Annotated in this window: 193 protein-coding genes, 1 tRNA gene and 2 pseudogenes (2 of these 196 only partly in view); 95 read left to right on the forward strand and 101 right to left on the reverse strand. The window is 45.0% G+C overall.

All coding sequences use genetic code 11. The annotated features are described in order from the left end of the window. Window positions 1–396, forward strand: the 3' portion of a protein-coding gene (locus ViNHUV68_RS16300) for a LysE family translocator (protein ID WP_038173541.1). It extends 237 nt beyond the left edge of the window; the window shows 396 of its 633 coding nt (coding positions 238–633); its start codon lies off the left edge, out of view; it ends in the stop codon at window positions 394–396. 98 nt (window positions 397–494) lie between these two features. Then, window positions 495–914: a GNAT family N-acetyltransferase gene (locus ViNHUV68_RS16305; protein WP_391091601.1), complete on the forward strand. Its 420-nt coding sequence runs from the start codon at window positions 495–497 to the stop codon at window positions 912–914. 52 nt (window positions 915–966) lie between these two features. Here the strand turns inward: ViNHUV68_RS16305 and ViNHUV68_RS16310 are convergent, their stop codons facing one another. Then, entirely contained in the window at window positions 967–2673 is a 1707-nt protein-coding gene (locus tag ViNHUV68_RS16310) for a phospho-sugar mutase (RefSeq protein ID WP_391091603.1), read from the reverse strand. Between the two features lie 434 nt (window positions 2674–3107). On the opposite strand from ViNHUV68_RS16310, the gene coxB reads away from it, so the two are divergent. The 4 genes from coxB to ViNHUV68_RS16330 are packed head-to-tail and all read left to right on the forward strand — an operon-like array spanning window position 3108 to window position 7318. Then, window positions 3108–4169, forward strand: coding sequence for a cytochrome c oxidase subunit II (gene coxB, locus ViNHUV68_RS16315; RefSeq protein WP_391091854.1), 1062 nt, complete (start codon window positions 3108–3110; stop codon window positions 4167–4169). Further along, complete coding sequence (gene ctaD, locus ViNHUV68_RS16320) at window positions 4166–5824, forward strand: cytochrome c oxidase subunit I (RefSeq protein WP_038173546.1); 1659 nt, start codon at window positions 4166–4168, stop codon at window positions 5822–5824. The genes coxB and ctaD overlap by 4 nt, the downstream gene beginning before the upstream one ends. A 10-nt stretch (window positions 5825–5834) precedes the next feature. After that, on the forward strand, window positions 5835–6437 hold the full coding sequence (locus tag ViNHUV68_RS16325; protein ID WP_038173547.1) for a cytochrome c oxidase assembly protein: 603 nt from the start codon (window positions 5835–5837) through the stop codon (window positions 6435–6437). After that, a complete protein-coding gene (locus tag ViNHUV68_RS16330; protein WP_391091605.1) occupies window positions 6434–7318 on the forward strand; it encodes a cytochrome c oxidase subunit 3 in 885 nt (294 codons plus the stop codon). Before ViNHUV68_RS16325 ends, ViNHUV68_RS16330 begins: the two co-directional genes overlap by 4 nt. A gap of 15 nt (window positions 7319–7333) precedes the next feature. Here ViNHUV68_RS16330 and ViNHUV68_RS16335 read toward each other — a convergent pair whose 3' ends face one another. Beyond that, on the reverse strand, window positions 7334–7570 hold the full coding sequence (locus tag ViNHUV68_RS16335) for a DUF2909 family protein (protein ID WP_038173550.1): 237 nt from the start codon (window positions 7568–7570) through the stop codon (window positions 7334–7336). On the opposite strand from ViNHUV68_RS16335, the gene ViNHUV68_RS16340 reads away from it, so the two are divergent. From ViNHUV68_RS16340 to ViNHUV68_RS16365, 6 genes are all read left to right on the forward strand, one after another. Further along, the gene (locus ViNHUV68_RS16340) at window positions 7569–8309 is read left to right on the forward strand and encodes an SURF1 family protein (RefSeq protein ID WP_038173593.1); all 741 of its coding nucleotides are present in this window, start codon (window positions 7569–7571) and stop codon (window positions 8307–8309) included. The two genes, ViNHUV68_RS16335 and ViNHUV68_RS16340, sit on opposite strands and share 2 nt — an antisense overlap. Beyond that, window positions 8302–8850 (forward strand): hypothetical protein, encoded by a 549-nt coding sequence (locus ViNHUV68_RS16345; RefSeq protein WP_038173551.1) that lies wholly within the window; start codon window positions 8302–8304, stop codon window positions 8848–8850. The genes ViNHUV68_RS16340 and ViNHUV68_RS16345 overlap by 8 nt, the downstream gene beginning before the upstream one ends. Before the next feature lie 17 nt (window positions 8851–8867). After that, the gene (locus ViNHUV68_RS16350; protein ID WP_391091608.1) at window positions 8868–9902 is read left to right on the forward strand and encodes a COX15/CtaA family protein; all 1035 of its coding nucleotides are present in this window, start codon (window positions 8868–8870) and stop codon (window positions 9900–9902) included. Continuing rightward, window positions 9895–10791 carry a heme o synthase gene (gene cyoE / locus ViNHUV68_RS16355; protein WP_038173553.1) on the forward strand — a complete coding sequence of 299 codons (897 nt, stop codon included), beginning with the start codon at window positions 9895–9897 and terminating at the stop codon, window positions 10789–10791. Before ViNHUV68_RS16350 ends, cyoE begins: the two co-directional genes overlap by 8 nt. A 627-nt stretch (window positions 10792–11418) precedes the next feature. Next, window positions 11419–12474: a 3-deoxy-7-phosphoheptulonate synthase AroG gene (aroG, locus tag ViNHUV68_RS16360; RefSeq protein ID WP_038173555.1), complete on the forward strand. Its 1056-nt coding sequence runs from the start codon at window positions 11419–11421 to the stop codon at window positions 12472–12474. A 110-nt stretch (window positions 12475–12584) separates the two neighbouring features. Next, entirely contained in the window at window positions 12585–12896 is a 312-nt protein-coding gene (locus ViNHUV68_RS16365; RefSeq protein WP_038173556.1) for a hypothetical protein, read from the forward strand. Between the two features lie 34 nt (window positions 12897–12930). Here the strand turns inward: ViNHUV68_RS16365 and ViNHUV68_RS16370 are convergent, their stop codons facing one another. After that, window positions 12931–14988 carry an alpha-amylase gene (locus ViNHUV68_RS16370; protein ID WP_391091611.1) on the reverse strand — a complete coding sequence of 686 codons (2058 nt, stop codon included), beginning with the start codon at window positions 14986–14988 and terminating at the stop codon, window positions 12931–12933. Window positions 14989–15408: 420 nt separating this feature from the next. Here ViNHUV68_RS16370 and ViNHUV68_RS16375 point away from each other — a divergent pair, with 420 nt between their 5' ends. Beyond that, a complete protein-coding gene (locus ViNHUV68_RS16375; protein ID WP_391091613.1) occupies window positions 15409–27990 on the forward strand; it encodes a retention module-containing protein in 12582 nt (4193 codons plus the stop codon). 115 nt (window positions 27991–28105) lie between these two features. Here the strand turns inward: ViNHUV68_RS16375 and ViNHUV68_RS16380 are convergent, their stop codons facing one another. Both ViNHUV68_RS16380 and ViNHUV68_RS16385 read right to left on the reverse strand, forming a co-directional pair. Further along, window positions 28106–29200, reverse strand: coding sequence for a mechanosensitive ion channel family protein (locus ViNHUV68_RS16380; protein ID WP_038177547.1), 1095 nt, complete (start codon window positions 29198–29200; stop codon window positions 28106–28108). A 78-nt stretch (window positions 29201–29278) separates the two neighbouring features. Continuing rightward, window positions 29279–29719, reverse strand: a complete 441-nt coding sequence (locus ViNHUV68_RS16385) for a DUF2850 domain-containing protein (protein WP_391091615.1) — start codon at window positions 29717–29719, stop codon at window positions 29279–29281. 402 nt (window positions 29720–30121) lie between these two features. Here ViNHUV68_RS16385 and ViNHUV68_RS16390 point away from each other — a divergent pair, with 402 nt between their 5' ends. Together ViNHUV68_RS16390 and ViNHUV68_RS16395 are read left to right on the forward strand one after the other, a co-directional pair. Further along, the gene (locus ViNHUV68_RS16390) at window positions 30122–30406 is read left to right on the forward strand and encodes a pyrimidine/purine nucleoside phosphorylase (RefSeq protein WP_038177545.1); all 285 of its coding nucleotides are present in this window, start codon (window positions 30122–30124) and stop codon (window positions 30404–30406) included. A gap of 297 nt (window positions 30407–30703) precedes the next feature. Beyond that, window positions 30704–30991 (forward strand): hypothetical protein, encoded by a 288-nt coding sequence (locus ViNHUV68_RS16395; RefSeq protein ID WP_038177543.1) that lies wholly within the window; start codon window positions 30704–30706, stop codon window positions 30989–30991. On the opposite strand, the gene ViNHUV68_RS16400 is transcribed toward ViNHUV68_RS16395, so the two are convergent. Together ViNHUV68_RS16400 and ViNHUV68_RS16405 are read right to left on the reverse strand one after the other, a co-directional pair. Continuing rightward, complete coding sequence (locus tag ViNHUV68_RS16400; protein ID WP_038177542.1) at window positions 30972–32135, reverse strand: GGDEF domain-containing protein; 1164 nt, start codon at window positions 32133–32135, stop codon at window positions 30972–30974. The two genes, ViNHUV68_RS16395 and ViNHUV68_RS16400, sit on opposite strands and share 20 nt — an antisense overlap. 340 nt (window positions 32136–32475) lie before the next feature. Then, a complete protein-coding gene (locus ViNHUV68_RS16405) occupies window positions 32476–33555 on the reverse strand; it encodes a DUF3541 domain-containing protein (protein ID WP_391091618.1) in 1080 nt (359 codons plus the stop codon). A 287-nt stretch (window positions 33556–33842) separates the two neighbouring features. Between ViNHUV68_RS16405 and ViNHUV68_RS16410 the strand changes: the two genes are divergently transcribed. From ViNHUV68_RS16410 to gntR, 8 genes are all read left to right on the forward strand, one after another. Beyond that, window positions 33843–35219, forward strand: coding sequence for a diguanylate cyclase (locus ViNHUV68_RS16410; RefSeq protein WP_391091620.1), 1377 nt, complete (start codon window positions 33843–33845; stop codon window positions 35217–35219). 70 nt (window positions 35220–35289) lie between these two features. After that, a complete protein-coding gene (locus ViNHUV68_RS16415; RefSeq protein ID WP_038177538.1) occupies window positions 35290–35724 on the forward strand; it encodes a DUF962 domain-containing protein in 435 nt (144 codons plus the stop codon). 245 nt (window positions 35725–35969) lie between these two features. Further along, on the forward strand, window positions 35970–36986 hold the full coding sequence (locus ViNHUV68_RS16420; RefSeq protein ID WP_038177537.1) for a TRAP transporter substrate-binding protein: 1017 nt from the start codon (window positions 35970–35972) through the stop codon (window positions 36984–36986). A 64-nt stretch (window positions 36987–37050) separates the two neighbouring features. Next, complete coding sequence (locus tag ViNHUV68_RS16425; RefSeq protein WP_038177536.1) at window positions 37051–37608, forward strand: TRAP transporter small permease subunit; 558 nt, start codon at window positions 37051–37053, stop codon at window positions 37606–37608. Continuing rightward, window positions 37601–38917, forward strand: a complete 1317-nt coding sequence (locus ViNHUV68_RS16430) for a TRAP transporter large permease subunit (RefSeq protein WP_038177535.1) — start codon at window positions 37601–37603, stop codon at window positions 38915–38917. The genes ViNHUV68_RS16425 and ViNHUV68_RS16430 overlap by 8 nt, the downstream gene beginning before the upstream one ends. An 83-nt stretch (window positions 38918–39000) precedes the next feature. Next, complete coding sequence (locus tag ViNHUV68_RS16435; protein ID WP_038177534.1) at window positions 39001–39501, forward strand: gluconokinase; 501 nt, start codon at window positions 39001–39003, stop codon at window positions 39499–39501. Next, a complete protein-coding gene (gene gndA / locus ViNHUV68_RS16440) occupies window positions 39498–40991 on the forward strand; it encodes an NADP-dependent phosphogluconate dehydrogenase (RefSeq protein ID WP_391091623.1) in 1494 nt (497 codons plus the stop codon). The genes ViNHUV68_RS16435 and gndA overlap by 4 nt, the downstream gene beginning before the upstream one ends. Before the next feature lie 115 nt (window positions 40992–41106). Then, window positions 41107–42108, forward strand: a complete 1002-nt coding sequence (gene gntR, locus ViNHUV68_RS16445; RefSeq protein WP_391091855.1) for a gluconate operon transcriptional repressor GntR — start codon at window positions 41107–41109, stop codon at window positions 42106–42108. Window positions 42109–42373: 265 nt separating this feature from the next. Here the strand turns inward: gntR and ViNHUV68_RS16450 are convergent, their stop codons facing one another. Next, entirely contained in the window at window positions 42374–43900 is a 1527-nt protein-coding gene (locus ViNHUV68_RS16450) for a DUF3612 domain-containing protein (protein WP_391091625.1), read from the reverse strand. 162 nt (window positions 43901–44062) lie between these two features. Between ViNHUV68_RS16450 and ViNHUV68_RS16455 the strand changes: the two genes are divergently transcribed. Next, entirely contained in the window at window positions 44063–44629 is a 567-nt protein-coding gene (locus tag ViNHUV68_RS16455) for a hypothetical protein (protein WP_391091627.1), read from the forward strand. A 55-nt stretch (window positions 44630–44684) separates the two neighbouring features. On the opposite strand, the gene ViNHUV68_RS16460 is transcribed toward ViNHUV68_RS16455, so the two are convergent. After that, window positions 44685–45389, reverse strand: a complete 705-nt coding sequence (locus tag ViNHUV68_RS16460; protein ID WP_038177529.1) for a MaoC family dehydratase — start codon at window positions 45387–45389, stop codon at window positions 44685–44687. A gap of 315 nt (window positions 45390–45704) precedes the next feature. Between ViNHUV68_RS16460 and ViNHUV68_RS16465 the strand changes: the two genes are divergently transcribed. Next, a tRNA-Ser gene (locus ViNHUV68_RS16465) sits at window positions 45705–45795 on the forward strand. A 141-nt stretch (window positions 45796–45936) separates the two neighbouring features. On the opposite strand, the gene map is transcribed toward ViNHUV68_RS16465, so the two are convergent. Beyond that, on the reverse strand, window positions 45937–46722 hold the full coding sequence (gene map, locus ViNHUV68_RS16470; RefSeq protein ID WP_391091856.1) for a type I methionyl aminopeptidase: 786 nt from the start codon (window positions 46720–46722) through the stop codon (window positions 45937–45939). Beyond that, the gene (locus ViNHUV68_RS16475; RefSeq protein ID WP_391091629.1) at window positions 46715–46939 is read right to left on the reverse strand and encodes a ParD-like family protein; all 225 of its coding nucleotides are present in this window, start codon (window positions 46937–46939) and stop codon (window positions 46715–46717) included. The genes map and ViNHUV68_RS16475 overlap by 8 nt, the downstream gene beginning before the upstream one ends. A gap of 266 nt (window positions 46940–47205) precedes the next feature. Between ViNHUV68_RS16475 and ViNHUV68_RS16480 the strand changes: the two genes are divergently transcribed. Then, on the forward strand, window positions 47206–48300 hold the full coding sequence (locus tag ViNHUV68_RS16480; protein ID WP_391091631.1) for a phosphotransferase: 1095 nt from the start codon (window positions 47206–47208) through the stop codon (window positions 48298–48300). Between the two features lie 114 nt (window positions 48301–48414). Here ViNHUV68_RS16480 and ViNHUV68_RS16485 read toward each other — a convergent pair whose 3' ends face one another. Then, complete coding sequence (locus ViNHUV68_RS16485) at window positions 48415–49242, reverse strand: DODA-type extradiol aromatic ring-opening family dioxygenase (RefSeq protein WP_391091633.1); 828 nt, start codon at window positions 49240–49242, stop codon at window positions 48415–48417. 175 nt (window positions 49243–49417) lie between these two features. Next, window positions 49418–49864 (reverse strand): DoxX family membrane protein, encoded by a 447-nt coding sequence (locus ViNHUV68_RS16490; protein WP_391091635.1) that lies wholly within the window; start codon window positions 49862–49864, stop codon window positions 49418–49420. Window positions 49865–49998: 134 nt separating this feature from the next. Between ViNHUV68_RS16490 and ViNHUV68_RS16495 the strand changes: the two genes are divergently transcribed. Continuing rightward, a complete protein-coding gene (locus tag ViNHUV68_RS16495) occupies window positions 49999–50907 on the forward strand; it encodes a LysR substrate-binding domain-containing protein (RefSeq protein WP_391091636.1) in 909 nt (302 codons plus the stop codon). 222 nt (window positions 50908–51129) lie between these two features. Here ViNHUV68_RS16495 and ViNHUV68_RS16500 read toward each other — a convergent pair whose 3' ends face one another. The 6 genes from ViNHUV68_RS16500 to ViNHUV68_RS16525 all read right to left on the reverse strand — a co-directional run bounded on the left by ViNHUV68_RS16500 (window position 51130) and on the right by ViNHUV68_RS16525 (window position 56902). Beyond that, window positions 51130–51516, reverse strand: coding sequence for a hypothetical protein (locus ViNHUV68_RS16500; protein ID WP_391091638.1), 387 nt, complete (start codon window positions 51514–51516; stop codon window positions 51130–51132). After that, the gene (locus ViNHUV68_RS16505) at window positions 51513–51785 is read right to left on the reverse strand and encodes a pesticin C-terminus-like muramidase (protein WP_391091640.1); all 273 of its coding nucleotides are present in this window, start codon (window positions 51783–51785) and stop codon (window positions 51513–51515) included. The genes ViNHUV68_RS16500 and ViNHUV68_RS16505 overlap by 4 nt, the downstream gene beginning before the upstream one ends. 48 nt (window positions 51786–51833) lie before the next feature. Continuing rightward, window positions 51834–52154: a hypothetical protein gene (locus tag ViNHUV68_RS16510; RefSeq protein WP_391091642.1), complete on the reverse strand. Its 321-nt coding sequence runs from the start codon at window positions 52152–52154 to the stop codon at window positions 51834–51836. Then, on the reverse strand, window positions 52148–55135 hold the full coding sequence (gene tssI / locus ViNHUV68_RS16515; protein WP_391091644.1) for a type VI secretion system tip protein TssI/VgrG: 2988 nt from the start codon (window positions 55133–55135) through the stop codon (window positions 52148–52150). The genes ViNHUV68_RS16510 and tssI overlap by 7 nt, the downstream gene beginning before the upstream one ends. Window positions 55136–55299: 164 nt before the next feature. After that, the gene (locus tag ViNHUV68_RS16520; protein WP_038177510.1) at window positions 55300–55818 is read right to left on the reverse strand and encodes an Hcp family type VI secretion system effector; all 519 of its coding nucleotides are present in this window, start codon (window positions 55816–55818) and stop codon (window positions 55300–55302) included. 181 nt (window positions 55819–55999) lie between these two features. After that, complete coding sequence (locus ViNHUV68_RS16525; protein WP_391091646.1) at window positions 56000–56902, reverse strand: EamA family transporter; 903 nt, start codon at window positions 56900–56902, stop codon at window positions 56000–56002. A gap of 149 nt (window positions 56903–57051) precedes the next feature. Here ViNHUV68_RS16525 and ViNHUV68_RS16530 point away from each other — a divergent pair, with 149 nt between their 5' ends. Further along, entirely contained in the window at window positions 57052–58122 is a 1071-nt protein-coding gene (locus ViNHUV68_RS16530) for a beta-eliminating lyase-related protein (protein WP_391091648.1), read from the forward strand. Window positions 58123–58319: 197 nt separating this feature from the next. After that, the gene (locus ViNHUV68_RS16535) at window positions 58320–58580 is read left to right on the forward strand and encodes a DUF2999 family protein (protein ID WP_038177507.1); all 261 of its coding nucleotides are present in this window, start codon (window positions 58320–58322) and stop codon (window positions 58578–58580) included. A gap of 60 nt (window positions 58581–58640) precedes the next feature. On the opposite strand, the gene ViNHUV68_RS16540 is transcribed toward ViNHUV68_RS16535, so the two are convergent. The 5 genes from ViNHUV68_RS16540 to ViNHUV68_RS16560 form a co-directional block, all read right to left on the reverse strand. Further along, window positions 58641–59588, reverse strand: coding sequence for an endonuclease/exonuclease/phosphatase family protein (locus ViNHUV68_RS16540; RefSeq protein WP_391091650.1), 948 nt, complete (start codon window positions 59586–59588; stop codon window positions 58641–58643). A gap of 153 nt (window positions 59589–59741) precedes the next feature. After that, window positions 59742–63932 (reverse strand): formate dehydrogenase subunit alpha, encoded by a 4191-nt coding sequence (gene fdhF, locus ViNHUV68_RS16545; RefSeq protein WP_391091652.1) that lies wholly within the window; start codon window positions 63930–63932, stop codon window positions 59742–59744. A 332-nt stretch (window positions 63933–64264) separates the two neighbouring features. Then, a complete protein-coding gene (locus ViNHUV68_RS16550) occupies window positions 64265–66166 on the reverse strand; it encodes a diguanylate cyclase (protein ID WP_391091654.1) in 1902 nt (633 codons plus the stop codon). A 165-nt stretch (window positions 66167–66331) separates the two neighbouring features. Continuing rightward, window positions 66332–68299 carry an alkyl sulfatase dimerization domain-containing protein gene (locus ViNHUV68_RS16555; RefSeq protein WP_391091656.1) on the reverse strand — a complete coding sequence of 656 codons (1968 nt, stop codon included), beginning with the start codon at window positions 68297–68299 and terminating at the stop codon, window positions 66332–66334. A 121-nt stretch (window positions 68300–68420) separates the two neighbouring features. After that, window positions 68421–69323 (reverse strand): LysR family transcriptional regulator, encoded by a 903-nt coding sequence (locus ViNHUV68_RS16560; RefSeq protein ID WP_038177500.1) that lies wholly within the window; start codon window positions 69321–69323, stop codon window positions 68421–68423. Between the two features lie 181 nt (window positions 69324–69504). On the opposite strand from ViNHUV68_RS16560, the gene ViNHUV68_RS16565 reads away from it, so the two are divergent. Both ViNHUV68_RS16565 and ViNHUV68_RS16570 read left to right on the forward strand, forming a co-directional pair. Continuing rightward, window positions 69505–70119, forward strand: a complete 615-nt coding sequence (locus ViNHUV68_RS16565; RefSeq protein ID WP_391091658.1) for a hypothetical protein — start codon at window positions 69505–69507, stop codon at window positions 70117–70119. Window positions 70120–70201: 82 nt separating this feature from the next. Further along, on the forward strand, window positions 70202–70588 hold the full coding sequence (locus ViNHUV68_RS16570; RefSeq protein ID WP_391091660.1) for a VOC family protein: 387 nt from the start codon (window positions 70202–70204) through the stop codon (window positions 70586–70588). Here ViNHUV68_RS16570 and ViNHUV68_RS16575 read toward each other — a convergent pair. Beyond that, a complete protein-coding gene (locus ViNHUV68_RS16575) occupies window positions 70585–71385 on the reverse strand; it encodes a Cof-type HAD-IIB family hydrolase (RefSeq protein WP_038177498.1) in 801 nt (266 codons plus the stop codon). The two genes, ViNHUV68_RS16570 and ViNHUV68_RS16575, sit on opposite strands and share 4 nt — an antisense overlap. Before the next feature lie 202 nt (window positions 71386–71587). On the opposite strand from ViNHUV68_RS16575, the gene ViNHUV68_RS16580 reads away from it, so the two are divergent. The 8 genes from ViNHUV68_RS16580 (at window position 71588) to ViNHUV68_RS16615 (ending at window position 81143) form a co-directional block, all read left to right on the forward strand. Next, entirely contained in the window at window positions 71588–72007 is a 420-nt protein-coding gene (locus ViNHUV68_RS16580; RefSeq protein ID WP_391091662.1) for a hypothetical protein, read from the forward strand. A 172-nt stretch (window positions 72008–72179) separates the two neighbouring features. Further along, the gene (locus ViNHUV68_RS16585; protein ID WP_391091857.1) at window positions 72180–73505 is read left to right on the forward strand and encodes a TolC family protein; all 1326 of its coding nucleotides are present in this window, start codon (window positions 72180–72182) and stop codon (window positions 73503–73505) included. 12 nt (window positions 73506–73517) lie between these two features. Next, the gene (locus ViNHUV68_RS16590; protein ID WP_391091664.1) at window positions 73518–75230 is read left to right on the forward strand and encodes an efflux RND transporter periplasmic adaptor subunit; all 1713 of its coding nucleotides are present in this window, start codon (window positions 73518–73520) and stop codon (window positions 75228–75230) included. Then, window positions 75227–78364, forward strand: coding sequence for a CusA/CzcA family heavy metal efflux RND transporter (locus ViNHUV68_RS16595; protein ID WP_391091666.1), 3138 nt, complete (start codon window positions 75227–75229; stop codon window positions 78362–78364). Before ViNHUV68_RS16590 ends, ViNHUV68_RS16595 begins: the two co-directional genes overlap by 4 nt. Before the next feature lie 66 nt (window positions 78365–78430). Continuing rightward, window positions 78431–78955 (forward strand): cupredoxin family protein, encoded by a 525-nt coding sequence (locus tag ViNHUV68_RS16600; RefSeq protein WP_391091668.1) that lies wholly within the window; start codon window positions 78431–78433, stop codon window positions 78953–78955. Between the two features lie 282 nt (window positions 78956–79237). After that, window positions 79238–80182, forward strand: a complete 945-nt coding sequence (locus tag ViNHUV68_RS16605) for a diguanylate cyclase (protein ID WP_391091858.1) — start codon at window positions 79238–79240, stop codon at window positions 80180–80182. Between the two features lie 377 nt (window positions 80183–80559). Continuing rightward, complete coding sequence (locus ViNHUV68_RS16610) at window positions 80560–80772, forward strand: cold-shock protein (protein ID WP_038177491.1); 213 nt, start codon at window positions 80560–80562, stop codon at window positions 80770–80772. Window positions 80773–80936: 164 nt separating this feature from the next. Continuing rightward, on the forward strand, window positions 80937–81143 hold the full coding sequence (locus ViNHUV68_RS16615) for a hypothetical protein (protein WP_391091670.1): 207 nt from the start codon (window positions 80937–80939) through the stop codon (window positions 81141–81143). 199 nt (window positions 81144–81342) lie between these two features. Here the strand turns inward: ViNHUV68_RS16615 and ViNHUV68_RS16620 are convergent, their stop codons facing one another. From ViNHUV68_RS16620 to ViNHUV68_RS16650, 7 genes are all read right to left on the reverse strand, one after another. Then, window positions 81343–81813: a hypothetical protein gene (locus ViNHUV68_RS16620; RefSeq protein WP_391091672.1), complete on the reverse strand. Its 471-nt coding sequence runs from the start codon at window positions 81811–81813 to the stop codon at window positions 81343–81345. Between the two features lie 164 nt (window positions 81814–81977). Continuing rightward, window positions 81978–85421, reverse strand: coding sequence for a hypothetical protein (locus tag ViNHUV68_RS16625; protein WP_391091673.1), 3444 nt, complete (start codon window positions 85419–85421; stop codon window positions 81978–81980). 112 nt (window positions 85422–85533) lie between these two features. Then, window positions 85534–86508 (reverse strand): ABC transporter ATP-binding protein, encoded by a 975-nt coding sequence (locus ViNHUV68_RS16630; protein WP_038177487.1) that lies wholly within the window; start codon window positions 86506–86508, stop codon window positions 85534–85536. Window position 86509: 1 nt separating this feature from the next. Further along, on the reverse strand, window positions 86510–87472 hold the full coding sequence (locus ViNHUV68_RS16635; RefSeq protein WP_391091675.1) for an oligopeptide/dipeptide ABC transporter ATP-binding protein: 963 nt from the start codon (window positions 87470–87472) through the stop codon (window positions 86510–86512). Beyond that, window positions 87469–88455 carry an ABC transporter permease subunit gene (locus ViNHUV68_RS16640; protein WP_391091677.1) on the reverse strand — a complete coding sequence of 329 codons (987 nt, stop codon included), beginning with the start codon at window positions 88453–88455 and terminating at the stop codon, window positions 87469–87471. Before ViNHUV68_RS16640 ends, ViNHUV68_RS16635 begins: the two co-directional genes overlap by 4 nt. 8 nt (window positions 88456–88463) lie before the next feature. Then, window positions 88464–89438 carry an ABC transporter permease gene (locus ViNHUV68_RS16645; RefSeq protein ID WP_038177483.1) on the reverse strand — a complete coding sequence of 325 codons (975 nt, stop codon included), beginning with the start codon at window positions 89436–89438 and terminating at the stop codon, window positions 88464–88466. A 61-nt stretch (window positions 89439–89499) separates the two neighbouring features. After that, a complete protein-coding gene (locus tag ViNHUV68_RS16650; protein WP_391091679.1) occupies window positions 89500–91143 on the reverse strand; it encodes an ABC transporter substrate-binding protein in 1644 nt (547 codons plus the stop codon). 433 nt (window positions 91144–91576) lie between these two features. Between ViNHUV68_RS16650 and ViNHUV68_RS16655 the strand changes: the two genes are divergently transcribed. Beyond that, the gene (locus ViNHUV68_RS16655; protein ID WP_391091681.1) at window positions 91577–92329 is read left to right on the forward strand and encodes a hypothetical protein; all 753 of its coding nucleotides are present in this window, start codon (window positions 91577–91579) and stop codon (window positions 92327–92329) included. Between the two features lie 84 nt (window positions 92330–92413). Here the strand turns inward: ViNHUV68_RS16655 and ViNHUV68_RS16660 are convergent, their stop codons facing one another. Further along, window positions 92414–93412 carry a substrate-binding domain-containing protein gene (locus tag ViNHUV68_RS16660; protein ID WP_391091683.1) on the reverse strand — a complete coding sequence of 333 codons (999 nt, stop codon included), beginning with the start codon at window positions 93410–93412 and terminating at the stop codon, window positions 92414–92416. Window positions 93413–93787: 375 nt separating this feature from the next. Here ViNHUV68_RS16660 and ViNHUV68_RS16665 point away from each other — a divergent pair, with 375 nt between their 5' ends. Then, a complete protein-coding gene (locus ViNHUV68_RS16665; RefSeq protein ID WP_391091685.1) occupies window positions 93788–95755 on the forward strand; it encodes a family 16 glycosylhydrolase in 1968 nt (655 codons plus the stop codon). A gap of 308 nt (window positions 95756–96063) precedes the next feature. Next, window positions 96064–97368 (forward strand): carbohydrate porin, encoded by a 1305-nt coding sequence (locus ViNHUV68_RS16670; RefSeq protein WP_391091687.1) that lies wholly within the window; start codon window positions 96064–96066, stop codon window positions 97366–97368. A 94-nt stretch (window positions 97369–97462) separates the two neighbouring features. On the opposite strand, the gene ViNHUV68_RS16675 is transcribed toward ViNHUV68_RS16670, so the two are convergent. Next, window positions 97463–98383 (reverse strand): helix-turn-helix domain-containing protein, encoded by a 921-nt coding sequence (locus ViNHUV68_RS16675; protein ID WP_391091689.1) that lies wholly within the window; start codon window positions 98381–98383, stop codon window positions 97463–97465. Window positions 98384–98535: 152 nt separating this feature from the next. Here ViNHUV68_RS16675 and ViNHUV68_RS16680 point away from each other — a divergent pair, with 152 nt between their 5' ends. Beyond that, entirely contained in the window at window positions 98536–101310 is a 2775-nt protein-coding gene (locus tag ViNHUV68_RS16680; protein ID WP_391091690.1) for a glycoside hydrolase family 3 C-terminal domain-containing protein, read from the forward strand. Window positions 101311–101517: 207 nt separating this feature from the next. On the opposite strand, the gene ViNHUV68_RS16685 is transcribed toward ViNHUV68_RS16680, so the two are convergent. Beyond that, the gene (locus tag ViNHUV68_RS16685; protein WP_391091692.1) at window positions 101518–103278 is read right to left on the reverse strand and encodes an SgrR family transcriptional regulator; all 1761 of its coding nucleotides are present in this window, start codon (window positions 103276–103278) and stop codon (window positions 101518–101520) included. 358 nt (window positions 103279–103636) lie between these two features. Here ViNHUV68_RS16685 and ViNHUV68_RS16690 point away from each other — a divergent pair, with 358 nt between their 5' ends. Beyond that, entirely contained in the window at window positions 103637–105073 is a 1437-nt protein-coding gene (locus ViNHUV68_RS16690) for an aldehyde dehydrogenase family protein (protein ID WP_391091694.1), read from the forward strand. Window positions 105074–105213: 140 nt separating this feature from the next. On the opposite strand, the gene nagB is transcribed toward ViNHUV68_RS16690, so the two are convergent. Next, a complete protein-coding gene (gene nagB / locus ViNHUV68_RS16695; RefSeq protein ID WP_038177473.1) occupies window positions 105214–106014 on the reverse strand; it encodes a glucosamine-6-phosphate deaminase in 801 nt (266 codons plus the stop codon). Between the two features lie 372 nt (window positions 106015–106386). Between nagB and ViNHUV68_RS16700 the strand changes: the two genes are divergently transcribed. Next, window positions 106387–107562: a tetratricopeptide repeat protein gene (locus ViNHUV68_RS16700; RefSeq protein WP_038177472.1), complete on the forward strand. Its 1176-nt coding sequence runs from the start codon at window positions 106387–106389 to the stop codon at window positions 107560–107562. A gap of 77 nt (window positions 107563–107639) precedes the next feature. On the opposite strand, the gene sstT is transcribed toward ViNHUV68_RS16700, so the two are convergent. The 5 genes from sstT to ViNHUV68_RS16725 all read right to left on the reverse strand — a co-directional run bounded on the left by sstT (window position 107640) and on the right by ViNHUV68_RS16725 (window position 111349). Beyond that, the gene (gene sstT, locus ViNHUV68_RS16705) at window positions 107640–108854 is read right to left on the reverse strand and encodes a serine/threonine transporter SstT (protein WP_038177470.1); all 1215 of its coding nucleotides are present in this window, start codon (window positions 108852–108854) and stop codon (window positions 107640–107642) included. A gap of 388 nt (window positions 108855–109242) precedes the next feature. After that, a complete protein-coding gene (locus ViNHUV68_RS16710) occupies window positions 109243–109692 on the reverse strand; it encodes a copper chaperone PCu(A)C (RefSeq protein ID WP_038177469.1) in 450 nt (149 codons plus the stop codon). A 2-nt stretch (window positions 109693–109694) separates the two neighbouring features. Then, window positions 109695–110294 carry an SCO family protein gene (locus tag ViNHUV68_RS16715; protein ID WP_391091697.1) on the reverse strand — a complete coding sequence of 200 codons (600 nt, stop codon included), beginning with the start codon at window positions 110292–110294 and terminating at the stop codon, window positions 109695–109697. Next, window positions 110291–110719, reverse strand: coding sequence for a hypothetical protein (locus ViNHUV68_RS16720; protein WP_391091699.1), 429 nt, complete (start codon window positions 110717–110719; stop codon window positions 110291–110293). Before ViNHUV68_RS16720 ends, ViNHUV68_RS16715 begins: the two co-directional genes overlap by 4 nt. 84 nt (window positions 110720–110803) lie before the next feature. After that, window positions 110804–111349: a GNAT family N-acetyltransferase gene (locus tag ViNHUV68_RS16725; RefSeq protein ID WP_391091700.1), complete on the reverse strand. Its 546-nt coding sequence runs from the start codon at window positions 111347–111349 to the stop codon at window positions 110804–110806. A 222-nt stretch (window positions 111350–111571) separates the two neighbouring features. Here ViNHUV68_RS16725 and ViNHUV68_RS16730 point away from each other — a divergent pair, with 222 nt between their 5' ends. Beyond that, window positions 111572–112864: an HD domain-containing phosphohydrolase gene (locus tag ViNHUV68_RS16730; RefSeq protein WP_391091702.1), complete on the forward strand. Its 1293-nt coding sequence runs from the start codon at window positions 111572–111574 to the stop codon at window positions 112862–112864. Window positions 112865–112870: 6 nt separating this feature from the next. Here ViNHUV68_RS16730 and ViNHUV68_RS16735 read toward each other — a convergent pair whose 3' ends face one another. Continuing rightward, window positions 112871–113503, reverse strand: coding sequence for a DUF2057 family protein (locus ViNHUV68_RS16735; protein ID WP_038177461.1), 633 nt, complete (start codon window positions 113501–113503; stop codon window positions 112871–112873). Window positions 113504–113622: 119 nt separating this feature from the next. Here ViNHUV68_RS16735 and tnaA point away from each other — a divergent pair. Both tnaA and ViNHUV68_RS16745 read left to right on the forward strand, forming a co-directional pair. Further along, a pseudogene (tnaA, locus tag ViNHUV68_RS16740) lies at window positions 113623–113821 on the forward strand (tryptophanase); the annotation flags it as partial. A gap of 352 nt (window positions 113822–114173) precedes the next feature. Then, window positions 114174–116717 (forward strand): glycosyl hydrolase family 18 protein, encoded by a 2544-nt coding sequence (locus tag ViNHUV68_RS16745; protein WP_391091704.1) that lies wholly within the window; start codon window positions 114174–114176, stop codon window positions 116715–116717. A gap of 65 nt (window positions 116718–116782) precedes the next feature. On the opposite strand, the gene ViNHUV68_RS16750 is transcribed toward ViNHUV68_RS16745, so the two are convergent. Genes ViNHUV68_RS16750 through ViNHUV68_RS16765 form a run of 4 tightly spaced genes read right to left on the reverse strand, consistent with a single transcriptional unit; the run spans window position 116783 to window position 122943 of the window. After that, a complete protein-coding gene (locus tag ViNHUV68_RS16750; protein WP_391091706.1) occupies window positions 116783–118897 on the reverse strand; it encodes a type I secretion system permease/ATPase in 2115 nt (704 codons plus the stop codon). A gap of 17 nt (window positions 118898–118914) precedes the next feature. Beyond that, window positions 118915–120825, reverse strand: coding sequence for an EAL domain-containing protein (locus ViNHUV68_RS16755; RefSeq protein WP_391091708.1), 1911 nt, complete (start codon window positions 120823–120825; stop codon window positions 118915–118917). A 5-nt stretch (window positions 120826–120830) separates the two neighbouring features. Further along, window positions 120831–121502, reverse strand: a complete 672-nt coding sequence (locus ViNHUV68_RS16760; protein ID WP_038177568.1) for a transglutaminase-like cysteine peptidase — start codon at window positions 121500–121502, stop codon at window positions 120831–120833. A 49-nt stretch (window positions 121503–121551) separates the two neighbouring features. Then, complete coding sequence (locus ViNHUV68_RS16765; protein WP_038177456.1) at window positions 121552–122943, reverse strand: HlyD family type I secretion periplasmic adaptor subunit; 1392 nt, start codon at window positions 122941–122943, stop codon at window positions 121552–121554. A 212-nt stretch (window positions 122944–123155) separates the two neighbouring features. Here ViNHUV68_RS16765 and pdxH point away from each other — a divergent pair, with 212 nt between their 5' ends. After that, window positions 123156–123791 carry a pyridoxamine 5'-phosphate oxidase gene (gene pdxH / locus ViNHUV68_RS16770; RefSeq protein ID WP_038177454.1) on the forward strand — a complete coding sequence of 212 codons (636 nt, stop codon included), beginning with the start codon at window positions 123156–123158 and terminating at the stop codon, window positions 123789–123791. 20 nt (window positions 123792–123811) lie between these two features. On the opposite strand, the gene ViNHUV68_RS16775 is transcribed toward pdxH, so the two are convergent. The 3 genes from ViNHUV68_RS16775 to ViNHUV68_RS16785 all read right to left on the reverse strand — a co-directional run bounded on the left by ViNHUV68_RS16775 (window position 123812) and on the right by ViNHUV68_RS16785 (window position 127951). After that, window positions 123812–124525, reverse strand: a complete 714-nt coding sequence (locus tag ViNHUV68_RS16775) for a PAS domain-containing protein (RefSeq protein WP_038177453.1) — start codon at window positions 124523–124525, stop codon at window positions 123812–123814. Between the two features lie 360 nt (window positions 124526–124885). Beyond that, the gene (locus tag ViNHUV68_RS16780; RefSeq protein ID WP_391091713.1) at window positions 124886–126712 is read right to left on the reverse strand and encodes an SUMF1/EgtB/PvdO family nonheme iron enzyme; all 1827 of its coding nucleotides are present in this window, start codon (window positions 126710–126712) and stop codon (window positions 124886–124888) included. A gap of 141 nt (window positions 126713–126853) precedes the next feature. Then, the gene (locus ViNHUV68_RS16785; RefSeq protein WP_391091716.1) at window positions 126854–127951 is read right to left on the reverse strand and encodes a PEGA domain-containing protein; all 1098 of its coding nucleotides are present in this window, start codon (window positions 127949–127951) and stop codon (window positions 126854–126856) included. Between the two features lie 494 nt (window positions 127952–128445). On the opposite strand from ViNHUV68_RS16785, the gene ViNHUV68_RS16790 reads away from it, so the two are divergent. The 5 genes from ViNHUV68_RS16790 to ViNHUV68_RS16810 all read left to right on the forward strand — a co-directional run bounded on the left by ViNHUV68_RS16790 (window position 128446) and on the right by ViNHUV68_RS16810 (window position 135825). Next, entirely contained in the window at window positions 128446–129261 is an 816-nt protein-coding gene (locus tag ViNHUV68_RS16790; protein ID WP_391091718.1) for an AraC family transcriptional regulator, read from the forward strand. Window positions 129262–129448: 187 nt separating this feature from the next. Further along, entirely contained in the window at window positions 129449–132568 is a 3120-nt protein-coding gene (gene putA, locus ViNHUV68_RS16795) for a bifunctional proline dehydrogenase/L-glutamate gamma-semialdehyde dehydrogenase PutA (protein ID WP_391091719.1), read from the forward strand. Window positions 132569–132590: 22 nt separating this feature from the next. Further along, the gene (locus ViNHUV68_RS16800; protein ID WP_038177446.1) at window positions 132591–133289 is read left to right on the forward strand and encodes a 1-pyrroline-5-carboxylate dehydrogenase; all 699 of its coding nucleotides are present in this window, start codon (window positions 132591–132593) and stop codon (window positions 133287–133289) included. Window positions 133290–133360: 71 nt separating this feature from the next. Then, window positions 133361–134848, forward strand: a complete 1488-nt coding sequence (gene putP / locus ViNHUV68_RS16805; RefSeq protein ID WP_391091721.1) for a sodium/proline symporter PutP — start codon at window positions 133361–133363, stop codon at window positions 134846–134848. Window positions 134849–135348: 500 nt separating this feature from the next. After that, window positions 135349–135825: an Lrp/AsnC family transcriptional regulator gene (locus ViNHUV68_RS16810; protein ID WP_038177441.1), complete on the forward strand. Its 477-nt coding sequence runs from the start codon at window positions 135349–135351 to the stop codon at window positions 135823–135825. A gap of 40 nt (window positions 135826–135865) precedes the next feature. On the opposite strand, the gene ViNHUV68_RS16815 is transcribed toward ViNHUV68_RS16810, so the two are convergent. The 3 genes from ViNHUV68_RS16815 to ViNHUV68_RS16825 all read right to left on the reverse strand — a co-directional run bounded on the left by ViNHUV68_RS16815 (window position 135866) and on the right by ViNHUV68_RS16825 (window position 138714). Then, on the reverse strand, window positions 135866–136570 hold the full coding sequence (locus ViNHUV68_RS16815) for a DUF445 domain-containing protein (protein WP_038177440.1): 705 nt from the start codon (window positions 136568–136570) through the stop codon (window positions 135866–135868). Window positions 136571–136693: 123 nt separating this feature from the next. After that, a complete protein-coding gene (locus tag ViNHUV68_RS16820; RefSeq protein ID WP_391091724.1) occupies window positions 136694–137122 on the reverse strand; it encodes a thioesterase family protein in 429 nt (142 codons plus the stop codon). Window positions 137123–137283: 161 nt separating this feature from the next. Further along, complete coding sequence (locus tag ViNHUV68_RS16825; RefSeq protein ID WP_391091726.1) at window positions 137284–138714, reverse strand: methyl-accepting chemotaxis protein; 1431 nt, start codon at window positions 138712–138714, stop codon at window positions 137284–137286. A 415-nt stretch (window positions 138715–139129) separates the two neighbouring features. Here ViNHUV68_RS16825 and ViNHUV68_RS16830 point away from each other — a divergent pair, with 415 nt between their 5' ends. After that, window positions 139130–139486 carry a hypothetical protein gene (locus ViNHUV68_RS16830; RefSeq protein WP_038177436.1) on the forward strand — a complete coding sequence of 119 codons (357 nt, stop codon included), beginning with the start codon at window positions 139130–139132 and terminating at the stop codon, window positions 139484–139486. A gap of 53 nt (window positions 139487–139539) precedes the next feature. Here the strand turns inward: ViNHUV68_RS16830 and ViNHUV68_RS16835 are convergent, their stop codons facing one another. Beyond that, entirely contained in the window at window positions 139540–140670 is a 1131-nt protein-coding gene (locus ViNHUV68_RS16835; RefSeq protein ID WP_038177435.1) for an HlyD family secretion protein, read from the reverse strand. Next, window positions 140670–141056: a DUF3302 domain-containing protein gene (locus tag ViNHUV68_RS16840; RefSeq protein WP_038177433.1), complete on the reverse strand. Its 387-nt coding sequence runs from the start codon at window positions 141054–141056 to the stop codon at window positions 140670–140672. The genes ViNHUV68_RS16835 and ViNHUV68_RS16840 overlap by 1 nt, the downstream gene beginning before the upstream one ends. Before the next feature lie 139 nt (window positions 141057–141195). Between ViNHUV68_RS16840 and ViNHUV68_RS16845 the strand changes: the two genes are divergently transcribed. Next, on the forward strand, window positions 141196–142080 hold the full coding sequence (locus ViNHUV68_RS16845) for an EamA family transporter (RefSeq protein ID WP_391091728.1): 885 nt from the start codon (window positions 141196–141198) through the stop codon (window positions 142078–142080). A gap of 26 nt (window positions 142081–142106) precedes the next feature. Here ViNHUV68_RS16845 and ViNHUV68_RS16850 read toward each other — a convergent pair whose 3' ends face one another. The 4 genes from ViNHUV68_RS16850 to deoD form a co-directional block, all read right to left on the reverse strand. After that, window positions 142107–143687: a GGDEF domain-containing protein gene (locus tag ViNHUV68_RS16850; RefSeq protein ID WP_038177431.1), complete on the reverse strand. Its 1581-nt coding sequence runs from the start codon at window positions 143685–143687 to the stop codon at window positions 142107–142109. Further along, window positions 143668–145155 (reverse strand): hypothetical protein, encoded by a 1488-nt coding sequence (locus ViNHUV68_RS16855; RefSeq protein WP_391091731.1) that lies wholly within the window; start codon window positions 145153–145155, stop codon window positions 143668–143670. Before ViNHUV68_RS16855 ends, ViNHUV68_RS16850 begins: the two co-directional genes overlap by 20 nt. Window positions 145156–145286: 131 nt before the next feature. Next, window positions 145287–146756 (reverse strand): lactate dehydrogenase, encoded by a 1470-nt coding sequence (locus ViNHUV68_RS16860; RefSeq protein WP_038177428.1) that lies wholly within the window; start codon window positions 146754–146756, stop codon window positions 145287–145289. A 56-nt stretch (window positions 146757–146812) separates the two neighbouring features. Continuing rightward, complete coding sequence (deoD, locus tag ViNHUV68_RS16865) at window positions 146813–147523, reverse strand: purine-nucleoside phosphorylase (RefSeq protein WP_038177427.1); 711 nt, start codon at window positions 147521–147523, stop codon at window positions 146813–146815. Window positions 147524–147874: 351 nt separating this feature from the next. On the opposite strand from deoD, the gene ViNHUV68_RS16870 reads away from it, so the two are divergent. Genes ViNHUV68_RS16870 through ViNHUV68_RS16885 form a run of 4 tightly spaced genes read left to right on the forward strand, consistent with a single transcriptional unit; the run spans window position 147875 to window position 151934 of the window. After that, window positions 147875–148825, forward strand: a complete 951-nt coding sequence (locus ViNHUV68_RS16870) for a DUF1722 domain-containing protein (protein WP_391091733.1) — start codon at window positions 147875–147877, stop codon at window positions 148823–148825. Continuing rightward, window positions 148815–149603 (forward strand): MerR family transcriptional regulator, encoded by a 789-nt coding sequence (locus tag ViNHUV68_RS16875; RefSeq protein ID WP_391091735.1) that lies wholly within the window; start codon window positions 148815–148817, stop codon window positions 149601–149603. Before ViNHUV68_RS16870 ends, ViNHUV68_RS16875 begins: the two co-directional genes overlap by 11 nt. Window positions 149604–149611: 8 nt before the next feature. Next, window positions 149612–151039 (forward strand): deoxyribodipyrimidine photo-lyase, encoded by a 1428-nt coding sequence (gene phrB, locus ViNHUV68_RS16880; RefSeq protein ID WP_391091737.1) that lies wholly within the window; start codon window positions 149612–149614, stop codon window positions 151037–151039. Continuing rightward, entirely contained in the window at window positions 151029–151934 is a 906-nt protein-coding gene (locus tag ViNHUV68_RS16885; RefSeq protein WP_038177422.1) for a L,D-transpeptidase family protein, read from the forward strand. The genes phrB and ViNHUV68_RS16885 overlap by 11 nt, the downstream gene beginning before the upstream one ends. Before the next feature lie 46 nt (window positions 151935–151980). On the opposite strand, the gene ViNHUV68_RS16890 is transcribed toward ViNHUV68_RS16885, so the two are convergent. Next, window positions 151981–152229 carry an Lpp/OprI family alanine-zipper lipoprotein gene (locus ViNHUV68_RS16890; RefSeq protein WP_038177420.1) on the reverse strand — a complete coding sequence of 83 codons (249 nt, stop codon included), beginning with the start codon at window positions 152227–152229 and terminating at the stop codon, window positions 151981–151983. Window positions 152230–152572: 343 nt separating this feature from the next. Here ViNHUV68_RS16890 and ViNHUV68_RS16895 point away from each other — a divergent pair, with 343 nt between their 5' ends. After that, on the forward strand, window positions 152573–153916 hold the full coding sequence (locus ViNHUV68_RS16895; protein ID WP_038177567.1) for a DEAD/DEAH box helicase: 1344 nt from the start codon (window positions 152573–152575) through the stop codon (window positions 153914–153916). Between the two features lie 88 nt (window positions 153917–154004). Here the strand turns inward: ViNHUV68_RS16895 and ViNHUV68_RS16900 are convergent, their stop codons facing one another. Beyond that, entirely contained in the window at window positions 154005–155648 is a 1644-nt protein-coding gene (locus ViNHUV68_RS16900) for a methyl-accepting chemotaxis protein (protein ID WP_391091739.1), read from the reverse strand. Between the two features lie 367 nt (window positions 155649–156015). Here ViNHUV68_RS16900 and ViNHUV68_RS16905 point away from each other — a divergent pair, with 367 nt between their 5' ends. The 4 genes from ViNHUV68_RS16905 to pstB all read left to right on the forward strand — a co-directional run bounded on the left by ViNHUV68_RS16905 (window position 156016) and on the right by pstB (window position 159576). Next, a complete protein-coding gene (locus ViNHUV68_RS16905; RefSeq protein WP_038177418.1) occupies window positions 156016–156837 on the forward strand; it encodes a phosphate ABC transporter substrate-binding protein in 822 nt (273 codons plus the stop codon). Between the two features lie 105 nt (window positions 156838–156942). Next, window positions 156943–157872, forward strand: a complete 930-nt coding sequence (pstC, locus tag ViNHUV68_RS16910) for a phosphate ABC transporter permease subunit PstC (RefSeq protein ID WP_038177417.1) — start codon at window positions 156943–156945, stop codon at window positions 157870–157872. A 35-nt stretch (window positions 157873–157907) separates the two neighbouring features. Further along, the gene (pstA, locus tag ViNHUV68_RS16915; protein ID WP_038177566.1) at window positions 157908–158771 is read left to right on the forward strand and encodes a phosphate ABC transporter permease PstA; all 864 of its coding nucleotides are present in this window, start codon (window positions 157908–157910) and stop codon (window positions 158769–158771) included. 55 nt (window positions 158772–158826) lie between these two features. After that, the gene (gene pstB / locus ViNHUV68_RS16920; protein WP_038177416.1) at window positions 158827–159576 is read left to right on the forward strand and encodes a phosphate ABC transporter ATP-binding protein PstB; all 750 of its coding nucleotides are present in this window, start codon (window positions 158827–158829) and stop codon (window positions 159574–159576) included. Between the two features lie 458 nt (window positions 159577–160034). Here the strand turns inward: pstB and ViNHUV68_RS16925 are convergent, their stop codons facing one another. Then, window positions 160035–160985, reverse strand: a complete 951-nt coding sequence (locus ViNHUV68_RS16925; protein WP_038177413.1) for a curlin — start codon at window positions 160983–160985, stop codon at window positions 160035–160037. Between the two features lie 53 nt (window positions 160986–161038). Beyond that, entirely contained in the window at window positions 161039–161674 is a 636-nt protein-coding gene (locus ViNHUV68_RS16930; RefSeq protein ID WP_038177412.1) for a minor curlin subunit CsgB, read from the reverse strand. A gap of 405 nt (window positions 161675–162079) precedes the next feature. Between ViNHUV68_RS16930 and ViNHUV68_RS16935 the strand changes: the two genes are divergently transcribed. Genes ViNHUV68_RS16935 through ViNHUV68_RS16945 form a run of 3 tightly spaced genes read left to right on the forward strand, consistent with a single transcriptional unit; the run spans window position 162080 to window position 163812 of the window. Next, window positions 162080–162538 carry a curli production assembly/transport protein CsgE gene (locus ViNHUV68_RS16935; RefSeq protein WP_038177411.1) on the forward strand — a complete coding sequence of 153 codons (459 nt, stop codon included), beginning with the start codon at window positions 162080–162082 and terminating at the stop codon, window positions 162536–162538. Window positions 162539–162584: 46 nt separating this feature from the next. Further along, window positions 162585–162962 carry a curli assembly protein CsgF gene (locus ViNHUV68_RS16940; protein WP_051686585.1) on the forward strand — a complete coding sequence of 126 codons (378 nt, stop codon included), beginning with the start codon at window positions 162585–162587 and terminating at the stop codon, window positions 162960–162962. 13 nt (window positions 162963–162975) lie between these two features. After that, window positions 162976–163812 carry a CsgG/HfaB family protein gene (locus ViNHUV68_RS16945; RefSeq protein ID WP_038177408.1) on the forward strand — a complete coding sequence of 279 codons (837 nt, stop codon included), beginning with the start codon at window positions 162976–162978 and terminating at the stop codon, window positions 163810–163812. 84 nt (window positions 163813–163896) lie between these two features. Here the strand turns inward: ViNHUV68_RS16945 and ViNHUV68_RS16950 are convergent, their stop codons facing one another. Further along, entirely contained in the window at window positions 163897–165267 is a 1371-nt protein-coding gene (locus ViNHUV68_RS16950; protein ID WP_038177407.1) for a YjiH family protein, read from the reverse strand. Window positions 165268–165507: 240 nt separating this feature from the next. Beyond that, window positions 165508–166173 carry a YoaK family protein gene (locus ViNHUV68_RS16955; protein ID WP_038177406.1) on the reverse strand — a complete coding sequence of 222 codons (666 nt, stop codon included), beginning with the start codon at window positions 166171–166173 and terminating at the stop codon, window positions 165508–165510. A 207-nt stretch (window positions 166174–166380) separates the two neighbouring features. Between ViNHUV68_RS16955 and ViNHUV68_RS16960 the strand changes: the two genes are divergently transcribed. The 3 genes from ViNHUV68_RS16960 to ViNHUV68_RS16970 all read left to right on the forward strand — a co-directional run bounded on the left by ViNHUV68_RS16960 (window position 166381) and on the right by ViNHUV68_RS16970 (window position 168850). Further along, window positions 166381–166992 carry a hypothetical protein gene (locus tag ViNHUV68_RS16960; protein WP_038177405.1) on the forward strand — a complete coding sequence of 204 codons (612 nt, stop codon included), beginning with the start codon at window positions 166381–166383 and terminating at the stop codon, window positions 166990–166992. A gap of 102 nt (window positions 166993–167094) precedes the next feature. Then, window positions 167095–167394: an isoamylase early set domain-containing protein gene (locus ViNHUV68_RS16965; RefSeq protein ID WP_038177403.1), complete on the forward strand. Its 300-nt coding sequence runs from the start codon at window positions 167095–167097 to the stop codon at window positions 167392–167394. 151 nt (window positions 167395–167545) lie between these two features. Continuing rightward, on the forward strand, window positions 167546–168850 hold the full coding sequence (locus tag ViNHUV68_RS16970; protein WP_051686579.1) for a peptidoglycan DD-metalloendopeptidase family protein: 1305 nt from the start codon (window positions 167546–167548) through the stop codon (window positions 168848–168850). 77 nt (window positions 168851–168927) lie between these two features. Here the strand turns inward: ViNHUV68_RS16970 and ppsA are convergent, their stop codons facing one another. Next, entirely contained in the window at window positions 168928–171315 is a 2388-nt protein-coding gene (gene ppsA / locus ViNHUV68_RS16975) for a phosphoenolpyruvate synthase (RefSeq protein WP_391091743.1), read from the reverse strand. A gap of 155 nt (window positions 171316–171470) precedes the next feature. Here ppsA and ViNHUV68_RS16980 point away from each other — a divergent pair, with 155 nt between their 5' ends. Beyond that, window positions 171471–172304: a pyruvate, phosphate dikinase/phosphoenolpyruvate synthase regulator gene (locus tag ViNHUV68_RS16980; RefSeq protein WP_391091745.1), complete on the forward strand. Its 834-nt coding sequence runs from the start codon at window positions 171471–171473 to the stop codon at window positions 172302–172304. On the opposite strand, the gene ViNHUV68_RS16985 is transcribed toward ViNHUV68_RS16980, so the two are convergent. From ViNHUV68_RS16985 to ViNHUV68_RS17015, 7 genes are all read right to left on the reverse strand, one after another. Continuing rightward, window positions 172301–173038, reverse strand: a complete 738-nt coding sequence (locus ViNHUV68_RS16985; RefSeq protein ID WP_391091747.1) for a transporter substrate-binding domain-containing protein — start codon at window positions 173036–173038, stop codon at window positions 172301–172303. The two genes, ViNHUV68_RS16980 and ViNHUV68_RS16985, sit on opposite strands and share 4 nt — an antisense overlap. Window positions 173039–173099: 61 nt before the next feature. Continuing rightward, window positions 173100–173882, reverse strand: a complete 783-nt coding sequence (locus ViNHUV68_RS16990) for a heme ABC transporter ATP-binding protein (RefSeq protein ID WP_038177397.1) — start codon at window positions 173880–173882, stop codon at window positions 173100–173102. Continuing rightward, window positions 173882–174919 (reverse strand): iron chelate uptake ABC transporter family permease subunit, encoded by a 1038-nt coding sequence (locus ViNHUV68_RS16995; protein ID WP_391091749.1) that lies wholly within the window; start codon window positions 174917–174919, stop codon window positions 173882–173884. Before ViNHUV68_RS16995 ends, ViNHUV68_RS16990 begins: the two co-directional genes overlap by 1 nt. A 12-nt stretch (window positions 174920–174931) precedes the next feature. Then, window positions 174932–175777, reverse strand: a complete 846-nt coding sequence (locus tag ViNHUV68_RS17000; protein WP_391091751.1) for an ABC transporter substrate-binding protein — start codon at window positions 175775–175777, stop codon at window positions 174932–174934. A 14-nt stretch (window positions 175778–175791) separates the two neighbouring features. Continuing rightward, window positions 175792–176202 (reverse strand): biopolymer transporter ExbD, encoded by a 411-nt coding sequence (locus ViNHUV68_RS17005; protein WP_038177394.1) that lies wholly within the window; start codon window positions 176200–176202, stop codon window positions 175792–175794. Then, the gene (locus ViNHUV68_RS17010) at window positions 176199–176903 is read right to left on the reverse strand and encodes a MotA/TolQ/ExbB proton channel family protein (protein ID WP_038177393.1); all 705 of its coding nucleotides are present in this window, start codon (window positions 176901–176903) and stop codon (window positions 176199–176201) included. Before ViNHUV68_RS17010 ends, ViNHUV68_RS17005 begins: the two co-directional genes overlap by 4 nt. After that, window positions 176903–177634: a TonB family protein gene (locus ViNHUV68_RS17015; RefSeq protein ID WP_391091753.1), complete on the reverse strand. Its 732-nt coding sequence runs from the start codon at window positions 177632–177634 to the stop codon at window positions 176903–176905. The genes ViNHUV68_RS17010 and ViNHUV68_RS17015 overlap by 1 nt, the downstream gene beginning before the upstream one ends. Window positions 177635–177952: 318 nt before the next feature. Here ViNHUV68_RS17015 and hutX point away from each other — a divergent pair, with 318 nt between their 5' ends. Continuing rightward, window positions 177953–178474 (forward strand): heme utilization cystosolic carrier protein HutX, encoded by a 522-nt coding sequence (gene hutX / locus ViNHUV68_RS17020; RefSeq protein WP_391091755.1) that lies wholly within the window; start codon window positions 177953–177955, stop codon window positions 178472–178474. Window positions 178475–178493: 19 nt separating this feature from the next. Further along, window positions 178494–179018: a heme utilization protein HutZ gene (gene hutZ, locus ViNHUV68_RS17025; protein WP_038177390.1), complete on the forward strand. Its 525-nt coding sequence runs from the start codon at window positions 178494–178496 to the stop codon at window positions 179016–179018. A 98-nt stretch (window positions 179019–179116) separates the two neighbouring features. On the opposite strand, the gene ViNHUV68_RS17030 is transcribed toward hutZ, so the two are convergent. Together ViNHUV68_RS17030 and ViNHUV68_RS17035 are read right to left on the reverse strand one after the other, a co-directional pair. Further along, window positions 179117–179668 carry a DUF924 family protein gene (locus ViNHUV68_RS17030; RefSeq protein ID WP_038177389.1) on the reverse strand — a complete coding sequence of 184 codons (552 nt, stop codon included), beginning with the start codon at window positions 179666–179668 and terminating at the stop codon, window positions 179117–179119. 10 nt (window positions 179669–179678) lie between these two features. Then, window positions 179679–181097, reverse strand: coding sequence for an aminotransferase class I/II-fold pyridoxal phosphate-dependent enzyme (locus tag ViNHUV68_RS17035; RefSeq protein ID WP_391091757.1), 1419 nt, complete (start codon window positions 181095–181097; stop codon window positions 179679–179681). Window positions 181098–181196: 99 nt separating this feature from the next. On the opposite strand from ViNHUV68_RS17035, the gene ViNHUV68_RS17040 reads away from it, so the two are divergent. Then, window positions 181197–182090 (forward strand): EamA family transporter, encoded by an 894-nt coding sequence (locus ViNHUV68_RS17040; RefSeq protein WP_391091759.1) that lies wholly within the window; start codon window positions 181197–181199, stop codon window positions 182088–182090. A 119-nt stretch (window positions 182091–182209) separates the two neighbouring features. Continuing rightward, entirely contained in the window at window positions 182210–182938 is a 729-nt protein-coding gene (locus ViNHUV68_RS17045; RefSeq protein WP_391091860.1) for a transporter substrate-binding domain-containing protein, read from the forward strand. 63 nt (window positions 182939–183001) lie between these two features. On the opposite strand, the gene ViNHUV68_RS17050 is transcribed toward ViNHUV68_RS17045, so the two are convergent. Both ViNHUV68_RS17050 and nadE read right to left on the reverse strand, forming a co-directional pair. Next, window positions 183002–183550 carry a hypothetical protein gene (locus ViNHUV68_RS17050; RefSeq protein ID WP_391091761.1) on the reverse strand — a complete coding sequence of 183 codons (549 nt, stop codon included), beginning with the start codon at window positions 183548–183550 and terminating at the stop codon, window positions 183002–183004. Window positions 183551–183860: 310 nt separating this feature from the next. Beyond that, window positions 183861–184688 carry an ammonia-dependent NAD(+) synthetase gene (gene nadE / locus ViNHUV68_RS17055; protein ID WP_391091762.1) on the reverse strand — a complete coding sequence of 276 codons (828 nt, stop codon included), beginning with the start codon at window positions 184686–184688 and terminating at the stop codon, window positions 183861–183863. A 186-nt stretch (window positions 184689–184874) separates the two neighbouring features. On the opposite strand from nadE, the gene ViNHUV68_RS17060 reads away from it, so the two are divergent. Then, window positions 184875–185387: a nicotinate-nicotinamide nucleotide adenylyltransferase gene (locus ViNHUV68_RS17060; RefSeq protein ID WP_391091763.1), complete on the forward strand. Its 513-nt coding sequence runs from the start codon at window positions 184875–184877 to the stop codon at window positions 185385–185387. Window positions 185388–185482: 95 nt separating this feature from the next. Here ViNHUV68_RS17060 and ViNHUV68_RS17065 read toward each other — a convergent pair whose 3' ends face one another. Together ViNHUV68_RS17065 and ViNHUV68_RS17070 are read right to left on the reverse strand one after the other, a co-directional pair. After that, window positions 185483–187330, reverse strand: coding sequence for an EAL domain-containing protein (locus ViNHUV68_RS17065; RefSeq protein WP_391091764.1), 1848 nt, complete (start codon window positions 187328–187330; stop codon window positions 185483–185485). A gap of 118 nt (window positions 187331–187448) precedes the next feature. Then, entirely contained in the window at window positions 187449–188333 is an 885-nt protein-coding gene (locus ViNHUV68_RS17070; RefSeq protein WP_038177380.1) for a LysR family transcriptional regulator, read from the reverse strand. A gap of 111 nt (window positions 188334–188444) precedes the next feature. On the opposite strand from ViNHUV68_RS17070, the gene ViNHUV68_RS17075 reads away from it, so the two are divergent. The 3 genes from ViNHUV68_RS17075 (at window position 188445) to ViNHUV68_RS17085 (ending at window position 190222) form a co-directional block, all read left to right on the forward strand. Then, window positions 188445–189623 (forward strand): Bcr/CflA family efflux MFS transporter, encoded by a 1179-nt coding sequence (locus ViNHUV68_RS17075; RefSeq protein ID WP_391091765.1) that lies wholly within the window; start codon window positions 188445–188447, stop codon window positions 189621–189623. Window positions 189624–189661: 38 nt separating this feature from the next. Next, complete coding sequence (locus ViNHUV68_RS17080; protein WP_038177377.1) at window positions 189662–190012, forward strand: hypothetical protein; 351 nt, start codon at window positions 189662–189664, stop codon at window positions 190010–190012. A gap of 75 nt (window positions 190013–190087) precedes the next feature. Beyond that, window positions 190088–190222, forward strand: a complete 135-nt coding sequence (locus ViNHUV68_RS17085) for a hypothetical protein (RefSeq protein ID WP_281170154.1) — start codon at window positions 190088–190090, stop codon at window positions 190220–190222. A 134-nt stretch (window positions 190223–190356) separates the two neighbouring features. On the opposite strand, the gene ViNHUV68_RS17090 is transcribed toward ViNHUV68_RS17085, so the two are convergent. Together ViNHUV68_RS17090 and ViNHUV68_RS17095 are read right to left on the reverse strand one after the other, a co-directional pair. Further along, a complete protein-coding gene (locus tag ViNHUV68_RS17090; RefSeq protein WP_038177375.1) occupies window positions 190357–190956 on the reverse strand; it encodes a glutaredoxin domain-containing protein in 600 nt (199 codons plus the stop codon). 57 nt (window positions 190957–191013) lie between these two features. Beyond that, the gene (locus ViNHUV68_RS17095; RefSeq protein ID WP_038177374.1) at window positions 191014–191898 is read right to left on the reverse strand and encodes a DMT family transporter; all 885 of its coding nucleotides are present in this window, start codon (window positions 191896–191898) and stop codon (window positions 191014–191016) included. Between the two features lie 242 nt (window positions 191899–192140). Here ViNHUV68_RS17095 and ViNHUV68_RS17100 point away from each other — a divergent pair, with 242 nt between their 5' ends. Next, on the forward strand, window positions 192141–193688 hold the full coding sequence (locus tag ViNHUV68_RS17100; RefSeq protein ID WP_391091766.1) for a DUF3369 domain-containing protein: 1548 nt from the start codon (window positions 192141–192143) through the stop codon (window positions 193686–193688). A 149-nt stretch (window positions 193689–193837) separates the two neighbouring features. Beyond that, entirely contained in the window at window positions 193838–194818 is a 981-nt protein-coding gene (locus tag ViNHUV68_RS17105) for a rhodanese-related sulfurtransferase (protein ID WP_038177372.1), read from the forward strand. Window positions 194819–194906: 88 nt separating this feature from the next. Here ViNHUV68_RS17105 and ViNHUV68_RS17110 read toward each other — a convergent pair whose 3' ends face one another. The 4 genes from ViNHUV68_RS17110 to norR form a co-directional block, all read right to left on the reverse strand. Further along, a complete protein-coding gene (locus ViNHUV68_RS17110) occupies window positions 194907–196247 on the reverse strand; it encodes an MATE family efflux transporter (protein ID WP_391091767.1) in 1341 nt (446 codons plus the stop codon). A 186-nt stretch (window positions 196248–196433) separates the two neighbouring features. After that, window positions 196434–197042 (reverse strand): HAD hydrolase-like protein, encoded by a 609-nt coding sequence (locus ViNHUV68_RS17115; protein WP_391091768.1) that lies wholly within the window; start codon window positions 197040–197042, stop codon window positions 196434–196436. Window positions 197043–197066: 24 nt separating this feature from the next. Continuing rightward, the gene (locus ViNHUV68_RS17120; protein ID WP_100752657.1) at window positions 197067–197426 is read right to left on the reverse strand and encodes a glutaredoxin; all 360 of its coding nucleotides are present in this window, start codon (window positions 197424–197426) and stop codon (window positions 197067–197069) included. Between the two features lie 91 nt (window positions 197427–197517). Continuing rightward, window positions 197518–199107 carry a nitric oxide reductase transcriptional regulator NorR gene (gene norR / locus ViNHUV68_RS17125; RefSeq protein ID WP_391091769.1) on the reverse strand — a complete coding sequence of 530 codons (1590 nt, stop codon included), beginning with the start codon at window positions 199105–199107 and terminating at the stop codon, window positions 197518–197520. Window positions 199108–199344: 237 nt separating this feature from the next. On the opposite strand from norR, the gene hmpA reads away from it, so the two are divergent. After that, window positions 199345–200520 carry an NO-inducible flavohemoprotein gene (gene hmpA / locus ViNHUV68_RS17130; protein ID WP_391091770.1) on the forward strand — a complete coding sequence of 392 codons (1176 nt, stop codon included), beginning with the start codon at window positions 199345–199347 and terminating at the stop codon, window positions 200518–200520. 40 nt (window positions 200521–200560) lie between these two features. Here hmpA and ViNHUV68_RS17135 read toward each other — a convergent pair whose 3' ends face one another. The 3 genes from ViNHUV68_RS17135 to ViNHUV68_RS17145 all read right to left on the reverse strand — a co-directional run bounded on the left by ViNHUV68_RS17135 (window position 200561) and on the right by ViNHUV68_RS17145 (window position 201914). Then, window positions 200561–201103, reverse strand: a complete 543-nt coding sequence (locus ViNHUV68_RS17135; RefSeq protein WP_038177364.1) for a hypothetical protein — start codon at window positions 201101–201103, stop codon at window positions 200561–200563. Next, complete coding sequence (locus ViNHUV68_RS17140; protein WP_038177363.1) at window positions 201096–201635, reverse strand: YaeQ family protein; 540 nt, start codon at window positions 201633–201635, stop codon at window positions 201096–201098. The genes ViNHUV68_RS17135 and ViNHUV68_RS17140 overlap by 8 nt, the downstream gene beginning before the upstream one ends. A 69-nt stretch (window positions 201636–201704) precedes the next feature. After that, entirely contained in the window at window positions 201705–201914 is a 210-nt protein-coding gene (locus ViNHUV68_RS17145; protein ID WP_006960450.1) for a cold-shock protein, read from the reverse strand. Window positions 201915–202290: 376 nt separating this feature from the next. On the opposite strand from ViNHUV68_RS17145, the gene ViNHUV68_RS17150 reads away from it, so the two are divergent. Then, a complete protein-coding gene (locus tag ViNHUV68_RS17150) occupies window positions 202291–202497 on the forward strand; it encodes an alternative ribosome-rescue factor A (RefSeq protein ID WP_038177362.1) in 207 nt (68 codons plus the stop codon). A gap of 65 nt (window positions 202498–202562) precedes the next feature. On the opposite strand, the gene ViNHUV68_RS17155 is transcribed toward ViNHUV68_RS17150, so the two are convergent. Further along, the gene (locus ViNHUV68_RS17155; protein WP_391091771.1) at window positions 202563–203726 is read right to left on the reverse strand and encodes a threonine/serine exporter family protein; all 1164 of its coding nucleotides are present in this window, start codon (window positions 203724–203726) and stop codon (window positions 202563–202565) included. A gap of 472 nt (window positions 203727–204198) precedes the next feature. Between ViNHUV68_RS17155 and ViNHUV68_RS17160 the strand changes: the two genes are divergently transcribed. The 4 genes from ViNHUV68_RS17160 to ViNHUV68_RS17175 all read left to right on the forward strand — a co-directional run bounded on the left by ViNHUV68_RS17160 (window position 204199) and on the right by ViNHUV68_RS17175 (window position 206709). Next, window positions 204199–204555: a hypothetical protein gene (locus ViNHUV68_RS17160; RefSeq protein WP_038177360.1), complete on the forward strand. Its 357-nt coding sequence runs from the start codon at window positions 204199–204201 to the stop codon at window positions 204553–204555. 186 nt (window positions 204556–204741) lie between these two features. After that, window positions 204742–205908 carry a serine hydrolase gene (locus tag ViNHUV68_RS17165; protein ID WP_391091861.1) on the forward strand — a complete coding sequence of 389 codons (1167 nt, stop codon included), beginning with the start codon at window positions 204742–204744 and terminating at the stop codon, window positions 205906–205908. Between the two features lie 168 nt (window positions 205909–206076). Next, the gene (locus ViNHUV68_RS17170; RefSeq protein ID WP_038177359.1) at window positions 206077–206433 is read left to right on the forward strand and encodes a helix-turn-helix transcriptional regulator; all 357 of its coding nucleotides are present in this window, start codon (window positions 206077–206079) and stop codon (window positions 206431–206433) included. Window positions 206434–206493: 60 nt separating this feature from the next. Continuing rightward, window positions 206494–206709 (forward strand): putative quorum-sensing-regulated virulence factor, encoded by a 216-nt coding sequence (locus ViNHUV68_RS17175; RefSeq protein ID WP_391091772.1) that lies wholly within the window; start codon window positions 206494–206496, stop codon window positions 206707–206709. Between the two features lie 151 nt (window positions 206710–206860). On the opposite strand, the gene ViNHUV68_RS17180 is transcribed toward ViNHUV68_RS17175, so the two are convergent. Next, entirely contained in the window at window positions 206861–208069 is a 1209-nt protein-coding gene (locus ViNHUV68_RS17180) for an IS256 family transposase (RefSeq protein ID WP_391091773.1), read from the reverse strand. A 415-nt stretch (window positions 208070–208484) separates the two neighbouring features. On the opposite strand from ViNHUV68_RS17180, the gene ViNHUV68_RS17185 reads away from it, so the two are divergent. From ViNHUV68_RS17185 to ViNHUV68_RS17195, 3 genes are all read left to right on the forward strand, one after another. Then, window positions 208485–209270, forward strand: a complete 786-nt coding sequence (locus ViNHUV68_RS17185) for a heparin lyase I family protein (RefSeq protein WP_391091774.1) — start codon at window positions 208485–208487, stop codon at window positions 209268–209270. Window positions 209271–209883: 613 nt separating this feature from the next. Continuing rightward, complete coding sequence (locus ViNHUV68_RS17190; protein ID WP_391091775.1) at window positions 209884–214584, forward strand: DUF3320 domain-containing protein; 4701 nt, start codon at window positions 209884–209886, stop codon at window positions 214582–214584. Between the two features lie 394 nt (window positions 214585–214978). After that, window positions 214979–215899 (forward strand): LysR substrate-binding domain-containing protein, encoded by a 921-nt coding sequence (locus ViNHUV68_RS17195; RefSeq protein WP_391091776.1) that lies wholly within the window; start codon window positions 214979–214981, stop codon window positions 215897–215899. Window positions 215900–215970: 71 nt separating this feature from the next. On the opposite strand, the gene ViNHUV68_RS17200 is transcribed toward ViNHUV68_RS17195, so the two are convergent. The 4 genes and pseudogenes from ViNHUV68_RS17200 to ViNHUV68_RS17215 form a co-directional block, all read right to left on the reverse strand. Then, window positions 215971–216285 carry a hypothetical protein gene (locus tag ViNHUV68_RS17200; RefSeq protein ID WP_391091777.1) on the reverse strand — a complete coding sequence of 105 codons (315 nt, stop codon included), beginning with the start codon at window positions 216283–216285 and terminating at the stop codon, window positions 215971–215973. Window positions 216286–216859: 574 nt separating this feature from the next. Then, a pseudogene (locus tag ViNHUV68_RS17205) lies at window positions 216860–217090 on the reverse strand (IS110 family transposase); the annotation flags it as partial. Between the two features lie 82 nt (window positions 217091–217172). Next, window positions 217173–217664 (reverse strand): VOC family protein, encoded by a 492-nt coding sequence (locus ViNHUV68_RS17210; RefSeq protein WP_038177349.1) that lies wholly within the window; start codon window positions 217662–217664, stop codon window positions 217173–217175. 298 nt (window positions 217665–217962) lie between these two features. Next, complete coding sequence (locus ViNHUV68_RS17215; RefSeq protein ID WP_038177348.1) at window positions 217963–218301, reverse strand: hypothetical protein; 339 nt, start codon at window positions 218299–218301, stop codon at window positions 217963–217965. 649 nt (window positions 218302–218950) lie between these two features. Here ViNHUV68_RS17215 and ViNHUV68_RS17220 point away from each other — a divergent pair. Beyond that, window positions 218951–220216, forward strand: a complete 1266-nt coding sequence (locus ViNHUV68_RS17220; protein ID WP_391091778.1) for a Rid family hydrolase — start codon at window positions 218951–218953, stop codon at window positions 220214–220216. Window positions 220217–220294: 78 nt separating this feature from the next. Here the strand turns inward: ViNHUV68_RS17220 and proX are convergent, their stop codons facing one another. The 4 genes from proX to ViNHUV68_RS17240 form a co-directional block, all read right to left on the reverse strand. Then, on the reverse strand, window positions 220295–221293 hold the full coding sequence (proX, locus tag ViNHUV68_RS17225; RefSeq protein WP_038177345.1) for a glycine betaine/L-proline ABC transporter substrate-binding protein ProX: 999 nt from the start codon (window positions 221291–221293) through the stop codon (window positions 220295–220297). Further along, on the reverse strand, window positions 221290–222375 hold the full coding sequence (gene proW / locus ViNHUV68_RS17230; RefSeq protein ID WP_391091779.1) for a glycine betaine/L-proline ABC transporter permease ProW: 1086 nt from the start codon (window positions 222373–222375) through the stop codon (window positions 221290–221292). The genes proX and proW overlap by 4 nt, the downstream gene beginning before the upstream one ends. A 4-nt stretch (window positions 222376–222379) precedes the next feature. Next, the gene (proV, locus tag ViNHUV68_RS17235) at window positions 222380–223567 is read right to left on the reverse strand and encodes a glycine betaine/L-proline ABC transporter ATP-binding protein ProV (protein WP_038177342.1); all 1188 of its coding nucleotides are present in this window, start codon (window positions 223565–223567) and stop codon (window positions 222380–222382) included. A gap of 350 nt (window positions 223568–223917) precedes the next feature. After that, window positions 223918–224166, reverse strand: coding sequence for a hypothetical protein (locus ViNHUV68_RS17240; RefSeq protein ID WP_038177341.1), 249 nt, complete (start codon window positions 224164–224166; stop codon window positions 223918–223920). Window positions 224167–224484: 318 nt separating this feature from the next. Here ViNHUV68_RS17240 and ViNHUV68_RS17245 point away from each other — a divergent pair, with 318 nt between their 5' ends. Then, window positions 224485–225111, forward strand: a complete 627-nt coding sequence (locus ViNHUV68_RS17245; protein WP_391091780.1) for a DsbA family protein — start codon at window positions 224485–224487, stop codon at window positions 225109–225111. 59 nt (window positions 225112–225170) lie between these two features. Here ViNHUV68_RS17245 and ViNHUV68_RS17250 read toward each other — a convergent pair whose 3' ends face one another. Continuing rightward, a complete protein-coding gene (locus ViNHUV68_RS17250; protein ID WP_391091781.1) occupies window positions 225171–226949 on the reverse strand; it encodes an alpha-amylase family glycosyl hydrolase in 1779 nt (592 codons plus the stop codon). A 377-nt stretch (window positions 226950–227326) separates the two neighbouring features. On the opposite strand from ViNHUV68_RS17250, the gene ViNHUV68_RS17255 reads away from it, so the two are divergent. After that, window positions 227327–227521, forward strand: coding sequence for a hypothetical protein (locus tag ViNHUV68_RS17255; protein WP_100752632.1), 195 nt, complete (start codon window positions 227327–227329; stop codon window positions 227519–227521). 55 nt (window positions 227522–227576) lie between these two features. Here the strand turns inward: ViNHUV68_RS17255 and ViNHUV68_RS17260 are convergent, their stop codons facing one another. Next, window positions 227577–228470: a cation diffusion facilitator family transporter gene (locus ViNHUV68_RS17260; RefSeq protein WP_038177335.1), complete on the reverse strand. Its 894-nt coding sequence runs from the start codon at window positions 228468–228470 to the stop codon at window positions 227577–227579. Between the two features lie 195 nt (window positions 228471–228665). Then, entirely contained in the window at window positions 228666–229544 is an 879-nt protein-coding gene (locus ViNHUV68_RS17265) for a LysR family transcriptional regulator (RefSeq protein ID WP_038177333.1), read from the reverse strand. A gap of 143 nt (window positions 229545–229687) precedes the next feature. Here ViNHUV68_RS17265 and ViNHUV68_RS17270 point away from each other — a divergent pair, with 143 nt between their 5' ends. Further along, window positions 229688–230266 (forward strand): class I SAM-dependent methyltransferase, encoded by a 579-nt coding sequence (locus ViNHUV68_RS17270; protein ID WP_038177332.1) that lies wholly within the window; start codon window positions 229688–229690, stop codon window positions 230264–230266. A gap of 46 nt (window positions 230267–230312) precedes the next feature. Here the strand turns inward: ViNHUV68_RS17270 and ViNHUV68_RS17275 are convergent, their stop codons facing one another. Next, window positions 230313–230686: the end of an acetoacetate--CoA ligase gene (locus ViNHUV68_RS17275; RefSeq protein ID WP_391091782.1), read on the reverse strand. It continues 1627 nt past the right edge of the window; the window shows 374 of its 2001 coding nt (coding positions 1628–2001); its start codon lies beyond the right edge, outside the window — the gene reads right to left on this strand; it ends in the stop codon at window positions 230313–230315.

Below are 230686 nucleotides of genomic sequence, written 5' to 3' on the forward strand. Positions count from 1 at the left end.
GGTGGCGCGTATCTACTTAAAATGGGTTGGGATTGTGTTCGCGCGAGTGCGGCAGATGCCCCCGACTTAGGCGAAGGAAGTAAAGTCGCAACCACTTTTTACCAGCGCGCCTTAGTCAGTAATTTGCTAAATCCAAAAGCCTTAGTGTTTTTTGTGATGTTCTTACCCCAGTTTGTGTCGAGCAATATTAATGCAACCTCGGGCGAGCAAATGCTCGTGTTAGGGTTACTACTGAATGTGTTGGGTTTGCTGTTCAACCTTCTGCTGGTTGCTTTGGTTGGTACTATAGGTAAGCCTTTGCTAGAGAACGCAAATTTCCGTGCTTATCAACACAAATTTATGGGCTTGATATTTGTTGTGTTAGCGATGTGGATGTTAAGCTCATTGGCTAGCTAAGCATGAAGGTCAGCATCAGCTGGCCTTTTTTATATCAGAATTGACTCACGTGACCATATACTCGCGTGGCAATTTACTCATGTGACAAGGTAGTCGTTATGAATGTTCAGTTTGTCTTAAACCCTCCGAAGAATATTAAAGATGTCATTTACACTGGCCTTAAGTCTTTCAATATGAAGCATTTCCCTGACCAAGACGTCCATAGTCTTGCTTGCTATGTCGAAGATGAGCGTGGAGAATTTGTCGGTGGGTTAACGGGTGAGATCTTTACCAATACTTTATTTGTCGAGTTTTTGTGGATAGATGAATCACAGCGCAAATCCGGTGTGGGTTCGCTGTTGATGGCGCGCCTTGAAACGGAAGCGAAAGCATATGGAGTGACCGACTTGTACCTCGATACTTACACTTTTCAGGCCCCTGGCTTTTATGCCAAGTTGGGATTTAAAGAAGTGGGTCGTTACACTGGGTTCCCGACAGCTGGTGTTGATAAGATATTTCTACAAAAGAACATTGTCTAAAGTAAAGGCTCAAACTGGGTTTGAGCCTTTATTGTCTTCGTTAACCAACGCGTTATAACAGGCTGTGTTGATGCTCTGAGATGAGCATTCCCATTGATTCAGACGCCTTTTCTAATACTTGCTCAAAGCTATCTGATTGGGCAAATGCTTCAATAACTTCATAGTAACATTTGATTTTTGGCTCGGTTCCCGAAGGGCGAACAATGACCCGAGCGCCACCTGCTAGGTGGTAGATCAGAACGTCACTCGACGGCAAATCTATACTTTCAGTATCGCCATTGGCAAAGCGTTTGGTTAAAGACTTCAGATCTTCGGTGATTTCGATTGGTTTTCCGGCGATCATCGTTGGTGGTGCTTGGCGAAGCATGTCGCCAATCGGCGCTGCCTTAGGGTCAAGGGCGATACTGCGTTGCGCGTTGAGATACATCCCATGTTGACGATAGAGCGCCTCTAGCTGATCCCAAATGGTTTGCCCGTGGCTTTTTAACTCAGCCGTTAGTTGCGCAAATGCCACCAATGCCGATAAACCATCTTTATCCCACACCTTATTGCCAACGGTGTAGCCAAGGGCTTCTTCATAGGCAAACAGGAACGGTTGCTCATCGCTCTGCTTTTGCATCGCAACATTCGTCAGCCACTTAAAGCCCGTCAAGGTTTGGTAGTACTGAGCGCCATGTGCGGTCGCAATTTTACTCAACAGACTCGAAGAAACGATCGTGTTACCGACTAATTGTTGATTCGATTCGGCTTTCGACAGTAGGTAGTGGCCAAACAATGAACCGACCTGATCCCCCGTCAGCATTTGGTAGTCGCCATCTGACTTTCTAACTGCGACAGCAAATCGGTCTGCATCTGGGTCGTTAGCGCAAGCTATATCGGCATTATGTTGCTTGGCGAGTGCAATCACTTTATCCATTGCCCCCGCTTCCTCAGGGTTGGGGAAGTTGACCGTTGGAAAGTTGCCGTCAGGCTCACGCTGTTCTTTTACACTGTAAACCTTGCTAAATCCCGCGTCGTTTAACAGTGTTTCAGCCATGACCGCGCCAACGCCGTGCATCGCAGTGTATGCAATAGAAACATCCTCGGGTTGATTGTGATTGTTCAACAATGGATTTTCGTTGATTGCTTGGCGATAGGTTTGGTAATAGTCCTCTTTTAACCAGACTAACAGCGCTTGTTTTTGTGCCACATCAAGTGACATTAATGGGATGGCTTTCGTTGCGGCATTATCGATTTTTTCGGCAATCCCTGCATCATGAGGAGGAATGATTTGCGCGCCGTTTTCCCAGTAAACTTTAAATCCATTGTATTCAGGTGGATTGTGGCTGGCGGTCACAACTACCGCAGCGGCAGCGTTAAAATGCTTAACACCAAAGGCGACAATAGGTGTTGCTGCAACGGCGTGAGTGAGGTAAACCTTGATTCCGAGTGCCGTAAGTACACTAGCGGTATCATGAGCAAACTGTTTGGAGTCGTTACGACCATCATAACCAATCACGACACCGCGACTTGCGGCATTGTTGATCTGTTCAATCAAGTAGTGACCAAGACCAGTTGCGGTTTCTTGGATCACTAAGCGGTTCATTCGGTTCGGGCCACAACCGACTTTGCCACGCAGTCCGGCGGTACCAAATTCAAGCCGCTGGCTAAACCGCTCTTCTAACTCAGCAAATGCTTTTGCATCAATAAGGTGCTGAAGTTCTTCTCTTGTATGTGGGTCAGGATCTTTTTCTAACCAACGAGTTACGTTTTCCATCATCTTAATGTACCTGTTTATTTACTTAGGTTTATCCACCACTTAAGTCTATGTGATCTCACCAATTTCGCACGACTTTAATTGATATTGATTATCATTTAGTTGAGCGCAATCGCTAAAACCAATTGACCGCCACGGCCCTGTTATTTTGAGTAGGACTTTCTTGCACAATCTCGAAACGCCAACTAACGTTTATTAACATAAATATAACAATTTACACACTATTTGCGTTTTGACTGCATTTTCTAAAGTCGACGGGTCGCTTGGTACTTTTTTGTCTGCTGAGTAATTCGTTCGGGTAGTTGAACCTTAATCACACGAGATGGCTTCGGCAGAGGAGAGATCGTTTGAAACCATTACACAGTTCAGCCAAGGTGCTGGCGATACTAGCGCTGCTTGTTGTTGCCAACGCTAATGCTGAAGACAACGCTTACAACATGACACAGGGCGTTACAGAGATAAGCGGCCAAGTCTATGATTTGCACATGCTGATCTTTTACATCTGTTGTGCCATTGCACTGGTGGTGTTTGGTGTGATGTTCTACTCGATGTACCACCACCGTAAGTCCAAAGGGGCCGTTGCGGCCAACTTTCATGAAAGTACCAAAGTGGAAGTTATTTGGACGGTTATCCCAATTATCATTTTGATTCTGATGGCGATCCCTGCAACTCAAACCTTAGTTGCAATGGAAGATACCTCACGATCGGATCTGACGATCAAAATTACTGGTTCTCAGTGGAAGTGGCACTACAGTTATTTTGATGAGGATGTGGAATTCTTCAGCTTATTGGCGACCAGTCAAAAATCAATAGAAGGTATCGAAGAGAAAGGCGCCAATTACTTGCTTGAGGTTGATAATCCGCTAGTATTGCCGATAAACCGCAAAGTGCGTTTTCTCCTCACCTCTGATGATGTTATTCACTCATGGTGGGTGCCTGATTTTGCCGTTAAGAAAGATACCATACCTGGCTTTATCAACGAGGCGTGGACTCGTATTGATAAACCGGGTATATACCGCGGTCAGTGTGCTGAGCTATGTGGTCGCGCTCATGGTTTCATGCCGGTGGTAGTTCAGGCGATGGAAGAAGACCAATACGATGCGTGGTTAGTGGCGAAAAAAGCGGAACTCGCTCAAGCGAAGCAAGAAGCCGCCGCATCATTGACAGCGTCGCTCTCTATCGATGAGTTGATGTCAATTGGTGAACAGGTTTATCAAGACCGATGCGCCGTTTGTCACCAAGTCAGTGGGGCAGGTATTCCGGGGGCCTTTCCAGCGATCACTGGCAGTAAAGTGGCGACTGGAGCTGTCAATGAACATATTGATATCGTTGTTAATGGCCGTGCTGGTACTGCAATGCAGGCGTTTGCTAGTCAATTAACCGATAAAGAAATCGCTGCGGTCGTCACCTACCAGCGTAACGGGTTAGGAAATAACGTGGGGGATTCAGTTCAAGCCTCAGATGTAAACCAGTTTAAGGCGTCTAAGGAGGGACTATGAAAACGTCCAAACCTGATTCTGTTGTAGAAGATAAATCTAAGCTCGCTCCCGCAACCGATGCGGAGATCTCGCGGGCAAACAGTTCGGCTGCGGTTGAAGCCGACGATCACCATCATTCACCACAAGGCATCACTCGCTGGCTTTATTCCACCAATCACAAAGACATCGGCACTCTCTACTTGTGGTTCAGTTTTATTATGTTCCTAACTGGTGGGGCAATGGCGATGGTCATCCGCGCCGAACTCTTTCAACCAGGGCTACAACTTGTTGAACCGCATTTTTTCAATCAGATGACGACCGTGCATGGTTTAATCATGGTCTTTGGTGCGGTCATGCCAGCGTTTACAGGCCTTGCGAACTGGATGATCCCGATGATGATTGGTGCGCCAGATATGGCGTTACCACGCATGAATAACCTCAGTTTCTGGATACTCCCTTTCGCTTTTGCCATTTTGCTCGCTTCACTGTTCACCGAAGGTGGCGGCCCAGATTTTGGCTGGACTTTCTACGCACCACTGTCGACGACATACGGCCCCGATAGTACTGCGCTGTTTGTGTTCTCGGTACATATTATGGGCATCAGTTCGATCATGGGTGCAATCAACGTCATTGTCACTATCGTTAATATGCGTGCTCCGGGAATGACGTGGTTCAAAATGCCGCTGTTTGTCTGGACGTGGTTGATTACGGCATTCTTGCTTATTGCGGTAATGCCAGTGCTGGCAGGCGCCGTAACCATGGTACTGACAGATAAGTACTTTGGAACGTCATTCTTTGACGCGGCAGGGGGCGGTGACCCGGTAATGTTCCAGCACATTTTTTGGTTCTTCGGCCACCCTGAAGTCTACATTATGATCTTGCCATCGTTTGGCATCATCTCAGCAATTGTACCGGCCTTCAGTGGTAAGAGACTGTTTGGTTATCACTCGATGGTTTACGCGACGTGTAGTATCGCCTTGTTGTCGTTTTTGGTTTGGGCGCACCATATGTTCACAACAGGGATGCCGGTGTTTGCCGAGCTGTTTTTCATGTACTGCACCATGTTGATTGCGGTGCCGACGGGAGTCAAAGTGTTCAACTGGGTGGCAACCATGTGGCGCGGGGCGATGACGTTTGAAACGCCGATGTTGTTTGCGATTGCGTTTATCATCTTATTCACTATTGGCGGCTTTTCTGGCTTGATGCTGGCGATTGTGCCGGCTGATTTTCAATATCACGATACCTATTTTGTTGTGGCGCACTTCCACTATGTCTTGGTTTCGGGGGCAGTATTCTCGATTATGGCGGCGGCCTATTACTGGCTACCTAAGTGGACTGGACATATGTATGACCACAAACTGAGCTTATGGCACTTCTGGTGCTCGGTCATTTCCGTCAATGTTCTATTCTTTCCGATGCACTTTCTTGGTCTGGCGGGGATGCCACGTCGTATTCCTGACTACGCGATTCAATTTGCAGACGTTAATCAAATTGTTTCAATTGGCGGCTTTGCCTTCGGTTTATCGCAACTGATTTTCTTATGGTTAGTCATCAAGTGTATTCGCGGTGGTGAAAAGGCGCCCGCTAAACCTTGGGAACGTGCTGAAGGGCTAGAGTGGACAGTGCCAAGCCCGGCGCCTCATCATACTTTTGATACGCCACCCAAAATTGACTGAGGGTAACGAGATGAGCGAAGCCACCAACGCTAACCGAAAGCTAACGTTAAAGCTGCTCGCTGCAGTGGTAGCGATGTTTGGTTTTGGTTTCGCGCTTGTACCGCTCTACGACATCATGTGTGATGTGCTGGGCATCAATGGTAAAACCAACAGCGAATCTGTGTTGCAACCACAAGGTATGGTGCCCGATACCTCGCGCAGCATTCGGGTTGAGTTTATGGCCCATAATCATAATAACGTGCCTTGGTCTTTCGCACCCAAACAGATTGCGATGAACGTTCATCCTGGGCAAGTGATCCAAACCGCGTATTTGGCCGAAAATCTTTCGTCACGCGATATTGTCGGTCAGGCGGTACCTTCGGTCTCACCTGGGCTTGGCGCTACATATTTTAATAAAATTGAGTGTTTTTGTTTTAACCAACAACCCTTGTCTGCGGCGGCGAAAACAGAAATGCCTTTGATCTTCTATATTGAACCCGATATTCCTCAGTCGATACATACACTGACCTTGTCATACACCTTATACGATATCAGTGAGAGAACGGCTGCAAATGAGTTAGCGAAAGCATCACAACCAATAAAAAGTGACGCTGTGCAAGGAGCAACGCCATGAGTTCAAAACATCAACCCTATTTTGTACCAGCACAAAGCAGTTGGCCTATCGTTGGCGCGATTGCTCTATTTCTTATCGCGGTGGGCGCAGGCATTACGGTACAGAACATGGCGGAGGGCGGCGATGGCAGTGTGTTCGGTAAGTTGATTTTATTGTCGGGCTTTCTGTTTTTGCTGTACATGTTTGCTGGTTGGTTTAGCAACATCATCACCGAGTCGATGAGTGGTCAATACTCTGCGCAGCTATCGCGTTCTTTTCGACAGGGAATGAGTTGGTTTATCTTCTCTGAGATTATGTTCTTTGGCGCCTTCTTTGGGGCTTTATTTTATGCACGGATGATTTCAGTACCTTGGCTTGGCGGAGCGAGTAATAACGCCATGACTAACGAGGTGATCTGGCCAACCTTTGAAGCCATGTGGCCGCTGATTATTACGCCGGGTGGCGAAACAACCACGGCGATGCCATGGCAAGGTATCCCGTTAATTAACACCATCATCTTACTTACTTCATCGATAACGCTGCACTTGGCGCATACTAGCCTTGAGAAGAATAAACGTATGGCACTGATTGTGTGGTTAGAGGTGACAATCGTATTAGCGTGTTTCTTTTTGTATTACCAAGGCGTTGAATATGCTCATGCTTATCAAGATCTTGGATTGACGCTGCAATCAGGGGTGTACGGCAATACCTTCTTCTTGCTGACGGGATTTCACGGTATGCATGTGTTGTTAGGCACCACGTTCTTAATCATCCTGTTAGCACGCGTTGCCAAAGACCATTTTACGCCAAAGAATCATTTTGCTTTTCAAGCAGGGAGTTGGTACTGGCACTTTGTTGATGTGGTGTGGTTATGCCTATTCGTCTTTGTGTATGTAATTTGATTTAAGCGAGGCCCTTTAGTAAGGGCGACCATGGGGTTCAATAAACCCGCTGAGTAAGGCCGCAATCAGCAATATGATCGCCAAGGCAGAGAGAAACACCCGACGGCCAAGGTAAAAGCTCATTGGTTTGTCATCAGGCTCGGCGTTGTCTTCATCATCGGTGCCTCTAACCATTTCAAACATGGCTCGGCCAAGGTTGATTAGGATGAAAAGCAGTAGCAAGAGCAGTACAAGTTTGAAGATGAATACCATGACGGATTCCTTATTCGGGCAGATTTTAACATTACGTTTTGCTGTGGTTTGCCTATTAACTGTGGTTGCCTTTTCTATATTGATCAAATTAGGTTTATGGCAACTGGCACGCGCTGAAGAAAAAAATGAAATAGAGCAAAGAGTTAGTCAGAGGGAAGAGCAAGATCCAGTTTTGTTAACGTCGCTGTCATCGGATCAACGCACGATACCAACGGGGCTGAAAGTGAAACTGAGCGCAACACCAGTAAAAGATCGTTATCTGCTGCTTGATAATCAACATTATGCCGGTCAGGTCGGTTATTTGGCCTTACAGCTTGTTGAGGCAAAAACAGGACAATGGGTATTAATTGAGCGAGGCTTTGTTGCCGCTCCTAACACAAGAGCGCAACTGCCAACGGTGGAATGGTTAACAGAGCCGATGGATATTATCGGTCGACTTTATCGCAAGTCGCTCAATCCGTTAAGCCAAGATCTGATGATGGAGCAGCGCCAGCCAAGTCGAATTCAAAACCTGAATTTTGCTCAGCTGGGAGCGCAGTGGCAGATAACACTGGAACCTTACGTGGTTCAACCCTTGGCTGCGAACTGGCCCTACCCACAACCTTGGCAACCCGTTTCAATGAACGCGGAGAAACATCTTGGTTACGCCGTGCAATGGTTTTCGATGGCGATAGCCTTGGTCGTGCTGAGTATTTTGCTGTTGATACGAACATTAAAACAAGGAGCGAAAGATGATTAATCCAGTATATCGCGGACGAGTAATTTTTTTGGCTCTTGTGCTGCTATTTGCGCTACCTGCGGTGATTGCGAAAACTATTCTTAGTCAGCATTGGTATCAATCGGGCGTGACCAACAAAGGTGTGCTTATTGAGCCAGCCGCATCGTTTAGTTCCTTAGCGTTAAGTAATCCTTATCAACACAAACAGTGGCAATTGGGCTATGTGATTCCAAATCAATGTGATGATTTTTGCCAACAACAGATTTTCCTACTTGGTCAAAGTCATATCGCGCTTGGCAAATATCAGCAACGGGTTCAGCCAGTATTATTGAAATCACCACACAGTGCGGCGCTCAATATCGAGCTCGATGATTATCCGGTGGTCGAGATTGATGACGGCTTTACCCAGCTTGTCGGTCAATTTGAGTATGTCATTGTTGACCCGTTAGGTCAGTTGGTGATGCGTTACCCTAAAGTTGATTCGTCATCAGAGTTGGTGTCACAAAGCAAAGGGTTGTTGGCAGATTTACGCAAACTGCTCAAGCTATCGCGCGTCGGTTAACAGCAAGGAGTGCTGAGATGAAGTTGATAACTCTAGTCAGATTCAGTTTGATACTCACTTTTATCGTGGTGATGTTAGGGGCTTATACGCGTCTTGCTGACGCTGGTTTAGGATGTCCGGATTGGCCGGGTTGTTATGGCCATCTGACAGTGCCCAATGAGACCCATGAAATTGCCTTAGCGCAGTCGCTGTTTCCGTCGTTAACGGTAGAAGAGGATAAAGCTTGGCTTGAGATGATTCATCGCTATTTTGCTGGAAGCTTAGGTTTGGTGGTGTTTGCCATTAGCGTTATTGCCATCAAAACCCGCCAGTTGCCGTTGTTACTTGCAGGCGCTATCAGTGTGGTGGTGGTTTTCCAAGCGCTACTTGGCATGTGGACCGTAACGATGAAACTGATGCCGATAGTGGTCATGGGACATTTGTTGGGAGGCTTTACTCTGTTTAGTTTGCTGGCTTTTTGTCACTGGCAGCTACGACAAAAAAGTACGCCTAAACAGCCTGTTAAAATGGTGTCGCCTTTGCGAGTGGTTGCCACTATCACGCTAGTTGTGGTGATTGCTCAGATAGCACTAGGAGGATGGACGTCCTCTAATTATGCCGCCTTAATGTGTACCCGTTTACCTATTTGTGAAGGTGACTGGACTGCTTATCTTGATTTTGCTACTGCGTTTGATTTGATTCAGCCTCCGCGAGACAGCTATGAATTCGGCACATTGGATTATGCAGCTCGGATGACCATCCATGTTACGCATAGAATAGGCGCGCTGGTGGTGACGTTGATGGTGTTACTGCTCAGTTATCGGTTGTGGGTGACTCAGCAAGCAAGTTTACGCTCTGTTGCCTTAAGCATGTTAGCCATGTTAGTGATACAGATAAGTTTAGGAATCGGCAATGTTTTGCTCAGCTTACCTCTGATTATCGCCGTCGCACACAATCTCGGCGCCGCGATGCTTTTGCTGACAGTGCTCAAGGCTAATCAGCTTGTGTGGTCATTGGCAGAAGAAACGCAAACCCAGTCATCTTTAATTACCGAGGAGAACGCTCATGAGTAAGACTATCTCGATTAGCTCTGCCAGTGACAATCCCCTATGGAGAAGCTATCTAACATTGATGAAGCCTAAGGTGGTGGCATTGATGTTACTCACAGCCTTGGTTGGCATGTGTTTGGCCGTTCCGGGGACATTACCTGTCCAGCAGACGATATTAGGTTTGATTGGTATTGGCCTGATGGCTGGATCTGCGGCAGCGTTTAATCATCTTATAGATCAAAGGATCGATGCCATCATGGCGCGAACCTATCAACGTCCTCTGCCGCAGGGCAAGCTGCGCTCTAGCCATGTATTTGCCTTTGCAAGTGCCATTGGTGTCGTGGGTTTTGTCATTCTTTACTTTGGCGTCAATGGCCTGACTGCGTGGCTGACGCTGGCTAGTTTGCTTGGCTATGCGGTGGTTTACACCATGTACTTGAAACGCGCAACGCCGCAAAATATTGTTATTGCTGGGATCGCGGGTGCAATGCCACCTCTTTTGGGTTGGACAGCCGTCAGCGGAGAGCTGCATGCCAATGCATGGCTACTGGTGATGATCATTTTTATTTGGACACCACCTCACTTTTGGGCGTTGGCAATCCATCGTAAAGATGACTATGCCAAAGCCGACATTCCGATGCTGCCAGTTACCCATGGCGTCGACTACACCAAAACTTCAATATTGCTCTATACCGTTTTACTCTCTTTAGTTTGTTTATTACCCGCACTGGTTGGAATGGCGGGCACGCTTTACTGGATTGGAGCGACAATTTTGAGTGTTGGTTTTATTGGTCATGCATGGAAGCTTAAGTTTAATGCCGAAGACAATTCTGCTATCGAGACGTTTAAATTTTCAATTTATCATTTGATGTTTTTGTTCTTGTTATTATTGCTCGATCATTACCTGCCGTAGTCACGATAAACGTCTAACCTATCTGGGTGTGAGGGCCTATTTACGTTTGATAGGGATTGATAATGAATCGTTCGATACCATTAAAAAAGGCAATGGGTGCTTCCATTGCCTTTTGTTTTTGTGGTGGTTCAATCCAGTAATTTATTTCTTGGCTTTGAAGCTGTATTTTTGTCCGGCAATAGACGCTTCATACATTAATCCACCTTTACCCATGGTCACAATAGCCATGCCATTATTGTAATTAATCGTGGCTTGTTTGCCTTTGTCGGCGGATGCCCCTGCACCTACAGAACTGCCGGTTGTTCCTAATCATTTAATCGATTTATTAAAGAGAGGTTTGATTTGAACTTTAGCCTCACTTCAAGGAAGTTCTGTGCATTAAATCGGGTTAGGTGGTAGGGGACGTAATTTCTTATCTCAGCAACAATACAACGATGTGTAATTATAAGTTTACACATCGTGTAAAATGTAAAAATAGCAAAAATATTGTCTTTTATTGAAAATAGTGGTTGCAAGCTTGGTTTTTGATAGATAAGTTACAGAGACAGGACCAAGAAAGTGTGAGCATTTTTTCACCATTTTATTTAGGCGAAGCGCTCAGCAAAGAGAAATAGGAAGAAGTAAGCAATGTTCCAGACCGATGATGTACGAATTAATAAAGTAAAAGAATTATTACCACCAGTTGCGGTTTTAGAGAAGTTTCCGGCAACAGAATCAGCTGCTTCTACTACGTTTCGCTCGCGTGAAGCGATTGCAAATATCCTCAAAGATAAAGACGACCGCCTTTTGGTGATTATCGGCCCATGTTCGATTCATGACACTGAAGCGGCGCTTGAGTATGGTAAGCGTCTTAAAGTCTTGCGTGATGAACTGGGTGACCGCCTCGAAGTGGTTATGCGTGTGTACTTCGAAAAGCCACGTACCACGGTGGGCTGGAAAGGCCTGATAAACGACCCTTACTTGAATGACACATTTAAAATTAATGATGGTTTGCGTACAGGGCGTAAGTTACTGCTTGATCTGACCGATATGGGTATGCCGACGGCGAGTGAATTCCTTGATATGATCACACCGCAGTATGTGGCTGATTTGATCAGTTGGGGCGCTATCGGTGCTCGTACTACTGAGTCTCAAGTTCACCGTGAACTGGCTTCTGGTATCTCTTGCCCAGTTGGTTTTAAAAATGGTACGGATGGCAATATCAAGATAGCGTCTGATGCCATTCGTTCAGCGAGTGCATCGCACCACTTCTTGTCGGTGACGAAATTTGGTCATTCCGCCATCATAGAAACGGCAGGTAATCCTGATTGTCACCTTATTTTGCGTGGCGGTAAAGAGCCAAACTACAGTGCTGATCATGTTGGTGCGATTAAGCAACAGCTTGAATCGTCTGGTCTACCACAGAAAGTAATGATTGATTTTAGCCACGCTAACAGTTCGAAACAGTATCAACGTCAGATGGTGGTTGCAGAAGATGTCGCAAACCAAATATCGGGTGGTGAAGCCGCTATTTTCGGGGTGATGATTGAATCTCATCTTGTCGAAGGTCGTCAGGATCTTGTGGATGGTAAGGCGCCAACTTACGGCCAGTCTATTACTGATGCTTGTATCGGTTGGGACGATACTGAGAAAGTTTTACGACAATTGGCAGATGCTGTTGAAGCGCGCCGCAATAACAAATAACGATCAGCTCGTCTATTTTTCACAACAAAAAGCTCCTGCGGGAGCTTTTTTGTTGCAGCAGCTAAACACCTACTTATAATGGGCGAAAATAGAGTATGACGAGCCTGCCCATGAAACTCAATCTGACATTCGCTGCGTTACTGTTGTTTATGACCAGTTCAGGCTATGCGACTGAATATCAGACCGAGTTATTTCTTTACTCGCTGCAAGAGCCCACTCAGGAAGCGCCGCAGGCACTGTTAGAGGAGCCTCAAGTAGCGAGCCCTAAGCATCAAACAACAGTCAATTTAGATTATGACGAGCCGTGTGGCATTAAGTGTGGCGTGAGTAACACAGGTCTGTTTTTGCTGCATATGATTGCCGAGTCGAAAGCGGACCAAGAGTATCGAAACCGCTTAATTAACCCTAATTACGAACCTTAAGATAGGGGCTGAACCAACAGCAGCCCCTATGTCATTAGCGTCCTACATAGGCGATGACAACTTTGTCATCGCCTAGCTGTCTTGAAAATACATACGCGTCTTGGCCCTTGATTTGTTGGTGCGCTCCCCCTCCAATCGCTGGGTGAGCTTGCCTGAACTGGGCTACTTTTTGCCAATGCGCTAACAGTTGTTGTCTTTGCGCATCAAGTTGCCAAATCATGTCAGAGCGAGTCCCTTGGTGGAAGTCGTCCGCATAAGGGCCGAGTTCACGTCCCACTTCATCTCCGTAGTAAATCTGCACAGCACCTGGGCTAAGCAGGAGGGCATTGGCGGCATTTTTCTGCATATCAAAAGAGTTGAAACGATTGAAGAACAGCTCGGTATCATGAGAAGACATGTAGCTCACAGGCGTATAGTCGGGCGTTGATTGAATTGAATCGGCATAGTTTTGGTAAATATCCTGCATATAACTAAAACAGGCCGCACCTTTGTCGAGTTTCTTTTGCATGTCGAAGTTGATTAACGCGTCAAAACCTTGGTCGGCATACGGAGATCGATAGGCCGAGTGACCCCATACTTCTCCCATCATCCAGAATGGTTGACCTTGTGAGCTATTTTTACTGCGCCACTGTTCAAGGTTATCACTGGCCGCCTGCTTAAGTTTTAGCCATACATCACCCTCAACGTGTTTGACAGTATCAACTCGAAAACCATCAATTCCAAAGCGTTTTACCCAGTCTGCTTGCCATTCAATCAGATAGTCTGCGACGGTATAGTTACTGCGCGTTTTTACTCGGGTATCAGGATTGTCGAGTAACCATTGAGGTGGCGTTACGTGTTGATCAGACTCGGTTTGAAAGTCAGGCAGGCCAGCTAGGTTCATTGTCGTGTCGCTGCTACCTGGTTGCGGGTAGTTAGGCAAACCGGCGCGAACCCAATCAGGTCCCCACCAGTTGACCCAATTTTTGCTTTGATAGTCAATGACCTTGTTAAAACTGTGCCAGTTTTCGCCTGGTTTTGGTGTCCACTGTGACCATTGCTGCGGCATTTCTTGTCTATTCACCACTTGCAGGTTATCCATCTGAAGATCGGCAAGTGTCGCGTAGCCAGCGTGGTTGAGCACCGCATCTAGGAGTATTTTTATCCCGCGCTTGTGCGCCTCTGTCACTAAAGTGCGTAAGTCTTGTTCATCACCAAAGTTTTGGTCAATTTTGGTAAAGTCGCGCGTCCAGTAGCCATGGTAGGAATAAAACGGGAAGCTACCACTTTCACCACCGCCGACAAAACCATGAACCTGTTCAACGATCGGTGACAACCAAATAGCATCAGTGCCTAGGCTCTGGATGTAATCGAGTTTAGCGATCACACCTTTTAGATCGCCACCATGAAAGGTGCCCACTTGTTGTTGGTGATCTTTTTGTCTGCCATAGCTTAAATCATTGCTAGTATCGCCATTGTTGAAACGATCAACCATGACAAAGTAAATGTTGGCGTTGTGATAAGTGAATTCGGGCTTATTTTGACCTGAAATGACAGGTTCCAACAACACCAGACCACCACTCTCTTTTGCAGGCAATACCACAACTTGATCGTTATGCACCGTGACGACCTGACCGCTTAATGCATCTTTAAGCTGCTGTCCTTCGTTGAATGAGCCACCTAAATGAAGGGTCACTTCGCCACCCGAATAGGTTTCACATTGTACGTTAGGGATCGGGCGTACAAAGGTTTGTTTACTCTCTTTAGCTTCTCGCGCCACAGTAAGGGTATTGCTTTGCTGATCAAAAGCGAATGAGTAATCACCTTTAAAGCGAATGTTGACAGAAAATTGTGTCTCTTTACCGCAATTCAGTGCCAGAGGCCGACGAAATTTGACTTTTTGCTCGCTGATATCGTCACATTTCCCCTCAATGCCTGAAAGCGTTATTTGATACATCGCTTTGCTCAGTGGCAAAACGATAGGTTTACCGCTCTGAAGAGGAAAGTCGCGGCTAGTGGTCGTGGTGGAAATGGTCAAGTTTGGGCTGGCCAACGCTGTGGCGCTACAAGCTGTTGCGAGCAGGGCTAGCGAAAAAGTCGAGATGTTCTTCACGTTACGTCCTTGATGTCGTTGTTTTTATACTCGCCTACCTTACCTAACTCGTTTTTTCACCACATCATTCTAGACTTCTACGCCTTAGAATCTGACGCATTTCACACTCTGCCAACGAAAGGATGAGAGAGCGAAGAAAGGCGACTTGTAAGGCATAGCCACAGCAAAAATGAGGTTAATGAGTTCTCACTTTTGAGAATGTAACGCATATATTTTCTTAATATTTCGGGGTGGATCAGTTGCCAAGCCCTTATCTGCTTGGTTGATTAGTACATTAGCCTATTCTTAATAATATTATCATCATTATTAGGGGCTGCTTTTGTGAACAACGTCTGCTACTTTTGGCCGATAAAATAAAAATGAAACAAAATATTTCTATCCCTTGTCGTCGTGAATAGGGGAGCTTGCCGGGGAACACTTATGGACGTAGATGTAGTACGCCAAACCACTGTAGTCAAAGATGTTATTGGTGACGTTGTCGTTGTTACTCCTGAAGGGGGGGCACATCAGGCGGTCGTTGGGGAACGACTGAATGCGGGTAATATTGTCATTGTTGCTGCTCAATCGAACTTGTTGCTTGATGCCGTAGGAGCAGAAATAACGTTTGATGCCAATGCCGTTGCTGTCGAAGGCAATTATGGCTCTTGGGTAAGCTCACCAGTGGCAGGAGAAGTCAGCATTGATGTTTCGCAGTTGGGAAACAATGCTATCGGTCCCGACGAGTTAGCCGCCATTCAAGAAGCAATTTTAGCAGGGGCTGATCCGACCCAAATACTCGAGGCAACAGCTGCAGGCGCGGGTGGATCGGGCTCAGCAAACTCAGGCTTTGTGACCATTGATTACAATGGCGCGGAAAGTCTAGCCAGTACCTTCTTTGAAACGTCGGGTTTTGAGGTTAGTGTTGATCAAGACAATGATGATCAAACCAGACCGCTTGTGTTCGCCTCGGGTGGTGAAAATATTAGCGACTCACTCATTGAAGGTTCATTGTCTGCTGGCAGTTACCCTCAATCGGTCACTACCACTGTAACTATTTTCGCCGGCGATCTTCCACTCGATTCTAATTCATTCATTCCCGAACCAGTTTCTCTTGCGGCTTTGATCAGTGAGCTCAACACGGATATTACCTCGAACGGTCAAGCGGTTTCGTTTAGTTACAATGGCGTTGATAACGCCATTGTTGGTGCATTAAACGGCGAAGAAGTTGTGCGAATTGATATCGACGCCTCCAATCTTGGCAAAGATGTTAGCTTAGCGCTGACCACGACAATTTCTCAGCCGATTGATCATACATCGTCGGTCGGTGGCGGTTTGGTCTCTTTTAGTGGTGATCAGATCAATGTCTCGTTTGACATCATTGGCAGTGATCGCGGTGGTAACGCGATTCAAACGCCAATCGATGTTCAGGTAAGCATTGGTGATGGGGCCGATCCAGTTTTTTCTAACATCGACTCAGCCAATGTCTATGAGGCTGGCTTAGCTGATGGCTCTCAGGATGGAGCGACCAACACTGAATTTGTCGGTACGCTAACGGGCGCGTTAGGCAGTGATACCGTCACAGAGCTGCGTATTGATGTTGAGGCTTTCAATCGTTCACAGCAAATCTCAGCAGTTACTGCGCAAGGTCAAACGATCGTTTTAGAGCCTGTTGCAGGTGAACCCGGCGTCTATCTTGGTTACATCACCTTAGCTGGCGTTAGAGTTGATGTGCTGAAAGTGACTATTGGTAACGTCACGACCACAGACACAGAGTTTCGCTCTGGCTATAAATTCGAGTTACTTGAGGAAATCGACCACGGCTCGCAAGGTATGGATTCTATTGCCATATCATTGCCCGTGTTTGCGATTGATGCAGATAACGACCAATCTACACGTTCCGATCTTGTCGTCAACGTTGGCGACGATATTCAGGTGGTCGTCGATGGCAGCTTAAGCGTAACTGAGCCGACCATAGGGGAAGCAACTCAAAGCAATCAGATTGACGTGATCACCCAAGCGGGCGCGGATCATGGCGTGGTGACCTCATTTAGCTTTGATGGCAAAAACTACCCGTTGGTTGAGGGCCAAAGTGACTACGTGGTGAGCGACGGTAAAGTGGTGATCAGCGCCGACGGCAAGCTGTCGTTTATCCCTGATAGCAATCTTGATCATTCAGCGAATGACACCATCAGCCATATCTTAGTTGTAACCGTGACGGATAAAGACGGCGATACGCTGCGCAGTCAGGTTGAGTTGACCATCAGCGATGGACAAGATCCCATCATTACCGCGATTACTCAAGGTCACGTTTATGAAGCGGGCTTAAGTGACGGCTCGAAAGTGGGCGCAACGGATACCACGGCCAGTGGCACGATTAGTGTTGCTACCGGCAGTGATGTGGTTCGCGCGCTTAACATTGATGTGGCTGAGTTTAACGGTCGCGATGCGGCAGACGGTGTGTTCTCGGCCGGTCAGCGTGTGGTACTCGAAGAGACGGCCTCTGGGAGCTATCGCGGTTACATTACGCTGCAAGGCGCGCAGATTGATGTGCTCAGCGTGACTTTAGACCAAGCGAACTTAGGTCAATACCAAGTGACGCTGCTCGCAGAAGTCGACCACGGCGCGCAGGGCCAAGATAACCTTGAGATTCATCTGCCCGTTTACGCTCTCGACAGTGACAACGATAAATCACCCAACAGCGATTTAGTGATCCACGTTGGCGACGATATTCAGGTAATCGTCGATGGCAGCTTAAGCGTGACAGAGCCGACCATAGGGGAAGCAACTCAAAGCAATCAGATTGATGTGATCACCCAAGCGGGCGCGGATCATGGCGTGGTGACCTCATTTAGCTTTGATGGCAAAAACTACCCGTTGGTTGAGGGCCAAAGTGATTACACGGTGAGTGACGGTAAAGTGGTGATCAGCGTCGACGGCAAGCTGTCGTTTATCCCTGATAGCAATCTTGACCACTCGGCGAATGACACCATCAGCCATACCCTAGTTGTAACCGTGACGGATAAAGACGGCGATACGCTGCGCAGCCAGGTTGAGTTGACCATCAGCGATGGACGAGATCCCATCATTACCGCGATTACTCAAGGTCACGTTTATGAAGCGGGCTTAAGTGACGGCTCGAAAGTGGGCGCAACGGATACCACGGCCAGTGGCACGATTAGTGTTGCCACCGGCAGTGATGTGGTTCGCGCGCTTAACATTGATGTGGCTGAGTTTAACGGTCGCGATGCGGCAGACGGTGTGTTCTCGGCCGGTCAGCGTGTGGTCCTCGAAGAGACGGCCTCAGGGACCTATCGCGGTTACATTACGCTGCAAGGCGCGCAGATTGATGTGCTCAGCGTGACTTTAGACCAAGCGAACTTAGGTCAATACCAAGTGACGCTGCTCGAAGAAGTCGACCACGGCGCGCAGGGCCAAGATAACCTTGAGATTCATCTGCCCGTTTACGCTCTCGACAGTGACAACGATAAATCGCCCAACAGCGATTTAGTGATCCACGTTGGCGACGATATTCAGGTAATCGTCGATGGCAGCTTAAGCGTGACAGAGCCGACCATAGGGGAAGCAACTCAAAGCAATCAGATTGATGTGATCACCCAAGCGGGCGCGGATCATGGCGTGGTGACCTCATTTAGCTTTGATGGCAAAAACTACCCGTTGGTTGAGGGTCAAAGTGACTACGTGGTGAGCGATGGTAAAGTGTTGATCAGCGCTGACGGCAAGCTGTCGTTTATCCCTGATAGCAATCTTGACCACTCGGCGAATGACACCATCAGCCATACCCTAGTTGTAACCGTGACGGATAAAGACGGCGATACGCTGCGCAGTCAGGTTGAGTTGACCATCAGCGATGGACAAGATCCCATCATTACCGCGATTACTCAAGGTCACGTTTATGAAGCGGGCTTAAGTGACGGCTCGAAAGTGGGCGCAACGGATACCACGGCCAGTGGCACGATTAGTGTTACTACCGGCAGTGATGTGGTTCGCGCGCTTAACATTGATGTGGCTGAGTTTAACGGTCGCGATGCGGCAGACGCTGTGTTCTCGGCCGGTCAGCGTGTGGTCCTCGAAGAGACGGCCTCAGGGACCTATCGCGGTTACATTACGCTGCAAGGCGCGCAGATTGATGTGCTCAGCGTGACTTTAGACCAAGCGAACTTAGGTCAATACCAAGTGACGCTGCTTGAAGAGGTCGACCACGGCGCGCAGGGCCAAGATAACCTTGAGATTCATCTGCCCGTTTACGCTCTCGACAGTGACAACGATAAATCACCCAACAGCGATTTAGTGATCCACGTTGGCGACGATATTCAGGTGGTCGTCGATGGCAGCTTAAGCGTGACAGAGCCGACCATAGGGGAAGCAACTCAAAGCAATCAGATTGATGTGATCACCCAAGCGGGCGCGGATCATGGCGTGGTGACCTCATTTAGCTTTGATGGCAAAAACTACCCGTTGGTTGAGGGTCAAAGTGACTACGTGGTGAGCGACGGTAAAGTGGTGATCAGCGCTGACGGCAAGCTGTCGTTTATCCCTGATAGCAATCTTGACCACTCGGCGAATGACACCATCAGCCATACCCTAGTTGTAACCGTGACGGATAAAGACGGCGATACGCTGCGCAGTCAGGTTGAGTTGACCATCAGCGATGGACAAGATCCCATCATTACCGCGATTACTCAAGGTCACGTTTATGAAGCGGGCTTAAGTGACGGCTCGAAAGTGGGCGCAACGGATACCACGGCCAGTGGCACGATTAGTGTTGCCACCGGCAGTGATAGTGTCGTTGCGATGAAAGTGGATTTAGCTAAGTTAAACCTCACGTCAACGCTTGAATCTGATGGACAAAAGGTGATATTTGGCGAAGTGACTGGCACTGGCGGTGAGTTTATTGGTCAGTATGTCGGATACATCCACCTCAACGGCGCTAAAGTTGAGGTGTTGCGAATCGATTTAGATCAGAGCGACTTAGGTAAATATACGGTTTCTCTTACTCAGGAAGTTGACCACGCGCAGCAAGGTATGGACTCGTTAGCGATCAGCATTCCCGTGTTTGCGGTTGATAAAGATAACGATGCGTCTATTAGTCATAATCTCGTGATCAACATCGGCGATGATGCTGCTCAAATTACAGGCTTCGACCCAAGTAGCCGTTTTACGGTACAAGAGGACGATATGCAATCGGGCTCTTCGCCAGCGGCTGCGACAGCATCGGGTCGCTTAACCACGATTGAAGGCGCAGATTCCGTTGTGCGATACCAATTGGTGAATTTACATAACAGTGAAGATGGCCTTAAATCAGGCGGTCATGAGGTTACGATTTCACTAATATCCGGTAGCGCAGGGGAAACTAGTTATCAAGGCGTAGCTAACGGCGAAGTCATATTCACACTTACGCTCGGAGATAATGGCAGCTATACCTATACTCAGATTAAAGCCTTGGATCACGCCGAGGGATCCGACTCGTTGACGATTCCTTTTGCGGTCGCCGCTGTTGACCGTGACGGTGATGTTTCGCCATCTCATCTGCTGCCAATCGAGGTTGTTGATGATAAGCCTAGTCTTGCGGGCACCACGGGTGAACGACGAGTTGATGAAGATGATTTAACGTCTATTGGCTCAGACCAAAGTCAAGCTACCCAAATCTCGGGCCATTTTGTTGTGACTGAAGGGGCTGATGGTGTTGCTGATTATCAGTTGGTGAACGCAAGTCAAACTTTAAACGGACTAGTCTCTGGCGGTGAAAATCTAGAGTGGGCTCCTGCGACCAATAACGGCACCGTATTTACCTATACCGCGCAGACAGTCTCGGGCGAGCCTGTGTTTATGATTAAGTTTGATACATCGGATAATCGCTATACTTTCGAACTTCTTAAACCGCTTCAACACCCCGATGGCCAAGGGGAAAACTCGCTTGATATTAACTTCTCGATTAAAGCCATCGATTTTGACGGTGACGAGAGTGAAATCATCACCCTAGCGATTAACGTGGTCGATGATGTACCTACTTTAAGCGGACAGTCGATAACGCGCGTCGAGGGAGAGGGACTGAGTGGATCTCAGGTCAATATGTTTGGCGATGACACCGATAAAGGTGCCGACCACGCAGCGCTAACCAGAATTGAAGGTACGACAGACAGTGACGGTGCCGAGATTGTTTTTAGAGATGGCCATAGTTACGTTAATTCAATTGATTTGACGGCAGGGACGCAAGATATTGCCGTGTATCAGCAAACGACGAACAGCAATGGTCAGGTTGCAGATCGCCACTTAGGTTGGTTAAGAGTCGACAGTGACGGCGAGATAATGTTTGCCGCCAATCCGTCGCTGCAGCATCAAGGGAATGAAATTAATTTTACCGTCAATGTTACGGCAACCGATGGCGATTTAGATACCTCGGTGGCACCACTGGCGATCACCATTACCGACCAAGACGCCAGTCCGGTTGCGATGAAAGTCACCACATTTGAAGATGCCGGTCGTGATAGCAGCATCAAATACGCCGACGGTGACGAACCTACGCGAGAAAATGCACATGATAATCAAGCGGGTATGCCAGATGCGCCAGCACAAGTCTCGCTACAAGTTAACCTACATGATCAAGACAACGGTGAATCGATTGGCGCGCTAACGATTAAAGCGGGCAATCACCATGGCAGTTTCTTCTATCTTGAAAATGGCGAGTTACATAAATTAACGGTCGATCCTGCAACGGGCGATATCGTCTTGGATAAGTCGCACCTGCAACAGAGTTTTAGCCAAAGCGGTAGCGATACTATAGCGACGATTAACAATCTCTATTTTGTGCCAGACCGTAACTATTCGACAGAGCATGCTGGTATCGTCATTAACTACCAAATGCAAATCGATAACAATGGAATCGCCGACCATACCCTTGACTCGAATTTCCATATAGCAGTAGAAAGTGTCGCCGATATTGCGACTTGGAATGATGCTAAAAGTACCTACTATTACCAAGTCGATGAAGACGGCAGCAACGTTCAAGTTGAACTCGCTGCGGCAACCCAAGATGCGAGTCGCCCCGAAACGATTAGCTATGAACTACAAGTAACGCAAGGTGAAGGTCATTTTGAGCTACTCGACGCTCAAGGAAAAGTCATTACCCCCACAGACGGTGTTTATACGCTCTCGGCGCAAGAGGTTAACTCGATTCAAGTAAACCCAAGTGATAACTACTCAGGGCAGATTCGCTTCGAAGCAACCGCAGTCAGCACTGAAACTCGTAATCCTTACGTCGATGGGACGACAGATAAAACCACTGCGCGCTCTGAAGTTAAAGAGTTAATTATCGATGTGACGCCACAAGCCGATGCTGGCAGCTTCAGTGTTAATCGTATTCAGATTAATGAAGATAATATCGCTGATCCAGATTACACCGGGCAAGATGCCAACCATCAACCTTTCACTCTCAGCGAAGTGATTGGCATGAAGCCGTCGTTAGATAGTGACGGCTCAGAAACGTTGTATGTGCGCATTTCGGATATAACTGAGGCAGCAACGCTGGTTTGGACGGGGAGTGGTGTCAGTCAAATCACGTCTGTGACAGTCAATGGTGTAACCTATCAAGAGATCCCTTACGATCAATTGGCGAATGTCGAAGTGGTTCCTGATTTGCATAGCAATAAGGACTTTACCTTTGCTGTGACAGGGGTGATCAAAGATAGCGCCACTCTGTCTGACAATAGCATACATGTTGATGAAAACGTGTTGGGCACGAAAACGGTTAACGTTGAAGTGATCGGTGTGGCGGATATCCCTGAGCATCATATCGGTGGCTCAAACTGGAGCGATTTTGTTGATGGCAATATCTCTGGTGTTGAAACCACCATCGATGAGAATAGCTTTGCGACAATAGATTTCTCGGTAATTTCTGGCGAGCATGCACAGCGGCCTATAGATGGTTCAGAAACCATTACGGTACTGCTATCTAACATTCCTGCGGGTGTGGTCATTGAAGATGGCAGTGGTGACACGGTTAATCTGAATTTTACCGGTTACGATGCCAACGGCCAGCCTATCTATGAAGCTAATATCACCAATCTCGATATCTCATCGGGGATTGTGATCCGTCCTATTGCTTCTTCGACGGAAAATATCCATATCAAAGAGACCGTTGTTGTCACTGAAAATGATGGCCATACACTGACTTTTGATAGAGAGATCCGAGTGAAGGTTGAGCCCGTCATTGATACACCACTGCACTATACCAATCAGTCCGTGGGCGACGAAGACTCAGCAATTAATATCGCTTGGCATCCCAAAGTGGGCAGTGATTACACCGACTCGGATGAACACTTTACCTCGATCCAGATCAGCGGTATTCCCGATGGTGCAACGGTATATGTTGGTGGCAGTCTGGCCAGTGTTAACGGTGGTACCATTGAGATTTCACCCAATACAGGCCAGTCATTGGCAGCATTTACACAAGCTGCGTTACAAGATGGCTTCATCCAAATTGTGCCGCCAAAAGACTCAAGTACCGACTTCAATTTAACAACCACGGTGCAAATTGAAGAGCTCGACCACGAATACACCAGCGATAACATCCAAGGTGAAGGTGGGCGTGTTAGCGCCACCATTAGCGGTGATATTCACGTCGAAGTGCGTCCTGTGGTTGAGCCAACAGATGCGCGTAATAAACTGATCGTAGCAAATGAAGCGGGATCTGAGGTCGGTGATGCGGCGCATAAAGTCGTTGCCAATTCCGATGGCACGATTGTTTTCACCACAAATGAAGCCAAAGCGGCGTTATCGGGTGAGTATGTGATTAGGTATCAAGAGACTGATGCTCTTGACTCTCAGTATGAATCTGAGGAATTAGTCACACAGCTGGTTGTCCAGTTCGACGATACGCGTCAAGAAATCATGGATCAGCTTTTCATTGAGGGCGCTGTGTATGAAGGTAATGGTCGCTGGGTGATTACCAACGAAGATGCCTTTAGTATCAAAGCGCCGAATGGATTAGATTTTACCCCTGCCGATGCAGGTAATCCGAAAGTATTCAGTGATATTGGTTTAACCATTTTCGCGCAAGTCGTTGATAAGGGCGATGATGGCACCAAGCAGAGTGTCGTGGAGCAGCGCGAGACAAAAGTGGTGTTATCGTTCCCTGAGTATGCGGACGGTAATGACTATCAAGCGGGCGTTGTCGAGCTTATCGACAACAGCGTCATCACAGGTGTGGAAGATACAACTATCGACCTTGGTCAGCAGCTAAAGTCTATTATTACCGTCACATCCCATGACAATCATGAGGATACCGTGACGATTGTGATTGATAGTCAGGTGACGGTGGGTGGCGAGACTTTCGCAATTGGCATTGAGGGCTCTAATTCTCATGTTGATTTTACCAATGGCAAGTACGTCTTCCAGGCGACACTGACTGACGACGGACTCATTACAGGGCTTGATGATCTCACGCTTATTCCGCCAACAGACTATTCGGGGGACTTTCGGTTACCTCTGACTGTTATTACTACCGATAAAACGTCAGGTGATGAAACCGCTATCAATGAGTCAGTGATCATCAAAGTTGACCCGATCGCAGATGTGGCCTCTGGTGTCAATTCACAACCTGAGATCACGTTGGAGGTCAAAGGGTCACTCGACGATTCGATCAACCCGATTGATCAAGATGGCGCGGCAGGAGCTGATCCGATTGGTTATGAAGATAGTTATATTCAACTCGATCTGAGTTACGTTTTGGCCGATAAAGTCACGGGTGACGAAGGTGGCCGCGAGGTGCTTTCATCGATCACTTTAACACTAGCCGAACCCATCAACGGTGAGTTTTTCGACCAATCCGGTAAGAGCTTGGGGACTAGCCTAGAGTTTAACAAAGAGATGATTGATAACCACGCACTCGATAACATCTTGTTTAAACCCAAAGCCAACTACCCCACGGAAAATGACGATAACAAAATCACCATTAACGTGACGGGTACGGTCACCGATACCGCAACATTCAATGAAACGGTGAGCGAAACGACCTCTACACACTCAGATAACTTTTCAACCAGTGTCAGCTTTGAAGTCACGCCTGTGGTTGATGAGGTTGTTGTCACGGGACCTGGCTCTGATCCAAGTCAGGTAATCGAAATTACGGGCGATGAAGACCAAGCGATTTCCCTTGGTAACTCTGGCGCGGTGTCGATCGCCTTGACCGATACTGATGGTTCCGAGTCGTTTGTATCGATTAAGTTTACTGAGGTGCCAGATGGATTCTTGCTAACCGCCGATCCCGCTAGCGGTTACACAGTCAAAAACAATGGTGGCGGTGAGTGGAGTGTTAAGCTTCCTTCGGGAACAAGCGATTCATTGGACTTAAGTGCTATCTCTGTTCAACCGCCGAAGCACTTCAGTGGTAACGCTGAGTTTGGCGTAACGGTCTTTAGCCAAGAGTCATTATTAGGTGTACCGACGGCGGCGAAAGATTTGCCTAAGTTTTCTCTGACGGTGAATCCGGTTGGCGACGTAGTTGATACGGATGCAACTGATTCAGTCTCTGGATCTGAAGGCACTAACATTGATATTGCAATCAACGCCTCAGTGATTGATAAGGCGATGTCTGCCTCGGGTAGTGGAACTTATAGTGAAAATGCGCCAGAAACGCTGCGGGTAGAAGTGAGTAATGTGGCGCATGACGCGCAGATTTTCTATCCAGATGGGACAACGTTGGCAAATTATGATCCCGTTACCAAGGTTTGGACGTTAGATATTCCGGCTCAGCAGCTCGATAAAATTGTATTTAACTCAGGTGAACACAACAGTGATACTGCCAGTGTGATGGGTATCAACCTCCCTATTCATATTGCGGTTCAAGCGGTGGATAAGGATGCCAGTGGCAATGAATATCTGGGGCCTAAGTCAGAGTTTGATGTTGATTTGATGATTGACCCAGTCAACGATCAACCGACCTTCGTGAACGTTATTAGCCTTGAAACGACAGAAGATGTGGTCGGGGGATTAGCGATTGACCAATTTTCGATTGCCGATGTCGATGCAACTTATGATGATCCTAACGCCATCTACACTCTAACGCTGAATGTCGATAAAGGCGTGTTGGAATTTGTCAGTGACCCGAGCGTTGACTTCTCGCTCGCTACAGATGGTCGCTTAATCATCACAGGTAAACTTGAGGATATCAATGCAGCCATTGCCGCTGGTAAAGTGAAGTTTAACCCTGATACGGACAGTAATGATCTTAATTCAGGTGGCGCGGTGACAGTCACCGCAAGCGTTGATGATGGTGGGAGTTATGGGGCGATCATCGCCGGAGATGCCAGTACGTCATCCACAAATCAAACTAACTTCTTGATTCATGTGAAAGAAGTTAACGATGCTCCAGAGCCGAAAGACTTAGATTTGGGCACTATGCTTGAGGAAGGAAGTCGCATTATTACTGCTCAAGAGTTGCTTGATGCCACCAGTGACAAAGAAGGTGACAGGATCAGTGTTGAGAGTTTGATGTTAGCCGAGGGGCAAGGAAAGTTAACCCTCAATCCTGATGGTGTCTCTTGGACTTTTGTTCCGGCACAAGATTACAACGGTGAGGTTAAGTTTACCTATGTAGTCAAAGATGATGGCATGACAAATGGTCAGTCTGACCATCAATCTGCTAGCGCAGAGATCACTTTGCTTGTTGAAGGGGTGAACGATCAGCCAGTGCTTGATATCGATGATATTACGGTCGGCATTAATGAAGCGCCAGCGCAGCTGATTAGCGGTATTAACGTAAGTGATGTTGATTATGTCGATGGACATGCGAACGACTTGATGACCGTCACCTTGAGTGTTGATTACGGTCATCTATCCATTTCGATACCTTCGGCTTCGAGTGTGATGGTGACTGGCGCGAACAGTAGCTCAATGACGTTAACAGGGACACTCTCAGACTTAAATACTCTACTCGATAACCCCACGCCGCCAAATGGCGTTTATCTCGACGCGAGCCGTGCACCGAGTAATAGCATTGATTTGCACGTTACCGCAAAAGATAGTGGTAACCCATCAGGGATTGCCTTAGAAGCTGATGCTAAGCTCTATACCATCGCGTTGACGCCAGTGGCCAATGCACCAACGTTGACGCTAGATTCCAAGTGGAGTCATATGCAAAATATGACAGTAAGCCAGAATGCCAGTGCGAGCGGAATCGCCGTTCTTGGGTTGTTGGCAGCACTGACTGATACGACCGAAGCGTTAACACTTGAAGTGTCTGGTGTTCCGGCAGGGGCGAGCTTAGACAGTCGAGATGGCAGCGTAAGTTTTGACAATGGAGTGTGGTATGTATCGCCCGATGCTATCGATACGCTCAGCGTGAAAGATGCGGCAGTTGGCGAGCATACCTTGACGTTCAAAGCGATCTCATCAGAGTTAGACGATAGCGGTGCAGTGCTTGATAGAGCAGAATCGAGCAATCACATCGCTATTCATCTCAGTGTGGTTAATGATGCCACAGTGATCGATAAGTCTGCTTCAAACGAGGGTGTGCATCTTGATGGTAGTGGTGTTAATGCCACTTTAACCGGAGGAAGCGCAAGCGACTACTTGGTTGGTGGTGCAGGTCATGATCAGCTCATCGGGGGTGATGGTGACGACACGCTGGAAGGCGGTTTAGGGTCTGATATTTTGGTTGGTGGCACGGGTATGGATACCTTTGTTTGGCATCAAATTGATAATGGTTCGACGGATACCATCAAAGATTTCAGTGTCAGTGAGGGGGACAAAATCGACTTACGTGACGTGTTGCCTGAGCTCAAAACAGTGTCCGTCAATATGGATAAGCTACTTGAGCACCTTGATGTCAAAGTGGATGGAGATAATGTTGAGTTGCTTGTTCATCCTGATGGTTCAGGAATGCAAGAGCAGTCTATCGTGGTAGAAAATTTAGCCCATCAGCTTGATAGTGGCTTTAGCGGCATGTCGCAACACGACATGCTCTCTTCATTGCTCGATCATGTGATGATACACGACAACAACTAATGGTTTCTGTCCTCGAGTAACCAGTAACGCCCCTAATGCTAAGTTAGGGGCGTTTTGTCTTGCTTATGATTTAACGCAGCAGATAGGCACTGTGCTACGTAAGGTCGAGGCACAATTACTGTGGTTTAACTGGCAGCTCACCGACGTGTTGTGGCTCTAACTGGATGGTTTGAGTTGGGAAGGCGATATCAGCATCATGTTGTTTGATGATGTCATAAATTTTTAGCAACACATCCTGTTTTACCTTGTGGTAGCGAATCCAATTGACGGTCTTGGTAAAGGTATACACCATTAAAGTCAGCGAGGAAGGACCAAAGCCATTGAAGTTGACGATTAAGGTCTGTTTCGCATCAATATCAGGGTGATTGGTCAGCATGGTCTTGATATCTGAAACAATGACGTCAACTTTTCCACCATCTTTATAACGAATGCCGATATTTTCGTTAATACGTCGGTTTTGCATACGTGATGGGTTCTCAACCACAATATTACTGAATATTGAGTTGGGGACATACAGCGGTCTTTTATCGAACGTACGAATAATAGTCATACGCCAACCGATCCGCTCCACTGTCCCCTCGATTTGGCGATCAGGAGAACGGATCCAATCGCCGACTTTAAACGGGCGATCAAAGTAGATCATCATCCCACCAAAGAAATTAGACAGTAAGTCTTTGGCCGCGAAACCGACCACCAGACCACCTACACCACCGAAAGTAAGTAGGCCAGAAAGGCTCAAACCGAAGGTTTGCATTACCGTTAAAGTGGCAATCACCACGAAGAATAAACGCGCTACTTTACTTACTGCTTGTACGGTGGTTTCGTCGCGCTTTCTTTGCTCTAAAATGTACTCTTCAATATTGTTGATTAGGCGAATCGCTATCCAGAGAAAAATGCCAATCAGTAGAATCTCTTTTAAGGTGCTCAACCAGTTGAGTTTGGAAATGGTGTAATCTTGCAGCAAAAAACCAATTGAAATGGTAGCAGGCCAGCACCAAATTAGGGTACTTACCGGTGTTTTAATTGCAGCAAGAACAAGGTCATCCCATTGGAAGCTGGTTTTTTCAACTAACACTTGCAACTGATTGTAGGCCAACCGCCATGCAATCCATGCCAGAAAACTTGCGAGGGTGATCAGTAATACATTGGTATCCCAGCTTTGGAGCAAGGAAGCGATGGGTGGCGGAAGGTTTTCAACGAACGCTGTCATTATTTTTATCTAGACCTACAGATAGTTTGGTTCAGTATACGGGCTAGCTTGATATCAAACTAGTGCGTTGACAGCCACTTAGTTATCACCAAAGTGATTAGAGAGCGCAGAACGGCGGTTTTTAGCTGAGCCCCCACCGCCCATATCAATCGTCTCTTCAAACCCTTGCTTAATAAAGCGCTGAGTTGGACTATTGGGTTGTATGCGGCGCAGTTGAGGGGAGTTAAAGGTGCCAGCAATTTGATATATCGCGGTTCCTTGGCCCGTTTTAATTAAGATCTGTTTACCATCAAATTCAAATTGCGTCGCAACGAGTCTATCGTTCCTAAACACGCCTTGTTCGTTTAAGGTCAGGATTTCTGTTTTATAAGGAGGAGCGCCGATCTCAATCCAGCTTCCATAGACGTGCTTCGGATCAACATAGTCTTGGTAACTAAAGTAAATTAGGCCACCAAAACCCAGAGTGAGAATGGTAAAGACTACCACAGCGAGTGTTTTGAACGTCGAGCCTTTGGTCATAATAGTGTGTGCTCATCCCTTGGAAAAGGAAACATCAAGAAAAGGAAATATCAAATAGCAGACTGTTAGCTTGGAAGAGATCGTTTCTTAACGCAATTTTGATAAAAAGAACTTTGAACCTGACCCCAGATTAAAAGTTTGCTCACTCAGTTAGTCATCAAGTCTAGCTTATTAATTTGCTCACTGCGCAATATGAAGTAAAGCTTGGCTGAAGTGTTCTTTTTTAGTTAGTTGTAGATGCGCTTGGCTTTTGGATGGCTCAATGCATTGTATTATTAATTTATATTGGTGTTTTGTATCAATGCAGTGTGTGGTTCAAGGTATAACAACAGATTGCTGACTGGGAATATTTGCGATAAAAGAAGCTACTAAACAATCGAATATGGATTCATGGAGGATGAAATGATTAACGCCAATAGCTATTTTGATGGGCAAGTACAATCGCTGGCTTTTAGTCAACAAGACGCAGAGTCTAGTGTTGGCGTAATGTTACCGGGTGAATACACCTTTGGCACCGTTGCACCTGAGCGTATGACTGTCATTAAGGGGGCGTTGACGGTGAAGTTAGCTCCAGACGGTGAGTGGGTCACATACCAAGCGGGCGAGTCATTCAACGTTGAGCGCGATGCTTCCTTTGATCTTCAAGTGACACAATCGACCGCCTACTTATGTGAATATTTGAGTTAATGACACTTCTCTTTATTCAACAAAAGCCGTGTTTAGCACGGCTTTTTGCCTATCAAATGAACAACCAGAACGGGAGTCAGGCAGCACGACGAGTTTTTCTATTAAGATAATCTGATTTAAATCATAGCATTAGTTCGTTTATGTGACTTGGTATTGTAATTGCGATTTGTATCAAAAGATGAGTTTTCTCATCGTAGGTTTCGGTTTTGTCGAACTGTTGTTCAGTTTTAATCAAAGTTACGTACAACAGAGTTGACTATACTTAACTTATGTCAGTCTATTCGCGAGGAGGTGGTTATGGCTATCGTTCCCAAACACAATGACTCCAGTAGTCGGTATGACCCGAGTCAGGATTTGACTGCCGATCAATTACATCGCTTTGGTAAGGCGGCACAAAAAGCGCAAAAGCGTCGTGAAGAACATGATGAAAAAGCGACGATCGCTTCTACGGCTAGGGCGGCGAGACGCGCAGCGTTGAGGCCAGTTATCCAACCTAAAAAAGATAAGCCTAATACAGTTCGCTATGCAGTTTGGATGATTGTTTTTATGGCCATTTCTCTTTGGGTCATGTACATGACCCGCTAACCTTTTTTATGGAAGTGACGCTTGCCAGTGGTTTAGGGTGTTTAAGTTCGAGGTGATCATTTCGATAAAATCGATATTGGTTTTTACCAGAATGTTTTGCCGCATACATGGCTTTATCTGCGCAGCGTGTCAATTCGGCAAGGTTTTCGGCATCTTCAGGGTAGAGCGCTACGCCCGCACTTATCGTCAGTTGGTTGATCCTCTCCGTAACCTGATACTCACTAGTAAACAAGCCACTGATACGTTGTAAAATGTTTTCCAGATCTTCGATGTTTTTCACATCGTATAATAACAGCACAAACTCATCTCCAGCGAAACGAGCAATCGAGTAATCATGCTCATTGGTTGAGCGATCTTTGTTCCTGATGTTGTTTTTGAGTCGGCTGGCAAAGTGCTTTAATACCCGGTCACCAACATCATGGCCATAGTTGTCGTTGATCAATTTGAAGTTATCAATGTCTAAGAATACCAGCGCAGTGAGTGATTGACTGTTTTGACGCTCTTCAAGCTTGTCTATTGCCCAGTTCTCAAAGCTCCAACGATTGGCGAGCCCAGTCAGTTGGTCGATATAGGCGAGATCTTCGATCCCTTCTTTATACAGTACTTGTACGAAGGCCAACATTCTCGCGTAGTAGAAGGCGTAGATATTGCACAAGATAGACAGGGCAGACAGGCTGAGTAGAAAGCGTATTTCAGGCGTATCCATAGCTAGCGTAGCCCACTTAGCCGATATCAGGAAATAAGAGGTGGAGACACAAAAAAGTGAGCTAAGTGCCAGCCCTAATTTAAACGGATTAACGAAAATGAGTACGCAAGCGATAGGATAAAGCCACAAAAGGCGCTGTGTAATATTGTCACCATTGGTGAGAAACAGCATGGCGTGGAGTATCAGTATCGTGCTGAGAATGATATTTGAATAAATAGGTTGTGTGGCGCGTAGCAGATAAATGATGTTTAGCACTAAGATGACTGAAGAGAAAAGATTAAGTTGACCGAGAAAGTAATCCTGTTGGGTAAAACGAACCACACTGTAAAGCGCGAGATAAAAAACACCCACCACAGAGCAAAGCATGACAATATTACGCTTACGCGTTGATTTCATGTCAGCCATTTCTTTGATTTTCTGCCCTGCAAATCGTGGCATACTGATAGTTTCCTCGATACGAAATCCCTCAAGCAAAGTCTAGATGAAAAAAGAAAGTCTGAACCAAGAAAAAGAAATAGAGATATTGTGTTTATGCCTTCAATTATGCGTATTAATGCTTATTCTTTTTTGTCATGACAGAAAAAATTGTTATTGATAATGATCTAACGGTTTGTATTTTAAAAAGAAAAAGTACTCGCATTGGTTTGTTGTCAGTTGTGATAAGGTCGTGATTGCGGTCAATAAGCTATGAATAAGCAGATGCTTATAAATAAATGTTCTAATTATTTAGCATTAGTTAACTTGTTGCGGGTTAGTTCCTTGTGCTGAATAAAATCACTCAATGTGATTTGATAGCAACAAGGCCATAAGGCAGATTAGAAAACACACTAGGATCGCTTTCTAAAGTAGGGGCATGATTGACTGACTGCCAGTCAAGTAACATGATCGCTAATACGTTGCGATGTTCGCCATATTTAAGATCAAAGTCACCAGAAACTGAAGGTATCATGCCCTTATCTCTATCAATAGCGCGTTGAATTACTTGACGGGTTTTTTCAACGACAGGGTCTTGATCTAACCCAGCGAGAAGAAAGCTAATTCCTACTTCAGCAATCACATCTTCTTTTGCTCGCAGTAATATAGTGTCGATATTGTTGCGTAAATAATTGTAAATCCACTGGTATTGCTTTTCATCAACTTGATGCTGATAGTACGCAGAGTCGGCGAAGATAATGTGGGTTAAACCGTAGATCTTATTGCCGTACTGTTGGGCACTTAAGCTTTTATCTTTATCATCGGGGTACGCGTGTCTGAACGCTTCAATAAAGGGCTCTACAACATCTTGCTCGCCCAGTTGGCGCAGCCAAAAGACTTGGTTTGCCAGTTGCGCGGCCCAAGCTTTGATCATCTCTTGATCTGTCGCGTATCGACCAAAGTCATATCGGCGAATCACTTCGCGTAATTTTTTATCTTGTTGGTGCTTTAGGCCGTACTCGTTAGCACGAGCCATCGAACCCAGTAGATCTACGCCCAGGTAAATGTATTCAGGTGTGTGCTTGGTGACGGCATATCGACGCTGACTTCGCTCATCATTGTCGTTTGCGTAACTTGCTAGTCGTCTACTTGCATAGAGAAGTATTTGCTCTGGTGTATTCACCTCTGCGGCGAAGCGGTTGAGTCGACTCGCAACTCGCGCCATGTCGGTCCAGACTGCCGCTGAGTATTTAGGGTCAAGGGTTTGGCGATACATGCGTAAACCATAATGGCCTTCTTTAAACGCTGGCAATGTATACAGTTGGCGCTCGTAGGTATTACGAATCAGATCCGCAGAAGCTGCGAAGCTGTCTGTTTGAGTCGTGGCAGACACAGAACAGCTAACAACAATACCCAACAATAACCGAACAAGCGTTCGACGCATAATAATGACCTTCGACTATAATCAACCACAATAAACACGTTAATGTAACTGTTATTGGTGCTCTGAATGTGAGCAAGGAGTCAGCGATGGGTGAATTTTGCTTGATTACATCTATTCAACAAGTCACTCTTGCTTATTAATAAATTTATCGATTAAACGGTGAATTTATTATTGAACTAATGTATTTTCATACAATAACTATAAATTTTAACATTTATTTTGGCGTGGGTAGGTGAAGTGGTTTCATCAACAAAGATTGCACGCATTGCACGATATGTGGGGGAAGAATGGCCTATCGCCTAGGCAAGCATTACTTTATTAAGAGCTTGTTTTTGATTTCATTCGTTTTTTCTATAGGCTTGGTTGAATCTCTTGACCGAAGCCAAAAGTCCTTTCTACGTGACAGCTTATTGGCGAAGGCGAAAGAAGAGCTCTCTAACGTGCGTTCTGAATTAGAAACAGCAATCGTGTCTGATGTTTATGTTGCCAACAGTCTTTCTGCTTTAGTGGCGTCAGATACTGATTTCGAGTTCTCTGGTTGGGCACTGATTGCCTCAACGGTTTTACGCAAAAGCCGTCATGTTGAGCTAATTGGATTAGCACCTAATGACGTCATTGAACATATTTATCCACTCCAAGGTAATGAGCAAGCCCTTGGGCTCGATTATCGAACCATTCCCGGACAATGGCGAACCATTAAAAAAGCGCAGCAGATCCAAGAGATCTTTATTGCAGGGCCGGTTGACCTCGTTCAAGGCGGGCGAGCCTTGATTGCTCGATTGCCAATTTTTACCGATCCTCCCTACAACACAAGGTATTGGGGTGTGTGCAGTCTGGTGATATCACTGCAGTCGCTGTTTACTGATGCCGGTATCGCCTCGTTTGAGTTCAGTCATAACCTAGCGATACGTGGTACTGACAGTAAAGGGATGGATGGTGAACTTTTTTATGGCTTACAATCGACGTTTGATGATGCGTTTGCGATTGAATCTGTCCATTTTCCCTATGGCAGTTGGGTTGTTGCTGCATCAGCGAAGCAAGATCTACTATCGAATAGTTCTTGGTATCGTGTGCACGTGGTGCGTTTAATCGGTTATCCAATGATTGCTTTGTTAATCGCGGCATTTGCGATGACTTATCGATTGTTCTTAACCGCTAGTAAGCGTTCACTGCAAGATGAACTGACTCATCTGCCCAATCGACGTTACTTTATGTTCACCCTTAGTGAGCATTTTGATGCAATAAAAAAAGGTTCTGGAGCCGAGTCTTTTGCGATATTAAATATAGACTTGGATGAGTTCAAAACTATCAATGATACCTATGGTCATTCGGCTGGTGATAAAGTGCTGATTGCGACTGCTGAGCGATTAAGAAGCGTATTGCGCACCTCTGATGTTGTTGCTCGTTTGGGAGGCGATGAGTTCTTAATATTATTGCCGAGAATCGAAAAGGTCGAAGATATTGATATTATTAACCTCGCGCTACAAAAAGCGATTTGCCAAACGCCAGTGATTTATGAACATTATCTAATTAATCTTAAGGTCAGTGTGGGTTATGCCGTCTATCAAGATGATTTTACTGATATTGATGAAATGCTGAAGTTAGCAGATAAGCGTATGTATCAAGAAAAGCATCGTCGTAAACACAAAAATATCACAGATTGATGCCCTGTCGCAGCAGGTTTGCCAAACTCATGCTATAGAAATGATAGATAACATTTTTAGGTGATGGCGTATGAAAGACCTTGCTCAATGGTTGGCTGAATATGGCGAAAGTCATCAAAATCCACTCAATCAAACCATCCATAAGATCGCGGTGCCTGGGATTTTTTTATCTGTGGTGGGCCTTATCTGGTCAATTCCAGAGCTTCAACTCTATGGTTTTACCCTAAACTGGGTGTGGGTAACTGCGATACCTGTGATGGTATTTTATTATCGTTTATCGCTGAGCGTGTTCTTAATGATGCTTGGTTTTACGCTTGCTTGCATCTCGCTAATTTGGTCGCTAGAACTGCTTCAGGTATCAGTATTGTTAGTTTGTTTGCTTCTGTTTTCTGTGTTGTGGTTGCTTCAATTTATTGGCCATAAAATCGAAGGTAGGAAACCATCATTTTTTGCTGATGTGCAGTTTTTGCTTATTGGTCCTATCTGGGTATTTCGTAAACGTTAGTCTTAAGTTCAGCGCTACCTGACTCATAGTCTTTTGGCGTGGGCTGATTCACACTTCCTCTTTTTATTGTTAAATGTTGTCATAACACATTAAATAAATGTGATTCATGTCTCTGCAAACACTTGCTTGTTACCGGTAACATTACTCCTGAAGTTACCGGTAACATAAGAATTATACCCGGTAGCCTATCTAAGAGTCACTCTGACTTGATTGGATAACTGAAACAAAACAAGGATACCCCTACTATGAAAGCAATGACCAAAACTCTGCTTGCTGCCTCTATCACTGGTCTCTTTTCCGTCTCTGCCTTAGCAGCTGACTTCAATCTAAAAATTCAATCTTCTGATCCGTCGGGAGATTTGAACTATAAAGTTCAACAAAATTGGGCAGAGCGCGTCGAGACAATGTCTAACGGACGTATCGAGATTGACTTGCTGCCTGTCGGTTCGGTAGTCAAGCATACTGAAACGTTAGGTGCCATCAAAATGGGTATCCTTGATGGTCAAGTGACAGCCACGGGTTACTTTTCGGGGAAAGATCCAGCGTTTGGCTTGATTGGCAATATGGTTGGTGCTTGGTCTGATACTACCCAACTACTGCAATATATGAACTATGGCGGTGGTAATGAGCTCATGACCGAACTTTATGCGCCTTACGGTGTGAAGTTTGTTGGCGCGTCGACTACGGGTGTTGAGTCCTTTATCTCGAAAAAACCAATTGATGGTGTCGATGATCTGAAAGGTCTTAAACTGCGCGCCCCTGAAGGGTTGGTGCAGCAAGTTTTCGCAGCGGCGGGCGCAACCCCAGTAAACCTGCCTGGTTCAGAAGTTTTTACTGGCTTAAGTAAAGGTGTCATCGATGCTGCAGATTACACGGTGTTTTCAACCAACCAAAAAGCAGGCATGAATGACATCGCAACTCACCCAGTACAGCCAGGCTTTCACTCTTTGCCCTTGATTGATATCTCTATATCACAGAAGAAGTGGGACAAAATGCCAGCTGATCTGCAGACTATTTTGCAAACCTCGGTACGTGATTTCTCTTACGACATGACTACGCAGCTAAAAATGGCGGACATGGCCGCAGTAAAAGAAGCGCAAGCTAATCCAGAGATCACGATTCACAATTGGTCGGACGTAGAGCGTAAGAAATTCCGTGAAATCGCGAAAACACAATGGAAGGTATTTGCTGAGCGTTCTCCAAATGCACAAAAAGTGTATGACTCTGTCACTCGCTTCCTAGAAACCAACGGCCTACTGTAATTTCTTACGCCCTTGTCTCGCTTCTCGTAGGAGGGTTATGCCCTCCTAATTTTTGGGATTTTTTATGAATGATAACACGCCTCACTCCACCCGAGAGCCCGAAGAACAGCCAAGAAATGTTCTTGATCGTGCGATTATTAAAATCAGTAACCTACTCAGCTGGTTTTTTATTTTTACGGTGCTGATTTCATTTTATGAAGTGGTGATGCGCTACGCATTTGATGCTCCTACCACTTGGGTTCACGAGACCGCCTCGTTTATTGGTGGTTCGCTATTCATTGTTGGTGGTATTTACGCGTTTGCAGCCAATAGGCATGTCCGAGTGGTGTTGATATACGACGCTGTCTCCCATCAGACGCGCAAATACCTCAATATGGTTCATCATATTGTCGGTTTGGCTTTTGCAGGCATGTTGGCCTATGCCTCTTATTCTCTTGCTAAAGAAGCTTGGTTTACGCCATGGGGCGAACTCAGGCTCGAAACCTCGGGTTCTGTGCTCAACGCACCATACCCAGCTTTGCTCAAAGGACTGATTTTTGTCGTCCTATGTATTCTCGTTGTCCAATATGTATTGCACCTAATCCAAGAGATTGCTGGGCTAAGGAATAATGACGATGTTTGATTTATCTTCAATCGGCCTAGCATGGGGTAGTATCCTGATGCTGGTAATGATGATCGCTTTGTTGCTAACAGGGATGCAGCTCGCTTTTGTGACCGGTTTTGTTGCGATCTTTTTTACCCTGTTTTGGTTTGGCCCTGATGCAGTGCCCCTGATTGCTAGTCGTACTTACAGTTTTGCCTCTGGTTATGTCTTTTTAGCGGTGCCGATGTTTGTGTTGATGGCCGCGCTGCTCGATCGCTCAGGCATTGCCAAAGATCTGTTTGATGCAATGAAATCCGTCGGGCGTAAAGTCCGTGGTGGTGTAGCCGTACAGACTCTTTTGGTGGCGGTATTGTTGGCATCAATGTCAGGGGTTATTGGGGGAGAAACCGTACTGCTTGGTATTTTAGCCTTGCCGCAAATGCTGAGATTGGGTTACGACCGAAAGTTGGCGATTGGTACCACGTGTGCTGGCGGCGCACTGGGAACGATGTTACCGCCAAGTATTGTACTTATTATCTATGGCATGACCGCGAGCGTTTCGATTGGTGATTTGTTCAAAGCCTCGTTTCTTCCGGCGTTTATTCTCGCAGGCTTCTACATCGCTTATGTGCTTATTCGTTGTAAGTTAAACCCTGCGTTGGCACCGATTCCAAGTGACAGTGACGAAGAAGACGAACCTCAAGTCAGTTACTTCAAGGCGTTGTTCTTCCCGTTGCTCTCAGTCGCCGTGGTACTAGGCAGTATTTATACTGGTATCGCCTCTGTCACCGAAGCCTCTGCATTGGGCGTCGTTGGTATCATGATTTCTGCGATTATCCGCGGAGAAATGAGTCTCAACATGCTTAAAGAGAGTGCTATCGCAACGATGCGAACGTGCGGAATGATCATGTGGATTGGTATTGGTGCGAGTGCACTGGTGGGCATTTATAACTTGATGGGCGGCATCGATTTTGTCGAGGAAGTTATTTTAAGTCTAAGTGGTGGCAGTGCGATGGGTACTTTGCTGATTATGATGGTGATTTTGCTTGTGCTCGGCATGTTCCTTGACTGGGTCGGCGTGGCACTTCTTACGATGCCAATCTTTGTCCCCATTATTACTGGCCTTGGATTTGACCCGGTTTGGTTTGGTGTTGTTTTCTGCCTTAACATGCAGGTCTCTTTTCTCTCGCCACCCTTTGGACCAGCCGCTTTCTATCTTAAATCAGTGGCTCCAAAAGATATCAGCTTGGGAGAAATCTTTACGTCTCTCTTACCATTCATCGCTTTGCAGGTGTTGGTCTTGAGCCTAGTGATTATCTTCCCAGATCTAGCGATGTGGTGGAAGTAAGCGCTTCCAAACAAAATGAAACGTTATTTAGTTGGAATTCACAGCCTTCGCATCAGCCACAAGGCTAAGGATAGTATTGTCCAATGAAAGCAAAAAAAATAGTAGTGATGGGTGTATCAGGCTGTGGTAAAAGCTTGATCGGCAGCGAAATTGCAAAAGCCCTAGCGTTACCTTTTTACGATGGTGATGACTACCATCCCGAGGCTAATGTCGAGAAAATGCGTCAGGGTATACCGCTGACCGATGAGGATCGTAGTGGGTGGTTACAAACGCTCAATCGTATTTATACCGATAACGACGCGGCAGTGATCGCTTGTTCTGCGCTCAAACCCGAATATCGTCAGGTGCTTCGTCACAATAACCCCGAGTTGGTGATTGTTTATCTTAAAGGCGACTTCGATACCATTTGGGCTCGTCATCAAAAGCGCGCCAATCATTATTTTAACGGTGAGTCGATGCTACGCAGCCAGTTCGAGGCTCTTGTTGAGCCGAGTTGTGATGAAGCACTGCATATCGATATTTCATTGCCGATTGAAGGTGTGCTTCAGCAAGCACTGCAAGCGATTAAGGAGCGTCAAGGATGAGTCAGTCCAATATTGCGATGATAGGCTTAGGTGTTATGGGCAAAAGCTTGGCGCTGAACCTGATTGACCATGGGTTTGATGTCTCGGGTTTTGATGTCAATCCGGTTCATCGTGACAAAGCCATTGCAGAAGCTGCGTTGGTGAGCCAAAAAGACCATAAAGGACGATTTATCGCCTTAACGTCTTTGAGCGATTTATTGGCAAGCCTTGAGACACCGAGGGTGATCGCCTTATCGGTTCCTGCTGGGGAAATTGTTGATAACGTCATTGATGATTTACTAAACGCCGGTTTAGCCAAGCAAGATATTGTCATCGATACTGGCAATAGCTTATGGACAGATAGTGAACGTCGAGAGCAGCAATATCAGGGTAAATTGCGTTTTTTCAGTACCGCAGTGTCTGGAGGTGAAGTTGGCGCTCGAACTGGGCCGTCACTGATGGCTAGCGGCGAGCAATCAGCTTGGCAATATATTAAGCCTATGTGGTTAGCCATTGCGGCGAAAGTCGATAGTAATGGGCTTGCTGTGGGGCCGTTTGAAAGCGGTGAAGCATGCGCGGCCTATTTGGGTCCTGCTGGTGCAGGTCATTATGTCAAGATGGTGCATAACGGGATTGAATACGCCGATATGCAGTTGATATGTGAGGCGTATCATTTCATGGCGCAGGCGCTGAGACTAAGTGCTGCTGAGATTGGGCAGATATTCGGCCAGTGGAATCAAGGTGTGCTGAATAGCTACTTAATGGAAATTAGTGCTGAAATATTGCAAACAAGCGATCCCATTACCAATAAGCCATTGGTTGAGGTTGTGCTTGATAAAGCAGGGCAGAAGGGAACCGGGCTTTGGACGGCCGTTAATGCGCTTCAAGCCGGTGTACCCGCACCGACAATCGCGCAGGCCGTGTTTGCCCGCGCGCAAAGTGGCCAAAAAGCATTACGTTTGCAAGCGGAAAAACAGTTGAACACGCCACTCAAGCAAGTCAACTTCTCTGACGTTGATGCCATTTTGACACAACTGCATGATGCGCTGTTTTGTGCCAAAGTGACGGTCTATGCGCAAGGCTTTGATCTACTTAAAACCACCTCATGTACTGAACGTTGGGCATTGGACTACGCCAACATCGCCAAGATCTGGCGAGCGGGTTGTATAATTCGAGCGCACTTCTTACAAGATATCACCAAGGCGTATCAAAATGACCCGGAGTTAGATAACTTACTGCTAGCACAAGACTTTGCCACTCAAATCGAGGCTAAATCTTCCGGCTGGCGCTCAACGGTAGCCAATGCGGCGATGTCGGGAGTGCCAATGCCAGCAATAAGTTCGGCGCTGAGCTATTTTGATTCATTACGCTGTGGTGTTCTACCGGCGAATTTGCTTCAAGCGCAACGAGACTACTTTGGGGCTCATGGCTATTCTCGGCTTGATGATGCCGAATCGAATCGTTATCACCTAACCTGGAGTGAAAACGAAAAACGTCAAATTTTACAATAAAATCAGCGCTCACCGACATGTGAGCGCTTTTTTGTTATCTAAACCAATAAAAGTTATTCTCGATGCAGGTACTATGTTACCAGTAACACAACATATCGATGATAAGAAAACCGTCATGGCCAACAAGAAAAAAAGACCGACATTACAGGATATAGCCGATAGAGTCGGTGTGACAAAAATGACTGTAAGTCGTTGTTTACGCGATCCTTCGCAAGTATCGGATGCATTGAAAGAAAAAATTAACCAAGCCGTTGAAGACCTCGGTTACATCCCGAATCGCGCCCCTGATATCCTTTCGAACGCCAAGTCAAATGCGATTGGTGTATTGGTCCCGTCTCTAACTAACCAAGTTTTTGCCGAAGTGATTCGAGGTATAGAGTCAGTGACGACGCCTGCAGGCTATCAAACTATGATTGCTCACTACAGCTACAGCACCGAGCTAGAGGAGCAAAGTATCGCTTCACTGCTCTCTTACAATGTTGACGCAATTATTTTATCTGAGAACATTCATACTCAGAAAGCACGTAAAATGCTCAAAACGGCGTCTATCCCTGTGATTGAGATTATGGATAGTTACTCACCTCGTATTGAACAAGCGGTGGGCTTTGATAATGGCCAAGCATCACTTGATATGACCAAAGCTCTTCAGGCGAAAGGACGCAAGCGAGTCGCATATTTTGCTGCGCGTATGGATGAACGTACTCGGCTTAAATTACAAGGCTATCGGCGTGCGGTTGAGCAAGTTGGGCAGTTGCCGATCAGTTTACAAACTGAAGAGGCATCTTCATTTACCTTGGGAGCGAAGCTTTTAGGTCAGTTGCTTGAGTTGCACCCAGATGTGGATGGGATTGTTTGTACTAATGATGATTTAGCGATTGGGGCATTGTATGAGTGTCAGCGACGTGGAATCAAGGTGCCGGAACAAATGGCCATTGCAGGGTTTCACGGTCACGATATTAGCCAAGCAATGATACCGAGATTAGCGACGGTCGTTACACCTCGTGAAGAGATCGGTCGTGTAGCAGCCAGTCAATTAATTGAGCGGTTAAAGGGCGCTGATAGTTGGCAAGACAGTATTGATCTTGGTTATCAGATCGAGTGTGGAGAGAGTATTTAAATTGCAATATGCAATGGCGAATATTTGCATTTTGCATTGAATTGCAGCATGAAAAAGTATTATGCGCCTAGTTTTTGTGAAATGGACGGTTTTTTGTGCAAAATAGACGCTATACAGTGCTTTGAAAGTTGGCACGCTAAATGCTTAATATTAGTTGACCCTTATTAAGCCGAGGGTCACCTAGCCAACTGACGTTGTTAGTGAACCTATTTTGTTCACAAATATATATAGCCAATCACGATTGTTGTGATTGGCTTTTTTTCTATTAAGCGCCCGCGTCTTGGCAGCCGTTATAGCAACTAGGTTTTCTTGGGCATACTGCACCTCTTGAACAAATCACTCTGGCATCAGACTGAATACCTCGCTCTATCCAATTAATATTGAGAATTTTTGCGACGGTGGTGAATTCTTTCTGCATATGACGAGGAATAGGCGCACTGCCCCCATTGCCGACACACAGCGCTTTTAACTCTTCAGCTATTTCCAGTGAGTTTCCACCCTGTGCATCGATCGCTGGGTTTAAATCTATCCCGGCACACAGGACACGATTGTTTCCGGCAGGATCGGTCATGTTAACGGATTCACAGCAGTATATTCTTGGTTCATCACCCACATTAAGAATGGATATCTGGGCGGAGCTTCCCTGTTGTGGCTCAGAAAGACGACGAAAAACGGCCCAGTGCTGACAAGGATCATTCACTTTGCGCATATTCCCCCAAGGAAGCGGAATGCCATTACCACGGTAGACGGCTTTGAGTTTGTTCTGCCCATACGCATCAAAATAATGCCAGTGTGGGTAAGGGGATACGACGGTCATGCGACGCATAGCGACAGAAGGCGACACTCCAGCCTTTTGGTGCACATCAATTTCATAGCCACTGCGGTCAAGCAATTGCCTAAACGGGACTTTAGGGCAGAGTAGGGCTCCGGCGAAAAAACTCGACTCAAAATCACGCCACGCTTGCAAAATATCTTGTGAGTTTAGCTCTGATGTTGGCGTTGCTTGATCGTATTCTTCCCAGCTATTGGCATGGCCGACGGAAAGCACACTCTTTAACCCTTCTTTACTGTGCAATACGCAGTGACCTATATAGACAGATAAATCGTATTTGAGCCGAGTAGGGTAGTGCTTAAGGACTTCATTGAGAAATATTGTACCGGGTGGCTCAAAAAATGAGGTAACCACTTGTTTGGCACTAACACCAAGTTCATCAACCACATCTTTCGGTGGACGTGAAATCCAACGTATCGTTAATCCCAAACTACGCGCGATGTCCATGAGATCTTCTGCTGAGAGATTGAGTCGTTTCAGCCCGACTTCTTCGGCTGCGCGCTCAAGATCGGGAAAGTGATTTTGATTGCTCTCTTGGTGAGCGCGGATCAACAGATGAGCAAATTGGCGGCCAGTAATACCCGTTTGCGATAACATCTCGGGAATGGCGATTTGTAAGATGTCATTAGAAAACAAGAAACTCGGCTCTAGAGCCATGCCGCTGATGCCACCGCGGTTGCCTTTATCTGGGGTGATGTCAGCTTGCTCTGGTTCATCATCTAAAAACCAAGACGGATCCTTTTGGAAAACTTCAGCGATGACTTCCAACATATCAATACTAGGCACTCGTTTTCCGCGCTCGATCATCGAGAGGTAGGAGACCGAAGGTGCATATTCTGGGCTGACTCTAATGCAACGCGCAGAGAGATCCTCCATGGTTAAATGGTTGCGTTTCCTAAGATTTCGTATCTTAGTCCCTAAAAAATGAGATTGACGAATTAAGCTTTTTGACACGGCCATTTTGTAAAATTCACACTGTAAAATTTTTGTTGTGAAATTGTAGTCAAAAATTCACTAGTATACAAAGTAAGCAAAGTCACAAATTAGCAAAACAGTTAAATGCCAATTTGGAATATTTGCTCTAGGACTTAAAAGTTGTGCAATATCCGCGAGGGAAACGCTATGAACATGCTGACATTCGATAAGACTGAAATCCAAAAACAAAATAAGCCATTTATCGCTGAAGCAGTCTTCGCGGTAGAAACAAGCCAAGCGATGGAAAAACAAGTAAAAGCCAAACAGTTGCTTGATCGCCTGTTTCCGTTAGAGAGCGGCTCGCACAAAGAAGTTACCGCTTACGTTATCGACTACCGTCACGTGATGGCATATTTCAAAGATGGTAGCCACAGTGGCTTAAAGCATCCAAAGCACTTTGTGGCTTACACGGGTGAAAAGGAAGATCCAGAATCTATCTTGTTCCGTGATGGTACAGGTAGCCATGTTGAGGTGACATTTGGCTATCACAAAGGGACAGGTTGTATTGAGTTAATTGACATTGAAGACATTCAATTGGAAACATGCACCACATTCCCGCAAGAGATGGCCGAAATGGCAGCAATGCGACACTGGATCAGCCTAGTGAAAGGGGATGCGCAAGGCAAACCGAGAGCATGTAAAGAAGAGAAAGAATACACGGCTAAAAATGGTGAGGATTATCCACTGGGATGCTGCTACACCGTTGGGCAATAATCTAAGGCAAATAAAAAAGGATACCGCGAGGTATCCTTTTTTATTGTTTGAATATTTAGAAATGCAGTTGAATTACTGACGTAATCACGGCCCCTGGGCGACGAATACCTTCAATTTCAACCTTGATTTCGCGCTCTATTTCTAAGCCTTTACGAATTGGAGTAACTTTAGCTAAGGTGCTCACTGCACGTATTTTATCACCGGGTTTAACGGGATACGGAAAGCGTACCTGGTTTAAACCAATATTGACGACCATCTTAGCGGTAGGAAATAGGTTATTGTCTGGATCTACGCTGTCAGTCAACTTAGGCAACAAAGCTAGGGTTAAAAAACCGTGTGCAATCGTCGTTTTAAAAGGAGACTCAGTTTCAGCACGCTCTGGATCGGTATGGATCCACTGCATGTCTTCAGTAACTTGACCAAATTGGTTAATACGTTCTTGAGAAATACCCAACCAATCGCCAGTATGAATCACTTGGCCGATTTGTTGTTGCAACTCTAGATAGACTTTTTGCGCTTCTGGCTTGAGTTCAAACGGTTTTGGCTGCGTAGTTTTGGGCTGATCAACTGGGAGTTGTATCTCGTCGTTGACTGCAGGTGCATTGAAATCACGTAGACGCGTAAACAAGTGGCGGTTATGAGCCTTGTTGACAATTTCTCCCCAGTATTCGCGTACAGTAGGGGTCATCCACTGCATAAATTCTGAATGCTGTTTAGAGTTTGTATCACCACGATGTTTAAATAAGTCTGCGACTTTCATAAAACCTCAGTTCTAAGCAAAATTACTCGGTTAATACGCTAATTTTGATACAGTTCACACTGTTGTGCAATTGTTTTCGAGCGTACAAGTGTTAACTGAACACTGTTTTATTCAATTAAATCATGCAATTAAAAATAAAACACTATTTTATTGAATGCATAGAGCTAAAGTTGTTTGTGGATCTTTTTTAACAATGATTTAAACAAGAAGGAAACGGTCATGCCAATAACTGCTTATAATCTAAACACTTAAACTAGGTTGTATGAATTTTTGCTTTACAACTCTAGGGGTTGAACCTAATATACCTACCGCAACGGAGAGATGGCTGAGTGGTTGAAAGCACCGGTCTTGAAAACCGGCGTACGTTAATAGCGTACCTAGGGTTCAAATCCCTATCTCTCCGCCACATTTAGAAAAGCCCGCTGAGTCATCAGCGGGCTTTTTGTGTTTTAGTACGCGATGTAGTCACCACTTAGGATTGACTGGGACAATATACCTATTTCTTATCTCAACCCTTCGTTACTACACACCTGCTTGTTTATGTGGTTCACATCATTGGCAGTTTTTCTTCTTCTCTCAACGTAAGAACTTCATAGCTTGAACTTGTGACTAATACAGTATGTTCAGATTGAGCAGAAAGCTTCTTGTCTCTAGTAACGACAGTCCAACCATCTTTTTTGGTCTTTATCTTCGCGGTACCTTGATTCACCATTGGTTCGATGGTGAATATCATTCCTTCTTTTAAAGTGAGGCCACTATTTGGAAGGCCGTAATGAAGCACTTGCGGTTCTTCATGCATTTCCCGACCTATTCCATGTCCACAATACTCTCTGACAATACTGTACCCATGGGACTCTGCATATCGTTGAATCGCATAACCAATATCACCAAGTTTTGCACCGGGTTTTACTCGCTTAATACCTTCCCACATAGCGTTATAGGTTGTATTTACCAATTGGATTGCAAGCGGTGAGGCTGATGGCATCACATACATTTTGCTTGAGTCAGCAATGAATCCATTCTTTTCTAGAGTAATGTCTAGATTGATAATATCGCCGCTCTTTAACGTTTCTGCCTCTTTAGGTACTCCATGGCACACTACGTCATTAATAGATGAGTTTAAAACGTATTGATAATCATACTGCCCTTTACTTGCAGGGCGAGCATTGAGTTCATTAACAATATACTGCTCAACTTTGTTATTGATATCCATCGTAGAGATGCCCGGCTGGACGTATGTGTCGAGCATCTTAAAAACTTGCGCGAGTAACCTTCCTGATTCTCGCATAAGCGCGATTTCATCTTCTGATTTAATCAGTACTTGGCTATGCATCATTATTCTCTTCAGTCGTTGCAATGTTTGCAGCGGAAACATTCGCAGATTGCATCAAGTCCGCCATGATTTGATTAAATGAAAGTTGAGGGTGCAGTTCGGCTAGCATGCCCATTTTGATCCAAAACTCCGCTTGTGAGTTGATTGAACGTGACATGACCGAACTTGCTTTGCGAAGCTCTTCATGAAGTTCTTCTGAGATTTTGACAATACCCATATGTATGCGATTTATATGTGAAACGTATATGTATTGTATTTCTCTTGGCTGCGTTGTCAAATAGGCATCAAGTTATCAGTTCACGTGGTGAAAAGGACATGTGTCTGTACAAATCTGGGCCCCTTACTTACCAGAGTGCTCAACTGTTAGTCCACCACTACACCTTAGATCTAAGCCTTAGCTGATCATCATTATGGGTGATATGTAACGGTTAGTGTTTTGGTAACGTTGTTATACCAATAAGAGCAACAACGGAATGTAGCAAGATGACTCGTCACAAAATACAACGGCAATTTGAGAACAGTGATGCCAATTTAATCGTTGGCAATATTGAAAAATGTCCAATATCACCTAAGCAACTAGCTTTAACCACCAGTGATTCACCATACGTAGTGCAAACATTTAAAAGTGGTTTGACGGCAGAAGTATATCGTATCCGTCTTGGTGCAAAGGAGTACACGTTAAAGAAAAAGCGTCCAGTCGCTCGAGTAAAAAACCTTGATGGTCAGTTCTCTTTTCTTAATGAAGTGCAACGCCGCTTTGATTCCCAAAAGCTTAAAGATGATCCTCAAACATCTGCATCATTCAGGTGCATCGTTGAGACGGTTTACGCAGATTATCGTCTTGGTATTATCTTGTCCGATTGGGTTGAGGGAGAACCAATCAAAGAGCTTACACCGTCACTTCTATCACAGCTATTTTCTACATTAATTGAGTGTGAAAAAGTCGGTTTGTTCGAGTGGGATTTGTGTTCTGGTAATTTATTAGTCGATCGCAACCAGAAATTATGGCTATTTGATTTCGGCTATATGTACGCATTTGATCCGCTGACCGAGTTTAATAGTGATGGTACAAATTCTCCACTGTTCCAATTTTGTGAACGGTTTGAAACGCGATTCTTTTCTGGTTGGCTGCTAGAGCAAGATTACTCTCACCACCAGTCCATAGCGGTGTTTCGTAATGTCAAACAAGCGGCAGTAAGTGTTTTAGAAGGTAAAATAGCATGGCTTGAATGTCATCATGCTGATAGCGCCATCTTGCACTATTCAGAGTCGTTAAGAGATCAATATCTAACCGCTCTTGAAAGTGATGACGCTTTAGAAAACTTATTTACATTAGAGATGTTCCGCTCGAATGTTTTGGATATAGAAGATGACCTAGATGGTAAAAGCTGTACGCCAACCACGATAAAACGAGTCAATACTGTTCTTGAGATGGTAGAAAATTTCTATCCACTACTTCAAAAGCAAGGTGCTCTATTTTTCGATAATAAAGGTAAAAGTAAACAAGAACTGATTGAATCATATAAGAAAAAAATGAACTTAGTAAAACAACATCAGTTGCAACTGAATGGATACTAGTTTGGTCGTTGCTGGCATGTTTCCTAACAATATGTTCTGGTGAGACCATATTATTAGGAAACTTAGTTGTCAGGGGTAGTTTTACGGCAAGCTCATTAGCCAAGGATATTGACCTTAGTCATTCGACACTGCCCAAGAAAACATTGATGCTTGTTTTCTCATAACTTCTATTTGGTAGACATTATCACTGGCTTTACCGGCCATACCATAACAGACATGCAGCGGTATCAGATGCTCTTCTCGTGGGTGACAAAATCTTGCACTAGGTGCGGACTCCCAATCGATCAGCCGCTGTTTACGCATTGTTTCAGAAAGCGAAGTATCACTCATTGTGGCTTTCAACCAATCATCAAACTCAAGGTTCTTTGCACGTATTTCTTGTACATCAGGAGTAAAAAAGGCGCGCATATTATGAAATGAGAACCCCGACCCAATCACCAGTAAATTGCTCCAATCCAAATCTTGCAAAGCCTGACCAATTTTAATGTGTAGCTCAGGTTCCAGCGTTTGAACTAATGATAATTGTACGCAAGGAATATCGGCTTCTGGATACATAATTTTAAGTGGAACAAACACGCCATGATCGAAGCGGCGATACTTATCATCAATCACATCGATGCCATTTCGCTTAATCGCGTCCATTACCTTCTGCGCCAATTCCGGTTCGCCAAGGCATGGGTATTGAATATCGTAAGCTTCTGTGGGGAAACCGCCATAATCGTAGTTGATCCCGGGAGAGCTGCCTGACGTAACGGTCGCGAGACGCGCTTCCCAGTGTGCGCTAATCACCAATATGGCACTCGGCTTACCGACTTGTTTGGCTATGGTTTTGAGTGTAGTGACCATTTCTTGATGCTCAGGATCACCGAGCAAGGGCATTGGTCCCCCACCATGAGAAACGTAGACAACATTTCGACTTGCTTTTATCTGACTTGTTTTCATGCTGTTTCTCACTCGGTTTAATACTCAGGGCCAATTGGAACAATTGTATTGGCGGTGACTACTGAAGCTTGAATAATGCCATTCACCCTTTTAACGATCTCGCCATTAGCTAACATGGCACAAGACCTACTTAACAGATGATGGTTTTCAGAGATTGTTGACTCAAAAAATTATCTTAGAGAACTTTTTTTGCCAACGCATTGTCGATGGCAAAACTGCCGGAGCCCTGAATACTTAAAGCCAAAGTGGCGGCAAATAACGCAAGGGCGTACTCATAACCGTTGTTTGAAAGGAAAAGGCCGTGGCTTATATGCACGCTAAAAATAGCAACCAACATGGTAAAGGCACTCACTGCAGCAGCAGGTCGAGTTAATAACCCTAAGACTAATGCCACGCCACCAAAAAATTCCGCACTTCCTGCCAGCAAAGCCATTAAATAACCCGGCTCCATGCCAATGCTCGCTAACCATTGTCCGGTTCCTTCTAGGCCATATCCACCAAACCAACCGAACAGTTTCTGCGCGCCGTGAGCAGCCAAAATAACGCCGACAGGGACTCGTAAAACCAGAGCGGCAATACCTGCATCTGATTTCAATAATGTCTGTAAAGTTTGTTTATTCATTATGTAACCTATTCTAATTTTCAATCAAGGCTGACTGCCTTAACCAGATTAGTGCTCATATTACTAACAACATTTTGTGTAATAAATGCTATATTTGTTGAATTATTATCAACAATTTATTTGAAGTAGGTGTTATGGATCGTATTGAAACGATGAAAGCATTTGTCGCCGTCGCAGAGGAAGGAAGCTTTACAAAAGCAGCGAATAAATTACAGATATCCAATCAACTGGTTAGTAAATACGTTTCTCAATTTGAAGGGCAGTTAGGCGTTCGGCTGCTGAATCGTACAACACGGAGTGTTCACCTTACTGATGAAGGCGAGCAGTGCTTGCAACATGCTATGCACATTCTGGAAAGCATTGATGGTATGGATGATCACTTCGGGCAACTTAAAAGCACCGCTAAAGGGCTTTTGCATATCAGCGCTCCGGTCTCATTTTCTACGCTTCATTTGGCGCCACTGATACGAGACTTTAAAAAGCAATTTCCAGACGTGGGCGTTAACTTGGAACTTAGCGACCGTAAGGTGGATGTTATCGAAGAAGGGGTGGATGTGGCATTAAGAATTGGGCAGCTAAAGAGCTCGTCACTGGTTGCGAAAAGAATAGCGCCGATTCGATTGGTGCTTTGCGCCTCTCCTGAATACTTAAAGCATCATGGCACTCCAAGCCATCCAGACCAATTAATTCCTGAGCATTTTTTACGTTATAGTTACATGGACTTGGCACCATCAAAGAATCTGTTAATGGAAACTTTGCGCGTCAATTTTGCAAAAAAACAGTCCGGTTTGGTTGCAAATAACGGTGAAATATTGATGGCAGCGGCTATCGCGGGCGAAGGTTATATATTACAACCCACATTCATCGTCGGCGACGCACTAAAGCAGGGAAAGCTCAAAATCATATTGAATGACTTTGAGCTTGAGACGATAGGGCTATACGCCGTTTATCCACACCGTAAACTGCTTGCGCCCAAACTCCGTGCCTTCATCGATTTTATAAGCTCGTATTATGGTCAACCGCCTTATTGGGATGACTTTTAATTGACACCCTTTTGTTTGCGGTGAGACAAGATCAATGACCAATATGGTCATGACGTTGGCTCGTATTGGTGTCGATGCATTTGTTATCCTGCAGTCGGGTGCTAACGACACCGAAACTGCCGAAATGATATTTTTCGAGTAAAGCAGTTTCAACTTTTTGGCTGTAAGCTGGTTTGAGTTTGTTTAGTCAAACACAAGCAGCTCACATCAACAAAAACATTTTTACTTTGCAAATTTTTTACAAATGTCGGTATCAAGATCTATCGCAACATAGTAGTTCCCGTACTTTCGAATAAGCAGTGGACTTTGAGCGTCGTAAGTTCCCCAAAGCGCTTTATCTAAGAAGCAAGCATGGATACCACTTTCATCCACTTTCAATAACTTAATCTCGTATTTCCAATATTCACTTTCTATCAAAAAGCTATTGTCTTTAAATGAGGGCTCAGGCAAGCCCAATTGGGAAAAGTGTTTTTCACCGCCTGTTGACTTTTGAAACAATGAACTATTGAACGAAGTAATATCAAGCTGGTTATAGATTTCTTCAACTGGAAATGCGTTAGAGTTGAACGCCGACAGTAACCCTACGAGGATAAATACCAAGTTTTTCACATAATCTCCTTAATAAGCAAAGCTTCTTTTTCTCTTCTAGTTTTGTATTCATCGCCGAAGTCCATGAGATTTTGGTACATAGAGATCCAATCCTGATCCTGTTTCCAAAAATTTTTTGTCTCGCTAGGCAAATAGCCATACTGGTATGATGCCGAAGCTATTACCGTTTTAGCCTGCTTAGGCAAACATTCAAATTTATTAGATTTTGAACGTTGGTTATAAAGGTCAACAATTCTTCTAATTTCCCATTCTGAATGAAAGATATACAAAATTACGAAGCGTCTTAAAGACCAAAAGAGATAACTTTGCGGCTAGAGTTATTTGGTATTTTGTTGAGTTACTTCGATTGATTGGACGACATCGCCCAAAGCAAACACAGAATTATTATTGAACACAACTTCAGACTCTTTATTTAGAGAGAAGTCAAATGTACCTGAAACCCAGACTCCATTGATTCTCGCACTACCACTTTGCACGTATATATCAGAAGTACATACGTCACAATCGTAACGCTTTATTGTAGTTACTTCCCACTTTTCGTCATTAGGCACACTGTGAAGTTGGCTATTCTCTAGTACTTTTGCTGGTGTTGAAACCGAGATGCATATTAGTGCTAGTGAAAACAAATTTTTTACCATTTCTTATATACTCCCTTATGGAAAACATCGAGTTCGCATTTTCTTCTACTAATCAGGCCGTTCATTATTTCACCTTGAGATTTATTCCATGCCAACCAAGCTCGATCTAGGTTGTTTCCATAGGCTGGGGCTAATCCACCATTTATTAGCTTTAATACAGAAGAATTTTCGAAGTTAGCTGGGCCGATATTGTAGCAAAGTAATACCAGAGCATCATATTCTTGTTGGTTCATCTTAGAGGTCAGTACTTTGACTACTTTGTCCTCATATTTTGGCAGCTTAAGTTTTAGTAACCTTTCTGCATTGGACTTATCGATGCCATTTTTGTAATTGTCCCATTCTGATTCTGGAATGAGATAACCGTAACCAATAGTCGCCCCTTCTACGTAACTTGAAATTTCCTTACCAGTTTGATCGTCATAGGGCATTAAGCGCAATTCTTCAATTTCTTTAAGCAATTGCAATCCCTGTGGTGATAATGAGAGTGTATTAGTTTCATACTCCCACCCCTCAACAAGTGCTTCGTCTAGACCTAGTAAGGTTCCTTGACCTACGATTCCATCAACGGCTCCCACATCATAAGCGAGATGCGTTTCGTTGGTCGGCTTATACTCACTTTGGAACAGCTTAACCTGACGTTGTGTGGTTGAACCAAAATCTCCGTCAGCGCCTGCATTTCCTAGATCGAAACCTAGTTTTATCAGAGCTTGTTGAATGTATTCAACTTCTTGCCCTTTTGATCCGCTTTTGTATGAATGAGATTCACGATTCGCGAGTTTATCTAAGGTTAAAGACTGCTTAAGAAGGGCAGACTTTAACCTTAGTGAGTTAGTCTCTTCAGATTCAGATTCAGATTCAGATTCAGATGAGCTGCTGCTATTAGCACTCGAAACTGCGGCAACAGGGCTGTTTGCTGTTAAGTGTTGAGCTGCATGCGTTATCTCTTCAGGCGCACTGAACTCACTTATCACATTCGCTTCTGCGCTGTTTTGTGACGCACTGATATCGGCTTGCTGCAGTTCGGCGACTTCAATATCGTTGAGTAAGGCTGTGGCTAGCTCGGCTGTTTGTCCGGCATAGCCACTGCCACTTCCTGCGCTGCCGCCTGAATTTAGGTTCACGCCAGCACCGGATAAGTGAACGCCTGCCGGGTCGACTTTGACAAAGCTCCCTGCGGCTTTTAAGGTGATTTCACTGCCTGCCTCAATCACCACCTTATTGCCTGATTTAATGTGGATTTCAGAGCCAGAGTCATTGACCCAAACTTTACCGGTTTTGAGATGCAAAGAGCCCTCAACCACTAAGGTTTGATCTTGGGTGACTTTGTTGCGCTTATCGCCTTCTACCGTTTCATTACGATGGTTCTTAACATGGCTGAAGTAGTGATTATCGACGGTTAAATGCTGATCATGCTTGATATGAACCGTGGTGTCGTTTTCGACCTCTATGTCGAGATCTTTTTGGGCGTGGACAAAAACTTGCTCTTGCTGAGACTGGTCTTCAAAACTTAATTCGTTAAACCCTTCACCTTGGTGCGATTCACTGCGTATTACGGTTTTTGTTTTATTGTCGGGCAACACGTAAGGTGCAGTGTTCGTCACATGGTAGGTTCTGCCCGTAATAATCGGTTGGTCAGGGTCACCATTTAAAAACTCGACGATCACCTCATGACCGATGCGAGGAATAGCTAACATGCCGTATTGATTTCCGGCCCAACCTTGGGAAACACGAATCCAGCACGAACTGTGCTCGTCGCCGCTTGAATAGCGATCCCATGGAAATTGAACTTTAACGCGACCATGCTCATCACAGTAAATTTCTTCACCTTCAGGACCAACCACAGTCGCCATCATCGGGCCGTCGACCAAAGGCTTAGTAAAGGGCTCTAATTGCCAATGGTGCTCGCTTGGGATCAACCAAAATTGATTATCATAGGTTGTTGAACCAGAGCCGGCTTCTTCTTCTAGGGCCTGAGGTTGCGTGCCGCGATGGGTGGCTTTGACGACTAGCCATTCTCGATTGAACTCATCATCTAAGTGCTCACTCAATTGAAACTTGTAACCCGCTTGAATAGCAGCAACGTAGCTCTTGCCAGTGGCCAGTTGTGTATCGCGACGTAAGTAGTCGAGGCGTGTTTGGTTAATTAACGCGCCGCTATCATCCGATTTAAACCGGCCTGGTGCATCAAAGTGTTGATAGTCGGTACTTTGAAAGTCGATGTCAGTGGCAAGGGTGTTTTGCTGAAATGAATAGGCTGGCTTTTTAAAACTGTAATCTTTAAGTTGCGTCGAGCTGGGGGCGAAACGGGTGTTAAATACCATCGCGGATACATACTCTTGCTCAGAGATACCGCCGCTGAGCGCATTGTATGGAATAGGCGTGTTTACTTTAGGCAAACAAGCGCAAGAGTCACTAAATAGTACCGTGTGCTTACCATTTTCAAATACAAAGCTGTAAATCAGCCCTTCTTCGGCAGCCAGCCGGTGTAGAAAATCGAGGTCGGACTCTCGGTACTGAACACAAAATTCTCTTTGGCCATGGTCATGTTGTAAGGCAAAGGCAAAATCATCGATCTCCATTTCTTTAAGAATAATAGAGAGGATTTCCGGTACGGTTTTAAACTGGAAAATACGACTATTTTGGCGCAAAGACAGTCGCTCTAATGCTGGAACAATCGTTAAGGCGTAGAAGGTATGATGATGACCAGTATCACTTTTGGTGAAGCTTCGTGCCATTCCGTGGATGGTTTTTACGATTTCTAAGTCGCGGTATAAGGTGAGTTGGACTTGCTTATCAACGACATCTTCAGCGCTAAGCAGCGAATTACGACTCGCGAGCTGAACATCATAATAGTAACCATGGCAGGGTTGCTTGCCATGGTTAAGATCATGCGAAAGAGATTCGTTGCCTTCGAACTCTCTGACGACAAAAGCTTGAGGATCGAGCCCTTCAACGGTTAGATTGAAATTGAGAGTGGTCATATATTCAGCCCTACGTAATCGCGATTACCAATCTGGGAGGGAGAGTGCTCAATAATTGCCTTGTACAGATTGGTATAAAACCCTAACCAAGACACCGTCTTAACGGCGTCTTGGTTAGGGTTATAACTAGCCCACCCGAAGGTGGGCTAAAACAAAGCGTAATATTACGCTTCGACAGGCTTACGCCAGTCGTCAGAACCTGAAGTACCCGCGTTAACGTGGTCCCAAGTGATCTTACGGTAAGACATTGACACAGTTAGATTCTGCGTGAAGTCTGACATTGATGGATCTTGACAGTGAGGCATCTCACAATGGATGTCTACGATAGACGCATTTTCAAGCTTAGTTGTGAAGAAGTTCTCTTGTTTACCTTCGATAGAAGTACGGTACCATTTTAGTTCAACTGTCTTCATCTTCTCGCCAGATGAAAGTGCGTTGTAAAGCAGTGGTACCGCTTTGTTGAGAGAAACAGTGAACTGGAACGGCTTGTGAACACGTTGGCCTGAAGGTTGACCTGACTGTGGATCAGTAGGAACAGTTACGACGTGGTCAAACTTTTGAACCAGCATCTCATCTTCATGACCTTCTACAAATGAATCACCGATAGAATCAGCAGTACAAGCGCCTGCAGTGATTAGACCCTGAGTTTCACCGTCGATAGAGATATAACATGGAGTTGGCATAGCAATCCTTTCCTTTAGTGTGTTTGTTTAACATGTGAATGTGTTTACTAAAGGGCAATTGTTATGCCTGAATATAAATTTCTATATAATCAATGTCTTACGTTTTTTACCCATTTTTGTTGAGCAAGTTTTTACCTACAGCAAGCAAAAACACGTTGCTCGATGAGCAATATATTGTGATTTATTGCCCACGTTGAAAAGGTTTTACCAATTTCTGACCAAAGACGTTAACTAATGCTCCGGTGACAATCAAAGTACCGCCGATATATGTCCAGATGGATGGGATTTCATTGAAAATCCACACGCCGAGCAGTGCAGAAAAAACAACTTGCACATACGAGTAAGCCGAGGCTTTTCCAGCCGCCTGAGTTTGCATCGCTTTTGTCAGTCCATACTGACCAACCTGAGTGAAGATGCCCACCAGTACCAGTAAAAATGTTAGGTAGAGGCTAGGCCAAACGAAGTTATCGCCAATTAAAACTAATGAAACGGGAAGTGCGATCAATGGAAAGTACATGATGATCACTGAGCTATCTTCAGTCTGGCTAAGTTTGCGAACGATGATATAAGCAATTGAGCTGCCTAGCGCGCCAAGGAGCGCCGTCATGACACTAAACATCGGCAGTTGATACTCAATCGTGTGATCAAGGCTAGGTTGGACCATCACCCATAAACCCAATAAACAAAAAGCGATACAGATGAGGGTAGACGTCTGCACTCGTTCTTTGAGGAGTAACAGTCCAAGTAGCGCAGTAAATACGGGGTGGACGTATTGCAATATCGTGGCTTCTGCCAGAGGAAGGGTCGTTACCGAGTAGTAAACGCACATTAAGGCAAAGGTTCCGATGATACCGCGAATCAACAATAAAGGTTTGTTGTTACCCCAGATGGAAATTCGTTTTCTTTTCACGTCGAGATAGCTAATGATCAATGACACTAACGCGCGCGCAGCGACGATTTCAAAAACGGGGATACCATGGATGCTGACATATTTTACACATGCAGACATCAGCGCAAAACCTAGTGCGGAAAGCAGCATAAATCTTACCCCGGCAGGGACTTGGGTATAGAGTTGGTTCAACATATTTCAGGGATCTTGTATGGTTGTGTTAGGTTGATGTCGCTGTCATTCACAAATTAGACTTGTCTTACGATCATAGATATCGATGATGCACTATATTGTACGGCCAAATATTGACGAGTAAAGGTATTACTCTCTCTAAGGAAAGATGCATGAGTACCCAATTAAAACAACAATGTCATACTTTTTTGCCTGGCAATAAAGAAGATTCTCCCGCTGAACATTTCGCTAAAATGGCCAAGTGGTGTGAGCAGCATAATGTCGCGCATGATGTTTACGGCGAAGGAGAAACGATTCAAGCTTTCGAACAAAAAGTTGCCGATCTTTTGGGTTTTGAAGCTGGGCTTTTTGTTATTACCGGGACTATGACTCAACCGACAGTGCTTGAATTAGTCACTCGGCAAAAACGTAATCCTTTAGTGGCGATGCATCCCTCTAGTCATATCTATGTGCATGAACGCCAAGGCTATCAGCTGCAAAACCGCTTTAATATCTTACCGATTGGTAATCCTTATCAACCATGGAAATTAGACGACCTTAAGGCTTGGCCTGATGAGATTGCAGCTGTACTTTATGAACTGCCAATGCGCGAAATTGGCGGACAGTTACCAAGTTGGTCAGAGCTAGAAGAGATCAAAAAACACTGCAATCAGCATCAGATCCATTTACATATGGATGGCGCTAGGGTGTGGGAGTGTGCCGCCTTTTACCACAAAAGTTATGCTGAAATTGCCTGTGGTTTTGATAGTGCCTATGTTTCTCTTTATAAAGGGATAAATGGCTTGGGCGGTTCTATGTTACTGGGTTCAAAAGAATTTGTAGAGCTCGCTGACATGTGGATGAAGCGTCAGGGTGGCAATGTTTACCATCGCACACCGTATATTGTATCAGCCGCGATGCAGTTCGATGAGAGGTTAGCTAAGCTGCCTTCACTCTTTGAACGAACTAAGCAGGTTTACAACATTATTGCCGAGTTTCCAACGCTTGCGGTTAATCCGCCACAACCTCAGTCGAACATGCTGCACTTAATTCTGCCATTTAGCCAAGTACAAGCGGTGAAGATACAGCACTTTCTAGCAAGCCAAGCCGGGATATGGTTTGGTCACCCACAAGTGACCGCTCATCCTCATCAATCGGTTGTGGAGTGGTATGTTGGCGACAATTTACTCAACCTTAGTGATGATGAACTACGAGCTTTCTTTACACGTTTAACCTCTCAGTAAATCAGGATCAACGGCTGACTGATGAGTCGGAGCAAAAGCAGCAGGACTTGACGTGTTATTGCGCAACTTGGTTGATAGGGCCACACAGTGAAATTACGTTGTCATCGAGTGAGCATAACGGTGTTATTGAAGTACAAATCGTATCAGGCAAGTGATAGACTGCAGCGCATGTTTTACTTAGCGAAATAGGTAACGAAATGAATCCGATTATTGCCATGTTAAAAGAAAACAATATTAGCGATGAGCAAATCAACCAACTGTTCCAAACCTTGACACAAAACCCATTGGCCGCGATGGCGACCATCAGCCAATTGGGCTTACCACAAGATAAACTGCAATTGTTGATGGGCCAAGTAATGCAAAATCCAGCGCTTATCAAACAAGCGGTCGAAGAGCTAGGTTTGGATTTTAGCAAAGTAGAAGAAGCGAAAGCAAAACTGCAGCAAGAATCGAAGTAAGCGATCACTCACGATCAAACAGGCCGTGCTAATGCACGGCCTGTTTATTTATGGAACAAATTATAGAACAAAGCGCAATGTAACCGCGATAAAGGCATGGTCACTGGCGTTTTTATCTTGCTCATAGATTGGATTGATTAAGTGCTGATCGAGCGTTGTAAACTGAGTCACATCGGCAAGCGAATACACTGAGTCGGGCTGAAACTCTTGCGATAACAAAATGTAGTCTAAAACATTGCCACGGCTGAAATGATAATGGGTCGCGGGCCGATCTTGGGGCGCATCAGATAGCAATTGCCAGCTATCTTTGAATTGCAGCGTGTGTGGTTGGTTGTTGGTAGGTTCCGTCAGTAAGCCAGAGATATCACTACTGAGCGCTTGGTTCATATCCCCGACGAGCACCGTTGGCATCGGTCTCTGGTCATACTGCTGTTCGCTAAACAGGCGCAGCATCAGTGCTTCCCATCCTCTCTGTTGGCTTGAAAGCCAGCGACCAATCAGCGGTTGAGCCCCGTCCGGCGTCAAGCTCTCGGTTGCACGCTGCGATTTTAAGTGGCAAACATAAAAACCGATCTCACCAATATGGGGAATGTCGACAATACAAAAAATGGGCGCGCGGCTAAAAGGTGGCACTTCAACGCCATAGCCCTCCGATATCAAGTCTTTGGGTGTGGTTACTGCTTGAATGTGTTTGAGAGGATAGCGCGAGGCAACGGCGACAACAGGGTGTGAGTAAATATACTCATCTGCAACTTTGGGGGTCTCTATGGTTGCAAAATACGGGTAACCCATCTGCGTGAATAGCGCCTGCACAGCATCAATACTAAACACTTCTTGAAGGCCAACGATGTCTGCCTCTAAGGCTTGGATTTTTTGTTTGGTCCAACGGCACTTATCTTGCCATGCATCGCGTTCATAGATGTTTTCAAAATCGTAGAACGCATTCGGCGGCTCGATGAAATTAAACAAATTCGCCGAGGCAATAGTTAGTGTTTGTTTCGTCAGCACAGATGGCCCTTATCAGCGATGGTTTCTCTCTAGTGTAAACAAAACTGACTCAGCTTGCCCGTGAACAATTTTTCTCAATGCAAAAGGCACTGAGGCGCCAAAACAGACGCCTTATTGCTTAGTGTTCGTTATTTTCTTTGAACCGCGACTTAGTTATAGCGCCTCCACTTTGACTGCGGCGACCTTAAATTCAGGGATCTTGGCGTGCGGGTCAGTTGCGGTAGTGGTCAAGCGGTTGACGGGTGACTCTACAAAGTGGAAGGGAATAAAAATGACTCCAGCTTGAATACGCTTGGTCACAAACGCATCAATTTCTATTTCGCCGCGCCGAGTCGAGACTCGCAACCGTTGGCCATTGTGAATGCCCAGAGCTTCGGCGTCAGTGACACTGATCATGGCTCTTGGTCCTGCAAGCTTGTTTAAGCCTTTGGTTTTACGAGTCATGGTGCCAGTATGGAACTGCTCTAGTACACGGCCGGTTGTCAGTACCAACGGATAGTCTTGATCAGGAAGCTCTGCGGCGTAGCGAAACGGGATGCCCACCATTTGCCCCTTACCCCGAGTGAACTGGGTTTGATGCATTATACGCGTCCCATTGGGGTTGTTTTTATTGCTTGGCCACTGAACCCCTTCAGGGGTGATTGTATTCCAGTGCAGTCCGGCATATTGCGGAGTAACTCGAGCAATTTCACTGGTGAGATCTGATACTTTTTGATAGTGCCAATCGCTGCCCATCGCGTTGGCTATTTGTTGGATGATCCACCAATCTTCCTTGGCGTCACCCGGAGGTTTAACCGCTGGATTAATCCGCTGTACTCGACGCTCAGTGTTGGTAAAGTGACCTGACTTTTCGGCGAACGAGCACGATGGCAACACCACATCGGCATATTGCGCCGTTTCAGTTAAGAAAATATCCTGCACAACCAGAAAATCAAGCGCCTCTAACCCTTCAATGACATGGGCTTGGTTAGGGTCACTCAGTACCGGGTTTTCACCCATGATATACATACCGCGAATGTCGCGCTTGCATGCAGCATCGATAATTTCAGTTAGTGTCAGACCCTGTTCGTCGCTAAGATTGGGCGCATCCCACTCGATGGCGAATTTTTGCCTGACCATGGGGTTGTAGACTTTTTGGTAGCCGGGAAAGCAATTTGGCAATGCGCCCATATCACACGCCCCTTGCACATTGGACTGACCGCGTAGTGGATTAATCCCACCCCCTTCTATACCGATATTGCCGCACAATAATTGCAAGTTGGCAATCGAGCGGACGTTATCATGCCCCGTGGTGTGCTGGGTAATGCCCATTGAATAGTAAACTGCGGTGCGCTTAGCGGTGCCTATCATTCGCGCCATGGCAAAAATGTCATCCGCGCTTACCCCCGTGACTAACTCGACCTTGTCTGGGGCATAAGCCGGTGACATCACTTCTTGCAGTAAGGTATCAAAACCATCGACCCGTTCTTCAATATACTCTTGATCATGCCAACCGTTTTTAATGATCTGTTGCATGACACCATTGAGCAGCATGACGTCGGTTCCAGGTCGATGTGACAGGTAGAGCTCGGCGTGTTCAGCCATATCAATACGTTTAGGGTCAGCAACAATCAAACGGGCGCCATGATGGCGAATGGCTTGTTTGATGTGTGAAGCGATGATCGGATGCGCCGAGGTCGTGTCTGAGCCGATGATAACAATGACATCAGAGTATTTAATACTAGGAATGTCGTTGGTCATCGCGCCGCTGCCCAAAGAGGCTTCAAGGCCTGTCACACTTGAGGCATGACACAAACGTGCACAGTGATCGACATTATTGGTGCCAAGCTCACGACGAATAAATTTTTGAAACGCATAGTTATCTTCGTTGGTGGTTTTCGCTGACGAGAACCCTGCCAAGGCATTGCCACCAAAAGCTTGCTTAAGCGTGGTGAGTTTGCTTGCAACGAGTTCAATCGCTTCTGGCCAAGTGGCGGGTTGTAGCCAGCCATCTTTACGAATTAAAGGTGTGGTTAGGCGCGCCTCATCGGCAACAAAATCAAAGCCAAATCGTCCTTTAACACAGAGCATTTTTTGATTCACTGGCGAGTGTGCGCCAGTAATATATTCAATACGATTGTTCGTTTTATCGACATGCATGGTCAGCTTGCAACCCACGCCACAATAGGTGCAGATGGTATCAACACAAGTCAATGGCTCTTGTCGTCCTTGTGAGCGATAGCGCTTATCCACCATCGCACCAGTTGGACACGCTTGTACACAGGCGCCGCACTGAACACAGTTCGAGTCGCCCATTAACAGTCGACCATTGCGCATCGAACCAAAATGCGGTCTATCATCAGGCCTTAATGCGGGGCGACCATTTTGATCGTTAACAAAATTGAGAATACCGTGCACCGCTTGTTCGCTGCAGGCGTCGATACATTGCCCACAACTAATGCAACGGTTGGCGTCAAATTCGATAAATTCAGAGCTGCGGTCGACGCTAAACTTATGGCGTGAGTCTTTGGCGCGCAGCGCTTGCCAGTCTTGGTCGGATTTGATGTTGAGTTTTGGCTCAAAACACTGCTCAGCGCCGTATTGGGTTGAATAGTCACGTAGGCCACATTGGGTGTTGGCTTGACATCCGCACTCCAAGCAACGCATGGCTTCGCGAATAGCGTCGTCGTTGTCAAAGCCTAGTTCGACTTCAGAGAAGCTTTGCGCACGTTGCTCGGGTGTTAACTCGGGCATAATTGAGCGAGCCACTTTTTCAACGTGTTGAAAGTGAAAAGGGTCGACATCAGCAAGGGTTTTCTCTTTGCGCGCATTGAACTTGGGTTGGGGCATGTCTGCCATATTGCCATGCAAGTAAAGGTCTATGGCTTTGGCGGCCAAACGGCCATCGCCCACGGCTTCAACGGCGGTCGCAGGGCCGCGGCGAAAGTCGCCGATACTGAAAATATTACCCGTTCCAGTATGCATAGTGCACGCATCGGTTTGCGCGGTATTCCAACGGGTAAGAGGTATCGACAAGCGCTCGTTGTCTAAAAAGCTTAAATCGGGCTGCTGTGATACTGCGGCAATCACGGTGTCAAATTCTAGAGTAAAGAACTCGCCAGTAGTTTGAGGGCGGCGTCGGCCTGAGTCATCAGGTTCACCTAGCACCATTTTCTCAAGCTTGACGGCGTTTACTCTGCCATTGTCATCGCTAATGTTTTGCACCGGATTGGTTAAAAATAAAAAGTTAACCCCTTCATGTTCCGCTTCTTCAATTTCATAGGCTTCAGCTGGCATTTCATCTCGCGTACGGCGATAGATTAATGTGGTTGCCGCGCCTGTACGCCTTGCGGTTCGAGCGCAATCGATGGCGGTGTTGCCGCCACCAATCACTGCGACGGTTTGGCCTGTGGTGTAGGTTTGGTCGGTGACGTAATCTTTGAGATAATCGACGCCCAAATAGCAACCAGCAAGATCACTGCCTGGGTATTTCATCTCAACCGCCAGTGAAGCGCCGACTGCCAAACAGACGGCATCGTAGTCTTCACTGAGCCGAGAGAGGGTAAAATCTTCACCAAGTTTCTGTTTGGTTTTGATCGTCATACCGCTGCGGCACATTAGCTCAATTTCTTTATCAAGAATCTCTTTCGGTAGGCGATATTCTGGAATGCCGTATTGCAGCCAACCACCGGCTTTTGGCATCGACTCAAACACGGTCACATCGTAACCTTCGTTGCACAGATAGTAACCCGCGGTGAGGCCACCAGGACCACTGCCGACAATGGCTATCGAGCGATGTTTGAGCGGTTTTTTCTTCGGCACATAGGCTTGATGCGCCGCTAAATCGGCGTCGGCGGCGTGACGTTTAAGTTGGCGGATCGCCAAAGGCTGGTCAACTAACGCGCGGCGACATTCACTTTCACAAAATGCTGGACAGACGCGGCCGATAGAAAGTGGCATGGGAAGGGTTTGTTTGATCACTTCAATCGCTTTCTGATGATCATTTTGCGCGATGTAATAAAGGTAAGATTGAATATCGACGCCAGCAGGGCACGCAGTTTTGCACGGGGCTTCGCAGTCTGCGTAGTGGTCGCGCATGATGGTATTGAGAGCCTGCTTGCGATGCTCGCTGAGTTTTGCTGAGTGAGTTGTTACGTTTAAGCCGTGGTAAACCGTAAGTTCACAAGCGCGTTGCATACGGCCATTTTCATCTTCTACCTGACACAGATCACAGGGGATTTTTTGCCCAGATTTATTCAGCCCACATAACGAAGGGATCTCAACACCACACACACGCGCTGCTTCTAAAAGCGTGCTGCCTTGTTCAACAATTCGATACTTGCCGTCAATAACGATCTCGATCATAACGTCCCCAAGCGAAGCGATAAACCATACACTTGTTAAGGATAAGCGTTTGCGAGGAAAGTTCGTGTGACAACAAACTCAAAGTTTGGATATAGCCAAGAGATTATTACGCTTTAAATGCCACTGATTGCATTTGAATGCAGATTAGTACTAGAGCTCTAATCGACTTGATTTCGTTATCTTAAGGGGTTGTAAGTTTCGCGCTTTAGTCTCTAGGGATATTAACCACAACCACAACCACGGCTTATATCAGTGGTTACTCTATCATTTGGCTAACGCTGCATCACTGGATCTATTTGCCTCGTGCCGAAGCTAATTTGGTGGTGAATCTGTCAAGAAGGTTCAGGAGAAACCTGATACTGATTTCTACCTGCGCGTTTTGCTTGGTAGAGTGCGCTGTCAGCTGAGGAGAAAACGCGTTCCCACTGAGCATGAAGGTGGTGTGATGGACAGACACAAGCACCAATCGAAATCGTGACTTGGAACGTGTTGCTGCCACAATCAATGATCGCGGTTTCGACATTGCTGCGCAGACGCTCAAGCGTTTCATTCACCTGTTGGGGTGAGTCAAGAGAGACAATTACAAGGAACTCTTCGCCGCCCCAACGTACTAAGGTATCTTTTTTGCGAATGCTGCGTTGTAAGATCGTTGCCGTCTGTTTAAGCACTTCGTCGCCAATGTCGTGACCGTGTTGATCGTTAAAGCGTTTAAAGTGGTCAATGTCTATCACGCAAACAAGGAAGTCACCTTGTTGTTTCGTTGTTGGTCGCTGAGTTAACCAGTGTTTTAAGTAACGTCGATTGTGAAGACCTGTTAGCGTATCGGTACTGTTTTGGCTTCGTAACTCGCGATTGGTGTGTTTTAAACGCATCAGAACACGCAATACCAAATAGCCCCCGATAATGAACAGAGTAGAAATAAGAATTTCGCGCCAGCGCTGCTCTTGTAAACGTGTTTCTTGCAGTTCGTTTTTCGCTTCGAGCAGCTCTATTTCACGACGGCTGAGTTTGCGCTCAAGGCTGTTCTTTTCGCTCAAGATCTCTTCGTTGTACGTTTGGTCGTAATATTTTTTACGTACCACTGCCTCGCGCTTCATGAGATTGAGCGCTTGTTGATAGTCACCTTGATTCTCATAGGCTTCAATCAATTTCTTCAGTACGCCTGACTCCCAGACAATCTCATCAAGGTTAGATTGCGTGATGGTGTCGAGTACGCGACTGGCATAATCAATCACCAGTGGGTAGTTGCGTTGACTGAGATAAGCAGAAGCTAAAGCATCGTAGCAAATTGCCAGTGTTGTATTTGAGTCGGATTGCTCTTGTGCCAGATTGACGCAGCGCTGCGCAACGGCCAACGCTTTATCGCTATTGCCTACTTTGGCATTGCGCTCTGCCATGTCTGCAAGTGTGATGATTTTGATCACGACAGAACCAGTTTGATCGGCTTCGTCGATGGCGCGCTGCATATAATTGTCAGCCGCTTCATATTGATGGTTGGCAAAGTGAATGGCGCTGGCGTTACCGTATAAAATGGCTTCAAACAAGCTGTTACTGTATTGGTTCTCTTTGTACAGCGTCATCGCTTGATGAATATAGGTGTTGGCACGATCCCAGTCCTCCATTTGCATATACAAAGTAGCGATATTGTTGAGTGTCATGGTGGTTTGAAAGTCGTCACCAATTTCAGTCACGATTTGGTAGGCCATTTTGTAATAGTTCAAACTGGCTTTAATGTTGGACTGCTGCGCTTTAATGTTACCGAGCCAACGATAAGCGCGCGCCAGCAAACGTCGATAGCCTAGCTCGGTTGCGATAGGGACGATCTCTCGCAACAGCGTTTCTGCTTCGATCAATAGATCACTGTCAATTTTGATTATGGCTTGGTTAAGTTTCGCTTCTGCGATAATCCATTCACTGTTTGCTTGTTGGCCCAGTTTGACCAAGTCTGGAGTCGGTGGTGTTTTTAATCCTTCATAGCGACTGAGGTTTTTAAGTCCGAAGTAGTATAGAGCCTGTTCGACTGACGAAGAGGAACTTGGAACGGGAACCGTCGTTAAGTCGACTTGTTCTGTACGGCACAATGATAAGTAGTAGAACTCGAGCATTGGCAGCTCAGCTTCCGCGACATGTGAATAGAGAAAGTCTTTGTCATGATTGATTTTGCATGCGGCTTGTACGTGAGTAGCGAATGCCAAAGAGAAGCAACACAACAAGGCTAAAGAAACAGACTTCATTAAATATGATAAGACTCAATAGTACGACTTGTGCAAAAGTTTAGCATTTTATCGATAAGCTGTACTGACTGAATGGAAATAAAAAGCTCACCATCCTAGCGGGCAGTGAGCTTCAAATATTCAGTGGGTTGTTGCGCTCCAAGGCAATGGCATCACCACAAAAGGTTATGGTGTTACTACACCAAACCACATATCAAATTGATCAAATATCGACATTAACTGCTTGAAGGCTTGTTGGTCAGAAACCTTGATGTCGCCGGTTTTGAGCTCATCTTGCAGTGTCGCTTGTTTGGTCATCATATTTTCAAATGCTTGACGAGTGAGTGAGATGGTGAGATCCGCATCGCTAAACTGTTTTTCTGAATAGGATTTTAGCACCGAGTTACTTAAATCCATTGCATAGTGACCATCGCCTTTAACATCAATATTAATCTTGATATCGAGCCCTTTTGCCGCCTCCGGTTTAACCGTTACACCTAAGTATTTCAAAAACTGATCAAAGGGCATGTTTTTCGCGATGGCAGCAGTATTTGGCGTTGCGACAGGTTGAATGCCCTGACGAAGCTCTTTTGCGCCGCCCAAGTAGTAGTTACGCCACGGGCCAGACTCTGCTTGGTAGCCTAACTGCTCCATTGCGTCGGCTTCAAGATAGCGTGCGTCCATATTGTCTGGGTTGGCAAAAGTGACATTGTTGAGCAGTGTGACAGCCCAGCGGTATTGGCCTTTTGCGATGGCAGTTTGCGCCAGCTTGATCACTTGTTCTTCTCCACCAATCGCCTCGACATACTTGGCCCCTTGCTCGCTAGGTGTGAGTGGGTTTAAGTTAGCAGGGTTGCCATCCCACCAAGCGCCGAAGTAGTAGTCATAAGTGGCGCGGGCATTATGCGATACCGTGCCGTAGTAGCCACGGTTGTACCACTCTTTGCCTAACGAGTCTGGTAACTGAATTGCAGCGGAAATTTCGTTTGGTGTATAGCCTTGGTTAGCTAAACGTAGCGTTTGGTCATGGACGAACTTGTACATGTCGCGAGTTTTTTCGAGCTGGTTTTGAATTTTTTCTTTGCCAAAGGTCGGCCAGTGGTGCGAGGCGATCATGGTATCGGCTTTATCACCATAGGTGTGCAGCGCTTGGTCAATATACTCTGCCCAAGATGACGCATCGCGAGTTTTGGCACCGCGTAGGGTCGAGATGTTATGGATAGTGTGCGTCATTACCTCCGCGGCCATCATGGTTTTGTACTGCGGGAAGTAGAACATAAACTCTGAAGGTGCTTCAGACTCTTGCGCCATTATAACCTCAAGTTCGACACCATCGACTTCCATCGCCTGACCGGTAATGCTAGCGATGTGGGTCGGTTTGACGATGCCCGGGTTACCCGATGAGGTGGTTTTGCCCAAGCCGCCATCCACTTGGCCTTGGCTGCTTGCTTCAAGCAGGTTGCCGTACATGTAAGACGCGCGGCGTGACATGGTGTTGCCCGCCATCAGGTTCTCAGCAATTGAATGAGAGAAAAAGCCTTCAGGTGCGAGAATGTCGACCTTACCAGCATCGATTGCGGCTTGGTTGGTGACGCCCAAAATGCCGCCGAAATGGTCAACGTGGGAGTGGGTGAAAATGACGCCTGTGACAGGCAGATCTTCGACACGATCACGCAGTAGTTTTAAACCAGCGGCGGCTGTTTCCGGTGAAATAAGTGGGTCTATGACAACCCAGCCTTTATCGCCACGGATAAACGACATCACCGACAAGTCAAAGCCTCGAATTTGATAGACGCCTTGTTTGACTTTAAATAGGCCGTCAATATTGTTGAGTTTGGCTTGGCGTAGTAACGATGGATTGATGGTCTCGACGTTGTTGTCTTGGTCGATGAAATCGTATTTGCTGAAATCCCAAATAATATTACCTGCAGCGTCGTTGATGGTTTTTTCAGGCCAAGTGGCAATGAACCCGTGCGCCGCATCTTCAAAGTCACTGTGGTTATCAAAATCGAGATACTGCTTGAGTTGTTGGTTTTTTTCAATCGTGAAGTCAGAGGCTTGCTTTGGCGTGCTGGTGGTCGGTGCCGCGAAGCTCAGAACTGGGGAAAACGTGGCGATAATGGCCAGAGATACGATGGATTTTTGCAGTTTCATAGTTGCTCTCTCTTGATGGCGAACTTGATAGCGTTCGTTGATAGAGAGAGTGTAGGGTGCATGGATTAATCAATCGATGGCTCAAAAGTTAAATGTGAATTAACTTTTATTTAATCCACATTCAATCTCGCAGTGTTTGTGTTGCGCAAAACAACGATTGCTTGAGCCACTGGTGGCCTGAATCTTGGTGTTGTGATTGGTGCCACGTCATGTAGACAGGCAGTGGTTTGAGTTCAAATGGCAGTGGAAATAGGTTGAGATTATGGTTTGAGGCCAGAAACTCAGCGTGCCACTTGCCCGTTACGCATAACCAATCAGTTTGCGCTGCCATCATGATCGCGTTGCAGATTGAGTCAGTTTTATAGACGATATCGCGACTGGGTTGTTGCTCGATGGCCAGTGAGTCGATGATATCTTGATTGAGCCGTTGAGTACCCCACAGCAGATGGCGCTCAGCGAAAAATTGCTTATGGCTAAGTGTATTTTTGATGCGCGGATGGTTTTGACTGCACACCACCACCAAAGGTTGTTCAAATAACCGTTCATTATGGTAGCCGTGTTCGTCAAGGGGAACGGTGGCTAAAATCAAGTCGACACGACGCATGCGTAAATCTGCCTGGCGCTGCGCCTCATCTGCATGTTCAAAGTCCGTGCTTAGTTTGACCGCAGGGGCATGTTGGTCACGATAAGCCAACAGACGTGGCAATATCATCACATCAAGATCTTTGTGGCTTGAAAGACGAAAGGTACGTTGACTGGTTTGTGGATTAAACTGTTGGCGTGATTTTGCCCCGTTAAGTAGTAAATTGAGCGGTTGTTGGATTTCGGCATGAAGCTCTATCGCTAATGTGGTCGGGGTAATGCCTCTACCTTGGCGAATAAACAGGGGATCTTGGTACTGTTCGCGCAGACGATTGAGCGCATGGCTAACCGCTGGCGCTGAAACATTGAGGTTTTCTGCCGCCAAATTGACGCTACGCGTTTTCATCACCACATCAAAAGTTTTCAGTAAGTTTAAGTCCATGCACATTCCTTGGTTGTGAGAAAGGTTAATGTACCATTGGCGGCAGAAAATGATCTAGCGGATGCGTATCGAGCAAAGTGAGAATTGTGTACGCTTGTGATAATTCAGGCGTGGTTTACGTAGCCAACGGAGCCGTTGTCATTCTATTATTCAATGCGTGAGTCGAACAGAAGGAATAAAAATGAAATGGATATGGGCAATTGCTATCAGCGTTTTTAGCTTTAACGGTTACGCGCAAATGGATGAGCTTGCTCCTCAATCAGAGGCGTTTTTTAAAATCAATATGACGCTCGAACTCGATGGTGTGGAGCGGGCGATAGACGACACTCGTCACTCTCTCGACCAAGTCGGTGTGGCGCTCAACAAAATCGCGGCGAACGAGAGTTTGACGCCCGCGCAGCAAAAACAGTTAGACCACACGGTCGATAACCTTAATCAATTGGTGGTGTTGTCTCGGCGCTCGGTAGAGTCTTTACCTCAAGCATATCAAGACTCTAAGCAAGTGTTGGCGCGCAGCAGCGAACGTTTTTTATCCGATGTCCGTCAGCAGATATTGTTGGTGGTGAGCCTTATCGGCGTCATCATCATTGCGATTATTGTGGTGATTGCTTGGTTTATTCTTCGGCCAATTCAACATACCTTAACCAAAACTACACGCAATCTTTCTTCGATGGCTGACGCAATCAAAACCACCGCACAAGCCCTTGAATCTATCTCTAATCAACAGCAACAGTTGGCCACGCAGTTAGAGCAACTCGACCATCGTTCCGACAAGACGAGTCCCCACTCACAATAGGAGCATCTGATGCAGACGCGCGTCAATATTATAATGGCTTATTGGTCATCGACGAGTTTAACGCTAGCTTAAGGAGTTATTAATGCAACTAAAACGAATTCATCATGTCGCAGTGATCTGCTCAGACTACTCACGTTCAAAGCAGTTTTATACTCAGGTGTTGAAACTTAAAGTGATCGATGAAAACTACCGCGCTGAGCGCGACTCCTACAAGCTGGATCTTGCCCTGCCGGATGGCAGTCAGATTGAGTTGTTCTCATTTCCCAACCCACCACCAAGATCGTCTAGACCGGAAGCTCAGGGACTAAGACATTTAGCCTTCGCGGTGCAATCGGTTGATCAATATAGCCACTACTTAGAGAGCCAAGGTATTGAGGTTGAGCCGATTCGTATCGACGAGTTTACGGGTAAGCCGTTCACCTTTTTTCAAGATCCGGACGGCTTACCACTTGAGTTGTATCAGGCTTAGTCGAGCAACTCGCGCTTAATGACCGTCATGACGCCAGCCTCACGATGACTCGGCGCAGAAAAACGTGCTGTCTGTTTCACTGTTGGGTGGGCATTTGCCATTGCGTAGGAGTGGTAACTCGCTTTGAGCATCTCAAGATCGTTGAGGTAATCGCCAAAACTCATGGTTTGCTCATAGCTAAAACCGAGAGTAGTTTGTAAGTGCTTAATTGCAGCCCCTTTTGATGCTTCGGCATTCATGACATCAAGCCAGATTTTCGCGCTCACGACCACCTGATGACTGTGGCCAAATTCGCGTTCAAAACTCGGCCAAACATGCGTCTCAGTGCCGTCAAAGTGACAAATAGCCACCTTGATGAAGTCATCTTCGACACTCAGCAGATCTTCCACATATTGACAGCGGTGGTAGTACTTGGCGAACTCTTTAAGTGCTTTAGGGTCTTGGGTTTCAATGTACGCCGACTGCGTACCACACAAAACGATATGTGCACCTTCAATCAAACGCGCTTGGTTAATGATGCTCGTAATTGATGTTTTATCCATTTCACAGCGGTACAGCTCTTTGCCTTGATGCATCACCATGGTGCCATTTTCAGCGATAAACATCATGCGATCGCTAATTGGTGCGAACGTCTCCATCAGGCTGTAGTACTGACGGCCGGAAGCGGCAGCCAAAGTGATGCCGCGCTGCTCAAGTTGTTGATAGACTGAGTAGAAGTCTTCTGGCAGTTGGCTGTTGTGGTCGAGTAGCGTTCCGTCCATATCGACGGCAATAAATTTGATATCTTTGCTAGGCATAGTTGACCGGGTTGTTGGGAAAAGGGCAATAAATCAGAGACAACAAATTACATCAGTTGCCGTTATCTGCAAGTCATTTCTATACAGAAGATGGATGACCAAGCATGGAATGATCAAGTAAACCAGAAAAAGCCTGTAAAACGGAGTTGACCTTACCCTAGGTGTAAGGTTTATACTTCTCTACTCTTATCAAGGGTACGCTATGACACACTCATCACGCACAACATGGATTATGATTTTCGGCATCTTGGCGATGTTGATGTCTAACTATGTGTCAAGCGCACCAAGCATGGTAATGAAGAGTATGATGATGTCAGAGGTGGTGGTCGACAATACTCACTCTGTTCATTCTACTCATTCTGTGACGAGTTCTGAGCGTGATTATTGTCATTCCTCCACTTTAGCTAAAGAGTATCCAACGACTCAATCAGTCAGTCATTGTGATGATACTGACACCGACACCCATATCCACTGTGGATCTGTCTGTTCCAGCGCCTCTTTTCCTTTAGCCAATATCAAAACAAACAGTGAGTTTTCTTCTCGTTTTGCCCATTTTAATGCGGTGAAAATGGGTGAAAAGGTCTCACGTTCGCAAAGTATTCTCCGCCCACCTTCCGCTTAATTCAACTCGCACTTTCGTTCTTTAGCTCTGATTGATGATCTATATTGATTGTTGAGCTAGGGAGATATCTATAGCGTTTTTACGCTCTAAATGGATACCTATTGTGATTATTGAATTAAGTACTTTTGATCGCCCCAAAGCCCTGAGTCTGTGTATTGTTGCGAGTGCGGCAATGCTACCATCTTTAGCCATGGCTGATATCGTAAGCCATTCAGAAAACACTCAAACTGCGACGTTACAGCTCAATCAAATGATAGCTGTGGCGATTATGCAAGATGCTACTCGCGCGCAATACGCGTCTCAATCTCAGGCATTAAGAGAGAGTGGTGTTGCAAGTTCGACGTTGATGGACCCTAAAATAAAAGTCGGCTTTGGCGGTTTGCCTATCGACTCCTTTAAGTTCGATGACGACCCAATGACCAACATTTCTGTTGGTTTGATGCAGCAATTTGAGCGCGGCTCGACATTAGAGCTCAATCAACGTAAAGCCAACCAACAAGCCGATGGCGTCTCACTTCAAGCTCAAGTTCGCGAACGTGACATTGCCAACCAAATGACTCAATTGTGGCTCGAACTCGGCTATTTGCAACGCACACAAGCACTGGTGGAAGAGAACCAGCGTGTGATGGGGGAAATGGAACAGTTCGTCCGTACTAATTACGCTATCGGTAATAGTGAAGCACAAGACTTACTCAATACTCAGCTTCAGTTGCACAAAATTGATGACAAGTTGCAAAGCAATCTACAGATGCAGCAGCGTTTACTAGCACAGCTGTCAGAGTGGCTTGGTGCGCAGTGGCTAACGCAAATAAATCATGAGGCTCTGCCGTTAGCAAGTAATCAGTTGGATTGGTCGCGTCTTGACCAATTATTGGCTCGCTATGCACAGACGCAAGAGTACTACCCTGAGTTAAAGCAGCACCCAATGGCGAGTATTGCCGATGTCAATATTTCAGTCACACAAACGCAAGTGGACATTGCCGAGCAATCATATACCCCGCAGTTTGGTGTTGAAGTCATGTACGCCTACAGACAGGCGAATAACATGCGTGGCGAACCGGCCTCTGATCTTGTTAGCGCCTATTTAACGTTGGACATTCCATTGTTTACAGGAAACCGCCAAGATAAAAGTCTATCGGCTGCGCAATATCAGGTCGGAGCGTCTCAATACCAAAAAGACGCACTTCTGGCGCAGATGAACGCGCAAGTGAATGCTTTGGTCAATGATCGCGTTAATCTTATCGAACGTATCGAACGCTACCAAGAACGTCTCATTCCTCAAGCGAGTGCCAGAATCGAAGCCATAGAGCGTGGCTACCAAAATAACACCGCTCAGTTTAGCGATGTGCTGACCGCAACAACCGATGATATTGCGCTACGCATAGAATTAGAGCGCTTAGTTACCGATCTCAACATTACCAATAGCAAACTTGCAGCTTTACTTGGCGGGTATCAACACTCGCTGCCCAACTCCGCTGCACACGCGCCACAACAATAAGAAGGAAAAGTCATGAGTACGTTAAAAGTTGCAACGGTTGCGCTATTGGTCGGTGGTGTTATCGGGTATGGAATTAGTCGCTATTTACCAGAGATGGACCATGAAATGTCCGCCCTAGCGAGTGAAACTCGTTCGTCAACGAATGAGCCTCTGTACTGGGTTGCTCCGATGGATCCCAATTATCAACGAGACAAACCAGGTAAGTCGCCAATGGGCATGGATTTAGTCCCTGTCTACGCTGAAGACCTTAATGGTTCAAGCGATAAGCCAGGGACCGTTAAAATTGATCCTTCGGTTGAAAACAACCTCGGAGTGAAGACGGCGATGGCCAAGCGAGAGGCCTTGTCACCACGGATTGAAACGGTCGGTTATATTGCCTTTGATGACAGCAAACTGTGGCAGACCAATGTGCGTGTTTCTGGCTGGGTAGAAAAGCTCTATATCAACGCGGTCGGTGAGAAGGTAAAGCGCGGTGAGGTGTTGTTTACGCTTTATTCCCCTGAGCTTGTAAAAGCGCAAGAGGAGTTGATCAGTGCTTACAAAGCGAAGCGTTCTGGCATGATTAAGGGAGCGACCGATCGATTGGCGACCTTAGGGGTTGATAAAGCACAAATTGCTGCCATTGCACGTAGTGGTAAGGCAACTCAAACCATCGAGATCAAAGCGCCTGCTGATGGCATTATTGCCAGCTTGAATATTCGCGAAGGGGGCTATTTATCACCGGCTCAAGCGGTGATAAGCGCGGGGCCACTAGATGAAGTGTGGGTCGATGCTGAAGTGTTTGAGCGTCAGTCACACTGGATAAAACAAGGCAGCCAGGCATCAATGACATTGGATGCTCTGCCAACAGGGCAATGGACAGGAAAAGTAGACTACGTTTATCCCATTCTTGACCCTGACACACGTACATTGCGTGTCCGCCTTAAATTCGCTAACCCCAATGGTGAGCTGAAACCGAACATGTTTGCCAATGTGGCGTTGCATCCTGTCAGTAGTGAAGAAGTCATAACGATTCCGCGCTCAGCGGTGATTCGCTCTGGTGGCATGACAAGAGTCGTGCTTGCTGAAGGGGATGGTAAATATCGCTCAATTCGTATTGAAGTGGGACGAGAGGCCGGCGAAAACATTGAAGTGATGCAAGGCCTTAAACTTGGCGAGAAAATTGTCACCTCAGCTCATTTTATGTTGGATTCTGAATCGAGTCAGTCTGCCGATCTTGAGCGTATTAATGGAATAGAACCATTAAAAGAAACCGCGTGGGCAAAGGGTGAAATTACCGATGTGATGAGTGGACATCGAATGTTGACCATCAATCACCAACCTGTCCCGCAGTGGGAGTGGCCGGGCATGACGATGAATTTTACCCTTGCTGAAGGGGTGGAAATGGGCGATTTCAAGCAAGGCCAAAGCATAGATTTTGAGATGCAGAAGTCTGAAGATGGCCAATATCAAATCGTCGATTACAAGGTTGGTGACAGCGTGATCGCAGCGCAGGTATGGGTTACCGGTGATATTACCATGCTAATGGCTGATTTTGGCATGATTACTCTGAGTCACCTTCCTGTCGCCGAGTGGGGATGGGAGGCTGGGGAGATGAACTTTTCAGTGGGTGATGAGGTCGATCTGTCGGGATTAGAAGAAGGGCAACGCGTTCGGTTTCTAGTTGAAAAGCAAGCCACGGATTACCTACTTAAACAAGTAACAACTAGCGAGGATGAAGCATGATTAATGCGATTATTCGCTGGTCTATCAATAACCGATTTCTGGTGTTGGTTGCGACGGCAGCACTTGTTTTTGGCGGGCTTTATAGCGTAAAGAATACGCCAGTTGATGCCATACCTGACCTGTCTGATGTGCAGGTGATCATTAAAACCAGTTACCCAGGCCAAGCGCCGCAGGTGGTTGAAGATCAAGTGACCTATCCGCTGACCACTGCCATGCTTGCTGTGCCGGGTGCAGAGACAGTGCGTGGTTATTCGTTCTTTGGTGACTCATACGTGTACATTATTTTTGATGATGACACCGATATGTATTGGGCGCGCTCACGCGTGCTTGAGTACTTAAGCCAAGTTGCCCCTAACTTGCCGCCAAGTGCCAAGTCTGCCCTAGGGCCTGATGCTACGGGTGTGGGTTGGATATACAGTTATGTTTTGCAGGATAAAACCGGCCAACATGACTTAGCTCAACTGCGCAGCCTGCAAGATTGGTTCTTAAAGTATGAGCTGCAAACTGTGGATGGTGTCTCTGAAGTCGCAACAGTCGGCGGTATGGTCAAGCAGTATCAGGTTCAGATTGATCCTGCCAAGCTGCGCGCTTATGACCTGACGCTGCAACAAGTAAACCAAGCGATTCAAGACGGTAACCAAGAAAGCGGCGCCTCGGTGGTGGAAGTTGCTGAAGCTGAGCATATGGTTCGAGCCACAGGCTACCTGACCAGCATCGAAGATATTCAGGCGCTGCCATTAAAGGTGACAGGGCAAGGGACCCCGTTGCTGCTAGGAGATATCGCCGAGATCAATCTTGGTCCTCAGATGAGACGCGGAATTTCCGAGTTGAATGGTGAGGGTGAAGCAGTGGGTGGCGTTATCGTGATGCGATTTGGTGAAAATGCCAGTGAGGTGATCAATAAGGTTAAGCTGAAGCTTGCGCAGTTACAAAGCGGTTTACCTGATGGTGTCGAGATCGTATCGACCTATGATCGCTCGACATTAATCAATGCTGCTGTTGAAAACCTTTGGAAGAAGTTAGCCGAAGAGTTCATCGTTGTTGCGGTTGTTTGTGCGCTGTTCTTATTCCATATTCGCTCTTCGCTTGTGATTGCACTGAGCTTACCTGTGGGAATTTTGTCTGCGTTTATCATCATGTATTGGCAAGGCATCAACGCGAATATCATGTCGCTAGGGGGTATTGCAATAGCGATTGGCGCCATGGTGGATGGCGCAATCGTGATGATAGAAAACGTCCATAAGCATATTGAACGTACCCCGCTGAATGATAAGAACCGTTGGCAAGTGATTGGTGATGCGGCGCAAGAAGTGGGCGCGCCGCTATTTTTCTCACTGATTATCATCACGTTAAGTTTTGTGCCTGTGTTTGCCTTAGAAGGGCAAGAGGGCAAAATGTTCTCACCACTTGCCTTTACTAAAACCTACGCGATGGCGGCGGCGGCAGGACTCGCCATCACTCTGGTGCCAGTACTGATGGGTTACTTTATTCGCGGCAAGGTGTTGCCTGAGAATAGAAACCCGATCAACAAAGGGTTGGTTGCTCTTTACAAACCGCTACTTAGTGCCAGTCTCAAATATCCGAAAAGCACCATAACGCTCGCGTTAGCTTTGATGTTATCTGCTTATTATCCAGCGTCTAAGCTCGGCAGTGAGTTCATACCGCCATTGGATGAAGGTGATTTGATGTATATGCCGACCACCTATCCCGGTATCTCTATTGGTAAAGCACGTGAGCTTTTGCAGCAAACCAATAAGTTGATCATGACGGTACCTGAAGTGGAAACGGCGTGGGGCAAAATCGGCCGTGCAGAAACCGCCACCGATCCAGCGCCACTGACGATGATCGAGACGGTAATTCAGCTCAAACCACGTGAAGAGTGGCGTGAAGGGATGACCTCAGAATTACTGCGCAAAGAGTTTGATGATCTGGTGCAATTTCCCGGTTTGACCAATGCTTGGGTGATGCCGATCAAAACACGTATCGACATGCTGGCAACAGGGATTAAAACGCCGATCGGAATAAAAATAGCCGGGCCTGATCTGAAAGTCATCGAGAAGATTGGCGCGGAGCTTGAGCCGATTTTAAATGGCATTTCAGGCACCGCTTCTGTGTATGCCGAGCGTGTTGCGGGGGGGCGTTATGTGACTATCGATATCAATCGTCACGCTGCTGCACGTTATGGGTTGAGTATCAAACAAGTTCAGCAAGTGGTCTCAACGGCGGTTGGTGGTATGAATGTCGGCGAAACCATTGAAGGGTTAGAACGCTACCCAATTAATGTACGTTACCCGCAAAGTTACCGTGATTCAGTGGTTAAGTTGCGAGACTTGCCGTTAGTGACGCCAAACGGCGCGCGTATTGCGTTAGCTGATGTGGCGGATATTCGCTACGAAGATGGTCCGCCGATGATCAAAACGGAAAATGCGCGTCCAAATGGCTGGGTTTATGTCGATATCGAAGGTCGAGATCTCGGCTCTTATGTTGAAGAAGCGAAAAACTTAGTCACGGAGCAGCTCAACCTACCCGCGGGTTATTCGCTCGGATGGTCAGGTCAGTATGAGTACATGGAACGAGCCAAAGAGCGTTTGGGGGTGGTTGTGCCAATTACGCTTGCCATCATCATGTTGTTGCTCTATTTGAGCTTCCGCCGAGTGGGAGAGGTGATGATCATTATGCTTACGCTACCCCTTGCTATGGTTGGCGGTTTATGGCTAATGCATTACCTAAACTACAACTTCTCGATTGCGGTTGGGGTCGGTTTTATTGCCTTGGCTGGGGTCGCGGTTGAGATTGGTGTGATTATGTTGGTTTATCTAAACCAAGCGTGGCACTACACCAAATTGACACGACAGCAGCAACATCAACCCTTGTTGCTTAAAGACCTTAATGACTCGATTGAAGAAGGCGCTGGGCTGCGTGTGCGCCCTGTAATGATGACGGTTCTGACTGTCATTATTGGTCTGATCCCGATTATGTATGGTGAAGGCACTGGCTCTGAAGTCATGCAACGTATCGCCGCGCCAATGATTGGTGGCATGGCGTCTGCCTTGCTACTCACTCTCGTTGTGCTACCCGCCATTTTTAAATTGTGGAAGCTGCGCGAGTTAAAAAACAACGACGAGTTAATCTAACTAAGCTCAACAATAAAAGCCTCGCTTAATGGTTGAGGCTTTAACACCGAAAGGGAAGGAAATAGTATGAAAAAGACACTTATCGCCATCGCATTGGGCCTTACTGCAACGCTTGCACTGGCCGATAGCGGACAGATGAAGATGGACCATGGTGAGATGGACCACGCCAAGATGGATCATTCAGGCATGAATAACGCCATGATGAATATGGAGGGTATGTCTGAAGTTGGTATGCCAGCAAAAGGCGCGAAACCAGACAAAGTGGTGCATGTGATTCTGGATGATGACATGAGCATCAAATTCAAAAAAGCGGTAGAAATTGAACCAAATGATGTGGTGCAGTTTGTGGTGATGAACGTCGGCAAGATTGATCATGAGTTCACCATAGGTTCAGCGAGTGAACAGCTAAAACACCGCGAAATGATGAAAAACATGACTGGCCATGCTCATGACTCAGACAGTGCCGTTACCGTTCAACCGGGCAAAGCAAAGCAGCTTTTGTGGCATTTCCATGGTAGCAATCAAGTTGAGTTCGCCTGCAATATGCCCGGTCATGCTGAAGCGGGTATGATAAAGAAAGTGACTTTGTAAGTGGTAGATAGAGGGGGGCGTGACGGCTCACCCTCTCTTGATCATATTAGCGCTGTCATCACTTTCGTTTCGAACTATATCGGCGCAACACTTTTTGACAATAAGCCTGCATTTCGGGTGACGATGCACATACCTTAAGGTATATTAGCCGTATCATAAATGAGAGTGATGTGAACGGCAGTGCTAACCAAAGGATTAGAAAAATGGCTGGGGATAAGCTGTGACGACCCAGACTACAGAGAAAGCGTATTTATCTTTGCCTCTCTGAGCGTGTTGTCAGCTGTGCTCTCCTTTTTGGTTTATTACAATACCTTAGTCATACCCAGTCTTTTACTTGCTGCCATTGAAGCCGTGGGATTGGGTTTTTGTGCCATTGCCTACGTTTTTTTATGGCGCAGTAGAAAGATCAATGTAGCCGCAACGATTATGGTGTTGGTAATGTCATCCATAAGCTTACTGTTTATTGTCGGCTCTGGTCACAGTGAATTTGCGTTAGCATTTTCGTTCTTGACGCCCGTGGTGGCGATATTTGTTCTAGGCTACAGACTCGGCTCAGTTTTCAGTCTAATAAATTTTGCAATAGTGGCTTATATCTGTTTGATTGATATGCATAATTGGCCACCCATTCCATTTGATACCATCAGCTTTATCCACCTTTCTATCATCTACTTGTTTTTATTTTCGATTGCCTATTTCTATGATTCTGGGCGGCGAAAAACCATGGATTTGCTGCATGAAACGAATCGACAACTGCAAATCTTATCTCATACCGATATGTTGACCCAACTGTATAACCGACGTCATATGGAAGCCTTGTTACTTGAGCCGCAGAAAGTGCAATGGATCGCGATAGTTGATGTTGATGACTTTAAGAAAATCAATGATGACTGTGGTCATGATGTGGGTGACCAAGTCTTGATTGAAGTTGCACGCATCTTAGAGACTGAAGTTGAAGGGGTTGGGCAGGTAGGTCGATGGGGAGGAGAAGAGTTTCTTATTGCGTTTGAGGTCGCCGACTACTCAGTTATTGAACAACGAGTTAGGTCAATTCAAACCACCATTGCGAATCATGACTTTAGTATTGGCCAGTCTGTAACCATCAGCTGTGGTGTTGCGCTTCATCAGGAGACTGCGAAAGCCAATACGTTTCGTCACGCCGATGAAGCGCTATATCGAGCGAAAAGCTCAGGTAAGAATTGCTTCTATGTCGCCGTTAACTCAGGATAGGCAAATTGCTTAATCGTATGGACTCAATGATGGCGTCGTAAAAAGGCGTTATTTTTTATGTTTATCAACTCCATCGCTGAGCGTTTCAGCGCGTTGTCGACAACTTACTTTTGTCTGTCATTTTGTCATAAAAAAGTTAATTAGCTTAAAAATTAAATAATCCTTTACATTAAATTAATAAAGCGCATAATGGCTTTGCTCTGTTATTCAGAGTTATTAAATGAAAAAATAAAGTTTTTTAAGTAAAGCCCTCAGAATTCACTAGTTGTTATCCTCAGAGTTTCCCTTCGTTAGCTTCATAGATGCATTAAATAATTCAATTTTCAGCGCTTCGCATTTTGGCGACTCATTTATATTTAAATATTAAGGGACAATCTATGTCTGATAAAACAACTGGTTCTGTAAAATGGTTTAACGAAAGTAAAGGTTTTGGCTTTTTGACTCAAGATAATGGCGGTGCTGACGTATTCGTTCATTTCAACTCTATCGTTTCAGAAGGTTTTAAGACTCTAATTGAAGGCCAAAAGGTTCTTTTCAATGTAGAGCAAGGTCAAAAAGGCCTTCAAGCTGCGAATGTTGTCGTTGCTTAAACTGATTTAAATAGAGGTGGTTATCAACCACCTCTATACCTCCCCCCTCAAAATAGCCAATCAACTGCTTTCCCCCCTTAAAAGATGCATTCCTCACGCACTTATTTCTGGAAAAACTTTTGGTTTAAACTATAAAAATACCAACAATAAACTAGAAGATAATTATGCCAACATTTAATATTAAATATATTAACGAAAAAAATAACACATTAAGATTAGAAACGGTTTTTATGCGTGGCTTAAAAGGCGCCAAAATATCAGCTTCGTCTTGCGCTCCATTTTTTACAAGTAGAATTGAGCTCAGAGATCTTATTGGAACGTTACTAGCACACAAAGAAAATGGAGTTTGGCTTAATGCCAATAACGTTTAATTTAAAATTAGCGCTCCTCAAATCAACAGATTAAAATTACTCGAAACCTGATGTAGTAAACTTTCCGAAGCACGCTTTGTCCACTTCTAAGCTATTGGCAGATTTTTTATCAAATCTGGCAGTTCGCTTGAATCAAGGCAAGGTGTAGGATTTAAGAGAGTCACTACACCTGGTTAAATGTGTCAGGTTTAGTCGTTAACTACTCCCAGAACTTCCACCATTTCTTGCTGTTTTCTTCGCGCTGTTGTTGACCTTGCTCCGAGCCTTTACCTTGCTCTTTGCGCTCCTGACCTGCTTTTTTCTCTTGTTGTTTTGCTAAGCCTTTTGACTGCTTGTCTTGGTCAGTTTTGAGCTTGTTTTGCTTCTGCTTGAGTTGTTGTTTGGCCTCATCAAGCTCGTCAGCTTCATCTTCTAATTGTTCGATTTCTTGCTCGATTTTCTGTTTGTTTTTTCCTTTGGCTTTTTTCGCTTTTGTTTTCTTTTCATCGATAAGCTGATCGAGTTCTTGTTCTCGCTGTTCCACCTCGGCGCTCACTTTTTGTGCGTCAGCAAAGGTTTTTATCTCTTCAAGATCTGGTTTTCCTTTCCCCGCCCATTCAGGCTTGGCGGCAAAAGTTGGCGATGAGATTAGGAGGGCAGAAAGAACGAGTGCAGTAGGGGAAAGTTTCATAGTGAATCCTTGTTATAAATAGCTTTATTGTATTCACTCTAGCGATAAATCGGAGTTTACACAAATAGTTAGCGATAGGTGAGTGCACATAAAAAAGCGGGCAACCAAGATCTCCCCCGAAATCTCCCCTAGCTGCCCGCATAACCTAAATGTGGTTAATTAAATTATTGTCGTAACATTGTTGCTGGGATAGTGACCTTCACTTTTTTGATTTGGTCATTACGTGCAAAGATGTTTTCACTTAGTGATGTTGATAATTCGAGAGTATTGAATGTTTCACTCGATCCATCACTGAACACGCAAGTAATGTTTGCGCTATCACCTTTCTGGTAGATGAATGGCACTTGGCAGTAGGTGAATGCCAGTTGGCCTTCGTCAACCGCATAGCTGCAATTTTCACCACTCACATTGAGGCAATCAAATTGCGCGCTTTGGCTAAGGAACTCACTTTGATTCAGTAGCGTTGGGTTAATGATGATACGCCCGTGTTTAATTTCGATACCGAGCTCGACAAAACGTGTGATCACTTCTTCTTTTACCTGACCTGTCATACCCGGTTGCTGGGCACCCGCTTGTTTTGGCGTATGTGAATATGGGTCGGTCGGGAAGGCGCCGTAGTTGTCTGGTGTTTTGTTGAAACCGATACCTGCACGGACCTTGTAATAGTAATCGGCCAGTTGCGCGGTTTCAGTGCTGTTTGCATCAAGTTCACGCGCAGCCAAGTAGTTTTCTTGCACAGCGAGTAGCAGTTTAGAAACCATATGCCAGTAAATGCAGCCCAAGCCTTCGTAACCAAACATAGTGCCAGAACGACCAGTAAAGGCCTTATGGTTAAACACTTGTTCGTACAGTGATAGCACCGACTCTAAACTCTCGTTATCACTTTGTGTGTAGTCGGCTTTGACTTTTTGTAATGCACGTTTTAAGAACTCGGCATTTTCAAAGCTTGGATTGAAGTGAATTTGACCTTTTGAATCGCAGTTGATGATGCGTTGGTCTTTTGCTTCAAGCATGGCAGAAAGAAGTTTACTATTTTCTACCTCTGCTTGAGGAATATGATTCTTTTGCATAAAGCGTTGTAAATCGCGATCAGGGTAGAGCATGAAGCTATTTTGATCGGAGCGGTACATTTCGCTGGCAAAAAGGTTATCCAATAAGGTTACCGCTTGTTTTGGTGTGAGAACACCGGCACTAAGTACGGCAACTTGACCTTCTAGCATAGGGTAGAGTTCATCAATATTGAGGCTTTCTCCCGAGTAAGTAACGATGTTGTAAGCGTTGTATAGACCATCTTTTCGTAAGTTGTTTTCAATGCTTGAATCAAGCACGTTCATGCTTGTGGCAAGCATGTCTTGTAGTGCTGAAAGCTCGACATTGGTTTTGCCCGAGAAGCCTTTCATGCGATAAACACGGCTACGGTAAAGCTCAAATGCTTTCTCTAATTGAGTCAAAATAGCTTTACGTGTTTGACGCGTTACTGTTTCTTGCTTTATCTCTTTGCAGGCATCTTGCAGTACCTTGTGAATGGATAGCATCCAGTCAACGACTTCTTTAGAAATTGAGATATCGTTTGGTGCATTAGTCAGTAGTTTCTGCATAAAGGCGACGTAACGACGCATGTAGTACAGAGTGACCATCGATAAGCCATTACCAACAATCGCGTTATTGGCATCGTTCCACTCAGGACGTTGTGTGTTGAGCCAAATACCACCGTCGAGAACAAGATTACTCAGTTTAGACAGCAGTGGTACCATGATTTTTTCAGTTAAGTTTACCGTGTAAACCTCATTGTCGCGTTCAACTAATAGGCGACCATCGCTACCTAGATCGGCAACTCGTTGTTCGATCTCTGTCTGGAGCTCTTGATCAAAAGAGACGGTGTCTTTTGGGTTCGCGAACAGTTGTTCTACATCGCACAGTTTATAGGGAACGTTGGCGTAGCTGTAAATATCGCTGGTTAGCATCTCAGCCAGCTCTTCGCTTTGGTACTTGTCTGCCAACTCAAGGAACTTAAGTAGATAGATGATTTGGTGATCGCCCCAGTAGCCAATATTGCTCCACGGATCGTCTGCTTCCAGCAGTTCCCAATCTATGCCATCTTTGGTAATGCGGTATGGGTTATAGCCATCGATCGTTGAGGCGTTAACAAATTTAGCGATAAAAGATGAAATGAAGCCAGGATAGCTCAGTGCAATCGCTTCCCAGTTTTGGAAGATATCACGCCAGTTGCCTTGATAAGAAAGTAAGCGCTCACCGTTCTCATCTTTAAGTTTGATTTCATAATGGTTCCAAGGACGGCTTGGGTCACCATGACGACGGCCAAACGTTAATGGCAGATACTCGTAGCTAAGGCGAATCAACTGCGCATCACCACGGTCTTTTGCTTGGCGAATCAGCTCGGCATGGGTGAAGTTCTCTGGCAGGTCAGCAAAAAATGCCGCGTGCTTAGTGGCGACTTTTTTGTTGGCATTGTTGAGCGTTTTTACCACATCAGCTTTGTCTAAACGGTAGTTGTTTTCAATCACGCCACCACGCATGTTATTAAACAGTACGTTAGCATAATGATGGACGCTGGTGTTTTCATCTGCGGTTAATTGCCAAGCATCGGCGCCCGACATCAGTGTGATCAGATCGCGTTGGTTATCTGCAATACTTTGCTCAACCAGCAAACCAAGCTGACTAGGGTTTGATAATAGCTCGGTGAGCTCATTAATCTCTTTATGGCCTTTATCGATGTCGGCCACTATGCGCCAATCTTGCGTTTGGTTGCCTGCTAGAGTGAGGTATTTATGCAGTAAGTAGCTGCCGCGCACACCTTTGGTCAGGTTTTCACTGTTGATAGTTAAACCACGGCGGAATGCGCCCAGTTGTTCGCTGCTAAGTAACAATTGGCTATTACTTTGGTCAAGTGAGAATACTGCAGTCGATAGCAATGACTCTGCTGGCTCGGCGCGGTCGCTGAGTTTAGCGTACATGGTGTACAGTGCCATTGATGAGTCGTCGACTTGCTCGTTCCATTTGTAAGCGTCAACCAGTGCGCTGCGCGTTTGGAGTGCGGCAAGAGGCGCGCCTGATGGCAACAAGTTCTGTAGACCATCAATCAATTCAAGTTGACGTTCTTGACCAGATAGATCGGTAATTTGGCTATGGCGAACAAAACCAAAACGCTCACTTGAGCTCCAGCTGTAACGGAATTTGAGCTTTAGGCTGTGGTTGATTTCTTCAAACACAATTTTGTCACCAATGGTGTTTTTGTACAGGTGACGTTCAGTGTGATAGAGGCCATCATGGAAACGGTTGAACGGTTCCCATAGTGCCGTCACACCTTGCTCGGTATGAACTTTAACGATGGTTTTTGAGCCAGTATTTTCGGCGTTCTCATGAATATGATCGACTGAGCGATAAGGAAATAGAGCGTTCTCTGGGCGGATTCGACCGGCTGATAAGCTGCCTGTAGACGAAATAAACAGCCAGTGATCGCTTGCTGAAACTACGCTAATGAAAAATGGTGACATTTGATCGACGTTGGCGATCTTGTAGAAGCGCTCGCCGTCTAAATCGACAAAGTGTCCAGTGACAGCAAGTTCTGATAAGTAGTCAAGGTTCATAATCGGTTGTCCTTATATGACTTCTTCTCTTGTTTCAGGCAATACTAGCCCTTACCAAGTCAACGCGTTGTGCGCATGACTTGGCGAGAAGGAGTCGAATAAATTGTATTAATTATAGGTGATGGCAGCGAACGTAGTGGTCTTGGCCCACTTGAGTCGGCTCAGGAATGGATTGGGTACACTCCTCGCTCGCTTTCAAACATCGGGTCGCAAATGGACAACCGACACTGCTTGGTTTCCAAGATGGAATGTCACCTTTTTTCGCTAACAGTTCACGACGGCCGGATTGACCAGGCTCAGGTACTGCTGACAGCAATAGCTTCGAGTAAGGATGCTGTGGGTTTTGTGTCACGCTATCACTGCTACCCCATTCCACCATATGACCGACGTACATCACCGCGGTTTTCTCGGCAAAGTATCGTGCGGTTGCGATGTCGTGCGTGATGTACATGAAAGAAATACCATGCTTATCTTTGAGATCGGACATGAGATTTAAGATGCCAAGGCGAACTGACACATCAAGCATCGAAATCGGTTCATCGGCAAGAATGACTTCAGGATCGACCGCTAAAGCACGTGCAATCGCCACACGCTGACGTTGACCGCCACTCAATTCATAGGGAAACTTTTCCGCTGTTTCTTTGGCAGGGCTAAGGCCGACCAATTCAAGTAAGTCATGGACAAGTTTCGGGATCGCCTCTTTTTCAGCTCGTTTATGAATTAATAATGGTCGTGCAATGTGATGATAGATGCTGTGCACTGGGTTAAGTGAGCCAAATGGGTCTTGGAAGATCATCTGCACTTGTCTAGCGTACTCAAGTTCACCATGCTGTTTGATATATTCATCCAAAGGTTGTCCTTTGAAGGTAATATTTCCGGCCGTTTTGTCATAAATGCGGGTAAGAATACGGGCACCTGTACTTTTGCCAGAGCCTGACTCACCTACAATGGCAAGTGCTTCACCTTTCTTGAGTTCAAATGACACGTCATTGACGGCACGCATCATGTTTTTCGATTGACCGATAGGAAAGTCTTTTACCAAGTTTTCAATAGATAAAATAGTTTGATGTTTTTCGATAAGCTCCATCTTACATTTCCTCTACTAGGTGACAGGCCACTTGATGGTTAGGTCGGTTAGCAATAAGTCTCGGCTCTTGTTGCGAACATACTTCATTACACTTAGTGCAGCGCTCTTGGAAGTTACAACCTTGCGGAATCTTCAGTAGGTTCACGGGATTGCCCGGAATACCATATAGTCGCTCTTTTGGTCCGTGAATGGTCGGAAAAGAAGAGATAAGCCCTTGGCTGTAGGGATGATCGGGTTGACTAAACACACGCTTAGCATCGCCAAGCTCAATTAGGTTGCCAGCGTACATCACACCAATTCGGTCGGCGATTTCACCCATCAAGCTCAGGTCGTGGCTTATGAATAGGATTGAAAAACCAAATTTTTCTTTAAGATCATAGAGCTCGTTAAGAATCTCGCGTTCTACCACCACGTCGAGCGCCGTTGTTGGCTCATCCATGATGATCAATTTTGGCTCCAGTGCGAGAGCAATAGCGATGACCACACGTTGACGCATTCCGCCACTCAGTTGGTGTGGAAAACTTGCCATGCGGTCTGCATGGATACCGACGACTTTAAGCAGTTCCACTGCGCGATCATGAGCTTGTTGATAGCGCACTTTTCGGTGTGCGAGGATAACATCGGTAAGTTGTTCACCGATGGTAATCACTGGGTTGAGAGAGTTCATTGCACTTTGGAAAACCACTGACACGTCATTCCAACGGAAGTCACGTAGCTGGCGGTCCGTCATCTTCAATATATCTTGACCCTTGTATAGGATTTCACCTTCGGAGATCAGTGCCGGTGCTTTATGCAGTCGAGAAATAGCAAAGGCGAGGGTACTTTTGCCACAGCCTGATTCACCTGCGATACCCAGGGTTTCGCCTTCTGCAATCTTTAAGCTAACATTGTTGACAGCACGTGCTACGCCATTCGGAGAGACGTAATCGACACACAGATTATTGATTTCTAATAGGGTGCTCATTTTAGACCTCTACGTTTATCTGCTTCTAACTTTAGTTTGCGCCACAGTTTCATATGTGGGCCAGTTCTTAGTTTCGGGTTACTGACTTGGTCAATCGACATGTTGATTAAAGCCAACGCGCCGCCAGTTATTGCTAGTGCAATCGCTGGCACTAACATTTCCCACCAAGCGCCGGTGTAGAGTGATGCGGACGTTTGCGCCCAGTAAAGCATCGAGCCCCAACTGACTTCTGTGGCATCACTGAGACCTAGGAAACCAAGCCCCGCTTCTGCGCCCATTGCATAAATAACCGCGCCCAAGAAACCACCGAATACGATAGAAATTAGATTCGGTAGTATTTCGATAAAAATAATGCGAGCTTTTGATTCCCCCATCACTTCTGCTGAAATGATGAACTCTTTACTGCGAATCGCCATGGTTTGTGAGCGAATAACACGGGCACCCCACGGCCAGGAAGTGATCCCGAGCAGCAAGGCGATGACCCCGGAACCGACTTGCCCAAAAAAGGCCGCTAGTACGATCAATAAGGGGAGCTGCGGGAACACCAAGAATACGTTGGTCAGGAAGTTCAAACGCTCGTCGATTTTGCCACCAAAATATCCAGCGGTTAAACCAACCACTACCGCGAGCGTCATGGCGATAACACCAGCCGTTAGAGCAACCGACAACGTTTTTTGGCCTCCATATAGCACTTGGCTGTATACGTCTCGTCCAGAACGCGTGCTACCGAAGTAGTGCTCTGCGCTTGGGGCTTCGTGTGGCCTTGCAACTCGTTTCTCTGGATCATGCGTGGCGAGCACAGGTGCGAATAGTGTTCCTATCAGCACGACAGTGAGCAAGAAGGTGCCAATGATAGCTGGTGGGTTGCCATAGAAGAAATTGTACAAACCATGCAGTTTCTGTTTGATGTTTTTCCAATAAAATGTCGACTGTTTAATCACAGGTTCATTCGGATCGACATTTGGGTTCAATAAGTTATCCATGATGCACCTTAGTTAGAGATTCGTGGGTCAAGCCAAACGTACAGTAAATCCGCAATGAAGTTAGCGGCGAGGACTGCGGTTACAAGAATAAGTAAAATCGCTTGGATTAGAGGGTAATCACGTGCATTGATCGCATTGAGAAGTACATTTCCCAGACCTTGATAGTTAAAAACGATCTCCGTCATGATTGAACCTGCGAACGAGAAGCCAATCGCCATTGCAATCGCTGTGGCAACTGGAAGAATCGCATTTCGGCCAGCGTAACGAGACATCACACGGAAGCTGCTAAGGCCTTTGGCTTCTGCCATAGTGACATAGTCTTCACCGAGCACGTTGATCATCGCGTTGCGCATGTTAAAGACCCAAGTCGAAATACCGACTACAACCATTGAACCAACAGGTAATACGGCATGCTTAAGAACACTGGAGATAAATTCCCAACTGAAACTTGGCTCTAAGCTTTGGTCATAAGTGTATGCAAGCGGCAACAGTTCCATCTTTAAACCAAAAAAGTAAAACAGTAATAATGCTGTTACCACGTATGGGAAGTTACTGATAAATGCAAGAATCGGTGGAACAAACTGACCGAATAACCCTTCACGGCGATATGACGCATAAGTACCGATGCTAACGCCGATAATTAAGGCGACGATCAAAGAGCCTAGTGCGAGAAAAAGAGTCCAAGGTAGCGTCATTGCGATAACGTCCATGACGCTGACAGGGAACATCAGTACTGAAGGTCCCAAATCAAGGGTGAAGACACTTTTAATGTAAGAGAAATATTGAACAAAAATATTGCCATCTACGAAGCCGTACATCTCGCGTACAGCGTCCATCTGAGATGGGTCCATCTGGCCCGCAGAAGCTGCGAATAAAGCGGCCACTGGGTCACCAGGCATAATCCTTGGTAGCGCAAAGTTAAAAGTAATTGCTACTAGGAAAGCGGTAAAATAAAAGCCAAATCGGCGAAATAAAAACGACATAAAATTACCTTAAACTGAATTAAGCATGGTCATGGCACTGCCACGACCATGCGATGGAGAGTTACTTAAGGTGTAAGTTATTAAGGATAATCACACGCTTACCTGCATCATAAAATACTGGCTGAACGTATGGGTTTTCTGCTGTTGGCCAACCAGTGAACTTCTTAGTGCTGTACTGGAACCAAGTCGCATTAGAAAACAATGGAATAAACGGGATGTTCTCTGCGGTGAAACGCTGTAGATCATCAATGATCGCTTGCTGTTTTTCTGTATCAGAAGTGCGGCCAAACGCTTCGATCATCTGATCGACTTCTGGGCTATGCACACCGTGACCTGCATGCCAAGTTACGCCAATACGAGAGGTGTGGTAGTACTCTTGGAAAGCAAGAATTGGGTCTGCAGCAACCATCGACCAGTTGATCGACATGCTGTAGGTGCTTTTCTTCAAGTTTTCGTCGTAAACCGACCAGTCAACCGTTTTTACATTGGCTTTGATGCCGACTTCTTGGTAGTACTCAGACACCATCTGAACCACTTGGATCCAGTCTGTCCAACCGTTTACTACTTCAATATCAAACTCAAATGGCTTGCCATCTTTGGTTTCGCGGATGCCATCGCCATTGGTATCTTTCAATCCCGCTTCATCCAATAGTTTGTTGGCTTTTTCAGGGTTGAATTGAGTTAAAGATGCGTATTCTTTGTTTAAGTCGTGATCGATATACGGCGAATAAAGTTCAGCGATACCGCCTACGTTGTAGTTCACGGTTGGATAGCCGTAGGCTGCAAACTCGACAATTGACTCACGGTCCAGTGCCATGGAAAGTGCTTGACGAACTTTAACATCATCAAACGGTGCTTCTTTCGTGTTTACATATAGGTGAATCGCATCATTCGCTGGGTACCAGTAATGGTTGTTCTCTTTATCTAAATCGACATAAGTACGGTCAATATCAGCAATAAAGTTTGAACCCCAATCGATTTCTCCACGAATCAGAGCGGGTTGAACTTGTGAGTTATCACTGAACGAGCGGAAGTTTACACAGTCAATGTAAGGGCGATTTTCGTTGGCTAAATAGTAGTTAGGGTTGCGGCACAGTTCCATCTGTTGAGCACGTTGATACTTAACCTCAGTAAACGGACCATTACCGATTGGATTCGGGTTAGTAAATGTGGTCAAATCCTTGGCTTTCGACCACTGAGCCTTAGGTACGATATGATACGCGCTGACGTGAAGAATAAAGGTAGAGTCAGCCTCTTTAAGGTTAAATTGTACCGTCACGTTATCAATTACATCGATTGACTTCAGGTTACCAGACTCGCCCCAAAAACCTTTTATGTCGAAAGCTGGAGCTTCTTTTGGCATGGTATAGCTGTAGGCAATATCTTCTGCAGTCAATGGTGAACCGTCCGACCAAGTGAGACCGCTTCGAATTTTAATTGTCAGCGTTTTAAGATCGTCTGAATACTGGTATGACTCGGCAAGGCGGTAGTCAATATCACCAGTCATGTTGTTATGAACCATTAGCGGTTCAAACATGGTTCCATTAAGAATATCTTTGGTTGTATAGGGGTTAAAGTTTTCAACAAAGCCATTGTTAATGATTGGAACTATTAACGTACCGCCTTGCTTGATTTCGTCTGCTTGAACAGTCGCTGATAAAAGCATGCTGGTAGCAAGCGTAGCGACCAGAGTTTTCTTATGCATCACATCGTCCTTATTTATTTAGTTATGTATTTTGTTCATCCCCCGAAGCACTTAAGAAAGCGCTTTCTTGCAGTCGTTTTATGCCGATAGTAGGAGGATTTCAAACTTTTGTGCGTAAACTTCATTGTGGATCACAGAAATTAGCTCAAGTTTCAAAAAGTTTTTCCAATGGTCTTTTGGAGTTAATTTTCTTTTAAATTAGTTAGTTAAAGTGATGACTTTGATTTTAATCAAACTTTTTTCAGATAGATTTATCGCTGAATAGAGGACGTACTTTAAGGGGAGTTGAGGCAATTGTTTGAGTCAGATCACGTCTTTTTTATCAGTAAATTTGCGAGGTGTCACATTTCAGTACAAAATGAAAGAAAGCGCTTTCTTTGGTGGGCGGATTGGATAAAGTTTGCTGATGATTTTAGCCATTAAAGAGTCGTCTATGATCCACTTCTGGAATGGAAATAAGTCCGCTGCAAGGCAGGCTTATGAACATCAACTGCTTGAACTTGTTCTACATCACATTGGTATTGATGAGCAAGTACATAATGACATGACCGATTACCCCAATGCAGATGATGAAGGGGCTGTGCTTGATAACGGCGCTGATCTACTTGTTACAGTGGCAGGCAATCGCAAATTTATGGGGCGTGACTTTATTGAGGTTCCAACGCCGTTATGCAAGGGCCTATTAGGTTGGCGTGTTCCGATAATTCATCACTCACGTCAAGGTGAATTTGCTCACATGTCAGAAGATGAGCTTAAGCAACAATGTGTTGGTGTGCCAAATACTTGGGTTGATGCTGAATTATTCCGACATAATGGTTACAACGTCAAAGAGAAGGGCAGTTTAGCTGAAATGTTGACTTGGCTTGCACAGGGTAAAGTTGATTTTCTGACTCTTGGTGCCAATGAAGCCGATGAAGTTTTACAACAGTATGATACGCATACTGCATCGTTAATGATTGAGCCAACCAAAGCGCTTAGATATTCTTTTCCTGTGGTTTTCTACGTCAATTCATCGCAACCTCAACTGGCAATGCAGCTAGAGCAAGGTTTAAAAATAATCATCAATAATGGCTGTTTTGATCAGCTATTTATACAACATTTTGCCAAGGTACTAAAAGCTGTGGATATGGAGAGTCGTGATAGCATTGCGCTTGAGAATCCATTACTGCCTATGATTTATCGATAATCAAGGTTGTATTAGGTGCTCTATGAGAGCACCTTTGTCATCATCACTTTTTATTGCAAAATACCGAGTTGTTATTAAGCACTATTATTCAAAAGCGCCCGCCGACTCACGGATAACCAACTCTGGCTCTAAACGATGTTTAATCGTTAGTGCCTCTTTGTTTACGAAAGATAAAACACCATGCGCGGCTTCAGTGCCCATCTCCTCAACTGGGAAGTTGACGGTCGTTAACCTAGGGCGGATATGCTGACTGTGGCTGTCATTATCAAAACCTACCACGGACAAGTCTTTACCTATTTTGATGCCTCTTTCAATTGCGATGTCATATACAGCCAGAGCAATATTATCATTTTGACAAAATATGGCGCTGATATCGGGAGCGCGGTCGAGTAGACGTCTTGCTTTATCGTGATTACCGTTATGGTCAAAGCGACCTTCGACCACCAGGTTTGCATCGTATTGAAGGCCAAACTCGGCTAAAGCGTTGCGATAACCTTGTAATCGATCGCGACTATCGCCTTTACTCAATTGCCCAGTGATACACGCAACGCGAGTATGACCAAGCTCAAGCAAGTGTTTGGTGGCTAAGTAACCACCCAGCTCATTGTCGATATAGATACAGTGTTCGGCGACTTCAGGAATGCAACGGTTGAGGATGATGGTCGATGTGTTGTCTTCGACTACTTTAATCAATTCGTCATCAGAGAGTTTATCTGAGTGAATGATTAGACCGTCGACCTGCCTAGAGCGAAGAAAATTAATCGAGTCTTGCTCCTTTTCATAAGACTCTTGGCCACTGGTGACGATAAGGTAATTATTTTTCTGTCGAACAGTATCTTCAGCGTAATGCATCAAAGGTCCATAAAAAGGGCCATCCAATGAGCCGACCAGCATACCAATACTGTTCGAACGACTTGATGCTAAGGCTTGAGCGAAGGCGTTGGGCTTATACCCTAATTGTTCGATGGCTTCGAAGACCTTATTACGATTCGCCTCTTTGACGGTAGGGTGGCCGTTAAGTGCTCGGGAAACGGTTGACTGAGAGACTTTAGCCAATTCTGACACTTCTTTAATGGTTATCAATGGTAAGTACCTTATCCATTTAAAAATTAGGTGGACAGTGCTGCCAATTTATTGAGCATAAGTTGGCTAGCCTCACTGCTGTTGATTCTATCGGAACTTTCATCACTGCTGCTGTAGTTTGATTCAATTTAGATAAATAATTGTGAACTAACGCTTAAGAAAGCGCTTTCTTGATGCCAATGATCACATAAATCCATCATCAACTTCAATAAGCTTTTTAGGGGGAAGGAGTTCTTAATAACGTATATTTTTTCAATATGTTATAGATGACTGTTAATGGAAGTTATTGTTTTAGTCTCCGATCCAAGAGAAAAAAATCTCAGTGTTCATGCTTTTATGAGAAAGCGCTTTCAAAAATAGAGCAGGAAATAGACTTTGAAAAATACAAAAAAATTAGCCTTAGTTAGCTTACTCCCCTTATTACTAGTGGGTTGTAATCAATCAAAATGGCAACTGGTTTGGCATGATGAATTTGAAGGGCGTGACATTGACGCTGATAAATGGACTCATGAAGTTAATTGTTGGGGGGGAGGCAATGCCGAACAGCAATGTTATGTCGATGACAGCGCAAATTCGTTTGTTTCGAACGGGAAGCTGGTCATTCGTCTCTTAAAAGGAGAAACGACTGGCCCGGATCAGGTTGAGGGTAGTGACGGTTATGGTCAAACCACAACGACTCTCCCTTACTCATCAGCACGTTTACGTACTATGAATAAGGCAGATTGGAAGTATGGCCGTTTTGAAGTTCGTGCCAAGCTACCTCAAGGTCAAGGAACCTGGCCTGCTATCTGGATGTTGCCAACCGACTGGGTGTATGGAGGTTGGGCTGCTTCTGGTGAGATTGATATCATGGAGGCGGTCAATTTAGGTACAGCCTATCAAGAGGGCGATGAAGTTAAGCCAGAAAATCGTGTCCATGGAACGTTACATTACGGTAAATCCTGGCCGAACAATGTTTACTCTGGAGAGGCATACGATTTTTCTGATAGTAAGAGTGGGCCTACTGCTAAGTTTCATACTTATGCAATAGAGTGGGAAAAAGGCGAAATCCGTTGGTATGTGGACGATGTGCACTATGCGACCCAAACCAGTGAAGGGTGGTGGTCACACTATCAAGATGAGCAAGGCAACTGGATCAGTGGGAGTGGTGATGCCCCATATAATCAAGACTTTCACTTGATTCTCAACCTAGCGATGGGTGGAAACTGGCCTACATCAGTCAATGATGGGGGGATTGATTCGAGCATTGAACAGGCAGAGATGCAAATCGACTATGTTCGCGTTTATCAATGTAGTGTTGATCTCGAAACGGGGCAAGGCTGTGCGAGCAATGTATCAAAACAGGCTGTGAAAAACTCGGGCGTCACAGAGCCGAGTTTCCCTAGCGATATCGATCTATCGGCATTAAGTCTAACCCTCTTTAGTGACGGTGACCTTAGCCAAGGCTTTAATTTAAATGGTTGGGATGATAGCAGTAATGATACGCGTTCTATCGATGCTTCCGGTATCAACATCAGTATTATTGATAGTGGTAATGCGTATATAGAGGCACTCGGAGAGTCTATTGATTTAAGCGACTTCTCTGGAGGTGAACTATCTTTCGACTTGAGCTATGTTGGCGGAAATGCGAGTGACTTAGCGATCAAAATGGACAGTGGTTATCCGGCTCTAGCGACATTGAATATACCATTCTCTCAATTGCCAACCGTTGAACAGTGGAAGACTTTTCGCTTTGCCATCGATGACTTCGTTGCTCAAGGGGTCAATGGATTCCATCTCGCATCGATAGTTAATCCAGTGGTGTTTGAACCTATTAATAACAGCAATCTTGCTTTTAAGATCAATCACATTATCTTAGTAAAACCTCTTACTCTACTTAGCGATGACGTAGCGGAAGGTTTTGTACTCGATGGTTATAATCCGGATGGAGAGGATCGACTCACCTTGATTGATGGCGTTATTAAAGCTGATTTTAATGGGGCGGGTAATCTATTTATTGCGGCAAATCCAGCCGTCGACATGAGCGATTATGCCAATTGGTGGTTGCAGTTTGATATTAAAATTACCGATCTAGGTTCAAATAGTGATGTGTTAATAAAGATGGATAGTGGCTGGCCGAATGTCAGTGATATCAGCCTTAGTGAAACAAGTACTGGTCTACTTGCCGATGGTGGATGGCACCGTTATAGCATTGCAGTTAGTGACTTTTTGGCAGAAGATAACCGTTACTCACCCGGCAGTAAATTTGACCTTAGTTCTGTAATAAATCCCTTGGTTGTTGAAGGATTAGATGGTGAAAACCTTTCTGTAGAGATCGCTAATATTCGATTTGTTGCGGACTAGTTATTAAATATTACCCAAAGCCTCGCTTGATTATCAGCGGGGCTTTTTAGTCTTCAACATTTGATTCAATTCTTTACCATGTTGTGATCCGCCTCATTTTGAAAGCGCTTTCTTTGTGGTTTTGATCACTTTTTGTAGGTGTCGGTTATCCATAAAATACTCATCAAGCCAACAATGAATGTTTATCTTGGTCCAAGCAGTGGGGGAAGCTAGATGAGTCTCTGCTTTTTCAAAGATGTTGGCTAATTTTTAAAAATCATAAGAAAGCGCTTTCTTTAGCGTAAACAAAACGAGAACATGGAGTTATTATGAAATTATCTAAGCTTACCCTTGCCTGTTTCAGCGCAGTGACCTCAATGGCCGTTGTACCTTCGGTTTACGCTGAAACTACCGATGGTTTTGAATTTCACGGGTATTTTCGTGCAGGAGCACTCTTTAGTGTTGAAGATGATTTGAAACGAGCTAAATTCCCAGCATCTAAAGAAACATTGGGCCGTCTTGGTATTGAGTCTGATAACCACTATGAATTAGCATTGCAAAAAAACTTTAACTTAGATAACGGCAAAGCAATTCGAATTAAAACCCGAGCGGGTGCAGATAACCACAATACTGCCAACAATCAACTAGGTTCGAACGTCAACTCAAGTGACATTGGGATTATGGAAACGTTTGTCGAATTTGATGGTGTCACCGAAACGGGCACATTATGGGGCGGTAAGCGATTCTACGGTAAGGATAATTACATCTTCATGACGGATTTTTTCTACACAGATATGTCGGGTACAGGTGTCGGTATCGAAGGCGTTGAACTTGGTGGAAATAAATGGGACTTTGCTTATATTTCGAGTGACAAAAGTGACAATGATGGTGGTCGTTGGGGAGACAACACCAACAACACTATGCATGCAGTTCATGTTGGGGTCAATTTTGGTAAGTTCGAGTTGCACGCTATGGGTAAATACCTACCTGATAACTACAACAGCGTTGATGATACCATTGAAACTGATTTCGCTGAAACGGGTTTCGAAATTACGGGCATTTACCACTTAGACAGCTTGTGGGGTTTACCTGGAAATGGCTTTTCAAAAGTGATCGGTCAGTACGGTAATGGCTTGGGAGCAGGACAATTACTGGGTGGTACAATGACCGAGTACAATGCATACAAGCCGGGCACGCCTCGTGGTCAAGGTCAGAGTTTCTTGACTCAGGTTAAAGATGGTGACAATTCAGCACGCTTTTTAACATGGGGTGGTTTCTTTCCTCAAGAGAGCAAGATGAACTACTTTACCTCATTACAAGCACAGTACAACGATTACGATGATGGTGGTAACGATTATTGGATGTCAGCAATGGTTCGCCCAACGTACAACGTTTCAGAAAGCTTCTTCGTTGCGACTGAATTTGGTTATCAATACTCTGAAGTGGAAGCTGTAAACGGCGACACTAGCAGCTCAAATGTCGTTAAAGCCACTTTGGCACCGACTGTTGTTGTTAATACTGGTATGGGGCCTGCACCAGAAATTCGTTTCTTAGCGACTTATTTATCGGACGCAGGAACCAACAACGGTGATAGTGACTTTATCGTTGGCATCCAAGCTGATATGTGGTGGTAATCAACTGAGTAAATAGTGAGGGCATGTCTAGCCAAGAGGCACGCCTTCTTTTTTCATTATTATCCATTATTAGTCACAACACTTTGTTGACCTATTATCTCTGATACAGGACTTGCTCCTCGTTATCGCCTTTGCCGCTCATCTGTGTAGCGGCTTTTTTTATGTCTGTACGCGGGGTTTGACCAAATTGTTGTTTGTAGCACTTAGAAAAATAGTTGCTGTCACTAAAACCACTTCGCTCGGCGATAACCTGAACCGAACCTACCTTTTCGTCAACGATCAACTGATGTGAATAGTTAAGCTGCAGTGTGCGCAGGTATTGCATTGGTGAACACTCAAAGTATTGACGAAATAAACGCTGCAATTGCCTTGAGCTAACAAATGCTGCATTGGCGATGTGTTCAATGTCGATATGGCTATCGGTGAAGTGTTGCTCTATGTATACCAAGGCGCGGCTAAGTGCAAAGGTGGTTTGAGGGGTATCAAGTTGCTGCTTGTGATAAAGCCGAGCCAGTTTGACCACCAATTGCTGCATTAGGCTGCTGATGACGATCTCAAAGCCAGGTTCTGCTTGTTGGTATTCGTTACGAATTTGTTCTAATAGAGTCGCAGCCTGCGGTAACTGCTCACGGCTGAGCGTAAGCTTGGCGCTATATTCACTGGTTTGACGGGCTATCGGCTCAATTTTGAACAGCGCTTGATAACCGGACAGTGCGCGCATAGAAGGCAACTCAAAAAAAGGCGACGATGCATCGAACATTAGATTGATCAGTTTGAGGTTATCGACGTCTTTGAACCCGTGCTCTGTATCACCGTTGATAACAAAAATGTCGCCAGTGTTCAAAGGGTATTCATATTTTGAAACCACATGCTTGCCACTGCCTTCGAGTACCAAAAACAGCTCTGAAAAATCATGCTTGTGCATTGCGAAGTCGGTTTTATGGTCTCCATCGACAAAAGCAAAGTTCAGATGTTGATAACGTTGATGTGATCGAAGTCGATAGCGCGGTGTCATGTCGTTTTTTTCCTTTTTATTGTCGCTATATTCGTAGAATTGCGCGTAATCCAAGTCTACTATGTTTTGAATATAAAGCGTATCGGTTTACATGTTATGGCTGTATTCGCCAGCCCTCTACGCTTCACCTTAATAACGAATAGAGTGTACAGATGAACAATGACCTCATTATCCAAGCGCAGCAAAGCTTAGCACCAGTGAGTCGCCAAGCGGCGGCAGAAGGGATCGTGTTACTCAAAAATGACGACGCTACTTTACCGTTGCGCTGCAACGAAACCGTTTCACTTTTTGGGCGCTGCCAAATTGATACCTACCGCAGTGGTACTGGATCGGGTGGTGCAGTGAATGTCCCTTATTCGATCAGTGCGTTAGAAGGTTTGCGCAGCAATGCAACTATTTCTATCAACCAAGACTTGGTCGCTATCTATCAAGAGTGGATTGCCGATCACCCATTTGATGATGGCGGCGGTGGCTGGGCAGCAGAGCCGTGGTACCAACAAGAAATGCCCCTAACCGAGCAGTTGGTTATCGATGCTGCGCAGCAATCGGTAAAGGCGGTGGTGTTTATAGGACGTACTGCTGGAGAAGACCAAGACAACGCGGATGCATCAGGAAGTTATCGTCTTACTGAAACTGAGTTCGATATGCTCAGCAAAGTTAGCCAGCATTTTGATCACGTGATTGTGGTGATGAATGTCACTAACATTATGGATATGTCTTGGCTCACCACGGTTGAACATCATCAGTCGATTAAAGCGGTGTTGTATAGCTGGGCCGCTGGTATGGAAGGAGGGCATGCGTTAGCCGATATCCTCAGTGGTAATGTTTCACCGAGTGGCCGCTTGACCGACACCATCGCATACCGATTAGAAGATTACCCATCTTCGGCTCATTTCGGTGCTAAAGATTACAATCTCTACGCTGAAGATATTTACGTCGGCTATCGCTACTTTGAAACATTTGCGCCACAGGCCGTTCAGTTTCCCTTTGGTGCTGGTTTAAGTTACACCGAGTTCTCACGCGAAATGCTTGGGCTCGAAGTGAAAGGTCAAGGTAAGCAAACGACGCTATGTTTCAACGTTAAAGTGACCAATATTGGCTCCACTTATGCGGGCAAAGAGGTGGTTCAACTTTACGTCGCAGCGCCGCAAGGGGCGTTAGGTAAAGCGGCTCGCAGCTTGGTTGGATTTGAGAAAACAGAGCGACTCCATCCTGGTGAGTCTCAGACGTTGAGCATCGAGCTAACGTTAGATCGACTTGCCTCTTTTGACGACACTGGCGCGAGCGGATTTAAAAACAGTTATGTGATTGAGCGTGGTCAGTATCACTTCTACGTAGGTGCAAGTGTTCGTGAAGCGGTGAAAGTTGAGCCAAACTGGCAGGTGGATGAGACCTTTGTCGTTGAAGCTCTGACGGAGGCTTGTGCTCCAATTACCGCGTTTGAGCGAATTAAACCAGGCGATTGCAATCATGATGGCGTGTATACCTTAACCTATGAGTCAGTACCACTGCGTACGACTGATATGGCGCAGCGCATTAAAGACAACATGCCGCAATCTATCGAGTTTACTGCTGACCAAGGCATTAAACTTCATCACGTTAAACAACAACAAGCGACGTTAGAGCAGTTTGTCGCGCAAATGACACCGCAACAGTTAGCAACCATTGTACGCGGCGAAGGGATGTGCAGTCCAAAAGTCACGCCAGGCACAGCGGCTGCGTTTGGTGGTGTCAGTGATGAGCTATTTGAGTTGGGTATTCCCGTGGTTGCCGCTGCCGATGGACCATCGGGTATTCGTATGGACAGTGGCCACAAAGCGACCCAAGTGCCAATTGGTACTCTATTAGGCTGTACGTGGAACAGACCGCTTAATCAGCAGTTGTTTAACTTAGTAGGTCAAGAGCTCAAAGCCAATCAAATCGATACATTACTTGGCCCAGGGATTAACATTCATCGTCATCCACTTAATGGGCGTAACTTTGAGTATTTCTCAGAAGATCCATTGATGACCGGAGTGATGGCCGCTGCGCAAACTCGTGGACTGAAGCAAGCGGGTGTTTCCGGAACAATTAAGCATTATGCAGCCAATGATCAGGAAACGGCTCGTGTTGATGTGGACAGCGTGATGTCACAAAGGGCGTTGCGTGAAGTACATATTAAAGCGTTTGAAATGGCGGTAAAAGAGGGCGATGCGACGACTATCATGACATCGTATAACCCAGTTAATGGTCATTGGGCGGCTTCTAACTATGACCTGAATACCGCAATCTTGCGTGATGAGTGGGGCTATCGCGGTATTGTAATGACGGATTGGTGGGCGAAAATGAACGATCCAATTCATGCTGGAAAAGAAGCGAAAACCTTCACATCCTTTATGATTCGTTCGCAAAATGATCTGTATATGGTGGTTGAGAATGATGGTGCTAAAACTAATGCGATGGGCGATGATACCATCGAGGCGTTGGATAACGGCACGTTAGAATTAGGCGAGTTACAGCGCTGTGCGATGAATATCTGTCGCTTTATCTTGCAAACCCCTGCAATGGAGCGCCCGCTTGTCGCCTATGATCCGATCAAAGCTTTCTCGGCTCATCACAGTGCAAAAACTGAGCAGTGTCACAGTGTTGAACAACCGATTGAGATCAACAGTAAAACCAACCTTACGTTGTCGTTTTACGTTGAGCAGACTGGGATCTATCAATGTCATGGGGTGATGAACTACGACCGTGATTCGCTGGCTCAGTCTGCGTGTAGCTTGTGGCTTAATGGCGAGTTTAGCCAGACGTTACCAACCAACGGTACCGATGGAAAATCGATCAAGGTTGAGGGGCTGCAAGTTAAACTTGAACAGGGTTACTATCAGTTGACGTTAGACTTTGTTAAACCAGGCTTGCAGTTAGAGCAAATCGTATTTGTTAAACTGTAACCTTAATGCTGATTGATTGGCATAGTGTTGGCTAATAATTTGTGTCGGCTAATCTATTTGGCGTACACAGGTAACTGTGCTCAAGGATAACGCAATCAACATTAGTCATTACGCTGACAGAGCTCGAGTTGCTGTCAGCGTTGATCGTTTTGAGGCTGCTGTTTACGATACAGAAAATTGAGTGGACTAATTATTGTCTGCTCAATTTCAGTCCGTCGACCACACATTGCGAATATCTGGCCAACCCCAGTTCGTCAGTTCAACATCATTCAAAACGCCCTGAAAGCGCAGAGTTTGTCGGTGGTGAAACAGTGGCGCTAACCAAAATTGATTGATCAATGCAGAAGCGATCGGTTCAAGTGCCTCTAAGTAGTCATGTAGTTGGGTTTGAGCACGCAGCGAAGTGAGGTGTTCCATTAGCCACTGCTTGGATGACTCACCAATGCAGCGTTGGATGATCGGATTATGATACAAGCTGTTAAACGCCGAGGCGTGGCGGTTATCGTCCAAATTGATGTTGGTGATAATCACAGACTCCGTTAATTGGCCCGAGATAGACAACGCGGTGAGCTCTCGGTAGCTATAGCTATTGATAGTTACCGTCACTCCTAGTTGCTCAAGTAAGTGTTTGACTGCGAGAGCGCAATGGCGCAGCGAACTGTAATCGTAGATGGCAATATCGATCTGTGGCGGCAAGTCAGTTTTAGGCATGGTTGGTCGGGTAATTTTATGCCAAATCGGCAGTAAGTTACTCGCTAGTTCACAGCCGAACAACTGGCCAGTTTGGTCGAGGTACTGGTAGACTTTTTGTGGCGTAATATAGGTCGAGAGATAGCGACGCTGCTGCTCACTGAGCACGATATTGGCGCATTGATTGAATAGCACAAACATACAACCATCTTCAGTTCTGCTCTGCTTGATCTCACTTTCAACTGCTTTGCTTTTTCCTACCGCATGGGCAACATAGTAATGACAGGACGGGCGCAGTGATGCTCCGGGTTGATTGGTTTCAATTTGTTGCTTGTCGCCAAGTTCGCTTTCATCTAAATGCCAAATGGTCACTTGATCAGTCAAGGCACGACAAGCGTAATAACGCTCGAAGGCCCTAAGGCACAGCTTGGTGTGTGAGTGCTCAGTCACTTCGAAGGGCCCAGATCCTACCACTAGCATAGGGGCGGATAGGTTGACTTGTTCAGGAGGTTGAATCGAATACTTGACCCCGGAGATCAACCCTCCAAAGCCTTGGTCGGGTTCACTGAGTTGAAATACCACGCGGTTAGCTCCGGGTGAATAAACCCGAACCAAGTGATTGAGTTCACTGCGGTAATCGTCAAGTAGAACCAGTTTGTCAAACAACGCAACAATACATTCAGCGCTAATGGGCTTGCCATTATGAAAAGTGAGCCCAGGGCGAAGAAAGAAAGACCATTCAAGAGAGGATTCATCGTAGTTCCAATGATGAGCAAGTTGGGCTTCAAGTTGACCGTCGTTACTACTTGCCACTAAACAGCAATAGATTTGACGCAGTAAATAACGCTCACTGGAACGCTGTAATTGATGGGGCACCAAGTGCTCAAAGGCGCGCTTATAGGTTAGCTGAATATGCATCAAGCCCTCGCGCAATGATGCGCCGGAGGTTCTTTGCAGTAGTTGACCAAATGCTAATTGATCGTGATTAAGCAGTGACAGCGCCTTTTCATATTGACCTTGCAAAATTCGTTCGCTCGCCAATTGCCTTTTCAATTCAGCGAGTGAGGGCCGAAGGAATAAGGTTGAACGTTGGTTACGGCCTGATTTTGGTTGCCACGTGAGCCAAGCCAGTTGTTGCATTTGACTGAGAAGGTTGCGCGCATGTCGAGGACTGGTGCAGAGGATATTGGCGACATCTGGCAGGGTTGTTTTCACTTCGTCACCGACACCAAATGACACTAGGCGCGAGTAATAGCGCAGCAAGTTAAGCTCGGACACAGCAAAACACTCCTAAAATGAGTCATGATAAATCTCATTTTGTTCCTGTTTTCGCTCTTTTTCCAGATTATTTCGTTTAAAAGTCGCCGTTATCAGTCAAATGGGGAACAAAGGCAGGAAAAAAATCTCAGTGTTACCTTTCCTTATTCAGTGGCACAATAATTTGGCTTACTGATTTGGTAGGTGGTTCTACACGCAGCGCCGATGAAACATGCTCCTGTCCCCCACAAGCTGATGTCTATGGCGCTGCGTTTTCCTTTTCAGACAATAATTGACCATTGCAGGCGACCTGTTTAGCGACATTAGAGTAAAAACTTACTACTATGAGTAAATTGTTTGAATGAGTTGGTAGCTATTGATGGAAAAAGTGGTCGATTTGAATCGCTGGCATAAGGAACATGTCAAAAATAAGCAAGAGCTTGAGCAGTTGTATCAACAAGTTCAGGCACACTATCACAATGATCCGTACCCAGATCACGTTCAAAGAATCGCGTTGCTGACGCGCTTAAAAGCACAGTTGCTTGCTCGGCAAGAGGACCTAGTTGAGGCATTGAAAAACGATTACGGATTCCGGAGCGAATTCGATAGTTTGATCAGCGATCTTCTACCCGCCGTAAACCATATTAATTACACCATCAAACACGTAAAAAAATGGATGAAGCCAAGCCGTCGTCATGCCGGATTATTGCTCTCACCGTCAAAGGTAAAAGTTGAGTACCAGCCCGTTGGGGTCGTCGGAGTAATTGTGCCGTGGAATTTTCCAATCTTTCTTAGCCTTGGCCCTGTCGTGACCGCGTTAGCTGCCGGTAATCGCGTTATGGTCAAACTCAGTGAGTACACGCCACACACCAATCAAGTGCTGAGCGAAATATGTGCATCGCTTGAGGATCATATCTTTGCTATCGAAGGTGAAGCCGACATTGCGGAGAGTTTTTCATCATTACCCTTTGATCATCTAATTTTCACTGGTTCGACGTCAGTGGGGCGTTTGGTTGCGCAGGCTGCGGCGAAAAATCTAACCCCAGTGACGTTAGAATTAGGTGGAAAATCTCCCGTTATCATTGGCGATGATGCTGATATAAAACGCGCCGTCGATGCCATTATGATCGGGAAATCAATCAATGCCGGGCAGATTTGCGTTGCCCCTGACTATATTTTGCTACCGGAAGGTAAAGAGCAGCTGTTCATCAATACCTATTTGGCCAAGTACAAAAAGCGTTTTGTTCGCAAGGGGCAGCTAGTGCCGATAACCCAGATCGTTAATGAGCGTCAATATCAACGTTTGCAGACTTACTTGTCTGACGCCAAGCAACAAGGGGCAACCATTCATACGCTTGAGGATGTCCAGTTGAATGAGCGGCAAATGTTGCCAAATCTTATCACTGGGGTGACTCACTCAATGTTATTGATGAAAGAGGAAATTTTTGGTCCGATCTTGCCCATTATCAGTTATCGACAGTTAAGTGACGCCTTTACTATTGTCAACGAACGGCCTCGACCGCTCGCATTGTACTTGATGTCAGATAATCAGGTGCTGCAACAACAGGTGGTTGAACAGACCCACAGTGGAGGCGTAGTGATCAACGATACTTTACTGCATGTCGCGGCGGATGATGCGCCATTTGGAGGTATTGGCGAGTCGGGAATTGGCCACTACCATGGCAAAGAAGGCTTCTATACCTTTTCACATGCTAAAACCGTAATGGTGACACCATCATGGTTGCCGCGTAGTCATCTATTGCTTAAGTATCCCAAGTTGTTGGTTAAACTGTTATCAAGTCTTTTTCTGCGGTAACGGTCACTGTTGACCCGTGTTAACGAGAGTGGCTGGTGGTGGTGTCGCCATACCTTTTCGATGGGCGACAACAAAAAATCCGAGTATTAAACTCGGATTTTTTAATCGTCTTAGATTCTTAGATTCTTAGATTCTTAGATTTAGAAACCGACAATATTTTTTGCTTCTAACTCTGTAAAGTACTTAACCGTTTTTACTTTGAGTTCTTGCTGGGCTGCTTCGTCACAAACGATAACCGATTTAGGATGCAGTTGCAGTGCAGAAACTGTCCATAGATGGTTAACACTGCCTTCTACCGCAGCTTGCAGTGCTAGAGCTTTGTTATGACCTGTAACCAGAATCATCACTTCTTCAGAGTCTAGCAGTGTACCCACACCAATCGTCAGTGCGTACTTAGGTACTTGTTCAATATCACCATCAAAGAAGCGCGAGTTAGCAATGCGGGTATCTTCCGTTAGGGTTTTGATACGAGTGCGTGAAGAGAGTGACGATGCCGGCTCATTAAAGGCAATGTGACCATCATTGCCCACGCCGCCCATAAACAAGTTAATTCTGCCGTAAGACTTGATTTTGTCTTCGTAACGTTGGCATTCAACTTCATTATCTTCGGCGTTGCCGTTAAGAAGATTGATGTTTTCTTCTTGGATATCAATGTGATTAAAGAAGTTGTTATACATAAATGAACGGTAAGACTCGGGGTGATCTTCTGAGATGCCAATGTACTCATCCATATTGAAAGTCACAACATGCTTAAAGCTCACTTCGCCTGCGTTATACAGTTCGATCAGCGCTTTGTAAGTCGCCAGAGGTGTGCCGCCAGTCGGCAAACCTAAAACGAATGGGCGATCTGCGGTCGGCTGAAAGTCATTAATACGTTTTACGATGTGCGCTGCTGCCCACTTACCGACTTGTGCGGCTTTGTTTAATGGGATAAGTCTCATTTTCTGCCCCTAATGTTAGAATTTATGATGTTTTGAATCATTAATTCGCATTATAAAATAAGTAATGTATTTCTGCTATTGTTTTTGGTCAATTTTTCATAAATTAGTCTTAAATATGGCACGGAAGTGTTTGATAAGCACAATGATTGACTAAAATTATCGTCGTTTATGTAACTATTGCCGAAAAAATTTTATTATAAAAATAAGCTCAAAAGTGAGCAGGCAATCAATTGCTCTAGCTTGTGAACTGCATTGCATCCACTAATGGTATAGCAGTATGTGGTGTGTGTGTTATAGGGTATGATTGAGAAACTCAATCATTTGAGTATGCTGCCGATATTATAATTAGCTTAATACACGAAAGAAGAACGAATGAATATAATAGGGATCGCCATTGGTGCGACCGGATTGCTGCTACTGGGCATGTTTATGTGGATGCTGGCGCTGTCACTGCGTAAAAAACGTTTAGAACAAGAGCGCAGAGAACGTAGTATCGCGCAACGAAAGGCGATAGAAAAACATCGCAAGCAAGAACAACAAGAACGCATTGCTAAAGCAGAAAATGGCGATCTTCCGACCATTCTTTACTTGGCAAAAGAAGCAGAAAGAGCGCGCTTGAAAGAAGCACTTCACTGGTATACCAAAGCGGCTGAGCTTGACAGTGTGACTGGGATGTACGGAGTTGTACGTCTGAGTAATAAGATGAAACAAGATCTTGTGCTTAAAGAGAAAGCGAAGTTTTGGCAAGTGTGTATTGCGGCGGCTGATGGCAGTCTACCGCATAAATACGAAATGGGCATGGCGCTATTTAATGGTCATGGTACCGATATCAATGTTGCCAAGGCGCTCGACATTATGGAGTCAGCGGCCGAACAAAATTATGTTGATGCGCTGATTTTCTTGGGAGATTGGTGGATATCGCCTAACAATCCGCAAAAGAACCCGACCAAGTCGAGCGAGTACTATCGTGATGCTGCTGAGCTTAAAAGCAATCAAGGTCGGATGAAGCTTGGCTTAAATTACATCAAAGGATGGGGTGTGCCTCAAGACTTTGAGCGCGGTTGTTATTGGATAGAGCGTGCGGCGGAAAAAGGCCATCTAGAGGCTATGTACAGAGCCGGAGAAACGTGGATGGAACATCGTCCAAACGGAAACTCTATCGCTTACATCTGGCTGTTTTTAGCGGCGCAACTTGGTCATGACTCTGCGCGTAATTTACGAGATCAGGTCGCGATGCATATTGGTGTCGATACGGTTGTTGGTTTGCAAAGTCTCGCTAAGCCGATTGTTAAGAAAATTCGTGAACGAAAAGTCAGTAAGCACTCAATCATTAAGGCACTTAATCGACTCTACAAGCGTAATATTCCGATTGATGATAACAGCCGTATTGCGGCGCCGATAGACGCCGAGCAACTGAATGACGAGCTTACCATGACCGATCCTGCCACGGTGATTGAAGATCTCTTAACCGATGAGACGGACGTTCAAGCCTCGGAAACGAGTAGCGAGCGTCTTGATTTTACTCAGTCACCGATTGACAAACATTAGTCATCGATTGTTTGAACACCTTTCTATAAATACAAAAAAGCCTCGTGATGACGAGGCTTTTTTAGTATCAGCAAAGATTACGCTTGTTTTTGTTTCGCTTTACATACCGCCGCTGTAAAGACGACATCTGTTGAACTGTTCAGCGCCGTTTCTGCAGAGTCTTGCACCACACCGATAATAAAGCCAACCGCGACCACTTGCATCGCCACTTCATTAGGAATACCAAACAGACCACAGGCCAATGGGATTAGTAATAACGAACCACCAGCAACACCAGAGGCACCACAAGCTGAAACTGCTGCAACGACGCTGAGTAGTAGCGCTGTCAGTAAGTCAATTTCAATACCCATTGTATGAACGGCAGCAAGAGTCAGGGTTGTGATAGTAATCGCAGCGCCTGCCATGTTGATGGTTGCACCAAGAGGAATCGAGACTGAGTAGGTATCTTCGTCAAGCTTAAGCTTTTCACACAACGCCATATTTACAGGGATGTTTGCAGCGCTTGAACGGGTAAAGAAGGCCGTCACGCCACTTTCACGCAGACATCTTAGTACCAGTGGGTACGGGTTCTCGCCTGTTTTGACATAAACGATGATTGGATTGACTACGAGAGCAATAATAACCATTGAACTCAGCAGAACAGCCAACAGTTGAGCGTAGCCAGCTAAGGCGTCGAAACCAGTCGTTGCCAACGTTGAGGCAACCAAACCAAAGATACCAAAAGGAGCCAGACGTATAATGAAGCGAACGATCTGCGAAACGCCGTGACTCAAATCTTCAAATACCGCTTTGGTTGTAGCTGATGCGTGGTGTAACGCCAGACCAAGGCCAACTGCCCATGCCAAAATACCAATGTAGTTTGCACTCATCAGAGCATTAACTGGGTTGTCGACTAACTTAAATAACAGAGTATTTAAGACTTCAGCAATACCTTGTGGTGGTGTTGCGCCTTCGGCACCTGTTACAAGCGTTAATGTGGTTGGGAATAAAAAGCTAAGTACGACTGCGGTCAGTGCAGCAGTTAACGTACCAAAAAGGTAAAGCACCACGATTGGACGCATATAGGTATGCTGGTTTTTTTTCTGATTGGCGATCGAGGCAGCGACCAAAATAAAAACGAGAATAGGGGCGACGGCTTTGAGCGCACCAACGAACAGGCTTCCGAGTAATCCAACACTTTGAGCGTGCTGTGGAGAAACAGTCGCTAGACCTACACCGAGAATGATGCCGGCTAGGATCTGCAAAACCAGATTGCCACGAGCAAAGCGTGCAATAAGTGAGTTGTGTTGCATAGTTATCCCTGCAATGAATAGTTTTATAGAGTTATAGTAATAACAGTTATATCAAACTGAGATCGATATACTAGCGGCTTGAAATAATGTGTCTAGATGTAATTGAAAATTAGCATGAAAAATTAATTGAAATGATATGATGTGAATTTTATGTTGTTATTGTGTGCTTGTTTGGTGAATAAGAGGGGCGGGAGACTCTTCGTCTTGTAAGTCGATTTACCACTTATACTGACGGTGTTCATTTTGAATTTTTATAAAACTTCGTCAGCTTTTTAAACGAAGCTCTTTACTCTGGCAAAGTCCACAGTGGCGTCTTTGCTCGCGCAGTCATTTAAACCAATTATCTAATCAACAAGGTGGGAGCTTACCCACCTTGTTAAGTCATTTTTTAATGATGGTGTTTCATGCCACTCATGACTTTCTTGATTGGCGCACTAAAGGTTTGTTGTTCACCATTGGCAAACGTAATCTCTACGTCTATCTGCTCACCTTCTACAAACGCTTGCTTAAGGTCGAACAACATAATATGCAGGCTACCAGGTTTAAGTATTGCTTTTCCTTTACTTGGCACTTCGATGCGCTCGATCTGACGCATTTTCATCACATCGCCTTCGGTAATCACATCGTGAAGTTCTACTTTGCCGGCGGCTGGCGTTGACGCAGATACAATGTAGCGATCTTTGTCACCTTGATTGAGGATTTCAACGAATACTGCACTGGTCGGTGCATTGGGCGGCGTGGCACGGGCGTACGCGTTGTGCGCCATAATGTCGGTTTGATCTGCGTGAGCAAGAGGGCTTAAGGCAAAAACGGCCAGTAGCAAGGCTTTCAATCTCATGGTCATAATCCTTTGGAATTCAGGTTTTTAAAGGCTTCCACCAAGGGCGCCGGTGTCAGAGTATGTGGCACTTTAGTGATTAACGTGCCATCGGGGTGGAGAAAGTAGAAATAAGAACTGTGATCGAGCGTGTACTCAAGTTGAGAGTTTTCTAACTTGGTCTTGCGGAAAATAACGCCATAGCGATGAGCCAGCGGAGTGGTAATGTCGAGTGGCGCTGACAATCCTTCTATCATCGGATGAAAATACTGAGCGTATTGATAAGCGTCTGCCGCGGCATCACGCTCAGGATCAAGCGAGATAAAAAGCGGCCGAAATTGTTGTTGGGTTTCATCGTCAATTTGATTGAGTGCACCTGCTAACATTGCCAGCGAGGTAGGACAAACATCAGGGCAACGGGTAAAACCGAAATAGACAACGCGAATTCGTTGATCACTTGGGGCAAAGATATCGACCGGGGCATTGTTTTCACCATATAAGATGCTTGAGTTAGGCGTGCTATCAGTCAACGTAGAAGCGTTTTGAGAATTAATATAATAGTGATTTAAACCAACACCCAAGACAAACGCGGCTAAGAGTGCGAATCCCCATTTCTTACTCATCGTTCCATCCTTATTGAAGTGTTGATTGAGTGGACTTGGTCAGAAAGAGTGCCGTACCAAGTCATGGCATCCGATGTACATACTGGCAGTACGACTTGACCCGTAAATTGACCTTGAGGGTTTTTGTCCAATTTAAAAACCAACTTACCCATATCCATTTCATATCCTTGAAGTGTCAGAAACAGCGTTTCACTGCTGGAGTTTGGCCAGTCAACGGTGAGTTGAGTGGGCGCTAACGGTTGGGTAGTATCACGGTCAGCAGTGATGCGAATTCCGTCTTGCTGACAACCCGCTGTTGTGACTAAGCAATAATCGTTTAACGATATATTGGTTTGAGGTGATTGAAACCACTTAATGATGTCACTAGCAAAAAAGCCACCGCTCAAAGCTAGGACGATCAAAATTAGTTTAATGCTTGTAGACATTAGAAATTTCTCTAACTACAAAATCTGGCGCCAATAGTAGTACATAGTTTGGTAAATCTCTATTAATCTAAAAAAACAACGTGTTCACTCACTCATTAATGGCGACTTTTTGAGTCCGTAAACGGCATGATCAAGAATACGGCCAGAGACTTTTTCTTGATTGGTTAGGATGCCTTCTAACACCATGCCTACTTTTTCTGCTACTCGGCGGCTGGCATGGTTATCTACGGCGGCTGATAATTGCACCTTCTCCATGTTTAATTCTTCAAACACGATTTGAATAAGAGAGTGAACAGCGCGCGGCATTATGCCCTTACCTCGATGGTGTTGACTCAACCAATAACCAATTTCAACGCATTGGGTATCATAATTGATTTTGTTGAAACTGCAGTTTCCGACGAGCTCATCGCGGAAAAAAATAGCGCAAGTCATCGACTTTCCGTCGGCGTAATCGTGCAACATACGTTGAGCAAAAAGACGAAAGTCTTGGTCGCTTTGACAGTGTTGTGGCCAGGCTAACCATTCGGCTAAGTAGTCACGCTGTTCAGCAACAATTTGGCTGTAATATGGGGCAAATGACTCTTGAATAAGAGCTAAGTCGATATCAGTGTCGATAGTGCGTCTAAACATATTCCATTCCTTGCATGCTTTGCTGTAAGAAACGTAACAAAATCAAGCGGTGATGGCTAGCAAACTGGCATGCAAATAATGGTAAAACTCTAGCACGTAAAATATGCATTACGTTGGTGAAGTCACAGTTCTGTTAATAACCTTTCATATGCTATGGTTTATCATTAGTACTTTAGTTTACTCTGTGCGGCATAATAAATACTAATAATTGGAAACGTCACAATGGTCTTTGCCAAGCAAGAAATAAGTGTCGACCTACGTCGTGTACTGTTTGAAATTGCCTATGCGCTTGATGCTGTCGGTGTCGACGAAATCTATCACGGTCATCGTGTTGCCTATATTGCCCATCGCTGCGCTCAACAGCTTAACTGGAGTAATGAAAAAGCCCAATTCGTTTTTTCTCTGGGGCTCGTTCATGATTGTGGAGTGTCTGATTTAAATGAGCGTAACGGGCTTTTGTCTCAGCTAGTACCAAGCGATACCAATCACCACTGTATCAGAGGCTATGAACTGTTAAGTGCCTGTCAACCGTTGTCTTCAATGGCGACGCCGATCCTTTATCATCACACTTGGTGGCAAGATTTAAAGCCTCTGGCCGGAGTTAGTGAAGAAGACAAACAGCTTGCGAGTTTGGTCTTTTTAGCCGATCGGCTCGATAACTTGCGAGCGAATGCTAACCTAGATTACTACGGAAACTTGTCCCATCAATGCAAACGCAATATTGCCGAAGAGCTCAAAGCTAATTGTGACGTTATGTTTGAAACGACCCAAGTCAATGCAATGCTTGAGTTGATTGAGTGTGATGATTTTTGGTTCTCAATGGAACCGCGTTATATAGAATCGCTTGCTGAGCATTTTTCTTATTTGCCATTTTTCTCGTTAAGAATTGGTCTGGATGAGTCAATAGAGGTTGCTGAGCTGTTTGGTAAAATTGTTGATGCGAAAAGCGCATTTACCTATCAGCATTCACTGCATGTCGCTCAATTGGCCGAATATCTCGGTAGTCAGTTGGGATACCCTGCCTATACGACTCGTATGTTGTATTTTGCCGGTCTTATCCACGATATCGGTAAACTCAAAACGCCGAATCGAGTACTGCACAAACCCGGTACCCTGACGGATGAAGAGTATATATGTATCAAACGTCACGCGACCGATTCACGCCATGTACTGCAAAGGATCTTTGCCAATACCGAGATTATTCAGTGGGCATCCAATCATCATGAGCGTCTTGATGGTTCAGGTTATCCACTCGGCCTTGATGCGGACGAGTTAGATGAACCGAGCCGATTGATTGCGATTACCGATGTGTTTCAAGCCTTGACTCAATCAAGACCGTATCGTGCGGGTTTATCGCTAGAGAAGGCGATTGCGATTATTCGTGAATTAGTCGAGCAAGGTAAACTTGATGCTGAGCTGTTTAGATGTCTAGTGGCGAATGGCGAAGAGTGTTATCGCATATCGACGGGCCAAACGCATGTTGAGCCACTGCTTGTGTGCAATGGCTCCTTGTGACGTCAATTACTGCTGATTAATGTGCGCTTTGAAACGTGCTTTGGTGTTTGCATCAGCTTTGTTATACCAAAAATACAGCATCTCTTCGGCCGTTGAGTCGGCCGATTTTTTACTGTCAATCGTTGCGACGACGGGGGTCGCTGTCAAACCAGACAATGCTGCCTTGCCACCCTTACGGTTGTATTCAGCCAGCTCCACTTGTAGGTTACGGCCAATCTGCATGCCCTCTTTAACCAATTTGTCTTGCTTTACTGGAATAAGGTTTCCGCTGCTGTCTTTTAGAGACCATTCTACGCTATGGATCTGTTGCGATGCTCGATGAGCGTTGCGGTAAGTTGGCATTTCAAATTCTAGCTGTTGATCTTGAGCACTGAATGTGGCGATCAGCGGGTCACTGTCAAGTATAACGCGGTCTTTGCCTTGGTCGAAATAGGGCTTATAGATAAACAGAATCTGATTCTCGCCATCAGGCAGAATTAACGTTTTACTGGCATCAAAGAAACCGCCTTTGAGTTCAGGCTTGGTATTATTGGCGACAACGACATCAATCGTATCAGGAATGCTAATCGTCACTTGAGCGGAGGCATAACTGCTTATACCAAGTGCGATGGCAGTGAAGAGTGTGGTTTTTATTTTCATTATCGATCCCTAGTCAACAGACATTTAAACCAAGAGAGTGCCTAGCTCTCAATGCGATTTCAATATCTTAATGTGAGAAGTTTGCTAATTTCATTGTTTCTGCCAGTTGCACTGCACGCACGATTGAGCAAAAGCCTTCTGAGCTTGATCTGATGCGTTTAACTATTCCAAGACGCGTTTACTACCAACGATCACATCGACTACGTCGCGGACGCGATAATCGCCTTGAAGGAGCGCGCGCATGAGCTGAAAGGGTTAACCTTTGAGTACGAACCGCCTGTGTTACGTCATTTCACGGCGCGTTTTAAGTCTAAATAATTACATCGATATTTCTGTTGATATTGGAACCACTGCTGCACTTTTAATAAATTTCAGCAGTTTTCTATCTTGTTCACTGAATTATTGATAGTGCCAACTGCTGGTTTGTTTAATTTAAACCGCGTTTAATTCTGATTACTTATATTTTCTCAGATTTTGACTCAGTATCGAGCTTGTCATGTAACAAGCTGATAACGTCGATAAATTTTTAAGTAATCACTCGTATTTAGTCTTTATTTTTTCCATTAAAAAAAAAGTCTCTTAAATACTGAAGGTGATGTTCTTCACTTTCGATCGAACAGACGTGGCTCTGACAATTGGGGCAAACATACAAGGGATGAGAGAAATAGGTATGAATCGTATTACTATATGTGCAGCGAGCATCGCATTGGCGATCTCTGGCACTACGCTGGCGGCACCTGCTGCTCCGAGCGTTGATGTATATGGATCGAACAATCTACAGTTTTCTAAGATTGAATTGGCAATGGAAACCACCTCTGGCTACAACCAGATGGTTAAGTATAAAGAACAAGCGGATATCAGTATTAAGTTTAACCAGTGGAGTGGAACCACAGGGGATACATACAAGATTTACTTTGATGGTGTTGAAGTCGCAACCGGTCCAATTGCAGGTAGCCAAACCAGTGCCAACTTCCAATATGGCAAAGGCGGCCGTTATCAGTTGACCATCGAAGCGTGTGACGCCACGGGCTGTAGTACCAGTGCTCCAGCCGAAATTGTGGTCGCGGATACCGATGGCGCTCACCTTGCGCCGCTTGCGATGAACATTGATCCAAATAACAAGTCATACAATACCGACCCGAATACAGTCGTCGGGACGTATTTTGTCGAGTGGGGTATTTATGGTCGCGATTACACCGTTGATAACCTGCCTGCAGATAATCTTACTCATATCCTCTACGGATTTATCCCTATTTGTGGTCCTAACGAGTCGGTGAAATCGGTTGGTGGCAACAGCTACAATGCGCTTATGACTGCTTGTCAGGGGGTGCCTGACTATGAAGTTGTGATTCATGACCCATGGGCCGCTTATCAAAAGAGTTTCCCTCAGGCAGGCCATGAATACAGCTCTCCAATCAAGGGCAACTATGCCATGTTAATGGCGCTCAAGCAGCGTAACCCCGATCTTAAGATAATTCCATCTATTGGTGGTTGGACGTTATCAGACCCATTCTTTGATTTTACCACCAAAGCCAACCGAGATACGTTTGTTGCTTCGGTTAAACGTTTCTTAACCACATGGAAGTTCTATGATGGTGTCGATATTGACTGGGAATTTCCTGGCGGCGGCGGTGCAGCTGCCGACAAGGGCGATCCGGTTAATGATGGCCCGGCCTATGTCGCATTGATGCGTGAATTGCGTGCCATGCTTGATGAGTTGGAAGCGAATAGTGGTCGTACTTATGAGTTGACCTCAGCGATTGGCGTTGGCCACGACAAGATAGAAGATGTTGATTATGCCGATGCAGTACAGTACATGGACTATATCTTCGCCATGACTTATGACTTCTATGGCGGTTGGAACAATGTCCTCGGCCATCAGACGGCGCTTTATTGCGGTAAATTTATGCGTCCTGGTCAATGTGATGGAACTGGCGTCGATGAGAATGGCAAACCATATACTGGGCCAGCTTATACTTCAGACAATGGTATTCAGTTATTACTGGCTCAAGGTGTCCCGGCTAACAAACTTGTGCTTGGTGCGGCCATGTATGGGCGTGGATGGGAAGGGGTACTACCGAGCTCATTAAGTGACCCAACAGATCCAATGACAGGTGTTGGTAACGGTAAACTGACAGGCTCAAGTGCTCAAGGCGTTTGGGAAGATGGGGTTATTGATTATAAAGGCATTAAGTCGTTTATGTTGGGGCCTGACAATACGGGTATTAATGGCTTCCAATATGGTTACGATGAGCAAGCGCAAGCCCCTTGGTTATGGAATCCGACGTCAGGTAAACTGATTACGTTTGATGACGACCGCTCAGTGAAAGTGAAAGGCGCTTATGTTCGCGACTTAGGTCTGGCTGGTCTGTTCTCGTGGGAAATTGATGCAGATAACGGCGATATCTTAAATGCAATGCATGAAGGTTTAGCTGGTGGTACTGGTACGCCAGTCAATAAAGCGCCAGTGGCAAATGCGGGCGCAGACCAAACGGTCGTTGGTCCGGTGACGGTGACTTTAGATGCCGGAGCGTCGAAAGACAGCGACGGAGCTATTGTGAGTTACGAGTGGACGCAAGTTTCAGGTCAGACGGTGACGTTGATGGGTACTAACACTGCGCAGGCAAGTTTTGCTGCTAATGAGGTGACGGCGTCACAAAGCTACGGTTTCAAGGTAACAGTGACCGATAATGAAGGCGCTTCTGCATCAGATACCGTTGTGATTAGCATTAATCCGCAAGATCTGCCACCAGTAAACCAAGCGCCAGTCGCTGTCGTTAGTGCTCCTGCCACAGTCCAAAGTGGCGATGTGGTAGTCGTCGATGCATCTGCCTCAAGCGATGCCGACAGTGACCCTCTCAGCTATTCATGGGATATCCCTGCAGGATTAAACGCGACGATCGATGGTGCAATGGTGAGCTTTGTTGCTGCTGAATACACCCAAGATACCTCATTAACGTTTACTGTGACGGTTAGCGATGGCCAAGCCAATGTCACAGCGTCGAGTACGGTTGTTGTGACTAAAACTTCATCAGGTGGTGAGTTGTGCGATAATCTGTGGGATGCGGCAGCAGTCTACAACGGTGGTCAACAAGTCACGTGGGCTGGTAAAGTTTGGGAAGCAAAATGGTGGACTCAAGGCGATGATCCTACGCAATCCGGTCAGTGGGGTGTGTGGAAGGAAGTGGGGGTAGCAAGTTGCCCAACGAGCTAACTTCGTCTGCTTAAGATAAACAAAAAGCCATCGAACTGATGGCTTTTTCATTTTACGCTTTAGGGTTAGTTGACCGCTCTGACTTTACCTTGCTTAAGGCTGTTAAGCACTTCTGATTTAGGTCCATCAGCAATTATGCAGCCTTTTTCCATCACGATAACTCGATCCACGACATCCAACATTGAGGTCTTATGGGTGATTAAAATCAGCGTCTCGGTTGATTTTAATTGCGCGAGTTGTTGTTTTATATGCATTTCTGAACGGTTATCCATGGCGCTTGTTGGTTCATCAAGCAGCAATACCGGAGGACGACCAAGGATTGCACGTGCGATGGTAACGGCTTGACGTTGTCCCCCCGACAGCATTAAACCACCTTCGCCCACTTGACGTTCAAGACCCGCGGGATCTTGTTGGGTGAATACCGTCACACCAGCGCGGTTTGCGGCGTCGAGAACATCTCTATCGTCAGCCAGTGGTCGACCTAAGGTAATGTTGTCGCGAATCGTGCCATAAAACAGTTGGCTGTCTTGCGGAACACAACCGATATTGCGGCGAATATCGATATGGTGCAGTTGGTCTATGTCAGTATCATCGATACGAACGTGACCCTCAGTAGGTTTAAACAACCCCATAATCAAACGTTCTAACGTTGTCTTACCTGAACCAATACGGCCGATAATGGCGACTTTTTCGCCAGGGTTGATGGTTAAACTTAAATCACGAATCGAAGCGACAGGTGAGTCTGGGTAGTGGAAGGTCACTTTATCCAACTCAATCTTGCCATGAATGATCGGACGATGGATGTAGCGTTTGCCTTCTTCTTGTTCATCTGGCATCGACATGACTTGATCAATAATCGTCATGGATGACTTAGCTTGATTGTAACGAGTGGAAAGCAGCGATAACTGAACCATAGGGCCAATTGCACGACCACTGAGCATGGTGGCGGCAATCAAGCCACCCATGGTCAACTCGCCCTCTGCAATTAAGTAGACGCCGAGAATAATCATACCGACGTTAGAGGCTTGTTGTACAAATCCGGCGGTATTTTGAATGCCATCAGTGATGCGACGGCTCTTAACACTCCAATTCGCCATATGCGCGACGGCTTCTTCCCAACGGTATTGGAATTGGCTCTGCGCGCCAAATAGTTTAACGGTCTCTAAACCGGCCAGACTTTCGATTAAGTTGGCGTATTTTTGCGAAGCAAGTCGTGAGCCTTCCTCGATCGTGTGACGCAAAGGTCCTTGAATCAACAACGAGTAAATGATTAAGATCAGAACCCCGATAATCGGGACGAACACAAGGCTTCCTGCCATTAACCAGATCAGCAACAAGAAGAGAATGGCGAAAGGCAAATCAATCAAAGAGCCAATCGTTGCAGAAGTAAAGAACTCACGGATCGACTCAAATTCTTGTAAGTGACGGGCAAAGGCGCCAACCGACGCTGGGCGTGATTCCATTCGAATGCCCATGACTTTACTGAACAGTTTAGAAGAGATCAAAATATCGGACTTCTTCCCTGCCACGTCGATAAAATAGCTGCGCATCAGCTTGAGAGTAAGGTCAAACAAGAAGATGACGAAAATACCGCTCGCGAGTACCCATAAGGTTTCAAACGCTAGGTTGGGCACCACTTTGTCGTACACTAGACGGGTAAACATTGGCGCAGCGATGGCAAATAAATTGATCAAAATTGAAGCGATCAACACGTCTCGATAGATTTTTTTCGATTGCCAAATCGTGCTCCAGAACCAGTGACCTTCGCGTGTTTTTAAAATTTCTGGTGAGCGTTCGTCGTAACGAAACTGCTTTTTTACTAGAAAGTAGCGACCAATATAGAGTTGGCTAAGTTCTTCAAGAGAAATGGAAATGGGCACCAACCCCGACTCTCCAGAAACAATTTCAGCTTCGGTTTTGTCTGCGTTGATGCTATTGAGAACACAAGCGTCACCACCTTTTAAAATCAGTACAACGGGTAACACCAGTTGTGAAATTTCATCAAGTTCTGCGCGGTTCTCTTTCGCGACTAGCCCGGCACGTTCTGCTGCGCGAGGGAACAGAAAAGGGGTCAACTTACCATCGGAGAGTGGCAAGCCATTAATTAACGCCTCGGGAGAGTTAGCTAATCCATAGTATCGACTGACGTAGATAAGAGAATTTAATAGCGGATCCTGCATGCTATACCTTTTATTTGTTATTTATCTACGATGAAGCCTTGGAAGACTTCAATAAAGTGCTCAGCTAAGAAGTCTAACTGAGTCTGTGTCTCGACTCGCGATGCAATGGTCTTAATGCCCAGATTGTGCGCTGTTCTTGAAATTGACGTCAGAGTAAATTTCTGTTTTTCGTCATCAAGATGATGGGTGTAGAGATAATCGAGTTTTACATACGCAGGGCGGAACTCATTAATATAATCAAGCGATTGGAAGTTTCGCCCATAGTTGTCGACACCGAAATCAGCACCTGCACCGCGCACCGCATTACAAAATAAGGCGGTATGGTGTGGTGAGTTAATAAAGCAATTCTCTGGGATCTCAAAATGGAGCAATGAGGCGACTTGAGTATGTTTATTAAGCAGTTGAGTCACCCAACGGATAAAGCTTGGTTGAGAAATACTGCTTTGCGCGATGTTGATGGCGACTGGTGCGTGAAACTCACCCGCCTCTAAACGTTTGACTATCGATTCGATGACGTACTCATCAAACAGGTGGCTGGCATTGAGTTGTTCGAGTGCAAATAAGTATTGGTTTGCGCTGTAACGTTCACCTTCTTTTTCGATCGCTGAGAACACCTCTCGGTGATAGGTTTTACCGGAACTGTCGTTAGCCGCTTGGAAACGGAAGCTAAACCAATCGTTGCTGATGGCTTCACTGACTAATTGTTTCCATTGTTGTTTGCCCATCAAACTGTCGGTCTGTTCACCCGTCACGAAGCTGTAATCCAACTCTGGGTTTGACTTCGCTGCGGCCAACGCATTGTCGAGCATAGTTAATAGCTCAGTTGAACTGGTCGAGCCCTTGTTATAAACAACCCCAAGCGAAATGTTCGGTGTCGCCATACCCGTAGGGTCAGCATTGACGTCTTGTACATAAGTAATGATACTTTCGGCGATTAATTTTAGTTCGCTCTCATCAAGATTAGGAACAATAAAGCCGAACTCTTCGGTCGAAATGCGTGCAAGTGTTACGTTAGGTGAAGAGAGCGACACTTTTAGGTGATCGGCGAGCTCTCGCACCATCCCGTCACCAGCCTCGTAGCCTTTGTCGTCGTAGAGTTCACGAATAAAGCTCGCTTCGAGAATAGCGACACCACCCATACCACCTTCGCCAAGCCATGAGTTGAGTTGACTCATGTAGTAGGCACGGTTACCTAACTGGGAAACTGGGTCGATATAGGCACGTTCACGCAGTTGCTGCGCCTCTTTTGCTTGTGCTTTAAATGATTTTTCAAGTTGAGATGACATGCTGTTAATGCCATCAACAACGTAGATCAAATCTTGCGTGGTAGGTCGGGGCAGTGGATCGCCAAACTGATTACGCGCGACTTGCTCCATTTTATTAACAATCAATTGCAATGGACGGAGCGCACGTTTAAGAATGAACGAAATAGCAAACAAACCAATAAGCAGAATAATACAGAACGCGATAACTAAACGTTCAAAAGCAAGCCATAGCTGGATGTAGGCATCTCCAGTATCACTCACAATTTCGACTTCTGCTAACTGCATCCAACCACTCGTCACAACACGGCGATCATGTATACGTTCAAATAGATTTAGTTGGGTAAACCATTTAGGGACGTCATTGGGCTGGACCGGGTAGGTACGCAGGATCTCGTCACCAGTATCTAAGAAGATAAGTCGTACGATTGAATAACTACTGCCATCGAATAGCGCATTAATGACCGACTCAACTGCGACTTGGTCTTTGTCCTCTAGATAGGGGGCTAGGGCCAGGCCAACAGTATTGATGGTATTATTTACCTCGGATTGCTGCTGTTGAATGAGGTTGTTTCGTGTTGTATTGAATTCAATGATAAACACTGAAATCAACAACATTAAAATAACCGCAATCATGCCGGCGACAAGTTGTTTATATAACGTCATATTGCCTACTCATCATAATTGACTATGGGTTTGTTTAGTTGGAGCGATTTTTCGCGCGCACGGAGATCATTCCAAAGGCTGAGCCTAGAAGATTTCCCTGCAAGTTGTCCGTTTTTCGACTTCATTAGCCACAAGTTTTTACCGTTAAAACTGTAAATAGGTAATAAGTCGCGGCGGGTAGAAGCACGTTTAATCTCTGGGTTAATATTGTCCAACAGTACCGGCTCGGCACTGGGGGTGGAATAGTATGCCAGCACCATGTGGAACTGATTGAGCTCAATAGCCTTTACATAAACCAAGCGCAGTTTTTTATCGGAGACGCCGAGCTCTAACAAAGAGAAATATTTGGCAATGGTAAAATCTTCGCAGTCACCCGCATTACTGCCTAAAAATTCGAGCGGCGTTGCCCAATAATCGTTTTTTCCCCAAAGATTAATATCATCAACAAAGTTAAGCTGGTTGAAGAAGCTGTTCACTTTGGTGAGCTTTTGTCGCTCGGGTAGCGAAGCGTACTGAGACATCTCCCGACGCCAGGTTTCCACTCGCCTTCCGGCGCGGTCGCCATAGGTTTTTCTGACCGAATCAACCCAACGTTGCTCTTGGGTGTTAAGAGCAAACGAAGTCGTTGTAGCAAAAAATAACAGCGCAAAAGCGACTGAACATTTTGCTAGAGTGATTGCCTTCAAGCGGCAATCCTTGAATAACGGTCATTAAAATTAGCCATAGTTATTCCTTCAGGGCGTTGTTTTGAGCACTTAAAATTGGTTTGAGCAGATATTCAAGTATGGTTCGCTTACCAATAATAATATCGACAGAAGCCGTCATTCCCGGAATTATAGGCAGTGAGTTATCCTTGTCGAGACTGGTCTCTTTGGTGCGAATACGCACAAGATAGAAACTATTGCCTTCTTCATCGGTGGTGGTATCGGCACTAATATGTTCTAAAGTGCCTTCTAACCCACCATATTTAGTGAAATCATAAGCACTAAATTTAACAATGGTTGGCAGTTCAGGGCGCAAAAATGCAATGTCCTGAGGTGCAATCTTAGCCTCAACCAACAGCGTATCTTCACTCGGAACGATTTCCACAATATCCATACCCGGCTGAATAACGCCTCCAACTGTATTAACGTTGAGCGTTTTTACTGTGCCTGTGACTGGCGAGGTTACGACGGTGCGGTTTACGCGGTCCTCCAGACCTATTGTCGACTCAGTCAATGATGAAAGTCTGTCTTGAGCTTCGTTGAGCTTTTCTTGCTGTTCTGAACGAAACTTCTGGGCAACATCAATACGGCTAAGCATCGCTTCTCTAATTGCTGATTGTAAAACCGGCATTTTGAGTTCGCTTGAGGTTAGTTCGCGGCGCGTGTCGTTGACTTGGCGCTGCAGTTTTAGCAATTCAATGCGAGGAACCACCCCCTCTTCGGCAAGTGGACGTGTAATCTCAAGTTCTTTATCGGCAAAGCGGTAGCTTTCACGTAAGTTTTTGATACGCGCCTGGATCTCTACTAAATCTTGTTGTTTTTGCTTAACTTGTTGGTCAATCACGGACAGTTGGTTACGGAGGTTTTCGAGATCTTGACGGTACTCATCTCGTTGACGCGCGACAAGTCGAGGTTGAGACTCGACCAATATAGGAGGAAAGGCGAGGCGGTTAAAATTGAGCAACACCGCTCGTTGCCATTCTGCGTCTTCAAACTCTTCATCAATGACCACGCTGGTAATGGATGCTGACAGTTGCAGCACGCTTGCGGTTAAGTTGGCGACTTGTTGTTCACGCTCGCGGTAATCTGAACGAAAACGCGTGTCATCAATCAGCAACAATTGCTGGCCTTTTTCGACTTTCTGTCCTTCACGAACAAGGATCTCTTTGACCAAGCCACCTTCGAGGTTTTGCACCACTTGAAGTTGTGAAGAGGGAACGACCTTTCCTTGGCCCACCGTGACTTTATCAATTTCAGCCCACGCAGCCCATAAACCTGCCAAAACAAAAAAGATCACCATTACCCACAGCATGATGCGGGCACTGTTTGGCGTGTTCAATAATAACGCAGCGGTTTTGTCATCGACATAATCCAGCTCGTCAGGAGTAAGCTTGTTATAACGGCTCTTACTCATCGGTGATCCTTGTAATATGGTGATATTCGATTGATTTTATTACTGATAGCTAAAAATGTTAAGGACTTAGCGTCAGTTTTGTCATTCAAAATGATAGGTTTCTCCACTTTGATAGATGGTTTTAATAAAGTGTAGTCATAACCCGCGGCTTGGGCTTGAGTTCTTGTCGAGAAGCGCGCACAATCGATGAAAAATTTCGTCGAGGACAAGAGATGGAACTTGAAGATATTCGCCGCGAATATAACAAAGGTGGACTGCGCCGAAAAGATCTCAACGCAGACCCAATCGAGCAGTTTAACCTGTGGTTAAAACAAGCCATTGAGGCGAAACTGACCGACCCGACAGCAATGACAGTCGCGACCGTTGATCAAACGGGTCAGCCCTTTCAGCGTATTGTACTACTAAAAGATGTCGATAAGCGCGGTTTCGTTTTTTATACTAACTTGGGTAGCCGCAAGGCGCAGCACATAGAGCATAATGCCAAAGTTAGCCTCCATTTCCCATGGCACCCATTAGAACGTCAAGTTCATATTACCGGTGTAGCAGAAAAATTATCGGCAACGGAAAACTTGAAGTATTTCTCTTCTCGCCCTAAAGGTAGCCAACTTGCCGCTATCGCCAGTAAACAAAGTAGCCGAATTTCCGCTCGTGGCGTGCTGGAAGGCAAGTTTCTTGAACTCAAGAAAAAGTTTGAAGCCGGAGAGATCCCAGTACCTAGTTTCTGGGGCGGGTATCGTATTCGACCACAAAGCATAGAGTTTTGGCAGGGTGGAGAGCATCGACTTCACGATCGCTTTTTGTTCTCGAAACAAGAAGAGCAGTGGATTATCGACCGTTTAGCTCCTTAGGACAAAATCGAATACGCCACTTATGTGGCGTATTCACTATTGAGAGCAACCGAAATTTGGGTTTTCAATAATGTTTTCGGGATATGCGATCCATAGCCTTGGTCAAGCGCCATTTCGACTAATTGGGCTTTTGAATGAGCCCCAAACTTACGCCTTAATCGCACCACGTAGCTTTCTAACGTTTTCACCGATATGTTCATAATATTGGCGATGTAGTGTGGTTTCTTACCATATAAAAGCAGAAACAATGCTTCAGATTCTCTGTCGGTTAACTGACAGCTCAGGGTACTCGTTGCGGGAGTAACGGCCGTCATGGGGCGTTCTGTTGAGATTCCAGTGGCCCGACAAATCCAATGACCCACTTCTAAAATCGCAGTATCTGACAGCTCTTGACCATAAAATATTGTACCTTGAACTTGACCACTATCATCAAGCCATGGGGTCTTGGTAAAGATATGTGCACGCCAGGTTCCATCAGGGTAGGGGTGGATATCTAACACTTTGAGCTGAGTTTTGTGCTCCATGACATATCGATCTTGATTGACAAAGTCGCTAGCACAGCGGGTGGTTGGGCTCGGCATCTGGTGGTCGGTCAAACCGATACAATCATGAGATTGATCAAAGCCGATTAATTTGGCGTAAGCGTCGTTAGCATAAACAAAAACCGAACTGAGATCTTTGCATCCCCAATATCCGGGTAATTGAGCAAAAAGGGAGAGCTGTTGTGGATTCACAGGTGCAACAGTAAGCTATTAAATAAGATGACTATCATAGCATGTTCTATTGAATAGGCAGTTGTAGATATTAGATAAGTCGATTGATTGCTCGTTAATTAATCAGACAGTGTAATGGTTGACTGTAATCAAGTGAAGAGTGGGACGATGAATAAAAAATGCCAGGCATCAATTGATGACTGGCAAATACAAGAACCATAAGTTCCTGTCCAAGTGTAGAAGAGGTTCTATGTACTCAGAATAAATCACTGAGAGATAGACATATCAATAGATATCAAACTTAAGTGGCTAGACTTAAGTTCGTTATCGATTCTATCTTTTTGAAATAAATAAAAAAGGGGGGAAATCCCCCTCAGATACTTAATTGATATCGCGTACGATACGAAAGCCAACATAGTTGGTGGCTTCTGATGGAGAGAGGAATAATTGCTTATCTGCCGCCGCCATATTCGGCGAAAAATTCCAAGCGCCTCCCTTAACGATGCCACGCGGACTACTGGTCCACTGCCACACGTTGCCAACACTATCATAAACACCTAATTGGTTTGGTTTGAAAGCACTGACCGGAGCGGTACTTATATTTGACCAAGGTGTGCCACTCCAACCGGTATTAGCTTGACCTGGTTTAAATTCATCACCCCACCAATACTTATCTTGGCTACCAGCACGTGCGGCGATTTCCCATTCATCTTCAGTGGGTAGACGATAAGATGCTCCAGTTTGTTGGCGCAGCCAATTGGTGTATGAGCTAGCGTCATTTTGGCTAATACACACCACTGGAGAATTTGGATATTGCTTAAAGCCTGGGTCGCGCCAACTGCTGTTAGCAATAGGAGTGACTTCGGCGTTAACCAATGCGGTACAGGTGTTTTTGAGCTCGGCATCCGTTTGATAACTAGTGTGTTCTACAAAGGTCGCGAATTGGCTAACGGTCACTGGAGTAACCCCAATCGCGAAAGCATGATCAAGGTAAACTTGCCTTGAGCCTTCTTCTCCCACATAGAATTTGCCAGGCAGTAAAGTGACAACTTCTGGCGCTGAACCTTTGTTGGCCATGCCATCGGCAAACTTAGTTCCATCGCGTAATGGATTGGCTTTCTCTGTTAATACGGCGCGTAAAGAAGTGTCAGATTTAATCGATATTTGCTGATTAAACGATTGGTAGCCTTCTTTTTTGATCAAGACATTGTGCGATCCCGTTGGCAACATCACTTCGATAGGGGTACTGCCATAAGAGACACCATCAATAAAGACACTGTCATTATATTGATTTGAACGTAAAGAGAAGGTCACCCAAGCAATTTCCTGATCGACAGGTAATTGTTTGCTGCTATCAACGCCGGGAGCGAAACAGTATTGATTTTCGACCTGAAGCAACTGACAAGCCACGGTTTCGCTTGGTCTTGTTTCTAGCTCTACATCCATAACTATGCGGTAGCGGACACCATCATAAAAACCAGACTGCTTGGTGGCATGTCTTAACACGTGAATATTGAGAGTGGCATCGTTGATATTACGCTTTACCAAAGCACTTTCGCTGGTTTGGTTTGGGATCTCACTGCGAAACTGTTTAACCGCCTTTTGCAGTGCTAGCTCGCGAGTTTGTTGGTCGCATTGGGCTAATGTCATTGATGGCTGACAGCGGTTGGTAAAGCTGACCGCGATATTACTTGGCTGTTGCAGTTCATGGTTAAGTTGTTCAACTCGAGCGCGAATTTTGCTTTCGCCAAGGCTGACAATTGTTTTTTCAATTGCTTCCACTTCAGCATTGCGTGTGACTAACAACGCACGTTGCTCTTCAACGGCTTGTTCTGCCGCTAGGCGTGCTTTCTGGTTTTGTTTAACCGTTGACCAGGCGTCTTGATAAGCTTGTTGAGAGGCCACCAAGTCGACACTCGGGTCGTCAATCATCCGTTGATAATCAGACTCGAGCTTTTGCTTTGCGTCAGTGAAAGCTTTCTCTAATGCTTTCGCTTGTTGATCGAGAGAGTTAAGTTCAGCTTGTTTTTTATCTAGCAGTGCTTGCTGCTCGTCTTTTGTTTGTCGCGCTGTGCTGAGTTCGTCATGTTTGGTGAACAATTGGTCATCAATTTGAACTAATGGCGCTTGCCCATCTTCAGCGAGGGCTGGAGACGAAACTAAGCATGGCAATAATGCTAACAAAAGGGCGGATAAACCTGGACGCATTGACTATCTTCTACATCTAATTATTGGTTAATGGGCTTATTCTAAACGAAAACGCCACTTTGTCTTAAGTTATCAATGAATAACTTAAGATCAAAATGGCGCTTTCGTTCATCTTTGTGAATCAGATTGGTAAAACAATCGTTAGCCACTTGGACGAAGCTTAACCCAAACCGTGTCACTACTATTGACACTGATCACGCGGTTATAAGTTTCAAATCCGTTTTTTGATACCGTGACTTGGTGTTGACCACGAGGCAGTACAACTTCAACAGGAGTACTCCCGTAGTTAATACCATTAATCACGACATCATCGTCAAACTGATCAGAACGTACCGTTACGTTGACCCAGTTTTTGTCTTGCTTCTTGTTGTCTGCTGTTTGTTCGCCTTTTAAACAGTAGCGAGACGACACGTTTAGCAGCTTACAAGCCGCTGACGCCTCAGGGCGTGCCTGCAGTTGTGAACGCATCTCTGTGTAATAGTCGTTGCTTCCTTCGAAACCAGAACGGATCACTTGGTTTTCCTGAACATGTACATTGAGCTGAACGTCTTTGGCATTCTGCTTCGCGATGTTAGATTCAGTAAGTCTATCCATCAACTTAGCTTTGAAAGCTTTGACCGCTTTTTGCTTGGTTAAATAGTGACCTTGGTTCTTACACTCGCCAATCGTCATCGTTGATGAACAGGTGGTTTTGTAGCTGGTCTCCAACACATCACTTTCACGTAGTTCAGCCGCTAAGCGTTTTACACGTGCCTCAACTCTTTGCTCTTGCAGGTAAGAAAGTTCGCTGTTTAGGCGTGCTTGCTTTTGTTTGACCTGAGACAAGCGCATTTCACTTTCAGTGATGGCTTGTTGGTTTTCAAGAATCGCTGACTGGTTATCCTTAACTTCAGTCCAAGCGTCTTGATAAGCTTTTTGAAAAGAAACTAAGTCGATCTCTGGATCATCTAAAAGACGGCTATATTGTTTGTCCAAAGCTGACTTAGCTCGATTTCGCTTTGCGTTGAGCTCTTGCTCTTGGCGCTCAAGCTTATCTTGTTCGTTTCGAAGTTGTTGGAGACGTTCAGCTTCAGAGTCAAACTCTGCAGCCATAGTGCCCAATTCAGCTTCTTTAGTTTCTAATTTAGTTTCGATTTCAGCAACAGGATCAGCCTGTACACTTTCTTGTGCAAAAATCGAAGTCGAAACCCAAATAGGGCTTAGCGCAAGCAAAAGCGCTGCGATGCGACGTATGATCATAAGTCCCTGCAACAATTAACGTTTAAACAACCAATGTAAAATAATCAAATCAGTGCATATCTACAATATATGCAACTTACATTAGGAAAAAGACAAACTTTTGACAGTCCATTGTTCAGATGCCTTGCAAAGGTCTCTTTCTTCCATTTCTATCACTCTACTCGAAGAGAGTGTTACCTAAGTTTATCATAATTAGAGATAAACTTATCTAATACATATTCCATTTTGGGCGCATTCAAGAAATATGCAAGTAAAGATTTTTGATCCAGAATGGCTAAAGCGGATAGAAGTGACATGAGCCGTAATTTATGTGCACTTGATCATTCTTCCAGTGTTTTGATTGGCGTTTTTTTAACCAGCACAAAGTGATATTGAGCGATAACCCTGATTCGAGCTGTGCAACCTATTTTATAATTGATTAATAGTAATTTCGAGTTACGTCACTTTTGTTATACCATGCCGAAACCCACTGATAACTTTTTTCGTGATCTGCTATGTCTCGCGCAAATAAACCGCCAAGTGAAGCATCGACTGCCAAAGAATTGTCGCCTAAACCTGCCCAAATTATCACTTTGCCTTCTTACATGGAGTGTCATGATCATAATTACACCCAAGTTGTCATTGGCTTGAAAGGCCAAGCAGAATTTGAGGTCAGTGGTTATGGTAATTTGGTTGGCCCAGGCCAAGGTTGCGTTGTGACGTCGGGGACGGGACACGCATTTGGTGGTGTGGTCGGTCAATCTGACATTTTGGTGCTTAACATGCCCTTGCCTAAAGAAGGTGATGCAATGCTGCTACAGCGTCTCAACGAGCTGAACCAAAAAGAGACCTACTTTAAACTGGATGGACAAATCCAAAAATTAATCCAGATGTTGGTCGCAGAAATGCAAGCGAATCCTGATGACTTATTGCTCAGCCGAGCTTGCAATGACACGGTTGTGGCGCTTTTACAGCGCCACATGTCGGCATTTGAAACGTCGCGTAAAGACTCACGTTTCGATCTAGAAGCAATCGATCGTTACATTGAACAACATCTCACTCAAAGAATTTCTGTCACCCAGTTAGCAGGCAGCGTCTTTCTTGGTGAAAGTCAATTCCATTCACTGTTTAAAGAGCAGATGGGCATTACGCCACATCAGTATGTGCTTGGTAAGCGAATTGATATGGCTAAGCAATTTATCGAGCAAGGCAACCTTACCCTTGGTCAGGTTGCGGAGTTCACCGGTTTTTCTGGTCAAAGCACCTTTACTCACTCTTTTTCTCGCCTTCAAGGTATGTCACCTTCTCAGTACAAGAAACAATTCGGTTAAATAAGATAACGCAATCGAGATAATATTTTACTCATTTGAGTGTGACTCTGTTTTTGTTTTGTTAAAAATCAGAGTTTTTAGCAAAAAACTCGGAGTTTTTGACAAGTAATCTTCTCAAGCTCAAAATACACTGCTTGCCACTGTAGGAAACCTGAAATGATTTCAGGTCTGAGATTGAGGAAAACGCATGTTTACAGCAACTGATGTGTTGAATGCTGAGTTCGTTGAGCAACCGCTTAATGAGCTTTGGTCATTGATCTCGCCACTATACATGGTGGACGAATCACAATGGCTAAACCAATTGCTGCCTTTGGCAATGCCAACCGATGCTGAAAAAGAACAGATTACAGTCAAGACAACGGATCTGATTAAAGCGATTCGAGCAGATAAAAAGTCAATTCAAATGATTGATGCGCTACTGCTTGAATATAGTCTGGATACCCACGAAGGTATCTTGTTAATGTGTCTTGCTGAAGCGCTAATGCGTATTCCTGATGCCGCCACCGCTGACGCGTTGATTCGCGATAAACTCACTGTGGCTGATTGGAAATCTCACCTGAAAAATTCAGACTCAGTATTCGTTAACGCTTCAACTTGGGGATTAATGCTGACTGGGAAGGTGGTTGGCCTGTCTGAAAATGAAGCACAAAGCCCAGTCAGTGCCGTTAACCGCTTAGTTAACAAGATGTCAGAACCTGTGATTCGTAAGGCGATGCATCAGGCAATGAAAGTCATGGGTCATCAGTTTGTCCTAGGTCGCAGCATTGCAGAAGCGCAGAAGAATGGCAAAGCGATGCGCGATAAAGGCTTCACTTACTCTTACGATATGTTGGGTGAAGCGGCGTTAACGACGGCCGATGCAAATAAATATTTCAAAGATTATCTAATGGCGATCGAAGCGGTGGGTCGAGATACCTACGCTTTTGACAAAAGTCCAGCGCCCTCGGTTTCGATTAAGTTATCTGCGTTGCACCCACGCTACGAAGTGGCCAATGAAGCGCGTGTATTGACCGAGCTATACGATACGTTACAACAACTTCTACGCCGTGCCGTTGAGTTAGATGTCGCGATTACGATTGATGCCGAAGAAGCTGACCGTCTTGAGCTCTCTTTAAGGTTATTTGAAAAAGTTTACCGTAGTGAATTAGTTAAGGGCTGGGGCAAGTTTGGTCTGGTTATTCAAGCCTACTCTAAACGTGCTTTGCCAGTTCTTGTTTGGCTAAACCGCCTAGCGAAAGAGCAGGGTGATTTGATCCCACTTCGCTTGGTGAAAGGGGCGTACTGGGACAGCGAAATCAAATGGTCTCAGCAAGCGGGCTACGCTAATTATCCTGTCTATACTCGTAAAGAAGCGACCGACGTGGCTTATCTAGCCTGCGCGCGTTTTCTATTGAGTGACCACGTTCGCGGTAATATTTTCCCGCAGTTTGCCAGTCATAACGCGCAGACGGTGACCTCAATCGCGGTCATGGCAACACATAAAGACTTTGAATTTCAACGTCTGCATGGCATGGGCGACTCGTTATATAACCACGCCATGAGCGCATATCAACAATCTGTTCGCATTTACGCCCCGGTTGGTAGCCATAAAGATTTGCTGCCGTATCTGGTTCGCCGTTTGCTTGAAAATGGCGCGAACAGCTCATTTGTTCACCGTTTGGTCGATGCGCGCTGTCCTATCGACAGTTTAACTCAGCACCCGGTTGATATGCTGTTGGCGTTCGACAGCTTTAATAACACCAGTATCCCACTGCCAATGGATATTTTCCCAGAGCGTAAAAACTCTGCTGGCGTCAACATCGATATCGAAAGTGAAGCTAAGCCGTTCGAGCATGAAGTTGAGAGTTTTCTTAGTAAGCAATGGATTGGTGGTCCGGTAATCAACAATAAATTACTCGCTGAAAGCATGATCAAGGAAAATCTTAATACTGAAGTCGTCACTGCACCATACGACCGACGTATTGAAGTGGGTAAAATAGCTTTTGCCACACTTGATCATGTTTCCGCTGCGATTGAGGGTGCGCAGCAAGCATTTCCAAGCTGGCAAGCGACTCCGAAAGCGCAACGTGGTGAAAAACTTGAAGCATTAGCTGACCTGTTAGAAGAGCATTTAGCAGAGCTGGTGGCGCTTTGTCATCAAGAAGCGGGCAAAACCATCCATGATGGTATTGATGAAGTGCGTGAAGCGGTTGATTTTTGTCGTTACTACGCTAAGCAGGTCGATGCCCTAGGTGAATTGTCGCTCAAGGGGTTCGATGGCCAAAGCCGGTCGATGACTCGCCAAGGTCGCGGTGTGTTTGTCTGTATTAGTCCGTGGAACTTCCCGTTGGCTATCTTCTTAGGTCAAGTCACCGCTGCGTTGGTGGCAGGCAATACCGTAGTGGCTAAGCCTGCCGAGCAAACCAGCCTTATCGCGGCTCGTGCTGTTGAACTGATGATAGATGCTGGCTTCCCTGCAGGTACTATTCAATTGGTAACGGGTCGCGGCGCAGAAATTGGATCAGCACTTACGTCTCACCCTGCGATTGCGGGCGTGGCGTTTACTGGCTCGACAGCAACCGCTCAACGTATCAACCAAACTCTTGCCGCTCGCGACGCGGCTCCGGTTCCATTCATCGCTGAAACGGGCGGTCAGAACGCGATGATCGTCGACAGTACAGCACTTCCAGAGCAAGTTGTACGTGATGTGATTCGTTCGGCATTTGCTTCTGCAGGTCAACGCTGTAGTGCGCTGCGAGTGCTTTATGTTCAAGCGGATATCGCGGATCGAATCACGGCGCTGATTCAAGGTGCGATGCAAGAGCTGAGCGTCGGTAAACCGTACTTGCATTCTACTGATGTTGGTCCCGTGATTGACGCTACGGCTAAATCTAAGTTGATGTCGCACATTGAACACATGAGTAATAGCGAGAAGAAAATTGCCCAACTGGCGTTGACGGATGAGCATGCTCATGGCGATTTCGTGCCTCCAACGGCATTTGAAATTGCTGATATTTCATGTCTCAAAGAAGAGCAGTTTGGTCCGATCTTACATATTGTTCGCTTTAAGGCCAATGAGTTAACACAGGTGGTTGAACAAATTAACAATACTGGATTTGGTCTAACCATGGGTATCCATAGTCGCAACGAAACGACTTATCGTTGGATAGAGAAACACGCTCGTGTAGGTAACTGTTACATCAACCGCGACCAAGTTGGTGCAGTCGTAGGTGTTCAACCGTTCGGTGGTCAAGGCCTGTCAGGCACGGGGCCGAAAGCGGGTGGCCCACACTACCTGTATCGATTTACACAAGCACAGTTTTCTTAATTAAAAGGCGAGGGGAATAATTATGGTTCATCAAGTCACTCGTTTTTCTGATGCTTTTTCAGCTTGGGAAAACTGGAATCTGACCGATTTTGATTCAAAAAGTGAGTGTTTGCTTGCTTTTAAACAGGCTTTACAACAAGTAGAGCCTGAGTTGGCTGCCGTTGTTTCTTACCATATTGAGCAAGCGTCAGCGTTACTCGCTGAGACTCATCAATTGGTTGGTCCAACGGGTGAAACCAACGAACTTTACACCGCAGGTCGCGGTGTCGCTGTTGTCATTCAGGATGCATTACAACAGCAGGCTAAGCATGCCGTAGTCGCGCAGTTAACGGCGGCGTTAATCGCGGGCAACACCGTTATCTTATGCAGTGATGACGATGAGCTTAGCCAAGCTTTAGAGTCTGCTTATGTGCAGTCTTCATTACCTACTCACTTAGTACAATTTGTTGCGCTTGATGCTTACCATCAATTGCTCGATTCGGATGTACGCAGTCTTGGTTACGTGGGTAGTAATGAGGTTGAAAAAACAATCAACCGCTTACTTGCACAGCGTTCTGGCGCCATTGTAAGCCTAACGTCTGAAACGGATCTGGTGAACATTCCTGTTGCACACGATCCACACTTAGCGCTCCGTTTTATTACAGAGCGTACCCGAACAATAAATATAACAGCGGTGGGCGGTAACGCGACCTTGCTTGAACTTGGTAGTGAAACCCACTAACTCTTCGTTAGTCTGCCCTCGAATTCAGAGGGCATTCAGGGAAGGCGATATTATTAGAGAGGACAAATCACATGGAAAATAGCTTTGCTATTACGACAACGTTTATTGCGTATCTTTTGATGATGCTAGCAATAGGCGTGTATGCATATCAACGAACGAAAAGCTCAAGCGATTATTTCCTGGGCGGCCGTACACTAGGACCATGGCCTGCGGCACTTTCAGCGGGCGCTTCAGACATGAGTGGCTGGCTACTGCTTGGCTTACCTGGTTACGCGTATGCTGCGGGTGTCGAAGCATTCTGGCTTGCGGGTGGTTTGCTGATAGGTACATGGCTTAACTGGCTTGTAAGCGCAAAACGTTTACGTACTTACAGTATTACCACAGACGCACTAACCTTACCTGAGTTCTTATCTCGTCGCTTTAATGACACGTCTAAAATGATTCAGGTAATTTCGGCATTCTTCATTCTGTTGTTCTTCCTTTTCTATACCAGTTCAGGTTTAGTTGCAGGTGGTAAACTATTTGAAACCGTATTCGGCTTGGATTACACCACCGCAGTGATTATCGGGACCGTATGTGTTGTTTCTTATACCATGTTTGGTGGCTTCCTTGCGGTCTCTTGGACTGACCTAGTTCAAGGTTTGTTGATGTCGGCAGCACTGCTTATTGTGCCTATTGTTGCGCTAGAAGGTGGCTTTGGTCAGTTAAATAGCGACTTGGCGAACATCAACCCACAACTACTGACGCTATGGAACGATTCAAAAGGCGAGCCTTTATCGGCAATCGCGATCATTTCACTGGCAGCATGGGGTTTGGGCTACTTTGGACAGCCGCATATCCTGGCACGTTTCCAAGCTTCTCGTTCGAACAAAGACCTTATCACGGCTCGTCGCATTGCGGTAATTTGGACGGCACTGTCGATGGTTGGCGCCATGTTGGTTGGTTTGGTTGGTTTGGTGTATGTAACCAACACAGGTCTTGGCATTGACGATGGTGAGAAGATATTCATGCTTCTGGTTAATGCACTCTTCCACCCAGTGATTGCGGGTATTCTATTAGCTGCGATTCTTGCGGCAGTAATGAGTACTGCTGACTCACAGCTATTGGTTTCATCTTCAGCTTTGGCGGAAGACTTTTATAAGCAAGTGTTTAAACAAGACGCGTCTTCGGAAGAGATTGTGATGGTTGGCCGTATCGCAGTGATTGGCATTTCAATTGTGGCGCTCGTGCTTGCGATGACTCCAGACAGCTCAGTCCTTGGTCTGGTTTCTTACGCTTGGGCAGGTTTTGGTGCAGCCTTTGGTCCTGCTCTAATTCTGAGCCTGTATTGGGAGCGTATGAACCGTAACGGCGCTCTCGCGGGTATCCTCGTTGGTGGTATCACAATCGTTGTTTGGAAACAGCTGTCTGGTGGATGGTTCGATGTCTATGAGATTGTTCCAGGAATGATTTTCTCGATTGCCGCTATCGTGATTGTCAGCTTGGCAACAGGTGAACCTGAGCAGAGCGTAAAATCGCAACATGCGACGTTTAAGAAGCATTTAGTCGAACTTGACTAGATCGCGAACGTTTTGTTAGAAAAAGCCCCGATTTCGGGGCTTTTTTGGTTTTTTTGCTCTATTTATTGAACATAACTCACGTTTTCTAAACTATCGTTTGAATTTTATGAACTCTCGCTCTCAAAATGTGTCGACTATCAATAACGAGCGTAAAAAGGAGAGACGAAGATGCCACAAATGCACTGCCATTGTTGTCACAAAACAACGCACCACAAGGTCGTAATGAAACGTTGTGAAGTACAGCATGATTCTTTGCTAAAAAGCCTGTCTTATACTTTCTCTACGCTATTTCAAGGTGCTCATTACGTTAAGATGGAAAAGCAATCATTTTGCCGAGTATGCAATAGTCAAACGGCCGTTGAACCTGTTGCGAATCGTTTTTCGGACGCAAAAATCGCATAAGCTCACAACTTAACGGTCAACATCACTTGCGGCTATTAACGTCGCGCGGTTTTCCTCTAGAATAGAGCTCAATACACGTTGTTAATTTTGGGCCAACCATGAACCTAGATAGAATTGATAAAGAAATTCTGCGCGCACTCAATCTAAAAGGCCGCCTGCCGATTGTCGAGTTGGCCAAACAGGTTAACTTGACCACCTCGCCTTGTTCAGACCGGGTCAAACGGCTAGAGAAAGAAGGGTATATTTGTGGTTATCATGCCGAATTGAACCCAGAAAAGCTCGGCCTAGATGTACAGGTTTTTATCCATATTCGCCTCGATCAAACTAGCTTCTCTATTTTTGAAAAATTCGCTCAAGCGGTTGCCGATATGCCCGAGATCGAAGCGTGTTATTCCTTATCTGGCGACTTTGATACCATGATCAAGGTGCGTGTTAAAGACATGAAAGCTTATCAAAGCTTTATGTCGACTAAGCTCGGCACCTTACCCGGCGTTATCCAAACGCGAAGTGAAGTGGTGATTGAAGAGCATAAAACGAGTTTTGGCGTTAACGCCGATTTGATCGCCAAGTTATAAAAAAGGGAAGCCAATCGGCTTCCCTTAGTGTTGATTGATGTTAGGCAACAAATGATGAGCCAATGCCAATTAGGCCACCAAATACACCACCCCAAACGACTAACCAGCCTAAGTGCTGCTTAATCATCTGTTGCACCATCTCTTTAACCAGCTTTGGCGTAAGCTCATTAAGACGCTGATCTATAATGTTTTCAATGTTTAGCTGAATCTCTTCCATCATGGCAGGCGATTCAAATTGTTCTTTTAAGGCTTGTTTGACCGAATCACTTTGGCTGATTTGAACCACTGACTCTTGCATCTTCTCGACGAAGGGCTGTTTAAGTGGCTGAAGTGCTTCAGTGCCACCTAACATGGTTAACATACTGCCAAATGAAGAGTTAGCAATCACGTCCACAAGAGAATCAAAGGTAGGATTGAAGTCTACTTTTTCTAGCACTGGCTCTAGGTTAAGTGTGGTGCTCCCACCCATCTCTTTGTTTAAAAATTTGTCGATATTCGACTGCGTAAAAAATTGCTCCATCATTAAGGTTTTGATGGCCGCCTTAAACTCCTCGAATCGAGCTGGTATTACTCCTGATCCGTACAGTCCGGGGACTTTTTCAAACAGCATATGGATAGCGAGCCAGTTAGTAATGGCTCCAGAAAATGCAAATAAGCCCGCGTAAAAGGCGGTTTGGTTGTCTGCTTGGTAACCGCCAGCCAGCAAAGCAAGGGCAACAAGGTTAGTTAATAAGCTCTTGTTCATCTTAATAATAAAGTAGTTTGTTTAACGGTGACGCGAAGTATATACCAAGTTAAATCGCATTGGACACCTATTCTCAATCTCGGCGATGGATGCTGTTTTATTACCAATGCCTTGCTGGAACGATTATTTCTCTTGCGCAGTAATAATCGCCTGCTTGATCTGATCTGGAATGGGCGCTTTGGTATTGTTTTTGAAATCGAACATTACGCAAGTTGCACGGCCGTTGGTGGTGACTTTAGCTTGTTTTTTACTGACGATTTGGTACTCCATGGTAAAGCGATCGTCTTGAAGATCAATCACTCGTGACCCAATGAGCAAAGTGTCTGGATAGGTGACTGGGCGCTTGTAATGGCATTCAGTATGGCCGAGTACAGGGCCAATTTTACTCTGCTGCAAATTTACCAGTAAGTCGATTTGGTTGAAATAGTCGAGACGAGCGGTTTCAAAATAACGGAAGTAAACCACGTTATTGACGTGTTGTAGCGCATCCATTTCACCCCATGCCACGGGTATTTCAGTAATAACTGGGTAATCTGCCAGTAAATTGTCCATGTTGCTTCTCCTTGAGACTGAGTAATTAGTCTAAATCGAATTTAATGGAATGTAATGCTGGTGTTGACAAATTGTGACTTAGTCGGCGGCTGGTGAGAAGGTAAGGAATAGAGATAAGAGATAGGAGACAAGAGAGAAGGGGCCATTGGCCCCTTAGATGATTAAGTGCGGTATTGCTTGAGAATGTCGGCTAGAGAGACCGATGCTTTGGTCAGGTTAGCGACCCCCAGTGACGATTGCTCGGCAATGTTACGGATGGTATTTGACTGAGTACGTATATCACTGAGTTCAGAGGCTATGTCATTGGCAACGGCACTTTGCTCTTCTGCTGATGTTGAGATTTGGATGCTCATATCCATCAGTGAACGTGCTGAGTCTGAAATCGACTGTACATCACTACCGATATCGGCCACCAAGTCACTGCTGGTTTGCGCTTGGCTGACGGTTTGTTCAGTGATCGAAGCAATACTGCGAGTTTCTGATTGCAGTTTTTCGATCATTGCCTGAATTTCTACGGTTGCGGATTGTGTGCGGCCTGCGAGGGTGCGAACTTCATCGGCAACAACAGCAAAACCTCGACCTTGCTCGCCAGCACGCGCCGCTTCAATTGCCGCGTTTAGAGCCAGCAAGTTGGTTTGCTCAGAGATGGCATTAATGGTCGTGATGACTTCATTAATTTGCGTGGTGTTTTCTGTCAAGGTTGCAACCGATTGGGAGGCTTGAGCAATATAATCAGAGAGCTTAGTGATCTCACTAATCGCAGATTGTACGCGCTGGTAACTTTGCTCGATATGCTGTGAGTCGCTCTCTGTTTGAGACGTAGACTGTTGAGAAATATTCGTCACTTCTTTTGCCGATGCCGTCATCTCTTCCATCGCCGTGGCGACAGAGTCAAGAGAAGCATATTGTTGGCTAATTTGTGATTCACTGGTCTTCATTTCTTGTTCAAATGAAGACGAGGTTTCACTCAATGTGGTGGCATTGTCTTTGACCACCACAACCAGGTCGGTCAGTGTATCCATGGCTTTATCGAGAGCACAACCAATGGTACCAAACTCGTCACGACCAGGGTGGAATCCGAGGCGTGAGGTTAAGTCGCCTTCACCAATACGTTGAGTCGTGGTGTACAGCACCCAAAGTGCGCCGCCGAGGAAGGTTGCTACCCAGTAGCAAAATATAGCAAATGGGATGACCCATAAAAAGCTCAATCCAAAGCTCATCATCGCTTCAGATTTTACTTGCTGTGCTTGGTTACGTTTATCTAACGTTAGTTGATACGCTTTGCCGTCTGGACCTTGTTTGGATACGGTGGCTAAGCCTCGCTCGTAGCGAGGCGGCGAAACGCGATTGACCGCTTGAATCTGATTAAATGCCTTTAAGCTTTCAGGCGTGCTCGCGGCTATCGCCCCTTCGAGCCTTTGCTCAGCTGCGAACAAGGTGTGTTGTTCAAACGCTTGCAGTGTGTGAGAGTATCTGCCACCAGCTAACGCGGCTACTGTTATTAGAAACAATGCAAAAATGACCCATACCTTGTCATTTATCGACATCTTAATAAACAGCTTGTCTATCGTTCGAAATTCAACTTCTTTCATATTGGGATTCCTATTCCGTCTATGCCGGAAGGCTAATTGGGATTGGCTAGTAATGTATCTGTTAATTTATCGGTCAAAGCGGCAGAATTATGAGGGTTTAATCTCAATATTATGTAATTAATCTGCACATTTGTTTTGTTATTGTGATCCTAGTCTTGTTTGAGTGCTAATGTACATCGATGTACGATAACGCCGAGAAATAGACGTGTCATTTAATAGCAAATTGTAGCAGCGATTGATTCGAGTGATAGGGCAAGTGTTCATTTGGTGCGAACCAATGTGTAGGACAGTGGTTAGTGGAGGGTCATTTTTTAGTTTTTTTCATCTGGTGAGAAAATGGCTAAAACACTCAGTCGTAATTGGTGAGCGTGGCCCATATGCTAAAGGGATGTTTGTACATTTGAGATAGGTGATTATGAATCTCATCGTCAATATTGAAAAGGCCGTCAGGAAGTGCGGATTTGAAATGGCGACGCGTCAAGCATGGAAGTGCGGCGTTAAGGCCAACTTAGTTCAACGAGTGGTTGGCGTCGCAAAAGGGCAAATTGTTTGTGTGGTAGAAGGGGTAAGACCTGAACTATCAACGGATCTTAACAATTCATTGCATAGTGAAGACAAACAAGGCCGATATGTGTTCGTGGGCGGTATTGTATGGCAACCCAACGATCTACTCGCTCCGGGTTTCCCCAACTTCATGTTTATGCACTTACGCAATTTAGGGTTTAAGCATAAATACATGACAGATGATGAACTGTTTCTCAACTTGGCGTAAACAGTGAATGAATAAAGAAAGCCTAGAGGAGATTCTAGGCTTTCTAATTTTTATCAGTGATCCAAATAGAGGAAGTTTTGCCAGCTCTTCATGCGGATAAGAACCTTTCGCATGATAGAAACATGGGTAAATTTATCCGAGTAAACAGCCACTTCGACCGCTGTGCCCAAAGGCAGGTTGTACTGCGAAAGGTCATCGGTGATTTTGAGCTTAACAAAAACCCGTCCGCTCGTTCGCAAGGCGTCGGTGCCTAGCAGTGCCCCACGCGCTTGGAACTGGCTCTCACCTATAGCGGGTAGCAACTCAACCACTTCGCCTTTGAATACTTTACCCGGTAGTGCTCTGAAAACAAATTCTGCTTCGTAACCAGGTTCTAGGCGTTGTAGTGAGTTTTGTCTGAATGCCGCCGTATAGTAGATGTCTTCTTGATGAACATAGGTCATCACTGGTGCCAGTGGTAAAGGGACCGCCATTACGCCGGGTCTCAACGCCAATTGCGTGGCGAAACCATCGGTTGGTGCCCGGACAATGGTTTGCTCTAAATTGAACTCAGCTTGACGCAATTCTTCAATCAAACGCGCGACCGTTGTATTTTCACCACCAATTTCAGACTCAAGCGCTAGCTGTGCTCGTTCTATTTTGGTGTTAGCCACATTAACGGTGGATTCAGCTGCTTTATAAGCCTGACGGCGTGTATCGAGTTGTTGCTCAGTGAATGCACCTTTGTCATAACCGCGTTGATAACGGTCAAACTCACGTTTGGCTTTGTCTCGTTCGGCGACCGCTTTGGCTTTTGACGCTAAAGCCTCTTGAAGAGAAGACTCCAATCCAAGAGCGCTTTGACTTGCCTCTTTAATTTGCGCTTGTTTTTTTGCCACTTCGGCTTGATAAGGAATCGGGTCGATTTTAAACAGAACATCGCCTTGCTTAAGTGGTTTATTGGCTTGGACAGAAACCTCTACGACTCGACCTCTTACGCCAGAAACAATCGGTGTGGTTGAGTAGACTTGATTGCCTATTTGAGTGAACGGGTGGTTGTAGTTCATTAATAGGATAAGTGTACCAATCAAAACCACACCGCCCAGAACTGCCGTTGGCACCGTCCATTTGTTCAAAGGGATTTTAAACACCTTAAAAATGGTAATACAAATAGCGGTGTAAGTTAGAATGAGCAGTAAATCCATTAGTTTTTCTCCTCATCCTGACGTGAAGTTTCTTGCATCAAAGCACTATTTTTTTGCGCTTTTAACTCGTTTAACTCTGCTTGCAGTTGCGTCACCTGATCGATTAAAGCATCGACTCTATGATGAATGTCGTGTTGCTCAGCCTCTAGTTTTTGAAAGCCCCAACCGCGTTCTTTACGCCACAAGGTTGCCCATATCCATAGAAATGGCCAAATTGCATGCAAAGTAAACAAGCTAACCCAGCCAGCATAATGTATTGCGTCTTGATGCGGGTGTTCACGCTCTTTAGCAATTTCATAGGGAATATCGTGAATAACGATGATGCCATAAAAAATCACCAGTGCGACGAAGACCAATAGCCCAAGTGCAAAGTAGTCCAAAAACATAAGTATGTTCCTTTCTGTGGTGGCAAAATTATCTAAGATTACGTTTATTCAAATGTAAAGTATAGGAATAAAAACAATACATTAGATACGTTAATGTTATATTGTTTTGATCTATGTTTAGCTAATAATAGGGAAAAGGATGCCATTTCAAGGAGAGATTGCAGCCGTTGGTGCTGCATTGGTATGGTCGTTGGCAACGTGGATCTATAGTCAATTTAGCCATCGTTTTAGTGCGCTACAGCTCAACATTGTGAAAGGTGTTGTTGCGTCTGTGATGATGTTACTGCTACTTCCTTTTACCCCACAAACTCATGTCGTGCTGTCTTCTCAACATCTGTTCATTCTTGCCCTTTCCGGTGTGATAGGCATTGCTATTGGTGACAGCGCGTATTTTGCCTCATTAAAACGGATTGGGCCGAATAAAACTTTATTACTCGAGTCGTTAGCGCCGCCACTTTCCGGGGTGTTGGCATTACTTGCTCTGGGTAGCGTATTACCTATCCAAAGTTGGCTAGGGGTTATTATCGTTACGGTCTCGGTATCAGTGGTAGTCTTTCACAGTGATGGTCAAACGATTGATTGGCAGGGGATAGGTTTTGGTTTACTTGCCAGTGTTTGCCAAGCAAGCGGTGTTGTTATTTCGCATTATGCATTGGTGGCTGGCGACGTTTCCCCTTTATTCGGCGCGTTCATCCGCCTTTCGGCTGGTGTGATGGCCGTAGTAGTGGTGATCGCGGTTGTAGAGAAACGGCCGTTTTCTGTGATGCGAAGTAATCTACGTTGTTTGACAGCGAATAGTTTTGGCTGGTTGCTTAGCGCGATTTTTGTTGGCACCTTTTTAGCCCTGTGGCTACAACAGATTGCGTTGAAATATGCCAACCCAGCAGTAGCACAAACGCTTATCGCGACCAGTCCACTGTTTATGCTCGCGATTTATGCGGTCAAAGGTCAACCTATTACGCGTCGTGGACTGATAGGCACGTTTTGCGCCGTGGCAGGTATTTCGCTATTCTTTGTACGTTGATAGGGTCATGCCAATCTATTGACTGACTATTCAGTACACACTTGGTTGCGTCCGTTGGCTTTAGCACGATACAGCGCTTTGTCGGCACGATAAAAGGTACGCTGAGTATTTTCCCCTTCGCGATGTAGCGTAATGCCAATACTGACGGTAAGGCCACGTTCACCCAAAATGTTATGCCAACCGAACTGATAAATGCGTTCGCGGTAGTTTTCTGCATGCATTTCGGCTTGTTCAAGCGTCGAGCGCTCAAGAATGATCAAAAACTCTTCGCCACCGAAGCGCACGCATGAAGCGCCACGGAATTTAAAGTAGGTATTAAGCTCATGAGCCACGTTGACAATTGCTTTATCGCCGACAAGGTGGCTAAGTTCATCATTGATTGACTTAAAGTGGTCAATATCGACGACCATCAGTGCAAAGGGGACATCATGCAGCAACAGATCTTTGAGTTTAACATCGAGCCATCGTCGGTTATGTAAGTTGGTTAATGGATCGGTAAACACGTCTTGTTGTAATTTCGCTACGGTATGCTTTTGATTCTCTGTTGTCTCTTTGAGCTCACGGTTCTCTTGCTCAGATAAGATCAGTTTTAACTGCAATTCAAAGCGCGATAGGCGGCGTAATTGACTTGCACCGAGTTCGCCAATCGGAACCTTCTTCATCAGATCGCTTTCAATACGATAAGCGTGTTTTTCGTAATTAAGGGCCGCTCGATAGTCTTTATTTTGCGTGCAGATCGCGGCAAGTGAGTCGCACAGTTTAAGGCTCAATACCGGTGAGGCGTAAAGTCGCACTCGTCTGCGGGTCGACTCGAGTAACCAGTTGGCGATATGTGGCTTGTTTTGTTCGCTCAAACAGTAGGCGATTTCAAGGCGTATCATGTTTGAGAGCCAGGTAGAATGAATATTGCCTGCGGCGTACTGAACGTTGCTTAAGCATTGCATCGCCAAATCAATCTGCTGGTTTTGTCGATAGAGCTTTGCCTGATACAGCAATACTTGACCGGACAGAACTTTATCGCTGACCAGAATACTGAGCTCTTCACACTCTTTGATTAACTCAGTCGCTGCAGTCGTACGGTTGAGTTCGATATAGCATGCGAGCATGTAGAGTTTATAACGTAGGCGTAATGAACGGCTGGTAATGGCGTGATCGATACTGTCGACCTTTTGGTAGTAACGCAGAGCGCGGTTATGATCGCCATAAGCGTCACATAAGTTACCCATGCCTAAAACTGCTAATACATAAGCATCAATAAAGCCGTTGTCGACCGCAATGGTTGATGCGCTGATGTACTGATTGAGCGCTCCATGGAAGTCACCATTTTCAACCATTCGTTCTGCTAAACCATGACGGACTTCTAAAACTAACTCTGCGTCTTCGGGCAGCGTTAAGTAATCAAGTGCTTCCCGCAGTTCATCAATACTGGTTTGCAGTTGTTTTAGCTCAGAGCGAAATTCAGCGCTAATGATTAAACATTGCGCTTTTTCTTGTGCTGTTGTGGCAACATGTTGTCGAGCATGATTCCAAAAAATCAGCGCTTCTTCACCGCTGACTGATGTCGCATCTAATCCAGAGTCGGTAATCTTATTTAACAGTACTTCCATCGTGTTCTTCCTGTCTCTGGTTTTCTTCTAGTTGATCTAAGGTGAATGGGAAAGAAAGAATGTCGTGATAGACCACTTTAGGGAGTTCGTTATTTAACCCTTTTCGATGCCAAGGGTAGATTTCTATCATTTTTGTCAGCACATCGAAAACGCCAACTGCCTCGTCGCCTTTATCAGCAAGTAAAATTCCCAGTCTTTCACTGCTTAAACGCGAGAGTAGATCTTGTTTGTTACACAGAGAGTGTGCGAGTTCGGTACAAATATCGAGATAATTTGAGTCTGAATGTTGCAACATGATGACTGCATGATTTGAACGTTTGAGCTCGGTCTTAAACAGAACCAATTGTTCCCACCAATAGGTTTCTGACACCATTTGGCTCAGCTGCTTTTCAGGATCGAACTCATGTTGTCCACGGATTCGGTTAATGAGTTTGCGCGCACGCTGTTCGAGTTGTCTTTTAGATGCGCGTGCTTTGTCGCTACTGACTCGGGCGGTTTGCTCACGCAACATATTAGTCGAATGTCGACGATATTTTCGGAATGCTTCGAGCGCTAATCGGTAATCGCCAGACTCTTCGGCGACAAGTGATTGTTGAAAGCAGATTTGTGACAGCAATTCACCGTTATCAAAAGTCACTGCAGATTGCTCGGCTTTAATCAACAGTCCTGCTGCTTTTTGAGGTTGTTTACGCAATAGTTCAACGCGCGCTCGACTGATAAAGGAGTGCGCCTTCATCCATATTAAGTCGTGTCGTATCGCAAGATCATGTGCTTTGTTGGTGGCTTCTTCGGCATCTTCAATACGTTCGAGTCCAAGTAGAGCAAGACCGCGAAAATCCCACACCTCCGCTTGCCACGTCTTATCGTAGTGATCTTTGAGTGCTTCTGCGGCCCCATCAAGCACTGAGAGCATCTCAACATAATTATTGAGGAGGTAGTAATCCCAAGCCAAAAGAATTCGCGCTTTACCCTCTAACCAACCAATGCGTGCGTTGTTGGCAACCTTTACGGCAAGTTCATGAGTGGTTTTGGCAAGGTGGTATTCATTGGTAATGCGCCAAACGTTACCTAGACCGATTAATGCTTCGAGTTGGATTTCAGTTTCATCAATCAGGGCGGATTGTTCTAACGCGTTAATCCAGTATTGCTGAGCTGAATAGTATTTAGCTTGGCCCCAATAATGCAGCGCGTGGATGTGTAAAATTTCTGGAAGCAAGTCGTCAGTATCGAGGACATTCAGTTTGCTGTACGCTTCTTTGATGTACTTTAGGCCTTTGCGGTACTCCATTGAGCACCACGCGCAGCGCGACATAATCACCAAACATTGGATTTCGCCCTCGGGATAGAGAATTTGTGCAGAACGCGATGCACATTGCTCTGCAACTGCCCAGACTTTTTCAGGGTCAGTCTCTATTCTGCCTTTGAGTTGCTCTATCTCGACTTCTAACAGCCGTTGGCTTTTATCCAATGAATCAATCCTATACTGCTGAGTATTCTACTTACACACCCTTTGTAGCATTATATGAATAGCTAGAGAGTGAACTCTACTAAAAGTAATAAAACAGGCACGGTTTAACGGCGCTCGTCACACTACCTTAGTTAGGCAAGCAGCTCACTCAGTGTCAAAGGTGATGGTGTGAGTTCTAACATCTGCGCCGCTGTCTTCCCTTCCTTATTTTGGTAGCACAAATTGTGCCAAGCTCTGAATATATCAAGCATAGGAAGCAAACCACCGGGTCGTAACTTACGTCTAGGCTCGTTGATAAAACTTTCAAAAAGCGTTTCAAAGCGGTGTTGGAAGAAAGCCGTTTGACGAATTGATGCAGTTCTAAGCCATTGTTTAGGTTGGTTGTTACAGCCAGCTAGGTAACAGATTCCCTTTGAGGTCGAGCCATTGTTTGCAATTGCCCAGCGGTCACGCCACCAGCCCATATGGACAATGTCAATTTTATCAATAGGGTAATCTTGATGCCATGATTGATCTTCTTCAACATACAGAAGGTCGACATTTTGACGTTGGATTCGTTGCAAACAGACACTCAGCGCAGCCGAACGTAGAACCGGGTCTTGCGGTAGGTATATAGAAACTTGTCGGTCCTCTTGGCACAAATCAAGCACATGTAAAAAATGCGCGTACGAGGTGTAGGGCGGTCGGATCAGTGCGCCCTTTGATGGGTAATTAAATACCGTCAGATTACCCATTGGGTCTTCGACATTACCGCGCGCTAGGATGGTTTGATATTTTTGATCAATACGTTCACGCAGTATCGGCGAGGGCTCAGGTGTCGTCATGTTGGCTTCAGATGAGTGATCACGAGAGACAAACCTTGCCGGATAGTGGTATGGGTCATGGTCAACCTCGCCTACAGGCTCTTCATTGGCCGAGTAATTGACATGCTGGCAAAGAATGTAACCACTGTGAGCTTCTCCGGTAGCGATCCATAATACGCCATTGTTGCTCTTGGGTTGGAGAGTAATATAGTGTGATGCCAGCTCATAATTGGCTGCATGATTTACCCAACGTGCATCAAACATAGCGAGCTTTCTTCGACATCGACTAGCGATATGATCGAGGTGATCGTAGAACGTCTTTGGATTGATCTCTAATTTGCGGCAGATTTCGCGCACCGAATAGCTCATAAAGAGCAAACCAAGGAGGTTTTCTTGAAAATGGAGTTTTTTGTTGGCACCGGACCACTTATCAACAAAGGTTGATTGGCACAATTTACAGCGATAGCGTTGGCGATCGCCACTGTAACCAAAAGCGTGGTAAAGGTTTTTGTGGGTATGAACTGAGAGGCCAAAGTTGTCACAGTCGTCGTTACGACATGCGGGAAGGCCATCACTGTGGAGATGTCTTAACCGATGCAGTTCGTTAAGCACCTCTTGGTTGTTAAGTAAGGGGGGGAAAGCACCACACTCCCGACAAACCATCGCAGGTCGCTTGGGGTTAGCGTGCTGCACAACATAACGATGTGCATCACTCAAACCAAAATTGTCACACGCCAATGTTTTACAAAAATTGAGTTGTAACCCGTCTGCGTCCTGTGGCAGTTTGCCAGTCGTCACTATCTCCCCCTCGGGATTAATATTGCTGCCAATAGATAGTTGGCAGCTAACTTTGATTAGATGTTGATGGCTGTTTCTAGTGCGACTTTCATCATGTCGTTGAATGACTTCTGACGCTCTTCAGCACTGAGTTTTTCGCCACGGATGATGTGGTCTGACACGGTAAGAATTGTCAGAGCTTTTGCACCAAGATCAGCCGCGACACCGTAGATACCAGCCGCTTCCATATCAACGCCTAAGATGCCTAATTTTTCCATCTTCTCGAAGATATCAGCTTCAGGAGTGTAGAAAAGGTCAGCAGAGAACACGTTACCGACTTTGATTGGCACTTGTTGCGCACGTGCTTGGTTAACCGCTTCTTCTAATAGACCGTAGTCAGCAATCGCTGCGAAGTCATGGTTGTTGAAACGAATACGGTTTACTTTCGAATCGGTAGAAGCACCCATACCGATGACAACATCCATAAGTTTAACGTCATCACGTACTGCGCCACAGCTACCAACACGAATAACATTTTTTACACCGTATTCAGCGATCAATTCGTGAACATAGATACAGCACGATGGGATACCCATACCATGGCCCATTACAGACACTTTCTTGCCTTTGTAAGTACCTGTATAGCCAAACATATTGCGAACATCACACACTTGCTCAACATCTTCTAAAAACGTTTCTGCGATGTACTTAGCTCGTAGTGGGTCACCAGGCATTAGCACGGTTTCAGCGAAATCACCTGGTTTTGCGTTAATGTGAGGGGTTGCCATAGTCAATACTCCAAGTTTATTAGTAACTCAAGCTTCTGATTACTAATTATGTTGATTTTGAATAATCTGTTGAGGCAATACTAGCCTTATGAAGTAATAAGCCATGAGATATAGCTCACATAAAGTGCCTGTCTATGCCCCTTTTTTACCATTGATAACTAAATGTGTTGAAAGTGATTGAGCAATCGATTCGGAAAAACGTTTGCTTAACCAAGTGAACGAAAACGGATTTTATTTCGTAACTGTTATTCAAAGTTATACAAATATTTTTTTTGTACACCTCATTAAAACTGTGCTAAAACTTATACAAGAATAAAAATTGTATAGCACAGTAATGTAAAGGAGCCACTCATGGATCAAACGATTAAAATAGGCATCAGTTCTTGTGTGTTAGGTGAGCGTGTGCGTTTCGACTCAGGCCACAAAATAAGTAAGTTTGTGACTAAGGAACTTGCGCCATACTTTGATTTTGTCCCCGTGTGCCCAGAGGTCGGCTCTGGCATGCCTGTGCCTCGACCTACCATTCGACTGGTTTCCGACCAAGAACGCATTGCGCTGGTTGAGACAAAAGATCCCACTCAGGACCACACTGATAAGGTGCTGGATTATTCGAAAAGTAAAGTTGCTGAGCTCGAACAACAGCAACTTTGCGGCTACATCGTTTGTGCAAAGTCTCCTACTTGCGGCATGGAACGAGTCAAGGTGTACAACAAGAACAACGCCGAGAGCATCGGGGTTGGCCTTTATACCAATGAATTGATGAAAGGCATGCCTTGGTTACCAGTTGAGGAAGATGGTCGTCTTAATGACCCCGTGTTAAAAGAGAACTTTATTACGCGGATTTTCTCACTTCATGACTTCTACAACTCGATGGGAGATGAGCCTACGAGAGGAAAGATCGTTGCGTTCCATTCGCGATACAAACTCACTTTAATGGCGCACCATCCTGCCTCTTATAAAGAGTTAGGTAAGCTTGTCGCCAACATCAAAGTGTATGAACTCGACGAGTTTTATCGCCTGTATCGAGAAGGACTGATGAACGCGATGTCACACCGCGCCAGTCGCAAAAACAATACCAATGTGCTGATGCATATCCAAGGTTACTTTAAGCGCAACTTAGACAAGAATCAAAAGCAAGAGTTACGTCAGGTCATTGATGATTATCGCGTCGGCCTACTACCTTTACTTGCGCCATTGACGCTGTTGAAACACTACTTATCGGCTCATCCGGATGAATATTTGGCTGAGCAGGCCTTCTTGCAACCACACCCTCAGGAGTTACGTTTAAGATATGGATTGTGAGAAAAAGCTATACGCAATTCGTGAAGTCTCTGAAATAACAGGCGTTAAACCAGTGACGCTCAGAGCTTGGCAAAGACGTTACAGTCTAGTTCAACCTCAGCGAACTGAAAAAGGGCATCGTCTGTACACAGACCAAGATGTCGCTTTGATCGGTGAGATCCAAGGTTGGCTCAACAAAGGGGTGCCGATTGGCAAGGTCAAAGCGGTGCTTGAGTCTAATGTCTCGCTTGATGGCGTCGAGTTGGTTGGCGTAGAGCAGTTAGAAGAGGTGGCGAAATTTCTTCAGGCTCTGGCTGATTTGAACAAGAGTAAAGCCGACGCTATCGTCAGTACGGTGCTAAAAGAGTATCCGCTCGACGTGGTCGATAGCCAATTTATTCAGCCTTCAGTGAAAGCATTATCTTTAGTCCGTTTTGGTTTGCGCTCACTGCAAAAAGGATTAATGGATGCGATTTTGTCTGCGCGCTTGAGCGCCATCATTGATGCCGAGAACAAAGCGGCTCGTAGTGGACGTTGCTTGTTTATTAGCTCAGATTCTATCAATGACTTTGGCTCGAGACTATGGGCATTGAAACTTTCACAATTAGGCATGCATGTGGTGATCATTGATGGTGTCGATGATTTATCTGGGTTAGTTGAGCATAGCGGTTTAGGCGCTTATCAGGTATTGGCTCTTTATAGCTCGCGTCCGTTAGGCCCAACTCAGACCGCAACAATAGAAAGAATCAAACACAGCTTTGATGGTGAAGTTTTGCTGTCAGATTTGATTGAACACTAGAGGGTAAAATGAATATTGTCTGGTTACGTCGAGATTTACGAGTAGAAGATAACAGCGCGCTTTATCACGCCTCAATTAGCGGTGAATCTGTGGTGGCGGTTTATATTGCTACGCCGCAAACGTGGGCTGAGCATCATCTTGCTCCGATCCAAGCGGACCTCATCTATCGTCGCTTATTCGAACTGCAAAAAGATCTTGAGCATAACAATATACCGCTGATTTACGCGCAAGCCCCGACGTACAATGAAGCGGCACAAATGGTTGCTGATCTCGCACAAACCCATTCAGCTTCGAGGGTTTATTTCAATAAAGAGTATGAAATCAATGAAGTTGCACGTGATAAACGACTTGTTGAATTGCTTGACGCAGCTGATCTTGAAAGTAACGCACTAGATGACAAGTGCCTATTGCCACCGGGCAGTGTGATGAATAAGCAAGGACAATACTTCAAAGTGTTTACCCCGTTCAAACGTGCTTATTTAGCCAAAATGTATCAACAACCATGGCGAGTCACTAAAGTTGCCCCCATTGCTCAGCGCGCAGTGTGGCATGATCAAAAGGTAACGCCATGGTGTCTTGAGTCCTGTTTTGATTATCCTCGTGAAAGCAGTGAAGCTTACGCGGTTGATACACAATCAATCATTGACCAATTGCGTGCTTTCGATAGCGATGGAGCGGATGGTTATGATCAGCAGAGGGATTTTCCGGCACTAAACGCTACCAGTTTGCTGTCGCCTTACCTTGCTATTGGCGCCTTATCAGTACGTCAATGTATGGCACGTTTAACCTACCAGCGTGAGCTCCCTTTGACGGGCGGACGAGAGGTGTGGCAAAGCGAGTTGGTGTGGCGAGAGTTCTACCAACATTTGATCTACTTTGAACCTAAATTAAGTAAAGGGCACAGTTTTACGCCGTGGGGGGATAACCTATTGTGGCGTGATAACCCGGCGTTTATCGAGGCATGGAAAACCGGCAATACGGGCTACCCAATTGTCGATGCGGCGATGCGTCAACTAAACAAAACCGGTTGGATGCATAATCGTCTTAGGATGATTGTGGCCAGCTTTCTTGTCAAAGATTTGCATGTTGATTGGCGCATTGGTGAGCAATACTTTATGTCCAAGCTGGTGGATGGTGACTACGCTGCAAACAACGGTGGGTGGCAATGGTGTGCATCAACGGGCTGCGATGGTCAGCCATACTTTCGCATTTTCAACCCAACCACACAGGGCGAACGCTTTGACCCTGAGGGGCACTTTGTTCGCACTTGGGTTCCTGAGTTAGCCAATTTGCCTGACAAGTGGATTCACTCTCCTTGGAAGTCGCCCAATGCCAAAGCTTTGTCATATCCTGCACCAATCGTTGATCACAAGAGCGAAAGAGAGATAACCTTAAGCCTCTACAAAGAAGCCAAGGAAACGAACGATGGTGCGTAAATTTATCGCTTGGTGTTGTTGCTTGAGTACATCTGTGTTTGCTGCCACTTACGACCTCCCGCTTGAAGGCAGCAGTATTGTTGGGCGTACTCAGTTTCATCAAGTGGCAGAGGGTGACACACTGGCTAATATTGCCAAGCAGTATGATGTGGGATTTTTGTCGCTTATGGCGGCAAACAAAGGCGTCGATCCTTTTTTGCCACAAGTTGACTACGTACTGACCATTCCAACTCAGATAATATTACCCAATGTCGAACGTCAAGGGGTGGTGATTAACTTGGCTGAACTGCGCCTCTACTACTTTCAACCTGAAATCAATAAAGTTCATATATTTCCGGTTGGGATTGGCCGAATTGGTCGCGATACGCCAGAAATGGAAACTCGCATTAGTCAGAAACGCCCCAATCCGACATGGACGCCACCAGCCTCTATTCGAAAAGAGTACCGTGCGAGAGGGATCGAGCTTCCAGCAGTGGTCCCAGCGGGGCCTGACAACCCTCTAGGGGAGTATGCACTTCGTCTCGCTTATGGTATTGGTGATTATCTTATTCATGGCACCAATAAAGATTTTGGAATCGGTCTGCGTGTCAGTTCTGGTTGCATTCGTATGGATCCAAAAGACATCGAATGGTTATTTGAAAAGGTAGAATTAGGTGAAAAGGTGCGGGTGATAAATCAACCAATTAAAGTTGCTTTGGAGCCCGATAGAAGTGTGTTTGTAGAAGCGCATGAACCCCTAACGCGCAGCGATGGCGTAAAACACGATCTGGAAGTGCCGATAGAGCTGAGTTGGTGGTTAGAAGAGTTTGATTATTCTGACGTTAAAGCACGTGCGGTCATCTTGGCACAAAACGGTGTCCCGGTTGAAATTGTTGCGCCAACACGTACATATTAAATCAAAAGAGGGTCAGCATGCTGACCCTCTTTTTTAGGAAGACGTATTACTTAGTGTAAGACTGAGCAATGTTGTCGATACGCTCGTTAGCACGTGCTGCTTCTTCTTGAGCTGCCATTGCTGAATCGTTCGATTTACGTACTTCTGATTGTAGAGCTTGAACGTCTTGGCTTAGTTGGCTGACTTGATTGCTTAGCTCATCCATTTTTGCTGTTGTTGCTTCATCAGGACCAGAGGCACAACCTGCTAGTAGAAGAACAGATGATGCTGCAGCTGCGATCAACATTTTGTTCATAAGAGAACTCCTTGCTTGTAAAGTATCAATATGACGCCCTATAACTTCTTGCTCTTATAGTGGCGTTTTCAGTGTAGCTCTAATTATAGGCATCCTAAAGCATGCCAAAGTCAAAAAAACCCAAGAATTTAAGCAATTATCGAATTAGGTGATCGATGTCTCACTGGTAGCAGCAATCTGTGCAAGCCATTCTATTGACTGCATCTAACCTTATTTTGCATGACAAGATTATTTTATGTGATCTCTATCCTCTTTCGCTGAATACAGTTATCATGGCCTGTTATTAATATTTTCGTGTTTATTCGGCACCCATTTGACGTTGTGCCATCAACACTTAGTTCAATTGGAGAATACTTTGCAGTTTAAAGAGTTAGGTTTAGACAATCGCTTACTGAAGAACTTAAAACATTTGGATTTTAACAAGGCGACAGAGATACAGCAACGCGCCATTCCGGTTGCGATCGCGGGTAAAGATCTGTTGGCTTCATCAAAAACAGGTTCAGGTAAGACGCTGGCATTTGTTTTGCCTATGCTACATAAATCTTTAAAAAACAAAGCGTTTTCAGCAAAAGATCCTCGTGGCCTAATTTTGGCACCGACGCGTGAACTGGCAAAACAGGTTTACGGCGAATTGCGCACAATGTTGGCGGGTCTATCATACGATGCGACGTTGATTGTTGGCGGAGAGAACTTCAACGACCAAGTGAAAGCTTTGCGTCGTTACCCTAAGTTTATTGTGGCCACCCCAGGGCGTTTAGCTGATCACCTAGAGCATCGCTCTTTGCACCTTGATGGACTAGAGACGCTAGTACTGGATGAAGCAGACCGTATGTTGGATTTGGGTTTTGCCCCTGAACTACGTCGCATTCACAACGCAGCTAAGCATCGTCGTCGTCAAACCTTGATGTTCTCAGCGACGTTAGATCATACCCAAGTTAATGATATTGCTATTGAGATGCTTAACGCACCAAAACAAATCGCTATTGGTGTGGGCAGTGACGAGCACAAAGACATCGCGCAAAAATTCTATTTGTGTGATCACTTAGACCACAAAGAAGCCATTCTTGATCGTATTTTGAGTGAAGCACAGTACAAACAAGTGATGATCTTTACTGCGACACGCGCTGATACAGAACGCTTGACTGACAAGTTGAACGAGAAAAAGCTTAAAGCGGTCGCGCTAAGCGGCAGCCTAACGCAGACTCAACGTAACACCATTATGAGTCAGTTTGAGCGAGCTGTGTTCAAAATTCTGGTCACAACTGACATTGCATCACGTGGTTTGGATATCACCAATGTGACACACGTGATTAACTTTGACATGCCAAAACATACCGAAGAATACGTTCACCGTGTGGGTCGTACGGGTCGTGCGGGTAATAAAGGTGATGCCGCTTCTTTAGTGGGGCCGAAAGACTGGGATAGCTTTAAACGCGTTGAAACCTACCTACAACAAGATCTGGCATTTTCCGAGTTGGAAGGTTTACAAGGTAAGTTTAAAGGAATCAAACCGCGCAAGCCTGATTTCCGCGCCAAAGATAAAACGACCAAGAAAGCGAAACCTCAGGCGAAGAAATCAATTAAGAAGCCAGTCAAACGTGATAAGAGTTTCCATCAAAACGTTGCGGTGGGCGATAACGTCTTTATCCCTAAAAAGAAAGTTGCACCAAAGATTGAAGACGAGTAATAGAACTGAAAAAAAAAGGGGTTGCCAGATTGGCAACCCCTTTTTTTTTGTTATTTGTTTTGCTCTGAGACAGTCTTAAACGGGTTTTCTATATTTTAAAAAAGCTTAGCTGCTGCTTTTGATTTTCGGCTAGGGTCGAGAGCTCTTGGCTCGCTGCCGCGGATTGGGTAATCCCCGTAACGTTTTGGCTTACCAGCTGATAAATATTGCCCAAGTTGTTATTGATGTCGGAGGTAACCTGTCCTTGTTCTTCTGACGCTACCGCCACTTGAGCATTTAGAGAGGTCAGTTCTGAAATTGAAGTACTGATCTGGTTTAACGCCTCGCTCACTTGTGCAGCTTGCTGCTGGTTTTGCGCAAGCATCTCAAGACTCGATGTCATGCTATCGTTGGCACTGCCGGATTGGTGTTGCAACTCTTCAATGATGACTTGAATCTCTTTAGTCGACTCTTGTGTTCTCGCTGCCAGCATACGGACTTCATCGGCGACCACGGCAAAGCCTCGGCCACTTTCCCCTGCACGCGCCGCTTCAATGGCTGCATTTAACGCCAGAAGATTGGTTTGCTCAGAAATACTTTCAATAACCTCAATCACTTTGCCAATTTGCTCTGATTGCTCTTTTAGAGAGTTCACCACATCAGCGGCCTGAGTCAATTGATCGGCCATCTTGGCGCTTTCACGAATGCTTTGTTCAAAGATAGCTAAGCTCTCTTTTGCCATTTGGTTAGCACTGCTAGAAGCGGCATCAGCAAGATTAGCATTTTGCGTGACTTCTAAAGCAGTACTTTCCATTTGGTTGATTGCTGATGCGACTTGTTCGACTTCGTTCTTCTCTTGGTCGGAGTTAACGCTCGATTGTGTCATTACCGCTGCAAGCTCTGTTGATGCCGAAGCAACGTTGACACTGATTCGAACTAGAGCATCAACCGTTTGTTTAAGTTGCAAAGCCGTGAGGTTGAAATTCCGCGATAGGGCGGTGATTTCATTATTGCCTTCTTCTGCGACCGTAATGGTCAGATTGCCTTGCGCCAGTTCTTTCATGGCTGCCTGAAGCTTTTCAATTGGTGTGACGATAATACCGGCCAGCAACCAACTGATTATGCAAGCGGCAAGTAGTACCGCAATCAAACCGATAATCGAATTGTTCATCACGCTAGAATGCTTCGCTTCATTGTCGTTGACTTCATCAAGGGCGATTTGGTTAAGCTTATTGGATAGTTGATCGATCGCTTCGACCATCTCGCGACCTTTGTCACGATAAAGGGAAGCGGCTTGATCGTATTGGCGTTGGAAATCTGCCGAGTTTTCGCCGTTCTCGTGTTTAACGCTGAGCAGTGGAATCATGGTGTTAATTGAATAGCTCACATAGTTATCAATAGCCTGTTCCATCTGCTGAGTTTCGCGTTTTAGTCCACCGACCTGATTAAGTGAATCTAACAGGCGTAGATTGTCACGTTGCTTGGCTTGGAGAGTCGAGGTCAGTTGGGCGACATCTTCTGCACGGAACAAGCTGTATATCGCTTTAATTCGCATTGCATAGGTGTTGTCGATAATTTTAGTCAGTTGATCTTTGTTGTTAATAACCGTTTCGGTTGAAACAGTTACTTGTTTAAACGCGTGCTTTAGAGATGTGGTGCTGTAAGTAATTCCTGCAATTAGCAAGAGTAGCGTAAACAGTACAGGTACTAGGATCTGCACTTTTATTGATAAGCCACTGAGTAACGGGCGCATTAGAAAACCTCTTCGATAAATGAATTGAGTATATTGTTATTATTTTCAAATGATTCTAATTCCTATATGCAATATTTCAACTAAGAAATTAAGTTGAATGAAACAAAGTTTGAACAGGGGCTATGCAACTAAATTTATTAAGCTTATCAATGGGTTGTTTTATGTACGATTTGAACAAAAGGGAAAGTTAAACCGACTAAAGTACGATTAATGTGGAAGCGATGCTGGCGTTTTAAGATCGACAAGGTTAGTCAACCGCTGTCATAGAGGCTTCAACTAAGTGAAACACAATTGTCATATTCGAGTTCTAAAGTGGGCTGCGTTCAAGTGAAACACAACGGCAATCAAGCCACTAAAGGAAATTGTGATGAAAAAGACAGTAATCGGTGCAATTGCACTTCTAGGCACAATGGCAGTGACTTCAGTTTCTGCTAAAGAAACGATCTCTGCAGTGGGTTCTAGCAGCGTCACTCCACTGATGGAAGTTTTCTCTGAAACATACATGAAGTCAAACTCTAACGTATTTATTGAAGTGCAAGGCCCTGGGTCTTCAGCTGGTGTTAAAGCCGCCAAAAATGGTTCTGCTGATTTAGGTATGTCTTCACGTAACCTAAAGTCTTCAGAAAAAGAGCCATCACTTAAGGAAGAAGTGATTGCCCGTGATGGTATCGCTGTTGTTGTTAACCCTAAAAACAAATTATCAGGCTTAACTGCAGAGCAAGTAACGGCAATTTACAAAGGTGAAGTGACCAACTGGAAAGATGTGGGTGGTTCAGACAAGCCTATCGTTGCAATCACTCGTGATACCGCTTCTGGTACTCGCGGTGCATTTGAAGACATCATGAGCTTGAAGAAGAAAATTTCGGGTAAGAAAGTCTCTGCCATTTCCCAGCGTGCACAAGTTGCTAACGGTAACGGTGCGCTAAAAACCATGGTAGCTTCGAACCCATACGCTATTGGTTATATCTCACTGGGTACGGTCGATAACACCGTTAACGCACTTGCTATTGATGGTACTCCAGCCTCTGTCGACAATGTGAAGAACGGCTCTTACAAAGTTGCTCGTCCATTCCTTGTCCTTTACAAAGAAGGCGAGCCATCAGCTGAAACTCAAAAGTTCCTAGACTGGATGTTGACTGATGAAGCGCAAGCGTTGGTTGACAGTAAAGGTTACATCTCAGTTAACTAGTTTTTAGCAACAAATGTTAATTTGCTCAGCCCAACTTTTTCGGGCTGAGCGTTTTCAATCCAATTCGAAGTAGCGAATTCTGCTCTCGAACTGTGAGATATCAAAATGACCATCGCAAATAGTGAAAAGCTTATGAATACGCAAGCGACTGCATTTAAAAAAACGGGTTTGCGAACTAAAAAACGCGTTGATTGGAAAGAGCGGATCTTTCATGGCTTGTTTTTAACCAGTGCAATTATCGGTATTGTCTCTCTAGCGGTCATTGCCTACTTCATTGTCAAAGAAAGTATTCCTGCTTTCCAAGAAGTGGGCGTATCAGGCATTGTGCTTGGCCAAGATTGGTTACCACCCGCCCTGTATGGTGTGGCAACGATGATTGTTGCCTCTGTGGTTTCAACTTTAGGGGCGGTTGTGGTTGGTGTGCCTATCGGCGTTCTCACGGCAATTTTTATCGCAGAAATTGCGCCTAAGCGCGTGGCGGATGTGATTCGTCCTGCGGTCGAACTATTGGCTGGTATCCCTTCCGTTGTCTACGGTTTCTTTGGACTAGTTATCATTGTTCCTTTGATACAAGACATTTTTCAAGTGCCAGCGGGTAACACCATTTTGGCCGGTATCATTGTCTTGGGTGTGATGATTCTGCCAACCGTTATTACGGTATCAGAAACGTCCATTCGCGCTGTGCCACGCACCTATAAAGAAGGCTCTTTGGCATTGGGTGCTTCTAATATTTTTACGATATTCAAATTATTGGTCCCCGCGGCTCGCAGTGGCATTATGACTGGCGTCATCCTTGGTATTGGTCGTGCACTTGGTGAAACCATGGCGATCATCATGGTGATGGGCAACGCGCCTGCCATGCCTGAAGGAATTTTAGATTCCGCACGTACGTTGACGGCCAATATTGCGATTGAAATGTCATACGCAAGTGGTATTCATGCAAATGCGCTCTATGCGACGGGCGTGGTGTTACTGGCCTTCATTATGTCTTTGAACGCTATCCTTCTGTACTTAAATCGTGAGAAGGCGAGGTAATGACAATGTCTACAATCAATAACACCGCAATGGCGATGCATAAGGTTAAGCTTAAAAAAGCTCGTCAAACCAAAGATAATATTCTGACCGCCTTTGTATGGGCAGCAGCAGCGCTTACGGTTGGTTTTCTATTCTGGATTATTTGGTACATCTTATCTAACGGTCTTCAGCATGTGGACTGGGCTTTTATCACTGACGACTACACACGAACAGGTGATGAGCATGGGATCTTTCCGATGATCATCTCAACTATTTATATGGTTTTTGCTTCGATAGCGGTTGCTGCGCCTCTGGGCATCATGACAGCTATTTATCTAACCGAATACGCCAAAGTGGGCAGCCGATTAGTTAAAATCATACGTTTTTGTACCGAGTCGCTTGCAGGGATCCCATCCATCATCTTTGGTCTGTTTGGTATGACCTTTTTTGTTGCGATTCTTGGTCTAGGCTTCTCGATACTTTCGGGTGCTCTGACACTGAGTATTTTAATTCTTCCAGTGATCATCCGGACGACAGAAGAAGCGTTAATGGCAGTCCCACAGACATACCGTGAAGGTTCTTATGGGTTGGGCGCTTCAAAAATTTACACCATTTGGCGCTTAATTTTGCCAAGTGCCATTCCTGGTATCTTAACCTCAGTAATCCTGAGTATTGGTCGGGTTATTGGCGAATCAGCGCCAGTATTTCTAACCGCAGGGATGGTTGCACGAATTCCAGATTCGCTGCTTGATTCAGGCCGCACTTTGACGGTTCATTTATACAAATTGACGACCGAACTGTTTACGGTAGAAGAGTGGAACCAAGCCTACGGCACTGCGACCGTACTGATTGTTGTCGTGCTGCTTATCAACACGTTAACTAAACTGATTGCTAAGCGATTCAATACAGCAACTTACTAAACTTGCTGAGCATTTAAAGCGACACGACAGAATTATAGAATTAAGAGATATCGACATGAATAAGTTTAATATTGAAAACCTCGACCTATTTTACGGTGATAATCAGGCGCTTAAGTCAATCAACTTGCCAGTACCCGAGCGTCAAGTCACTGCGTTGATCGGCCCCTCAGGTTGCGGTAAGTCGACGTTACTGCGCTGCTTGAATCGTATGAACGACTTGATTGAAGGCGTCAAGATTACGGGGCGTTTAGAAATGGATGGTGGTGATATTTACGGCAACATTGACGTTGCTGATCTGCGCATCAAAGTAGGCATGGTGTTCCAAAAACCCAATCCTTTCCCGATGAGCATTTACGAAAATGTCGCTTATGGTCTGCGCGCTCAAGGTGTCAAAGACAAAAAGCATATTGATGAAGTAGTCGAGACTTCTTTGCGCAGCGCAGCGCTGTGGGACGAGGTTAAAGATCGCTTAAAATCGCACGCTTTTGGTTTGTCGGGTGGTCAGCAACAGCGTTTGTGTATTGCGCGAACCATTGCGATGGAACCGGACGTTATTTTGATGGATGAACCAACGTCAGCACTTGACCCAATTGCAACGCATAAAATTGAAGAGTTGATGGAAGAACTGAAGAAAAACTACACCATTGTTATCGTTACTCACTCGATGCAGCAAGCTCGTCGTATCTCAGACCGCACCGCTTTCTTTTTGATGGGGGAGTTGGTTGAACACAATGATACACAGGTCATCTTTAGCGAACCTAAAGACGACCGCACGCGCGGTTATGTTAATGGCGACTTTGGTTAAGTAAATTTACAGGCACGAAAAATTATAACTATAAGCGATGGTACTTTGCCCCTCTATATTGAGGGGCTTTTTTATTAGCGATAGACAAGATTAGGTTGGTTTATAGGTTAGTTTGCACTGGTGGTTGAGGGTAAAAAGTGCGGTGTGGTCTGCACTTGTTAAGGACAGCTCAATAGGAAAATCAGAGTTGCTCAGGGACAGGCCTAGGCGTGAATTAGGGGTAAGTGAAGTGCTCACCGAACTGGAACCCGTGATTGTAATTCTGCTTCCAACTGGTGTATTTTGCTTAGTAGTAATCACTATCTGAATTGAGGTTGTATGCACTTCACACGCCAATTGCGCATAGTCTGATAGGTCGTACATATCGGTACCTTCAACGCTGAAAGAGCTAACGGATAAAACCAATAAAGCGGTACCATATGGCACCGCTTTTGATTTAGATAGAACGTTCATTGATGTTAGTTCTGAACGATGTTAACAGTGTTGTTGTTTGAAGCGTAACCACTAACCGTTGCTGAATCGTTAGCATTTTGCCATACCGAGATAGCATTGTTGCTTGAGTAGGCTAGATTAACCAATGCGTCAGAGCCGTTAGAGGTTTGATCGATTGAGATTTCGTTCAAGTCACTGTACAAACCAACATTAACGTATGCATCGTTGCTGTTGTGCTGACTAATGTCGATGTCGTTGCCATCACTGCCCCAGTAAACGCTAACACTTGCGTAGTTACTATCATTCTGAGTCACATCAATTTCATTGAGATCTGAACCACTACGCACACTCACATAAGCATCACTGTGGTCGCCGTTCTGAGTGGTATTGACAGTGTTGTCGTTGCTGTTTCTCACCAATACGTGCGCATCGTTTGCATGGCCGTTATTAACCACACTTGTTACGCTGTTATTGTTGCCGTTAACGATCTTAGTTTTGATATGGTTGTTATCAGCACCGCCACCGTTAAACTGAGCGACGGTAGTGTTACCATCACCACTGACGTCAACGTCTGCATCATTGTAATCACCGTCATCAACGCTGACAGTCGATGTATTGCCATTACCTGTTTGAACGATGTCTAGGTCGTTGTAACGATTAAGAGCACCTTCTGTCTCAATGGTGGCCGTGTTTTCGTTGCCGGTTTGCGTAATGTCAAACTGAGAACGAGAAGCATGAGTTGCATCAACCGTTGCTGTATTTTCATTACCAGTTTGCAAGATAACCGTGTCGTTTTTATACGTATTAGTCATGTAGACGAAAGCATCATTACCTAGAGCTGGGTTGGCATGGGATGTATTTTGGGTAATTTGTACATCATCACCGTATGCAAACTGCAGCTCAGTTGTCGCTTCATTACCCGCGTAAGCCGCGCCTGATGCTAGAATAGCTGAGATTGTAATAGCTAACTTTTTCATGAATAGATCCTTTATTTGTCCATTTATAGTGATTTTATCCTTCACGTTGAGCATCACTGCCTAACGTAAATACCGCGATTCATATTGCTAAAAATGACGATCGAGTCACCGCCATCTTGTGTTATGCCGTAATTGGAGTTTCCTCTATCTACGACCAGTGCAAAGTTGTCGTTGTTTTCCTGAACAATACTGATATCACTACCACCATTGGTGTTGGTACAGGCTAAACCGCGACACTGCTTTAAATAAGCAAGGTTATTACTGCCACTTTGACTGATGTAGCTATTGTGACCGTACCCTGCTTGTTTAATCTCTGCGTAATTATCTTGTCCTTCAGATTGCTCAATCACCGCTAGATTTTCAGCGCCCGATTGAGAGATCGCAGCCTTATTTCCGTTGACATTACTCTGTATTACCTTGGCTTTGTTGGTTCCCCCGCCTTGGTTGTATTGAGAAATGACGACTTCGGAGTCAAAGGCATTTTCTAACACTACTTCTGCATAGTTATTAGCTGATAAATTCATTTCTGAAAGTTCGGAGTAAATGGTCGAACCTTGAGTATTGAACTCCCCAAATTCCGTCGACATTTCATCTGAGTATTCAATGTTTTTATTTCCAGCGTAGGCAGATGTAGCCATTAAGAAAGAAAAGACAACAAAACCTATGTTCTTGATTACTTGATTTTGCACCTTAACCTCCGATAAGAGTTGGATTAACTATCGAACTCGGATTAATTATGAGTTTTATACAGTTAAACTCAATGAACTTAGAATTGAAAATATAGATATTGATTTTTATTTTAGGTTTACCTTCTGGTAAAGAATGATAGGTAATAGTTTAATTTTTCAGGTTATTAATTTGGTACTTTATGATTAGGTCTATACTAAGTTGTTGATTTTTATTTATTAAATTATTGTGTAATATTGATTTAATTTCTCGGTGTAATGTTTGTTTTGTTTATTCAATGAGATTTAAATCTGTCTCATAAATAAGATGGGCCTATTATTGATTCTATTTTAAGTTTAATTATTAATTAATTGATATACCTTATTGTAAGTTTTAAGGTATTTCTGATTTAGGTATCAAGGGAATGTATGAATTTAAAGAATATAAGCCTGATCATCTTTGTTATTACCAGTTTTACCTCACAGCATGTTTTTTCTAGCGAGAGTAGCTTTGAAAACAAAGAGGAAATTGAGTCAAAGACGGATGCTTATATATTAGAAAACGAAGTGGACGGATTGATTATTGACCGAACGATGACAAGGTTAGGTGACGATTTTTATTTCTTTTTTTCTCAATATTTAAATGAAAGGCACGGTTCATTGAAGGAAAACTTAACAGTAAAAGAGCGACCTACAGCATTATCAGGAAGTATCATCAGTGTGCTACACCGCGAAAGAGTCATTTATAGAACGGCGTTGTCTCCGGGTAGGAAGCAAGCTGAAAATAAAGCGAAAGCTGCGATGAATGCGGTGACCTCTTACTTGATTCGGTGGAAAGCTCAATTGAGTTACCAAGATACTTTCGATCTTGAACGGGATGAGTTTTAAAAAGGGATTGACTATGAAATCAAAATTATTGAGCTATGGTGCGATCATGTTCTGTATCTCATCTTATTCTGCGTTAGCGACCGAATTGGTGTATACCCCAATTAACCCAAGCTTTGGCGGGAATGCACTCAACAGCTCTCACTTGTTCGGAGTGGCCAATGCGATTAACGATTATAAAGCACCTATTGATGAATCTGGGTTTGAAAGCGAGTCGTCATTAGAGAGGCTAGCAAATAGCCTAGAATCACGCTTGATAAGCCAGTTACTTGCTGATGTAGGTAATGGTAATACGGGTCAATTAGAGACCGACGACTTTTACCTAAACATTGTCGATGATAATGGCACTTTGATCGTGCAAATTGTCGACAAGGTTTCCGGTGAATCCACCGAAATTAAAGTTGCTGGCTTAAACCCTGATCAATAGAGTGAACAGAATAATGAAGAAACTGCTATTACTTCTTGTGATTGTTGGTCTCGGTGGATGCTCAAATTCAATGACGATTCCTGACGCAGACCAAGCTCCAACGTTAATGCCTCGTGGTGCGAGTTATCAGGATCTAGTTCAACTACCTTTGCCCAAAGGTAAGATCTTGGTTTCTGTGTATGATTTTCGCGATCAAACAGGTCAATACAAGCCTCAGCCAAACAGTAATTTTTCTACCGCGGTCCCTCAAGGCGGAACTGCATTGCTAACCGCCTCTTTGCTTGACTCTAATTGGTTTATTCCATTGGAAAGAGAAGGGCTACAAAACCTACTTACTGAACGGAAAATCATACGTGCAGCACAGAAAAAAGGTCAATCAGGTGTCAACCACGGTGATGACCTTTCAGCGCTAAGTTCAGCGAATGTCGTTATTGAAGGTGGGATTGTTGCCTACGATTCGAACATCAAAACGGGAGGGGTGGGGGCCAGATATTTAGGCATAGGATCTTCAGGAAAATACCGTACCGATCAAGTTACCGTTAATCTAAGAGCTGTGAACGTTACAACGGGTCAGATTCTGTTAAGCGTGACGACCAGTAAAACGATTTTTTCTCATGAATGGACGGCTGGGGCCTTCCGATTCATTGACTACAAAGACTTATTGGAAGTTGAAATGGGTTATACCAACAACGAACCAGTGAATGTAGCAGTGATGTCGGCGATTGACTCTGCAGTCATTCACCTGATTGTTCGTGGTATTGGCAAGGGGCTATGGCAACCCGAACATCGTGAGGACATTAAAGATCCACTTATCCAGAAATATGCACGTCAAACCCATCAGATTCTTTAATGAACAGAGCTATAGGCATCGCTCTTTAAAGTTTTTTGGATTAATAAAGCCCCGATTTCGGGGCTTTATTGATATCAATGTTGATTAGAAGATCAAGTGTGCAACACCTGCAATAACCGGAAGGGTGATCAGCGTGCGCAGGATAAAGATGGTGAACAGTTCAATCAAGTTAACCGGGATACGGCTACCAAGTAGCAATGCCCCCACTTCTGACATGTAAATCAACTGAGTGACTGACATTGCAGCGATGACGAAACGTGTCATTTCATTGTCGATAGAGGCTGCAAGAATCGCTGGAATGAACATATCAGCGAAACCAACCACGATGGTCTCTGATGCCGCAACTGCTTCAGGTACGCCGAGTAGTTCTAGAAACGGAATAAATGGTTGGCCTAGAATGCTGAACACAGAGGTGTACTCGGCAATAATCAATGCAATCGTACCAAGCCCCATAACCACTGGTAGGACGCCAAACACCATATCAACCGCGTTACGAATGCCTTCTGAAAACACACTACGTACCGACTTCACTTGCGCTGCTTTGCTAAGGGCTAAGTGCATACCCCAAGAAAAAGTGGTGTGATCATGTGGAATCGCGTCAGCATCGCTGGCAGGTTTCGAACCATCGATAAAGGTGTCTTTTTTTAAGCTCAGTGGCGGTAGACGAGGAATAATCACCGCAGCCACAAAACCAGCTAAGCAGATCGCGCCGTAAAATGGCAAGAATAGGTGCTCAAGTTCTACTTGGGCAATCACGACCAAGCTAAACGTTATTGAAACGGCAGAGAATGTGGTACCAACGACAGCGGCTTCACGCTGAGTATAAAACTTTTCTTCATACTGCTTGCTAGTGAGCAAGATACCGACAGAGCCGTCGCCAAGCCACGAGGCCATACAATCAATCGCACTGCGACCAGGAAGGTTAAACAGTGGGCGCATGATTTTGCTCAACAAGGTACCAAACAACTCAAGGAGACCAAAGTTAAGTAGCAGCGGTAGCAAAAGGCCTGCAAAAATAAATACAGAGAAAAGTGTCGGTAACAGGCCTTCAAGTACTAAACCACCAGTATTTTCTTCCCAAATGGCTTTTGGTCCAACTTGGAAAAACGTCATGATGACTGCAGCACCACCAATTAAACGAACGGCAAGCCACAATGAGCTCGGATTAAACAGTCCGTTAAGGAACGCATTATTTGCAATGAAAGTCGGCGTTTTAATACGACATGCTGCTGATGCGATTGCCATAAACGCAATGATAGCTGTCACGATGTGAACTAAGTAATCACCAAAAATGGCTTGAATAGACTTTGCTAAAACGGCAACGGGAATGGTGAGATCACCTTGATAGCTGATCGGCGCCATAAAAAGAAACAGGCCAACTAACGAAGGGATAAAAAACATCCAAAAGGTCGCTTTGCTTTTGGTCTGTTCAACAGATTGTGCGTTATTTTGCATATACTTCTCGAGTTACAACTAGTTAAATATCGTAGCCACTCCTTGTGGCATAGTTATTCACTAAACATCCATATTTTATCAAATTGGCGCAAGGTTAATAGCTTTTAACTTTGCTTGCAATACTATTCAATAAATATCGTTAAATATTCACTATAAAGCATTGAATATTTTGACGCATTCAGTTTAATGTGTCGAGGATGTTAAATTGTTTAAAATTGTGTTTCAAGTAAGAAGTGTCAATTAGTGATTTATATGTCGGTTGGCTATAAACAGCCAGTAGGTGACGGCCAAGGTAAGAGCGAGCAGTATCGGTACGATCAAGGCCGCAATCGAGAGACTTGCGTATAAGTTCGCGCCGATAATCCCACCGGATAGAAAACCACTGAAAATAAACAGAAACAGTTTCGCTTTGCGAAAATCAAAACTTTCACCACGTAATTTAGCGCCGATCATGATACCCAGATCCGTCATGATCCCCGTCATGTGGGTCGTGCGAATGATAGCGCCACTGAACGTTGTGATCATCGCGTTTTGCAAGCCACAAGCTGCAGAAGCGAAATATTGCCCCGATTGATGGCCATTGCTGAGCAAGTAGTAAGATAAAGCCAGGAGGGCACTTTCGATACAAAGAGCGACCCCATAGCGTCTGCCAAGTTTCAGTGCGGTGCTTTCGATAAATGTGCCGCTGAGTGTCGCGCCAAACAAAAAGCTTAACAAAATCAGTAATAAGTGGCCGGTTTGTTGGTTGAACTCTAAGATAGATGTGCCAAGCAGCGTCACTGTGCCAGAGATATGTGACACGGCTTGGTGTTGAAAACCGAGTAATCCGATAGCGTTGACAATGCCAGCTAGCAAGGCGAGTAGAAAAGCGCCATATTCTACCCAGCGTGGAAGTTTTGAAATCACGATGTGCTCCTGTTGCTGAGGGGCGCAATTATAGTCCCACAATAAGGTTACTGATAGGGGGCTGGTCTAAAAACCGTGTGATCAAATGAGCTTTTTCTAATGTTGTGGTTATGACCCTTTCTATTGTCGTTGCTAGGTTGTTGTATCTAGTCAAGCTAGCCTGATACCATAAGCAATCAAAAAAGCATTCGAGACAAAGCAACGCTAATGAAAAAACGTTTGTTACCTATCCCACTGATTTTGTTGATTCCCATTGTATTGTTAGTCGTTGTTTCGGCGGCAGGTCTTTATCGGTTCAGCTTATCAGATGAAGAAGTTTTGGCTAAGTTTCCCAGTTATTCCGCACAAAATGACACGATTATGCAGTCGTTGTTTTCACTAACTACACCTAATCCATGGACAATCAAAGTCCCTGAAAGTGGGGCATTCACCTTTATAAAAAGCAACAATCAGCCAAGAATTTATAGTGGTAAATATCAAGATGGCGTTGAAAGGGGAAGCGTGTCAATCGACACTCGTTATCTATTAAAAATTGCTGACAATCGTTACATCCACCCTTTAAGTGTCAGTAATCAAGGTTCTGGTGTCTTTTACTATTTAGCGCTCAGTCATTACGATACGGCTCGCCAACGTATGGTGAGTGAGAACGCACAACTGCTAGGTGACAGAGTCCATGTCGAGGGCATTGTTGTCGATGGTGATAGGGTAACGGTCACCATCCAAGAACGTGATGCTCATCAAGCGATGTCGGAGGATCCGACAAAAATAACCACTATACTGTTCAAGATAACTGAGCAAGATAGCTTAGAAAGGCAATAGTTGTGCGGCGAATATGCAGTATTGAGTATGTGTGATGAATTGCTTATTATTTAACCTAGCAAGTTATGAGATGGACCTTAATTGTCGTTAATGGAGTTAAATATGATCAATAAACGCTTTTTCAAAACCAAAGATGAAGTTGAAGTTACGTTTGAGCTCGATGCTGAACACGTTAATCAATCTGTTTGGATTGTTGCGGATTTTTTAGATTGGCAACCAACCGAAATGAAAAAAGTCGCTAAATCGAAGAGTTACAAGTTCAAAACACGCTTACCTAAAGACAGTCATTTTGAATTTAGGTACTTGGTCGATAAAGAAAAATGGGTGAATGACCCACAGGCTGATCAATACCGACCTAACGGGTTTGGTGAAGATAACGCCCTTGTTTCGACCTATCAGTAACGGTTATCGTTAAAGGGCTTACAGTTCATTTGAATCAATAAAGGCGCATTTTGCGCCTTTTTTACCTTAAAGTTGACATATCACAGGTGACAACTTCTAGAGAAATTCGTACTCTTAGGCCTTTGGTTATTTCAATTATTGGGTCAAATTTGTGCAATCTAGAAGTTTGAAGTCTCGCTTCCAAGAGTTATCGCGTCCAAAGAAGCTAGTATTATTAACACTGCCTATTCTTGCTGCGGTTGCTCTTTCGTCGTCTGAACGTGGCCGATACCATCGCACCATTGATCTTTCTCTTCCTGAATCAACGCTAGTTAATGACATTTTGTTAAGTAACGAAGTGACGGCTGATCTTCCTAGTTACGAGTACGAGATCAAAGCAGGTGATAACTTAAGCAACATTTTTAATCAGTTGGGCTTTGGTTACAGTGAACTGATGAAAATTATGGAAACGGATCTAAACTTTTTAGCGTTAGATACTCTCAAACCTGGCAACAAATTGCGTTTTTGGCGTGACGAAAACTCCCAAGCCTTGGCGAAAATGGAACTTGAGTTCAGCATGGTTGAACGAGCCGTTTACACACGAATGGAAGATGGTGGTTACGAATTTAGTGACGTCAAGATTCCTGGTGTTTGGAAGCCTTTGCCACTGGTCGGGGAGATCAATGGCAGTTTCTCACAGTCTGTTCATGCGCTTGGTTTAGGCAACAGTGAAGTTGAGCAAGTGGTCAGCTTGTTGAAAGATAAGATTAATTTCTCACGCGATCTAAGAGCTGGTGACCGTTTTGAAGTGGTTCAATCACGTCAGTTTGTGGATGATCAATTGACGGGGAATCGTGAAATACAAGCGATTAAGATTTACAACCGAGGACGAGTACTTTCAGCCTATCTGCATAGCGATGGTCAATATTACGATGCAAAAGGTGACAGTTTACAACGTGCCTTTCAGCGCAAGCCTGTCAACAGTAATTATCGGTTGAGCTCGCAATACAATCCGACACGCAAGCACCCCGTCACCGGACGTGTTGCACCGCACAATGGTACTGACTGGGCAACGCCGACAGGGACACCGATTGTATCTACTGGTGATGGTGTCGTGATCATGACACGCAAGCACCCTTATGCGGGTAATTACGTTGTGATTCAACATGGTAGTCGATACAAAACACGCTATTTGCATTTAAGTAAGATTTTAGTGCGTAAAGGACAAAAAGTGTCTCGCGGTCAACGTATTGGTCTGTCTGGTGCAACGGGGCGTGTGACTGGGCCACATATCCACTATGAGTTGATTGATAGAGGGCGTGCGGTTAATGCGATGAAAGCCAATATCCCAATGGCTAAATCCGTGCCTAATAATCAAATGGCCGCTTTTAAAGCCAAACGTGATGAGATGGATGTCATGCTCAAGCAGCGAGAAATTGAATTGGCTCAGCAGGTTAACCCTCAGCCAACCAGTTAATTGACACTAGTTATCAGTTTTAAATGATTAGACAAAATAAAAAGGCTTCCCCACGGAAGCCTTTGTTTTATCGCTAGTTACTTAGCTGCTTTGCCAAGTTTTAACCAGGTATCAATCACGGTATCGGGGTTGAGTGACACTGAGCTAATACCCTGAGCCATCAACCATTCAGCGAGGTCTTCGTGGTCCGATGGACCTTGACCACAAATACCGACGTATTTGCCCGCTTTAGTTGCGGCGTCAATGGCCATCTTCAACATGGCTTTCACCGCTGGATTACGTTCATCAAACAGGTGCGCAACGTCGCCTGAGTCACGATCAAGGCCCAGTGTTAGCTGAGTCATGTCGTTTGAGCCGATCGAGAAGCCATCAAAGTACTTGAGGAACTCATCCGCCAGAATAGCATTGGATGGTAGCTCACACATCATGATCACTTTTAGACCTTGGTCTCCTCGACGTAGATCGAATTTAGCCAATAGATCAATTACCGATGCCGCTTCACTCGGTGTCCGCACGAAAGGAATCATGACCTCGACATTTTTCAGCCCCATTTCATTGCGCACACGTTTAATGGCTTGTGTTTCTAGCTCGAAACAATCTTCAAACGCCGGAGAAATGTAACGAGAGGCGCCACGGAAACCAAGCATTGGGTTCTCTTCATGTGGCTCATACCCTTGTCCACCGACAAGATTGCTGTATTCGTTCGATTTAAAATCCGACATACGAACAATCACGCGTTTCGGCCAGAAAGCGGCGGCGATGGTGGCGATACCTTCGGTAAGCTTGCTGACATAAAAGTCGATAGGATCTTGGTAACCGCGAATACGCTGGGTGATCTCTGTTTTTATCTCATCGCTTTGTTGTTCAAAGTTAAGTAGCGCTTTCGGGTGAATACCAATCATTTTGTTAATGATGAACTCCAGACGAGCAAGGCCTACGCCTTCATTTGGAATTTGTGCAAAGTCGAAGGCACGATCTGGGTTGCCAACGTTCATCATGACTTTAGTTGGCAGCATCGGCAGCTCATCAACCGCAGAGCGCTTGACCTCAAAGTCTAATTCGCCTTGATAAACATACCCCGTTTCGCCTTCTGCGCAAGAAACCGTGATTGTCATACCGTCACTGAGGCTTGAGGTTGCGTGACCGCAGCCAACGATAGCGGGAATACCCAATTCACGAGCAATGATTGCCGCGTGGCAAGTACGACCACCACGGTTAGTGACAATCGCCGAGGCTTTTTTCATCACCGGTTCCCAGTCTGGGTCGGTCATGTCAGTCACTAAAACATCGCCTTCTTGCACCAGTGACATTTGATCCAATGAGTCGACTAAGCGCACAATGCCAGAGCCAATACGCTGGCCAATAGCGCGACCTTCAATCAATACTTCTGCTTTGTTGTTAAGCTCGTAACGCTCGATAACGTTTTGTTCGTTTTGAGAGCAAACCGTCTCTGGGCGGGCTTGAACTATGTATAGCTTGCCATCAATGCCATCTTTGGCCCACTCAATGTCCATTGGACGTTGGTAGTGTTTTTCAATGATCATGGCTTGTTTAGCCAGCTCTTTGATCTCTTCATCGTTTAGAGAGAACTGGTTACGCTCTTGCTCGCAGGTGTCAATGATGTCGACTTGCTTACCAATTTCTTGATTGGTGGAGTAGATCATCTTGATGAGCTTTGAACCAAATGTTTTTTTCACGATTGGATGTTGACCCGCTTCAAGCATTGGCTTATGGACGTAAAACTCATCAGGGTTAACCGCGCCTTGTACAACCATTTCACCCAGTCCCCACGATGAAGTGATGAAGACTACTTGATCGAAACCAGATTCGGTATCGAGGGTAAACATCACACCAGATGAGGCTTTATCAGAGCGCACCATACGTTGGATGCCCGCCGATAACGCGATGCCGCGGTGGTCGAAACCTTGGTGAACGCGATAAGAGATCGCGCGGTCGTTAAACAGGGAAGCGTAGACATGCTTGGTCGCTTCTAGCACTGCCTCAATGCCTTTGACATTAAGGAAGGTCTCTTGTTGACCTGCAAACGAAGCATCTGGTAAGTCTTCGGCTGTCGCTGAAGAGCGCACCGCGACTGATAATTCGTCATTGCCTTCAATCAGTGTTTGGTAGTTGTCGCGGATATCTTGTTCGAGTTCCGCAGGGAATGGGGCTTCTAATACCCATTGACGTATGGTGGCACCTGTCTTGCGCAGGGCTTCTACATCGTCAACGTCTAGTTCATCGAGCAGTTGGTGGATGCGATTGTCCAATCCTTCAAAATCTAAGAATTGATTGAACGCATAGGAAGTGGTGGCAAAGCCATTCGGCACAGACACTCCAGCATTGGCTAGGTTTGAAACCATTTCACCAAGTGATGCGTTTTTTCCGCCGACTTTGTCGACATTTTCCATCGATAGACCATCGAACCAGAGGGTGTTCTTTTGCATGTACTTCTCCAGAAACATTGCAGCGTAGGGATTAAAGGCAAACGATTACGTAAAAGCACAAAAAAATTCACCAAGAATTTTTAAAGCTGTGGGGGACGTAACAGTCAGCCAGGTTTTATTATCGATATTATGTCGACTATCCTACTCAAAAGAATTTTAAAGTTTAAAATAAAATGCAAATTGAAAGTCAAAGTCGTGATGTGTTCTATGTTTCTGATGGAACGGCCATAACATGTGAGACATTAGGCCATGTTGTTTTGGGTCAATTTCCGTTTAAAGCCAATGAAAAAACCTTCCCGTTTGTTGAAAGTGAAGATAAATTGGCTGACCTGATCAAAGAAATTGAAACTTCCTACCAAACTCACGGCGTGAAACCGTTGGTGTTTTTCTCTCTGGTGATTCCACAACTGCGACAAAAGCTATTGGCGTCTCACTGCTATGGTTATGATGTGCTCGAAAGTATTGTGCAGCGAGTACAAGATGATATTCAATTAGCCCCCAAACCTAAGTTGCAGCGCTCACGAAGTGTTGGGCGCGATAGCGTGAAGTATTTCGATCGAATTGCTGCGATTGAATACACCTTAGCGCACGATGATGGCATCACCCTCAAAGGACTTGAAGAGGCAGACATTATACTGCTTGGCGTATCACGCAGTGGCAAAACGCCAACGAGTTTATACATGGCAATGCAGTTTGGGCTACGCGTTGTGAACTACCCATTTATCGATGACGATTTAGCACGCATGAAGCTGCAACCTGAGTTTGAAATTCATCGTCATAAATTGTTTGGCTTGACCATTAATCCCGAGCGATTGACACAGATTCGTCAAAATCGTTTAGCTGGCAGTGACTATGCGAGCAATGAGCAGTGTCTGCATGAATTACAAACCGTCGAAGCGCTGTTTCGCCGTGAAGCGATTCCTTACATCAATACCTCAGCACTCTCAGTTGAAGAGATTTCAACGCGGGTACTTGAGAGAACCGGTCTTAGGCGTCGTTTGCTCTAATTCTGCTCTCGTATCAAACGGAAGTAGTTGTCGAGTAACGTTTTCAGAGTAGGGGCACTCTCGAGCTGACGAGAGATCAACATATAAAATTTGTGCGGTTCCATGTTGGGGACCGCCAAAGACATGATGTCATCTTTGAGATAGGATTCCCCTCGTGGATTTTTATTGCCAGTCAATATCTCAGCCCAGCTAATATAGACCTCGCACTCACCGGTTTCCAACTGATTTAAAGAGTGTTGAATCGTGTGTCCTGAGCGTTCGATCGTGGTTAGCTCAAAATCTGAGTAGTTATAGTTGTGATTGCCGCAGACTTTGTAGTTGTTTAAATCGTCAACATTGGAGATAACCAAACCATCAGGAAAATGCTTAACTGAAAACAAGTAGTAGGGGGTAACGGTGTAGTACCACTCGGTGTAGAGATAATCCTGCACTCGTTCTTCACTGTAAGATGCGCTAACGGATAGATCAAAACTGCCCGTCTTGGTACCTTTAAGGCAGCGTGACCATGAAGTCATTGTCATTTCATAGTCAATGCCATGCCGCCCTAGTGCTTGGTCGAGCACTTGTTTATCAAACCCTTTTACTTCACCGTCTTCTTGATAAATGTAAGGACGCCAGTCAACCGCATCACCGCACACTCTTAACAGGGGGATGTCGTTAAAGGTGTGCGCGTAAACATTAACACCAATAAGTAGGGTCACAACGAGCATTAGTCTGTGGGCAAAGTGCAGCATGGTTGTCCCTTTTGTTACGTATTCAGTCAAGAGTATAGTTAAGCTTTGCCCAGCTTACTGATTAGTTGTCAGGATGAATCTGCGGGAACCCTAACGTTGGATGCGTTGTCACTATGGCGTTGTAGTCATAGACATGTTTGAGCATAGCCACAGTAAGTGCTTGTTTTGGAGGTGCGTCACAGACAATATCTCCGTTGCGTAAAATGACCATGCGGTCAGCATACTGCGCGGCGAGGTTAAGGTCATGTAATACGACTACCACCGCCGCATTGGACTCGGTAGCTAATCGACGGGCGATTTTAAGCGTATTCTGTTGATGAGATAAATCCAGCGCTGATGTTGGTTCATCGAGCATGAGGATCTTTTTATCGGTGGATTTTTCAAGTTGAACTAAGACCCGAGCTAAGTGCAGACGCTGTTTTTCGCCTCCAGATAGTGAGGGGTAGAGTCGCTTGGCAAGGTGCCATACATCGGTTAAACGCATGTATTTCTCGGCCACAGCGCGAGTCGCACTGTTGGTGAGTTTGAGCGGGATCGCGCCAAGTTCAACGACTTCATGGGCCAAAAAAGGAAAACTCAAGGTGCTATGTTGCGGCAACATAGCAAGATGTTGAGCCAGAAGATTGGCAGGCCATTGCTGGCGAGGTACATCGAAATAGCGTATATCACCCGTTGAGGGAATCTCGCCGCTGAGCAGCTTAAGTAAGGTGCTTTTGCCTGCACCATTAGGGCCAAGCAGTGCGGTCACTTCTCCACAGCGTATGTCGATATCAATGGCGTTTAACACAGCTCGGCCAGCAAAAGTCATCGACAGATGACGACCGGATAACGCAATGGCACTCATCAGAGTATTTTTCCTTTTTGCTGAAACAGTAAATAGATAAAAAATGGTGCACCAACCAGTGCGGTCACAATGCCAACCGGAAGCTCTGCAGGGGAAAGTGCAATGCGTGAAATCATATCCGCGCCGGTAAGCAGCAGTGCGCCCAGCAAGGCTGAAATCGGTAGCAATGAGGTATGATTGGGCCCTGAAATCATCCTGCCAAGATGGGGAATAACTAAACCAATGAAACCTATCATCCCTGCGACGCTGACGGTAACGCCAACGCCTACCGCCGTAAGTAAAATCAGTTGGCGCTTGAGTTTTTGGAGTGGAATGCCTAAATGATATGCTTCGGCTTCACCAAGTAATAACGCATTAAGAGCCGTTGACTTTGCAATAAAAATTGTCAGTAAAAGACTCAGTGTTATCGTGCAAAGAATAAGACTAGACAAGTTTGCACCAGCGAGTGATCCCATTGACCATAAAGACAAATCGCGCAGCATCTGATCATCAGCAACAAAATTGAGGTAACCAATCCCCGCACCAGACAAGGCACTAATTGCGACACCAGCGAGTAGCATAATGGTGACTGATGTGCCCATTTTACTCGTGCCTAGTTGGTAAACTAGCAGGGTCGTCAAAGCGCCGCCAAGAAAAGCAAACAGTGGAACAGCCGCAAGATTCATCAGTTGTGGGTAGTGCTGGGAGATATCGCTAAACAACACAATCGCTAGTGCGGCGCCGAGTGAGGCTCCTGCGGACACACCAATAATACCGGGCTCTGCCAGTGGGTTACGAAACAGCCCCTGCATGACAGTGCCACATATCGCGAGGATGGCGCCAACCAACATACATAACAATGTTCTCGGCAGGCGAATATCGTGAACCACTAAGTTGATGTGTGGCGCTAACTGCTCGGAGTGAAATAACAGGCTTTGCACACTTTGCCACAAAGTGATGTTCATCGGCCCGACGGTCACTGAACTTATCGCGGCGAGCAGCAAAATACTGCTAAATAGAATCATCAGGTAGCGTAGTGGAAGTCGACGTAATAACATTTCAATCTCTCGTTAGTGAAGCTGCGCGCTGATACGCTGTGCTTCAGCCAAGCTTTTTAGACCGAGGCCGCCCACCAATGCGTGTCCATCGACTTGGATAAATTGTCTGTTCTTACCCGCGGGTGTTGCGGCAAGCATCGGCATTTTTTTGAGAATTTCATCTGCGCCACCGAGAGCTTTATAACTGCGTCCACTAACCAAAATGACGTCAGGCTGCATTTCAATCATGGCTTCGGTGGATAAGGGTTTATACGAAGAGAGTGTTTTCGCCGCTGGATTCACGCCACCTGCGAGTTCAATGATCGTGTTGGGTGTGGTGTTCGCGCCTGCAACGTTCGCTGGTCGACCTTCGTGAAGCAGTAAAAACAGGACTTTTTTGCTCGTGCCGAGCGGATGTTTATTAGCTGCTAAAGTGTCGAGTTGCTGATTCACTTGTGCTTTTAACTGCAAAGCTTGTTGCTCGGCGCCAGTGATGGCTGCAATGTCATCAATACGCGCTAACAACCCTTGAGGCGTCGGTTCAGTGTTAATGATATCTACGCTGACCCCTGCTGCGCGAAGTTGGCTGAGTGCGGTTTTCGGCCCCATCTCATCTGAGCCAATTAATCGTGTCGCGCCCAGCGCGAGCAAACCTTCCGCAGACAGTTGACGATGGTAGCCAATAGTTGGCAATGATAACCCCTGCGGAATGTCACTCGTGACATCAACCGCGATCAATTTATTTTGCTGGTTTAAGGCGAACAGCAACTCTGTCACGGTGCTACCGGCACTAATGATGCGCTCACTAGCAAAAGAAGTGATGGAAAATACCAGCAAAAGCAATGTACTTGAGAGGGTGAATAAACGTGAATTGAACATGATAGACTCGACTATTATTTTTCTTCGGTTAAAAGTTGGGTGGCTTGAATCCCATTTTGTTGCAAGAATCCAAGTAATTTGACTAGGTGTTGTACATCCGCGGTTTTATCGGCGGCGATTGCAATCGACTGCTGTTTTGCATGGTGTTCTTCGAGCAGAGCAAGGGTAAAGTTCTGCCAGTCAATATATGTTTTGCCATTAATGGCCCAGTGCGGTTGGTCAGCCAGAATATTAATGGTTAACGAATCACTTTCTACGGCTGACGTAACCGGCGAATCGGTTGCAGGCAGATCCACTTCTAACGATTCAAGTTTCACTGCGGCGGTAAGCATTAAGAACACCATGACAATGAAGATGATGTCTAGCAACGGAGTGAGATCAGGGCTAAAGCTCATTAGAGTGTCGCTTTTAGGTGCTTTGATCATAATGACGCTTCTGTGCTGATGAGATCATTGTCGCTTGGCGGTATAACATCCGTCAGCGAAGTTGGGGCGGGTTGCCAATGGATGCCTTCTAGCCATAAATTGACATAATTGAGCGTGTGTTCGAGCTTCGCTATGACTTTGTCTGCCCACAAGCCGAACAGCTGAGCGGCAGTAATGGCAGGCAGAGCAACCATCAAGCCCGCCGCGGTAGTGCGCATTGCGATGCCTAGTCCTTCTGCTAAATCATTGGGGGTGATGTTGCCAGATGACGCGGCAACGCCTTTAAACATCTCTATTAATCCAAGTACGGTTCCCAGTAAACCGATCAGTGGGCTGAGCACGCCAATTAAAGTCAATAAACGCAAGCCAGAGTGTAACTGGTGACGTTTCTCTTGTAGCCACATTCCTGCCGCGTCTTCACGCAGTGTTTTGGCAAAAGCGTGATGAGCCAATAACATGGCGACACCTTTGTATAACAATGGTCGTTTGGTTGACATCATTTCAGCCAGAGTTTCAATTTGCTGGCTGTCGGCCGGGGAAATCTGTTGCAGCTGTTGGCCAATGGCACGTTTGCCTACGCCTAAGCTAATCAAAACTTGAAAGAGTCGTTCAACGATGATCATTAAGGTGAGTGCTGAGCACACGATCAACGGCCAGGTCATTAAGCCCAGTTGCTGTTGTAAAAGTTGTATCTGTTCCATTATCGATCCAATTTAAAGCGAATAGGGATTTGCACGCGATGAGCCATGGTTTGACCATCAACAGAATGGGGCGAGAATTTCCAATCTTTTATCGCCTCCAATGCTGACTTATCGAGCAAGGTGGCTCCGGATGACGAAATCAATACTTGCTTTACTTGGTGGCCATTCTTATCAAGCCATATCTCATACAATGCCACGCCTTCGATGCCTCGTTTGCGCGCCATCCTTGGGTATTGCGGGGCGCGAGGGCGAGATAAAAACGAAGGATTTTCAATCATTACTGGTTCAGCGGTGACACCTCGATTTGCGACCTGATTTGTTATTTTCTCAGGTTGCTTTTTATCGACCTGTGTTTTTTGTAGCTCGGTCTTCTCGCTTGGTGTAGCCATCTTCGTTAGTGTTTGAGCCTTGGTTTGTTGGGGCGCTAGCTTGGGTTGATTGGGCGTATTATTCTCTCGTTTTTGGGTCTTAATCGGTGGCGATTTTTTTACGACCTGGTCGGTTGCGGTAGGTGCGAAAGTCTGACTCTGTGCTGGTGTGTCGGCTTTTTTGGGATCTAACACAGTTTCGGTCTTAATCGGTGCAGCGATGGCCTTAAAGTTAAGTGAAACCGACGTCGATTGTGAACCCACAGGCATAGCGAAAGCCTTGGGTTCGTGCGCCACGAACAGGACTATTGAGTGGGCTGCCAGAGATAAACTCGCGGCAATCGTGTATCGTTTGATATTCACTTGACTGTGCCTTTTACAAATCCTTGATGACTAAGATAAGTCAATTATTGCCCAACATGCAAATAATATCAATTATCAATTGCATTCGCATTTGTGGCAATTTATGATCAGTGACAAATCAAAGTTAACTGCGCGAACTATAAGTTCAGTGCATATAAAAGTATTCGATATATCAATTGGTTAGCTTGTATCTTTGTTGAGTGAAGCACATCAGCTTGTTTTGAGCGACTTGCCATATCGATGCTAATCGATTACGACTACAGTTTAACCATCAACAAAAAGCGCGCTTATGTTGTCGCTGTTTAATTGGAATAACTCATGGATTCATTATCACAACGAGTGGCTACATTACTCGAGCAAGACCCCACATTGCTGCCTGCGGCGATGGCCCAACAGCTGAGTGTGTCAGAATTTGATGTGGTGGCGGCGTTGCCAACAGAAATGACAGCGATTGTCGATGGCGCTCAAGCACAAGCGATCTTAGAAAATTTGGTTGGTTTTGGGCCAGTAACAACGATTGTTCACTCGTTTGGTTCAATCTTTGAAGTGAAAGCGCCTTTTCCAAAGGGCAAGTTGGCTCGTGGTTACTACAACCTAATCGGGAGTGAAGGCGAGCTACATGGTCATCTTAAACTCGATAACATCCAGCATGTTGCCTTGGTCAGCAAGCCATTTATGGGACGTGAAAGCCACTATTTTGGCTTTTTCTGTCCAGCCGGTAATAACGTTTTTAAAGTCTACCTTGGTCGGAATGACAAACGTGAATTGATCGCTGAACAAGTGGCCACCTTTAAGCAGTGGCAACAAGAATTTAACAACAGTCATTTGACAACAATATAGGCTAGCAAGGAGAGTGAATATGGATCAGCAGGTTAAGCAAGAGCGTTTACAAGGGCGTTTGGGCCCGGAAATTAAAGAGTTTCGCCAGCAACGTAAAACATTGCAATTGGCTACCGTTGATGCCGAGGGGCGCCCAAATGTCAGTTATGCGCCATTTGTACAAAACCAAGATGGCTATTTTGTGTTGATCTCAGAAATTGCTCGACATGCACGCAATTTGCAAGTGAACCCGAACGTCTCAATCATGATGATTGAAGATGAAGAGAGCTGCAAACAACTGTTCGCTCGTAAGCGCTTAACCTTTGATGCCGTCGCTTCTGTGGTGAAGCGCGATAGCGAACAGTGGCAGCAAGTCATTGGTCAGATGCAAACCCGATTTGGTGAAATAATCGATGGGCTGAGTCAATTACAAGACTTCGTTTTATTTAATCTTAAGGCTGAAAAAGGTCTGTTTGTTAAAGGTTTTGGTCAAGCCTATCAAGTCGCCGGTGATGATTTAGTCGATTTCGTCCATTTGCAAGAAGGGCATAAAAAAGTCTCTTAGCCAACACTGTTGTGGTGGTGAAAGAGGTTGCGGTGGTGAAAGAGGCTGAGTTTGTCAGTCTCAGCAATTAAACTCAACGCTAGCGCCAGATGATTAGGCTAAAAGCTCGAATCAGGCTGTGTTAAAAACGCAATTTCTTGTGGGGTACTTTCACGGCCAAGGATCTCGTTACGATGAGGATAGCGGCCAAACTGATCGATAATGACTTTGTGTTTGAGCTCAAACTGATGGTTATTCTCCATGCCAGGCGTGCTAAATAATAGCACCGCTTGCTGATGAATCTGACGTGATTCGCTGTGCATAAATGGCATATACAGGAAGCTTCGTTGCTCTAATGACAGCGCTTGATCTAGGCCTAAACCAATAGCCTCTTGTGCGAGAGCTAACGCGAGTGGGTCTTGACTAAAAGCACGGGGTGTATTGCGGAAAATATTACGCGAGAACTGATCAAGGACAATCACTTCAGCGAGCCTACCTTGGGCACTGCTGCGCCAACTAACCAGTTCACATTGCGCCGCGCGCTCTACTAGGGGTAAGAATCGGGTGGTGATTTTCTGATCCAGTTCAAGGTTAGTCGTGAACCAATCTTTCGCTTCAAGCTCAGTAAACCAGAATTGAATCACATCTTCAGGCGGTATCGGTGTGTGCATAATCGACTCCTTAGCGGTTTACTTGATGATGGATGAGCTCAGCCAGCTTTGCAACGCCGTTTTTCCAGTCAGTGTGGGTTAGGAAGTTTGAGCAACTAAAACGAACACAGTGTCGATACTGCCCTTCGGTAGCAAACAAGGTTCCGGGAAGAATACTGATGTTCAGTCCTTTTGCCTGTTGATAGAGTTGCTCGCTGTCTAAATTTGCTGGCAATGATAACCAAACGAGAAACGATCCTTGCGGGCAATAAAGCTGATAACGGCCATTTAGGTTTGCGTAGGCATCAAGCGAACCCGATAACTGCTGGCAAAACATCCGCACATTGGTTTGGTATTCGCGTTGCATTCGTTTGACATGCTGTTTGTATTTGCCGCTATTGAGAAAGTCCGCCACCGCAGATTGCATCAGGTTGAGGCTGCCCATGTTGTCGCTGACTAGGAACTTCTCAATTTGGGCTTGATAGCGACCGGCAGCAATCCAACCAATGCGTAGCCTTGAATCAAGCATTTTCGAGAGCGAGTTGACATAAATGACTCGATCGCGCTTGTCGAGCGTTTTGAGTGGCGTAATGTTTTCATCAAAGGTGAGCGCGCCGAACACATCATCTTCAATAATGGCAACCGATTGAGCCGCATCAAGTAGCGCAAGACGTTTTTCTAAAGGCATCTTGGCCCCAGTAGGGTTGGTAAAGTTCGGCGTGACGACGATAACGCGAATTGGCCACTTGGTTACCGCTTGCGCCAATAAATCAGGATCCATACCACTGCGCGGACAGCTTGGTATTTCAATAACTTGCAAACCTAAAGATTCCATCAACAGCAAGTTACCGAAATAGCACGGCGATTCAACGGCGACAATATCACCTGGCTGGGTCAGCGCGCGCAGTGCGAGGCTAATCGCCTGCTGAGCACCATGAGTGACCGCGAGATCACTGACCGACACCTCGACACCAAGGTCTTGGCTTATCTTAGTTAAATGTCGAAGCAGCAGGGTATTTCCCGGAGGTAGTTGATAGTGGCTTGGAATCTGACTTTGCTGACGACTGTGACGACCGATTTCTGCATACAGCGTTTTTATCGCCGGAGTATCAATATTAGGATGTGCAGAGCCAGTGGCCAACCACTCGCGTTTAGGAGAATAGGTCAATATTTCTTTGCACAGCGACAACAGATCGACATGGTTAGGTTGTGTCACCTGCGATGCAACGTGATGTGGTGTCTGTACCCGATAACCTGATTTCGCCACCGCATAGATAACACCTTGTCCTTCTAACTCTTGATATGCACGAATCACGGTATTTTTACTGACGTTTAGCTCGCTACTCAAATCGCGGATTGACGGTAGTTTGTCTTCGTTAGACAGTTGTCCTGCATGGATTCGAGTTTTGATATGGTCCTCGACCATTACGTATTTATTGTTGATGCCCATCCATCTGTACCCATATAAAAAGTCCAATCTGTGTCTTTATGATTTTTCTGTACCCAATAAAGTAGCCTGATATCTAATCAAAAAGCCAGAGGAAAGGCGATGTTAGTTCGATTAATTCCTTTTATATTTGTTGTGTTGTGGGCGTCAGGCTTTGTCGGCGCAAGGTTTGGTCTTCAATACGCTGAACCTGCGACCTTGCTTTCGATTCGAATGACCGCCAATGTTGCGCTATTTCTACTGCTTGTTGTCGTACTACGCAGACGAATCCCAACGGGAAAAATGCTATTCCACTGCGCGGTGGTTGGGGTATTCATTCATGGTTTCTATCTTGGGGGGACGTATTTGGCGATTAGTCTCGGTATGCCGGCGGGATTGAGTTCACTGTTGGTTGGCTTACAACCGATTTTGACCGTGTTGCTATTGGTGAGTTTTACCCAGCATTCCTTTAAGCCATCGCAATGGCTTGGCTTGATGCTTGGCTTTGTCGGCATCAGCTTAGTGTTGATGGGCAAAGTGGACTGGCAGTCAGATCAGCATCGCACCTTAGCGGTCGTGGTGTGCTTGGTCTCTTTGGTTGGTATTACTTTGGGAACCCTATATCAGAAAAAGTACTGCCAAGGTGTCGATATGGTCGGCAGTGCGGCTATTCAATATTTTGCGGCGGGCATGTTGTTCATCCCTTACGCGGTGAGCTTTGAAACCATGCAGGTTGAATGGAACTATTCATTGATTCTAACGTTAGTTTGGTTGGTGGTGGTGCTGTCTTGTGTTGCGATTTTACTGCTTTTGTACATGGTAGAGCACGGTGCGTCATCCAGTGTTGCGTCGGTGTTTTATCTAGTGCCGCCGACCACGGCGGTGCAAGCGTGGTTAATGTTTGACGAGTCGTTTGACGCTCTTGGTGCGCTCGGTTTTATGTGCGCTGCTGGCGCGGTGTATTTGGTGGCAAAAGCGCCACAGGTTGGCCAATTAAAATTACTTTTTAAGCATTAATTTATCATTGTGCTTAGAAGTTATGGGTTGAGTGAACTAACTTTAACTGAGACGCTGAATGGAGATGGCCTGTGATTGTACGTAATTTTATTTGCCAATCGGCCTGTGCTTTGTCGTTGATGTTGTCAATATCATCGGCTGTCGGCGCTGAAAACGACCTTCGAGAACTGGAGTTTTTTACAGAGGCTTATCCTCCAGCCAATTTTATTAAAGATGATCATATAACGGGTTATTCGGTCGATATTTTACTGGCGGCAAGTGCATTGGTAGGAGAGCCTATTACTTTGTCGCAAATTTCCTTACAGCCTTGGGCCCGCTCCTATCGTCGAGTGTTAACGCGCCAAAACACGGTTCTATTCTCCACAACGCGTTCCGAGCATCGGGAGGCGCTTTTTTATTGGGTTGGCCCTATCGTGGACATCAAAGTTGTCGTCCTTGCGCGTCGAGGAGACAATATTAAAATAGATAAACCGTTAGATATGGCCAAATACCGTATTGGTGCCATACGTGATGACATCGGTGAGCAGAGTTTGCTAGAACTGGGGGTTCCGCGTGCCGCGATGCAAGAGGCTATCGATGTGACGGTGCTGGCTGAACAGCTCCTGAAAAAGCGAATTGATTTATTGGTGTATGCCGAGCGTGCTGCTTACTGGTGGGCTCGACAAGTTGGGATAGATGCTGATTTATTTGAGCCGGTGTATGTGGTTAAAAAGGGCGATGTCTATTTTGCGGTTAACCGAGATAGTGATCCCGCTGTTGTCGAAAAGCTCCAAAAAGGATTAGATCTCCTTAAGCAAACTGATCAATCAGGGGGCAGTCGTTACCAAGAAATTCTGGATAAATATTAACGATGAGTGGAACCAAAGGCGCACTATGCTGCCTTTGATTGATCAGATTTTGGCTTTTTTGACTCAAACTTTGGCTTTTTTAACAAAGTAAGGGTTGTCGAATTTATTCGCATTTCCTAGTAGTGAAACCACCAGTTTGTTCCACAAAGTGACATCAAATTCCCCCTTTGGTATGGAAGGGTAGAGTGTATCGGCCTCTTCGTTGGCGTAGCGCATAAATTGCTTTTTCTTAATTTGGTTATATTTATCTGCGACTCGGTTGTGTTTTGAAATCCACTCGCGTTTAAACGCGATTAATCCGGGTTGTGCTTGTTCTATGGGCAAACGAGAAAGGTAAATACGCTTATATGACACCTTACGGTCAAGCATAGTACGCATCGCCGTTTGAATATATTTACCGTGATTGGTGATCGAAATAGTTTCTTGGTCGAATCGCTGCACACACCAACCAGAAGGAAGAAAGGTTGGTTTGCGATATTGCTTATTACGCACTTCGATTGCCTGATGCATAATCAGATCAGAGGTGCCATTGAAGGTTTGTTGCCATTTACCGATTCGGATCTGAATAGCCGTTGGCAATCGATAAATATTAGTAAACTTATCTTGTTCCATATATGAATACACTATTTTGCGTCGATAGGTTTTAAATCAAGCACTTCAGGCGGCCAGAGGTCACCACAGATAGGTAGATTGAGTGCTTAAGCCAGCATAGTGTAGTGAAAACGCTCGCGACTAGCTAGTGATCAATAGCAACAAATAGTAAATTGTGTGACGGCTTAGCCTTACGTTGACGAAAGATATCAGTTAGCCTTATGCGCACATATGCGTCGCTATTAGTATGGTATGCAACTTTATTTGACTACGACAAACAATAAGTTAAGCCCTTATCGAATGATAAGGGCGAAAATAGATCTAACGATGATTAGTCGTAAATTGTCGGAATCGGCTCACGCTTATGTTGGGTAACGGTATAGATGTGGACCAAACGCTCACAGACTTCTGGCGCAACAGGTTTACCTTCCAAAAAATCATCAATTTGGTCGTAAGTCAGATTAAGAGCTTCTTCATCGGCTTTCTGTGGTGCCAGCTCTTCTAGATCTGCGGTAGGTACTTTTCTGACTAGTTGCTCAGGGGCTCCTAAGGTTTCAGCAACTTGGCGAACTTGACGTTTGCTTAAGCCAAACAGTGGAGCCATGTCGCAGGCACCATCTCCAAACTTGGTGTAAAACCCGGTAATATTCTCAGCCGAATGGTCAGTACCAATGACCAACCCACCGACAAAGCCTGCAATCTCATATTGAGCAACCATACGTGCGCGTGCTTTTACGTTACCTTTAACAAAGTCAACTTTTGCGCTGTCTTGAGGTAGCAAGCCAGTACCTTCAAGCGCTGTTTGACTTGCCGTGTGAAGCCCATCGACGCCCGGTTTAATATTGACTGACACAGAATGCGTCGGCTGAATAAATTGCAAGGCAAGTTGCGCTTCATCTTCGTCTTTTTGTTGACCATAAGGTAGGCGCACAGCAATAAATTGATAGCCACCCTCGGTCTCTTGATTGAGTTGGTCAACGGCTAATTGAGCTAGGCGACCACAGGTAGTAGAGTCGACACCGCCACTGATGCCGAGGACAAGAGATTTGCATCCAGCTTGTTGGAGTTTGCGTTTGATAAAGTCCACGCGGCGTGAGATTTCGAATTGAGGGTCAATCGTTGGCAGAACACGCATTTCATCGCGAATCAACTGTTCCATTATGTATCCTTCCTGCAAGCAATATATCTAAAAAAACAAAACCAAAAACGGTAATTTTATCAGGTCCACCTCATCTGGGATTCTCAGCGTTGAAGGGGACGTGTTAAACTCACCTTGTCGTATCATACCTTAAACAACGAATTAGAAAACCGTGATCACAGTTTTCATTAATAGTGAATGAGAGAAATGAAAAAAATCGCCGTGTTTGGAAGCGCATTTAATCCGCCAAGTTTAGGTCACAAAAGTGTGATTGAATCATTATCCCATTTCGATCAGGTTTTGTTATTACCGAGTATTTCTCATGCTTGGGGTAAACAGATGCTTGATTACTCAATACGTTGTCAACTAGTCGATGTTTTCATCGCAGACTTGAACCTGCCATACGTCATGCGCAGTGATGTTGAAGAGTGTCTTTATCAGCCAGAACAAAGTGTTACTACGTTTGCCGTTTTAGAAGCATTAGAGCAACGTCACCCAGAGGCTGAGCTGACCTTTGTTGTTGGCCCTGACAATTTATTTAACTTTAGTAAGTTTCATCGTTGTGATGAAATCCTTCGTCGCTGGTCTTTACTCAGTTGCCCAGAAAAAGTGGCAATTCGCAGTACTGACATTCGTTCAGCACTGAGTCGCATGCAAGATGTTTCTCAACTTACGACAGAAAATGTCGCCCGCTTATTGAGTGAGAAAGCGCACTATTAACTATTAATTGTGGGTTAGTATTAGTTTAAAAAGGGTAACAGCGCGGCAATGTGATGACAAAGGCTAAACGGTCGCTTTCGCTTCAATCTTGTCGTTTAGCCGTTAGAGACTCGTTGTGCTTCGAGGCGGAGTAAATGTCTCTCGATAAGTTGATGGGGTTTCTCTGGACGTGAAAAATAGTAGCCCTGAATCCAAGTACAGCCCATTTGATACAGTTTATCCAACGTTACTTTATCTTCAACGCCTTCAGCAACCAGAGCAACACCCAGTTGCTGAGAAAGCTGCACCATCAGCCACACCAATCGTTCGGCCGTTTCGTTGCTAAGCATATTACGAATAAAACTCGCATCAATTTTTATACAATCAATCGGGTAACTATGAATGTAATTAAGGCTTGAGTAGCCAGTGCCAAAGTCATCCAGTGCAACTTTAAAGCCTAAAAGACGTAGCTTGCTCAGTATTTGCTGTACCTCGTTGGTCCGTATTAGCAGCACGGTTTCTGTTAGTTCAATGGTAAAATCTTGAGGAGAGAAGTCGTAATCTTTTAGGCAATTCATTAAATGCTGAAGGTATCGATTAGAGTTGTGAAACTCGTTCGCTGAGCAGTTAATGCTCAAACTAACTCGATGGCCTAGACCTTGCTCAAGTTCAAATTTGGCTTTACATGCTAATTCAATGATCCGCTCGCCAAGTTTGACAATCAACCCAGATTGCTCAGCGGCTTCAATGAATTCGACCGGATAGACATGCCCAAGTGCTTTGCTCTGCCAACGCGCCAAAATCTCATAATAGTCCCATTGATCGCTTTCTCTTTTGACGATAGGTTGAGCGACCACATAAATTTCACTGCTACTAATATCTCGGCTTAATTCATTACGTAGAGTATCGATGACGAGAGCGCGGCGGTGGTATTGCGCGCTCAGATGAGTGTCATAGCACTGCACATTGGTGTGCTTGGTCTGCTTACAGTCTTTAAGCGCTAAACTGGCATTGTTGAGAATTTGATCAGCCGAATGTATTTGATCGCTATTTGTCGCTAGCCCTATGCTGACATTAAACTGAATATTATGGGTGTTGTCCTGATAACCTTTGTCAAGGCGTTGGATGATCTCGTGACAGACCGCAAAGGGATCTCGTGAACGACTGATAAAAGCAAACTCATCTGCGGCGATTCGACAAGCTAAATGTTTGTCTTGAATGGATTCTTTGATGGTGGTGGCGACAAATTTAATGATCTGATCACCAATATAGTTGCCATACAAATCATTGATCGTTTTAAAGTTGTCAATATCAAGATAGGCCAGAGTAAATAGCTGCTTATTTTCACTGTTCAGTCGTTGAAGGGTATCAGACAGATAGCTGCGGTTGAGTAAGCCAGTTAAATTATCGTGAGAAACTTCATAACTGAGTTGGTCGACCAAAGAGTCTGCTCGTGCGGTTAACCATTTCGCTTTCAGATGATGGGTAACAATATTGGCGATCAACTTGTGGTAGTAAGTTAACGATTCAATGTCTCGACTTGCGAGTTTGTGCGTATAGGTTGAAAGGAGAATACCTAATATTTCGCCATTTTGCGTCTTAAGTGGGATCGCGATGTAAGATTCAATGTCATTATCGAGAATAAAAGATTCGGTACTATGCTGTTGGCAAGCCCCACTTTGACAGACTATCGCCTGCTGATTTGATTGGCTTACAAATGTGTACGCTGTACGACTGATTGGAGTGGCGTACAGACAACGATTTAATGTTTGGTCTGATGCACTGGCAATAAGATTCGATTTCGCGGTAAATTGATCCAACTCTATCACGCAGGTACAAAGTGCCCCTGAGGATTGACGCAGCTCGTGGGTGGCTTTGTTGAGTAGTTTTAGCCCATCTAAACTCAGAATATCATTAAGGGTCTCAACATTTAATGACATCTGAATCGACGTTGTCCTAACCATAATGGGTAACTCACTTATTAGTGTGGCTTGCGCCACTTATCCGTTGATTGGGTTACCTAATAAATATGGTATTAGTCGCATAGTATTGCAAACCTAAATCGATAATCCATCGATAGTGTTAGTGCTGCTCTTGTTTAAGTCTTTGTTTTAGATAGTTAAGGAAGAGCTGTGTTCGAGTATGCTGATAGTCAAGTTTAGGGTAATAAGCATAGACAATCGCCTCGTCTGCAGTGATACCCGGCAATACGCGTTTGAGCGCGCCTAATCTAAGATCTTCTTTGATCATGACGTCATTGGTCAGCAGTAATCCCATGCCACTTTTGGCCGCATAAAACAGCGCTTCAGGGTTGGTGGTCGCAAAGTTGCCACTTAAGTTGAGTTTTTGCCCGTTTGTTAGGGTGATTTCACGTTGAGTACGCTCGCCCCATATCAACATATTGTGCTGCGTAAGATCTTGAGGCTGTAAAGGTTGACCAAACTCTTCAATATAACCAGGAGACGCATAAAATCCTGCTCGATGTTCAAATAAAGGACTGGCTTTGAAGCTAAGTGAGTTGAGTTGTTCAATTTCTCGGCTAATGAAGAGATCCAAGCTTAATGTCGGCAGTTGTCCCGGAGTCGTGGTGATCAACTGAATTCGAATATCGGGGTACATTTGCAAAAAGTCGTTGAGATACTGCACCAGAAATTTCGAACCTACCGCAAGAGTAGCGCCGATTTTGAGTAGTCCGGCTGGGGATTGCGATACCGAGCGTGTCTCGTCGAGGACCGACTGCCAGCCATCAATTTGTACTTTGGCTCTTTGGTAGAACAGTGCGCCAGCTTCAGTTTGAGTGACCGAACGCGTGGTACGTTTGAGTAATTGGACACCAATTCTTTCTTCAAGCCAGTGAATGCGTTTACTGATTGCTGAGCTAGTAGTGTTGAGTTTACGTGCTGCGCCATTAAAGCTGCCTTCATCAACAACACGAATATAGCTCTGAACACTCTGTAACCAATCCATAGCCCCTCCTATTGATTCCTTATGGGAACTAATTACTTTCCAATTCGATATATTATCATTTACTAGTGATTAATCTACACTGCTGACACAGGGCTAATTGGGGAGATGTGAATGAGAAAAATGCCGATCGTATTGGCGATGATGATAATTGCAACTGGCCAAGTTGGTGTGAGTATTTATCTACCTTCACTTCCTTTGATTAGTCAGACGCTAGAAGCAAGCCAGGCTGATGTGCAACTTTTGGTGACACTATTTTTGGTCGGTTTTGGGGCTTCTCAGCTATTTTATGGTCCACTCTCAGACGCGATTGGTCGTCGTCCGGTGTTTATCCTTGGCCAAGGTATTTACCTGCTTGGAACTGTGATCTGCTTGTTATTTTCTCACCATCTTGAATCACTTATTCTTGGTCGATTATTACAAGGCTTAGGGGCGGGAAGTGCGTCTGTCTTGGGGCGCAGTGTGTTGCGTGATAGCTATGATGGATCGCAACTGACTCGCGCACTATCCTATATATCGGTCACCGCTTCGATTATGCCTATTCTTGCACCGGTCATCGGAGGCTGGCTGGCGTTTTATCTTGGCTGGCAGTCGGTATTTATGTTTGTTTTGTGCTATCTAATGGCCATTTTTACTTTAGGTTATTTTGTATTACCTGAAACCATGTCTTACGGTAAATCGCGCTTCAGTTTGCGTCAGGTCGTGTCTAATTACCGTCAATTGATTACCAGCCGACAAGTTCTGACCAGTGCGAGTTACAATTGGGTGAGTTATCTAGCAAGCTTAGTGTCATTGTCGGTGATGCCTTTTTTATTGCAACATGAGCTAGGGTTAACCGCTGCGGAATATGGTTCTATAATGATTATTCCATCGGCTGGTTTGATGATTGGTAGCTTAACCCTCAATGTACTTACCCGCTATTTATCTTCTAAGCAACTGCTTTCTATAGCGATTTCATTGTTGATGCTTGCGGGTATCTGGTTAGTATTGGCACCAGCAAGCTTGATAAACTTAGTCGCGCCTTTTACCTTACTTGCTATTGCGCAAGGCTTGTCATTTCCTATCTCGATCAGCTTATTGCTTGAGCCTCATAAACGTCAGGCGGGTGCGGTATCAGCGCTTTCGGGATCAATACAGATGTGTTTAGCCGGAGTGCTCGGTGGCTATTTGGTTGAAAGTTGGGTACACAGCCAGTATGCAATGGGCATTTTTTATCTGCTATGTGCGTGTACGATGGCTACGGTGTTGAGTTTGTCCAAGGCCAATCATAATGTGCAACAAGAGTTGGCTTGACGTACAATACGCGCAATTATCTGCGATAGAGAAATCTGATGGAATACAATCAATTTGAAGCACTGGTACTGTCACTGTGCGAGCAACAAACTTTACCTCAAGCATTGGCTATACTCAAAACTTGCGATGATCAAGAAGTGGCGCAGGCGGCAGATTCATTAACGGGTCAGTTTGCGCTGGCGGAAACTGAAGGAGCAAGACGTATTTACCATGTTACGTTGCAGGAAAACGAGCAGGGCGAAGAACAAGAGTTTGTTGAGCATGTGATGGATGAGGGTGATGATGTGATTCGTTTCGTTGCTTGGTTCTTTGAAGCGATGTTTGATGTAAAACGTAAAGATACCTACCAAGCTGCGGGTAAAACCTATCAACAACCCAAGCGTGCTTGATGATAATGTGATCTACATCTTGATTTTGTGTTAAATGTGATTAAAATCACACTCCTTACTATCGAGGAGAGACTCATGAATCACGAATTAGGCAATGCATATTTAGGTCAAATGATCGCAAGACAAGCCATGCACGATGCGCTTTACGCCAAGCCTAAAGCGAAGAAAGCTTCTTTCATCAAACGCATGATGAAAAAAATGGCGAAGTAATCGCAATTGTGAACTGGCATTCATGCTCAATGATAGGGTCACGAACCTGTCTATGATTGAGCAAAACAAAGCCTCGCTAATTTAGCGAGGCTTTGTGTTTTTTGGGACTTTACTTGGCTATAAAGATGACTTAGTCATAAAGAGACAACATTATCAGGAACTTTATTAAGTCCTTTCTCTTCAATCCAAGCCGCAAGGTTATCGGCACCACCGATATAATGCCCATCGAGCCAAATTTGCGGCACGGTTACTGGCGTTTTTTCGCCGATAATGGCTTTTACCTCTGGAATCATACGATACAGCGCGGCGCTGTCTTTAACTACATCGTGGTATTGATACTCTATTCCTGCGTTATCAAGTAATTTTTTCGCTTTAACACAATAAGGGCAGGTTGCTTTACCGTAGACAATATTTCCTTTCAAGGTGTCACGTTTGGTCCACTCGGCAATCACCGATTGAACCAGCACACCGCGATTTAACGCTTCGCCTTGGCTAATGACCTTGCCCTCAACCATCACAATCGGAGCATGCCAGGAGCCGGCTTTTAAAGGTTCCCACCAGTGAGAGAGCCAATCTTTAACCTCAAGTTCAACCTCTATGCCAGCCAATTCATTCTCAAACACATCGGTTAGAATATCTTTGGTCAAGGTGCATTCCCCGCAAGGAATATTGACCTTAAAAGGGCCCCAGCTTCCTGCCCAGCGGTAAAGGGTTAATTTGATTGGATCTGCCATAGGGTTCTCTCCCGTAAATACTATGACTAATTAGAACGAACTCAGCGGTAATTTCTTTCACTTGGTTGGCTTTTTTGTTTCCCAATGGGTGATGAAGGCGACAGATGCAATGATAATTGCCGCCCCGAGCCACAAGCGGCCAGGTGGTACCCAGCTAAACACCAGCCAGCCTGCCAACACATTCAACGGCAGCTTGGCGTGATCGAACGGTTGGACAAAAGAAGCATCTGCCACCGAGTATGCCTTAACAATAGCCCACTGAGCCAAAGCCGTCATCGCGCCTGCGACGATTAATACTAGCCATAGCTCACCGCCGACAGGTGTTTGCCAATCTGGCACAGCAAGTAACAGATTGAAAGGTGTGATCAAAATAAGTAGATAAACCACCATGGTAGAAGGTGAGTCGTCTGAAGAGAGTTTTTTCACCATCAGTGAGTAACATGCCCAAAAGAACGCGGCACCAACAGGGAGTAGTGTTGCCCAACTAAAGTCGCTTGCCCAAGGTTGTAAAATGATCATTGCGCCAATGAAGCCAGTCAAGGTTGCTCCCCAACGGGCAAAACCAACCTTCTCTTTCAAGAATAATCCCGAACCAACCGTGGCGAACAAAGGTGAGGTCATCAGCAATGCGATACCTTGCCAAATTGGTACTGGATAGGCCAAGGCCCATAACCAAAGTTGAATTCCGATCACCGAAAGAAAGACTCGAAAAACATGCATGCCTAAATGCTGAGTGCGAAGCGAACGGCGAATTCCAAGGGTTTTTAAATAGGGTAAAATAACCACCAAGGCAATCGCGTATTGAACAAGAGCGACGGTTGTTGAGGAGAGACCAAAGTTAATGCTAGCAACTTGCGCGAGACTGTTGACGATAGCAAAAGCAAAGCCTGCCGCTAGCATCCAGCTCGCCCCTTGAATAGGGTGATGGTTATGGGAATTCATGTTTTAAAGGGCTGAGGAATAAGTACGCTGAATGATACGTTTTTCTGTTATGAAAATCATCTAACATGTTGTTGTTATCACTTGATTAACTAGATTCCGAAACAATTGTGAAGCAATAATACTTTTTTGCTCCGCTTGGTAATGACTGATCGGATGCGGCTATTTATATTAATCAATTAATCCATTAGTAATTTTTTTGTGCTAAACCTTAAGTATTAATATAGTTCTGGGAATGGTAAGCAATGAATTTTTTTGCGGATAAAATAACAGTAGACGATCAGACCAATACTACGCCAATAGAATCCAATAAATCGGAGCAACAGTGGAATATTCTGTTGGTTGATGATGAACAACAAATGCACCAAGTGACTAAATTAGCGCTTGCTAACTTTGAGTTTGAAGGGAAGCGATTAAATTTATTGTCGGCTTTATCGGGTGAAGAGGCCAAATTGATCTGTCGTCAAAATGACAATATTGCCCTTGCTCTGGTAGACGTTGTGATGGAATCTGAAACCGCGGGCCTCGAGTTAGTGAAGTTCATCCGTAATGATCTTGGTAATAAACTGACTCGACTGGTTCTTCGTACCGGGCAAGCGGGGCAAGCACCAGAAGATGTGGTGATACGTGAATATGATATTGATGACTATAAAGAAAAAACCGAACTTACTACTCAAAAGCTTAAGACTCTGCTTTATTCTATGCTGCGCAGTTACCGTGATTTATGCTTGATTGAGGAACAGAAAGAAGGGTTAAGAAAAGTCATTGAAGCTTCCTCTTATGTTCAAAATACCGATAGTTTACAAGCTTACGCTGAAGCTGTTTTGTCACAAGTGACTTCTTTACTTAAATTGGAGAAATCGGCTTTTTACTGCCTCGTTCATCCGTTACCTCATGGTGAGGAGGCTCGTGCACTAACGTTAGCGGCTACGGGTGACTATATCGATTGTTATTCAGAATGTGCGTTTGAGCGTCTCCCTGAGTTGGTGGCCGAGCGTTGTCGACAAACACTAGCAAAAGCAAAAAGTAACAATTATGGTGATGCGTATGTGTTGTATACCCACGATGCTGATGGTGTGGAATGCTTACTGTATGTCAATGTAAATCGTGACCTTTCTGATCTAGACAAACACCTACTCGAAATCTATATGCAGAATATTGGTTTAACCTTTGAAAACCTCACCTTGTTAACCGATATCCGTGAAACATCGAAAGAGCTGGTCTTTAACCTAGCGAACGCCGTTGAGGCGCGAAGCAAAGAAACGGGAGCACATGTACAACGCGTATCGTTAATATGTGAAAAACTAGCCTTGTTATACGGTTTGCCTGAGCAAGAAGCCAAAATGATCAAGTATGCCTCTCCTCTCCATGATGTTGGCAAAGTGGCAATTCCCGATAGCATTTTACATAAACCCGGTAAGCTTGATGCTGAGGAATGGACGATTATGCAAAAACACGTAGAGTATGGCGTTGAAATCCTTAGCCACTCCAAACGTCGTTTGATCAATGTAGCCAAACAAATTGCCGGCACCCATCATGAAAAATGGGATGGCAGCGGTTATCCTAACCAATTAAGTGGCGAGTTGATTCCGGTCAGTGGGCGTGTTGCCGCGTTAGCCGATGTATTTGATGCTTTAGGGTCTAAACGCTCTTACAAACAACCTTGGACCGATGAAGCGATTATGCAAGAAATAGAAGCTCAAAAAGGTAAGCATTTTGAGCCCAAATTGGTCGAACTAATGATAGATAATTGGGGTGATTTCATCGCCATCCGAAATTCACTCCCGGATTGATATGACACATGCGTTAGGATCGCATTCTGATGTGGACGCTAATATCCTCAATAATTGTCCGTATTTGTCCTTGCGACACTTGGTTATACTCGCTGCGATTAAAACCAAAAGCTCTGGATTTACGATCCAAGTCGCTATAAGGAAAAGAAATGACAGATTACGTAGTATGTGCCTTGTATAAGTTTGTGCGCCTTGAAGATTATGTTGAACTTCGTCAGTCGCTAAAAGCGTTGATGGAAAAGCATCAAATACGCGGTACTTTATTGCTGGCTAGTGAAGGGATAAACGGCACCGTTGCTTCGACTCGAGAAGGCATTGATGCTCTCATTGTTTGGTTCAAACAGGACGCGCGATTAGCTGATATTGTGTACAAAGAATCATTTGAAGCCACTCAGCCTTTTAACCGTAGCAAAGTGAAACTAAAAAAAGAAATTGTCACATTAGGTGTGGAAGGCATTGATCCTCGCCATGTGGTGGGTACTTACGTTAAACCGAATGAGTGGAACGATCTTATCTCTGACCCTGAAGTGTTTGTTGTCGATACTCGTAATGATTACGAAATTGAAATAGGCACCTTCAAAAACGCAGTCAATCCCAAAACGGCAACCTTCCGTGAGTTCCCAGAGTACGTTGCTGAAAACATGGATCCAACCAAGCACAAAAAAGTTGCGATGTTCTGTACCGGCGGTATTCGTTGCGAGAAATCGACGGCTTACATGAAAGAGCAAGGCTTTGAAGAGGTTTACCATCTTGAAGGCGGTATTCTGAAGTATCTTGAAGAGGTGCCAGAAGAAAAGAGCATGTGGCAAGGCGATTGCTATGTGTTTGATGGCCGAGTTGCGGTTAATCACCAGTTAGAGAAAAGTGAGTATGAGATGTGTAACGCATGTCGCTTGCCAATCACTCAGCAAGATATCGAATCCGAGGCGTTTGAGAAAGGTGTGAGTTGCCCTAAGTGTATCGACAAACATACTGATGAGCAGAAAGCACGTTTCCGTGAACGCGAAAAACAAGTTCAATTGGCAAATGCGCGTGGAGAAACTCATGTGGGTGGTGAAGCGGATCAATTGATTGCGCAGCGCCGACAAGAGAAACTGGCCCGTAAAGAGCAGCAAAGAAAATCAAAATAGCCAAATTGGCAGCTAGCCACCTTCGATAAGCGATTTAATAAATGCCGTTCACATTTGTGTTCGGCATTTTTTATTGTGTTAACAACGGCTATTTATTTTGAACAAAGAGCAATTTTTGCTCTATCTGGCGGAGCGCTTTTTGGTACATCACCCAAGCGGTGGCACCCGCCAATATGTTGCCAATAAACGCGCCCCAGAACAGGCCTTCGATACCACCCCATTGTGACCCTAACCATAAGCATGGTAGGAAGAAGGCAAACAAGCGCAGTGCTGAGATGGTCAGCGCGGTATAAGACTTGCCCAGAGCATTTGAGACAGACACCATCAACATACAGATGCCAAGTGGGCCTAAACTAAATGGCACCACCATTAAGTGATAGTTGAGAATGTTGCCTACTTGCGACTCGCTGGTCATAAGATTGGCGAGTAATCCTGAGCTGATTAACGTGATCAGGCCGATAACGAGTTGGAACCCTATTACAAACTGAGCCGCTATCGAGACCAGTTTACGAATGTCAGCGAGATTATTTTGTCCAAGACGTTTGCCGATCATTGGTGGCATCGACATCGTCAGTGCCAGTACTGCGACGATAGCAAAAAACTCATAGCGCGATCCCAATGCCCATGCTGCAACCGCTGCAGTACCGTAGCTTGCGAGTAGTTTGGTCGCTAGCATTGAAGATAATGGCGGTAGCAATTGGCTCACCATCGCAGGTCCCATAATATGGCTGATTGAGCGAAGACTGTCAGCGACATTAAGATCGTTCCAGTCAAAGCTCATCCACTGTTTGCGCGCCACTTTAGGTGCAACGAACAAGATGCCGATACCAAAGGCGAGGATGGTCGCGATGGCCGCGCCATTGATGCCTAGATCGAACGTAAAGATGAAGATCGGGTCGAGTATTAGATTGAGAGCGCTGGTGACCATCATCATCGTGCCCGGCAACATGGTATTGCCATTGGCGCGACAAAGACTATAGAAGAAGTACAGCACTGCACCTGTCCAAGAGCTTACCAACCAGTAAATCCAATAGCTGTCAATAATCGCAAAGACACTTTGTGGGGCGCTAAGCAGTAGTAAAATCGGCTCACGTAACAGGTATAGGCTGATGCAAATCAAAGCAACGCCGATACTGCCGAGCGCGACCACCAAGCCGCCGAGTTGTTTCGCATAACGATCGTCACCGGCTCCAATGGCCTTAGCGATTACGGCGGTAGTGGCAATGCCTAATCCGACTTGAATACCGATGATCACCATTTGTATCGGTAGGGTAAACCCCTGAGCGGCAAGCGGTAATACCCCTAGTTGACCGATAAAGGCACTGTCAACCAATTGAAAACTCATCAAAGACAGCACACCAAACAGCATCGGCCATGTCATTTTGAACAGTTGCTGTCTCAGCGAGGAAGAGGAAGAGGTGTTTGTCATAGCCATGCTGCCGTTAAGGTTTTTTATTTGGGAAAACAAATAACCGAGACATAAGAGCCTCGGTTAAATCGATACTTACAACATCGTTACTCTGTCGCCCATTTTCAAGGGGCTGGCGAACTTTAATCGTCGGGTTAGCGATGAATTGTTTAAATCTTAGTGGGTGTCGCCGATGGTATATAGGATTCAAATACGCTGAGCAAACCTCGTTTCTAGGTCAGTTAAATGTTCAATCACTAGTGATGCATGTGCGGTAAATGGGCTTGCGTTACCATGGGTGACTAAACACGAGGGCATATCGGCGTTGAAAGCTGCTTGCAGATCGTACAGATAGTCGCCGACATACAAGATCTGGTGCCTACCTATTTGCCATTCGTTAGCCAACGAAATCAACGCATCGGGTGCAGGCTTAGGTGGATAATGTTCACGTGTAATTACGCGTTGAATATTCAACTGATTATGGGCCATTTTTTGTTGAGTCGCTTCGGCACAATTACGGGTAATAACGGCTGTGTGTAGCTGATTACTGTCAATGAAATTAAGCAACGAGTGACAGCCAGGCATCGGTTGAGACGTTTGGGCGTCTTGCAGTTCGTGATCAAGAATAAGCTGATGCGCTTTGCTTGCGGTGTCTGGACAATCGATTTGTTCAACAAAAGAGAGCAGATCATTGTCTTGTGGACAGCCAATTTGCTCTCTAAGCCATGAGAAGTTCATGTCAGACGTAACCAAAGTATTATCGAGATCAAACACAATAGCTTGGATATGCGAAATATTGAGTGGAACGTATGACATAGGCACTTCCTAATGGGCTTGAAGTTAAGCGAACTCTCGCTCTAAGTAGGCAACAATGTCTGAAGATTCATACATCCATTCGACTTTGTCGTCTTTTTCAATTCTTAGGCAAGGGACTTTCACTTTGCCACCACCCGCTTCTAACTCTGCGCGGTGTGTCGGATTATTTTTGGCATCGCGCAATTCGATATTGACCGATTGACGCTTCATGGCACGGCGGACTTTGACGCAGAAGGGACAAGCATCGAACTGATACAGAGCGAGAGATTGAGCTTTGCTGTCAGCTACCTGTTGCTGCTGCGTTGAGCGCTTGACGCCACTTGGTGAAAAAATAAAGTTGAGTAAAAGGATCACGCGTCCTAAAAACCAGCGGATAAACTTCATAACCATCCTATTTGTTGAGCTTGTTTGACTATTTGAGTAACTATTAGGTTACGTATTGTATCTGAGATGTGATCATTTCGGTACAGCAAACTCAGCTCACCTTGATTTGATGTTGGGTCGTCACCTGTATTCCCAGTCGTTTCGCCAATCGGGTTAAATTAGCTCGATCGGTTTTCAGCGCTCGAGCCGCTTTAGCCCAATTGAATCCCGCATTTGTTAACGCTGCTAACACCAGTTGACGTTGGTATTGATTGGTTGATTCTCTAAGGCCTAATTCGGGATCTAACGTATGCGTTGCAACGTGTGTTTTGCTGGGGGCTGAAGAGGCAAGATTAGCCAGCGATTGCAGTTCGCCAATATCTTCGACAGACACGGTAATGAGTGTCCCTTGATGGCGGCGAGCACGGGCTTTAAGTGCTGCGCGATTGATCACGTGCTCAAGCTCGCGGACATTGCCCGGCCAGTTATAATTCGAGAGCAGCCATTGCGCGTCTTTACCGAGCTTAAGCTGGACAATACCTAGTTTTCGCCTAGCTTGTTCCAAGAAATAACCCGCCAATAGCACGCTGTCTTCGTCGCGCTCTCTCAGGGGGGGCACTGTAATGGGATAGACACTTAAACGATGGTAAAGATCCGATCGGAAGTGGCCTTTATCAATCTCCTGTTTAAGGTCGCGGTTGGTGGCAGCAAGCACACGAACATCAATGGTTTCGACCTTGTCTTGTCCCACAGGTTGGATTTCGTTGTTTTGCAGCGCACGCAAGATTTTACTTTGTGCGGCAAGGGGCAGTTCGCCAATTTCATCAAGAAACAGGGTTCCGCCATCGGCAAGAGCAAACTTACCAAGACGAGACTTATCTGCTCCGGTGAAAGCGCCTCGAACGTGGCCAAACAGCTCACTTTCAACCAAGTTTTCCGGTATTGCAGCGCAATTGACATAGACCATAGGCTGCTTTCTGCGTGGTGACAGATGATGAAGGCTGCGGGCAACTAATTCTTTACCTACCCCCGTTTCGCCGTGAATTAGAATATTGAAGTTGGATGGGGCAACCACTTCGATATCAGCTTTTAGCGCTTGTATGGCAGCGCTATCACCGATGATTTCTCCGCCATCACGTTCCCACGCCTCTTCATTGAGCTCTTCGAATCGTTGCTGAGTTTGCTTCGCTTGGTGCTCAAGTTGGCTTACGGTAAGCGCCACTTTAAGCGTTGAAGCTGCAATGGCAGACAAGGCATCTAAGCTGCGACTCGGAAAGTGATCAAATGCACCTGGAGTTAAACTGTCCAGCGTTAAGACCCCCAGTAACTTATCGGCATAATAAAGTGGCAAGCCCATGCATGAGTGCATCGGAAGATCGCCGTCATGGTCGATCAATAGATTATCAAATGGGTCGGGTAACTCGCAGTCAGAGTCAAATCTAACCGTTGTTTTCGATGCACAAATATGTGCGAACCTAGGGTGTTGGTCTATCTTATAACGACGCCCTAATGTATCTCGGGTTAAACCTTGCATCGCGAGAGGGACTAAGGTGTCCCCTTGCAGCGAAAGTAGCGCAACGCAATCGCACTGAATCGCTTTACGAATAGCATCAAGAAGGTTGTTGAAACGATCCTGATCATTGTCTCCGCGAGCGAGACTGATTGTCATGTCAATAAGTGTTGAAACAGAGATATCTTGCATACAGTACCAAGAGATGAGGCGAGCGAGCCCCGTGCGTACGAGTGATGCAGTGAAATTAACCATATCATTGAGGTTATTGCAACATTAAGTAGTCATAATGACATCAAGCAGTGTGTCTATTTGACTCGGGTTTGGCAGTGAAACATCAATAAACCCAGTAACTTAGGGTATCTATAAGTTGGCATGTATCCTGCTTTTAATAGGACAGAAAAATAAAATAATGAGGAGAAAGTCGAGATGCTCAACAACCATCATATTGAAGTAGTAAAAAGCACCATTCCATTGTTAGAGTCTGCAGGCCCTGCACTGACTGAACATTTCTATCAGCGTATGTTCAACCATAACCCAGAGCTGAAAGATATCTTCAATATGACGAACCAGAAGACTGGGCGACAGAGCGTTGCTCTGTTTGAAGCGATCGCAGCTTACGCCAAGAACATTGAAAACCTGTCAGCATTGACAACTGCTGTAGAGCGCATTGCCCATAAACACACCAGCTTTAATATCCAAGCGGAGCACTATCAAGTTGTTGGCCACCACCTGATTGAAACGTTACGTGAGCTTGCCAGTGATGCTTTCACTCCACAAGTGGAAGAGGCGTGGACAGCCGCGTATCTGTTTTTAGCGCAGATCTTTATTGATCGTGAAGGGGAGCTCTACCTGCAGCGTAAACAAGCGGTTGGTGGCTGGCAAAATGCGCGCCGTTTTGTGGTGAAAGAGAAAAAGCCTGAGTCTGAATTCGTTACCAGTTTTGTGTTGGTCCCAGAAGATGGCGGTACGGTACTCGATTACCAGCCAGGTCAATACATAGGTATTGAACTCAAACCTAAAGGTAGTCAATACAAGGAAATACGTCAGTATTCGTTATCGCAAAAGCCGAATGGTCAAGATTACCGCATCTCTGTTAAGCGTGAAGTAGGAGCGCACAATGGCGTGGTATCAAACTACTTACATGATGATGTTGATCAAGGTGATGTCGTGAGTCTCTATCCGCCAGCTGGTGATTTTTTCTATCAAGAGAAGGGTCAACCAGTCGTATTGATTTCGGCTGGTGTCGGGGTAACACCGATCCAAGCGATGATGCAGTCATTAGCGCATCAGAAAAAGAAAGAGGTGACAGTGCTCTATTCGTGTAATGGAGACAAACAACATACCTTTAAACAAGAGTCTGCGCAGCTTGCTCAAAGCAATCAATGGCCTCAATACACTTGGTATTTAAACCAAACTGGGGCTGATTTTTCAGGTCAGATCGATATTACTTTGATTGCCAAAGAGCTACCTTTGGCGAAAGGAGATTTCTATCTGTGTGGTCCAGTGGGCTTTATGGAGTCAGTAGTACGTCAGTTGGAACAGGCTGGGGTGGAGCGCGATCGAATTCATTACGAAGTTTTTGGTCCGCATACTTATCTATAAACAACAGCGAACATGCAATAAAGGCCCGTTTCGGGCCTTTTTATTGATTTTTCGTGAGCCACTGTTTCACGCGCGCTACTATGCCGAACTTACGCTTGAGCGGAGAGTGAAGATCACCAAGATAATAACTCTCAAGATAGTGTGTTCTTAGCGCTTGGGTATCGTCTTTAGTGATCGAATTGATCAGTTGCGCAGTGGAGTCGGCATGTTCGTTGGCCAAACTGAAATCCATTTTAAGATAGCCCTGCATATACAGCCATAAGTGCGTGACTAATTGCAATTGCGCCATGCCTTGCTCTTCGAATTTATGCCGATGGGCGTCACCTAAACCAGTTTGCAGAACATCGTGCATCGCCGCCGCAGACTCGCGCTGAGCATCAACCTGACAGGACGCTTCAATATGCGCTTTGGTCAACACACCGAGTAAGTGATGTTCGGCGGCAGTGTCTGGTTTGGCTTGCAAAACTTGTTCAAACAGTGGTGCATGTTGCTGGCAAAACCGCTCATACACCGCAGCTTTATGTTGCACTATTTCAAGCTGATTAGCATGGGTTGTGCCGAGCCATTCGCTGAGTTTATTCATGGCCTTGTAAGGTATCTAAGGTAATTTCAAAGGACCCTTGGTCTGTATCAATAAATAAGCTGTTGCCTGAGATCATCACCGATAGATCCATCGTGCGGGTGACAGTTGCCGCTAGGGCTTCAATCGCTTGGCTGTCAAGACGATAGATATTTGCATTGTACTGATGCGCTTTGTTTTTGCTCTGCTCCCACCAGACTTCAGACTTACTATTGAACGAGAAAACATCCACTCGCTTAGCCAAGCGACACGCTTTTTTAAGGCGATCTAGGGACGGCTCGCCAATCTCAACCCAAAGCTCAATTTGGTCATCGAGAGATTTAACCCATAGGTCAGGTTCTTCAACGGTCGACAGCCCTTTGGTTAAGGCTAAATCTGGTTGCCATTTTACGCAATACGCCAAGATACGCGCCATCATACGCTCAAGGGTTTCAGATGGGTGTTGAGCAACGGTTAATTGTGTAGAGTCGTAAAGATCTCGGTTGGTGTCAGAAAGTGAGATGCGAAATTTATAAATTGTGGGTTTGAGAGCCATAACCTGTTCTTAAATATAAAAAAATAGCCAGCGAGCTGCTGGCTATCATAAATTCTGTTTAGTTTAAAATTAAACTAGTTTGATGTTCTCAGCTTGAGGACCTTTTTGACCTTGAGATACAGTGAACTCAACTTTTTGGCCTTCAACTAGGGTACGGAAACCGTCGCCAGTGATTGCAGAGAAGTGTGCGAATACGTCTGGACCGTTTTCTTGTTGAATGAAACCGAAACCTTTAGTTTCGTTGAACCATTTTACTGTACCAGTAACAGTGTTAGACATAGTGTATTTCCTTGATAAATCTTGTAAAAGCCATACGGCATCGATAGCGTGGAAAAGGAGATTGCTAATGCGCACGACGTTACGACAGATATACAAGTAATCTAACGGAACGGCGAATATAAACAAGAACCGTTTTCTAGCTGCCAACCAGTCTAATGCGAAGTGCAACTAAGTCAATAAAAATAAGGAGTAATGTTTGGGTTTAAGCGGTGTTTTCATTAGAAATTTGCGCTAGGTAGGGTTTCGAAAATATTACTGATTTAGGTATAATTAGTGTAACATTCGTTTGGCTGGTGACTTAGGTAAGCAAGCTAACCTTTAGTGAGTATAAACGCAACAATCACCAGTTGTTTGTAAACAACAATGTGGAGGCTTTATGGCAAAGCGAAAACAACGATTTACCGTTGATAATAACGCTACAGAGGTAGAGTTTGGACGGGGTCAAATCAAAGACAATGCGCTCAAAGCAATCGTCACGAGCTGCCTGTTTAAGGCGAAAGTTGAAAAAGCGAAAAAAGGCAAAGGAAGCTTTCAACGCAACATGAAACATAAGGGCAGAGAGCCCTATTCAAAAGTGGCTTAATGAGCATCGTTTGAATAGGGCTTTTTATATGGCAAGTCAGTAATATCGTTGAGAGTGTGTTGGCTTTAACGCTCAATCTGAGGCGAATAGATCGAATACGCGGTAATTTGACCTGCGACAATGGCGGAGAACATAAACAGAGCCGAAAGACCAATGCTCGGTATCGGTAAAATCGATTGTTCAAACACCGATTGGCCTGCGCTGACTAACACGCGGCTGCCGGGAACTAAGATAATGATCCCTTGAACAATGTAAATTGACCCCGTTAACGCCATTTTTTTTGCCACCCAGGTGCCATACAAGGTAATGAGTACGGTTGTAACCCAAGTGCCAACGACCCAGCCACTTTCGAAGCCAAGATATAACGGCCCCCACATGCCAAGCGCTGCGACTGGTAAACCGAGCAGAATATCTTTTGGCCGAGCATTAAAGATCACACCCAATGAAATTGAAATCAAAAGTAGACCAAATACATGCAGCCACATCGGCACTTCATTAACGTATTTTAATGACTCCGCTTGCCCCCATATTGCCTCACCAATATTTAGTCCCATAACAATGCCGACAAACAGTTTTATCAGCGTTAGGGCACTTTGTCCGAGTAAGCTAGTGCCAGAGACGAGATCATTAAATGCTAAACACTCTAGTGAGTTGGCGATCGACAATCCGGGAACAAACAATACGATGGCGGCTATGCACAGAGCCCAAACTGGAATAGCGAGGCCAGTGCTGGAAAAGAATGCGACCAATATACCAGTCAAAAGGGCGGCTAAAAATTCTGCAGCAATAGAGCGTCGCGCTCGGCATACTTGTTGAGTTAGCCACACCACAAACCCAAGCAAAGCGGCGAAGTAAATCGCGTCGATAGTACTGCCGACTAACATCAAATATGCGGGTGGAATCCCCATATTCGCCAGCGCGATGACCCATTTAGGATAACCAATCGGTTCGGGGACGGGTTCACTACTGGGTTGATTAATACGAATAATAGTGTTGGCAAGCAAACTCAAATTGATTGAGGCTGGCTGATGGCGCTTCATCACTACGGCATTGTTGTCATCTGGAAACTGGTAATTAACCGTGGTTGGTGTCGCTTGGATCATGACATCAACACCGTGTTTACGGGCATAGAACTGGGTATATTTTTCAAGTTTGTACGGGGCGCAACCACTGCGATGCAAGGTGTCGCCTATCTCTACAATCTTGTTAATTCGAAACTCGGAAGGCATGAGTGTTCATAGGTAATATTGGGTGGCGCAAAAGTAGCAAACCGTCTTAGTTGATACGAGGCGCAAAGCGTCGAACAGTGGTTAACTTCACACTATATTTTTTTGTGCAGTCAGGATGAGTTGTTACGTGCAGCGTAAACTTAGTTTTTGATTTGGCATGTGACGATCGTTTAACGTTAATCATTATGTGCTCTGTCACATATCATAAAATATTTTCAGATGTTTCAAATGTTATTTAACTGTAACATTTATCGCACTTCATTAATGGCTGTTACTACGGGTTAAGGTAGAGTAAGAGTTGAACGATATTAGATATTTAACATCTTATTTACACGGTGTTAAAGGTCACTTTTTGGTTAATAATTGGACAATAAATAGTGCTTGTGTTTCGTCAATAAACAGCGAAACTACATGTAATATGAGATTGCAAAAATGGAATTGAGCTTTTTTCGACATAAAAGCGAGGCCGATTATGAAACTATTTATTCTATTTATTATTTCGATCACTGCAGGTATCGCTTCTGCTGAACACCTCCATTCATTTTTGTTGGGTTTGTACATCTCAACCCTAGCGGTCGGGTGTTGTTACTGGCTAGCGTTTCGTAGCAGCCGTTTCCCACAGTTAGCTCTGTTGCTGCTGATCAGCGGTTTTTTGGCTAAGATTGTGATCACAGTGGCAGGAGTGAGTTGGGGTATGTCACAGCAGTTAATCAGTTCTCCGTTTGTGTTTGCTCTTTCGTACCTGTTCTTTTCTATCGTCGCAACTTACTTTTGGTTTACTCATCGCGAGAAGTTGATGGCAAAACAACAGACGCTGAAAGTTGCCTAAACCTATTCAGTCTTGATATCAAGCCAGTGCTTAGCGCTGGCTTTTTTGTATCTACTAGCGTGACTTTGAGCTATTTCTGATAAAGCAGGTTGAATAGTAACGATTAGTTTCAAAGTGGCTGAAACTCTGCGCCGCTTGTCTATACTGTGTGAGTTTATCAACACTTATAGTGAGACGTTGCACATCATGATTATGCGTTTACTTCAATCTTCAGCGCTCTTTACCACCCTTTCCATATCATTTGGTGCGATTGCCGCACCAACGGTTATTCCCGATCCTCCAGCTCTTGGCGCCAAGGGATATATCTTAATCGATTATCATACTGGTGCTGTGTTAGTCGAGAACAACGCAGATACCAAACTCAACCCTGCAAGCTTGACCAAGCTAATGACGGCGTATGTCGCTGGGCAAGAGGTCAACCGTGGCAATATTTCACTCGATGACCAAGTGCGCATCAGCCGCAATGCATGGGCAAAGAATTTTCCAGACTCATCAAAGATGTTTATTGAAGTGGCTACCGACGTCAAACTGATGGACCTCTATCGCGGTTTGATTGTTCAGTCAGGAAATGATGCCAGCGTGGCTATTGCCGAACACGTAGCGGGCAGTGAGGATGCGTTTGCCAGTTTAATGAACAGTTGGGCACAAACTTTAGGCTTGAAAAACAGTGCGTTTACCAATCCTCATGGCCTAGACAGTGAAGGGCTTTACTCTACACCTCGTGATATTGCCATACTAAGCCAAGCCATTATCCGCGACTTACCAGACATTTACCCCTTGTATAGCGAAACGGCATACACCTATAACGGCATCACTCAGTACAACCGAAATGGTTTATTACGCGATCGAAGCCTTAATGTCGATGGGATGAAAACCGGCTATACCAGTGGGGCAGGGTATAGTTTGGCGACATCAGCCACCAGTGGCGACATGCGCTTAATTTCGGTGGTCATGGGATCAAGCAGCACTCAAAGTCGTGAGTCTGAAAGTAAGCAATTGCTGAGCTACGGCTTTCGCTTTTTTGATACGGTTGCGCCTTCTCGTGTCGATGACACTTTAGCCGAGGCTCGAGTGTGGATGGGTAAGGTTGATAATCTCCCTGTTGGCATCAGCCAGCCAGTATTGCTGACACTTGCAAAAGGGGACAGTAACAAGCTAACGGCTGAGCTAGAGTACTCAAATGATCTTATTGCTCCGATAAGTAAAGGTGACATTGTTGGCAGCGTTATTTACCGTCTAGAGGATGAGCAAGTTGCTCGCGTTGATTTGGTGGCGCAACAAACGGTTGAAGAAGGTGGTCTGTTTAAAAAAATAGTCGATTGGTTTAAGCGGTTAATGTTGAGTTGGTTCTAAATAATCACGATCAGACGGATACATTAGGTAGCTTTTTTGGCGCTTCTTTTACCTAGCCAGCGCGAAAGGACAGTTTCAACACGGTTATGACTTTCATTAACCCAGCGCTGACAATCTTGACGACAAAACACCGACAATTCACCCAACAAATTAGAGTGGGGGAAGATCGTGGAGTTTACTGATAAAGACAGAGAAGCTTTGTATCAGTCTTGGATGTCACAAAAGTCAAAAATGCGTCTAACACAGATGGAGTTTGCTAAAAAGCTTGGCATGAGTCAGCTTGCCTTTTCGCAATTATTACGTGGTGAAAAACCACTGACAATGTCGTTTGTCAGCCAGTTTTGTCGTTTATTGCGCTTGGAACCTCATAATGTGTTTCCGTCATTGAAAGAAGATTTAGCCAATGGACCTAAAGTAATTTACCTGCAAAGCAGAATGAGTGTTGATGGCGATATCCAAAATGCTTACATTGAAGGAAATCAAATCGTGGTGGAGTACGCTCATACTGTGACGCCTCAGCCTTAGTTGTTGTCTTTGGCTTGAAAAGTGTAAACTGTCACGACCGAATCCACAGAGTAAAGCCTGATGTTAGAAAAAGAAAACCTGATAAAACTGGCTCGTATGCCGATGCCATTTGGTAAATATGCTGGGCGGGCATTGATTGATCTACCAGAAGAGTATTTGTTGTGGTTCGATAAGAAAGGCTTTCCCGACGGCGAGTTGGGTAAACTGCTGCAGCTCTGTTTAGCACTCAAAATTGAGGGGTTAGATAGCGTGGTTAAGCCTTTAAAGCGAATGTAACCACCCCAGTACTCCTAATTAAAACCAAAAGATTTACTATGAATTGCGATATCAATGCATTGAGACACCACCAATTGGTCGAAGATGGTCAACTAGAAGGGTGTTACATTCATCAGCCGACCCTGTAAATAATTCTGTGTAACTGTCGGGGTTACATGTATTGAGTGAGTCGGTCTTCGAACATAATCATAAAGCGGTTTAGAGCTTGTCGCCAGTTTCTGATCGGCATCGTCCATTTCTTGGAAGCATCTCGGATAGCCAGGTAGATCACCTTTCTAGCTGATTCATCCGTTGGGAAGAGCTTGCGCTTCTTAATCGCTTTTCTAATAACGCTGTTGGGGGATTCAATGGCGTTAGTCGTGTAAATGGCTCGGCGAATATCCTCTGGGTAGTTAAACAGGGTGTTGAGGTTGTCCCAATGCGCCGTCCAAGAGCGACTGATTTGAGGATACTTACTATCCCATCGGTCAGAGAACTGCGCTAGAGCCAGCAGAGCCTCATCTTCTGTGGCTGATTGGTAGATTTTCTTCAGGTCAGTCGCCACCGCTTTATAGTCTTTCCAAGGGACGTACTTGACCGAGTTTCGCACCATGTGGACGATACAGAGCTGTATTTGCGTCTCTGGGAACGCAGTGTTGATGGCGTCAGGAAAGCCTTTTAGCCCGTCAACGCAAGCGATAAGGATGTCTTTTACCCCACGGTTTTGAAGCTCAGTCAGCACGTTAAGCCAGAATTTGGCACCTTCCGTTTCAGAGAGCCACATGCCGAGCAGCTCCTTTTGGCCTTCCATGTTGACGCCTAACGCAAGATAGACCGCTTTGTTGATGACTTGCTTGTCTTGACGCACCTTAACCACGATGCAATCGAGATAGACGATAGGGTAAATTTCGTCGAGAGGTCGCGACTGCCATTCAATCACTTGCTCAAGCACCGAGTCCGTTACTTTTGATATCAGCGTTGGCGAGACATCGGCATCATACATTTCCTTGAACGTTGCGACGATTTCACGTGTGGTCATGCCTTTCGCGTACAAGCTCAATATCTTGTCGTCCATGGATTGGAATCGAGTTTGGTGCTTGCGGACGAGTTGAGGTTCAAAGCTGGCTTCACGGTCGCGGGGAACGTCGATATCGATTTCTCCATCATCGGTGATGATTGACTTGCCCGAGTAGCCATTGCGGGAGTTGGAGCTGGTTCTAGATTGGTGTTTTTGATATCCAAGGTGCTCATCGAGTTCAACGTTTAACGCCGTTTCAACGGTCACCTTGGTTAACATTTTGTGGAAGTCATCAAGATCAGATTCTGTCTTAATTGACTTTGCTGCTTCACGAGCAAAAGCTTCGAGTGCTTTCTTATCCATATTGTCCATCCTTAGCCTTTAAGGCTTAAGTTTAGACAGTTACACAGAATTCAGGACACTCTCTAATTTGGTCAACAACTTGCCGTGTAACCTTGCAATGGCCTTTTGAACACATGAGTTACTCTATTCCTTGCTTTAAGTTAATGTGCATACGTAACAAACGTGTAATTTGAACTACTTTTCCTCATATAACTAATTATGAAAAGGTTTTAACCAACTACACCTGTTTATAACGTCGCAGCACGCTCGCCTGTCACGAGCGGAATCGTAGAACAACTCCAATTCTTGTATCTTAGTTGGAAGTAGCTTTACTTTATGATGACGCTTGGCGCTTGAATTAAGCGCTCTTAAAGATCATTTGCATATTCACTGCTATATTTATTTACTGATTTTATAAATGGAATTAAGGGTATATATGACATTTATGCAAAAAGTGAGCACCTCCATAATCGCTTCGGTTTCACTTATAGGTTGCTCTTCAGTAAATACGATAGAGCGTGGCAATTTTGGAGATTTCCAACGTTCGTTAAATAATAAATCTCACGGATATACACTGGTCGAAGATCCTTTACTTGAAAGTGGTTCTCAAGCCTTGGTTGAAAGGTTCGAAGTTCGATATGGCGATTGTGCTTCTAACCAAGATTGGAATGATTGTAAGAAAGACAGAGAGAGAAGCGAACTTAGTGAGAGAAGAAAGGCAACTCATAATGGAGACCAGTATTGGTATGGCTGGCAAATTTATTTCCCAGACAATTATACTAATATTTACCCGACTAAAGTAGCACTTGGTCAGTTTCATCAGGAAAACTCTTATCCAGTCTGGATGTTTCAAAACGCTGATGGCGGTTACTTTCTAGATGATCAAGTATGGGGAGGAACTCGTAAGCTGTATCCCTTGATATCAGAGGATGATTTAAGAGGTAAATGGCACAAAATAGAGTTAGACGTAAAATGGTCACGAGATGATAACGGTTGGTTCCGAGTCTGGGTAAATGGTGAACAGAAGGTTGATTATTCCGGACAGACAATGGAAGCTAATGCAGTCTATTTTAAATATGGGATATATCGCTCATTTTTAGAACGCTATAGAATTAGATACTCAAAGACGATGAAACCTACAAAAGACGATATCGTACCAACACAAACTATTTTTTATAAAAACGTATCTAGGGCAAGTAGGCGAGAAGATTTGCTGCACTAAAAGGTATATGACCTCAGATGTATCAGTTTATCCTGACCTATGGTTATCACAGCGAGATCATAAGACGGTTTGAGACTATAAAAACAAACGGACTGTTAGAGAAGGACATACAAGGCTATTATATGGGAACCATAGGGGCGAGAACTCGCCCCCATTTTTTATTTAGCGAAAGAGCAAACTTAGCTTCTTTGCTCAACAATCGCATAGTAGGCATCTTATTTCTATCAATCTTCGAGCCAGTCAGGATCTTATCTGTACCACTTAGACTCGACACTTCATTAAACGATTTTTGATACCTAAACTAATTCATTAATTACTAATTTAGCAAAGTAAGTGACACACTTCTGTCCCTTTATCACTTAGAGTAGATACTCTTCACTAAACAAGTACGATTATATTGACCAACGTTTTCTAATGTTAGAATCTCATATGCAGATAGTTTTTGTGACGGTCACACAGAGAGTAAAACTTAGGTTAACTAAAAAATTAAGTACCCAAAGGTAAGCGCTCTATGTCTGGAAGGATTTCAAAAACAGTATCAGTTATTAAGCTGTAGTGTAGCTGACTTTTGGGGATAAAGTACGGTTAACAAAATATAAGGTTTAACAGCAACATGAACTCGAATCTTAAAGATATTTTTGATAAAAGCCGTCAAGAACTCCTTGATATGGGTCTTAGAGGAAATACATTACTTAATGTCGGCAAGGGAGCCAAAATTCTAGACATTGTTGACGAAAAGTCCGAGCAAGTGTTTCAACATTTGGTTGAAGACTCAAAGACAATGTCATTTCTTCCAGCTCCTGATTCTCTAGAGAAAGAGGATAGCAATTCGATATCTTTAACTGATTTGACAGCTCATCTTGAAGAAACAAATGGTGATAAAAGGCACGCTGATAACGCTCTGCAAACTCAGTTATTTAGAAAATCACTCGATACTCGCCTACTAAAGCTGAGCACGGAAGCTACGACCTTTGTCCAAGAACAGGGTGTTGATCTACTTTATCTTGCTCTTGGTTTCGTTAAGTGGTTTGAAGACGCTAATTCTGACAAACCGAGACATGCTCCCTTAGTACTTATCCCTGTCGAAATTTTCCGAGCTGATGCGGGTGATGCATATAAAATTCGCTACACAGAATCAGAACTAGGAACAAACCTTACCCTTGCGGCTAAGCTTAAAATGGAGTTCGGTATTGTCTTACCTGACTTTGAAGAAGGAGAAGAGGGTTATGATTTCCAAGGATACTTAAATTCAGTTGCGAATGCTATTTCAGGAGAAAAGCGTTGGTCGGTAGAAAGCAATAAAATAGTATTAAGTTTCTTCTCTTTTGGTAAGTTTCAGATGTATCAGGACTTATCAGATGAAGTGTGGCCCGAAGGTAAAAAACCATCGGAAAATAGCTTAATTAAAAAGCTGTTTACGGAAGGTTTTGAACGTGATGCAACTTTGCTCGATTCAACACCAATGGATGTCAACCGTGTTGAAGAAGTTCAACTGGTTTTAGATTCGGACTCAAGCCAAACAGAAGCCGTATTAGCGGCAAAGTCGGGGGCTAATCTTGTTATTCAAGGTCCTCCTGGTACAGGTAAATCACAAACTATTACAAACATCATCTCTCAGGCTTTAGCTGATAATAAGAAAGTGCTGTTTGTTGCTGAAAAAATGGCAGCACTTGATGTTGTTAAACGACGACTGGATAACTGCCATATTGGTGATTCAGTATTAGAGTTACACTCCCACAAGGCGAACAAGAAATCAGTACTTTCTTCATTAGAAAGTACACTTATGCAGCACGCTCCTGTCACTCCAGAGAGAAGTGACGATATAGGCCGCTTAGTGTTTCTTCGTAATAAGTTGGATGATTACTGTCTATCGGTGAATGAAAGTATTGCCAATTCCGAAGTGAGTTATCATGATGCTCTAGGTTATAGTTCACAGTTTGAGCGAATCGTTACTGACGCTTCAATCGATTTGGATGAGCTACCAAGTACCGACTTTGATTTAAATGTCTGGGATAAGAGTTATTACTTATCTGTCCTGGCGAAGATAATTGAGACTGTTGACTATTTAAGTGAGCACGATGCGCCAAGCCTTAATCTGTTTTCATCAACCACTCTCAAAGATTATTCGCCGTCTGATGATAAAGTGGCTCAAAAGCTAGTCTCTGAATTAGAAGAAACACAGCAAGAAATTATTAACCAGATTAAAGGCCTTCATACCTGCGCTGGTTATATTTCACCTATCTTTAATTACACAGACTGTATCTCGGTTTTAGAGGGGCTTTCTCTTATTGCAGATAGACCCGAGCTTGAGAGCGTTGATGCGAATTCTTCTGCGTGGGAGTCTAAAGGTGATACGATACTCGAGTTCGCTCTTCAAGGTGCAACTCTACAAGATCAAAAGGCAGAGTTATCAGGGTACTTTGTCGATAATGCTTTAGATTACGATTGGATGCCTGTCCGTGGCTCATTGCTGACGACTGGTCAGAAATGGTGGCGATTCTTATCAGGTGACTATCGAAGAGCAAAAAGTACTTATGCTGGTATGTGTAAGAATGGACTTGCTGGCGGTGTAAATGAATGGATTGAAAGAATTGATACCGTATTAGAGTATCGCTCAACTCAAAAGCGCTTCATCGATTCTGCACAACTAGCAATAGATACTATCGGTAGTCATTTTAAAAATGAGAGTACTGACTGGATCGCGATCTTAAAACCGCTTCAATGGGTTCACCAGTGCCATTCAGGAATTAAGTCTGGCTCACTCGATGCGAGTGCTGCGCAGTACTTAGACCCTTCAAAGGAAATTGGATTTACCGCAACAGAGCTTAACCATGTAAAAGAGTTAATCAGTAAGCGTGAAGGTATGCTGAGCGAATTAGCTTCATTACTTCAGCTAGATCTGACGAACTTTACTGACTGTTGTGACTCTTTATCTATTGATGATGTTGAGTTGTTGGGGAAAGATATTCAAAAATTTTACCCTCTAACTCGCTTTAACCGCTTAGGAGCTGAGTTAGACCGAATCGGACTTTCAAAATGGAAACAGGAGGCATTTACTTGGGCTAATGTGCCAACACTTTTCCGTGACTGCTTCAAATATACGTTTTATCGCTCACTTGTTGAATATCAGTATGATTCAAAAGATGAAATCCGTTATTTCGATCGAGTTGAGCATGAAAAACAGATTGAGCAGTTTAGCTTCATAGACGGGCGACTGTTCCACTTTGCTCAAGAGTCATTGGTTAAGCAGCTCTACGATAATTTACCCAACCCATCAGCAAGAGGTGAAGTTGAAACTTTAAGACGTGAGTTCAATAAGAAGCGCCGTCAAATGCCAATCAGACGACTGCTTAATAAATCAGGTCGTGTGATCCAGCAGATCAAGCCCGTATTTATGATGAGTCCAATGTCGATAGCGACTTATTTAGAGCCAGGTGTGGTTGATTTCGATTTGGTAATCTTCGATGAAGCCTCACAGGTTAAAGTCGCTGATGCACTTGGGGCTATTATGCGTGGTAAGCAGGTTATCGTGGTTGGTGATACCAAGCAGATGCCGCCAACAAGTTTCTTCGGCAAACAATTAATCTTAGATGATGAAGACGCAGAAGAAAGCCTCACTGCCGATATGGAAAGTATTCTGGGCATGTTCTTAGCGTCAGGTACACCAGAAAAGATGCTCAAATGGCATTACCGTAGCCGTCATGAGTCATTGATTGCAGTGTCTAACCAAGAGTTTTATGACAATAAGCTGATGATTTTCCCTTCGTCGGGCATTAACCCTCATGCGAAAGGTTTGAGTTTTAACTACTTGCCGAATACTACATACGATCGTGGTGGCTCTCGAAGTAACGTGGGAGAGGCGACAGAGGTTGCAGAAGCTGTAATTAAACATGCTAAGACAGCGCCAAATCAAACACTAGGTGTTGTTGCATTCAGTACAGCTCAGCGGGATGCAATCCTTTTGGAAATTGAACGACTAAGAAAAGCGAACCCAGATCTTGAGGACTTCTTTGGAGAGCATGAGGAAGGGGAAGATTTCTTTGTTAAGAACCTTGAAAACGTGCAGGGTGACGAGCGTGACACCATCTATATCAGTATCGGCTATGGTAAGACGAACGAAGGTCGCTTGCCAATGAGTTTCGGTCCACTAAACAGTGATGGCGGTGAACGAAGACTCAATGTTCTTATCTCACGTGCTCGTATGTGCATGGAGGTATTTAGTAACTTCAAAGGTGATGAGATGCCAACGACTGAGGCATCTCCGTTTGGTGTTCGAGCGCTGAAGAACTTCTTACATTATGCTGAAACAGGTGATCTCGTTAAGCGCGAAGAGACAGGCAAAGCACCTGATTCACCTTTTGAAGAGGACGTTATTTCTTCCATTCGCTCTCTAGGTTATCAAGTTCAACCACAAGTAGGTTGTGCAGGTTTCTATATTGATATTGCAGTGAGAGATCCAAATAAACCTGGTCGCTATATGCTTGCAGTAGAGTGCGATGGCGCGACATACCACAGTTCAAAGAGCGCACGAGATAGAGATCGTATTCGTCAGAGTGTCCTTGAAGGACTTGGTTGGCGGTTTCACCGCATTTGGAGTACTGATTGGTTCCGCAGCCGTCATAAAGAAACGGAAAGGTTAAATGATGCTATCAAGTCAGCTATTGCTTATTATGAAGCCTATGATTCAGAGCCTATTGTTGAAGATACTGTAAAATCAAAGCCAAAAGCGGCGATTGAAAGGGTAGAAGTTGAACATCAGGCATCTGCTGCCGTTTACCAAGCTTTCCCTAAAGAGCAGTTATACCTTGGATCTGGCGATACGATCCCAGAAGTAAGCACGACAGCCCTAGCTGAGGATATTCTCAAAATTGTAGAGCTTGAATCTCCAATTCACGTCAAACATCTAACTATTCGTCTTTTGTCTGCGGTGGGTAGCTCACGAAGTGGTGCGCGGATAAATCGCTCGGTTCTAGATGGTATCGGTTTACTCAATCGCCAAGGTAAAGTTGAATTAGACGGTGAATTCATTATTGCTAAAAGCCAAGGTGAAATTACGATTCGTAATCGAGTTGAACTCCCTTCAAACGAGCGCAAGTATGATTTTATCTATGATGGTGAAATCGCAAAAGCCGCAATAGAGACTGTTAAGGATACTTTCTCTATATCTAGCGATGACCTAGTTAAGTCGATTACGGAAGTACTCGGTTTCTCTAGTACAAGTAAAGCGATGAAAGATAGAACAGAAACAATACTGTCTAAGCAAGTTCAGTTAGGTTATTTGGAAATAAAGGGCGACATCTACCGAATTTCATAGTTTAGCTTGGTGAATAGAACTATTTAGACTGGCGCCGAGTTAATTGATTTTCCCATACATGTGGTTATTCATGTTTTGCTTATTTAGATAAAGCACTGAAACAATTTTGTCCAAGAGTTTGCTGATGTAAATTGTACTAATGCATTGCCACCTAACGAATGATACGTTATCGCCAAGCAGTCAAAAGCGTGCCTAGTGCTCGCTTTTTGGGTTTGATTTCTGGCAGAACGATACCTTCGTTTATAGGGAATAACCATAAGATTATTATTTGCCTTTAGAGCGTTTTTGAAATGATAGACGCCATAGCGAGGAACATAGAAATTCGGAAATCATAGGCTGGTTTTGTTTCTCACAATAAGTACACTGTTGGTTTCGTGATGATATAGGTGGTGAAATGGATTTAGCGAGTAGATTAAATTTGTTGCTAGAGGTTTCACGAACGGGCTCATTTGCCAAGGCGGCTGAAAGGCTCAATATCGACCGCTCAGTGCTGTCGAAGCAAATTAAGCAGCTCGAAGAGCATCTGGGTGTGAAGCTAATCAATCGTACTACGCGTTCAATGTCTTTAACTAGTGTTGGGAAAAGTGTTGTCGAACAAGCAGAGAAGGTGACGCAAGTATTAGAAGATACAGTAAGTATCGCGCAATCTTATCACAATGAACCCTCAGGTCATTTGCGAGTTTCAAGCTCTGTCGTGTTTGGCAGAACCTACTTGCAAAAAGCGGTCGAGTGTTTTTTGCAACGGTTCCCGAAAGCAACAATCGAGCTACTACTTAACGATGATTTAGTGGATGTAGTGAGCGAAGGATTTGACCTCGTTTTTCGCATTGGGCCAATGCGAGACTCTTCGATGATCGCGCGACATCTTGCTGAGAACAAAACCGCACTGGTTGCTACTAAAGAGTTTGTCGAGACACATGGAATGCCAAGAACGCCCGAGGAGTTGGCCGAGTTGCCTGGTGTCATTTATGCGAACAAAAACTTTGTTGTCGATAAATTGCAGTTTGTTGACGGTGAGTCGGGGCAGTCGACCGTTTACCCGATAAAGTACAATTATCGAGTCAATGAAGCCGAAATGATACTCGCCAGTGTTAAAACTTCAATGGGCTATGCTCAGCTACCTCAGTTCATAATTACTGAAGACATGGAAGAGTTAGGACTGGTTCAATTGTTATCTGAATATACGCTTGCTTCGTTCGGTGATATCCATGTTATGTACTTACATAGAAAGCAATCTGTACTCGCAACATCATTCATTGACATTGTCAAAGAAGAGATTGGTTCGCCGCCTGTTTGGGAGCAGAACTTTCGATAAAATCGCCTTCGTCTAAAAGCAAAAGCCCGAAAGATTCGAGCTTTTTGAGTTGGATATTTCAGTGATTTAACTTAGAAAGCCGACAGGAAACGTTGCTCGCGAACTTCTACACCATTTTTGTCTTCGATTTCGAAAGTAAAAGTACGACCGTTATCTTGTAGATTGGCTGCCATGAAGGTGCCTTTCTCGCCAGTGGTGTAGTAGCGGGTACCGTTACCTTTTACCTTTACTGTTACATTGCTTGCAGGCTTGCCATTTTCATAAACAGTCACAACTGCTTGGTTTTGGAATGTAGTGATGCTAATTGAATGTTTTTCTGTTGGCATAGCAAAAGCCATTGATGAAGATAGTGCCGCAATTAATAGTGTTGTAATCGTTGTTTTCATAACCTTATTCCTTTGAATGCTGTTTACTTTAGAGCCACTGCTCTTGGTACAGGAGAGATTATGTATGAAATCATTCATGTGATAAATATCACATTATTCATTTCATTGTTGCCTAAATATCTATAATAAGAATCTACGTTAAACGGCACAAATTCTTGAGTAGTTCAGAAATCAATAACTAGTCAGTGAGATTTAGCAATTGAGCAGGAGGCTGTTAACAACAGAACCAAGGGCAACCGAGTTTTCGATCTCAAAAAGTGTCGCATTGTTGTACGCTACTGCACCGACTGATTCACAAAATTGCTTAACGAGAGGAATAAGGCAAGAGAGGTAGACTACCCTTTTGTTTTTATGTGCTGACCATTACCAATGGTTGGAAGCCAGATTTTGTTTTCCCTGTGCCTGTCTGACCTAGCAATACGCAAGTATCAAATTGATTGCCCTTGATGAGGTAACTAATATTGTCGAACGTTTTAACGTCTATTAAATTGTCAAACTCGGTAACGTTTGTTGCTTCAGTCAACAACGATTTATACAGGTTTTCAGCCTTGTTCATAGCTTTAAGTAGATCCTTATCCACTAGCGACTGGAATAAGCCTTTCATACTGGCGTGTCCCTTTGGTGAACTAATCCTGAACTCTAGATGGATAGAGCCGATTCTGTTCATACAAGCGGTGGGTTCTCTAATATATCCGCTGCGTACATTTCGAATGGTAGAAACTACTTGAGCTGATTCGGTCTTTGCTGAAGAGAATCTCATTTTTGGTCGCGAGGCTGCCTCTGCAATAGCGTCAGCATCGATGAATTATTTAGACAGTAGAACAACAATGCCCACGAGATCAAATATCTAGTGGGCATTGATAATCTTTACTTAGCGAGTGAAAGAATTACTCGTAATCAGAAGCGTAAGTGTCTTCGTAAGAGTGCGAGTAGAACTCAAATAGGTTACCAAACGGGTCTTCTAGGTAAACCATTTGTGCTTGCTTAGAATCATCTTCTGGGTGGTAACGGTGAATATCCATGCGCACTTTACCGCCAAACTCTTCTACGCGTTTGATTGCTGACTCAAATTGCTCTTTTGGTAGTTGTAGACAGAAGTGGAAGATACCTAGGCGAGAGAAGTCAACGTTGTGACGCTCTTCACGGTCAACCATTTCGAACAGCTCAACACCAATACCATCTGTTGTTACTAAGTGAGCAATGTTGAAGCCTTTAAAGCCTTCACCAAATACTGCAATACACATACGACCGATTGCAGATTCGCGCTCTTCGATTACTTTAGTGTTGTTCATAACAACGCGAAGACCTAGCGCTTTAGTGTAGAATTCTACAGCTTTGTCCATATCGCCAACCATGATACCAACGTGATTCATTTTCATAACTTTCTCCAAAAACTGATTTGATTATTTGTTTCGTGTCTTGTGTCGATGTGGAAAAGTATAAGGATCAATTAACCGTAAGAAAAATTATGATTGTTTATAAAAATAATAACTAAAATTTATCGCGTATCTTTATAGAATAGAAGTTCGTTTTTGACGAAACTGTGTGGGTTCATTTTTGTCCAAGGATGTGCCTGTGTGAACACCGCTAGCAAGTCTCTGCCCCTTTTAATAATCGAAACGCTTGCGGATGATCGGTTAGCGCTAAGTCGTCACTCTCAACAATATTGAATAATGTTCAATCCATTCGGGTAATAAAGGTTTGCTCGTCATCCACAAAAGCCACAAAGCCGCCGTGATAGATAAACACCCGACCACGCCCCTCAACTAGACAGGCAAGCTGTGGGTTCAAATCTTCTTCGTTATCCTGGCTTTGAAAAGTGCCAGTGTCGGTGATGACGCCGCTGAGTGTAGGCAAATATCCATAAGTGCGCTTGGCTTGATCAATCAGGCTCAATTCACTGGTGCTAGAGAAGTAAGCGGGAATAGACCCAGCTTCTTCAATAAATAGAGGTTTCAGTTCTTCAAAGGCGGTAATTACCAGCCAGTCAATGCCGTTTACATGATGGATAAACATAGATGCTCTCGATAATTGTGATGTGAAGATTTTATCACTATCAAGAAAAAACGTAGTAGAAATTTAGTTGCTAAGGGCGGTAATTCTGTGTGACTTCTGGACATTCACTAGGCCAACTAGAAACACGTTTTTATCCAATAGTGAGTTACAGCATTAAATGAGACTCCCGTAGGAATTTTTTTGCTCCGAAAATAAGTCCGTTGTCTGTTATCTACACATTAACAAATTGTCATGGCTGTTCGCATTAGTTTGCAATATTGTTGATGATCAAGGCTTTATGCAGTTATCACGGCTTAACAAGCAGTGCGATAAGACCAATCACCTCAAAATCCGCTTGACGATGTGAGCTTGATATCAAAACTGAATCAAAGTCAGGCACTGCGACTAAGAAAAATGCCGGGTTAAATTCAATTTGTGGGGATGTTTAGTGACATCAGCCTGTTGCGATTTATGATTCGCTGATCACCAGCGGATATTTAGTCGTTCAGTGACTAATTATCCGTACCATCTAGCCAACGTCGCTGCATTTTTAATTTGAGTTTTATCACACTCACGTCCAATCCTATCTCTTACTATGGCACCACTTATCCCAATAACCCTACTAAAGACAAAGTTATATTGTCTTAAAAATTTAAGGATACCTATCTCAATGAGTGGCGAAATTATCAAAGTATCAAGAAATACTGAGCAGGCACCGATCAATGCGCTATCAAGCCAGAGTGTTGCATTTTCTCACTACAACAATATTTCTGCTCAACTACCCTTAGACCCGCAATCTGGTGAAATAGTCGTGGGTGATGTCCGAGATCAAGCCAAACAGTGTCTGAATAATATCAAAGCGATTGTCGAGAGCATTGGCCATGTGATGGATGATGTGGTCAAAATTAATGTCTTTGTTAAAAGCATGACCGATTTAGCGGCAGTAAATGAAGTCTATAACACTTATTTTGATACTCAGTTACCAACACGCACTGTGGTTGAAGTTGCAGCACTGCCACATGGTGACGCTCTAATTCAAATGGACGCGCTCATCTCGAATGGTGAAGGAACCAAGCCGCAAGCCCCGTGTGATTTAATTAAACTATCAAGAAATAGTGATAGTGCACCTGTTAGCCAGTGGTCAACTCAAACGGTTGCCTTCTCTCACTACAATAATATTGGTGCTCAGCTACCTATCTGTCCGACTACTGGCAAAATCGTTGACGGTGGAATTAAAGCGCAAACAGCCCAATGTCTGCGAAATATTAAGACCATTATGGAGAGCATTGATGTACCGTTTGACGACATTGTCAAAGCGAACATTTATCTAACCGACTTGGCCGACTTAGAAGCCGTTAACCAGGTTTACACGACCTTCTTCCCGGACTCTTCCATTGCACGCACAGTGGGTTATATGCCAGCTCGTTCGGTGAGCAAAGCGAATGGCTTGCCGATGGGAGCGTTGGTGCAAATTGATGCTGCTATCTCTCATGGTGACGGCACGCCGCCTCAAGAAATCGAGGACCGACACGGCATTGTGATTCGCACCAACAACACGGTTGATGCACCAATTTGCCCGCTTTCGACGCAAACTGTCGCTTTTTCTCACTACAACCACCTTACTGCGCAATTGCCAGTGAAAACCCATGGTGGTGCCTTGGTAGAGGGTGGGGTAACAGAGCAAGCTAAACAGTGTCTCAACAACATCAAAGCGATTGTTGAAAGCATCAGTCATAACATGGACGACATCGTTAAGATCAACATCCAATTGACGGATGTGGCAGACTTGGCTGCGATTGATACTATATACGCGGGCTTTTTTAGCGGTGATTTACCAGCAAGAACCGTCATTGGTGTCTCAGACATTCCATTAGGCGCTGCTGTTCAGATTGATGCCGTGGTGTCTAATGGTGAAGGCACGCCACCAACGCATTAATTTGTTGACTCTTTGTCGTGTAAAATAATAAGGGAGCGCTAATGAGCGCTCCCTTTCGATGTTATGTATTACTGAGCTTTATAGTGCAGCTTGTTTGGCTTCTTTCACCCACGAATCAAATAGCTGTTGGTTTGCTTTAATCCAACCATTGACGTGCGCTTCGATATCAGAAGAACTATTCTTACCTTGGCTCATCATCATGTTTTGTGCACTGACATCATTAATATTCAGCTTCATGATTTCGAACAGTTTGGCCGCGGCTGGGTTGTTTTGAGTAAACTCTTTATTAGCAACGATACGCATAGAGTTCATTTCAAAACCGTAGTTCTTGCCATTGGCCAGCGTGGTATCGACGTTTTTACGTTCGCCCGGTAGTGCAGAAAATGGCACTTCAAGCCAAACAACATCTTCTCCAGGGACAAGTACGCCACTCACCCAATATGGTGTCCATGTGTAGTATAAAATCGAATCGCCTTTGTTATAACGCGAAATCGTATCGGCGATGATCGCGGCATAATTACCTTGATTGTGGCTTACGGTGTCGCGCAGTTCAAACGCATTCAATTGTTCTTCGATAACCAGCTCACAACCCCAGCCCGGGTTACAACCGGTTAAATCTGCTTTACCGTCGCCATTAGCATCAAACAGTTTGGCAATTTTAGGATCTTTCAGCTGGCCGATGTTGGTAATGCCGTATTTGTCTGCGGTCTTCTTATCGATTAAGTAACCTTGCGCAGCGCCACTGACATACTGGCCTTGACGTGAAAACTTGTCATCACCACCCGACATGGTGTATTTGTCGGCATGCAGTGGGAACCAACCTACCGCAAGAAAAGTGGCATCACCTTTAGCAATTGAGGTGTAGCCAACGTTGTAGTCGACTTCTTTGGTTGGTTGAACTTCATAGCCGAGCTCTTCTAAAGCTCGATTTACAATTAGAGTTTGAAACGTCTCTTCAGCAACGGATGATTGCACAGGTTGAACCGTTACCCCAGCGCCCGGCAATTCATTTGCCGTTACGCTTGTTGCTAGTGTGAGTGCACTGATTGTCAGTGTTGTCTTCCATGAGTTGTTCATTTAGTTTTCTCCTTAAGTGTAACTTGAGGTTCATTCTGATTAGTGAGTAATTTGATGACGAATGAAACTGGACCTGTGTGGTACCAACGAAGCTTGGTGTTACCTGCATTTGCGCCTAGCTCTTGGGTAATACGGTCAAGTAGGATGGCAAGAATGACAATGCCTAAACCACCGACGGCAGCAAGTCCCATATCTAGGCGGCCAATACCGCGCAATACCATTTGTCCAAGCCCGCCAACAGCGATCATTGACGCGATAACTACCATTGATAGCGACAGCATCAAGGTTTGGTTCACGCCAGCCATGATGGTCGGCAGTGCGAGTGGTAACTGAATGCGATACAACATCTGTTTACTGCTAGCACCAAAAGAGTGGCCCGCTTCAATCAGTTCTTCTGGCACTTGTTGGATGCCTAAGATGGTCAATCGCACCACGGGTGGCAGGGCGAAAATAATCGTTACGACCACCCCAGGAACATTACCGATACCAAATAGCATCACAATCGGTACTAAGTAGACAAACGCTGGGGTTGTTTGCATTGCGTCGAGTATTGGTCTGATAATCTTAGCGGCGGTATGACTACGAGCGAGCCATATACCGAGTGGCAAGCCTATCAATAGGCAGAAAAACACCGAAGTCATTACCAGCGAGAGGGTGGTCATTGCTTGTGACCAAGCGCCAATTAGGCCGATAAAAACCAGTGATACGAACGTTGCGACGCCAAGTCGTAGGTTCGAAAACTGCCAAGCTAAAAGAAATAAAAATACCAACATAAATGGCGCTGGTGTCGAGACCAGTGCCGTCTCAAATGATGTCAGAATGAAGTCGATCGGCACACGAATTGCCTGAAACACTGGTCGACCGTGGTCAACTAACCAGTTCAAACCAGACTCAACCCAAGTGTCTAACGGCAGTACGGCGTCTTGGAACGGATTCATGATATCGAATGGGGTTTGTTCAACCGTCTCGCTAGTTAACCAATCGTTAGTTGGTGCGTTACTGGTTGACGCTTGTCCCCAAGGGTCGCTTTGTTGCGTGGTAGTTTGCGACCATGGGTCATTGTTTGTTTGCTCTGATGACATGGCGCTAATCCTTATCTAACGTTTGCAATAATCGTGATTTGGTTACGACACCGAAGTAAGTACCTTGCTCGTCGACAACAGGAACGGAGTAGGGAACGCCTGCAACGGTACCTAGAATGTCATTAATTGATTGGGTTGGTTCGAGTGTAATGCCATCATCGAGCTGCGCACTGGTTAGAGAGCGATTCTCTTTGTGCGCGGCGCGCAGAGAGTCAACTGACACGATGCCCGAATAGCGACTGCTGCGATCAACAACAATGCCGTATTCACGATCATTATCCATCAATATCTGCATCGCCGAAGCTGGACCATCGTGCTCAGACTTTTTGAATACAGCGGCCGGGTTCTTGCGAGCAATGTCTTTCGCGGTAAGGATACTGGCGACGTTAACGCCACGGAAAAACGCGGCCACGTAGTCGTTGGCAGGTTGGTTTAAAATCTCATCAGGTGTGCCGACTTGTACCACGTCGCCATCTTGCATAATCGCAATGCGATCACCAATACGCATCGCTTCGTCGAGATCGTGGGAAATAAAGACGATGGTACGTTTATCATCGTTTTGTAGACGGATCAGCTCATCTTGCATTTCCGTGCGGATCAGAGGGTCAAGCGCTGAAAACGCCTCGTCCATTAATAAGATATCTGGGTCACAAGCCAGGGCACGTGCTAAGCCGACACGCTGCTTCATACCGCCAGACAGCTCGTCTGGAAACACGTCGCAATAAGCATCAAGGCCTACGCGTTCAAGTGCCTCAAACGCCGATTTTTTGCGCACATCCGTTTCTATGCCGGCAAGCTCTAAACCAAACGCTGCGTTCTCGATTACCGTCATATGTGGCATTAGGGCAAAGTTTTGAAATACCATCGAAATATTATTGCGGCGCACTTCGCGTAGCTCATCATCAGTGATGTGGGCAATATCTTTACCTTTGAATAATACGTTGCCTTTAGTGGGTTCGATGAGACGATTGAGTAGACGGACTAGAGTCGATTTGCCTGAACCAGAAAGGCCCATAATGACGAAGATTTCACCTTCATTGATGCTGAGCGAGACGTCATTAACACCTATGGTTAATCCTGTTTTCTCAAACACTGCATCTTTGTCCGCGCCTTTTTCGATCATATCGAAAGCGCGTTGTGTGTCTTCTCCAAACACTTTATACAGTCCCTTAACTTCCAGTATGGGATCCATGATTTTTCCTTTGTTAGGTAATGTATCAGTATAAAATCACTTAGAACTCTAATGAAAATTTTATTACAAATCAATGAATGTCGTACCGTATATTGTGAGTGGTACAATAAAAAGTTGATATTGGCAGTATGTTCAACAATAAAGTTTTTATTTAAGATTATGATTATAAAGTGTTATTTGTTTTCGTGTGATGAGGAAATAAAAGCGAATGAATGTTTTTGAATCAGGCTGGGAATCTGACTGATGGGAAAGATAGCGGGAATTTAATTTTAGCTCTTAATGTTAGTCCTCAAAGGTGTCAGTAATAACAACCGAATCGATTTAGTGCTATTACTGACATTGGGCAACGATTAATGTTTGCGCTTAGGTCCGTGACGAACCATATCTTGTCCTGAGTGGAAAACCTCTTCAGTTACCCAGCGGCCCAAGACGAGCTGATTATCATCATCAAGCACGGCGACAAAACGTCGGCCATCGCTATTATTGGTTGCCAATACAACTCCGGCGGCGTTGCTTAATCCCATCATTCCGCTTTCAATCGCAACAAGAAAGGCTTCAAGTTCTTGTAGGTCGGCAATAATTCTATCGTCATTAATCATGTTATCTCTCAGTTTTACTGTGCTTTTCGTCAGGCAGTCAAGAGCCGAACTTATTCATCGGCGCTACTTTAACTAGCATAGTGAATAATTGCTACTAGTGAGTCGATAAGTGAATAAGCGTTAACCGTTCACTATGGTATTTTAACGTTTATGCCAGTCAGTTGGGCAATGCAGAGCGAGATGACCAGCGCTTGGTAATCAAGCGTTGCTAATTTAAATCGTGAGTCGCAGCAATGGTTCGTGACGTAGACAAAGCGACTTGTTACGCTGATTGAACGATTTACCCCCGATAGAATTAAATAGAGAGAATCCACTATTATGACGAAAATAACCCAAAACCGACTCTATTATGTTTATGACCCAATGTGTTCATGGTGTTGGGGTTACAAGCCTGTATGGGACAAGATACAACAAGCTTTACGGGATAAAATCGATATTCAGTTTTTGGTTGGTGGCCTTGCGCCTGATTCAGATGTTGCGATGCCGCAAGAGATGCAACAACAAATCGCGGCTTATTGGAAAAAAATTGAGAACTATTTAGGTACCCCGTTTAATTATGATTTTTGGATCCAAAATGTGCCCAGACGCTCAACTTATCCTGCTTGCCGAGCAGTATTAGCGGCACGCCAGCAAGGTGCAGAACTGGCTATGCTTGAGTCAATTCAACGTGCCTATTATCTTGAGGCGCGTAATCCCAGTGATAGTGATGTTTTGATTGAACTGGCTCAGCAGGCAGGCTTGAATCAACAGCAGTTCGTCGTAGATTATGGCTCAGCGGAAATCGACCAAATGCTCAAGCAAGAGATCGCCTTTGCGCGCAGTATCGGTGGCAATAGTTTCCCTTCGCTTTTTGTCGAAACGGCTCACGGGATAGTCGAGCTGCAGGTTGACTATCAATCTGCCCAAAACACTATTGGCCAGATTGAACAGTTGATTGATGAGTAACTAACCAATTGAGGCCGCTACTCACCATGCGAGAGCAAAAATCAATGCGTTTTGCTATTTTACCCAAGCTCATCTAAGCAGAGAAAGTGCGTGGCGAGCGGCGCCAAATGTATCGGTATGGTTGCGCCATGCTGATTAACTTGCATTGGGTAGCTTGTGTGATTGAGTTTATCGATAAGCTCATAATGGCCAGCTGACAATTGCCATAATTTGACCAAGTGATGAGGAATCGTCAGTTCAATTGTTTTGCCTTTCTCGCGACTGAAATTGGTGGCAATGATCACCGCTTGTTGGTTGTCTGAGCGCGCAAAGGCATACAACTGATGCTGCATATCGGCAAAGTTTTGGTAGTTTTCAGCGTAAAGGTCATGATAATCGCCGCTTAGCGCAGGGCTGCTTAACGCTAGGTTAAGCAGCCGAGAGTAAAACGCCCTTAGTGCCTTTTCAGACTCACTTAACAGTGCGCCATCAAAGCGGCCGTGATTCATCCAACGTTGATGACTAGGGACACCGATATAATCGAAAATTGAGGTACGAGAGGGTTGACCAAAGCCCGCCATCTCTGCGCCGATTTCTCCGACCTCTTGGCCAAAGTAAATCATGGTCGGTGAGGTCGATAGACAGGTCGATACCAACATCGCTGGCTTACCATTTTCCCCGCAGCCGGCAAAGTGCTCGCAGGCAAGGCGCTGCTCGTCGTGATTATCGAGAAAATGCAGCATGTGATGTTCGATATCGCGCAACTCATGCTGAATACGACCAATATCAGCGGTCGAAGCTTGGTGGCGAATTATGGCTTTTAAGGTGTCGTACAGATCCACCTTGTCATACAAGTAATCCATTTTACCCAGTTGAATATAATCGCGATAGAGCGCAGGTTGATACACTTCAGCGATCACTATCGATTGTGGGTTAGCATGTTTGATCGCTGAGTTTAAAAAGCTCCAGAATTCGACCGGAACCATTTCTGCCATATCAAAGCGAAAGCCATCCACCCCTTGTTGTAGCCAGTAGAGCGCGATATCACGAAATTTATACCAAGAGTCGGGCAGCGATTTTCCTTGCCAAAATTGGTAGTGATCGTGATGTGAACGATGGAGATACTCAGTGGGTAAAAGGTCGAAATCTTTTGAGCCATCAGGGCGTACTCCGTAATTAATCTTAACGGTTTCGTACCAATCGTCATGATTTGGTTTCGCCAGTCGAGATCCATTACCCGTCCATTTGGCCGGACATTCGTGGTAAGGCGTTGTTAAGTCGGGATGTGCCTCACCACCAAGCGCAGGTTGATGCGTCAACGTGTCTGGCAGCTCAAAGCGTTGGCCAGGAATATAATAGAAATTGTTATCGCGTTGGTATTCAACATGGGGGTTATCGTCAGCGCCAAAGTCGCGCACGCCATCAGGATTGTTGCGGCCTTTATACACTCGAGCGACATGGTTGGGGACGATATCAATAATCACCTTCATACCAGCGTTGTGCGTGCGTTTGATCAGGGCGGAAAACTCTTGATTACGCTTAGCAGGGTCATCAGCAAGATCTGGGTTTACTGAGTAGTAGTCTTTAACCGCATAAGGTGACCCCGCGCGGCCTTTGACAACACTTGGGTGATCATTGTCAACGCCAATCTCGGTGTAATCGCCAACTAAAGCGTGATGAGGTATGCCAGTGTACCAGATATAAGTGATACCAAGTTGACGGATCTTTTCTAAGGCGAGATCAGTAAAATCGCTAAATTTACCAACGCCATTTTGTTCAATGGTGCCCCAAGCTTGATTGTTGGAGTTGGTATTGCCAAACAGACGGGTGAAAACCTGATAGATATTATGCTTTTTCATTTTGTCGGGTCGCTATCTTTGTTTGCATATAGGCTAGATCATGGCTCAAGTTAGCAACTCATCCCTTAATCAACCATCGGGGGCGTAGAGATGGAAAGTGTGATTGAGGTTTCGCTTTCGGCGTGAGACGCTCAAATCAAAGGCTTGGTTGGAGCAGTGTGTGACTAGTCACTAATTCTCGTTAATAGTTAGAATAAAGTCACAAAACCAAGATTCATTTTTCTATTCAAACATCAGTATAAACGGTATAAATTGCTTTTATATCAACGTTTAGTATGGTGTTAAGCCGTGATATTTTCACCAGATACGATGTTGACACAGCAGAGCGGTTTTCTACGCTTAGTGATGAACTAACGTCAGATGAAAAGGAGAACATAATGGCGAGATTCCAACAAGACATCCCCAAGCGCGTTACCGTTTATCACGATGATATTGATCAAGAAAAAGCCCTCAAAAATGCCATGTTGCCTGAAAAGCCAAGATACTTTAATGGTTCCCCGACATACGAGGCGAACAGCATTGATGAGTTTAAAGATAAATTAAGTCACATCGGGATGTCATTGGATAATTAACATTCGCAGACCCAGTAATGATAATAGGCAGCCATCGCGGCTGCCTATGTTGTTTTTAGTGGGCGATGTTCATGGTGAGGTTAAGATCGAGGGATAGTCTCGATAACTTGTCTTTTAAAATACGACGTGTCTTTTCTAGATCTGCTACCTGCAGTTGCTGGCCAACGGGGTGCACATCCAGTTTTACACGCAACTCACGTCCAACTTTGGTCACAGCTGCCACTTCGAATTGTTGTGCCACTTGATGTTTTAGTGCTGACACTTCTTGATCCACAGCTTGGCAGATCTCTTCGGTGGGTTTCATCATTAGCATTTCACGTAGTGCGCCACGCAGCATGTCGAACGGCACCTTGATGAAATAGAAAGACATTAAGATCATCATCATTGGGTCAGCATAGACGGCGAACTGTGCAAAAGGAGACAATGACACGAACCAAGCAATAATAAATCCAAGTGTGACCGCCACACTGAGCAAGGTGTCCATTTGCCACTGTTTCGTTTCGGCTTCGATCAGGCCTGAAGAGAAGCGTTTAGACTTCTTAGCAATATGCCACCATGCATAGCCACAACCAAGTACGTTGACAACACCAAATAGCGTCGCGATGCTCGTATCGACTTCACGGCCGCCACTCATTACTGAAATGACCGCAGAATATAGCGAATAGCCGACGATGGCCAAAATGACACTGCCTTTGGTGGCGATAACAATCGGTTCTAGTACCGATTTACCAAATGGAAACTGACGTTTCGATGGGCGTTCAATAAACTTAGAGACAGCCAGCGACAATAATGTTAACAGTAGGCTGACTAAGGAATAAACACCATCAAAAACAATTACCAATGAACCGACAAGCAAACCAAGTATCAAACCTCCGGCGGCAAAGCCCGATGCAAGCATTGCTGAGAAGGTTAAAATACGTTTTTCGTTTAGGCTTGTCCTAGCACACATGGTGAACTCTCTTATTTGAATACCTGTATAGTGTTCTCATTTTAAGAGAATTAGACAACTACAATCTGATTGAAGAGTAAGTGATTTTGAGTGAATTTTAAACATTGCCAATAAAAACAATGGCTTATATCAATATCTTGCCGTCATTAATTTTGACGCTGAGTGACCTTAATCACTGAAAAGGCTTGAATTTATTTAGAAGTCAAAGAGATATTCGTTTAATTTGTCTGCCAACCAAGACATGCCTGGGTGCTCAGCCATCCCTGCTGCAGTAAACATACAATAGTCCTCTTGGGTTAAACCGTAAGTATGCTTGATGACGGCAAGTTCTTGCTGACGCAGTAAATGACGGATCAGTGGCTCAGGAAGAACTCCCCAAGCATTCTCTTTCAGAATGGTGTTAAGCATGTAATCAAAGCTTGAAAAGCCAATATAACGCAGAGAAAACGGCTGTAGTTCAGGGTTATCCTTCTCATTGAGGTAAACCATCACTGCTTGCATCGCATTACGTAGGTCATCGTCCGAGACGCGACGCAGACGGGCGAGAGGGTGGCTTGAACGACACACCGACATCATCCGAATTTTACCAAGCGGTTGGTAAGTAATGTGAGGATTATCGATACGTTCATAGTCAACACCAAAAGCAAAGTCGACTTGTGATGTAGCGACTAAGTTAGCGAGGTCGCCACTTGAAGCGAGCACGGTATTAAACGAGGTCGCGGGGAAGCGATTATTCAATCGGTGCGATAAATCTTGCCACAATTCGTCAGGCAGTGAGTCGTCACGAGCGATCCATATTTCGGCGTTAAACTCACCTGAAACTTGAGCGCAAGTTTGGCGGATACGTGCAGCGGTAACCAATAAGTTTTGGCTATCTTTATAGATGGCTTTGCCTGCTTCTGAAAGCATCAGATTATTACCGCTACGAACAAACAGTTCGACGGCAAGATCTTTCTCTAATGCTTTGATTGCCATGCTTAATTTGGTGCGATTACACTCTAACTGACGCGCTGCCTCCGAAACGGAACCCGTATCAGCAACAGTACAGAATGCTTCGATCTGCGATAAGTTCATCTTTTAAACAAATTGGTTGGCTTAAAAGCGATATTATCTCAATCTTAGCGAATTGTCTGTTTTCCGAATTGAAATGCTATTAATTTCATGTAGTTTTGATACTCTTGGTAACGCCTAATGAATGTAGTTACAGGGAGATCATGATGGCTAATAGTTGGGACGATGTCGCGGCAAACTGGGACTCGGAAGCATCCACAAATACCTATGCGGACAAAGCGTTGCAATCTTTGCTTCAGTTCGTTGATGTGAAAGGAATGCACATTTTAGATTTTGGTTGTGGAACCGGACTACTCAGTCAACGTTTGTCACCAATGGTAAAAGATATTGTGGCATTAGACAGTTCTGAAGCCATGATCGAACAACTCGATATGAAAGAGCTACCCAATGTAGAACCTGTTGTTGATACGCTCACTCGTGGTTTGGTTGCGTTGCATCCGGCGTTTCGCACCCAGTTTGACTTAGTGGTGGCGTCATCGGTATGCAGTTTTGTGCCGAGTTACTCTGAAGTGGCGGATATTGTTTTTAGCCTAATTAATAAAGAGGGCTACTTTATCCATTGGGATTGGTTGTCAGAGACCGATGAACCGGGCGGCATGACCATTCAACATGCTCAGCAAGTCTTGACCAGTGTCGGGTTTAGCCGCGTCGAGATAACCACACCATTTGAGGTTGAAACACCACAAGGCAAGTTCAAAGTCTTGATGGCCTTGGCGCAGAAATAGTCATAAATACAAATTGAAGCCCGGCAATGATGCCGGGTTTTTTGTTTCAGCTAATAGGCTGGCGCTGATATTGCGCGACTTCCTCAAGTGCCGAAGGGTTGGCTATCGCGCCCAAATTTTGTACGTCGAGCCCGTGCAGCACCTGCTTGACTGCCAACTCGACTAATTTACCTGATTTCGTCTTAGGAATTTCATTTAATCGATAGATCTCAGCAGGAACATGGCGAGGTGAGCACTGTATGCGTAAGGTTTGCTTGATACTTTGTTGCAATTCGTCATCGAGCACAGCGCCATCAGTCAGTTGGACAAACAGCACCACGTTTTCATCACCATCAACACGTCTGGCGACGGCGATTGAGTCTTGAATTTCCTCTAGTTGATTCACTTGCTGATAGATTTCAGCTGTGCCGATGCGAACGC

Origin of the sequence: Vibrio sp. NH-UV-68 (assembly GCF_042940635.1) — a bacterium.
Lineage (GTDB): Bacteria > Pseudomonadota > Gammaproteobacteria > Enterobacterales > Vibrionaceae > Vibrio > Vibrio pacinii.

Bases quoted from the DNA above. Each gene is read 5' to 3' on its own strand.
- gntR (WP_391091855.1), top strand. From the start codon at position 41,107: ATGGCCAACAAGAAAAAAAGACCGACATTACAGGATATAGCCGATAGA.
- proX (WP_038177345.1), bottom strand. From the start codon at position 221,293: ATGAACAACTCATGGAAGACAACACTGACAATCAGTGCACTCACACTA.
- ViNHUV68_RS16495 (WP_391091636.1), top strand. From the start codon at position 49,999: ATGGATCGTATTGAAACGATGAAAGCATTTGTCGCCGTCGCAGAGGAA.
- ViNHUV68_RS16995 (WP_391091749.1), bottom strand. From the start codon at position 174,919: ATGTTATTACGTCGACTTCCACTACGCTACCTGATGATTCTATTTAGC.
- ViNHUV68_RS17000 (WP_391091751.1), bottom strand. From the start codon at position 175,777: ATGTTCAATTCACGTTTATTCACCCTCTCAAGTACATTGCTTTTGCTG.
- ViNHUV68_RS16655 (WP_391091681.1), top strand. From the start codon at position 91,577: ATGATCCACTTCTGGAATGGAAATAAGTCCGCTGCAAGGCAGGCTTAT.
- ViNHUV68_RS16720 (WP_391091699.1), bottom strand. From the start codon at position 110,719: ATGTCTACAAGCATTAAACTAATTTTGATCGTCCTAGCTTTGAGCGGT.
- ViNHUV68_RS16845 (WP_391091728.1), top strand. From the start codon at position 141,196: ATGCCATTTCAAGGAGAGATTGCAGCCGTTGGTGCTGCATTGGTATGG.
- ViNHUV68_RS16755 (WP_391091708.1), bottom strand. From the start codon at position 120,825: ATGACGTTATATAAACAACTTGTCGCCGGCATGATTGCGGTTATTTTA.
- ViNHUV68_RS17195 (WP_391091776.1), top strand. From the start codon at position 214,979: ATGGATTTAGCGAGTAGATTAAATTTGTTGCTAGAGGTTTCACGAACG.
- coxB (WP_391091854.1), top strand. From the start codon at position 3,108: ATGACACAGGGCGTTACAGAGATAAGCGGCCAAGTCTATGATTTGCAC.
- ViNHUV68_RS17220 (WP_391091778.1), top strand. From the start codon at position 218,951: ATGAGTGGCGAAATTATCAAAGTATCAAGAAATACTGAGCAGGCACCG.
- ctaD (WP_038173546.1), top strand. From the start codon at position 4,166: ATGAAAACGTCCAAACCTGATTCTGTTGTAGAAGATAAATCTAAGCTC.
- proW (WP_391091779.1), bottom strand. From the start codon at position 222,375: ATGTCATCAGAGCAAACAAACAATGACCCATGGTCGCAAACTACCACG.
- ViNHUV68_RS16530 (WP_391091648.1), top strand. From the start codon at position 57,052: ATGAGTACCCAATTAAAACAACAATGTCATACTTTTTTGCCTGGCAAT.
- ViNHUV68_RS16525 (WP_391091646.1), bottom strand. From the start codon at position 56,902: ATGTTGAACCAACTCTATACCCAAGTCCCTGCCGGGGTAAGATTTATG.
- ViNHUV68_RS17040 (WP_391091759.1), top strand. From the start codon at position 181,197: ATGTTAGTTCGATTAATTCCTTTTATATTTGTTGTGTTGTGGGCGTCA.
- cyoE (WP_038173553.1), top strand. From the start codon at position 9,895: ATGAGTAAGACTATCTCGATTAGCTCTGCCAGTGACAATCCCCTATGG.
- ViNHUV68_RS17075 (WP_391091765.1), top strand. From the start codon at position 188,445: ATGAGAAAAATGCCGATCGTATTGGCGATGATGATAATTGCAACTGGC.
- ViNHUV68_RS16410 (WP_391091620.1), top strand. From the start codon at position 33,843: ATGGCCTATCGCCTAGGCAAGCATTACTTTATTAAGAGCTTGTTTTTG.
- ViNHUV68_RS16980 (WP_391091745.1), top strand. From the start codon at position 171,471: ATGCAAATTGAAAGTCAAAGTCGTGATGTGTTCTATGTTTCTGATGGA.
- ViNHUV68_RS16675 (WP_391091689.1), bottom strand. From the start codon at position 98,383: ATGACACCGCGCTATCGACTTCGATCACATCAACGTTATCAACATCTG.
- phrB (WP_391091737.1), top strand. From the start codon at position 149,612: ATGAATATTGTCTGGTTACGTCGAGATTTACGAGTAGAAGATAACAGC.
- ViNHUV68_RS17135 (WP_038177364.1), bottom strand. From the start codon at position 201,103: ATGAATAAACTCAGCGAATGGCTCGGCACAACCCATGCTAATCAGCTT.
- ViNHUV68_RS16750 (WP_391091706.1), bottom strand. From the start codon at position 118,897: ATGCAGGATCCGCTATTAAATTCTCTTATCTACGTCAGTCGATACTAT.
- ViNHUV68_RS17185 (WP_391091774.1), top strand. From the start codon at position 208,485: ATGACATTTATGCAAAAAGTGAGCACCTCCATAATCGCTTCGGTTTCA.
- ViNHUV68_RS16560 (WP_038177500.1), bottom strand. From the start codon at position 69,323: ATGGACTTAAACTTACTGAAAACTTTTGATGTGGTGATGAAAACGCGT.
- ViNHUV68_RS16810 (WP_038177441.1), top strand. From the start codon at position 135,349: ATGAACCTAGATAGAATTGATAAAGAAATTCTGCGCGCACTCAATCTA.
- ViNHUV68_RS16460 (WP_038177529.1), bottom strand. From the start codon at position 45,389: ATGAAAGTCGCAGACTTATTTAAACATCGTGGTGATACAAACTCTAAA.
- ViNHUV68_RS16905 (WP_038177418.1), top strand. From the start codon at position 156,016: ATGAAAAAGACAGTAATCGGTGCAATTGCACTTCTAGGCACAATGGCA.
- ViNHUV68_RS16415 (WP_038177538.1), top strand. From the start codon at position 35,290: ATGAAAGACCTTGCTCAATGGTTGGCTGAATATGGCGAAAGTCATCAA.
- ViNHUV68_RS17010 (WP_038177393.1), bottom strand. From the start codon at position 176,903: ATGGAACAGATACAACTTTTACAACAGCAACTGGGCTTAATGACCTGG.
- deoD (WP_038177427.1), bottom strand. From the start codon at position 147,523: ATGGCAACCCCTCACATTAACGCAAAACCAGGTGATTTCGCTGAAACC.
- ViNHUV68_RS16420 (WP_038177537.1), top strand. From the start codon at position 35,970: ATGAAAGCAATGACCAAAACTCTGCTTGCTGCCTCTATCACTGGTCTC.
- ViNHUV68_RS16330 (WP_391091605.1), top strand. From the start codon at position 6,434: ATGAGTTCAAAACATCAACCCTATTTTGTACCAGCACAAAGCAGTTGG.
- ViNHUV68_RS16625 (WP_391091673.1), bottom strand. From the start codon at position 85,421: ATGAACCTTGACTACTTATCAGAACTTGCTGTCACTGGACACTTTGTC.
- ViNHUV68_RS16830 (WP_038177436.1), top strand. From the start codon at position 139,130: ATGAATCTCATCGTCAATATTGAAAAGGCCGTCAGGAAGTGCGGATTT.
- ViNHUV68_RS17030 (WP_038177389.1), bottom strand. From the start codon at position 179,668: ATGCACACACCGATACCGCCTGAAGATGTGATTCAATTCTGGTTTACT.
- ViNHUV68_RS16650 (WP_391091679.1), bottom strand. From the start codon at position 91,143: ATGCATAAGAAAACTCTGGTCGCTACGCTTGCTACCAGCATGCTTTTA.
- ViNHUV68_RS16405 (WP_391091618.1), bottom strand. From the start codon at position 33,555: ATGCGTCGAACGCTTGTTCGGTTATTGTTGGGTATTGTTGTTAGCTGT.
- ViNHUV68_RS16340 (WP_038173593.1), top strand. From the start codon at position 7,569: ATGACGGATTCCTTATTCGGGCAGATTTTAACATTACGTTTTGCTGTG.
- ViNHUV68_RS17090 (WP_038177375.1), bottom strand. From the start codon at position 190,956: ATGGCAGATCCAATCAAATTAACCCTTTACCGCTGGGCAGGAAGCTGG.
- ViNHUV68_RS16435 (WP_038177534.1), top strand. From the start codon at position 39,001: ATGAAAGCAAAAAAAATAGTAGTGATGGGTGTATCAGGCTGTGGTAAA.
- ViNHUV68_RS16840 (WP_038177433.1), bottom strand. From the start codon at position 141,056: ATGTTTTTGGACTACTTTGCACTTGGGCTATTGGTCTTCGTCGCACTG.
- ViNHUV68_RS16630 (WP_038177487.1), bottom strand. From the start codon at position 86,508: ATGGAGCTTATCGAAAAACATCAAACTATTTTATCTATTGAAAACTTG.
- ViNHUV68_RS17050 (WP_391091761.1), bottom strand. From the start codon at position 183,550: ATGGAACAAGATAAGTTTACTAATATTTATCGATTGCCAACGGCTATT.
- ViNHUV68_RS17265 (WP_038177333.1), bottom strand. From the start codon at position 229,544: ATGAACTTATCGCAGATCGAAGCATTCTGTACTGTTGCTGATACGGGT.
- ViNHUV68_RS16325 (WP_038173547.1), top strand. From the start codon at position 5,835: ATGAGCGAAGCCACCAACGCTAACCGAAAGCTAACGTTAAAGCTGCTC.
- pdxH (WP_038177454.1), top strand. From the start codon at position 123,156: ATGGAACTTGAAGATATTCGCCGCGAATATAACAAAGGTGGACTGCGC.
- ViNHUV68_RS16350 (WP_391091608.1), top strand. From the start codon at position 8,868: ATGAAGTTGATAACTCTAGTCAGATTCAGTTTGATACTCACTTTTATC.
- ViNHUV68_RS16595 (WP_391091666.1), top strand. From the start codon at position 75,227: ATGATTAATGCGATTATTCGCTGGTCTATCAATAACCGATTTCTGGTG.
- ViNHUV68_RS16985 (WP_391091747.1), bottom strand. From the start codon at position 173,038: ATGCTGCACTTTGCCCACAGACTAATGCTCGTTGTGACCCTACTTATT.
- ViNHUV68_RS16365 (WP_038173556.1), top strand. From the start codon at position 12,585: ATGAAACTCAATCTGACATTCGCTGCGTTACTGTTGTTTATGACCAGT.
- ViNHUV68_RS16425 (WP_038177536.1), top strand. From the start codon at position 37,051: ATGAATGATAACACGCCTCACTCCACCCGAGAGCCCGAAGAACAGCCA.
- ViNHUV68_RS16965 (WP_038177403.1), top strand. From the start codon at position 167,095: ATGATCAATAAACGCTTTTTCAAAACCAAAGATGAAGTTGAAGTTACG.
- pstA (WP_038177566.1), top strand. From the start codon at position 157,908: ATGCATAAGGTTAAGCTTAAAAAAGCTCGTCAAACCAAAGATAATATT.
- ViNHUV68_RS16375 (WP_391091613.1), top strand. From the start codon at position 15,409: ATGGACGTAGATGTAGTACGCCAAACCACTGTAGTCAAAGATGTTATT.
- ViNHUV68_RS16345 (WP_038173551.1), top strand. From the start codon at position 8,302: ATGATTAATCCAGTATATCGCGGACGAGTAATTTTTTTGGCTCTTGTG.
- ViNHUV68_RS16715 (WP_391091697.1), bottom strand. From the start codon at position 110,294: ATGAGTAAGAAATGGGGATTCGCACTCTTAGCCGCGTTTGTCTTGGGT.
- ViNHUV68_RS16610 (WP_038177491.1), top strand. From the start codon at position 80,560: ATGTCTGATAAAACAACTGGTTCTGTAAAATGGTTTAACGAAAGTAAA.
- ViNHUV68_RS16310 (WP_391091603.1), bottom strand. From the start codon at position 2,673: ATGATGGAAAACGTAACTCGTTGGTTAGAAAAAGATCCTGACCCACAT.
- ViNHUV68_RS16700 (WP_038177472.1), top strand. From the start codon at position 106,387: ATGAATATAATAGGGATCGCCATTGGTGCGACCGGATTGCTGCTACTG.
- ViNHUV68_RS16475 (WP_391091629.1), bottom strand. From the start codon at position 46,939: ATGGGTATTGTCAAAATCTCAGAAGAACTTCATGAAGAGCTTCGCAAA.
- ViNHUV68_RS16455 (WP_391091627.1), top strand. From the start codon at position 44,063: ATGAACATGCTGACATTCGATAAGACTGAAATCCAAAAACAAAATAAG.
- ViNHUV68_RS17180 (WP_391091773.1), bottom strand. From the start codon at position 208,069: ATGGATAAGAAAGCACTCGAAGCTTTTGCTCGTGAAGCAGCAAAGTCA.
- ViNHUV68_RS16680 (WP_391091690.1), top strand. From the start codon at position 98,536: ATGAACAATGACCTCATTATCCAAGCGCAGCAAAGCTTAGCACCAGTG.
- ViNHUV68_RS16450 (WP_391091625.1), bottom strand. From the start codon at position 43,900: ATGGCCGTGTCAAAAAGCTTAATTCGTCAATCTCATTTTTTAGGGACT.
- gndA (WP_391091623.1), top strand. From the start codon at position 39,498: ATGAGTCAGTCCAATATTGCGATGATAGGCTTAGGTGTTATGGGCAAA.
- ViNHUV68_RS16870 (WP_391091733.1), top strand. From the start codon at position 147,875: ATGGATCAAACGATTAAAATAGGCATCAGTTCTTGTGTGTTAGGTGAG.
- ViNHUV68_RS17175 (WP_391091772.1), top strand. From the start codon at position 206,494: ATGTTAGAAAAAGAAAACCTGATAAAACTGGCTCGTATGCCGATGCCA.
- ViNHUV68_RS16480 (WP_391091631.1), top strand. From the start codon at position 47,206: ATGACTCGTCACAAAATACAACGGCAATTTGAGAACAGTGATGCCAAT.
- ViNHUV68_RS17260 (WP_038177335.1), bottom strand. From the start codon at position 228,470: ATGTGTGCTAGGACAAGCCTAAACGAAAAACGTATTTTAACCTTCTCA.
- tssI (WP_391091644.1), bottom strand. From the start codon at position 55,135: ATGACCACTCTCAATTTCAATCTAACCGTTGAAGGGCTCGATCCTCAA.
- sstT (WP_038177470.1), bottom strand. From the start codon at position 108,854: ATGCAACACAACTCACTTATTGCACGCTTTGCTCGTGGCAATCTGGTT.
- ViNHUV68_RS16800 (WP_038177446.1), top strand. From the start codon at position 132,591: ATGGTTCATCAAGTCACTCGTTTTTCTGATGCTTTTTCAGCTTGGGAA.
- ViNHUV68_RS16305 (WP_391091601.1), top strand. From the start codon at position 495: ATGAATGTTCAGTTTGTCTTAAACCCTCCGAAGAATATTAAAGATGTC.
- ViNHUV68_RS17190 (WP_391091775.1), top strand. From the start codon at position 209,884: ATGAACTCGAATCTTAAAGATATTTTTGATAAAAGCCGTCAAGAACTC.
- ViNHUV68_RS17065 (WP_391091764.1), bottom strand. From the start codon at position 187,330: ATGGTTAGGACAACGTCGATTCAGATGTCATTAAATGTTGAGACCCTT.
- hutZ (WP_038177390.1), top strand. From the start codon at position 178,494: ATGGATCAGCAGGTTAAGCAAGAGCGTTTACAAGGGCGTTTGGGCCCG.
- ViNHUV68_RS16575 (WP_038177498.1), bottom strand. From the start codon at position 71,385: ATGCCTAGCAAAGATATCAAATTTATTGCCGTCGATATGGACGGAACG.
- ViNHUV68_RS16400 (WP_038177542.1), bottom strand. From the start codon at position 32,135: ATGCCACGATTTGCAGGGCAGAAAATCAAAGAAATGGCTGACATGAAA.
- ViNHUV68_RS17035 (WP_391091757.1), bottom strand. From the start codon at position 181,097: ATGGGCATCAACAATAAATACGTAATGGTCGAGGACCATATCAAAACT.
- ViNHUV68_RS16935 (WP_038177411.1), top strand. From the start codon at position 162,080: ATGAATTTAAAGAATATAAGCCTGATCATCTTTGTTATTACCAGTTTT.
- ViNHUV68_RS16960 (WP_038177405.1), top strand. From the start codon at position 166,381: ATGAAAAAACGTTTGTTACCTATCCCACTGATTTTGTTGATTCCCATT.
- ViNHUV68_RS17060 (WP_391091763.1), top strand. From the start codon at position 184,875: ATGAAAAAAATCGCCGTGTTTGGAAGCGCATTTAATCCGCCAAGTTTA.
- ViNHUV68_RS16635 (WP_391091675.1), bottom strand. From the start codon at position 87,472: ATGAGCACCCTATTAGAAATCAATAATCTGTGTGTCGATTACGTCTCT.
- ViNHUV68_RS16615 (WP_391091670.1), top strand. From the start codon at position 80,937: ATGCCAACATTTAATATTAAATATATTAACGAAAAAAATAACACATTA.
- ViNHUV68_RS17100 (WP_391091766.1), top strand. From the start codon at position 192,141: ATGAATTTTTTTGCGGATAAAATAACAGTAGACGATCAGACCAATACT.
- ViNHUV68_RS16395 (WP_038177543.1), top strand. From the start codon at position 30,704: ATGGCTATCGTTCCCAAACACAATGACTCCAGTAGTCGGTATGACCCG.
- ViNHUV68_RS16520 (WP_038177510.1), bottom strand. From the start codon at position 55,818: ATGCCAACTCCATGTTATATCTCTATCGACGGTGAAACTCAGGGTCTA.
- map (WP_391091856.1), bottom strand. From the start codon at position 46,722: ATGCATAGCCAAGTACTGATTAAATCAGAAGATGAAATCGCGCTTATG.
- ViNHUV68_RS16835 (WP_038177435.1), bottom strand. From the start codon at position 140,670: ATGGATTTACTGCTCATTCTAACTTACACCGCTATTTGTATTACCATT.
- hutX (WP_391091755.1), top strand. From the start codon at position 177,953: ATGGATTCATTATCACAACGAGTGGCTACATTACTCGAGCAAGACCCC.
- ViNHUV68_RS16550 (WP_391091654.1), bottom strand. From the start codon at position 66,166: ATGAAGTCTGTTTCTTTAGCCTTGTTGTGTTGCTTCTCTTTGGCATTC.
- ViNHUV68_RS16620 (WP_391091672.1), bottom strand. From the start codon at position 81,813: ATGAAACTTTCCCCTACTGCACTCGTTCTTTCTGCCCTCCTAATCTCA.
- ViNHUV68_RS17080 (WP_038177377.1), top strand. From the start codon at position 189,662: ATGGAATACAATCAATTTGAAGCACTGGTACTGTCACTGTGCGAGCAA.
- ViNHUV68_RS16335 (WP_038173550.1), bottom strand. From the start codon at position 7,570: ATGGTATTCATCTTCAAACTTGTACTGCTCTTGCTACTGCTTTTCATC.
- ViNHUV68_RS16745 (WP_391091704.1), top strand. From the start codon at position 114,174: ATGAATCGTATTACTATATGTGCAGCGAGCATCGCATTGGCGATCTCT.
- ViNHUV68_RS17255 (WP_100752632.1), top strand. From the start codon at position 227,327: ATGGCGAGATTCCAACAAGACATCCCCAAGCGCGTTACCGTTTATCAC.
- ViNHUV68_RS16385 (WP_391091615.1), bottom strand. From the start codon at position 29,719: ATGACCAAAGGCTCGACGTTCAAAACACTCGCTGTGGTAGTCTTTACC.
- ViNHUV68_RS17140 (WP_038177363.1), bottom strand. From the start codon at position 201,635: ATGGCTCTCAAACCCACAATTTATAAATTTCGCATCTCACTTTCTGAC.
- ViNHUV68_RS16670 (WP_391091687.1), top strand. From the start codon at position 96,064: ATGAAATTATCTAAGCTTACCCTTGCCTGTTTCAGCGCAGTGACCTCA.
- ViNHUV68_RS16485 (WP_391091633.1), bottom strand. From the start codon at position 49,242: ATGAAAACAAGTCAGATAAAAGCAAGTCGAAATGTTGTCTACGTTTCT.
- hmpA (WP_391091770.1), top strand. From the start codon at position 199,345: ATGCTCAACAACCATCATATTGAAGTAGTAAAAAGCACCATTCCATTG.
- nadE (WP_391091762.1), bottom strand. From the start codon at position 184,688: ATGGAACAGTTGATTCGCGATGAAATGCGTGTTCTGCCAACGATTGAC.
- ViNHUV68_RS16945 (WP_038177408.1), top strand. From the start codon at position 162,976: ATGAAGAAACTGCTATTACTTCTTGTGATTGTTGGTCTCGGTGGATGC.
- ViNHUV68_RS17215 (WP_038177348.1), bottom strand. From the start codon at position 218,301: ATGTTTATCCATCATGTAAACGGCATTGACTGGCTGGTAATTACCGCC.
- putA (WP_391091719.1), top strand. From the start codon at position 129,449: ATGTTTACAGCAACTGATGTGTTGAATGCTGAGTTCGTTGAGCAACCG.
- ViNHUV68_RS17210 (WP_038177349.1), bottom strand. From the start codon at position 217,664: ATGAAAATGAATCACGTTGGTATCATGGTTGGCGATATGGACAAAGCT.
- ViNHUV68_RS16730 (WP_391091702.1), top strand. From the start codon at position 111,572: ATGGTCTTTGCCAAGCAAGAAATAAGTGTCGACCTACGTCGTGTACTG.
- ViNHUV68_RS17150 (WP_038177362.1), top strand. From the start codon at position 202,291: ATGGCAAAGCGAAAACAACGATTTACCGTTGATAATAACGCTACAGAG.
- ViNHUV68_RS16890 (WP_038177420.1), bottom strand. From the start codon at position 152,229: ATGAACAAAATGTTGATCGCAGCTGCAGCATCATCTGTTCTTCTACTA.
- ViNHUV68_RS16940 (WP_051686585.1), top strand. From the start codon at position 162,585: ATGTTCTGTATCTCATCTTATTCTGCGTTAGCGACCGAATTGGTGTAT.
- ViNHUV68_RS17005 (WP_038177394.1), bottom strand. From the start codon at position 176,202: ATGATCAAAGCACCTAAAAGCGACACTCTAATGAGCTTTAGCCCTGAT.
- ViNHUV68_RS16490 (WP_391091635.1), bottom strand. From the start codon at position 49,864: ATGAATAAACAAACTTTACAGACATTATTGAAATCAGATGCAGGTATT.
- ViNHUV68_RS16570 (WP_391091660.1), top strand. From the start codon at position 70,202: ATGCAACTAAAACGAATTCATCATGTCGCAGTGATCTGCTCAGACTAC.
- ppsA (WP_391091743.1), bottom strand. From the start codon at position 171,315: ATGTTTCTGGAGAAGTACATGCAAAAGAACACCCTCTGGTTCGATGGT.
- ViNHUV68_RS17160 (WP_038177360.1), top strand. From the start codon at position 204,199: ATGAAACTATTTATTCTATTTATTATTTCGATCACTGCAGGTATCGCT.
- ViNHUV68_RS17085 (WP_281170154.1), top strand. From the start codon at position 190,088: ATGAATCACGAATTAGGCAATGCATATTTAGGTCAAATGATCGCAAGA.
- ViNHUV68_RS16600 (WP_391091668.1), top strand. From the start codon at position 78,431: ATGAAAAAGACACTTATCGCCATCGCATTGGGCCTTACTGCAACGCTT.
- pstB (WP_038177416.1), top strand. From the start codon at position 158,827: ATGAATAAGTTTAATATTGAAAACCTCGACCTATTTTACGGTGATAAT.
- ViNHUV68_RS17240 (WP_038177341.1), bottom strand. From the start codon at position 224,166: ATGATTAATGACGATAGAATTATTGCCGACCTACAAGAACTTGAAGCC.
- proV (WP_038177342.1), bottom strand. From the start codon at position 223,567: ATGGATCCCATACTGGAAGTTAAGGGACTGTATAAAGTGTTTGGAGAA.
- pstC (WP_038177417.1), top strand. From the start codon at position 156,943: ATGACCATCGCAAATAGTGAAAAGCTTATGAATACGCAAGCGACTGCA.
- ViNHUV68_RS16510 (WP_391091642.1), bottom strand. From the start codon at position 52,154: ATGGTAAAAAATTTGTTTTCACTAGCACTAATATGCATCTCGGTTTCA.
- ViNHUV68_RS17145 (WP_006960450.1), bottom strand. From the start codon at position 201,914: ATGTCTAACACTGTTACTGGTACAGTAAAATGGTTCAACGAAACTAAA.
- fdhF (WP_391091652.1), bottom strand. From the start codon at position 63,932: ATGATCGAGATCGTTATTGACGGCAAGTATCGAATTGTTGAACAAGGC.
- ViNHUV68_RS16535 (WP_038177507.1), top strand. From the start codon at position 58,320: ATGAATCCGATTATTGCCATGTTAAAAGAAAACAATATTAGCGATGAG.
- ViNHUV68_RS16565 (WP_391091658.1), top strand. From the start codon at position 69,505: ATGAAATGGATATGGGCAATTGCTATCAGCGTTTTTAGCTTTAACGGT.
- ViNHUV68_RS16390 (WP_038177545.1), top strand. From the start codon at position 30,122: ATGATTAACGCCAATAGCTATTTTGATGGGCAAGTACAATCGCTGGCT.
- aroG (WP_038173555.1), top strand. From the start codon at position 11,419: ATGTTCCAGACCGATGATGTACGAATTAATAAAGTAAAAGAATTATTA.
- ViNHUV68_RS16580 (WP_391091662.1), top strand. From the start codon at position 71,588: ATGACACACTCATCACGCACAACATGGATTATGATTTTCGGCATCTTG.
- ViNHUV68_RS16725 (WP_391091700.1), bottom strand. From the start codon at position 111,349: ATGTTTAGACGCACTATCGACACTGATATCGACTTAGCTCTTATTCAA.
- ViNHUV68_RS16785 (WP_391091716.1), bottom strand. From the start codon at position 127,951: ATGATCATACGTCGCATCGCAGCGCTTTTGCTTGCGCTAAGCCCTATT.
- ViNHUV68_RS16640 (WP_391091677.1), bottom strand. From the start codon at position 88,455: ATGGATAACTTATTGAACCCAAATGTCGATCCGAATGAACCTGTGATT.
- ViNHUV68_RS17250 (WP_391091781.1), bottom strand. From the start codon at position 226,949: ATGAAAAAGCATAATATCTATCAGGTTTTCACCCGTCTGTTTGGCAAT.
- ViNHUV68_RS16925 (WP_038177413.1), bottom strand. From the start codon at position 160,985: ATGAAAAAGTTAGCTATTACAATCTCAGCTATTCTAGCATCAGGCGCG.
- ViNHUV68_RS16555 (WP_391091656.1), bottom strand. From the start codon at position 68,299: ATGAAACTGCAAAAATCCATCGTATCTCTGGCCATTATCGCCACGTTT.
- ViNHUV68_RS16950 (WP_038177407.1), bottom strand. From the start codon at position 165,267: ATGCAAAATAACGCACAATCTGTTGAACAGACCAAAAGCAAAGCGACC.
- ViNHUV68_RS16710 (WP_038177469.1), bottom strand. From the start codon at position 109,692: ATGAGATTGAAAGCCTTGCTACTGGCCGTTTTTGCCTTAAGCCCTCTT.
- ViNHUV68_RS17270 (WP_038177332.1), top strand. From the start codon at position 229,688: ATGGCTAATAGTTGGGACGATGTCGCGGCAAACTGGGACTCGGAAGCA.
- ViNHUV68_RS17045 (WP_391091860.1), top strand. From the start codon at position 182,210: ATGTTGTCAATATCATCGGCTGTCGGCGCTGAAAACGACCTTCGAGAA.
- ViNHUV68_RS16990 (WP_038177397.1), bottom strand. From the start codon at position 173,882: ATGAGTGCCATTGCGTTATCCGGTCGTCATCTGTCGATGACTTTTGCT.
- ViNHUV68_RS17115 (WP_391091768.1), bottom strand. From the start codon at position 197,042: ATGTCATACGTTCCACTCAATATTTCGCATATCCAAGCTATTGTGTTT.
- ViNHUV68_RS16690 (WP_391091694.1), top strand. From the start codon at position 103,637: ATGGAAAAAGTGGTCGATTTGAATCGCTGGCATAAGGAACATGTCAAA.
- ViNHUV68_RS17200 (WP_391091777.1), bottom strand. From the start codon at position 216,285: ATGAAAACAACGATTACAACACTATTAATTGCGGCACTATCTTCATCA.
- nagB (WP_038177473.1), bottom strand. From the start codon at position 106,014: ATGAGACTTATCCCATTAAACAAAGCCGCACAAGTCGGTAAGTGGGCA.
- ViNHUV68_RS17245 (WP_391091780.1), top strand. From the start codon at position 224,485: ATGACGAAAATAACCCAAAACCGACTCTATTATGTTTATGACCCAATG.
- ViNHUV68_RS16780 (WP_391091713.1), bottom strand. From the start codon at position 126,712: ATGCGTCCAGGTTTATCCGCCCTTTTGTTAGCATTATTGCCATGCTTA.
- ViNHUV68_RS16875 (WP_391091735.1), top strand. From the start codon at position 148,815: ATGGATTGTGAGAAAAAGCTATACGCAATTCGTGAAGTCTCTGAAATA.
- ViNHUV68_RS16900 (WP_391091739.1), bottom strand. From the start codon at position 155,648: ATGCGCCCGTTACTCAGTGGCTTATCAATAAAAGTGCAGATCCTAGTA.
- ViNHUV68_RS16735 (WP_038177461.1), bottom strand. From the start codon at position 113,503: ATGAAAATAAAAACCACACTCTTCACTGCCATCGCACTTGGTATAAGC.
- ViNHUV68_RS16585 (WP_391091857.1), top strand. From the start codon at position 72,180: ATGCTACCATCTTTAGCCATGGCTGATATCGTAAGCCATTCAGAAAAC.
- ViNHUV68_RS16430 (WP_038177535.1), top strand. From the start codon at position 37,601: ATGTTTGATTTATCTTCAATCGGCCTAGCATGGGGTAGTATCCTGATG.
- ViNHUV68_RS17105 (WP_038177372.1), top strand. From the start codon at position 193,838: ATGACAGATTACGTAGTATGTGCCTTGTATAAGTTTGTGCGCCTTGAA.
- ViNHUV68_RS17155 (WP_391091771.1), bottom strand. From the start codon at position 203,726: ATGCCTTCCGAGTTTCGAATTAACAAGATTGTAGAGATAGGCGACACC.
- ViNHUV68_RS16380 (WP_038177547.1), bottom strand. From the start codon at position 29,200: ATGACAGCGTTCGTTGAAAACCTTCCGCCACCCATCGCTTCCTTGCTC.
- ViNHUV68_RS17070 (WP_038177380.1), bottom strand. From the start codon at position 188,333: ATGGATTGGTTACAGAGTGTTCAGAGCTATATTCGTGTTGTTGATGAA.
- ViNHUV68_RS16765 (WP_038177456.1), bottom strand. From the start codon at position 122,943: ATGAGTAAGAGCCGTTATAACAAGCTTACTCCTGACGAGCTGGATTAT.
- ViNHUV68_RS16885 (WP_038177422.1), top strand. From the start codon at position 151,029: ATGGTGCGTAAATTTATCGCTTGGTGTTGTTGCTTGAGTACATCTGTG.
- ViNHUV68_RS16820 (WP_391091724.1), bottom strand. From the start codon at position 137,122: ATGGACAATTTACTGGCAGATTACCCAGTTATTACTGAAATACCCGTG.
- putP (WP_391091721.1), top strand. From the start codon at position 133,361: ATGGAAAATAGCTTTGCTATTACGACAACGTTTATTGCGTATCTTTTG.
- ViNHUV68_RS16590 (WP_391091664.1), top strand. From the start codon at position 73,518: ATGAGTACGTTAAAAGTTGCAACGGTTGCGCTATTGGTCGGTGGTGTT.
- ViNHUV68_RS16790 (WP_391091718.1), top strand. From the start codon at position 128,446: ATGTCTCGCGCAAATAAACCGCCAAGTGAAGCATCGACTGCCAAAGAA.
- ViNHUV68_RS16825 (WP_391091726.1), bottom strand. From the start codon at position 138,714: ATGAAAGAAGTTGAATTTCGAACGATAGACAAGCTGTTTATTAAGATG.
- norR (WP_391091769.1), bottom strand. From the start codon at position 199,107: ATGCAAGATATCTCTGTTTCAACACTTATTGACATGACAATCAGTCTC.
- ViNHUV68_RS17120 (WP_100752657.1), bottom strand. From the start codon at position 197,426: ATGAAGTTTATCCGCTGGTTTTTAGGACGCGTGATCCTTTTACTCAAC.
- ViNHUV68_RS16815 (WP_038177440.1), bottom strand. From the start codon at position 136,570: ATGAACAAGAGCTTATTAACTAACCTTGTTGCCCTTGCTTTGCTGGCT.
- ViNHUV68_RS17095 (WP_038177374.1), bottom strand. From the start codon at position 191,898: ATGAATTCCCATAACCATCACCCTATTCAAGGGGCGAGCTGGATGCTA.
- ViNHUV68_RS16850 (WP_038177431.1), bottom strand. From the start codon at position 143,687: ATGGAAGTACTGTTAAATAAGATTACCGACTCTGGATTAGATGCGACA.
- ViNHUV68_RS17165 (WP_391091861.1), top strand. From the start codon at position 204,742: ATGATTATGCGTTTACTTCAATCTTCAGCGCTCTTTACCACCCTTTCC.
- ViNHUV68_RS16645 (WP_038177483.1), bottom strand. From the start codon at position 89,438: ATGTCGTTTTTATTTCGCCGATTTGGCTTTTATTTTACCGCTTTCCTA.
- ViNHUV68_RS17110 (WP_391091767.1), bottom strand. From the start codon at position 196,247: ATGACAAACACCTCTTCCTCTTCCTCGCTGAGACAGCAACTGTTCAAA.